General features: G+C 65.5%; 164 protein-coding genes and 1 tRNA gene. 93 read left to right on the forward strand and 72 right to left on the reverse strand.

The window, feature by feature from the left end; translation table 11 throughout:
- The 3 genes from ACR9ZH_RS00850 to ACR9ZH_RS00860 all read right to left on the reverse strand — a co-directional run.
- The coding region (locus tag ACR9ZH_RS00850) for an amino acid adenylation domain-containing protein (protein ID WP_481288864.1) at positions 1–5,063 on the reverse strand (5,063 nt) is incomplete at its 3' end.
- A gap of 325 nt (positions 5,064–5,388) precedes the next feature.
- On the reverse strand, positions 5,389–8,607 hold the full coding sequence (locus ACR9ZH_RS00855) for a hypothetical protein (protein ID WP_481288865.1): 3,219 nt from the start codon (positions 8,605–8,607) through the stop codon (positions 5,389–5,391).
- A gap of 29 nt (positions 8,608–8,636) precedes the next feature.
- Positions 8,637–10,784: a hypothetical protein gene (locus tag ACR9ZH_RS00860; protein ID WP_481288866.1), complete on the reverse strand. Its 2,148-nt coding sequence runs from the start codon at positions 10,782–10,784 to the stop codon at positions 8,637–8,639.
- A 350-nt stretch (positions 10,785–11,134) separates the two neighbouring features.
- Between ACR9ZH_RS00860 and ACR9ZH_RS00865 the strand changes: the two genes are divergently transcribed.
- Positions 11,135–13,669 carry an autotransporter family protein gene (locus tag ACR9ZH_RS00865; RefSeq protein ID WP_481288867.1) on the forward strand — a complete coding sequence of 845 codons (2,535 nt, stop codon included), beginning with the start codon at positions 11,135–11,137 and terminating at the stop codon, positions 13,667–13,669.
- Positions 13,670–13,756: 87 nt separating this feature from the next.
- On the opposite strand, the gene ACR9ZH_RS00870 is transcribed toward ACR9ZH_RS00865, so the two are convergent.
- The 6 genes from ACR9ZH_RS00870 to ACR9ZH_RS00895 form a co-directional block, all read right to left on the reverse strand.
- Positions 13,757–14,317 carry a hypothetical protein gene (locus ACR9ZH_RS00870; protein WP_481288868.1) on the reverse strand — a complete coding sequence of 187 codons (561 nt, stop codon included), beginning with the start codon at positions 14,315–14,317 and terminating at the stop codon, positions 13,757–13,759.
- Between the two features lie 89 nt (positions 14,318–14,406).
- The gene (locus ACR9ZH_RS00875; protein ID WP_481288869.1) at positions 14,407–15,576 is read right to left on the reverse strand and encodes an RCC1 domain-containing protein; all 1,170 of its coding nucleotides are present in this window, start codon (positions 15,574–15,576) and stop codon (positions 14,407–14,409) included.
- A gap of 18 nt (positions 15,577–15,594) precedes the next feature.
- The gene (locus ACR9ZH_RS00880; protein WP_481288870.1) at positions 15,595–17,340 is read right to left on the reverse strand and encodes an RCC1 domain-containing protein; all 1,746 of its coding nucleotides are present in this window, start codon (positions 17,338–17,340) and stop codon (positions 15,595–15,597) included.
- Between the two features lie 26 nt (positions 17,341–17,366).
- On the reverse strand, positions 17,367–19,412 hold the full coding sequence (locus ACR9ZH_RS00885; protein WP_481288871.1) for a hypothetical protein: 2,046 nt from the start codon (positions 19,410–19,412) through the stop codon (positions 17,367–17,369).
- A 4-nt stretch (positions 19,413–19,416) separates the two neighbouring features.
- On the reverse strand, positions 19,417–21,537 hold the full coding sequence (locus ACR9ZH_RS00890) for an RCC1 domain-containing protein (RefSeq protein ID WP_481288872.1): 2,121 nt from the start codon (positions 21,535–21,537) through the stop codon (positions 19,417–19,419).
- Between the two features lie 326 nt (positions 21,538–21,863).
- Positions 21,864–22,583 carry a hypothetical protein gene (locus ACR9ZH_RS00895; RefSeq protein ID WP_481288873.1) on the reverse strand — a complete coding sequence of 240 codons (720 nt, stop codon included), beginning with the start codon at positions 22,581–22,583 and terminating at the stop codon, positions 21,864–21,866.
- Positions 22,584–22,694: 111 nt separating this feature from the next.
- Here ACR9ZH_RS00895 and ACR9ZH_RS00900 point away from each other — a divergent pair, with 111 nt between their 5' ends.
- The gene (locus ACR9ZH_RS00900) at positions 22,695–23,381 is read left to right on the forward strand and encodes a J domain-containing protein (RefSeq protein WP_481288874.1); all 687 of its coding nucleotides are present in this window, start codon (positions 22,695–22,697) and stop codon (positions 23,379–23,381) included.
- A 7-nt stretch (positions 23,382–23,388) separates the two neighbouring features.
- Here the strand turns inward: ACR9ZH_RS00900 and ACR9ZH_RS00905 are convergent, their stop codons facing one another.
- The 5 genes from ACR9ZH_RS00905 to tviB form a co-directional block, all read right to left on the reverse strand.
- Positions 23,389–24,789, reverse strand: coding sequence for a TIGR03013 family XrtA/PEP-CTERM system glycosyltransferase (locus ACR9ZH_RS00905; RefSeq protein ID WP_481288875.1), 1,401 nt, complete (start codon positions 24,787–24,789; stop codon positions 23,389–23,391).
- Positions 24,790–24,889: 100 nt separating this feature from the next.
- Positions 24,890–25,636, reverse strand: a complete 747-nt coding sequence (locus tag ACR9ZH_RS00910; protein WP_481288876.1) for a 4'-phosphopantetheinyl transferase family protein — start codon at positions 25,634–25,636, stop codon at positions 24,890–24,892.
- Entirely contained in the window at positions 25,636–27,300 is a 1,665-nt protein-coding gene (locus ACR9ZH_RS00915) for a GMC oxidoreductase (RefSeq protein WP_481288877.1), read from the reverse strand. The genes ACR9ZH_RS00910 and ACR9ZH_RS00915 overlap by 1 nt, the downstream gene beginning before the upstream one ends.
- A gap of 33 nt (positions 27,301–27,333) precedes the next feature.
- Positions 27,334–28,344, reverse strand: coding sequence for an NAD-dependent epimerase (locus ACR9ZH_RS00920; protein WP_481288878.1), 1,011 nt, complete (start codon positions 28,342–28,344; stop codon positions 27,334–27,336).
- Between the two features lie 13 nt (positions 28,345–28,357).
- The gene (gene tviB / locus ACR9ZH_RS00925; RefSeq protein WP_481289025.1) at positions 28,358–29,626 is read right to left on the reverse strand and encodes a Vi polysaccharide biosynthesis UDP-N-acetylglucosamine C-6 dehydrogenase TviB; all 1,269 of its coding nucleotides are present in this window, start codon (positions 29,624–29,626) and stop codon (positions 28,358–28,360) included.
- Positions 29,627–29,975: 349 nt separating this feature from the next.
- On the opposite strand from tviB, the gene ACR9ZH_RS00930 reads away from it, so the two are divergent.
- From ACR9ZH_RS00930 to ACR9ZH_RS00940, 3 genes are all read left to right on the forward strand, one after another.
- On the forward strand, positions 29,976–30,626 hold the full coding sequence (locus tag ACR9ZH_RS00930) for a response regulator (protein ID WP_481288879.1): 651 nt from the start codon (positions 29,976–29,978) through the stop codon (positions 30,624–30,626).
- Positions 30,623–32,914, forward strand: coding sequence for an ATP-binding protein (locus ACR9ZH_RS00935; protein WP_481288880.1), 2,292 nt, complete (start codon positions 30,623–30,625; stop codon positions 32,912–32,914). The genes ACR9ZH_RS00930 and ACR9ZH_RS00935 overlap by 4 nt, the downstream gene beginning before the upstream one ends.
- 61 nt (positions 32,915–32,975) lie before the next feature.
- Complete coding sequence (locus ACR9ZH_RS00940) at positions 32,976–33,839, forward strand: aldo/keto reductase (RefSeq protein ID WP_481288881.1); 864 nt, start codon at positions 32,976–32,978, stop codon at positions 33,837–33,839.
- 112 nt (positions 33,840–33,951) lie between these two features.
- Here the strand turns inward: ACR9ZH_RS00940 and ACR9ZH_RS00945 are convergent, their stop codons facing one another.
- The gene (locus tag ACR9ZH_RS00945; protein WP_481288882.1) at positions 33,952–35,256 is read right to left on the reverse strand and encodes an NAD(P)/FAD-dependent oxidoreductase; all 1,305 of its coding nucleotides are present in this window, start codon (positions 35,254–35,256) and stop codon (positions 33,952–33,954) included.
- A gap of 169 nt (positions 35,257–35,425) precedes the next feature.
- On the opposite strand from ACR9ZH_RS00945, the gene ACR9ZH_RS00950 reads away from it, so the two are divergent.
- A complete protein-coding gene (locus ACR9ZH_RS00950) occupies positions 35,426–36,823 on the forward strand; it encodes an MFS transporter (protein WP_481288883.1) in 1,398 nt (465 codons plus the stop codon).
- 107 nt (positions 36,824–36,930) lie between these two features.
- On the opposite strand, the gene aat is transcribed toward ACR9ZH_RS00950, so the two are convergent.
- From aat to trxB, 3 genes are all read right to left on the reverse strand, one after another.
- On the reverse strand, positions 36,931–37,644 hold the full coding sequence (aat, locus tag ACR9ZH_RS00955) for a leucyl/phenylalanyl-tRNA--protein transferase (protein WP_481288884.1): 714 nt from the start codon (positions 37,642–37,644) through the stop codon (positions 36,931–36,933).
- A complete protein-coding gene (locus ACR9ZH_RS00960; protein ID WP_481288885.1) occupies positions 37,641–38,774 on the reverse strand; it encodes a GNAT family N-acetyltransferase in 1,134 nt (377 codons plus the stop codon). The genes aat and ACR9ZH_RS00960 overlap by 4 nt, the downstream gene beginning before the upstream one ends.
- Before the next feature lie 72 nt (positions 38,775–38,846).
- On the reverse strand, positions 38,847–39,809 hold the full coding sequence (gene trxB / locus ACR9ZH_RS00965; protein WP_481288886.1) for a thioredoxin-disulfide reductase: 963 nt from the start codon (positions 39,807–39,809) through the stop codon (positions 38,847–38,849).
- Between the two features lie 164 nt (positions 39,810–39,973).
- Between trxB and ACR9ZH_RS00970 the strand changes: the two genes are divergently transcribed.
- Genes ACR9ZH_RS00970 through lolA form a run of 4 tightly spaced genes read left to right on the forward strand, consistent with a single transcriptional unit; the run spans position 39,974 to position 44,528 of the window.
- Positions 39,974–41,038, forward strand: coding sequence for an alanine dehydrogenase (locus ACR9ZH_RS00970; protein ID WP_481288887.1), 1,065 nt, complete (start codon positions 39,974–39,976; stop codon positions 41,036–41,038).
- 31 nt (positions 41,039–41,069) lie between these two features.
- Positions 41,070–43,415 carry a DNA translocase FtsK gene (locus tag ACR9ZH_RS00975; RefSeq protein ID WP_481288888.1) on the forward strand — a complete coding sequence of 782 codons (2,346 nt, stop codon included), beginning with the start codon at positions 41,070–41,072 and terminating at the stop codon, positions 43,413–43,415.
- Between the two features lie 6 nt (positions 43,416–43,421).
- Complete coding sequence (locus ACR9ZH_RS00980) at positions 43,422–43,850, forward strand: hypothetical protein (protein ID WP_481288889.1); 429 nt, start codon at positions 43,422–43,424, stop codon at positions 43,848–43,850.
- A 30-nt stretch (positions 43,851–43,880) separates the two neighbouring features.
- Positions 43,881–44,528, forward strand: a complete 648-nt coding sequence (lolA, locus tag ACR9ZH_RS00985) for an outer membrane lipoprotein periplasmic chaperone LolA (protein WP_481288890.1) — start codon at positions 43,881–43,883, stop codon at positions 44,526–44,528.
- A gap of 139 nt (positions 44,529–44,667) precedes the next feature.
- On the opposite strand, the gene ACR9ZH_RS00990 is transcribed toward lolA, so the two are convergent.
- On the reverse strand, positions 44,668–47,661 hold the full coding sequence (locus tag ACR9ZH_RS00990) for a sensor histidine kinase (RefSeq protein WP_481288891.1): 2,994 nt from the start codon (positions 47,659–47,661) through the stop codon (positions 44,668–44,670).
- 86 nt (positions 47,662–47,747) lie between these two features.
- On the opposite strand from ACR9ZH_RS00990, the gene ACR9ZH_RS00995 reads away from it, so the two are divergent.
- From ACR9ZH_RS00995 to ACR9ZH_RS01075, 17 genes are all read left to right on the forward strand, one after another.
- Positions 47,748–50,426, forward strand: coding sequence for a DUF2339 domain-containing protein (locus ACR9ZH_RS00995; RefSeq protein WP_481288892.1), 2,679 nt, complete (start codon positions 47,748–47,750; stop codon positions 50,424–50,426).
- Positions 50,416–51,759, forward strand: coding sequence for a DUF3999 family protein (locus ACR9ZH_RS01000; protein WP_481288893.1), 1,344 nt, complete (start codon positions 50,416–50,418; stop codon positions 51,757–51,759). The genes ACR9ZH_RS00995 and ACR9ZH_RS01000 overlap by 11 nt, the downstream gene beginning before the upstream one ends.
- A gap of 20 nt (positions 51,760–51,779) precedes the next feature.
- Positions 51,780–53,111, forward strand: coding sequence for a replication-associated recombination protein A (locus tag ACR9ZH_RS01005; protein WP_481288894.1), 1,332 nt, complete (start codon positions 51,780–51,782; stop codon positions 53,109–53,111).
- 146 nt (positions 53,112–53,257) lie between these two features.
- Positions 53,258–53,779: a hypothetical protein gene (locus ACR9ZH_RS01010; protein ID WP_481288895.1), complete on the forward strand. Its 522-nt coding sequence runs from the start codon at positions 53,258–53,260 to the stop codon at positions 53,777–53,779.
- Positions 53,780–53,951: 172 nt separating this feature from the next.
- On the forward strand, positions 53,952–54,602 hold the full coding sequence (locus ACR9ZH_RS01015) for a response regulator (RefSeq protein WP_481288896.1): 651 nt from the start codon (positions 53,952–53,954) through the stop codon (positions 54,600–54,602).
- Positions 54,603–54,719: 117 nt separating this feature from the next.
- A complete protein-coding gene (locus ACR9ZH_RS01020; protein WP_481288897.1) occupies positions 54,720–55,289 on the forward strand; it encodes a glycoside hydrolase family 108 protein in 570 nt (189 codons plus the stop codon).
- A gap of 3 nt (positions 55,290–55,292) precedes the next feature.
- A complete protein-coding gene (locus ACR9ZH_RS01025) occupies positions 55,293–55,811 on the forward strand; it encodes a DUF2589 domain-containing protein (protein WP_481288898.1) in 519 nt (172 codons plus the stop codon).
- Positions 55,812–55,877: 66 nt separating this feature from the next.
- Positions 55,878–56,549 carry a DUF2589 domain-containing protein gene (locus tag ACR9ZH_RS01030; RefSeq protein WP_481288899.1) on the forward strand — a complete coding sequence of 224 codons (672 nt, stop codon included), beginning with the start codon at positions 55,878–55,880 and terminating at the stop codon, positions 56,547–56,549.
- 67 nt (positions 56,550–56,616) lie between these two features.
- A complete protein-coding gene (locus ACR9ZH_RS01035; protein ID WP_481288900.1) occupies positions 56,617–56,877 on the forward strand; it encodes a hypothetical protein in 261 nt (86 codons plus the stop codon).
- Between the two features lie 6 nt (positions 56,878–56,883).
- Positions 56,884–57,324, forward strand: a complete 441-nt coding sequence (locus ACR9ZH_RS01040; RefSeq protein ID WP_481288901.1) for a hypothetical protein — start codon at positions 56,884–56,886, stop codon at positions 57,322–57,324.
- A 202-nt stretch (positions 57,325–57,526) separates the two neighbouring features.
- Complete coding sequence (locus ACR9ZH_RS01045; RefSeq protein ID WP_481288902.1) at positions 57,527–57,919, forward strand: hypothetical protein; 393 nt, start codon at positions 57,527–57,529, stop codon at positions 57,917–57,919.
- Between the two features lie 12 nt (positions 57,920–57,931).
- Positions 57,932–58,261, forward strand: a complete 330-nt coding sequence (locus tag ACR9ZH_RS01050) for a hypothetical protein (protein WP_481288903.1) — start codon at positions 57,932–57,934, stop codon at positions 58,259–58,261.
- Positions 58,258–58,572, forward strand: a complete 315-nt coding sequence (locus ACR9ZH_RS01055) for a hypothetical protein (protein WP_481288904.1) — start codon at positions 58,258–58,260, stop codon at positions 58,570–58,572. The genes ACR9ZH_RS01050 and ACR9ZH_RS01055 overlap by 4 nt, the downstream gene beginning before the upstream one ends.
- A gap of 85 nt (positions 58,573–58,657) precedes the next feature.
- Entirely contained in the window at positions 58,658–59,254 is a 597-nt protein-coding gene (locus ACR9ZH_RS01060) for a hypothetical protein (protein ID WP_481288905.1), read from the forward strand.
- A gap of 171 nt (positions 59,255–59,425) precedes the next feature.
- Positions 59,426–60,706: a serine--tRNA ligase gene (gene serS, locus ACR9ZH_RS01065; protein ID WP_481288906.1), complete on the forward strand. Its 1,281-nt coding sequence runs from the start codon at positions 59,426–59,428 to the stop codon at positions 60,704–60,706.
- A gap of 128 nt (positions 60,707–60,834) precedes the next feature.
- Positions 60,835–60,924: transfer RNA gene (locus tag ACR9ZH_RS01070), tRNA-Ser, on the forward strand.
- Positions 60,925–60,944: 20 nt separating this feature from the next.
- On the forward strand, positions 60,945–61,748 hold the full coding sequence (locus ACR9ZH_RS01075; protein WP_481288907.1) for a toll/interleukin-1 receptor domain-containing protein: 804 nt from the start codon (positions 60,945–60,947) through the stop codon (positions 61,746–61,748).
- Positions 61,749–62,277: 529 nt separating this feature from the next.
- Here the strand turns inward: ACR9ZH_RS01075 and ACR9ZH_RS01080 are convergent.
- Together ACR9ZH_RS01080 and ACR9ZH_RS01085 are read right to left on the reverse strand one after the other, a co-directional pair.
- The gene (locus ACR9ZH_RS01080; RefSeq protein ID WP_481288908.1) at positions 62,278–62,877 is read right to left on the reverse strand and encodes a hypothetical protein; all 600 of its coding nucleotides are present in this window, start codon (positions 62,875–62,877) and stop codon (positions 62,278–62,280) included.
- Between the two features lie 677 nt (positions 62,878–63,554).
- Positions 63,555–64,904, reverse strand: a complete 1,350-nt coding sequence (locus ACR9ZH_RS01085) for an AAA family ATPase (RefSeq protein ID WP_481288909.1) — start codon at positions 64,902–64,904, stop codon at positions 63,555–63,557.
- A gap of 331 nt (positions 64,905–65,235) precedes the next feature.
- On the opposite strand from ACR9ZH_RS01085, the gene ACR9ZH_RS01090 reads away from it, so the two are divergent.
- The 4 genes from ACR9ZH_RS01090 to ACR9ZH_RS01105 all read left to right on the forward strand — a co-directional run bounded on the left by ACR9ZH_RS01090 (position 65,236) and on the right by ACR9ZH_RS01105 (position 68,066).
- Positions 65,236–65,928, forward strand: a complete 693-nt coding sequence (locus ACR9ZH_RS01090; RefSeq protein WP_481288910.1) for a hypothetical protein — start codon at positions 65,236–65,238, stop codon at positions 65,926–65,928.
- Between the two features lie 635 nt (positions 65,929–66,563).
- Positions 66,564–66,878, forward strand: coding sequence for a hypothetical protein (locus ACR9ZH_RS01095; protein ID WP_481288911.1), 315 nt, complete (start codon positions 66,564–66,566; stop codon positions 66,876–66,878).
- 235 nt (positions 66,879–67,113) lie between these two features.
- Positions 67,114–67,440 carry a hypothetical protein gene (locus ACR9ZH_RS01100; RefSeq protein ID WP_481288912.1) on the forward strand — a complete coding sequence of 109 codons (327 nt, stop codon included), beginning with the start codon at positions 67,114–67,116 and terminating at the stop codon, positions 67,438–67,440.
- A gap of 119 nt (positions 67,441–67,559) precedes the next feature.
- On the forward strand, positions 67,560–68,066 hold the full coding sequence (locus ACR9ZH_RS01105; protein WP_481288913.1) for an SRPBCC family protein: 507 nt from the start codon (positions 67,560–67,562) through the stop codon (positions 68,064–68,066).
- A 78-nt stretch (positions 68,067–68,144) separates the two neighbouring features.
- Here ACR9ZH_RS01105 and ACR9ZH_RS01110 read toward each other — a convergent pair whose 3' ends face one another.
- Entirely contained in the window at positions 68,145–68,534 is a 390-nt protein-coding gene (locus tag ACR9ZH_RS01110) for a hypothetical protein (RefSeq protein WP_481288914.1), read from the reverse strand.
- Between the two features lie 50 nt (positions 68,535–68,584).
- Positions 68,585–69,007, reverse strand: coding sequence for a hypothetical protein (locus ACR9ZH_RS01115; protein ID WP_481288915.1), 423 nt, complete (start codon positions 69,005–69,007; stop codon positions 68,585–68,587).
- Between the two features lie 177 nt (positions 69,008–69,184).
- On the opposite strand from ACR9ZH_RS01115, the gene ACR9ZH_RS01120 reads away from it, so the two are divergent.
- Both ACR9ZH_RS01120 and ACR9ZH_RS01125 read left to right on the forward strand, forming a co-directional pair.
- A complete protein-coding gene (locus tag ACR9ZH_RS01120; protein ID WP_481288916.1) occupies positions 69,185–70,735 on the forward strand; it encodes a methyl-accepting chemotaxis protein in 1,551 nt (516 codons plus the stop codon).
- A 98-nt stretch (positions 70,736–70,833) separates the two neighbouring features.
- On the forward strand, positions 70,834–71,481 hold the full coding sequence (locus tag ACR9ZH_RS01125; RefSeq protein WP_481288917.1) for a DsbA family oxidoreductase: 648 nt from the start codon (positions 70,834–70,836) through the stop codon (positions 71,479–71,481).
- A gap of 30 nt (positions 71,482–71,511) precedes the next feature.
- Here ACR9ZH_RS01125 and ACR9ZH_RS01130 read toward each other — a convergent pair whose 3' ends face one another.
- Both ACR9ZH_RS01130 and ACR9ZH_RS01135 read right to left on the reverse strand, forming a co-directional pair.
- Positions 71,512–72,057, reverse strand: a complete 546-nt coding sequence (locus ACR9ZH_RS01130) for a cytochrome b (protein ID WP_481288918.1) — start codon at positions 72,055–72,057, stop codon at positions 71,512–71,514.
- 69 nt (positions 72,058–72,126) lie between these two features.
- Complete coding sequence (locus ACR9ZH_RS01135) at positions 72,127–73,038, reverse strand: DUF5996 family protein (RefSeq protein ID WP_481288919.1); 912 nt, start codon at positions 73,036–73,038, stop codon at positions 72,127–72,129.
- A gap of 253 nt (positions 73,039–73,291) precedes the next feature.
- Between ACR9ZH_RS01135 and ACR9ZH_RS01140 the strand changes: the two genes are divergently transcribed.
- Both ACR9ZH_RS01140 and ACR9ZH_RS01145 read left to right on the forward strand, forming a co-directional pair.
- On the forward strand, positions 73,292–73,756 hold the full coding sequence (locus tag ACR9ZH_RS01140) for a (2Fe-2S)-binding protein (protein ID WP_481288920.1): 465 nt from the start codon (positions 73,292–73,294) through the stop codon (positions 73,754–73,756).
- Positions 73,753–75,924, forward strand: a complete 2,172-nt coding sequence (locus ACR9ZH_RS01145) for a xanthine dehydrogenase family protein molybdopterin-binding subunit (protein ID WP_481288921.1) — start codon at positions 73,753–73,755, stop codon at positions 75,922–75,924. Before ACR9ZH_RS01140 ends, ACR9ZH_RS01145 begins: the two co-directional genes overlap by 4 nt.
- A 21-nt stretch (positions 75,925–75,945) precedes the next feature.
- Here the strand turns inward: ACR9ZH_RS01145 and ACR9ZH_RS01150 are convergent, their stop codons facing one another.
- A complete protein-coding gene (locus ACR9ZH_RS01150; RefSeq protein WP_481288922.1) occupies positions 75,946–78,399 on the reverse strand; it encodes a glycosyl hydrolase family 95 catalytic domain-containing protein in 2,454 nt (817 codons plus the stop codon).
- A gap of 190 nt (positions 78,400–78,589) precedes the next feature.
- On the opposite strand from ACR9ZH_RS01150, the gene ACR9ZH_RS01155 reads away from it, so the two are divergent.
- Positions 78,590–81,469, forward strand: a complete 2,880-nt coding sequence (locus tag ACR9ZH_RS01155; RefSeq protein WP_481288923.1) for a TonB-dependent receptor — start codon at positions 78,590–78,592, stop codon at positions 81,467–81,469.
- Positions 81,469–82,695 carry a glycoside hydrolase family 27 protein gene (locus tag ACR9ZH_RS01160; protein ID WP_481288924.1) on the forward strand — a complete coding sequence of 409 codons (1,227 nt, stop codon included), beginning with the start codon at positions 81,469–81,471 and terminating at the stop codon, positions 82,693–82,695. Before ACR9ZH_RS01155 ends, ACR9ZH_RS01160 begins: the two co-directional genes overlap by 1 nt.
- A gap of 105 nt (positions 82,696–82,800) precedes the next feature.
- Here ACR9ZH_RS01160 and ACR9ZH_RS01165 read toward each other — a convergent pair whose 3' ends face one another.
- Together ACR9ZH_RS01165 and ACR9ZH_RS01170 are read right to left on the reverse strand one after the other, a co-directional pair.
- On the reverse strand, positions 82,801–83,604 hold the full coding sequence (locus tag ACR9ZH_RS01165) for a CPBP family intramembrane glutamic endopeptidase (RefSeq protein ID WP_481288925.1): 804 nt from the start codon (positions 83,602–83,604) through the stop codon (positions 82,801–82,803).
- 19 nt (positions 83,605–83,623) lie between these two features.
- Positions 83,624–84,832 carry an MFS transporter gene (locus ACR9ZH_RS01170; RefSeq protein ID WP_481288926.1) on the reverse strand — a complete coding sequence of 403 codons (1,209 nt, stop codon included), beginning with the start codon at positions 84,830–84,832 and terminating at the stop codon, positions 83,624–83,626.
- A 141-nt stretch (positions 84,833–84,973) separates the two neighbouring features.
- Here ACR9ZH_RS01170 and ACR9ZH_RS01175 point away from each other — a divergent pair, with 141 nt between their 5' ends.
- The 5 genes from ACR9ZH_RS01175 (at position 84,974) to ACR9ZH_RS01195 (ending at position 90,426) form a co-directional block, all read left to right on the forward strand.
- Positions 84,974–85,420, forward strand: a complete 447-nt coding sequence (locus ACR9ZH_RS01175; protein ID WP_481288927.1) for a winged helix-turn-helix transcriptional regulator — start codon at positions 84,974–84,976, stop codon at positions 85,418–85,420.
- 32 nt (positions 85,421–85,452) lie between these two features.
- Entirely contained in the window at positions 85,453–86,103 is a 651-nt protein-coding gene (locus tag ACR9ZH_RS01180; protein ID WP_481288928.1) for an MOSC domain-containing protein, read from the forward strand.
- A 110-nt stretch (positions 86,104–86,213) separates the two neighbouring features.
- A complete protein-coding gene (locus tag ACR9ZH_RS01185) occupies positions 86,214–87,569 on the forward strand; it encodes a cation:proton antiporter domain-containing protein (RefSeq protein WP_481288929.1) in 1,356 nt (451 codons plus the stop codon).
- Positions 87,570–87,835: 266 nt separating this feature from the next.
- Complete coding sequence (locus ACR9ZH_RS01190; RefSeq protein WP_481289026.1) at positions 87,836–89,155, forward strand: ABC transporter permease; 1,320 nt, start codon at positions 87,836–87,838, stop codon at positions 89,153–89,155.
- Between the two features lie 11 nt (positions 89,156–89,166).
- Positions 89,167–90,426, forward strand: coding sequence for an ABC transporter permease (locus tag ACR9ZH_RS01195; protein ID WP_481288930.1), 1,260 nt, complete (start codon positions 89,167–89,169; stop codon positions 90,424–90,426).
- A 21-nt stretch (positions 90,427–90,447) separates the two neighbouring features.
- Here ACR9ZH_RS01195 and ACR9ZH_RS01200 read toward each other — a convergent pair whose 3' ends face one another.
- Complete coding sequence (locus ACR9ZH_RS01200) at positions 90,448–90,753, reverse strand: carboxymuconolactone decarboxylase family protein (RefSeq protein WP_481288931.1); 306 nt, start codon at positions 90,751–90,753, stop codon at positions 90,448–90,450.
- Positions 90,754–90,985: 232 nt separating this feature from the next.
- On the opposite strand from ACR9ZH_RS01200, the gene ACR9ZH_RS01205 reads away from it, so the two are divergent.
- Genes ACR9ZH_RS01205 through ACR9ZH_RS01215 form a run of 3 tightly spaced genes read left to right on the forward strand, consistent with a single transcriptional unit; the run spans position 90,986 to position 95,218 of the window.
- Entirely contained in the window at positions 90,986–91,648 is a 663-nt protein-coding gene (locus tag ACR9ZH_RS01205; protein ID WP_481288932.1) for an ABC transporter ATP-binding protein, read from the forward strand.
- Entirely contained in the window at positions 91,641–94,151 is a 2,511-nt protein-coding gene (locus ACR9ZH_RS01210; protein ID WP_481288933.1) for an FtsX-like permease family protein, read from the forward strand. The genes ACR9ZH_RS01205 and ACR9ZH_RS01210 overlap by 8 nt, the downstream gene beginning before the upstream one ends.
- 5 nt (positions 94,152–94,156) lie before the next feature.
- Positions 94,157–95,218, forward strand: a complete 1,062-nt coding sequence (locus ACR9ZH_RS01215) for a lipocalin-like domain-containing protein (RefSeq protein WP_481288934.1) — start codon at positions 94,157–94,159, stop codon at positions 95,216–95,218.
- A gap of 9 nt (positions 95,219–95,227) precedes the next feature.
- On the opposite strand, the gene ACR9ZH_RS01220 is transcribed toward ACR9ZH_RS01215, so the two are convergent.
- The gene (locus tag ACR9ZH_RS01220; protein ID WP_481288935.1) at positions 95,228–96,349 is read right to left on the reverse strand and encodes a hypothetical protein; all 1,122 of its coding nucleotides are present in this window, start codon (positions 96,347–96,349) and stop codon (positions 95,228–95,230) included.
- On the reverse strand, positions 96,346–97,344 hold the full coding sequence (locus tag ACR9ZH_RS01225) for an AraC family transcriptional regulator (protein WP_481288936.1): 999 nt from the start codon (positions 97,342–97,344) through the stop codon (positions 96,346–96,348). Before ACR9ZH_RS01225 ends, ACR9ZH_RS01220 begins: the two co-directional genes overlap by 4 nt.
- 95 nt (positions 97,345–97,439) lie before the next feature.
- On the opposite strand from ACR9ZH_RS01225, the gene ACR9ZH_RS01230 reads away from it, so the two are divergent.
- Both ACR9ZH_RS01230 and ACR9ZH_RS01235 read left to right on the forward strand, forming a co-directional pair.
- Positions 97,440–98,672: an MFS transporter gene (locus ACR9ZH_RS01230; RefSeq protein ID WP_481288937.1), complete on the forward strand. Its 1,233-nt coding sequence runs from the start codon at positions 97,440–97,442 to the stop codon at positions 98,670–98,672.
- Between the two features lie 98 nt (positions 98,673–98,770).
- Positions 98,771–99,547 (forward strand): YkgJ family cysteine cluster protein, encoded by a 777-nt coding sequence (locus tag ACR9ZH_RS01235; RefSeq protein WP_481288938.1) that lies wholly within the window; start codon positions 98,771–98,773, stop codon positions 99,545–99,547.
- Between the two features lie 113 nt (positions 99,548–99,660).
- Here ACR9ZH_RS01235 and cydB read toward each other — a convergent pair whose 3' ends face one another.
- From cydB to ACR9ZH_RS01265, 6 genes are all read right to left on the reverse strand, one after another.
- Positions 99,661–100,668: a cytochrome d ubiquinol oxidase subunit II gene (gene cydB / locus ACR9ZH_RS01240; RefSeq protein WP_481288939.1), complete on the reverse strand. Its 1,008-nt coding sequence runs from the start codon at positions 100,666–100,668 to the stop codon at positions 99,661–99,663.
- 5 nt (positions 100,669–100,673) lie between these two features.
- A complete protein-coding gene (locus ACR9ZH_RS01245; RefSeq protein WP_481288940.1) occupies positions 100,674–102,089 on the reverse strand; it encodes a cytochrome ubiquinol oxidase subunit I in 1,416 nt (471 codons plus the stop codon).
- Positions 102,090–102,211: 122 nt separating this feature from the next.
- Positions 102,212–103,636, reverse strand: coding sequence for a carbohydrate porin (locus ACR9ZH_RS01250; RefSeq protein WP_481288941.1), 1,425 nt, complete (start codon positions 103,634–103,636; stop codon positions 102,212–102,214).
- 77 nt (positions 103,637–103,713) lie between these two features.
- Positions 103,714–105,075 carry a C4-dicarboxylate transporter DctA gene (gene dctA, locus ACR9ZH_RS01255; RefSeq protein ID WP_481288942.1) on the reverse strand — a complete coding sequence of 454 codons (1,362 nt, stop codon included), beginning with the start codon at positions 105,073–105,075 and terminating at the stop codon, positions 103,714–103,716.
- Positions 105,062–105,955 (reverse strand): substrate-binding domain-containing protein, encoded by an 894-nt coding sequence (locus tag ACR9ZH_RS01260; protein WP_481288943.1) that lies wholly within the window; start codon positions 105,953–105,955, stop codon positions 105,062–105,064. Before ACR9ZH_RS01260 ends, dctA begins: the two co-directional genes overlap by 14 nt.
- A complete protein-coding gene (locus ACR9ZH_RS01265) occupies positions 105,952–106,812 on the reverse strand; it encodes an amidohydrolase family protein (protein ID WP_481288944.1) in 861 nt (286 codons plus the stop codon). Before ACR9ZH_RS01265 ends, ACR9ZH_RS01260 begins: the two co-directional genes overlap by 4 nt.
- A gap of 143 nt (positions 106,813–106,955) precedes the next feature.
- Here ACR9ZH_RS01265 and ACR9ZH_RS01270 point away from each other — a divergent pair, with 143 nt between their 5' ends.
- Both ACR9ZH_RS01270 and ACR9ZH_RS01275 read left to right on the forward strand, forming a co-directional pair.
- The gene (locus tag ACR9ZH_RS01270; protein ID WP_481288945.1) at positions 106,956–108,197 is read left to right on the forward strand and encodes a LysR family transcriptional regulator; all 1,242 of its coding nucleotides are present in this window, start codon (positions 106,956–106,958) and stop codon (positions 108,195–108,197) included.
- A gap of 45 nt (positions 108,198–108,242) precedes the next feature.
- Positions 108,243–109,340: a calcium:cation antiporter gene (locus ACR9ZH_RS01275; protein WP_481288946.1), complete on the forward strand. Its 1,098-nt coding sequence runs from the start codon at positions 108,243–108,245 to the stop codon at positions 109,338–109,340.
- A 205-nt stretch (positions 109,341–109,545) separates the two neighbouring features.
- Here ACR9ZH_RS01275 and ACR9ZH_RS01280 read toward each other — a convergent pair whose 3' ends face one another.
- Both ACR9ZH_RS01280 and ACR9ZH_RS01285 read right to left on the reverse strand, forming a co-directional pair.
- Positions 109,546–110,793 carry a carbohydrate-binding protein gene (locus ACR9ZH_RS01280; protein ID WP_481288947.1) on the reverse strand — a complete coding sequence of 416 codons (1,248 nt, stop codon included), beginning with the start codon at positions 110,791–110,793 and terminating at the stop codon, positions 109,546–109,548.
- A 160-nt stretch (positions 110,794–110,953) separates the two neighbouring features.
- The gene (locus ACR9ZH_RS01285; protein ID WP_481288948.1) at positions 110,954–111,649 is read right to left on the reverse strand and encodes a TetR/AcrR family transcriptional regulator; all 696 of its coding nucleotides are present in this window, start codon (positions 111,647–111,649) and stop codon (positions 110,954–110,956) included.
- A gap of 248 nt (positions 111,650–111,897) precedes the next feature.
- Between ACR9ZH_RS01285 and ACR9ZH_RS01290 the strand changes: the two genes are divergently transcribed.
- The 3 genes from ACR9ZH_RS01290 to ACR9ZH_RS01300 are packed head-to-tail and all read left to right on the forward strand — an operon-like array spanning position 111,898 to position 117,472.
- The gene (locus tag ACR9ZH_RS01290; protein ID WP_481288949.1) at positions 111,898–114,069 is read left to right on the forward strand and encodes a TonB-dependent receptor; all 2,172 of its coding nucleotides are present in this window, start codon (positions 111,898–111,900) and stop codon (positions 114,067–114,069) included.
- 11 nt (positions 114,070–114,080) lie between these two features.
- A complete protein-coding gene (locus ACR9ZH_RS01295; RefSeq protein WP_481288950.1) occupies positions 114,081–116,327 on the forward strand; it encodes a GH92 family glycosyl hydrolase in 2,247 nt (748 codons plus the stop codon).
- Between the two features lie 20 nt (positions 116,328–116,347).
- Positions 116,348–117,472 (forward strand): phosphatidylinositol-specific phospholipase C1-like protein, encoded by a 1,125-nt coding sequence (locus tag ACR9ZH_RS01300; RefSeq protein ID WP_481288951.1) that lies wholly within the window; start codon positions 116,348–116,350, stop codon positions 117,470–117,472.
- 160 nt (positions 117,473–117,632) lie between these two features.
- Here the strand turns inward: ACR9ZH_RS01300 and ACR9ZH_RS01305 are convergent, their stop codons facing one another.
- From ACR9ZH_RS01305 to ACR9ZH_RS01335, 7 genes are all read right to left on the reverse strand, one after another.
- The gene (locus ACR9ZH_RS01305; protein WP_481288952.1) at positions 117,633–118,355 is read right to left on the reverse strand and encodes a 3-keto-disaccharide hydrolase; all 723 of its coding nucleotides are present in this window, start codon (positions 118,353–118,355) and stop codon (positions 117,633–117,635) included.
- Positions 118,356–118,426: 71 nt separating this feature from the next.
- Positions 118,427–119,239, reverse strand: coding sequence for a CHAD domain-containing protein (locus ACR9ZH_RS01310; protein WP_481288953.1), 813 nt, complete (start codon positions 119,237–119,239; stop codon positions 118,427–118,429).
- Positions 119,240–119,258: 19 nt separating this feature from the next.
- A complete protein-coding gene (locus ACR9ZH_RS01315; RefSeq protein WP_481288954.1) occupies positions 119,259–119,615 on the reverse strand; it encodes a 2-hydroxyacyl-CoA dehydratase in 357 nt (118 codons plus the stop codon).
- Positions 119,616–119,793: 178 nt separating this feature from the next.
- Positions 119,794–120,312, reverse strand: coding sequence for a hypothetical protein (locus ACR9ZH_RS01320; RefSeq protein WP_481288955.1), 519 nt, complete (start codon positions 120,310–120,312; stop codon positions 119,794–119,796).
- Positions 120,313–120,328: 16 nt separating this feature from the next.
- Positions 120,329–120,697, reverse strand: coding sequence for a BON domain-containing protein (locus ACR9ZH_RS01325; RefSeq protein ID WP_481288956.1), 369 nt, complete (start codon positions 120,695–120,697; stop codon positions 120,329–120,331).
- A 94-nt stretch (positions 120,698–120,791) separates the two neighbouring features.
- A complete protein-coding gene (locus ACR9ZH_RS01330; protein WP_481288957.1) occupies positions 120,792–121,532 on the reverse strand; it encodes a 2OG-Fe dioxygenase family protein in 741 nt (246 codons plus the stop codon).
- Between the two features lie 37 nt (positions 121,533–121,569).
- Positions 121,570–122,007: a low affinity iron permease family protein gene (locus ACR9ZH_RS01335; RefSeq protein ID WP_481288958.1), complete on the reverse strand. Its 438-nt coding sequence runs from the start codon at positions 122,005–122,007 to the stop codon at positions 121,570–121,572.
- A gap of 123 nt (positions 122,008–122,130) precedes the next feature.
- Between ACR9ZH_RS01335 and ACR9ZH_RS01340 the strand changes: the two genes are divergently transcribed.
- Entirely contained in the window at positions 122,131–122,628 is a 498-nt protein-coding gene (locus ACR9ZH_RS01340; protein WP_481288959.1) for a DUF421 domain-containing protein, read from the forward strand.
- A 59-nt stretch (positions 122,629–122,687) separates the two neighbouring features.
- On the opposite strand, the gene ACR9ZH_RS01345 is transcribed toward ACR9ZH_RS01340, so the two are convergent.
- The gene (locus ACR9ZH_RS01345) at positions 122,688–124,403 is read right to left on the reverse strand and encodes a L,D-transpeptidase family protein (protein WP_481288960.1); all 1,716 of its coding nucleotides are present in this window, start codon (positions 124,401–124,403) and stop codon (positions 122,688–122,690) included.
- Positions 124,404–124,521: 118 nt separating this feature from the next.
- Here ACR9ZH_RS01345 and ACR9ZH_RS01350 point away from each other — a divergent pair, with 118 nt between their 5' ends.
- Both ACR9ZH_RS01350 and ACR9ZH_RS01355 read left to right on the forward strand, forming a co-directional pair.
- Positions 124,522–125,244: a murein L,D-transpeptidase catalytic domain family protein gene (locus tag ACR9ZH_RS01350; RefSeq protein WP_481288961.1), complete on the forward strand. Its 723-nt coding sequence runs from the start codon at positions 124,522–124,524 to the stop codon at positions 125,242–125,244.
- 55 nt (positions 125,245–125,299) lie between these two features.
- Complete coding sequence (locus tag ACR9ZH_RS01355; RefSeq protein ID WP_481288962.1) at positions 125,300–125,644, forward strand: hypothetical protein; 345 nt, start codon at positions 125,300–125,302, stop codon at positions 125,642–125,644.
- Between the two features lie 36 nt (positions 125,645–125,680).
- Here the strand turns inward: ACR9ZH_RS01355 and ACR9ZH_RS01360 are convergent, their stop codons facing one another.
- On the reverse strand, positions 125,681–126,070 hold the full coding sequence (locus tag ACR9ZH_RS01360; protein WP_481288963.1) for a response regulator: 390 nt from the start codon (positions 126,068–126,070) through the stop codon (positions 125,681–125,683).
- Positions 126,071–126,186: 116 nt separating this feature from the next.
- Here ACR9ZH_RS01360 and ACR9ZH_RS01365 point away from each other — a divergent pair, with 116 nt between their 5' ends.
- The 6 genes from ACR9ZH_RS01365 (at position 126,187) to ACR9ZH_RS01390 (ending at position 131,171) form a co-directional block, all read left to right on the forward strand.
- Positions 126,187–126,591 (forward strand): hypothetical protein, encoded by a 405-nt coding sequence (locus ACR9ZH_RS01365; protein ID WP_481288964.1) that lies wholly within the window; start codon positions 126,187–126,189, stop codon positions 126,589–126,591.
- A gap of 68 nt (positions 126,592–126,659) precedes the next feature.
- A complete protein-coding gene (locus ACR9ZH_RS01370) occupies positions 126,660–126,905 on the forward strand; it encodes a hypothetical protein (protein ID WP_481288965.1) in 246 nt (81 codons plus the stop codon).
- Positions 126,906–127,004: 99 nt separating this feature from the next.
- Positions 127,005–127,262, forward strand: coding sequence for a hypothetical protein (locus ACR9ZH_RS01375; protein WP_481288966.1), 258 nt, complete (start codon positions 127,005–127,007; stop codon positions 127,260–127,262).
- Between the two features lie 83 nt (positions 127,263–127,345).
- Positions 127,346–129,766: a DEAD/DEAH box helicase gene (locus ACR9ZH_RS01380; protein WP_481288967.1), complete on the forward strand. Its 2,421-nt coding sequence runs from the start codon at positions 127,346–127,348 to the stop codon at positions 129,764–129,766.
- 278 nt (positions 129,767–130,044) lie between these two features.
- The gene (locus tag ACR9ZH_RS01385; RefSeq protein WP_481288968.1) at positions 130,045–130,797 is read left to right on the forward strand and encodes a ribonuclease H-like domain-containing protein; all 753 of its coding nucleotides are present in this window, start codon (positions 130,045–130,047) and stop codon (positions 130,795–130,797) included.
- 224 nt (positions 130,798–131,021) lie between these two features.
- Complete coding sequence (locus ACR9ZH_RS01390; RefSeq protein ID WP_481288969.1) at positions 131,022–131,171, forward strand: hypothetical protein; 150 nt, start codon at positions 131,022–131,024, stop codon at positions 131,169–131,171.
- Positions 131,172–131,223: 52 nt separating this feature from the next.
- Here ACR9ZH_RS01390 and ACR9ZH_RS01395 read toward each other — a convergent pair whose 3' ends face one another.
- The gene (locus ACR9ZH_RS01395) at positions 131,224–131,808 is read right to left on the reverse strand and encodes an FMN-dependent NADH-azoreductase (protein ID WP_481288970.1); all 585 of its coding nucleotides are present in this window, start codon (positions 131,806–131,808) and stop codon (positions 131,224–131,226) included.
- A gap of 123 nt (positions 131,809–131,931) precedes the next feature.
- Between ACR9ZH_RS01395 and ACR9ZH_RS01400 the strand changes: the two genes are divergently transcribed.
- The 3 genes from ACR9ZH_RS01400 to ACR9ZH_RS01410 are packed head-to-tail and all read left to right on the forward strand — an operon-like array spanning position 131,932 to position 134,906.
- Positions 131,932–132,960: a LysR substrate-binding domain-containing protein gene (locus ACR9ZH_RS01400; RefSeq protein ID WP_481288971.1), complete on the forward strand. Its 1,029-nt coding sequence runs from the start codon at positions 131,932–131,934 to the stop codon at positions 132,958–132,960.
- Positions 132,961–132,969: 9 nt separating this feature from the next.
- The gene (locus ACR9ZH_RS01405; RefSeq protein WP_481288972.1) at positions 132,970–134,115 is read left to right on the forward strand and encodes a pyridoxal phosphate-dependent aminotransferase; all 1,146 of its coding nucleotides are present in this window, start codon (positions 132,970–132,972) and stop codon (positions 134,113–134,115) included.
- Positions 134,103–134,906 (forward strand): amidohydrolase, encoded by an 804-nt coding sequence (locus ACR9ZH_RS01410; protein ID WP_481288973.1) that lies wholly within the window; start codon positions 134,103–134,105, stop codon positions 134,904–134,906. Before ACR9ZH_RS01405 ends, ACR9ZH_RS01410 begins: the two co-directional genes overlap by 13 nt.
- A 165-nt stretch (positions 134,907–135,071) precedes the next feature.
- On the opposite strand, the gene ACR9ZH_RS01415 is transcribed toward ACR9ZH_RS01410, so the two are convergent.
- The 4 genes from ACR9ZH_RS01415 to ACR9ZH_RS01430 are packed head-to-tail and all read right to left on the reverse strand — an operon-like array spanning position 135,072 to position 138,050.
- Complete coding sequence (locus ACR9ZH_RS01415; RefSeq protein WP_481288974.1) at positions 135,072–136,121, reverse strand: C13 family peptidase; 1,050 nt, start codon at positions 136,119–136,121, stop codon at positions 135,072–135,074.
- Complete coding sequence (gene mtnC / locus ACR9ZH_RS01420; protein ID WP_481288975.1) at positions 136,105–136,788, reverse strand: acireductone synthase; 684 nt, start codon at positions 136,786–136,788, stop codon at positions 136,105–136,107. Before mtnC ends, ACR9ZH_RS01415 begins: the two co-directional genes overlap by 17 nt.
- 51 nt (positions 136,789–136,839) lie before the next feature.
- Complete coding sequence (locus ACR9ZH_RS01425) at positions 136,840–137,409, reverse strand: 1,2-dihydroxy-3-keto-5-methylthiopentene dioxygenase (protein WP_481288976.1); 570 nt, start codon at positions 137,407–137,409, stop codon at positions 136,840–136,842.
- On the reverse strand, positions 137,406–138,050 hold the full coding sequence (locus ACR9ZH_RS01430; RefSeq protein WP_481288977.1) for a methylthioribulose 1-phosphate dehydratase: 645 nt from the start codon (positions 138,048–138,050) through the stop codon (positions 137,406–137,408). The genes ACR9ZH_RS01425 and ACR9ZH_RS01430 overlap by 4 nt, the downstream gene beginning before the upstream one ends.
- 139 nt (positions 138,051–138,189) lie before the next feature.
- On the opposite strand from ACR9ZH_RS01430, the gene ACR9ZH_RS01435 reads away from it, so the two are divergent.
- Positions 138,190–138,522, forward strand: coding sequence for a high-potential iron-sulfur protein (locus tag ACR9ZH_RS01435; protein WP_481288978.1), 333 nt, complete (start codon positions 138,190–138,192; stop codon positions 138,520–138,522).
- 248 nt (positions 138,523–138,770) lie between these two features.
- On the opposite strand, the gene ACR9ZH_RS01440 is transcribed toward ACR9ZH_RS01435, so the two are convergent.
- From ACR9ZH_RS01440 to ACR9ZH_RS01450, 3 genes are all read right to left on the reverse strand, one after another.
- The gene (locus tag ACR9ZH_RS01440) at positions 138,771–140,210 is read right to left on the reverse strand and encodes an amino acid permease (protein WP_481288979.1); all 1,440 of its coding nucleotides are present in this window, start codon (positions 140,208–140,210) and stop codon (positions 138,771–138,773) included.
- 87 nt (positions 140,211–140,297) lie between these two features.
- The gene (locus tag ACR9ZH_RS01445; RefSeq protein ID WP_481288980.1) at positions 140,298–141,788 is read right to left on the reverse strand and encodes an amino acid permease; all 1,491 of its coding nucleotides are present in this window, start codon (positions 141,786–141,788) and stop codon (positions 140,298–140,300) included.
- A gap of 195 nt (positions 141,789–141,983) precedes the next feature.
- A complete protein-coding gene (locus ACR9ZH_RS01450) occupies positions 141,984–142,949 on the reverse strand; it encodes a transporter (protein ID WP_481288981.1) in 966 nt (321 codons plus the stop codon).
- A 119-nt stretch (positions 142,950–143,068) separates the two neighbouring features.
- Between ACR9ZH_RS01450 and ACR9ZH_RS01455 the strand changes: the two genes are divergently transcribed.
- Positions 143,069–143,641 (forward strand): NUDIX hydrolase, encoded by a 573-nt coding sequence (locus tag ACR9ZH_RS01455; RefSeq protein ID WP_481288982.1) that lies wholly within the window; start codon positions 143,069–143,071, stop codon positions 143,639–143,641.
- Positions 143,642–143,663: 22 nt separating this feature from the next.
- Here the strand turns inward: ACR9ZH_RS01455 and ACR9ZH_RS01460 are convergent, their stop codons facing one another.
- Positions 143,664–144,188 (reverse strand): 3-hydroxyanthranilate 3,4-dioxygenase, encoded by a 525-nt coding sequence (locus ACR9ZH_RS01460; RefSeq protein ID WP_481288983.1) that lies wholly within the window; start codon positions 144,186–144,188, stop codon positions 143,664–143,666.
- A gap of 107 nt (positions 144,189–144,295) precedes the next feature.
- Here ACR9ZH_RS01460 and ACR9ZH_RS01465 point away from each other — a divergent pair, with 107 nt between their 5' ends.
- Both ACR9ZH_RS01465 and ACR9ZH_RS01470 read left to right on the forward strand, forming a co-directional pair.
- Complete coding sequence (locus ACR9ZH_RS01465) at positions 144,296–145,570, forward strand: NAD(P)/FAD-dependent oxidoreductase (RefSeq protein ID WP_481288984.1); 1,275 nt, start codon at positions 144,296–144,298, stop codon at positions 145,568–145,570.
- Between the two features lies 1 nt (position 145,571).
- Positions 145,572–145,907, forward strand: a complete 336-nt coding sequence (locus tag ACR9ZH_RS01470; RefSeq protein ID WP_481288985.1) for a tRNA-binding protein — start codon at positions 145,572–145,574, stop codon at positions 145,905–145,907.
- A gap of 133 nt (positions 145,908–146,040) precedes the next feature.
- Here the strand turns inward: ACR9ZH_RS01470 and ACR9ZH_RS01475 are convergent, their stop codons facing one another.
- The 4 genes from ACR9ZH_RS01475 to ACR9ZH_RS01490 all read right to left on the reverse strand — a co-directional run bounded on the left by ACR9ZH_RS01475 (position 146,041) and on the right by ACR9ZH_RS01490 (position 151,456).
- Positions 146,041–146,970, reverse strand: a complete 930-nt coding sequence (locus ACR9ZH_RS01475; protein ID WP_481288986.1) for an MBL fold metallo-hydrolase — start codon at positions 146,968–146,970, stop codon at positions 146,041–146,043.
- Between the two features lie 156 nt (positions 146,971–147,126).
- The gene (locus tag ACR9ZH_RS01480; RefSeq protein WP_481288987.1) at positions 147,127–148,335 is read right to left on the reverse strand and encodes an acetyl-CoA C-acyltransferase; all 1,209 of its coding nucleotides are present in this window, start codon (positions 148,333–148,335) and stop codon (positions 147,127–147,129) included.
- A gap of 53 nt (positions 148,336–148,388) precedes the next feature.
- Positions 148,389–150,758 (reverse strand): 3-hydroxyacyl-CoA dehydrogenase/enoyl-CoA hydratase family protein, encoded by a 2,370-nt coding sequence (locus ACR9ZH_RS01485; RefSeq protein WP_481288988.1) that lies wholly within the window; start codon positions 150,756–150,758, stop codon positions 148,389–148,391.
- A gap of 35 nt (positions 150,759–150,793) precedes the next feature.
- Positions 150,794–151,456 (reverse strand): TetR/AcrR family transcriptional regulator, encoded by a 663-nt coding sequence (locus tag ACR9ZH_RS01490; protein WP_481288989.1) that lies wholly within the window; start codon positions 151,454–151,456, stop codon positions 150,794–150,796.
- Between the two features lie 244 nt (positions 151,457–151,700).
- On the opposite strand from ACR9ZH_RS01490, the gene ndk reads away from it, so the two are divergent.
- The 8 genes from ndk (at position 151,701) to moeB (ending at position 159,675) form a co-directional block, all read left to right on the forward strand.
- Positions 151,701–152,126 (forward strand): nucleoside-diphosphate kinase, encoded by a 426-nt coding sequence (gene ndk / locus ACR9ZH_RS01495; RefSeq protein ID WP_481288990.1) that lies wholly within the window; start codon positions 151,701–151,703, stop codon positions 152,124–152,126.
- Positions 152,123–153,259 (forward strand): dual-specificity RNA methyltransferase RlmN, encoded by a 1,137-nt coding sequence (gene rlmN, locus ACR9ZH_RS01500; protein ID WP_481289027.1) that lies wholly within the window; start codon positions 152,123–152,125, stop codon positions 153,257–153,259. Before ndk ends, rlmN begins: the two co-directional genes overlap by 4 nt.
- The gene (pilW, locus tag ACR9ZH_RS01505) at positions 153,249–154,019 is read left to right on the forward strand and encodes a type IV pilus biogenesis/stability protein PilW (RefSeq protein ID WP_481288991.1); all 771 of its coding nucleotides are present in this window, start codon (positions 153,249–153,251) and stop codon (positions 154,017–154,019) included. Before rlmN ends, pilW begins: the two co-directional genes overlap by 11 nt.
- An 89-nt stretch (positions 154,020–154,108) precedes the next feature.
- Positions 154,109–155,062, forward strand: a complete 954-nt coding sequence (locus ACR9ZH_RS01510) for a helix-turn-helix domain-containing protein (RefSeq protein WP_481288992.1) — start codon at positions 154,109–154,111, stop codon at positions 155,060–155,062.
- A 151-nt stretch (positions 155,063–155,213) separates the two neighbouring features.
- The gene (locus tag ACR9ZH_RS01515; RefSeq protein ID WP_481288993.1) at positions 155,214–155,864 is read left to right on the forward strand and encodes a YfgM family protein; all 651 of its coding nucleotides are present in this window, start codon (positions 155,214–155,216) and stop codon (positions 155,862–155,864) included.
- Entirely contained in the window at positions 155,861–157,060 is a 1,200-nt protein-coding gene (bamB, locus tag ACR9ZH_RS01520) for an outer membrane protein assembly factor BamB (protein ID WP_481288994.1), read from the forward strand. Before ACR9ZH_RS01515 ends, bamB begins: the two co-directional genes overlap by 4 nt.
- 21 nt (positions 157,061–157,081) lie before the next feature.
- A complete protein-coding gene (der, locus tag ACR9ZH_RS01525; RefSeq protein ID WP_481288995.1) occupies positions 157,082–158,479 on the forward strand; it encodes a ribosome biogenesis GTPase Der in 1,398 nt (465 codons plus the stop codon).
- Positions 158,480–158,505: 26 nt separating this feature from the next.
- The gene (gene moeB / locus ACR9ZH_RS01530) at positions 158,506–159,675 is read left to right on the forward strand and encodes a molybdopterin-synthase adenylyltransferase MoeB (RefSeq protein WP_481288996.1); all 1,170 of its coding nucleotides are present in this window, start codon (positions 158,506–158,508) and stop codon (positions 159,673–159,675) included.
- Positions 159,676–159,694: 19 nt separating this feature from the next.
- Here moeB and ACR9ZH_RS01535 read toward each other — a convergent pair whose 3' ends face one another.
- A complete protein-coding gene (locus tag ACR9ZH_RS01535) occupies positions 159,695–160,273 on the reverse strand; it encodes a GNAT family N-acetyltransferase (protein WP_481288997.1) in 579 nt (192 codons plus the stop codon).
- Between the two features lie 54 nt (positions 160,274–160,327).
- Here ACR9ZH_RS01535 and folD point away from each other — a divergent pair, with 54 nt between their 5' ends.
- The 6 genes from folD (at position 160,328) to ACR9ZH_RS01565 (ending at position 167,681) form a co-directional block, all read left to right on the forward strand.
- Positions 160,328–161,182 (forward strand): bifunctional methylenetetrahydrofolate dehydrogenase/methenyltetrahydrofolate cyclohydrolase FolD, encoded by an 855-nt coding sequence (gene folD / locus ACR9ZH_RS01540; RefSeq protein ID WP_481288998.1) that lies wholly within the window; start codon positions 160,328–160,330, stop codon positions 161,180–161,182.
- Positions 161,183–161,332: 150 nt separating this feature from the next.
- Positions 161,333–162,787 carry an IMP dehydrogenase gene (guaB, locus tag ACR9ZH_RS01545; protein WP_481288999.1) on the forward strand — a complete coding sequence of 485 codons (1,455 nt, stop codon included), beginning with the start codon at positions 161,333–161,335 and terminating at the stop codon, positions 162,785–162,787.
- 89 nt (positions 162,788–162,876) lie between these two features.
- A complete protein-coding gene (guaA, locus tag ACR9ZH_RS01550) occupies positions 162,877–164,433 on the forward strand; it encodes a glutamine-hydrolyzing GMP synthase (RefSeq protein ID WP_481289000.1) in 1,557 nt (518 codons plus the stop codon).
- Between the two features lie 339 nt (positions 164,434–164,772).
- A complete protein-coding gene (locus ACR9ZH_RS01555; protein WP_481289001.1) occupies positions 164,773–166,578 on the forward strand; it encodes a sensor histidine kinase in 1,806 nt (601 codons plus the stop codon).
- The gene (locus tag ACR9ZH_RS01560; protein WP_481289002.1) at positions 166,571–166,939 is read left to right on the forward strand and encodes a response regulator; all 369 of its coding nucleotides are present in this window, start codon (positions 166,571–166,573) and stop codon (positions 166,937–166,939) included. The genes ACR9ZH_RS01555 and ACR9ZH_RS01560 overlap by 8 nt, the downstream gene beginning before the upstream one ends.
- Positions 166,940–166,955: 16 nt before the next feature.
- Entirely contained in the window at positions 166,956–167,681 is a 726-nt protein-coding gene (locus ACR9ZH_RS01565) for a DUF72 domain-containing protein (RefSeq protein ID WP_481289003.1), read from the forward strand.
- Between the two features lie 19 nt (positions 167,682–167,700).
- Here ACR9ZH_RS01565 and ACR9ZH_RS01570 read toward each other — a convergent pair whose 3' ends face one another.
- The gene (locus tag ACR9ZH_RS01570; protein ID WP_481289004.1) at positions 167,701–168,444 is read right to left on the reverse strand and encodes an SDR family oxidoreductase; all 744 of its coding nucleotides are present in this window, start codon (positions 168,442–168,444) and stop codon (positions 167,701–167,703) included.
- Positions 168,445–168,545: 101 nt separating this feature from the next.
- On the opposite strand from ACR9ZH_RS01570, the gene ACR9ZH_RS01575 reads away from it, so the two are divergent.
- Positions 168,546–169,457: an AraC family transcriptional regulator gene (locus ACR9ZH_RS01575; protein ID WP_481289005.1), complete on the forward strand. Its 912-nt coding sequence runs from the start codon at positions 168,546–168,548 to the stop codon at positions 169,455–169,457.
- Positions 169,458–169,469: 12 nt separating this feature from the next.
- A complete protein-coding gene (locus ACR9ZH_RS01580; RefSeq protein ID WP_481289006.1) occupies positions 169,470–170,066 on the forward strand; it encodes a 2'-5' RNA ligase family protein in 597 nt (198 codons plus the stop codon).
- 12 nt (positions 170,067–170,078) lie between these two features.
- Here ACR9ZH_RS01580 and ACR9ZH_RS01585 read toward each other — a convergent pair whose 3' ends face one another.
- Positions 170,079–170,975: an SDR family oxidoreductase gene (locus tag ACR9ZH_RS01585; protein ID WP_481289007.1), complete on the reverse strand. Its 897-nt coding sequence runs from the start codon at positions 170,973–170,975 to the stop codon at positions 170,079–170,081.
- A 91-nt stretch (positions 170,976–171,066) separates the two neighbouring features.
- Between ACR9ZH_RS01585 and ACR9ZH_RS01590 the strand changes: the two genes are divergently transcribed.
- Positions 171,067–171,903 (forward strand): helix-turn-helix transcriptional regulator, encoded by an 837-nt coding sequence (locus ACR9ZH_RS01590; protein ID WP_481289008.1) that lies wholly within the window; start codon positions 171,067–171,069, stop codon positions 171,901–171,903.
- A 2-nt stretch (positions 171,904–171,905) separates the two neighbouring features.
- On the opposite strand, the gene ACR9ZH_RS01595 is transcribed toward ACR9ZH_RS01590, so the two are convergent.
- A complete protein-coding gene (locus ACR9ZH_RS01595) occupies positions 171,906–172,796 on the reverse strand; it encodes an NAD(P)-dependent oxidoreductase (RefSeq protein WP_481289009.1) in 891 nt (296 codons plus the stop codon).
- 86 nt (positions 172,797–172,882) lie between these two features.
- Complete coding sequence (locus ACR9ZH_RS01600) at positions 172,883–173,341, reverse strand: winged helix-turn-helix transcriptional regulator (RefSeq protein ID WP_481289010.1); 459 nt, start codon at positions 173,339–173,341, stop codon at positions 172,883–172,885.
- An 85-nt stretch (positions 173,342–173,426) separates the two neighbouring features.
- Between ACR9ZH_RS01600 and ACR9ZH_RS01605 the strand changes: the two genes are divergently transcribed.
- Both ACR9ZH_RS01605 and ACR9ZH_RS01610 read left to right on the forward strand, forming a co-directional pair.
- Positions 173,427–174,578, forward strand: a complete 1,152-nt coding sequence (locus ACR9ZH_RS01605) for an alkene reductase (protein ID WP_481289011.1) — start codon at positions 173,427–173,429, stop codon at positions 174,576–174,578.
- A gap of 190 nt (positions 174,579–174,768) precedes the next feature.
- Positions 174,769–175,926 (forward strand): M23 family metallopeptidase, encoded by a 1,158-nt coding sequence (locus ACR9ZH_RS01610; RefSeq protein ID WP_481289012.1) that lies wholly within the window; start codon positions 174,769–174,771, stop codon positions 175,924–175,926.
- 34 nt (positions 175,927–175,960) lie between these two features.
- On the opposite strand, the gene ACR9ZH_RS01615 is transcribed toward ACR9ZH_RS01610, so the two are convergent.
- From ACR9ZH_RS01615 to ACR9ZH_RS01630, 4 genes are read right to left on the reverse strand one after another with little or no spacing between them, the layout of a single operon-like run.
- On the reverse strand, positions 175,961–176,605 hold the full coding sequence (locus tag ACR9ZH_RS01615) for a glutathione S-transferase family protein (protein ID WP_481289013.1): 645 nt from the start codon (positions 176,603–176,605) through the stop codon (positions 175,961–175,963).
- Entirely contained in the window at positions 176,605–177,042 is a 438-nt protein-coding gene (locus ACR9ZH_RS01620; protein WP_481289014.1) for an SRPBCC family protein, read from the reverse strand. The genes ACR9ZH_RS01615 and ACR9ZH_RS01620 overlap by 1 nt, the downstream gene beginning before the upstream one ends.
- Positions 177,039–177,377, reverse strand: coding sequence for an ArsR/SmtB family transcription factor (locus ACR9ZH_RS01625; protein ID WP_481289015.1), 339 nt, complete (start codon positions 177,375–177,377; stop codon positions 177,039–177,041). Before ACR9ZH_RS01625 ends, ACR9ZH_RS01620 begins: the two co-directional genes overlap by 4 nt.
- Positions 177,378–177,417: 40 nt before the next feature.
- Positions 177,418–177,819, reverse strand: coding sequence for a DUF6157 family protein (locus tag ACR9ZH_RS01630; RefSeq protein ID WP_481289016.1), 402 nt, complete (start codon positions 177,817–177,819; stop codon positions 177,418–177,420).
- Between the two features lie 99 nt (positions 177,820–177,918).
- Here ACR9ZH_RS01630 and ACR9ZH_RS01635 point away from each other — a divergent pair, with 99 nt between their 5' ends.
- Complete coding sequence (locus ACR9ZH_RS01635; protein WP_481289017.1) at positions 177,919–178,302, forward strand: YciI family protein; 384 nt, start codon at positions 177,919–177,921, stop codon at positions 178,300–178,302.
- Complete coding sequence (locus ACR9ZH_RS01640) at positions 178,299–178,940, forward strand: glutathione S-transferase family protein (RefSeq protein WP_481289018.1); 642 nt, start codon at positions 178,299–178,301, stop codon at positions 178,938–178,940. Before ACR9ZH_RS01635 ends, ACR9ZH_RS01640 begins: the two co-directional genes overlap by 4 nt.
- 13 nt (positions 178,941–178,953) lie before the next feature.
- Here the strand turns inward: ACR9ZH_RS01640 and ACR9ZH_RS01645 are convergent, their stop codons facing one another.
- Positions 178,954–179,862 (reverse strand): LysR family transcriptional regulator, encoded by a 909-nt coding sequence (locus tag ACR9ZH_RS01645; protein ID WP_481289019.1) that lies wholly within the window; start codon positions 179,860–179,862, stop codon positions 178,954–178,956.
- 107 nt (positions 179,863–179,969) lie between these two features.
- Here ACR9ZH_RS01645 and ACR9ZH_RS01650 point away from each other — a divergent pair, with 107 nt between their 5' ends.
- On the forward strand, positions 179,970–180,833 hold the full coding sequence (locus ACR9ZH_RS01650) for an NmrA family NAD(P)-binding protein (protein WP_481289020.1): 864 nt from the start codon (positions 179,970–179,972) through the stop codon (positions 180,831–180,833).
- 12 nt (positions 180,834–180,845) lie between these two features.
- Here the strand turns inward: ACR9ZH_RS01650 and ACR9ZH_RS01655 are convergent, their stop codons facing one another.
- Positions 180,846–181,769 carry a LysR substrate-binding domain-containing protein gene (locus ACR9ZH_RS01655; RefSeq protein ID WP_481289021.1) on the reverse strand — a complete coding sequence of 308 codons (924 nt, stop codon included), beginning with the start codon at positions 181,767–181,769 and terminating at the stop codon, positions 180,846–180,848.
- A 213-nt stretch (positions 181,770–181,982) separates the two neighbouring features.
- On the opposite strand from ACR9ZH_RS01655, the gene ACR9ZH_RS01660 reads away from it, so the two are divergent.
- The 3 genes from ACR9ZH_RS01660 to ACR9ZH_RS01670 form a co-directional block, all read left to right on the forward strand.
- Positions 181,983–182,762, forward strand: coding sequence for a response regulator transcription factor (locus ACR9ZH_RS01660; protein WP_481289022.1), 780 nt, complete (start codon positions 181,983–181,985; stop codon positions 182,760–182,762).
- A gap of 16 nt (positions 182,763–182,778) precedes the next feature.
- Entirely contained in the window at positions 182,779–186,243 is a 3,465-nt protein-coding gene (locus ACR9ZH_RS01665) for an ATP-binding protein (RefSeq protein ID WP_481289023.1), read from the forward strand.
- 372 nt (positions 186,244–186,615) lie between these two features.
- A partial coding sequence (locus ACR9ZH_RS01670; protein WP_481289024.1) for a cadherin-like domain-containing protein occupies positions 186,616–194,482 on the forward strand: 7,867 nt, incomplete at its 3' end.

The raw sequence follows: 194,482 nt of genomic DNA on the forward strand, positions 1-194,482 counted from the left end.
AGATGTGTATAAGAGACAGCTCCTACAACCGTCGCGTCGACCGCGGCCGGTGCCACAGGCGCGGAAGCGGCGGCTCCCGCAAGCAATGCCAACTGTTCCCGCATGATCTGCATCTGCTGCGCGATCACGTCCTGGACCAGTCCGCCGCCGGTGGCCAGCGCCACCGGTGCCGCCGCCATGGCCGGAGCGGTAACGGCCGCCGCCACGGGCGCCGCCGGCTGGGCTTCAGCCGGCAACAGGCGATCGATATGTGCCGCGAGCCGTTCGAACGACGAACAGCCGTCCATCAGTTCGCGGAAGGTGATCTTCAATGCGTAGGTCTTCTGCAACTGCAGGGCGACCTGGGTCAGGGAGAGCGAATCGAGTCCCAGTTCGATGAAGTTGGACGCCGGATCGACCCCCTCGAGTTCGGTTCCCGACACGTCCTCGAATAAGGCGATGAGTTCGCCGGCAAGGCGCTGGGAACGGTTGCTGGTGGCGGGTGCGGAAGTCATCGGCATGGGGAGCTCCGGTACGACGGGAGAAACGGCGGCGGGCGGCGCGACGGGCGCCACGGCGGCGATGGGCGTGATCGAGGCCGGCAGCCTGGCGTCGATCCAGTGCCGCTTGCGCTCGAAGGGATAGGTGGGCAGGCGCACGCGGCGGCGCTGCTCGCGATGGTCGAAAGCCTGGGTGGCCACGCCGGCGCCGGCAGCCCACAACGTGCCGGCGGCGGCGAGCCATGCGGCGCGCTCGTCGGCAGGACCGTCGCCGAGCGAGGCGACGATGGTGCGGCCGCGGCTCTGCGCATGCTGGCGTGCGAGCAGGGCGAGGCTCGGGCGCGGGCCCACCTCGAGGAAGGCGTGCGAGTTGTCTTCCAGCGCATGCAGCAGCGCCGGCGAGAAGCGCACGGTGTGGCGGAGGTGGTGCGTCCAGTAATCCGGCGACGTGGCTTCCGCTTCGCTGAGCAGCGTGCCGGTCAGGGTCGAAACGATCGGCGTACGCGGCGCGGCGAGCGATACCGCCGCCACCTCGGCGCGGAAGCCCTCGAGCACCGGATCCATCATGGCCGAGTGGAACGCGTGCGAGGTATGCAGCATGCGGCAGGCGAGGCCTTCCGCTTCCAGCGCGGCGCGGAAAGATTCGACCGCATTCGTGGGGCCCGAGACGACACTCGCGTTGGGTGCGTTCTCGGCAGCAAGAGAAAGAGCGTCCGGGAGCCGAGCCCGCAGCTCGGCGGCTCCCAGACGAACGGAAAGCATCGATCCGGCCGGCAGCACCTGCATCATGCGGCCGCGCCGGGCCACCAGGCGCGCGGCGTCGGCCAGCGGCATCACGCCTGCGAGCACGGCGGCGACGAACTCGCCCACGCTGTGGCCGATCATCGCCACAGGTTCCACGCCCAGGCTCATCCACAGGCGGGCGAGGGCATATTCGAGGGCGAAGGTGGCCGGCTGGGTCAGCGCCGTGGCCTTCAGCGCTTCCGCGTCGTCGGCAAACATGCGGTCGCGCAGGTCGAAGCCGAGCTCGTCACGCAGCGCGAAGGCGACCTCGTCGAGCGCGCCGCGGAAGACCGGTTCGGTCGCGTGGAGTTCGCGGCCCATGCCCGCGTACTGCGAGCCCTGGCCGGGGAAGAGAAAGACGATGCGCGGTGCCGGATCGGCACAGGCGCGGCACACGGCAGCCGCTGCGATGTCGCGAAGCTTCGTCACCGCGTCGCTGGTCGACACGGCCACCAGGTGCGTGCGCTGGGTGAAGGCCTTGCGACCGCAGGCGAGCGTCCACGCGGTATCGGCAAGGTTGCCGTCCGGGTGCGCGGCAAGATGGTCGGCAAGCCGTGCGGCGGCGTGGCTGAGCGCGGCCGGCGTGCGTGCGGACAGCAGCAACAGCTGGGGGCCGCTCGCAGCGTCGGAAGGCGCGCGTTCCGGCGCCTCCTCGAGGATCACGTGCGCATTCGTGCCGCCGACACCGAAAGAGCTCACGCCCGCGCGCAACGGGCCGCCGGAGGTGTGCCACGGGCGCAGCGAGTCGTTGACGACGAAGGGCGATCCGGCAAGGCCGAGACGGGGATTGGCCGTCTTGAAGTGCAGGGAAGGCGGCAGGCGGCGCTCGCACAGGGCGAATGCGGTCTTGATGACGCCGGCGGCACCGGCGGCCATCACGAGATGGCCGACGTTGCTCTTCAGCGAACCCAGCGCGCAGAAGCCCGTGTCGGAGGTGTGCTGGCGGAAGGCACGCGTGAGCCCTTCGAGTTCGATGGGGTCGCCAAGCGGCGTGGCGGTGCCGTGCGCTTCGACATAGGAAATATCGCGCGGCGAAACGCCCGCATCGTCCAGCGCCATCGTGATGACGGCGGCCTGGCCGGCGGCGTTCGGCGCGGTGAAGCTGGCCTTGACCGCACCGTCGTTGTTCACCGCCGCGCCGCGGATCACGGCATAGATCGGATCGCCGTCGCGCAGCGCGTCGGAAAGGCGCTTGAGCAGTACCACGGCGGCGCCGTCGCTGAACACAGTGCCCTGGGCATCCGCGTCGAAGGTGCGCGTATGGCCGTCGGGCGAGAGCATCGAGCCTTCCTGCGCGATATAGCCGCTGTTTGGCGGACAGGATATGGAGGAGCCGCCCGCAAGCGCCATGTCGCAGCGGCCGGCACGCAGCGCGTCGAAGGCCTGTGCGATGGCGACCAGCGAGGTGGAGCACGCCGTGTTGAGGCTGATCGCCGGGCCGGTGAGGTTGAGCTTGTGCGCCACGCGCGTGGCGAGGTAATCCTTCTCGTTGCCGAGCATGACCTGGAAGGCGCCGAGTTTCTCGACGAGGTCCGGCCGTCCGCTGATGTGTTTCTGGAAATAAGTGGCGTTGTGCATGCCGCCGAAGACGCCTACCGGCACGGACTGGCCGTCGGGCACGTAACCTGCGCGTTCCATGCACTCCCAGCACAGTTCGAGGAACAGCCGCTGTTGCGGGTCGGTGAGCTCTGCCTCGCGCGGCGACATGCCGAAGAATGCAGCGTCGAACTGGTCCACGTCGTCCACGACGCCGCGTGCGGCGACGTAGCCCGGATCCTCGCGATCGGCCTGGCTCACGGCCGGGTCGAGTTCTCCGGGAGCGAAGAAACGGATCGATTCGCGGCCGGCGCAAAGGTTGTCCCAGAAGGCCTCGGCATCCGGCGCGCCCGGGAACCGGCCGGCGACGGCCACGATCGCCACCGGTTCCCCCGCTACCGGCGCGCCGCCCGCCAGGCGTCCTGCCAGCGCATGACGGGCGGCGCGCCCCTCGATCGTGTTCGCCACCGCGGCCGGGGTCGGCTCGGCGAAGAACCCGACCAGGGTCGGGATGGGCGACAGCTCATCGTGCACGCGGGCCATGACGCGCGCCGCAAGCAGGGAACTGCCGCCGAGGTCGAAGAAGTTGTCGTCGCGCCCCACGCTACCGGCACCGAGCACCTCGGCGAAGATCGCGCAGAGCTTCGTCTCGACGTCGCCACGCGGCGCCGCGAACGCCGCCGCCAGTTCGGGACGGCTGCTGTCGGGCGCGGGCAGGGCGCGGCGGTCCAGCTTGCCGTTGTCGTTCACCGGCAGCGCGTCCATGCGCACCCATGCGACGGGGAGCATGTATTCGGGCAGGGTGCCGGCGAGCGCATCGCGCAGGCCGCGCGCGCTCACCGTTTCGTCCGCGGCTACGTAATAGGCCACGAGGCGCTTGTCACCCGGCGTGTCCTCGCGCGCGATCACCGCCGCGGCGGTGACGCCCGGCAGGGCGCGCAGCGCGATGTCGATCTCACCCGTTTCGACGCGATAGCCGCGGATCTTCACCTGACCGTCGACGCGGCCGACGAAGGCGAGGTTGCCGTCGGGCAGCCAGTGCACCAGGTCGCCGGTGCGGTAGCGCGTGCCGCCGGCGACGAAGCGCTCAGCCGTCAGTTCCGCACGGTTGAGATAGCCGCGCGCGACGCCCGTGCCACCGATGAAGAGTTCGCCGGTCTCCCCGGCCGGTACTTCGTTGCCTTCCGCGTCGAGCACGTACAGCGAGGTCTCGCCGATCGGGCGCCCGATAGGAATGGCGCGCAAGTCGTCGGGCAGTTCATGGGGAATGGTATACGTCGTCGCGAACGTGGTGCATTCCGTCGGACCGTAGCCGTTGATCAGCGTCGTTGCCGGGAGTGCCGCGCAAGCCTTGCGGACATGCGGCACCGAGAGGGCCTCGCCACCGGTCATCACCACCCGCAGGCCGGCAAGGTTGGACGCATCGTCATCGACGATGGCATTGAACAGCGCGGCGGTGAGCCAGGCGATTTCGGCACCGTGCTGTTCCACGGCCCGGGCGATGCCGGGACCCGTCGGCACACGCTCGCCGTAAACGACGCAGGTGCCGCCGTTCAGCAGTGGTGCGAAGATCTCGAACGTGGAAGCATCGAAACCGAGCGGTGCGGCGTGCAAGACCTTCGGCGCATTGAAGTCGATGTAGTCGGAACGCAGCACCAGCCTCAGGATCGACACGTGCCGGATCTCGACGCCCTTCGGCGTGCCGGTGGAACCGGACGTATACATGGCGTAAGCCAGGTCGTTCCCGCTACCCGCCGCGAAGGGCGAAGGAAGCCCAGGGGAGGCGGACCCGGTCCCGAACGGCTGTTCGTCCTCGTCGCCAAGACCCGCTCCGCGCCACGCCTGGTCCGGCCGTTCCAGCTCGGCCACCGTGAACACCGGGACGTCATCACACTGGGCGACGTCCCGGCCTTCGTCGACGACGATCGCCGCTACGTCCGCGTCGCGCAGCGCAAATGCCACCCGGTCCGCCGGCCACCGCGTATCGATCGGCAGGTAGGCGGCCCCGGCCTTCAGCACGCCGAAGATGGCCACCACCGCCTCGACCGAACGCTCCATCAAGAGCGCGACATAGCTGCCGGGCTCCACCCCCGCCGCCAGCAACCCGCTGGCGACACGGTTGCTGCGCGCGTCGAGCTCCGCGTAGGTCAGGCTGGCCACATCCGACACCACGGCCGTGCGAGCGGCACAGCTCTTCGCCACGGCGGCGAAACGGCTGTGGACCGTGGAGGTGTCGTACCCGGCAGGGAAATGTGCAGCGCTCATCGTTCGGCCTCGTACCTGGTGGGAGAGCGCGAAGGCATAGGCCGAACGGTCGATGCGGCAACGGAGCGCCCGAGCCGGGCGCCCTGCGCGCGCCGGCCGCCGACCTTCGTTCCCGTGACGCCCCTCATCCACCCCGCCGTGCCTTCGGCTTTCATGCGATCCCCCGTCGCGCGTGCAGGCCGGATGGCCCTTCGCGTCTGTGCAATCTTTATAGCCCTGGGCATCGAGGGGGCATATACAACTGGCGCGCTAGCCGGGGTGGGCAAATGGCCGAGTGAAGGGCAAAAAAAACGCCCCTTGCGGGGCGTCAGGTCGCAACACCGACTCAGCGCCGGAACTTGAAGGAGTCCAGCCGGATGACATCCTGCGACCGGAGTTCGACGTGCCTGATCCGGCGGAGACCTCTGTCGTCGTACCTCACTTCCGTGACCCTTGCCGAATCCCCGCCGGGAATCCTGATGATGCTGCTGATGATGTTCAGCCTCGAGTCCTTGAATGAAATGGTGACCTCTCGATCGGCCGAAGTCACCGCGAAGCGCACGACGTCCCAGTTCTCATGGAAGTTCACGAAGACGGTGTTCGGATTCGACGTGTTTGGCGGGTAGCCGATATAGACGCAGTTGCCGCTGAAGTCGGCGTTGTCCTGGAAGGGATACTTCTCGACCCCCAGTTTTTCGTCGGGAGCGATGTAGATATCCGGGTTGAACTGCATATTCATCACGTCGCCAGGCCCTTCCGGAAAATAGATGATTCCGCGGCGATCGATATCGCGGACCCGGTCCTGGTCGAAATCGTACTCCCGGTCCCATCCAATGGCGGGGTCGGATACGATGATCTGCCGGGTAGCCGAGTTCCAGTTGGCACCGTTGCGAAGCACGCTGTAGTGGCAGGAAACCGCCTTTCCGCGATTTGCGGTTATCAGCGCGGCGGGGATGCTGAAATCCATGGCGATGCCCGGCGTGGCTGGCTGTTGTGACAACTGGCTTCCGGCGAAGACGCCGGTGACGATGTCGCCCGCTTGCAGTGGCGAGTTGGCCGGTACGCGCAGCGTAGCCGCGAGTGCGTCGCCAGGTAGCGTGCCGCCGGGTGCCTCGGGCACGGACGGCTCCGGGAAGACGGGCTGAGTGGTTCTCGCCCTCACCGTATAAGGCATCGAGGTGTACGTGCGCGCCGTGGCCTCGCCGCCACCACCGAATGCCACCTTGAGTTCAAGCGTGAGCAGGGCCCGGTCGGGCAGTGCATCCAGCCAGTTGCGGGTAAGAAACTTCTCGATCGGTGCCGGGGCGAGCACTGCCTCGCTGTTGGCCAGGGTCTCCGTGATTCCACCCGACATCGCCCGCAACCAGAAGACCTGCCCGTTGGCCATGAGCGGCCATGGGGCGATCTGCGCCGTCGCGTGGCCTGGGAACAGGTTGAGATCCAGGACGAAGCTGCCGTTGGCCTCCTTGAAGGAAGGCGGCGTCACGCGGGGATCGTTCGCGATGAGGTCGAGGACCTGCAGCGGATACCGGACCGATTCCTTGCGGGAAGCGCCGCGCGTCACGGTGTAGTAGACGGTGATGTTCTGGCCAAGGTAGCGCGCGACGTCGGCGGCGGGAACGTTGAAAGTCGGGCCCGCTCCGGCAGGCAGGACGGTGGTGCCGAAGGTGACGGCAACGCTGTCGCCGGGCTGGATATCCGCATTGCCGGGAAGGACGACGGTGCAGCCGGTCGGAGCGAGTACGGGATCGAGCTGTCCCCCTGGCGCCTCGTTGACGCGTGCCGCCGGCAGGTCGCCGATCACAGAGCCCTCGAGGATGCCTATCTGGCGGATGGCCGAGTTCTTGTACGGCGCCCCGTTCTTCATGAGCGTGTAGTAGACCGTCACCGTCTGTCCGGCATTCGGGACGAGCACGGATTTGTCGACTTCGAAACGCATGCCCGCGATATGAGCCGGTTGCGGCGGAGTGATGAACGATCCGCCCGCGCCGATACCTTGCCAGCTCACGAATACCATGTCCCCAGCCGGCAAGGCCGCATTGGCGGGCACGCGCACGATGATGTCCGCGCCGACGTCCTGCGGATCGAGCGTGTCGTCGGCAGCCGTGCCGTCGATGGACGGCGGCGGCAGGTCGCTGGCAGCGCTACGCTTGACCGTGAACTCGAGCGCCTCCGAAGGTACCAGGACGTCTGCCGGCGTAAGCACCTCATAACTGACGCTCACGCGGCCGCCGGCGACCTGGAGCACCTTGGCCTTCGCGACGGTGAAAGTCAGTATGTCGTTGACCGACTCATCGTTGCGCCGGGTCTGCTGGTCGGTGACCACGGTCCAGCCATCTGCGGTTTCGCCTCGCCACAACATCGTGACCCGGTCGGCGCCTGTCGCGAACGCGTAGTCGGTGCGAACCATGACCGTCGCCCCATCGGTCAGCTGATCGGGATCGAGTTCGGTGCCCACCAGTTCCTGCACGCGAGGCCTTGTCAGCTTCACGACGGTGCCGGTCACCGCCGCCCTGCACAGAGCGGACGGAATCGGCGGCGGGGGCGCACCGACAGGCTGAACCGTGTAGGAAGTGCGCGCCTCTCCGCCGACCAGCGGCACGACCTTGTCATACGGAACGCGGAACGTATGTTTGATCGGCGCCGGATTCGGCCAGGTATACGAGTACGTGGTGACGGGCAGGGCGACACCCTCCTGGGTGATGCCGGTCCACGAGAGGATGACGACGTCGCCGGGCCACGGTCCCGGATAGTCCACGACGACGCTCGCCGGACCGAAATTCAGGTCGTCGATCGGAAGGTTGCCGAAGTCGTCCGTCTCCAGGATTTCCGGCGCCGGATGGCGGCCCCCGGCGCCCGTGTCGAACACCACTTCCTTGGCGAACAGCGAGTGGTTCGAAACCACGTCGAGGATATGGTAGGTGACATAAGCGGGATTGCCTTGCGGACTGCTGACGATCGACCACGGGACATTGATCGCAATGTCCGGGCCGCGCTCCCCAAGATCGTCAGCGATGGTCACCGTGGGCAGGTTCTGCGAGCCCCACGATACCGTGAGCTTGTCGCCGCGCGTGGTGAACCTCCAGCGCGGGATCGCGATGGGAAGATCCTGCCCCGGCGCGACCACGCCGTCGAGCCCCTTGATCGGCAGCAGGTTCTCGTTGATGTTCGGCGTGGCCTGGTTCGGGTCCGGGTCCCCCGGTACGTCGAAGTCGACGATGACTTGGCGTTTGTCCGAGGTGAACAGCTCGCCCAGCACCGGCCGCAAGAGGGTGTACCAGACCTCGATCGCACCGGTGTGCGGCTCGACCTTGTTCGCGGGCACCTGGATATTCAATGGACCATTCTGGTTGGCCGGTACCACGGCACCGGCAGCGGGCAGGTTCGGGTCGTGCCAGAACACGGCGATCTGGTCGCCCTCGAGCAGGGTCAAGGGATTGATCTGCACCAGCACCCCCCTCCCAGGGAGGGGGGCGATGGCAGTGCGGTTGATTCCACCGAAGAGCAGGATGTCGGGAATATCCGGCGCCGGTGGGTTGGCGAAGGTACCGAACCTCGTTCTCATGCGTCATCTCCTTATGACGAGGCCGGAACTCAGGCCGTAGGCGGCCTGGCATCGATCACGAGCGGCAGGAAGGTGGCGTCGGTGCGGTCGGTGACCGATTCGTTGCTCCCTCCGGACGCCGCCGTGACCTTATAGGTGACCCAGGCCGACCCATAGGCTTCGGCAGTCGACGTCGGGCTCGGCTTGATCTTGCGGATCTCGTCGTAGGAAATGACGAAGTCCTTGAACCGTCGCATCACCGGCTGCGGGGGGCGATCCTCATCGTCAAAAAGACGATCGTCCTTCTCGTGCATATCCTCCTCCGTCAGCTCCGCCGTGAGTTCGAGGAGCGTGCCGGGAATGTCTGTCCCGGTACCTATCAGCCGGTTGTTGCCCTGCCAGGTCAGCTCGATGACGTCACCCTCCCTCCAGTTGAGGTACTCGTACACGCGGAGAATCGTGCCATTGCTGGCCCGCGTATAACCGAGTGCGGGGAATCCATTCCTCTGCTCCGATTCGCGGAAGTTAACGAATGGCAGGGGATTGCCGCCACCAGGCACATCGTTCAGGTCTCCCACCGTGAGCTGGGCGCGGGGCGAAAGCGCCCAGTTGACCTGGCCGGTCGCCAGATTGCGGCCGACGCGGTAGAAGATTGTCCACACGCCTGCGACGATGTCACTGTCCGGGACGATGATCTCCAGGTCGGTGTTCGGGGTTAGCACTGTTGTCTGCGCCCCCATCGCCACCCACGTGGTGCCGTCAGCGTCGAGACGGTATAGCTGCACCACGTCACCCGCCTCGAACACCTGCCGCGGAATCGCTTCGTCGGTCAGGTTGCGAATCGTCGCCTTTACCGGCGAGAGATAATTGGCGGGAATATCGTTCGGCACCGCGCCCGGGCCCGAATGCAACAATGACGGCGGATGCAGGGCATCCCATTCCGGCGTGGTCGGATCGGGGTCCGGACCGGGGGGCAGGCTTAGGTCGACGTCAACGGAGAGGGCGGGCGAATCCACACGGAAGGCGCCGCGACCCACCTGGTACATTATCGGGAACGAGAAGACCTCATCCGGCGAACCGATCTGGACAAGCGTCTCGTAGCGCACGTCGATCGTGCGGATGATGATCGTTGGATCCGGATTGTCCGGATCGGCGGGAAGGTCGCCGGAGTTCAGCGGCGGGTTCACCTGGATCGGTGGAAGGGTGGCGAGGACAAGGTAGATGATATCGCCCACCTTGGCATGGCCGAACTGAGGGATGCCGACCGAGATGGGCGTACGTCCATCCTCTTCCGTGATGAGGTCGTCGTCCGAGAAGAGAGGGACCACCGGCGGTTCAAGTTGTACGGGCGCATCGAAGACGAGCATGCGCAGTGTTTTCTTCCCCGACTCCTTCACATTCCCCGAGTAATCCCTGACCTCGTACCAGAAATCGACCGAACCGCTAGCTTGCGCGTCCAGCAGCTGCTGCAAGGTGAAGTCCACCGTGTGTGAGCTGGTGTCATCGGGCACGGGGACGACCGGGCCCGGGATGATCGGACCCGCGGGATTCGGGCCTGTTGCCTGCGTCTGAAGGTAGGTAGTGATCGTGTCCCGATTCTTCTGGTCGCTGTACGTAGCGATCGTGCCGTGGAGGATGTCGCCATCGTTGACGATGTCGTCGAGAGCGACACCTTCTTGCTCGTAGACAGGATTGAAATTGATGAGTGGAAGTTCCTGGCCGCCGGGCGGGGTCTTATCGATGATGATCTCGACTCGCTGCGATACGTAGGTATCGCCAAATCCGCTACCCATGGTGAAATGGAGCCTGTGTACGCCATCGGACAAGTTGATCAGGTCGTCGTACGGGATCTCCAGCGGAACGGGATCTGGCTCTCCTTCGAGCGGGATGCCGGCCGGGTCGCCGACGATGTTGCCGTCCACCCACAGCCAGATCAAGTCCTGCTCTTCCGTGGCATCCCATTTAGCCGCCGTGACGAGGAGGGGGCCGGTCATCTTATCGGCGGGAATGGTGCCGTCAGGAAGGGCGTCCGGGACGACGGGGCCATATTCCAACTCCGTCTCAGCGAGGAGCTCGCTGTCCGGTACCGCGAGAAGCACATCCTGCGCGCCGTGCAGCCTCGGATTAGCCTGCTGCGCAACGATGACGGTGGAATGAGTGGCGTCGCGCGGTTCGTCGGTAACGGGTTTATCACCCATGGCATCTCTCCTTGATGTGGTGTGGCTTCCGTGTCAGGCCATGCTAGAGAGCTTTTGCCGCCGCTGAAATAATCCGTTCGTTGTAGGGGCGGACGGCGCGTTTTCGGAAGCTTATGCGGCTATTCGGCCAATAACGCGAATATCGCTATCTCGGTGCCACGCAATCGTGGCATTCAGGAGAGGCAGGGTCAGGGTGCATTTTAGGACAACTCCCAATAGCCGAACTTCCTCGCGCATGATCAAATCTTCCCGATCCCCACCCCCGACACCCACACCGCGCGCCATGGACGACGCTGCCCGGTGACGCGTCTTTTCGCGCCCCGGTTGCGGAAACATCGAGGAACACCCTCATGAACAAGTCCCTGTCCGATAAATTCACCTTGAATCGCCTGTGCGCAGCCATCGCCATGGCCGGCGTCGCCACGTCTACCGCCCATGCCGGAGTAGTGAGCGGACCCGGCACTACCGTCACCGTGACGCCGACGACGCCGGTGGAGGCCTGGGACGTTCGCGACCGGGGCAGGCTGATCGTGGACGGCGGAAGCGTGCTGCGTACCGTCGTCGATTCGGGCGGCATCCTCACGATGAACGACGGCTTCGCGAGCGGATCGACGAATCGCTTCCAGTCCATCGTCGAGTTGCACGACGGCGCGTCTGCGACGATCGCCGGGGCCAACCTGGCCAATACCGGCGATGGCCGTGGATTCTCGCTGCATGGTACCGGCGTCCTTCCCGGAGGCGGTGCCGCACCGTCCAACGCCACGATCACCAGAAGCACGATCAGCGGTGGCATCGACGGCATCCTCGTTTCCGGCGGCGGCACGCTGAACGTGGACCAAGGTACGCAGGTGAACGGTCGCGGCGCGACGTCTTCCGGCGTCCGCGTATCCAATGGCACGGTCAACATCACCGGCAATTCCATCGTTTCCGGCCAGCAGAACGGCGTGATCGTCGCTGACGATACCCGCGGCATCGCCGACCTCGGCCGGTCCGTCGTGGTCGACGGCTCGACCGTGGCGGGCGTGACCGGCAGCGCCATACGCGTGCAGCGACTCGGTTCGCGCGACACCGTGGTGGACATCGGCCTGCGTAACGGCGCCATCCTTCGCGGCGGCAATGGCGTGGCTGTCGAAGCGCTGGTCGGAACGCGGGCAACGGTGGGAATTTCCGGCAGCGATATCGTGGGCGACATGCTCGCCGCAGACGGTGCCGTGCTCGACGTGACGCTCGAGGACGCTGGCGCGAGCGTTACCGGCCGGATGACCGGCGTGAACAATCTGGTGCAGCAATCCGGATCCGTCTGGAACGTCACCGGCGACTCCGACATCGGGTCATACGCCTTGAACGGCGGGACGATGGCGTTCGAGCCGCGCACGGACAGTGCATACAGCACCACGCTGGTGCGCGGCGACTTCTCCGGTAGCGGCGGCACGGTCGTACTGAACACCGAACTGAATGCTGGGGGCGATCTGACGAACCAGTATAGTGACCACCTGCTCATTGAAGGCAACGTAACCACGAGCGGAACCACGCTGATCGAGGTGAAGCCAACGGGGAGCGGCGCGGGTACCGATCGCAACGGCGACGGCATCATCGACGCCAATGAAGGCATCTCGCTGGTGCAGGTCGGCGGCGCGTCGCGCGAGGACGCGTTCGCCTTGAAGGGCGGCTACGTCGCTGCCGGTCCCTACCAGTACACGCTGCAGGCCTTCCAGCCGGGCTCGAGCGATCCTGCGCAGAACCTGCTGCCTTCCGGCAATCCTCACTGGGACTACCGGCTGGCGAACAAGGTTGTCTGCGCGGGGGGCGATTGCCCGGTAAATCCGGAGCCAGAGCCAGAGCCAGAGCCGGAGCCGGAGCCGGATCCGGATATCCCGGTCAATCCCGATCCGATTCATCCCGAGCCCGAGCGGCCCGGTCGCGTCGCGGTCGTGCCGCAGCTGCCTTCGTACCTGTCCGCGCCGGCGGCGCTGGCGACCTACGGCGACATGATGAACGACGGACTGCGCCAGCGCCTTGGCGACATCCGCCAGGGTTCGTCGCACGACCCGCTGGGGGGCGAAGTGTTTGCCCGCTATCTCGGCGGCCAGCTGCGTTACCAGTCGAATCTCTCGTTCAAGAACTACGGGTACGACTTCGACCAGCAGGTCAACGCGCTGCAACTTGGTGGCAGCCTCATCGCACTTGATGGCGACAACGGTACGCTGCGCGCCGGCTGGGCGGTGGACCACGGTACGACGCGCGTCACGCCCAAAGCGGTCGACGGCAACAGTTCCGCGAAATATCGCGCGAACGGTGTCTCCGGCTGGATCACGTGGCAGCACGGCAGCGGCTTCTGGGTGGACGGTGTGATCGGTTCAACGCGTTACCGCGGCGACGTGGGTACCGACCTGCGCGGCGCGAATGTCGGCCGTATTCGCGCCAACGGCTGGTCCATGTCGGTGGAGGCGGGCATGCCGTTCGCCCTCGGCAACGAATGGACGGTGGAGCCGCGCTTCCAGCTGAAACACCAGTCCGTCAACTTCCGCGACTTCGTGGACGGTGACGGCCTGGCGGTGAAGCTCGGCACGGCGAAGCAGACCAGCGCCCGCGTGGGTGGCCGCCTGTCGCGTACCGCGAATCCCGTCTTCATGCCGTACGTGGGGCTGGACCTCACCCATACCAGCAACGGCGATCCGCGTGTGGACGTGGCGAGCGAAGAGTGGGGTATCGCCGATCGCTTCGGTTCGGGCCGTGTCGGAAATTCCTATCGTGTCGCCGCAGGCGCGGTGAGCCAGCTCGGTCAGCACGTGCAGATCTATGGCGAAGGCACCTATCAGCGCTTCGCCGGCAGCTACGGCATGCGCGGCTGGGCAGGCAACGTGGGCATCCGCGTCACTTTTTAAGTTTGCCAGGTCCGGGGGCGCAGGGATTGCGCCCCCGGGGCAACGGAATCGCCGGTGACGGCGAACGGGTGGGTGCCGTGCTCTGGCTCAGCCCCCCAGGGAGGCGGCACCCGTGCCGCCACCCCAGATGGCCACCCGGCCGTCCGCGGTCCACACGATGAAGCCTGACGTGTTGGTCGTGGCATTGATGGCCGGCATGTTGGTGATGGAGCGGGCATCGACGATCGGACCCTGCAGTTTCAGCTGGATATCGGCGGGAATATTGCCGCCGCCATTCGCCCCGGCTTCGCCCCAGGCCACCGGGCTGCCGCTCGCCTCGCCCTCGCGGACGATGGCGAGATAGGCACGATTGCTGGTCCTTACCCCTTCGTAGTAACTGGCCAGCAACACCTGCTTCGTCGCATCGTTGATAATCGTGTCGGCCGCTCCCCAGGGCGTAATGCTGCGAATACGATCGTCCGGATAGGTGGTGATGATGCAGAAGCCGGAATCGACGGCGTGGATGTACGCCTTCCAGTCCGCTGCCGCATAAGCCCAGCCGATGCCGCCTGCCGCCGACGCCGCAGGTTCGCTTGCGGACGTCGAGGTGCTGTCGACGAACTCCTGTGCCGTATCGCCACCGGTTCCAGCCGACTGGACGCCGGTCACCGGCGAGGCCTGGACGCCCACGCTGGTGATGGCAGGCGCCGCGCCGCCATGCGCCGTGGCTCCCCAGACCCCGAGCTGCCCCTTGTTGTTCAGGCCCAGTTCGCCGCGCGGCAGGCGACGATGTTGCCGAGGGTGGCGAGCCTGCCGGCCTCGGTGTTCATCGTGCCGCCATAGCTCGGTTCGCCCCAGGCCACGGCTTTCTTGCGGCCGCTGGTGATGCAGCAGAAGGCGATCTGCGAGGCGACCACGGTCTCCGCGCCTCCGTCGCTCAGGATGCTGTCCAGCACCGTGGAGGGGACGTTGCCGCCGTAGCTCGCGTGACCCCAGGCGATGGGCGCGCCGTCGTCGTCGCGGATCGCGCAGAAGGCGTATTCATTGGCGAAAAGCTTCCGCACCTTCGCGCTGCCGGAGAGTTCCGTGAGCGCCAAGGTCGACATGGTGCCGCCATAGGATGCATTGCCCCATGCATACACCTTGCCCTTGGAGGTCAATACCGCGAAGGCCGCCTCGGTGGCGCGGATGGATACGGGCGGGTCGTTCCACAGCTTCAGGTGGACCTCGTCGGGGATCAGACCACCGTTCGCGTCGGCGCCTATCGCGCCGATCCACTGTCCCGCGCGCGCGCCGCTCTCGAGAGCCTTCTCGTAGATGAAGGCGAAAGCGTAGCGATTGGCGTACACGGAGCGGATGCCGGTCAGGGGATAGCGATTCAGCGCGGTGTTGATCGACGGCCCCCAGACGATCAGCCGGTTCGTGTCGCCGACGGGTACCAGCACGGCGAAGCCCTGTTCGATCGAGAACACGCGTTGCGCCGGGTTGCGCCGAAGGTAGGCGAGGATGTCCTGGTGCACGGTGGCGCCATAACTCGTGTGGCCGCCGAATGCCACCTGGCCCTCGCCGCCGTTGAGCATGAACGCGCGGCCTGTCGAGCCCCAGACCCGTTCGACCTCGCTGTGCTCGTCGTCGTGAATGGTGAACCGGCCGAACTGCTTGATGAACGAGTTGCGGCTTTCTTCCGCGGGGACGTCCTGGAACGCGTCCACGGAAGTCCATGGCACGGTGACGGCAGGCGTTTCCGGATCGGCCGGGGTTTCCTCGTCGGCCGCGACGGTATTCATCATCGACATCGATCCCGCCGGTGCGGTGGCGACGTTTTCGCCCGTGACGGAAGAGGCGGCATCGATCGACGGTCCGCTATCGGAACTTGCGGGAGAGCTTCCCGCGGGCCAGACATTGATGGTGATCTGCGAAGCATCCATGGCATGTGATCCTTATGGTCAGGTGTAGTGGTAGCGGTGCTTGCCGCGGCGTCCCGTCAACTGCCCGGCCATGGCCGGTACCAGTGGATCGAGTGCGCCGGGTACGATGATTTCGTTCTCGACGCTTCCGCCCCAGAGGACGCAGGAGCCGTCGACATGGCGTGCCGCAAATGAAGGACGCACGCTCGGCGTCGAGGGGTTCAGTGACGGCGGGCGCTTGATCGAATAGAGCGCGACGATCCCCCCGGCGAGCTTCTCCGCGATGCTCGGCGGAATGCGTGGAATCTGGCCCGCATCGAGTTGCTGCAGCGTCGCGCCCCAGACGGTGACGAAACCTTCCGCGCCTTCCCGGTCCGCAACGACCCCGTAAGCGCCGTTGGTACAGGAGACGCGCGTGATCCGGCTGTTCATGAGCACGTCGCGGGTAGCCTGGTTCATGCTGCCGCCACCGTTCGCCAGTCCCCAGGCCAGCACCTGGTTCGTGGCGCCGTCGTCGTCCTGCGAGGTAAGGAAGAAGCTTGCGTCATTGGCGTGTACCGTGACGATGCCATTGACGATGTCCGCAGCCGGTCCGACGCGGTGCATGGAAGAAGCGAGGTGGGTCGCCGCGGCTTCCAGGGCCTCCTCGTCTTCGACGTCTACCCCGTCCTTGCGCATCTTCTCCAGGAAGATCGCGCGAATGCCGGGCTTTGCGTCCGAGTCGTTCATCAGCTCGTCCATGCCCGCCTCGGCGTCGCGCATGCCTGCTTCCGGTATCGTCCCGCCGTAGCTGGTCGCGCCCCAGGCCTCGGCATCGCCACGCGCATTGACCATGCAGAACGCCCAGCTCGCCGCCTTGCACATCACGATGTTCCCGTACGCCGCGAACTGCTTCGCGCGCTCCGACATGTCGCCTCCCTGCGCGGCAAGGCCCCAGCTGATGGCCTTGCCGCGCCCCTTGGTAATCGCGCAGAAGGCCGCGCGGGCGGCGATCACGGATTTGACGCCATCGTCGTCGAGGATCTGTCCCAGACGATCCGGTGGAATGCTGCCGCCGTGCGCCTGATTTCCCCAGGCCGCGATAAGTCCGTAGTCGTCGTCGATCGCGCAGAAGGCCGACATGTTCGCTATGACCCTGGTCACCGTCATGCCATCCAGCAAGGCTTGTGCCTGCGCATCGATCGTGCCGCCGTTGGCCGGGTTTCCCCACGCGTAGACGCGCCCGTTCGTCGTCAGCACGGCAAAGGCGTCGAAGGTGGCATACACCGCCCGCGGCGGATCCCCCACGAGTTTCAGGTGGATCGAGTCGGGCACGCGCCCACCAAACGTCGGATTTCCGATAGCGCCCAGCCAGTGCCCGTCTTCCGTCCGCGCGTCGTAGATATAGGCGAACGCGCTGCCATTGGCGTAAACGGCACGGATGCCGGTCAGCACGGAGGCATCGTGCCCCGGGGGAATATTGGCGCCCCACGGTATGAGTTGCATACCGTTCTCGCCTGGCACCAGCAACGCGAAATCGCGTTCGGTGGAAAACACCTGAGTGGCGGGATCGTAATCGGCGAGGTAGGGCAGGACGTTCGCAGGCACCGTGGCGCCGTAGTCGTTGTTCAGACCGATCACGAGGATGTTGCGCGACTCCTCGTCCTTGATCGCGAACGCGCCACCGGTGGACACCAGCACGCGATCGGAAGGTTCGAACGAGTAGAACGAGAAGTCGCCGTACTGCTTCATGAAGCTGTTGGCGTTTTCTTCCTCGGTGATGTTCTGGAAGCCTGGGTCGTCCATGCCTGTTCCTCCTCGAGGCGTCCTGGTCAGCTAAAGGAATGGCGGTGGACCGCCTGGGCGCCTGGGATCACGCGCCGGCTGGAGGCCGATGGAAGCACGAGGCCCTGGTCCTCTGGAACGAACACCTGATTCACCACGTTGCCGCCCCACAGGACATACGATCCATCCCGGTGCCTTGCAGCGAACGACGGGTCCGTATGTATCGGCGTGGGACTCAAGGGAGGCTGCCGCTTGATCGAATACATTTCGATGATGCCGCGGCTGAGCTTCTGCGCGATTTCCGGCGGTTCTCTTGGAATTTCGCCCGCGTCCAGATGGACGAGGTCGACACCCCAGACGGTAACGACGCCTTCGGTTGTGCCCTGGGTCGAAATCACCCCATAGGCGCCGTTTGTGCAGTAGGTGGCCTTGATCAGGCTGGCCATCAGCGTCTGCCGGATGGCGTCGGGCATCGAGCCGCCAGCGTCCGCGCGGCCCCAGACCAAAACCTTCTCGGTGAATCCTTCAGAGTCCTGAGCCAGCAGGAAAAAACTGGTGTCGTTCGCGTAGACGCCGATGAAGCCGTCCACGAAGTTGATGCTGGAGGTGACTTGGTGCATGGAGCGGGCAAGCCGATCAGAGGCCGCTTGCACGGAGGCATCGTCTTCAATATCAATGCCTGCGTCGCGCATCTTCTCCATGAACAAGGCATGGATTGGACGCTTGACACCTGAACCGGTCATCAGCGCACCCATGTCGGCCGGCTCCGCGCCATCGTTTTGGTCGAACGCGTTCGTTCCGGTGGGAATGATTCCGCCGGAGCCCGCGTCACCCCAGGCTTGCGACTGGCCACGTCCGTTCACGATGCAGAATGCCCACGTCGCGGCACGACACAGCACGATGTTCCCCGCAGCGGCCAGGACGGCCGCATTCGCATTCATATCGCCGCCCTGCTGCGCGTTACCCCAGCTGATGGCCTTGGCGCGGCCTCGGGTGATTGCGCAGAAAGCCGCCCGCGCCGCTATGACCGACTTGATGCCGCCATCGTCGTAAATATCGGCGAGCCGATCGGAAGGGATAATTCCTCCATTGGCCGTATTGCCCCAAGGTACGAATCCTCCCTCGTCGTCGATAGCGCAGAAGGCGGACATATTGCTGATGATGCGGCGCGTAATCATGCCCTCGAGCCGGACCTGCGCTTCTGCGCTTATGCTTCCGCCGGAAGCAGCGTTACCCCATGCGTAAACACGACCGGTATCGGTGAGGACACAGAATGCGTCAAAGGTTCCGTAAATCGCGCGCGGGGGATCGTTGACGAGCTTGAGGTGGATACTTTCAGGGACCGCCCCGCCGAAGCCAGGGTGGCCGACCGCGCCGATCCAGCGATTGTCTGCCGACATCGTCCGGTAGATGAATGCGAAAGCGCTGCCGTTGGCATAGACCGAGCGAATGTTGCGGAGCTTCGACAAGTCGTAACCGGGCGTGATGTTATTGCCCCAGAGCAACAGTTGGTTGCTGCTGCCAAGCGGTACAAGCGCTCCGAAGTCGCGCTCGGTTGCGTACAGCACGGTCGCGGGGTTGTTCCTCAGGTAGATTTTGATTGCCTCGGGAACGATGGCACCGTAATCGCTCTGCCCTTGCACGAACACATCCGCGGTGGGCGGATCGATCAAGGAGAATGCGCCTCCGGTGGAAACGAAGATCCTGTCCGACGGCTCGGGGACGTAAAAGGAAAAATTTCCGTGCTGCTTCATGAAGCTGTTGGTGTTTTCCTCGTCGCTGATGTTCTGGAACCCCGATTCGACCGTCTTGCCGGCGGACGACACAGGTGCGCCGATCTCTCCGGAGGCAGCCACGGGCGTCACGGTGAATACGATTTCTGCGCCGACGTAGTCGGCGATCACGCGCAGTTCCAGGGTCGTCGCCACCTCCACGCCATCGACGGTCCAGCTGTAGATCGAGGCGCCTTCCGGATTCTCCACTTCGTTTTCGTACTTGTACGAACCTACCAGCGTTCCGCCGACGAGGGCCTCGCCGATGATCATGACGTCCGTGGCGATCGGCACGGCCTTGATTCCATTTGTCGTGTGCATGTCCCTATCCCTGGTTGATGTTAGGCGCGGGGACGGGGGTGGCATGACTCACCAGGCCGTCGAGCGCGGAGAGGTCGAGTGGCGTCGGACCCCATGTGATGAGCTTGCCGCTCGAAGTGATGACGATCGCGTGGCGTCCTATCGCATAGGCGGCCACGGCATCGCCTCCCTCGTAGCTGCCCTTGGTGCGTCCCCACGACATGGCGTTGCCATCGCGAAGGAGAGCGATAAAGCTTCCGTAGCCCGGAGTCAGGCAGTCGATGGCGGCACCCGCCGGAGCGGTGCCTCCCTCGTCGGGTTCCCCCCAGCAGGTCGGCGTACCCGTGGCGGAGAGCGCCGCGAACGCCGTGGTCGAGCCGACGACCTGCGCCGCCTGGCCGACCGTCACGGGCATCTGGCCTCCGAAGCGGGGCGATCCCCAGGCGAAGACCTCGCCGGTACGGCGCAGCACGGCGAAGGCCTGGCTGGTCGATGCGACCTGGACGATGTCCTTCAGGAACGGTGCGATCGGGTCCGGAATGAGTCCGCCTTCCTTCGGATCGCCCCATGCCGCCACCTCGCCGTTCGCCTTGCGGGCAGCGAAGGCATGCGCACTGGCGCATAGCGCGACGGCTCCCGCCGCGACGTGCACGCGCATGCCGAACGGCCATGGTGCGCCCCAGGCTAATACGTTGCCGCTGCGCGTGCGGGCTGCGAAAGCATCATCGCTACCGGCGATTTCCTCCACGTCCCGAAGATCGCCTGCGATGGCTGCCGGGATGACCGCGCCCCGGTCGGAAGCGCCCCAGGCGACGACCGAACCATTGGATAACAAGGCGGCGAAAGCGCCGCCGCTCGCGGCCAGGCTGGCCACGCCGCGCAGGAGTGGCTGTGTCGCAGCCGGAATTGTCCCGCCGCTCGCCGGATCGCCCCAGGCCACCACGGTTCCGTCGGCAATGAGCGCCGCGTACGCGGATCGTGTGGTCGCGACATGCACCACGTTCCCCAACCCGGCAGGCGGAAGGACTTCCGCGCCTCCCCACCCATGCAGCGTTCCGTCATCCTTGACGACGCAACCTCCGTCCCATTGCGCTTCCGTGTTGTACGCACCGGCGACGTTACCGGGCCGCAAGATCCATTGGCCGGCGACCACGCCGTTCGTTCTCAGACCCACCCAGAGCGGGTCGGCCGGACGCGTATCGGTGAAGACATGGCTGCCGACTGGTGCGGTGCCGGCATACCACCAGACGATGTCGTCGTCAGGAAAGCCGGTTTGCGCGGTCAACTGCACTGGCTGACGATAGTAGAACGGCGCGGACCGGGTGCGCGTTCCTCGAACCAGCAGGTTCGCGGGTGTGAGCCGGACGCGAAGCTGGACTGGCTGGGAAGCGACGGAGCGGTTTCCGGCCCGGTCCGTGATGTCGTACGCGAAGCTGTGATCGCCGTCGCCCGCCGCCAGCAGGGCGTCCTCGTCGAAGCGCACGTCGACGGAAAGGCCGACGCCGTCGCTCGGCACCTCGACACCTCGTCCGCCGCTCAAGCCGTCGATGCGGCCGACTACGACGTCCCCCGGAGCCTGGCGGAAATACGGCACCACCGTCGCAGGCAGGTAGGCGATACCCTGGTCGTCGACGAGGAGCCGGGCGGGCGTCACGCCGTCCGCGATGATCTCGGCAGCGAAAATCGGCGGCGGAAGCAGACCGCCGCCCGGCACCTGCTTGTCGACCCGGAACCGGTAAACATTGGAGACGTAAGGGTCGCCGAACTCGCTCCCTTGCGCGACGTAGAGGTCGAAAGCCAGGTCAGCCCCGGCGGCGACCCGGAGATCGGCAAGGTCGAGAAGCAATTCGAAGTCACCGATGAAGTCGCCGGCTTCAGCGGTGTCGCTGGTAGCGAGAGGATCAGGCTTCTCGGGATCGCCGCCTGGCAGCAGGACGAAGGCTTGGGCCGTGTCGGTAGCGGTGGACCCTTGCCACTTGGGACAGGTCACCTTGATCACGCTGTCGGCAAGCGCGACGGGAATCACCTTCCTGGCTCCGGCGGGGTTCGCCGGATCGCCGATCAGGTCCAATGCATCCGGAATGTCTGGATCGACGTCGACCGGTACCAGCGCCTTGTTGCGAAGTATCTCGGCCAACCAGCTCACGTTTCGCTCCCTTCCTTGGGTGACGACACCTCGGGCCGCGTGCGGGTTGCGCTCCTGCGCTTCCCTCCCTGCACGTCCCTATGCCCCATTGCTCCTGCATCGTCCGTGGCGTCCTGCTGTCCCGCCGCGGCTCGGGGTATCGTTGGGTAAGGCTATGCCTATGTAATAAAAAGAAAAATACGCCTATGGTTGTAGGCGCCGACGTCCGTTTGCGGACACCGCGACGGCGTGTCCTGCGGATATTCTGTCCGCCATGCTTTGAGGAGCGCCGCCTGGCGCGAGTTTCCGCGAGTTGCAGTTTTGCAACGCTGTCCGGATCCGGACGTTCAGCGGATCGCGATCAGCCAGAGCGCGGCGCCTTGCTCGGGATCCGACGTCCAATGGACGCGATAGGTGCCGGCCTCCTTGACATCGCGCCAGGCGACGACGCCCTGGACACCGCTCTCGTCGGGCAATGTCGTAAAGGCATCGATCACCTGGAAACCGTCGCCGGGGTTGACCGTCATCCGCTTCACGCCACCGTCGCCCCACCAGAAAGCCAGCAGCGTGGCGGGACCGTCGACGTGGATCTCGTCACTGGCGACCACAGGGGCAGGGTCTGCGTACGACTGTGCCATGGCCTGGACGCGCGTGGCGTTGCGCACTTCGACGAACGGCAGCGAAAGCTCTCCGGCGGGTTCGCCGCGCTTCGCGATCGACACCGTATGCCCGGGTCCGCCTTTGCCATCGAGGGCTATGTAGGCTTTCACGTTGAAACGTTCGCCGTAATTCGCATAGGTCATGGCGCGACCGAGCGGGCGCCAACGATTGCGGTAGGGATCGGTGGGAGTCGCATCGTTGCTCGCATAGCCGGCGTTGAATGCCACGAACACGCTTCCCGTGGCCTGGGTTTCGACGGGGCTGGTCACCGCCGGGCTTACGCCCAGTCCCTCGCCCTGGCCGAGGAAGACGTGCGCGCCGAGTGCGGGCGGCGGGCCCGCCAGGGTCACCGCGGGCAGGGCCGATAGCAGCACCGTTGCCAGCGCGGCGAAGGGACGATGAAGCATGGCGATTCTCCAAAAGTGATACTTGTAAGCGTGACAGGCATGAGCCACGCTTCGGGAAGTTGGCCGCGGACCTGACGGTACGTCACGTGCGCCGCCGCAGGGGAGCTTCTCGTGGCTGACGAAACCGACTTCATCGATCTGTACGGCAAGCTTCGCCTCGCGCCCGGCTGTTCGCTCGAGGAGTTCAAGCGCGCATATCGCCGCAATGTGGCGATGTGGCATCCAGACCGGCGCCAGGGCTCACGCGCCGACATGATCGCGGCGGCCCGCTTGCAGAGGCTGACCGTGCAATACAACGCGGCGATGGACTTCCATCGGCGCCATGGACGCCTGCCCGGTGCGCCGTTGGCGCCTCGCGTGGCGGACGCTCCGCCGGCGCAAGCGGAGCTGACGGAAGGGGAGCCGCTGTCGTCGTTCGTTGAGCCGACTGCTGAGTCGACCACGGCGGGAAGCGTGCCGCCAAACCGTGACCTGCGCGGGTGGTGGTTCGTCGGACTGGTTTCCGCCGTCGTCGCCATCGTCTGGGCAACGTGGCCTTCCTCACCGGCGGTGCCGGAAGCGGAAGCGGCGCAGGAGGCTTCGGTTCCCGTCGAAAGCGCAAAGGACGAGGCGTCGATGCTTTCGCTGGGAATGACCCCCGAGGAGGTTGTCGCGGTGGAGGGCGAACCGCTGCGCAAGGCCGACGACCGCTGGGAGTACGGCCCCTCCTGGGTGCGCTTCGAAAACGGCTCGCTCGTCGACTGGTACAGCTCGCCCCTGCGCGCCTTGCGGGTCAGTTCGACCCGCCCGCAGCCCTGAGCCGCAGTCACCGCGCGCCACGGCCGAACAGCACCACCTCCACCGTCTCGATCAGGATCACCATGTCGAGGAAGAGGTTGTGGTTCTTCACGTAGAAGAGGTCGTATTTCAGCTTCTCCGCGGCGTCCTCTTCGGAAGCGCCGTAGGGGTAGCTCAACTGGGCCCAGCCGGCGAGGCCCGGCTTGATGCTGTGGCGCAGGCTGTAGAAGCGGATCTTGGTCTCCAGGTCGGAGACGAACTGCGGCCGTTCCGGCCGTGGGCCGACGATGCTCATGTCGCCGCGGATCACGTTCCATAGCTGCGGCAGTTCATCGAAGCGAAGCTTGCGGCAGACCCGGCCCACGCGGGTCACGCGGTCGTCGTTGCTCGAAGCCCAGCGCGCGACGCCGTCCATTTCCGCGTCCGTGCGCATGCTGCGGAACTTGTAGAGCCAGAAGGTGCGGCCATGTTCGCCGACGCGCTCCTGGCGGTACAGGATGGGCTGGCCGCGCCCGGATTCGATGCGGATGCACACCGCCACGCCGAGCATGATCGGCCAGCAGAGCAGGGCGATCAGCGTCGACGCCGTGAGATCGAAGGCGCGTTTCAGGAACAGGGCCACCGGCGTGGCGTTGAAGCCGCCGGAAAACACCAGCCACGACGGATCGAGCATGGTCAGCTGCACGCGTCCCGCCTCGCGCTCCACGAAGGTGGTGAGGTCGGTGATCTGCACGCCGAGCTGGCGGCAGGCGAGCAGGTCGTCCATCGGCAGGTTGCCGCGGCGGTCGTCCACGCCCACCACGATTTCGTCCAGTCTTTCCCGTCGCGACAGTTCAGCCAGCGAACTTGCCGGCTGGATCAGCAGATGCTCGGGAATGGCCACGTTTTCGTTCGGTCCGCGCACGTATCCGAGCAGGCAGAAACCGCGCCGGTCCGAGCGGCGGCGCATGCGGTTGTGGATCTGCGCGGCACGTTCGCCGGCGCCCAGCACCAGCACGCGGCGTTTCAGCGATTCCATCTCGACCAGGCGCATGAACAGCGCACGGAAAGCCGCGGTGGCGATGAAGGCGATGACCAGGGCCATGCCGAGCACGCCGCGGCCGACATAGGCCTGCGGAATAACGTAATACCCGACGACCAGCGCCAGCCCGCCGAAGGCGAAGGCGATGGCATGCCGCGCCAATTGCCCGCGCCAGCTCATCCGCAAGGTGGCCCGGTATTCGCCGAGCGCCGCCATGCTGAGGAAGATCACGATGGCGAACATCGCTGCCCGCGCCGTCACCGAGGGCGCCACGGCAGCCAGGTCTTCCGGTGACGGGGCGAAACGGATCCAGGTGGCCGCATTGAGCGAGGCCGCGAGGAGCAGCAGTTCACAGGTACCCAGCAGGGTGAGCCAGCGCACGATCGGCTGTCTGAACAGGCGGATCATCGTTCGTTCCCCTCGATGCACGCTTCCTCCCGCGTGCGGATGCATCAGAGACTAGGTAGTGGGGGGACAGCTGTCGATTGCACTTCCGGTCGGCGCACGGCTAGGCCGAATGGCCGTGCTCCTGGAGCACGTGGAGGCGAATGTCGCGGACAGCCGAAGGAGCGGCCAGGGCGGCGATCCAGGTTCTGCCGGCACGCAGGTTGCGCGTGTGGCACGGCGGATAGTGCAGGGCGCCTGGAGGCGGCATCAGGGGATGGGTGGAAGGCGCGGGGGTGGTCGCCGGATCGGTCAGCAGCCCGACACCGAAAGCCTTCAGCAAGGCTTCCTTGCGCGTCCACAGTTCGAGCAGCGAACGCGTCCTTTGCGCGGTGTCCAGGCCTGCGAGCTCGGCATGTTCCTCGCGCGTGCAGAACATGGGCATCAGCGCTTCGAGGTCGATCCGCGCGGGCCATTGCTCGATGTCCACGCCCACCGTGGCGGCGGGACAGACCGTGATGGCGACCATGTCGCCGCTGTGGCTGAGGCTGGTCGACAACGCCGTGCCTGCGAGGCGTGGCTGGCCGTCCTCGGTAGTCGCCAGCGGAACGTCGCGTGGACCGATGCCGAGGCATGTGCCCAGGGCTACGCGCCATGCCGCATGCGCCAGTGTGTACGTATCGCGGTCGCGCTGGAAGCGGAAGCGCGCAGCGCGGGTGCGCTCGCGGCGGTCCAGGAGGTTCCCCGCGTCCGCCACATGGGTGCTCATCGTGCGCGCGTCGAACACGAGGACACTGGCCTGGTCAGCGCGCGGCGCGTCGAAGCCGGCGCTACGGAGCATCTCGGCCATGGCACGTTCGAAGCCGGGCATTACACGAGGCCTCCTCCGGAGGCGAGCAGGACGCGGAGCTGCTCGGCGAGGCGCAGGCTCAGCGCGACGATGGTGAAGGTGGGGAAGGCCCATCCACCCGTGGGAAAGACCGAGCTGCCGGCGATGTGCAGGTTGGACATGCCATGCACCTTGCCGTCCGGGTCGACCACGCCGGCGGATGGCTCCGTCGACATGCGCGTGGTGCCGAGATGGTGCGCCGTGCCATGGATTTCCGGTGGCGCTTCGCCGATGGCCCAGGGCGCGGGCTCGAAGCGCCCGCTACACGCCGCGGCGAGGCGTTCGCCCGCGACCAGCGTCATGGTGCGCCAGGTATGCCGGTCGAGGTCGTTGAGGCGCCAGTCGACGCGCACGCAGCGGAGGCCGAGTGCATCCGTGCGATCGCCGAGGGTCACGCGGCTATCGCGCTGCGGCGCCTGTTCGAAGAAACCGACCAGTTCCGCGCGATCGCTGCGTACCGTCGGCCGGTCGGCGATCTTCTGCGCCACGGCCTTGACGACGTCACCCATGTGCAGGCCGAGCCGGATCGCGCTCACGACGAGGTTCTGCTGCACGGCTACGGCTGCGCCGCCAGGACCGTTCTGCAGGGCCGCGCATAAGCGCGCTTCGAGCAGGGTGGCTTCGTTGTGGCGCGGCGGGCGCAATGCTGCCCTTACATCGCGCAGCGCACGAACACCTCGCGGTACCTGCCCTTCCACCGGGAAAGGATGGACGCGTGCATTGAGGCTGCGGTGCGTGCGTTGCGCCTCGAATGAAAGACCGATTTCGGGTGACAACGGCGCACGCACCTTGCCGATGGTCCTCTCGTAAGGACGCGTGAGCCGGTCGGGATCGTCCGAGCGGATACTGCCGATCGTGCCGCTGGGGTGGTCCATGAAGTAGCGGCCGACCAGGTCGCGGTCGTTACCGAGCCCGGCCGGCGCCACGCTGTCGGAAAGAAGCAGGATGCGGGCGTTCTCGATACCGCCGGCGGCGAGCACGTAATGGCGCGCGCGCACGCGGCCGCGCCTGCCGTCCAGCGCGCCGATGCGCGCACCCGTCACGGTGCCGGCATCGGCGGTCGATTCCAGTTCCATCACATTGGCATGCAGCAGCACGGTCACGTTGGCCGCCTGCGCCAGTTCTTCGCGATAGGCCTCGCCGAAAGTGATCGGGCTGCGCGCGAAGATGAAATTCACCAGAGCCTGGGGGTCGAGGTCGAGCGGCCGGCGTGGGGAAGGGCCATCGAAGGCGCCAGGGCCGAAACGATGCGACGGATCGATCCGGCAGAACTCGCGCGCCCTGGCGTACCAGGGAGCAAGGTCGGCGTAGCGAAGCGGCCAGCCGCTGTCGGGCACCCAGTCGCGCGCCTCCAGGTCGCTGTCGGCGAAAGGAATGCAGCCGCCTCCCCACAAGGTGCAGCTGCCCCCGAATACACGCATGCGCGAGGTGCCCGCGTCGAGTGGAAGGTCGCCCGTCGATTCTCCGTCGTACAGGGACTGACTTCGGTCTTCCCCGGCGAGCCCGCCGCCTTCGATCATGCACACCGTGAAGGACGAGCCGATGAAGGCGCGTGCGATGGCGATGCCGGCCGGACCCGCGCCGACGATGCACAGATCGGCCTGGAGATCGCCGGGTGCCGACGGATCGAGGTAGTCGATAATCACGGTATGTCTCCGCGCGCGGATGTGCTGTTTTTCTTATGCACGGTAATACCCCCGGTACCAGTCCACGAAGCGGCTCACGCCTTCGCGGACGTCCACCTTTGGTGCATGGCCGGTCGCCTGGACGAGGGCGGAGACGTTGGCTTCGGTGTCGGGGACATCGCCCGGCTGCAGCGGCAGCATCTCCAGCCGCGCCGTCTTGCCGAGACATTTTTCGAGCACTTCGATATAGCGAAGCAGCTCCACCGGCTTCTCGTTGCCGAGGTTGAAGATCCGGTACGGTGCGACGCCGCTGGTGCCCGGGTCGGGACGCTCGCCGGACCAGTGCGGATCCGGCGCGGGTACGTTATCCAGCGTGGCGAGCACGCCGTCGGCGACGTCGTCAACGTAGGTGAAGCTGCGCTTGTGCCGGCCGTGGTTGAACACACGCACCGGTTCGCCCGCGAGGATCGCCCTGGTGAACAGGAACAGCGCCATGTCCGGACGCCCCCAGGGGCCGTAAACGGTAAAAAAGCGCAGGCCGGTGCAGGGCAGGCCGTAGAGGTGGGCATATGCATGCGCCATCTGCTCGTTGGCTTTCTTCGTGGCGGCGTAAAGCGTCAGCGGGTGCTCGGTCGGCTGGTGCTCCGAAAACGGCATCCGGGTGTTGGCGCCATAGACGGAACTGGTGGAGGCGAACAGCAGGTGCTCCACGCCGGTGTGGCGGCAGCCTTCGAGCACGTGCAGGAAGCCGGTGACGTTGCTGGATACGTAGACGTGGGGATTCTGTGCCGCATAGCGGACGCCTGCCTGTGCGGCAAGGTGCACCACGCGCTGTGGCCGGTGCGTTTCGAACAGTGCTTCCATGGCCTCGCGATCGGCCAGGTCCGCATGCACGTGCGTATAGCCGGGCCGGTCCTCGAAGTGGGACAGGCGCGCTTTTTTAAGCCCGACATCGTAGTAGTCGGACAGGTTGTCCACGCCCACGACCTCGTCGCCGCGCTCCAGGAGGCGGGTTGCCACGTGGTAGCCGATGAAGCCCGCGGTGCCGGTGACCAGGATCTTCATACGGCATCCATGGTTACAACCGGCCGTCGACCGCGTCGCGAGGCAGCACGTATTTCACGTCGTAGACGACCGACAGGGGCTTGCCGAACGCGCGGATGCCATCCGCGCCCAGTGCGACGAATTCGCGATGGCCCACGGCCACCACGATGGCGTCGTAGGTGCCGCGGACCGGCTCGCTCACCGGATCGATGTCGTATTCGTGCCGGGCTTCGCTCGCACGAACCCAGGGATCGTGCACGTCCACGGCCACGCCATAGCTGCCCAGGGCGCCGATGATGTCCACGACGCGGGTATTGCGCAGGTCCGGGCAGTTCTCCTTGAAGGCGAGCCCGAGCACCAGCACGCGCGCATGCACCGGATTGATGCCTTTCCGCACCATCAGTTTTACCAGCTCGCCCGCGATGTACGGGCCCATGCTGTCGTTGGTGCGCCGGCCGGCAAGGATCACGTCAGGGTGGTGGCCGACCTGCTGCGCCTTGTGCGTGAGGTAATACGGATCGACGCTGATGCAGTGCCCGCCGACCAGGCCGGGGCGGAAGGGAAGGAAGTTCCACTTCGTGCCGGCGGCCTCGAGCACTTCGAGCGTGTCGATGCCGAGCTTGTTGAACAGGATGGCAAGGTCGTTGACCAGGGCGATGTTGAGGTCGCGCTGGGTGTTCTCGATGACCTTGGCAGCCTCGGCCACCTTCAGTGAACTGGCGCGATGGGTACCGGCGGCGATCACCGAGCGGTACAGCGCATCCACGAAGTCCGCGGCCTCGGGCGTGGACCCGGAGGTGACCTTGAGGATGCTGCTTACCCGGTGGGTCTTGTCGCCCGGATTGATCCGTTCGGGGCTGTACCCCGCGAAGAAGTCCTGGTTGAAAACCAGGCCGGAGCCGCGTTCGAGGATGGGTACGCAGACCTCCTCGGTGCAGCCCGGATAGACCGTGGACTCGTAGACGACCACGTCGCCGGGTTTGAGAACCTTCGCCAAGGTCTCGCTGGCGCGGATGAGGGGCGTCAGGTCGGGGCGCCGCGCCTCGTCTATCGGGGTAGGAACCGTGACGATGTAGACGTCACACCCGGCGAGGTCTTCCAGGCTGGACGAAAAGCGCAGGCGGGCGGCCCCGGCGAGCTCGGCGGCATCCACCTCCAGGGTGGCATCGTGCCCGGCGCGCAGCTCATCGATACGTTCGGCACGGATATCGAAGCCTAGGGTGGCATAGCGCTTGCCGAACTCGACCGCCAAGGGCAAGCCCACGTAACCCAGTCCGACAATGCCCAAGCGTACCGTCTCCAACGGCCGTTCGACGAAGCCGGCGGCGGGCGTCCACGGCCGCGCGTTCGTTACGGGTTCAGCCACGCCGGCTGCGCCGGTGGCTATTCTGCGGCTCTCGATGTCCATCCCCGCGTTTACCCCTATGCATCGGAAAACCCCGTCTGGCGGGGCGACGAAAGCGTAGCAACGGGAGCCGGGATTGCCTGTATGGCTTACGGATGTGGACGAATGGCCGATATCGTGCAGCCAAAATCGCCCTGGACCCTAGAATAAGAACGTTTACAAGGGCTGCTCGCCGGGATATGGTTCGTCCCGCATCGCCCACGAACGTGGGGCATTTGAACGACAATCTCTACTATCTGGTCCATTCATGTCCGCGCGATCCTATCTTGGCTCTGTGCGCGTGGCCTTGCTGGACGACCATGCGCTCGTCCTGAAAGGGTTGATCGCGCACCTGGAGAAATCCCCGTCGATCACGATCGTCGGGAGCCATGCGAGCAGCCGTCCGTTCCGCGCCATGCTGGCCACCATGCCCGTCGATGTGGCCATCATCGACTACTCCCTCGCTCTCGACGATATCGACGGTATCGCCCTCATCAAGCAGCTGCGCGCCTCCTATCCGAGGATGAAGATCCTCGTGGTGTCGGCCCACGACCAGGGCCTGGTGATCCATAGCCTGCGCCAGGCCGGTGCCGACGGCTTCGTGGCCAAGAGCCAGGAACCCGACGACGTGATCCGTGCAATCGACGCGATCATGACGGGCCGGGGATACCTCCCGCAGCGTTCAGCCGACACGGACGAGCTGCCGGCCCTGGTGGCGCTGTCGCCGCGCGAATGGGAAGTCATCCGCCAGTTGCTGGAAGGCCTCACCGTCGGCCAGATCGCCACGCGCTCCGGCCGCAGCCTGAAAACCATCAGCACACAGAAGTCGGCGGCGTTCCGCAAACTACGGATTTCCTCAGACAACGAACTCTACCTGCTCCGCGAATACATCCTCGCGCTGGATGGTGGCACCGCGTGAGACGCCCTCTCGTCGTTCTCGTCGGGCTGTCCGCCTTTGCCGTCGCCGCCGCGGAACCGCCCAACCCCGAAGCCGGGGCGCGCAGGCGCTGGATCGCCGCGCATCCGACCCTGCGCATCGCGGTGGATCCGCAGCAGGGCTCGGAGATCGGCGGCAAGTGGGGCAACCCGCTCGTCAGCCAGTACCTGGAACTGGTCTCCCGGCATACCGGCCTTCGTTTCGTCACCGTGCGCACGAAATCCTGGGAAGAGTCCGTCCGTGCATTCGACGAAGGACGCATCGACCTGCTGCCGTCGCTCAGCGATCACCTGCTCACGGCCGACGTCGGCGACCGTGCCCTGGTATCGAAGTCGTTCTATGTCGGCCGCACCGTTATCATCAGCCGCACGGTCGGCCCGGCCACGCTGGACATGCAGGCGCTGGAGGGACGAACCGTCGCCTTCAAGGGCGGCGGGGTGTACGAATCGTGGCTGCGCCGCGAGCATCCGTCGATCGTGCGGCTCCCGCTGTTGGACATCCACCAGGTCCTGGCGGCCGTGGAGAGCGGCATCGCCGATGCGGGCATCGGCGTGGACGTGGCCTACCACCCGATCGTGCGGCGCGACTACGCGCTGAGCCTGCGCATCGCCGGGAACGTGACGGAAATGCCCATCAGCGTGCGCGTGGCGGTCCGCAAGGATTCTCCCGAGCTGCTCGACATCATCGACGACAGCCTGCGCAGCATCGGCCCGGACGACAACCGGGCGGTGATCGAGCGCTGGCTGGAGACGGCCTACCTGCGCGCCCCGACCTTGTCGCAGGTGGCCTCGGCGTACCGGATCGAAATCGGGCTTGGCTTCGCCCTGATCGTCGTCCTGGTTTTCGCCCTGTGGCAGCTGCGCCGCGCGCAACTTGCGTCGCGGCGCGGCGAGCGCCAGAAAACCATGCTGCTCGCGGTGATGAGCCATGAAGTGCGCAACGCCGTGAACGCGATGGCCTCGTCGGTCGACCTGCTCTCGCGCACGCCGCTGGACGGCGCGCAGCGGGACCTCATGGCGATCGCGCAGTCGAGCAGCCGTAGCCTTCAGAATCTCCTGAAGAGCGCGCTGGATTACAGCCGTTCCGAAACCGAGGGGTTCACGCCCGATCTCGCCCCGTGCGACGTGGTTTCCGTGGCGCGCGAGGTCATCGACGGCCAGCGTAGCGCCATCGAGCACAAGGGACTGGCCGCGCGCCTCGACCTGCCCATGGGGCCGCTGCCCTGGTTGCTCCTCGACGAAACCCGCGTGCGCCAGCTCATGGAGAACCTGCTGTCGAACGCGGTGAAGTTCACCGACAGCGGCCACGTCGGCATAGCGCTGTGGCAGACGGTGAACGAGGCCGGCGACGAGGTCCGTCATCTGGTGCTGGAGGTGTTCGACACCGGCATCGGCGTGCCTCCCCAACGGCAGCGCGATCTGTTCCGGCCCTTTTCCCAGGCGCATGGCGCGCACTCCCGGCGCCTGGGCGGCGCCGGCCTCGGCCTCGGCATCTGCGCGGAGATCGTGCGCCAGCTCGGCGGCCGGATCGAACTGAGCAGCGATCCGGGCACCGGCACGGCGGTACGCATCGAACTGCCGACCAGCCGCGTGCCGGTGGCGCCACCCGAAGAGGGCGGCACCGACGACTCCGGCGACATCACGCCGGAACCGAAGGGCATCATCCTGCTGGTAGAAGACCACCCTGCCAACCGGCAGATCATAGCCGCGCAGCTGAAGTTCCTCGGCTACGACACGTATGCGGTGGATCATGGACAGGCGGCGATAGACGCCTTCGTACCCGGGCGCTTCACGGGCGTGCTGCTGGATTGCGAACTGCCGGACATGCAGGGCTACGACATCGCCGCCGAATTGCGCGCGCGCGAGGTCGCGGCGGGCGCGGGGCGCACGCGCTTCATCGCCATCTCGGCGAACGACGGCGAGGCGCATGTCCGCCGTTGCGAGGAAAGCGGCATCGATACGGTGCTGGGCAAGCCGCTGTCGCTGCACGGCCTCCGTGACGCCATCGCCGGCGCACCGGGCACGTCTATCGCCGAACAGACGTTCCGCGAGGAGGCCCTGGAGGATATCGCCGCCATCCGTGTGGCCCTGCAGGATGCCGCCCCCGAGCGGGCCCTGCATATAGCGCACCGCCTGAAGGGCGCCGCGCTCGTCCTCGGCGAGCGGGCGCTGGCGCGCGACGTGGAGCGGATGGAGCACCTGCTCTCGGCCCGGCCGGTCGCGCGGGGCGACATCGACCTTCTCCTGGACGGGATCCGCGAGCGCTTGTAGCGCCAAGACTCCGTCCCTATGTCGATATGACTATCTTCATCCAACCCAGCGGAGCCTTACCATGAGCAGCATCGATGCATCGGCAAGCGGCACGTTCAGGATCGGCGGCGACCTCGAGGTCAATCGCCTCGGCTTTGGCGCCATGCGCATCACCGGCAAGGGCATCTGGGGCGACCCGGCGGACCCGAAGGCGGCGCGCGAGACCCTGAAGAAGCTGCCAGGCCTTGGCGTCAACCTCATCGACACGGCGGACAGCTACGGGCCGTACGTGAGCGAGGACCTGATCCGCGAGGTCCTGCATCCTTACAAGGGTCTGGTGATCGCCACGAAGGGCGGCCTCACCCGTCATGGGCCCGACATCTGGGCACCCGTGGGCCGGCCCGAGTACCTGCGCCAGTGTGTGCTGATGAGCCTGCGCCGCCTGGGCGTGGAGCGGATCGACCTGTGGCAGCTGCACCGCATCGACGCCAAGGTGCCGCGCGACGAGCAGTTCGGCGTGATCCGCGACATGCAGAACGAGGGCCTCATCCGCCACGTCGGCCTTTCCGAGGTGAACGTGGAGGAAATCCAGGCCGCGTCGAAGTTCTTCAAGGTCGTGACGGTGCAGAACCTGTACAACCTGGGCAACCGCCAGAGCGAAGAGGTCCTGGATTACTGCACGGAGCAGGGCATCGGATTCATCCCGTGGTTCCCGCTGGCTGCCGGCGAACTGGCGAAGGAGGGCTCGGTCCTTTCCGCCATCTCGAAGAAGCTCGGCGCCACCGATAGCCAGGTCGCCCTGGCTTGGCTGCTGAAGCGCTCGCCGGTGATGCTGCCGATCCCCGGCACCGGCAGCCCGGATCACCTCGAGGAGAACATCAAGGGCGCGTCGCTGAAGCTCTCGCAGGAAGACTTCGAGGCACTCGAGCACGCCGTGAAGAAATAACGGTGTTGTAGGAGCGCGCCTTGCGCGCGACAGCTTTTGGGGCCGTGAGCAACAGGACCTGTTGCGTCTCGCGAAAAGATGTCGCGCGCAGGCGCGCTCCTACAACGATGGGTCAATGTAGTTTGACGGGGGGCAGGGTGGTATCGCGCAGGCGGTCCGCCAGCCACAATGCGTTCGCCTTGACCCACCCATGCAAGGCCACCCGGTGCATGTGTTGCAGCGACACGTAGAGGGTTTTCGCCAGCAGCCCGCGCATCGGAATGGGCGTTCCGCCTTTCGGCACCACCGCGGGCAGTTCGCCCGTGGCCTTGTATTCGCCCAGCGAGACCAGCGTTCCCTTCGAACGGTACACGAAGGGCCGGACCGGCTCACCGCGGATGGCATCGGGCAGCACGCGGGCAAGATAGTTGGCCTGCTGATGGGCCGCCTGCGCGGTGGGCGGCACCGTGCCGCCGTGTGGCAGTGCGGCGAACGCGCAATCGCCCATGGCGTACACGTTCGGCACGCCTTTCGCGAGCAGGAACTCGTCCACGACGATGCGGCGATCCCTGGACAACTGGAACGGTCCGAGCGCGTCGACGATGGCATGTCCAGTGACGCCCGCGGCCCAGATGCGCATATCGCAGGGCACGACGTTGCCGTCGGAGAGGTGGAAGCCTTGGGACGTCACCGCATCCACGCCGACGCCCACGCGCACGTCCACACGCATGTCCTCCAGGATGCGCTGCGCAGAGGCCGACGTACGCGGATCGACGGCAGGCAGCACGCGCGCCGCCATGTCCATGAGGGTAATGTCCAGTTTCGACGCACCCTTCAAGCCGCCGTAGCGGTGCATGTCGTTGAAGGCATGGTGCAGCTCGGCAGCCAGCTCGACCCCCGTCGCGCCGGCACCGACGATCCCGATGCGGATGCGCCGGTCCGGATCGCCCGCGCTGCGCAATGCCAGTGCCAGGATCTTGCGGCGCAACGCCACCGCCTGCGCGGGACTGTCGAGCATGTCGCAGTACTCGAGAACCCCTGGCGTGCCGAAGTCGTTCACCCGGCTGCCGAAGGCCAGCACCAGCGTGTCGTAGCGCAGCGAGCGCGGTGGGAGGATGAACTCGTCGGTCACCGGCATGCGCACCTCGTCGAGCGCGATGCTGCGCGCTTCCGCGTCGACCTGCCTCAGCGCGCCCGGTTCGTAGCGGTAGCCGTGGGCCTGGCCGTGCGCGAGATACGACACGGCTTCCTCGCCGTCGCCGAGCAGCCCGGCGGCCAGTTCATGCAGCCGCGGCTTCCAGAAATGGCTTGCGTCGCGGTCGACCAGCAGCACCTCCAGATCTTGCCGCTTGCCCAGTTTCGTCGCCAGCTCGATACCGGCCGCGCCGCCGCCGACGATGACGACGATATGCGCGCCGGGATGCTTCGAGGTAACCATCGGACAGTCTCCAGGTCACATTTTTTTACGAATGAGGATACCGTCTTTCCCGCCCGGCCGTCCGGCCCCGATGCCGGCACGCGCCCGTCCCCGTGCCTGCCATTGCGAAGATCTCGACCTTTGATCCGCGCAGGCGCAAACTATGCGCCTTCCCGTTGCCCGTCCTCGGATGAATTCCGCCCCAGGCTTCCGCACCGTCGCCCTGATCATCGCGAGCGCGATGTTCATGGAGCAGCTGGACGGCACCATCCTGGCCACGGCGCTTCCGGCCATGTCGGAATCCTTCGACGTGTCGCCGCTGCACATGAGCGTGGCGCTCACCTCGTACATGCTCAGCCTCGCCGTATTCATCCCAGCCAGCGGCGCGATCGCCGACCGCTACGGCTCGCGCAACGTCTTCCGCGCCGCCATAGCGCTGTTCACCGTCGGTTCGATCCTCTGCGGCGTCTCCGGCAGCCTGCCCCTGCTGGTCCTGTCGCGTCTGCTGCAAGGCATCGGCGGCGCCATGATGGTGCCGGTGGGCCGGCTCGTCCTCCTGCGCTCGGTGCCCAAGTCCGAACTCGTCTCCGCGATGTCATGGCTCCTGGTGCCCGCGCTGATCGGCCCGGTGGTGGGTCCGCCGCTGGGCGGCTTCATCGTCACCTGGGCCTCGTGGCGCTGGATCTTCTACATCAACGTGCCGATCGGCCTGGCCGGCATGTGGCTCGCCTCGCGCTATATCCCGGATATCCGCATTCCGGACAAGGTCCGTTTCGACAAGGCCGGTTTCGTGCTCTCCGGCGCCTCGCTGTCCTGCCTCGTGTTCGGCCTGGAGATGGCCAGCCATGGCGCCACGTCGTTCTTCGGGTCCACCGGGCTGGTCGCCTGCGGGCTGGTCGCGGGCGCACTTTACGTGTGGCACGCGCGCCGAGTGGAGAACCCGATCCTGGACTTGTCGCTGATGCGCTTCACCACCTTCCGCCTGTCGGTGGTGGCCGGTTCGCTCACCCGCATCACCGCGGGCGGCATGCCCTTCCTCCTGCCGTTGATGATGCAGCTGGGCTTCGGCCTGTCGGCTGCGCACAGCGGCGTCGTCACCTTCGTCTCCGCGCTCGGCGCGATGCTGATGAAGGCCACGGCCACGCCCGTGCTGCGGATATGGGGCTTCCGCACGACGCTGGTGTGGAACGGCGTGCTGTCGATGATCTGCGTCGGCTTGTGTGCGGCGTTCCGCCCCGACTGGCCGTTGTGGACGATCTACACCATCCTGCTGCTGAGCGGCTTCTTCCAGTCGCTGCAATTCAGCGCATACAACACAGTGGCGTATGCGGAGGTGCCGAGCGAGCGCTTCTCCAGCGCCACCAGCTTCTATTCGACGTTCCAGCAGCTGATGCTGTCGCTGGGCATCTGCGTGGCCGCCGCCGCGCTGCATGCGTCGGTGGCTTTGCATGGGCACGACCGCGCGCAGCTGCCCGATTTCAGCGTGGCCTTCATCGTCATCAGCCTCATCTCGCTGCTGGCAGCACCGGTATCCGCCCTGCTGCCGCGAAACGCCGGCGCGGAGATGAGCGGCCACCGGGCGCGCTGACCGACCGACGACCTGTAGGAGCGCGCCTTGCGCGCGACCGCTTTTCGCGAAACGCAACAGGCCCTGTTCCTCACGGCCCCAAAAGATGTCGCGCGCAAGGCGCGCTCCTACAACGGAAGCGACAGGGGATGGCGAATCCACGGGCCTGCGATGCCGGGCAGGGCGGCCAGCTGGCGGGCTTTTGTCACGAACTCCCGGCGCGGTATCTCGATCGCGCCAATGCTAAGCAGGTGATCGTTGGTCACCTGCGCATCGAGGTACGGGAAGCCCCAGTCGTGCAACAGGCCGCACAGGGCGGCGAGGGCGGCTTTCGAGCCGCCGGAGCGCGCGCTGAACATGGATTCGCCGCAGAACAAGCGGCCCACGGCCACGCCATAGATGCCGCCCACCAGCGAGCCGCGATCCCACACCTCCACGCTGTGCGCGTGTCCAAGGCGGTGCAGCTCTTCATAAGCGGCGATCATGTCTTCGCCGATCCATGTGCCGGGCTGGCCGTTGCGCGGAGCGGCGCACGCGCGCATCACGCGACTGAACGACGTATCGGCGGTCACCCGCCATGCCGAACCGCGCAGCTGCTTGCGCAGGCTCCGGCTGATATGCACGCCGTCCGTACGGAAGACGCAACGTGGATCGGGCGACCACCACAGGATCGGTTCGTCCGCATTGAACCAGGGAAACACGCCCTGGCTGTAAGCCGCCAACAGACGCTCCGGCGAAAGATCGCCGCCCCAGGCCAGCAGCCCGTTCGGCTCGGCCAGCGCCGATTCCGGATCCGGAAACAGGCCGACGCGCGTGCGATGCAGTTGCGGCAGCTGGATCATCGGTCGGCGTAGGGCGAGTGGGCCATGAGTTCCTCGCGATAGGCCTCGCGATGGGCGGCCTCCTGCCGTAGCGCCTCGGCGACGGCACGGCGGAAGCCCTCATGGGCGATGTAGTGGCGCGAATGCGTGAGCGTGGGCAGGAACCCGCGGGCCAGCTTGTGCTCGCCCTGCGCTCCGGGTTCGAAGCGGGCGAGCCCTTCGCGGATGGCGTACTCGATACCCCGGTAATAGCACAGTTCGAAATGCAGTCCGGACACGTCCACGCTGGCACCCCAGTAACGCCCATAAAGCGTGTCGCCGCCACGCAGGAACAGCGCCATGGCCACGATGTCGTGGGAATCGCGTGCGATGGCTACCTGCACATTCGGACCCAGGGTGCGCCCGAGGTATTGGAAGAACCGCGCGGTCATCGCCGCGTGGTTGCCCTTCATGTCGAAGGTGAGCTCGTAAAGCGCGTGGATCTGCCGCCACTCGGTATCCGACAATTCCTCGCCGCCGCGCATTTCCAGCGTCAGCCCGGCAGCGTGGGCCCGCGCGCGCTCCTGCCTGATGTTCTTCCGCTTCTTCGCGGTCAGCGCGGCCAGGAACGCGTCGAAATCGGCGTAGCCGCGGTTATGCCAGTGGAACTGGTAGTCCGAGCGGGTCAGCCAGCGATCGTCGAAGGCATCCAGGTCGGTGTCGGGCAGGAAATTGGCGTGGACCGAGGAAAGGCCCAGGCGGTCGGCCTCGTCGACCAGCGCGGCCGTAAGCCGGTTGCGCATCACTTCCGCTTCGGGTCCTTCGCGCACCAGCAGGCGCGGGCCGGGCACGGGCGAGTAGGGCGAGGCAACGAGCAGTTTCGGGTAGTAATCGCCGCCGGCGCGCTCCCAGGCGGCCGCCCAGCTCCAGTCGAAGACGAACTCGCCGTGCGAATTGCCCTTGAGGTAGGTGGGGGCTGCGGCGAGCAGCCGGCCGTTCTCGAAGATGCCCAGATGGTGCGGCCGCCAGCCGTAGTCCTCGCGCAGGCAGCCCTTCACCTCCATGCCGTGCAGGAACGCGTGCGAAACGAAGGGGTTGCCCCCGGGCACGAGCGCATCCCAGTCGGCGGCGGGAATGCCGCCGAGGCTGTCGAGGAAGCGCGTATCCGTCATGGGACGTACCAAGGCTGTGGGAAGCGTGTGGGAAGCGCGCTGGCGCGCTTCCCACGGCACGGCGGCAGCTCCTCAGGCCAGCAGATGCTGCTGGTCCAGCCAGCGTTCGGCGTCCAGCGCGGCCATGCAGCCGAAGCCGGCCGAGGTGATGGCCTGGCGGTACACGTGGTCGGCGACGTCGCCCGCGGCGAACACGCCGGGTACCGAGGTGGCCGTGGCCATGCCGCTGAGCCCGGACTGGATCTGGATGTAACCGTCCTTCATGTCGAGCTGGCCTTCGAAGATGCCGGTGGCGGGCGTGTGGCCGATGGCCACGAAGAAGCCCTGCACCTCGAGGTCGCGCTTCAGGCCGGTATTCACGTCCTTGACGCGTACGCCGTTCACGCCGGAATCGTCACCCAGCACTTCGTCCACCTGGTGGTTCCAGAGCAGCTCGATCTTGCCCGCCGCGGCTTTCTCGAAGACCTTGTCCTGCATGATCTTCTCGGCGCGCAGCTTGTCGCGGCGGTGGACCAGGTACACCTTGCGGCAGATGTTCGAGAGGTACAGCGCCTCTTCCACGGCGGTGTTGCCACCGCCGACCACGACCACGTCTTGGTCGCGGAAGAAGAAGCCGTCGCAGGTGGCGCAGGCGGAAACGCCGCGGCCCTTGAACTTCTCCTCCGAAGCGATGCCGAGGTACTTGGCGGTGGCGCCGGTGGTGATGATCAGCGCGTCGGCCGTGTACTCACCGCTGTCGCCCTTCAGGCGGAAGGGGCGGTTGGACAGGTCCACGCTATGGATATGGTCGAACACCATCTCCGTCTCGAAGCGCTCGGCGTGCTCCGCCATGCGGCGCATCAGCTCCGGCCCCTGCACGCCTTTCTCGTCGCCCGGCCAGTTGTCCACCTCGGTGGTGGTCATCAGCTGCCCGCCTTGCTGGAGCCCGGTGATCATGGTCGGCTTCAGGTTGGCGCGCGCGGCATACACCGCGGCCGTATAGCCGGCGGGACCGGAGCCGAGGATCAGCAAACGGCTGTGCTTGGGGGTGCTCATGTATAATCCTTGGGTTTACTGCGGCGTGTTCAGTCGTACGGACGTTGTCGACCCGGAAGAATGGGGAAGACGGGAGTGCGATTCAAGACACTCGCTTCAAAGACGGCGGTCGCCCCGTCCCCACGGAGCGGCTTTATTCTGTACTTTCAGGACCCTCCAATAAGATGCGTATCGGTATTCCGTCCGAAACCAAGACCCTCGAAGGCCGCGTGGCCCTCATCCCCGCCGCCGCCGCCGACCTGGTGCGCCGCGGCCACGAGGTGTTCATCCAGTCCGGTGCCGGCACCAAGAGCGGCTACGCGGACTCCGACTACGCCGCGCTGGGCGTCACCGTGGTGCCCGATGCCGCCGCCGTTTATGAGAAGGGCGAGCTGATCGTCAAGGTCAAGGAGCCGATCGAGGGCGATCTCAAGCTGCTCAAGAAGCACCACCTGCTGTTCTGCTACCTGCACCTGGCCGCTGAGCCCGCGCTCACGAAGAGCCTGCTGGACATCGGCCTGACCGGCGTGGCCTTCGAGTCCGTCGACGAGAACGGCGCGCTGCCGCTCCTGCTGCCGATGTCGGTCATCGCCGGCCGCATCGCGACCCAGATCGGCACCACGCTCCTGCACCAGCCGAACGGCGGCAAGGGCAAGCTGCTCGGCGGCATGGCCTCCACCCCGCGCGGCAAGGTGGTCGTGCTGGGCGCCGGCGCCGCCGGCGGTAACGCTGCCGCGCTGGCCGCCTCGGCCGGTGCCAACGTGGTGGTCTTCGACAAGCGTCCGGACCGCATGGCCGAGATGATGGCCCTGGGCCCGAACGTCACCGCCCTGTATGCCTACGAGTCGTCGGTGGCCGAGGAAGTGCGCAACGCCGACATCGTCGTCGGTGCCGTGCTGATCCCCAGCGCCAAGGCGCCGCGTGTGGTCACCGAGGACATGGTCAAGACGATGGAGAAGGGCTCGGTGCTCGTCGACATCTCGATCGACCAGGGCGGCTGCTTCGAAACCTCGCGCCCGACCACCTGGAAGGAGCCGACCTACACCGTCCACGGCGTGACGCACTTCTGCGTGACCAACATGCCGGGCGCCGTGCCGCAGACCTCTTCCACGGCCATTTCCGCCGCCATCCTGCCGTACGTGCAGCGCCTGGCCGCCGGCAACGAGTGGCGCGACTACGCCCCGCTGGCCGCCGGCATCAACATCGAGAACGGCAAGATCGTGCACCCGGCCCTCCAGGGCATGGCATGATGCCGGAAACCGGGACCGAGGCTGTTCGTTAGTGGCGCGAAGCGCGAAAGTCGTAAAAAGGCAGGCCAAGGCGCAGGTCAAGGCCCAGCGGGAGGGCTTGAGCGACGAGCTCAAGCGCCGCCTGCGCGAAGCCGGGGCGCTGCTCCTGTTGCCGCTTGCCCTTTACCTCCTCGTGTGCCTGCTCAGCTATAACGACCAGGACCCGAGCTGGGGCCACATGGGCGTCGCCGACCATGCCACCAACTTCGGTGGCGCGGTCGGCGCGAACATCGCCAACCTGCTCAGGTACATCTTCGGCCTGGTGTCGTACGGCTTCCCGTTGTTGCTCCTCGCGCTGGGGATCCAGGTGATCCGCCAGCGCGGCGAGCGCAACGTGCAGCCCTGGGAGCCGTCGCTGCGGCTCATCGGTTTCGTCTTCTTCTTCATCACCGCGCCGGCGTTGGTCTACCTGAACGTCGATGCGGTGGTGCTTCCCGAAGGTCCCGGCGGCATCGTCGGCAAGTGGGTGGGCCACGGCCTGCATAACGCCTTCGGCGACAAGGGCGCGCCCCTGCTTTTGCTGGCGGTGTGCCTCATCGCCATCACCCTCGCCACCGGGCTCTCCTGGTTCCGCCTGATGGACGCCACCGGCGAGCTCGTCATGCGCCTCGGCGGCTGGTTCGGCGGCAAGCTGCGCCAGGCGCCCGACGTCATGGCCGCCCGTTCGGCCCGCGCCGAGCGCGAGGTGGTCAAGAAGGCCGAGGCGGTCAAGCAGGCGAAGCGCGAGCCCGTGCGCATCGAGACCCCCACGCCGATGGTGGTCAAGAGCGAGCGCGCCACGCGCGAGAACCAGATTCCGCTGTTCACGGGCGCGTCGATGGATGGCGAGATCCCGCCGCTGTCGCTGCTCGACGAAGCGCCGCCGCAGGGGCCGGGCTACTCCGAGGAAACCCTCGAGGTGCTCTCGCGCCAGGTGGAGCTGAAGCTCAAGGATTTCCGCGTCGAGGCGCGCGTGGTCGGCGTCTACCCGGGCCCCGTCATCACCCGTTTCGAGCTCGAACCGGCCGCCGGCGTGCGCGGCAGCCAGGTGTCCAGCCTGGACAAGGACATCGCGCGCGGCCTCTCCGTGGTCAGCGTGCGCGTGGTCGACGTCATCCCGGGCAAGAACGTCATCGGCCTGGAAATCCCGAACACCAAGAAGCAGATCGTCTACCTCTCCGAGATCCTCCGCTCCGAGCGCTACGACCAGGTGAAGTCGCCGCTGGCGCTGGCCCTGGGCAAGGATATCGGCGGCAAGGCCGTGGTCACCGACCTCGCCAAGATGCCCCACCTGCTGGTGGCCGGTACCACCGGCTCGGGTAAATCGGTGGCGGTGAACGCCATGGTGCTGAGCCTGCTGTACAAATCCAGCCCGAAAGACGTCCGGATGATCATGATCGATCCGAAGATGTTGGAGCTCTCGGTGTACGAGGGCATTCCGCATCTGCTGGCGCCCGTGGTCACCGACATGAAGGAAGCCGCCAACGCGCTGCGCTGGTGCGTGGCCGAGATGGAGCGCCGCTACAAGCTCATGGCCGCGGTTGGCGTGCGCAACCTCGGCGGCTTCAACAAGAAGGTGAAGGACGCCGAGAACAACGGCCAGCCGCTGCTCGATCCGCTCTTCCGCGCCAATCCCGACATGCCGGGCATGGTCGCCGAACCGCTGGAAGCGCTGCCGCACATCGTGATCATCATCGACGAATTCGCCGACATGATGATGATCGTCGGCAAGAAGGTGGAAGAGCTGATCGCGCGCCTCGCGCAGAAGGCGCGTGCGGCCGGCGTGCACCTGATCCTCGCCACGCAGCGCCCGTCGGTGGACGTCATCACCGGCCTGATCAAGGCCAACATCCCCACGCGCATCGCCTTCCAGGTTTCCTCGAAGATCGACTCGCGCACCATCCTCGACCAGTCCGGCGCGGAAGCGCTGCTCGGCCACGGCGACATGCTCTACCTGCCGCCGGGAACGGCCACGCCGGAGCGCGTGCACGGTGCCTTCGTGGACGATCACGAGGTGCACAACGTCGTGGAATGGCTGCGCGCGCAGGGTTCGCCGAACTACATCGAAGGCGTTCTGGAAGAAGTGCAGTCCACGGCCGACGGCAAGATCATCAACGATTCCGGCCTGCCGCAGGATGCCGATGGCGACGGCGACAGCGACAACGCGCTCTACGACCGCGCCGTGCGGGTGGTCACCGAGACCCGCCGCGCCTCCATTTCCGGCGTGCAGCGCCACCTGCGCATCGGCTACAACCGTGCCGCCCGCCTCGTCGAGCAGATGGAGCAGGACGGCATCGTCAGCGCGCCGCAGCACAACGGCAACCGCGAAGTCCTCGCGCCGCCGCCTCCGAAGGACTGATTCCGCATGAATGCCATGAAGCCGGGCGCGCTCCGCCAGCGTCCCTGGGGCCTGCTCGTCACCGGCGACCTCGTGCCTACCGCCGAGGTGCTGGACGAGGTCGAAAGCATCTTCGAGCTCAACCCCGCGATCCCCGGGCTCGAACTGCGCGCCGATGACGGCCGCGCCTGTTTCGTCACCCGCGACTACCCCAACGGCCATACCGCCGGGGTGGACGACGCCCTGGAAGTGATCTTCGCCGAACAGCCCGAGATCGCCGAGATCGCGGTGCTGGGGCAGGAAGCCCGCCCGGTGCACACGGCCACGCGCGACGCGCCGTACTGGCACCGCGACGGCAAGACCATCGCCGACATCAGCGAGAAGATGGAGGCCGGCGAGATCACGCCGTCCGAGGCCATCGACATGCTTAAGTCGCTGTTCGAAACCGATCGCTGACAATCGCGCCGAATCCAACGGAATCCGCCCATGAAACGCTTCCTGCTAGCCGCCACGCTGTTCCTGCTCAGCCTGCCGGCCTTCGCCGCCGGTCCGGCCCGCGAGCGCCTCGATGCGTTCGCCAAGCGCATGCACTCGCTCACCGGGCGCTTCAGCCAGACCATGTCCAACGCGAACGGCGATCCGGGCAAGACCAGTTCGGGCACGATGGCCCTGCAGGCGCCGCGCCAGTTCCGCTGGGAAACCACCTCGCCGTACAAGCAGACCATCGTGGCCGACGGCAGCCGCGTGTGGCTCTATGACCCGGACCTGGAACAGGTCACGGTACGCAAGCAGAGCACCGAGGAAGCGCAGAGCCCGCTCACGGTGCTTACCGATCTCTCGCAACTGGACAAGGGCTTCAAGGTAACGGAGCAGGGTGAGCACGACGGCCTGCAATGGCTGCGTCTCCAGTCCACGGGCAAGGATCCGCAGTTCGAATACGCCGACCTCGGCTTCGACGGCAGCGGTCTCGCCCGCATGGCCTTCCGCGACCAGCTCGGCAACACCACCCAGATCAGCTTCGCCGGGTGGAAGCGCAACGCCGACCTGCCGCCGGAAACCTTCACCTTCGTGCCGCCGCAGGGCACCGACGTGATCGGCGACGCGCCGGTCCTGCAGACGCAGCCGGTGAAATAACTGCACACCTGTGGGAGCCGGCTTCTGTGGGAGCCGGCTTCGCCGGCGATCCCGCGGCAGCGGGCAAGCTTGCCGCCAGTACCCATCGCCGCCGGGGCGGCTTCTCACGAAGACAGTTGCTCTTACACGTTGCGCGACATCAGCTGGATTTCCGGATGTAGGCGACACGTCCGGGTATCTTCACCCAGACGATCACGCCTCGCGGCGTCGATTCCACATCGAGCCGGCCGCCCATCCGTGCCGCGCGCTCGCGCATGCCCACGATGCCGAAGTGGCTATCGTCTTTCGACTTGCCCACTTCGGCCTTGAAGCCGTCGCCGTCATCACGCACGCATAATCTCAGCGACCGGCGCGCGTACTCGATCATGATGTAGATCGAGCGCGCGTGGCTGTGCTGCGTGGCATTGATCACCGCCTCGCGCACGATGCTATGGAGTTCGTCGACCACTACCGGATTCACCTCGTGGCGCCGGCGCCCCGCAAGCACGGACACATAGACCGGCTTGTCGAGATCGTCCACGAGCGCGGCGACGCGCTGCTCGAGCGAGCCTTCCTCCGAGGCGTGGCCGCGCAGGCCCTTCACCCGGTCGCGTCCCTCGACCAGCAGGGCTTCGGCACGGTCGATGGTGCGCTCCAGTGCGGCACGCGAGCGGTCGTCCCTTGCGAGCCCATCGGCGAATGCCTGGAAGCGCAGGATCAATCCCTGGACGCCTTGCAGCAGCGTGTCGTGCAGTTCGCGCGCGATGCGCTCGCGCTCGCGGTGGCGCTCGTCCAATCGCCAGCGCAAGCGCCGGGTGAGCATCCGCACGCGCCAGCGATGCGCCAGCCACACCAGCAAGACGATGAAGAACACGCAGGCCACCTGGAAGGCCGTGCGCTCGAACAGATGCGGTGCCACGGTCACGCTGACCGGATCGGAGATGCTCCAGTGATGGCCGTCGTAGGATGCTTCCGCATGGAACGTGTAGTGGCCGGGCGGGAGATCGGTATAGATCGCTTCGCGCCGCGAACCCGCGTCCTGGAACGTGGCGTCCAAGCCCTCGAGGCGATAGCGGAAGGCGAGCCCACGCGACCGGCCTGGAGCCAGCGCCGTGTACGCGACGCGCAGATTGCGGTCGCCGTTGAGCTCCACGGCGGCGCCCGTGTTGAAGATGGCATCAGCCGAGGTCACCGAGCGGATCACCACCGGCGGCGGAGAGGGCAGCGGTGGTTGCCGCAGGGGATCCAGCCACGCCAGTCCCTGCGATCCGGCGAACCAGAGGCGTCCATCGCTGGCCGCGAGCACCGTCGGCAGCGGGCGCACGAGCTGCGCGGGGCCGGGCAGGCCATCGTCCATGCCGAGCAAGCGGGTGTCGGCCGGTTCCGTCGGCCGTTCGAGTGCCGCCTTCCAGGCCTCGGCGCTGAAGCGGATCACGCCGGCCACGCCGTACGCCCAGACACAACCATCCTTGCTCCGAACGATGCCAGTGATCGCATTGAAACGGTCGGCCGGTTGCGCAGCCAGCTGGCGGAAGCGTTCGCCGTCGAAGAACGACAGGCCGTGCTCGGCGCCCACGACGAGGCGCTCGCCGATGGTGGAAATGGACGCGACAGGGCCAAGGTTCAGGCCGTCGGCGCGTCCGAAGCGGCGCAAAACGTTGCCGTCGAGCATCGCGATGGAACCGTCAAGATAGCCGAACCAGGCGCGGCCACCGGGATCGACATGAATCACGGCCGGCGCCAGGGCGGGGAAGGCGGCGACGGTCGAAGCGGGCAGCCATCCCTGGGATGTCTGCATGTACGCGCCACGCAGCCGTAACGAAATCCACAGCCGTCCCGCGCCGTCGCGCGCGATCGCCTGGACGACCGTCCGACGGCCCGTCGCGTCGTCAGGCAGCGGCACCGGCCCGGGCTTGCCGTCGCGCAGGTGCCAGAGCTTCCCGCTGCCGCCGAGCCATACGGAACCGTCGGTATCGCGGTACGCCGAATTCACCGCACCTTCGAAGCCGGGCAGGGGCACCGGGGCGGGCGTGAGCCGCCACAGCCGGTCCGGGTACGCGGTGCGCGCCGCCGTTCCGGTCCAGGTCTGGCCGCTGCCGTCTTCCACCAGCGCGAAGTACACCTCAAGCTTCGGAAAGCGTACCCGCGAGAGCCAGCTGTCGCGGAACACGTCCAGGCCCGCCTTCGTGCTTACCCACAGGGAGCCTTCGCGATCTTCCATGAGGGTCATGGTGGCCTGCGACGTCATGCCGAGGTCGTCGGCGTACGTCTGCATGCGAGGCTCTTCCACGTCGCCGGTGGTCGTCGCATCCACGTATTGGCCGGCCATGCGGCAGAGGTTCACCTCGCAGGCGACCGTCCACAGGTTGCCGTCGCGATCGAAGGTGGTCGTGGTGCTGTTGGCGCGCCGCCGTGGACCATGCGGGAAAGGCTTGCCCCATTCCCCGGGCAGCGGATGGATGCCTGCCGGGGTACGCAACCACACGCTGCCGTCCGGGTTGTTCATGAGGTGGCCGGGATACGTGTCCGGCACGCCGGAATCCTCAAAGCGCCTGGCGCCCTTGCGCAAGACGTAAAGCGCGTCCTTCGTCGACAACCAGAGGTTCCCGCGGGCATCCTCGAGGAACTGTTCCACCGCTCCCGTGACGCCCCAGGCCGCGGACACTTCGCTCCAGCGCGTGCCCTCGAAACGGTACAGGCCGGTCTCGGTCGCCGCCCAGAGGTGGCCGTCGCCGTCGGTGCCGAATTCGTCCACGGCGACGTTATCCGGCAGGCCTTCGGCGGCGCCATACAAGGTGACCTCGCCGTGCCGCAGCCGCGCGACCCCGCCGTATGAGCGGCTCACCCATAGATCGCCGCCTGGAGCGGCGTAGATGGTCCAGGTGGACTCGCTGCCGTTGCTCGAAGGCGGCAGCAGCGAGACTTTCTCGAAGGCGAACCCGTCGTACCGATACAGGCCCGTTCGCGTGCTGACCCAGAGCCAGCCGTCCTCGGTCTGTGCCATGGAGGCCGCGCCCACGGGCACCCCGTCCTCTCCGCGCAAGGCGGCGTGGTGGAGCTGCGCGAGCGTGCGTTCCGGGTCCGTTGCGCTCGCGGGGGCGCTCCAGCAAACCAGCGTGAGCGCGAAGAGCATGAGGCGACAGACGAAAGACATGGCTACATGATCCCCTGTTCCTCCAACAAGGTCACGGTTCATGCCAGACTGAACCGAACAGTGGACGTGCGTCGGGGAGCAAGGGCATGTATCTGGTCTGGGCAATCGTCGGAGCGGTGATCGGCGCCTTCGTGGGGGAAGGCGTCGCGGGTGGGGTCGCCGGTTTCGCCATCGGTTTTCTCTGGGGTCGCACGTCGCAACTGCGCCGCGATCTCGACGAGGCGCGCCGCCTCATCGGTCAGTTGGGCCCCGCTGCGGTGCCGGCCGCACAGACGTCGCCACCGCCGATCCCCGTTCCTCCCGCCACACGGCCCGCAGCGCATCCAGTGGAGACCCTTGCGAGGCCCCCTGTCGGAGCCGATTCCGTCGGCGCTACGACCTCGCGACCACCTCCCGCCGAACCGACCGGCCCAACCCTTGCCGACCGCCTCACCGCTGCCATCAAACGCTGGTTCACCGAAGGCAATGTGCCGGTCAAGGTCGGCATGCTCGTGCTCTTCGCCGGTGTCGCCGCCTTCCTCAAGTACGCCGCCGACACGGGCCTGCTTCGCGTACCGGTGTCGGTACGCCTCAGCCTGGTAGCCCTGGCAGCCATCGCCGGCGCAGCTTTCGGCTGGTGGCAACGCGACCGGCGCCGCGCCTTTGCGCTGTCCCTGCAGGGTGGCGCCATCGGCGTGCTGGTGATGACGGTGTTCGCCGCGTACCGCCTCTACGGCCTGCTGCCGGCGGGCTGGACCTTCGCCCTGCTGATCGTCTTCGTCGGCGCGCTCGGAATCCTGGCGGTGTTGCAGGACTCACTGGCGCTTGCCGTGCTCGGCCTCGTCGCCGGCTTCGCCGCGCCTTTGATCGCCTCGACGGGCGAGGGCAACCACGTCGTCCTGTTCTCGTATTACGCGCTGCTCAACCTCGGCATCCTGGGCATCGCCTGGAAACGTGCGTGGCGCGTGCTCAACGTGCTCGGTTTCGTCGCCACGTTCGGCGTGGGTACGGCATGGGGAGTGCTGCGCTACAGCCCAGCGCTGTTCGCCAGCACCGAGCCCTTCCTCATCCTGCATTTCCTGCTCTATCTCGCCGTGCCGTGGCTGCACGTGCTGCGTTCGCCAAAGCGCGGCCGCGCCATCCTCGACGGCTGCCTGATGTTCGGCAATCCGATCGCGAGCCTGCTGCTGCAGGGGGCCTTGCTCGACTGGCGCCCGTTGCCGCTCGCGGTGTCGGCGCTCGTGGCCGCCGCGATCTACGTGGCCATCGCCTTCGCCATCCGGCGCCGCGACGACATGTCGCTGCTGCGCGAGACCTGGGCCGTGCTCGCCGTGGCCTTCGCCACCATCGCGGTACCACTGGCCCTCAGCGCGAGCGTCACCGCGAGCGTGTTCGCCCTCGAAGGCGCGGGGCTGATCTGGCTGGGCTTCCGCCAGGGCCGCCGGCTGCCGCGCTGGGCCGGCGTCTTCCTGCAGGTGGCGGCCGGCGCCGCGTGGGTGATCGCTTCGCTGTTCCACCAGCACGCCGTCGACCCGCCGCTGATCAACGCGTCGCTCATCGGCAGCCTGCTGCTGGTGATCGGCACGGGCACGGGCGTCGCGCAGTTCGACCGGCATGGCACGTCGCGCGGCGTGTCGAGCCTCGCGCGCATCGGGCTCCTCGTGTGGGCGGTGCTCTGGTGGCTGATCGGCTTCGCGAACGAGATCGACGCCTTCGTCACCGAACCTGCGTTCGAAGCTGCGTGCTGGCTCGCGCTGCTGTCGGTGACGGGCTTGCTCCTCGCGCTGGCTTGTCCTCTGGCGCGCAAACTCGATCTTGGGGTGACCCTGGCCTTCGCGCTGCCGCTGTTCCTGTTTGCCGGCATGGTGGTCGTGCTTTCGGCGGCGAACGCGGGAGTCCAATGGCTAAGCGGCTGGCCGCTGGCAAGCGTGATCGTGATGGCCGTCGCAGGCTGGTTCGCCTTGCGCGGCGTCGTCGCGCATCGTGTCGCCGCGGTGGCGGCGGCGACGATATGGTGGGTGCGCTGGCTGGCGGTTTTCACCGTCGCCATCGCCATCGCGCTGGATGGGGCGACGCGCCTCGGCGAGGGCTGGCAGCTTTTCGCCCGGGCCATGCCGACGCTGCTGCTCGCGGCGCTGCTGCTCTGGGGCGCGCGCTGGCTGGCGTCGCCGCTGTCGGTGCATCTACGTGACATCCGTCATGCCGTCGGTGCCTGCGTGGCCATCGCGATGCTCGCCGTGGGTGCCGTGGCGCTCGGCGCGGCTGGCTCGCCGGCGCCGCTGCCTTTCGTACCCGTGCTCAATCCTGTCGACCTGCTGCTGGTCGCCGTACTGCTGTTCGTGGCGCGCGCCTTCTTCGATGAGGCGATGCCGCGCGAGCTTCGCGCGACGCGCCCCGCTGTGCTCGCCGCGCTGTTCTTCGTGGTGGCGACCAGCATGACGCTGCGCGCGGTGCATCATCTCGGCGGCGTGCCGTGGGATGGCGCGATGGCTGGCTCGAGCCTCGCCGAGCTATCGCTCACCGTGGTGTGGAGCGTGATCGGCATGGTGGCCTGGGTGCTCGGTTCGAAGCGCGGGCAGCGTCTGCTCTGGCTGGCCGGTGCCGCGACGATGGCACTCGTGCTGCTGAAGCTGTTGCTGGTGGATCGCGCGCACCTCGGCAACCTGTTCGGGATCGCTTCGTTCATCGCCTATGGCCTGCTGTGCACGGTCATCGGCTATCTCGCACCCGCGCCGCCACGACAACAGGTCGTGGCCGAACCTCCGGAGTCGTCGCATGCGTCGTGACTGGCGTCCTTGCCTGGCGAGCCTCGGCCTGCTCGCGATGTCGGTCCATGCAGAGCTGCCACCGTCCTTCGCGGTGGCTTATCCGCTCGACCTTCAACCGGGCGCCAAAGCATATGCCGTGACCCTGCCCGAGGATGCTTACGCGTGGGCCAGCCGTGACGCAGGCTTGGCCGATGTGATCGTCGTCGACGCGAAGGACCGTCAGGTTGCCGCCGGCTTGTACGCGGCGGCAGCCCCCACCTCGCATCCGGCGACCCTGGATGCGACGCTGCTCGCCGTACCGCAAAGCGCCGGCGGCACCGCAGGTGCGCGCATCCAGCGAAGCGCCCATGGCGACATCCTCATCGAGCCGGGCGCCGCGGCGACCGCCGGCGCACCGGAAGACTGGCTCTTCGACGCACGCCAGGCGGTAGCGCCGGAACGCCTGGAGTTCGCGCCGTTCGACCGTGACGTCGAGCTGCGGATCGATGTCGACGCCAGCAACGATCTCCAGGACTGGACGCGGCTCGTTCGCGGCGCCACGGTCGTCGCGCTAGGGAAGGGCGACGGCGCGGTCGACGCGCGCGTCATCAAGCTCAGTGGCGGTCCCGCGCGCTACTACCGCATACATGTCGCGCGCGGCGAAGCGCCCTGGGCACCCGGTGCCGCGGCGAAGGTGACGCTTTCCGGCACGGTCGAAGACGTGGCGGCGAAGGACGAAACCCCGCAACGCTGGCTGGAGCTTGCCTCGACGGATGCCGGGCAGCGCGGGCAGGGTGTCGACTACGACTACCGTCTGCCGGCGGCATTACCGGTGACCGCGCTGCGCGTGAAGCTGGGCAAGGGCGATACCGTCGCACGCTTCGATGCCATCGCCGTGGAAGGCACGATGAGCGGCGAACAGCTCGGTACGCTGGTGGTGACGCCGCCGCAGGACAATGGCAGCGCTCATCCGCTAGACCTGGCACCCGTGCGGCGCGAGATCCTGCGGCTGCACTCCGCGACGCCGCTGCGCGAAGCGCCGCGCCTGCTGGTCGGCTGGCAACCGGACCGCATCGTCTTCCTTCGGGAAGGCGACGCGCCTTACCGCCTGCTGGTCGGCAGTCATTCGGGGCGCCGTGCCGCATGGCCCATCGACGAAGCCATCGCGGCCCTGCGCAAGGCGAACGGGCCTGCCTGGCGGCCCGAACCCGCCACGCCAGGCAACGTGCAGGAGCTGGCGGGACGGAAGGCCCTGGACGCCGCCGAAGCGCCCTTCGACTGGACCCGTCCGCTGCTATGGGTGGTGCTCCTGTTTGGCGCTGCCATCGTCGCCGCCATGGCCGCCAGCCTCCTGCGCAAACCGAAGACATAGAGAAGAGCGATAATGGCGGCATGTCTTTCCAGTCTCCTGGCCTGTTCCCCGAACCCGATGCCCTGAAGCCGCTGGCCGAGCGCATGCGTCCGCGCGCGCTCGACGAAATCGTGGGGCAGCAGCGCGTGGTGGGCGAGGGCAAGCCGTTGCGCCGCGCGCTGGAAGCGGGCCGCGTGCACTCGATGATCCTCTGGGGTCCGCCCGGCTGCGGCAAGACCACGCTGGCCTTGCTGGTGGCGCGCTACGCCGATGCCGACTTCCGGGCCATTTCCGCCGTGATGAGCGGCCTGCCCGACGTGCGCAAGGCGCTCGCGGAGGCCGAGGGCAACTTCGCGCAGGGCCGGCGCACCGTGCTCTTCGTGGACGAGGTGCACCGTTTCAACAAGGCGCAGCAGGATGCCTTCCTGCCGCACATCGAACGCGGCGTGATCATCTTCGTGGGCGCCACTACGGAGAACCCCTCGTTCGAACTCAATTCCGCGCTGCTCTCGCGCTGCCGTGTGCACGTGCTCGACGCCGTCGGTCCCGAGGACATCGTTGCCGCCCTGCATCGTGCCCTCGCGGACAAGGAACGCGGCCTCGGCGACCTGGGCCTTTCGGTCGACGAAGCCTCGCTGAAGCTCATCGCCAGCGCTGCCGACGGCGACGTCCGCCGCGCGCTTACCCTGCTGGAAATCGCCGCCGAGCTCGCCGAAGGTGGGCGCATCGACGACGCCACGCTCGAGCAGGTGCTGGCCGACCGCACGCGCCGCTTCGACAAGAGCGGCGAGCAGTTCTACGACCAGATCTCGGCGCTGCACAAATCCGTGCGTTCGTCCGATCCCGATGCCGCGGTGTACTGGCTTACCCGCATGCTGGACGGCGGCTGCGATCCGCTCTACCTCGCCCGGCGCATGACTCGCATGGCAGTGGAAGACGTGGGCCTGGCCGAACCGCGCGCCTGGCGCATGGCCCTGGATGCCTGGGATACCTACGAGCGCCTCGGCAGTCCCGAAGGCGAACTGGGGCTTGCCCAGCTGGCGATCTGGCTGGCCATCTCGCCGAAGAGCAACGCTGCTTACATGGCCTACAACAAGGCACGCGCCACGGTGAAGCAGATGGGCAGCCTGGACGTGCCCATGCACCTGCGCAACGCGCCCACGAAGCTGATGAAGGGCCTCGGCTACGGCAGCGGCTACCAGTACGACCACGACGTGGAAGGCGGCATCGCCCTCGACCAGCAATGCCTGCCCGACGAACTCGCCGGCATGGCCTTTTACGAACCCGTGGACCGCGGGCTCGAGGTGAAGCTTCGCGAGAAGCTCACGGCGTTACGTGCCGCCCGCGCCGCCGCGCGCAACGAGAAGGGCTGACGCGCACGGCAGCCCCTGGAAGGAACATCGGAAGAACGACCGCGCGGTCGGTACGCCTTGCAGCGGAAATCAGGTTCTAGCCGATACGTCGCTTCGTCGTGCCGGCCTACCGTGACATCTCCTGAACCAACCACTGGAGAATTGTCATGGCAAAAGCCCTCATCACCTGGCCACCCGGTTCCACCGACGGCGAGCGCGAAGGAAAGAGGCTCCGCGAGTTGTACAAGACCACGTCCGAGTGGGTCCAGGGCGCCAACCTCGGCGACTTCACGTCGTCGGGATTTTCGATCCTCATCGTCGTCGGCCATCGCGAAGAGATCGAAGCACCGGCCGTCCTGAAGAGCCTGGCGGCCTGCGTGACGAAGCTCGGCATCAAACTAGTGGTCATGGCCAACTGCAACAGCGGCATGGTGCGCTCGGGCGGCAGCGCGCTCAGCGACTTCAACGAGCTCTGGGCACCCGCGCAGCGCCTGGCCAACGAAACCGGCGCCAGGGTGGCCGCCACGAAGCGCGTGCTCACCTTCGACGAGGTCGGCAAGAGCCAGGCATTCAAGAGCAGCGGAGACCATGGCATCGAACCGGCGAATCCGAGTGGCAGCGACCTCTGGGCTCGGTTCGACAAGCAGGACCCGGTGGACGAAATCACCGAAGGCCTCTCGCACGTCTAGCTCGAAAAATCAGTATTTAGCCGATACGGGTCCTCATCGTCCCAGCATACCGTCACGCGACGGACCAGGACGGTGCCGACGAAACACAGGAGGGGCAGGACGCCCTACGCGGCGGCCGCCGGGGGAGCCCGGCGGCCGGGTTTGGCAGGAGGGCTAACCGGAGGGGAACATCATGCCTGTCACCGTGCTGCTGGCCGATGAGCAGGCCCTGCTTCGCGACGGAGTGGCCGCTTTGCTGGCCGGTTCGCCACGTTACGAGGTGATAGGCAGCATTTCCGACGGCCGCGAATGCGTGCGCCGGGCGTTGCGCTGCCAGCCGGGTCTTATCGTCTTCGACTGCGCCATGCGGGGCCTGAGCGGCCTCGAGGCCATACGGCGCATCGCACCGCGTTGCCCCACGACACGACTGCTCTGCCTGTCCGCCTACGAAGACTCACGGTGGGTACGAGCGGCATTCGACGCGGGCGCACAGGGCTATGTGCTGAAACGTGACGGATTCGACGTTTTGCGCGAAGCGATAGAGAGCGTGATGCGCTCGCGCTACTTCATCAGTCCCGACATTGCCCATCTCCTGGTGGACGGCCTGCGACGCCACGACGGGCCGGCCTTTGCCCATCGGGATGCATTGAGCGCCCGCGAGCGCGAAATCACCCAACTCTTCGCCGAAGGCCTCAGCGCGCGGGAAATCGCCGAGCGCTTGCATGTCAGCGTCAAGACCGTCGGCACGCACCGCGAGCACATCATGGCCAAGCTGGGCATCAACGGCATCGCGAAGCTCACGCGCTACGCCTTGCGCGAAGGCCTCACCACGCTCGAACCGTAAGCCGCGCCATCAGGCATTGCATGTGCGGGAATCAGGTTTTCACCGATCCCGCAATGCCCACCCCAAGCAGAAAGTACATCGGCCGGCGCCACCGCGCCGAAACGGGAGAACACAGCCATGGCCAACTTCGACAGCTTCTTTCCCACGCTCCTCAAGCACGAGGGTGGGTTCGTCAACGATCCCGTCGATCCCGGTGGTGCCACGAACAAGGGCGTGACATTCGCAACCTTCAAGCTGTACGCGCCGGAGCTCCTGGGTATCGCCCATCCCACCGTGGACGACCTCAAGCAGCTGACCGACGAGCAGGCGGGCAAGATCTACAAGAAGCAGTACTGGGACAAGGTTCGCGGCGACGCCATCGACACGCAGGAAATCGCGAACTTCCTCTTCGACTTCCAGGTGAACGCCGGCGCCAACGCCACGAATACGCTGCAGCGCGTGCTGAACGCGCTGGGCGCGAAACCGCAGCTCGTCGTGGACGGCTCGGTCGGCCCGGGCACGCTGGCGGCAATCAACGGCACCGACCAGGCCGCGCTCTACAAGGCATTCAAGGAGGCGCGGCGGAAGTACTACCAGGACCTGGTACAGCGGCGGCCGGCCCTGGGCAAGTTCCTCAACGGCTGGATGAATCGCGTGAATTCCTTCCCGGATTCGATTGCGGTGCCAGCCCGGACAGGAGGCGCGTGACCCATGGCCGCGCAGACCTCGCTGAACACCCTGATCGAAGCCATCGCGGGAGCGGTGGTCGATGCGCAGGATCGCATCGAGCAGCACCAGATGTCCCACCTGAGCGACTTCTTCGACCAAGACAACCGCCCGAAGAGCGTGGTGATCCGCATGCCTTCGCTGCACCCGCAGGCCAGTGAAGGTGACGAGGACCTCTACCGTGCACCGATCCTGCCGCTGGTCTCGACCAATGTGCTGCGCATCAAGGATGTGGAAATCACCTTCGATGCCGACATCGGTCCGCTGGTGGAGGGCGACCTGCCCGCCGAGGAACCGGTCGAGCCCGGCTGGAAGGGAAAGCCGCCCCCGGCGCGTCCGCACCTGAGCGTCGATCCCGGCGCGGGCGGCAACGACCGCCGCTCCGGCAGCGTGCACGTCGTGATGCGCGTGGAAGGCAGCGAACCCACCGACGGTGCGGCGCGCCTCATGAACCACCTGGCACAGACGCAAGGGGTGTTCAAGACGTTCAAACCGGGCGGCTGAGGAGTCGACCGCTGAACCGCGACGAGCACATCGTTCGCCGCGTCAAATACCACAAGGAGTCACATCATGGCTGACGAACTCGTCAATCTTTCCAGCCAGTTCAAGGGTCTGCCCATGGGCGACCTGATCGGTTCACCGCTCCAGGCCGCCTGCGAGGCGCAGGTGAAGCTGGCCCAGGCCACCGCGGATTTCATCAAGGTCATCGGCTTCATGCCGCCGGCCGCGAACGATCCCAATGGCGTGGGTGCGACCCGTACTGCCCAATTCCGTTTCAAGCGTCCCGTCGACGATCCGGCCAAGGCCGGCGGCATCGCCGAGGAAGACGTCGAGCTCGAAGTACCGCTGCTGGCCATCGTCAAGGTGCCCAACCTCAGCGTCACCAAGGTCGACATCATCTTCGACATGGAAGTGAGGTCATCTTTCAGCCAGACCGAAAGCGAAGACAAGAAGGGTGAGTTCAGCGCGGAGATGTCCATCGGCTGGGGAATCTTCAAGGCGACGGCGAAGGTGTCGGGTTCGGTGGCGACCCACAAGGAAAACACGCGCAAGTCCGACAATTCCGCAAAGTACCACGTGGAAGTGCACGCCGAGGACAACGGCATGCCGGAAGGCCTGGCGCGAGTCATGGACATCCTGCAGACGGCTTGCGCCCCGCGCAAGATCAGCGCGCCGGTCGCCGTGAGCGACGCGCCGAACACGTCGGCGAACACCAGCAGCAACAGCGGCAACGGCGGTTGAGAGCTTCGATCCAACAGCGAATCGCGTCGTCCGCAAGGCCGCCGCGATTCCTTCCGGGAGCATGAGGATGTTCGACCTGACCGACGTGAAGTTCGTCAAGCGGGTGGTCGTGGGCAGCGATAACCCCAACCAGATGCAGACCGAGGCGCAAGTGGAAGACGCGCAGGCCTTGCTCAACCGCTGCCTCAGCGATACGCCGAAGGGTTGCATCATCGGCGTGGAAAAGAGCTTTACCGTGCTGCAACTCGGTGAGCACCAGGTGGTGTTGCAGTGGCTCTGCTACCACGTGGGCTTTCCGCGCAAGCCCGCCTGGCTGGGCGAGGGGTAGGGCGCCATGGCTGCGTGCACCTTCAACCAATTGCTGTATGCGCTGCGCGTATCCGTGGAAGCGGCAAACGAGGCGCTGCAACGACGCCGGCTCCTTCAGTACGAAGCGGGTACCGCCGGCGGGCAGGCCCTGCACGTGGAAGTGCCGCGCGATTCGGCCTTCGACGCGCCGCTGGAATCCGTCGTGATTCCGCTCAATTGGTTCCGCGATCCCCGCGTGCCGCAGGTGATCGAGCTGGCCGTGGAGTTCGACTGCCGATTGCGCTACGAGCGCGGCAGCCGTGGGACGGGCGGGATGGTGATCGACATGCGTCCGCCGCCGCTCAGATGGTTTCGCCGCAGACCCTTGCACCGCCTCCGTATTGCGTTCCGCGCGGTCGATGCGTGGCAGCCAGATGTCTCGATCGACGGGCGTGTAGTGAGACTTCCGCTCACGGGGAGCGAGTGATGGAAAGGCTTTCCAGATTGCATGTATCGGCGGAATGGGAAGCGGCGTTCATCGCTTGCCTGGGTGAACCGCCGCGGCGGCCGGGCGCTCGCCGAAAGGTATGGATCGTGTGCGTGCTGCTTTTTCTCGCCGGCACCGCCGGCGTCCTGGCGTGGTTCGTCCATTAATCGGGCCACACCGTTCACAACGTAAGGAGAACGTCATGTTGAAGCTCAATCCGAAAATCATGGGTATCGCAGTCGCCTTGTGCATGCTGCCGCTGGCCGCCTTCGCCGATCCGACGGGCGGGTGGCGGGGCTCGGTCACGAAAGGCAACGAAAGTTATCCGGTGGAGGCCGTCTTCACCTCGAGGAAGGTGGAAGTGCATTTCGGGGGAACGGCTGCGTGCGCATTGAAGGCCGACTACGTGAAGCCCGACGGCCGCGACCTGCTCTATACCTTCGGCGTTTCCACCAATGGTGGACAGCTCTGCGACCGCCTCTACGGCCAGGTGCTGGAAGTGCGATACACCGACGGCGACGACCATATGACCATCAGCTTCAACGCCGGCGGCAAGTGGTCGGGCGATCTCCAGAGGGACAACCCCAGCTCCTGACCGAGGATTCCCATGGACACCATGCTGCTCTTCACCCGCTTCTGGCTCCTGCTGGCCGCGATCGGCGGCGCCGTCCTTCCGGTGGCGCTCGGCAACGAGCCTTCGCGCAAGCGCGCCGTCGTCCAGGTGGTGTGCGGCGCCATGCTGGCGATCTTCCTCGCACCTGCGCTGGAAGAACGCTTCCTCCCCGATTCGCCGGCGCAGGTCAACGCCGGCGTGTCCTTCCTCATCGGCTGCTTCGGCCTCAAGGTGACGATGATCGTGCAGAAGCTCATCGACACGCAGGGCGAATCGCTGGCCAATCGCCTCATCGACCGCTTCACCGGAGGGAACCACCCATGAACGACGGGCTGTTCTACCTGTACGGAAATTTCCTGTGCAATACGGTGATCACGTCATGCAGCCTGTGGCTGCTGACCGACCGCCGCTTCCCCCGCATCGTGCGCGCCTGCTACGGGTTCATCGCCGCCGGTGCGATGGTGAACGTGTTCGGCATGGTCTGCGCCATCCTTGGGCTTCGGCATATGGACTATGGCCATGTGTGGCCGGGAGAACTGGTAGGCAATTTCGGCGTCGCCATGCTCCAGGGCTACTGGGTCTGGCGAAGGGCGCGCAGACGCCTTGCCGTTCCTCCTGCCGTCGGCCCCCTCTAGGGGGCCGGGGCCCCTGCCAAAAGACCGATACCAGCAGGGGATGCGCAGTCGTACGCTCGGGCCACCACCCGGGAGGAGAGGAACGATGCGTATCGCCATTGCGACACTGATCGGTGGGTTGATCATGTTTTTCTGGGGTGCGTTCGCGCACATGGTCCTTCCACTGGGCGAACTCTCCATGCGTGCGCCCACCAACGAAGACGCCGTACTGAGCGCCTTGCGCGAAGGCCTGCCGGCGGAGCAGGGCATCTACATGCTGCCGCACTTCGACATGGCCACCATGCATGGGAACGACCAGGCCATGAAGGCGTACTCGGAGAAGGCCAAGGCCAACCCCTATGCCTTCATCGTCTACGCGCCCAACGGCAAGGACCCGCTGGCCATGGGCGGCAACCTGTTCCACCAGTGGCTCTCGGATACGCTGGCAGCCCTGATGATCGTCCTCGTGATGCTCCGCATCGCCGGCCTCGGCGTCGTCCGCGGCCTGTACATCGGCCTGGCCTTCGGCGTCTTCAGCTGGCTGGCGATGAGCGTGCCGTACTGGAACTGGTACCGCTTCCCCGGCGCCTTCACCGCCGGCACCCTGGTCGAACAGGCCTTCGGCTGGCTGCTAGCCGGCGCCGCGATGGGCTGGTGGCTGGCCCGCAAAGCACACCACACCACCGTCAAACCCATGCCCTGACAAAACCCCCAGGGGTGCCGGCTCCCACGCCGGCCCCCTCACGTCGTCCCTGCGAAGGCAGGGACCCAGCGCTTTAAGCCTCCCAAAGTGCCCCGGAGAGGTGGGACCCCAGCATCCCACCCCCCGAAGTTTGCGATAATCCCGCATTCAACACCCACGGAAGCCAAGAACATGCTGGATCCCGCCCTCCTGCGCGGCCGCCTTGCCGAAACGGCAGAACGCCTCCGCGCCGCCCGGAACTTCGACCTCGACGTGACTACGATCGAGCGCCTCGAATCCGAGCGCAAGGCGCTTTCCACCGAGACGCAGGAGCTGCAGAACCTGCGCAACACCCGTTCCAAGGCCATCGGCCAGGCCAAGGCCAAGGGTGAGGACGTGGCCCCGTTGATGGCCGAAGTGGCCGGCATCGGCGACAAGCTCAAGGCGAACGAGCAGGCCCTGGCCGAGGTCCAGGCCAAGCTGGCCGACATCGCCCTCGGCATCCCGAACCTCCCCGACGAATCCGTGCCCATCGGCAAGGACGAGAACGACAATGCCGAGCTCCTCCGCTGGGGCCACCCGCGCCCGTTCGACTTCCCCGTGAAAGACCACGTGGACCTGGGCGCAAGGCACGGCTGGCTCGACGCCGAAGCCGGCTCCAAGCTCTCCGGCGCCCGCTTCACCGTGCTCCGCGGCCAGCTCTCGCACCTGCACCGCGCGCTCGCGCAGTTCATGCTCGACCTGCACACCACCCAGCACGGCTACCTCGAACACAACGTGCCGCTGATCGTGAACGCCGACGCGATGGAAGGCACCAGCCAGCTGCCGAAGTTCGAGGAAGACCTCTTCGGCACCCAGGTCGGCGACTCGAAGCGTTACCTCATCCCGACGGCAGAAGTGGCCCTGACCAACCTCGTGCGCGAGAGCATCGTCGAAGCCGACGAGCTGCCCATGCGCATGACCGCCCACTCCATGTGCTTCCGCGCCGAGGCCGGCAGCTACGGCCGCGACACCCGCGGCATGATCCGCCAGCACCAGTTCGAGAAGGTGGAGATGGTGCAGATCGCCACCGCCGAAACCAGCATGCAGCAGCTGGAGGAAATGGTGGGGCATGCCGAGGCGGTGCTCCAGGCGCTGAAGCTGCCGTACCGGAAGGTGCAGCTGTGCACGGGCGACATGGGATTCGCAGCCGCAAAGACCTACGACCTCGAGGTGTGGCTGCCCAGCCAGAACACGTATCGCGAGATCAGCAGCTGCTCCAACTGCACGGACTTCCAGGCGCGGCGAATGCAGGCTCGCTGGCGGAACCCGGCGACGGGGAAGCCGGAGCTGGTGCATACGCTCAATGGCTCGGGGCTGGCCGTGGGACGGACCCTGGTTGCCGTGATGGAGAATTTCCAGCAGGCGGATGGGTCGATCGAGGTGCCTGAGGTGCTGCGGCCGTATATGGCGGGGTTGGAAGTCATCGCCTGAGGGTTGGAGCGGGTTGGGTTACAATCGGGCGTGCCGGGGGAGGGGTCTCGGCACGCTCCAAGCTAGCGTGTTCTTCTTGTGTTCCAACGGGGCGCTGTTTAGCAGATTCTTAGCACGAAACGAAACAAGGTGGGTTGGCCGAGCGGTTGAAGGCACTAGTCTTGAAAACTAGCAAGGGGGTGACCCCTTCCAGGGTTCGAATCCCTGACCCACCGCCACTATTGCCTCACGGGAACCGATGGCTTACAGAATCTTCCTCAGTCATAACCACAATGACAAACCGCTAGTTGAAGCGGTTGCTCTGAAGCTGGCCGCCATATTCGGTCAGGATCAAGTGTTCTATGACTCTTGGTCGATTCGCCCCGGTGACGGCATCATTGACCAGATGAACAAGGGCCTTGAGGCTCCTGAGTTCGTTTTCTTCTTCGTGTCAGCCAATAGCCTTGCGAGCGGCATGGTGAAATTGGAATGGCAGAACGCGCTCTATTCTGCATCGAAGGGTAAAACGCGGATCGTACCTGTCCGAGTTGACGGCAGTGACATGCCTGCCGTTCTCAAACAAACGCTGTTCATCGACATGCATACCGTTGGTCTTGAAGCCGCGATTGCGCAGATCGTCAGCGTTACCCAAGGCAATGCCTCGTTTACCCCGCAGCATCAGGGTTTCTCGAACCTTTCGTTCGTCCAGACAATGAAGGCTGATGGTTCGATTGAAATAACCGTCCAAGCTTCGCACTTGATGGAGCCTAATCCGAGCTTTATTTTTGTCACGAAGAATGCAGAGACGGAAATCGGGTGGGAATTCAAGAACCAGCAGGCTTTCTTCGGTGGCTTCAACAAAAACATCGTGACTGATGCGAATGGCAGTAAGGCTCACGGAATTTTAATGCGTCCAATGGGCGGTGCATTAACCCCGAAGCATCCGGTCAGGGTCGTCTTCTCGAAGAAGAGTGGTACGCCCATCAACATCATCGGGGTATTCCACGAAAGCGCTGAGAACAACTGGGTTCCCGTCCCGGTTGCCCAATCTCGGTTTGCTTGAACGTGATATTTCCTGCACGTCTGAAAATCAAAATAGAAACATCAAGTTGCAAGGGAAGCGCGAGAGCCGTACAGTTTACAGCCATGTAGCGCCCGCCTCATACAGCGCTGCAAGTAAAGCGCCGGAATCGGGCGCTCCAATCAACTGATTCCGCAAGCCGGTGGAGCACGAGTAATCCGCCGAGGACACCGGACACCCCCGAACCCGTCTGGGGCAGGTGACCACACAAATCTCGACGGCAAGCACTCGCCTTGCCCGACGCTCCCATTGAATGCGGCAAAGGCACGTCTGAGGACGACTTGCCATGACCGCTTACACCCTTTCCTTCGAGCAGCTTCACGAGCTTTTCACTACGCCCCAAAGAACCGCCAACTGAGCGGGTTAGCCACTACAATTGGTTCTTTTCGTCAGTTCAGCCCGAACGCCAACTTGCCTATTTGGCGTTCAAGCGCCCGCAAGTCTCCGCAGACGCTGGGGCATGCGTATGCATGGTCAACACGCCTAGCCAATGCGCATCGACAGCCGGCTTTCATCTGGCAGTGCGCGGCAGCATGTGCCCCCTTTCGGTACATGCTTCGAGAGCTTCATGGATGCGAAGCATCTCATTGGCAATGGGCGCTATTTCGTAGGACTCGCCAAGCAGAACGAAGATTACTGGTTGGGTATAGAAACCTTTGAAGATGTGAAGCGGTACTTCTGATTCGCGTGGGAAGCAGCCAACATCTTCCGGTATGAACTTGCCAGCCTGATTGCTCTCATTGGCCAGATATTCATCTAGTCGTTCGTCGAAGTGCTCAATGGCGTTGCGTAGACTGCGTTTCGCCAATGGATTGTCGTCCTCCACACCCAGTGCCTCTCGGAGCCGCTTGGCGCGTGTAAGATGCATAGGCTTCGGTGCCCGGCCTCCTGGGAAGAAGTAGCGAGAAAGGCGAGCAGCCTGATGCAGGATGTTCTGGAGCTGCTCGAACAGAACTGGCCGGGGAAGTTCCAGCGCTCGCTCGTCGTCTTTTCTGACGAGATCTATCCAAGTGTTGACAACGCGAATAGAGGCTTTGGCCGATGCGGTATGCCATAGCATGCTCTCGATATAGAAGGCCTCATAGGGCGGCCAGATTCCATCAATATCCATTAGCCCTCCGCTTTATCTCGCTTTGGTCATGTTACCGGCGTGTAGGTCTTGGCGGTCACGTCGTTGCTCCTGTGCGGGTTGAAGTAGGCACAATGCAGGATAGGTTTCCTGTGACCAGCAACGACTTTTTGTATGCGTCAAGCAAAGCGACAAACAACTTATTTGCTGTTCTTGGCACATTTCCCAGAATAATAGATAGACCACTCCAGCAGCTTGAACGTGCATGACATTTCCTACCGTAGCGGGCAGGTAACGCGGGTCCATACTGACAGTTCGAGGCTTAGTCCGTCGATTAGGGCCACCATCCGGAAGCGACCGAGCCGTTTACATACACATACAACCGCGCTCCCGTGCCTGCATTCCGCGCCTTCCGTGTCATGTGAGCGGGAAGGGTGGCACAAGCAACGGGTTCACGGCAGACGCAACAAATCCAGTCACACGTCAGCGCAGTTGATTTCGGCCTTTTAGGCATGGATGGACGGTTGAACCGTCTCCCACTCGCCCGCCGCCAAATGTGCAAATATGCCCTTAACTCGCGATCACGGCACTCGGTTGACCTACGCTTGTCCATGGCGGCGAGGCGGCCTAGCGCTGCTTTCCCACAAAGGCATGAGTGTGGGGCCGCACCATGAAGAACGTTCACTACCCCCGCCATGTTCGGCAAACACCGCGCAACACTAACGGCCCAACCCAGCAGGAACACCACCAGCGCGCCTCGGGTCGATATATCGACGTTCGCGCGCCGTGGCATGCACTACTTGACGATCGTCGCGCGGGCTTAGATCATTTAGTTCGACGTTCTCGGCTAAGGCGCATAAGCGAACGTAACCTCGCACAATGTTCTCAGAGAACCGATACATGCCATGACGAAACCCTTTGATCAGCAATGGGCCGTGGCTAGCTCTTTTGAGAGAAGCTAGCACTTGGACGACTTTCGCTTGGGATAAGGGCTCTCGGCCGACGCGATCGCAAAGCACCGAAAATGATTGGAAGATCTGGGTGGTTGATCGCTCTAAGTCCCATGAGTCAGCCAAGGCCCAAACGACTAACTTGTACTGGTCCGCACGCGCACGCGTAGCTTTGTCGTAAGGTTTGCGAATTTCCTCTTGGGCGTCAGTAACGGCGGATGCTATGGCTTGCTGGAGATGGGGTAACTCCAATGAGGTCGCGTCTTTGTCGTCATAAACCGCATATAGTACCTTCTCGGTCAGAAGGTGAACGTAATATGGGAAGCCGTTTGCAATCGCTGCAATGCGAAAGCGAGCGGTTCGGGTGGGCTCTGTCTCCCAATCAAGTTGGAACAAACTCAACGCATCATCAATAATATCGAGTGCCGGCTGCAGATCCATTCGGTGAAGTTCAATCTGTGCAAACTGGCGGAAAGATGAAGGGTGATGCCCTAGAATCGCTTGGATATCGGAGCCCACGCCGGTGAAGATGAAAGTAATCGTTGCGCCACGGTCGCCAAGGAGCTTGACGAGTTCGGCGAAATCACGCCGGGCATCCTCTGAAACCACGCGGTCCACCTCGTCGATGACGATGACCCGCACGGTCTGTCGGCCGTCATCGTCCAGTGACGCCAGCACATCGGCGACCCAGGGAACTGAAAGCTCGTTGACGGCAGCATAGGTCTCCTCGCGCTGCCGGTTCGCCTGGATAACCTTAGAAACCCCGAAGTCTTTTTTGACTGTTTTTTTGGCCAACTGATCGGGGGCGAAGGCCTGGATGACCTGACGCATCAGGGAATCGAATGTTGTCTCGGAACTGCACCCAAGTTGCTTGAAATCTCTCGTTTTTTCGACCGAGGCTAGTCCCGCCGTCTTTGCTAACGAGGTCTTTCCGACACCACGCTCGCCAAAGATAAATACATGGCGGCCAGCGGCATAGATGGCTTGACGAACCGTAGCAACTTGATTCTGACGCCCCTTTAAATGCGACGTCTTAGCGATTGGTTTGGAGTGAGCAGTCACGGTGCCCAGCTTGTCTGCGAACTGACGCAGAGTCAGGTCATGAATTCCATTAATCATTCAATCAAATCCTGTGGTTGATGACCACCCTATTATAGGGTCATCTTAAACGTCGTCGCCGCCGACTGCGCTCGATTATGGGGTTGGCGTCTTGCCCGGCAGGTGAGTGCCCTCCGTGGGGTTATTTTCGATTGGCATGGCGGCTGTGGATGCCGCTTCGGACCAGCCGCGAGACGAGTTCTGGGTTCGGCTATCGATGTCACGCGAGCGATTTCGGCGAAATTTTTCCTACGCGAGCGACACGCACTCGGGCACACTGACCAAGCCCTCGGAATCAGTTGCAGAGAAATGATTCATCGGCTTACAGTGACCGCACCTTTGGGCCCTGAACATGCCAACCTACTTTAGATTTGCCATTCAAACCGCCGGTCGTCGGCATTCTGAAGAATGGTCATTCTTTGGAAACAAGAAAGATGGGTGCCTGTACGCGACGCGCGCATCGATGCGGAACTGGCTAAAAATTAGCTTTCACGAGACTGGTGCCTGTCACATCAAGACCGGCGAGTTAGTGGAGATTACCGAATCGGCCGAGACGCTGCGATGGACGAAGGAGCACGCTTGGCTTGCCCCACGGGAAAATTGCACCAAGCCCTCTCATCTGATGCGTCTTATCTATGATTTAAATCGCCAAGGGGCGAATTTGCCTTATTCAGACAGGATCAAGTTTCAGTTTGAAGAATGGGGTGGGCATGGGAGCTTGCACCTGAACGTATATGCCTGCCACGGAGCTGGCGACCCATTCTTGTCTGAAGCAGCGGAGGTCATTGCTGATGAGCGACTAGCTGGTGATCGACGGATAATCTTCGCTCTTGAGGCTGGGCCGCCGCAGATCGATTTGCCCGAACCAATATCTGGTGCCGTCATCCATATTGGCGAGCCCAACGACGATGACAGTTCGGGTCGGTCTCTCAAGAATATGACTTCAATTTTTTATTCCGTTCCAGAAGAGTCAGGGACCTTGGTTTTGGTCGAGGCGTCTGTGGCCAGATTTGTGCTGCCAGAGTTGCCTATCTCGGAGACCTGAGTGATATAGATTGATGATGCGTCAACCACATCACTGGGGTGTACTCCTGCCATCAGTTGCACTCATTACATTGCCTAGGAGGCGTTGATAACTGTTTGGGTGTTGAGAATTTTCTGGATCTCGCCACCACCTACAGACAACCACCCAACGCAAGTGCTAGGTTGTCCCCGTTGCCCGTCTCCGCCGCTTCGAACGCGTCACAGGCAACAGTCGCCCAAAGCGACGATAAGCGCGGGCCAAGGGTGTTGGCGCACCACAAGGCCCGCTAACCACAACCAACTTGCTAGGAGTCGATCAGTGGCTACCCAAGATCATACGGCACCCGCCCGCCCGCCGAATCCCCCCGGCGGCAAATCCCACCGCTCACCGGGCCGTCTGCACAGTCGCAGGCACGGTTGAAGAACCGCGGCGGCGGCCGCTTTCGGAGTCTTTTCTCAGCCGATACCCACACGGCGGGTAGCCCAGTGGGCCGGCGAAAGCCAGGCTGTCGCTGTCATCCACTTCTCAATCAAGCCGCCCGGCGCCCGGATAGGGCAGCCGGTCACCCGCGAGTCCGTTTGATCACCCCCGTGGCACGCCGTTCGCCGGCGTGCCACACCTGGACGCGGGCGCGGCGCATGCCAAAGGAAAAGGTCATGTCAGCAGAAGAGAACAAATCCCCGAAGATTCCCCTCCCGGAAAGTTGCTTCGATCCCGATGCCACGGCGCACGAATTGTTGAATCGCGCCATCGAGTGGCAGCAGTACATTCGTGGTATTTCGGAATTCAGCGCCGATCTGATGTATGGAGAGGACAGCGTGAAGCGCCGCCACGTGGCGATTGCGCTGGAAGCGATCTGTTCGCTCGCGAAGATGAGCGTCGAGTGCACGGAACACGCGCATGCGCAGATGTGCCGTGAACAGTTGCGGTTGGCTACGGAGCTTGGGGCAGGGATGGAACCTGGCGATTGAGACAGTTCGTCATCGCCCTTGATTACTCCGCGACGGCAGGCGGGATTCCGGCCCGCGCGAGCGGTATCCCCAGCCTGTGGCGGCCACGTCCCCTGTTTGGCACAATCCTCCTGCAACAGGGGAAACAGGCATGGCACACCATCCGACGCACTCGGCCGAACCCGGGTGCTCCCACGGTTACCTGTCCTCGCCCCTTGTTGTCCGGACTTTTCACCAAACAGGGGAGTTGTAAAGGATGCTGTTCATCTGGCGAGGCGCGGGAATACTGTCGTTGTTGGTTCCCTTCGGTGTCGCAATCGCGAGCCAATTGTCGGTCGATGGATTGCTGGGGAAGGGGTACTACTCGTCGCACAAGGTCGTTCCGGCGCTGACGCTGGCTATCGGCGGCGTGTTGGTATGGTTGCTCGGCCGGTACCTCAACAGTACGAAGCGCCGATATCGCACCATCCCGGGTACTGACCAGACCGTCCTGGTCCAGAAGTCTCACTCGCTCTTCTGGATACCCATGGAGTGGATAGCTCTCCCGATCATCGCCTTCGCCGGGTTCATGTTGTTCCGTTGAAGGAGCTTCCGAGCTGCAGCCGGTGCAGCTCGAAGCTGCGATCTATTCACTTCCACCGCGTCGACGGCGCGGTCAACATCTGTCCGTCGGACTGTCTCCGACGTACCGGTTGACCGCCTGTGAAAACCGCCGATTCCCACACCATCGAAGCGAGCATAACGATCCGGCGCCCCGTCGGAGTCGTGTACGCGTTCTACCGGGATTTCAAAAACCTGCCGCGCTTCCTGGGCGACGTGATGGCGGTCGAGACCATCGATCCGTCGACCACGCGCTGGACAATCCAGGGCCCGTTGAAGGTGGCGGTGCACTGGACGGTCACCGTCACCGAGGAGATCGAGAACGTCCTGATCCGCTACCAGACCGTCGCCCCTCCGCGGCGCCAGGTCCGTTGGGACATGTATTTCAAGCCGGGCTCCGATCAAGGAGAAACCGTGGTGCGCGAAGTAATGCACACGCCCCTCGGAGCCGTAGGCCTCGAGCTCCTGTCCTGGATCGGCAAGCCGGCCGCGAAGGAAATGGCGGCCAACCTGCACCGATTGAAGGAATTCCTTGAGACAGGTCGTGTGCAAGACCGCAACTATGCGGTACGCGGGAAATTTCCATCTTCAGGTTCGACGGGCAGCTGAGACTCAAGCCCTGAAGTGTCATGGAAGTCGACAATGCGCAGGCCCAATAGCGAGGAGTGGTCTCCATGGTACGAGGCGTCAGGCGATTTGGTGGCCCTCGACTACTGCCAATGCCTTCATCAAGCCGATGACGGTACCGCCATAGCTAGGCGTCAGGACAAAGACTTGGTAGCTGCCCTCAGCGACAAGGACGCGCAGTCTTTCTAGTTCATGCTCACGGGTACTGCGATGACTAAGAGCGGTGAGGAGATCGAGCGGTAAGTCGAAACTGGTCAACAACTCGCAGTCAAAGATGATATTGCCCTCTGAAAATTCGTCGACATTGAGTCGCTCCACGTCCGAAAGCACCAAGGTCAGGGGCGTGCCGGACTCGGTTTTCACAAACACCCTTGCTTCCCGGTCGTTGACCAGGATGCCCATGAGCAGACCGTCGTGCAGCGCAGGGAGCGTATTGATGTATTGCGTCATGGCGTCTTGTTCAGTTCGCTCAATTTGGCCGTAATCGATTTCTTGTTTAGCTATAGTTCTTTCGATGCATTTTCTGGATAGATATCGAAGGAGAGATCCAGGCCGAGATTGCCCAATTCCAGAAGAAGATCGGAAGAAAGCGTGTCTCCTGCGCCTGGGGAGATAAACCATCCGATGAAAAGCTCGGCTCTACCGCCGGTAGCTTTGAGCTCTGCAAAAAAGTCTCGAGAATGCTTTAGTCGCGAAATGCACTCTGATATCGATTCAGTCAACCAGCGAGCGTCATCCTTGATCAGCGGAAACACCGCGAAAGAATCACTATAGACGCCGTCAAGTGAGGCACCTTTAGGGGTGCGCCGAGCGTCTCCCTTATTCCAGGTCACCGATGCATCCAAGCCTATGCTTGGCAACATCAGGTCCAACCCGATGGCTTGGCTGAACAATCGGAGACTTATCGAGTGCTTGTTATTCATAGTAGAAATCGGTTCGACAGCGACGAAATGGACGCCTGCAAGGGCTTCATGGTACCGGGAATTTATTGTCCGATTCCTCGGTCGGTCCGGCGCCATTCGTCGCATGCATATCAGATATGGCTAAACGCCTTCGGGTACGAGCCGATACGGCATCACCTTGTCACGGATGCCAGTACGATGCGATTCACGGTGGGACGCAAGATCTTCGCGGCGATGAGCGCCGGTTTCCTCATTGCGCTTGCGCTGGGTGGCGTGGGCCTGCTGGCCCTCACGTTCACCTTTGGCGACCTTGACGCGATGTTCCACCGGAACCTGCTTCCGGTGGCGCAGGTAGGCCACATACGCTCGGCGATTGCGACCGAGCGCGGAGCGGTAAGCCGCGCCCTCTTGTTCGGCACGCCCGGCGCAGCTGACGACGCTCGGCGCCTCATCGCTTCGCTGGACCGGGATATCGACAAGCGATGGGCCGTGTATCGATCCGACGGCGTGGCGTCGGCTGAAGGCAGCGATGCAGCGCAGCAGTTCGAAGGCGCCCGGGCGGCCGTCGCCCCGCTGATCACGAAGACCCTCGCCATCCTTGACGCGGGCCATCGCCAGGAGGCGACGGATCTCGCATTGCATGGACTGGCCGGCGCGTTCGATGCGGAGAGCGCCGCGATCCTGCGTAACGTGACGCTGGTCGAAGGCACGGCCGGGGCACAGTTCAAGGCCGCCGAAGCCCGTCATGCACGCACCTTCGAGATCAGCCTCGCGATCATCGTCGCCGGTCTCGTCATCCTGTGCGCCGCTGGCTGGCTGCTGTTCCGGGCGGTCATGACGCCCTTGAGGGTTGCGAGCCGCCTCGCCGCCGACATCAGCCAGGGCACGCTGAAGCATGCGCTCGACGTGACGGGCGACGACGAGTTGAGCGATACCTTGCGCTCCCTGGCGACCATGGACGATACGCTCGCTACGGTGGTCGAGCAGGTTCGTGAAGGCGCACGGAGCGTGTCCCTGGCGGCGGCGGAAATCTCCCACGGCGTGGACGACCTCTCGCAGCGCACGCAGTCGCAGGCGGCGGCGCTGGAAGAAACGGCCGCGTCGATGGAGCAGATGGCGGCATCGGTGCGGCAGAACTCGGAAGGGGCGCGCACGGCCGAGACGGTGACCAAGGCATTGCACGAGGACGCGAAACGCGCCGCCGCCGTCGCGCGTTCGGCGGAAGAAGGCATGCAGCGGATCCAGCACGCCGCGAGCAGCATCTCGGGCATCGCCTCGCTGATGGACGAGATCGCCTTCCAGACGAACCTGCTGGCCCTCAACGCCGCGGTGGAAGCGGCACGTGCCGGCGAACAGGGGAGGGGCTTCGCGGTCGTGGCGTCCGAAGTACGCCAGCTCGCCCAGCGCAGCGCCAACTCGTCGCGCGAGATCCGCAAGCTCGCCACCGAGACAGGCGAGAGCGTCGCCCACGGCGTGGAACTGGTGCGCTCCACCGGCCGTTCGCTCGACGACATCCACCGGGGCACTTCACGCGTTGCCGGCATCATCGCGGAGATTGCCGCCGCGTCGGGAGAGCAGGCCTCGGGCGTGGACCAGGTCGTCCAGTCGGTTTCCGCACTCGACGAGATGACCCAGCAGAACGCCGCGTTGGCGGAAGAGGCGAGCGCAGCCAGCCGGGCGTCGCTCGAGCGGGCGAGGGAACTGACCGGACAGGTGGCCTTCTTCCGCTTCGTCGAAGCGGAGGTGTGAGCCGCCTCCGGGGCGACACCGCGAGTTTGTTCTAAGCAAGAGGTTAAGGCTGGGCGCGTGTACGATATCCGCAGGTATTTTTGATCAAGGACTCAGCCGTGCCGAAGAAAATCAAGATCGACTTCGTTTCGGACATCGCCTGCCCGTGGTGCGTCATCGGCCTGGGTGGTCTTGAGCAGGCACTGGATCGATTGCACGATGTGATCGAGCCGGAGCTCACGTTCCACCCCTTTGAATTGAATCCGCGGATGCCGGCGGGTGGCCAGAACAGCCTGGAGCACATCCACCAGAAGTACGGCATCTCGTTCGATGAAGCGCGGGTCAACCGCGAGCGCATCAGGGCGCGTGCGGCCGACGTCGGTTTTACGATGAACACGTCGGACGACAGCCGCATCTACAACACGTTCGACGCACACCGTCTGCTCGCGTGGGCAAAAGACGAAGGCAAGCAGCTTGAACTGAAGCGCCAGTTGTTCGCGTTGAACTTCACCGACCAGCGCGATCCGGGAAACCACGACAACCTGGTGGCCGCCGCAGAAAAGGCCGGGCTGGACCCCCTGCAGGCTCGCGCGGTGCTCGAGTCCGATCGCTATGCGGCCGAAGTTCGCGCGGACGAGCACCTGTGGCAGAGCCGCGGCATCAACAGCGTACCGGCGGTGGTCGTCAATGAGCGCTACCTGATCTCCGGTGGCCAGCCGGCGGACGAATTCGAGCGTCAGCTGAGGAAGATTGCGGCGGAAATCTGAGTCGCAGGCGCGCCGGCTCGCGCCGGGACCTCATGGGGTTCGGGAAGAGCGGCGCGCCGTCCTCATGCGGCCGAGGACGCCGTCGCGCTTCACGTAGTGGTGAAACAATGCGGCAAGCGTGTGCAACAGGATCAGCGCGGCAAGCACGTTGGCGGCGAAACCATGCCAGCTGTTCACCCGCAGGATGGTCGCCATGTCCTGCTTGCCGGGCAGCGTGAGGACGTTGAATAGCGGGAAACCGTGGACGTACGTATTCGCGAAGCCCAGCACGACCACGATCGCCAGCACGACGTACAAGCCGATATGGACGAAGCTGGCTGCCGCGCGTTCCGCCGTCGTGCCGACACCGGGCAACCGTCTGCCGCGCCGGAGGCGCCATACGATGCGTGCCACGAGCACCACGGCGATGCTGACGCCCAGCAGCACATGTACCGACCAGATGTCCACGCGTAGCGGACCTCTCGGGAGCAGGCCGGTGGTGCGGCCGATAGTCCACTGCACGATCACCAGGATGGTCATGAGCCAATGCAGGACGATGGTCGGCCGGTCGTAACGTTCAGGTGTGGAGTCGCGCATGTCGGTACTTCGAAAACATGATGTTTGTGCGCCCGGCGAGCGATTTGGTTGCCGCGGCGTCAGATGTATCTAGACCGGCCGTCCGGTGCCGATGAGGGCAGGGTTCCATCCGGCCGATCGTGCGCCCGCCTCGTAAGTCGTCTGAACGAAGGTCAGGAGGTCGCGGTCGGGCTGTCCGGATTCCACCAGCCTGTCATAGTCCAGGATGAACTCGCACATCGCGCCGTCCCAGTGCGCCGCCGCCGGCAGAACCGGGGCGTGTTCGATGCCCGGAGGCTGGGGGTAGGTGAAGGCGTAGTAGGCGGGCTTCGGGTAGGCATCGCTGCCGGACCACCAGCCGAACTCCATGAGCTCGGCGTTCATGGCGTTGCGACGAAGGAAGTCCGCATCGGGTCCTGGTGTGGCCGGCTTGCCGTTGTACAGCGCCATGCGGATGTCCAGGGTGCCCCACATCAGTCCGATGGGCTGGGTCTTCCCCTGGAAGGTGGCTTCGAACTCGCGCATGACGCGCTGCGAGCGGAGCAGGATGCGCCACCAGGCGTTGACGGCACGCGCATCATAAGCACGCACCTGGTCGTCGTGGTCGAAGGGCGTGCGATCGCCGACTTCCTGCGGAACCATCGTTATGTGCGCCTCGATGCCAAGCCGCCGGAGCATTCCAAGCAGGGTTTCCACGAAGCTGGCCACCGACATGGCCGCGAGTCCGAAACGGGCCTGTTGGCCATCGCTCCTCGCACAGACGACCTCGTGCGATACGAAGTCGACATGCACTTCGAATGTGCCGTCGCGGTCCGTCAGCGGTCCCGTGGTCAGGCCGCGCGCCGTCAGCCACAACGGGACGCCTGCCCATTGGGGCAGGAAAGGTTCGTGGAGTTTCAATTTGCCGACGGCCTGAAGGCCCATGTGCAGCAAGTGCTGCGTGTCGGCGAAGGCCGGGTAATCCAAGGCAGGCCAGGGCGGCAGCGGCGCAGGTGCGGACATGGTTACCTCCACGGGCACGGAGCCCTTGGGCGAGAGCATCGACTGCCCTGTCATAGCACCAAACAGGTCGGCGGGCCAGCCAGTCGGGCGTCAGGCGGTGCTTATGGGCGACGACGTGAAGACCGCGCATTGTGAACCTGCAATCTATTCACTTCCGGCGGCGCGACCATGCTGTGAACATCTCGCCGCCGGGACCCGATACCGGGGAACTATGCCGTCGGATTAGATGGCCATTTGAGATCCAGGGGGTTCGATGTCTTTCTCACTCACCGTCAATGGCGCGAACCACGAGGTCGATGTCGACGACGACATACCTTTGTTGTGGGTGCTGCGCGACGTGCTCGGCCTCACCGGCACCAAGTTCGGCTGCGGCATGGCGCTGTGTGGCGCGTGCACGGTGCATCTGGACGGGGTAGCCGTGCGCTCGTGCGTGCTTCCCGCGCGGGCCGTCAGTGGCCGGTCCGTCACCACCATCGAGGCGATCGGCGAGACCCCGCAGGGGCGCGCCGTGCAGGCGGCATGGCTGGAACTCGACGTGGTCCAGTGCGGCTATTGCCAGTCGGGCCAGATCATGTCCGCGGCCTCGCTCCTGGCGCACACGCCGAAGCCCAGCGATGCCGAGATCGACGCATCGATGTCCGGCAATGTTTGCCGTTGCGGCACGTACCAGCGTCTCCGCGCGGCCATCCATCGCGCCGCGGAGGGGCAGGCGAAATGACCGTCTCCAACCTGGACAATCCGCAGCGCCGCGATTTCTTGCGCAGCAGTGCCGCCGTGGGCGGCGGTCTGGTGCTCAGCCTCGTCCTGCCTGCCGTCATGCGCGCGTCATGGGCAACCCCGGCAGGTCCGGCCTTCGCACCGAACGCGTTCATCCGCATCGACCGCAAGGGCCTCGTGACCCTGGTGATGCCGATGGTCGAGATGGGACAGGGTACGTACACGTCGCTGCCCATGCTGTTGGCCGAGGAACTGGAGGTCGATCTCGATCAGGTACGGCTCGAGCATGCACCGGCCAGCGATGCCTTGTATGGCAATGCCATCCTCCATGTGCAGACGACCGGTCTGTCCTCATCCGTGCGCGCCTTCTGGACGCCGTTGCGCCAGGCAGGCGCCACCGCGCGGATACTGCTGATCGCTGCGGCAGCGAAGCAGTGGCACGTCGATCCCACGACCTGCACGGCACGCCATGGCGTGGTGTCCGATGCTGCTGGAACGCGTCATTTGTCCTACGGCGCCCTCGTGGATGCCGCCGCCCGCCTTCCGACGCCGAAGCCGGACAGCGTCGTCCTGAAGGATCCCAAGGACTTCATGCTGATCGGCACGCCGGCTCGCCGGCTGGACACGGCCGGGAAGGTGAACGGCCAGGTGAAGTTCGGCATCGATGCCGCGGTTCCGGGGATGAAGGTCGCCACGCTGGCGCAGTCGCCGGTCTTCGGCGGCAAGGTGAAATCCCTGGACGAGAAGGCCGCGCTGGCGGTCAATGGTGTGCACCAGGTCGTGCGCCTCGACGATGTCGTCGCCGTCGTGGCCGATCACATGGGCGCGGCGAAGAAAGGCCTCATTGCTGCCGCCGTGCAATGGGACGAGGGCGCCAATGCGAAGGTCGGTCACGACGACATCGTGAGGCAGCTGGTGGAAGCCTCGGCAAAGCCCGGCGTGGTCGCTCGCAACGATGGCGACGCCCCGAAGGCGCTGGCGAGCGCGGCCCGGCGGCTCGATGCCAGTTACGAGGTGCCTTTTCTCGCCCATGCGACGATGGAGCCGATGAACTGCACGGTCCACGTGCGCAAGGACGGTTGCGATGTATGGGTCGGCACGCAGGCGCCCACGCTGACCCAGGGCCTCGTGGCCAAGGTCCTGGGACTGCCGCCCGCATCCGTGCAGATCCACAACTATTACATCGGTGGCGGGTTCGGCAGGCGTCTCGAAGCGGATGGAAGCGTACTCGCCGCGAGGATCGCGCAGCACGTCGACGGCCCGGTCAAGATCGTCTGGAGCCGCGAGGAAGATATCCAGCACGACATGTACCGGCCCCATTATTACGACCGCCTGTCGGCGGCCCTGGACGAAAGCGGCAAGCCGGTGGCCTGGACTCATCGCATCGCAGGCTCATCGGTCGTCGCCCGCTACCTGCCGTTCCTTTACAAGAACGGCTACGACTTCGACGCGGTGGAAGGCGCGGCCGAGCCGCCTTACGCCATTCCCAACATCCACGTCGACTACGTGCGCGTGGAGCCGCCGGGCATACCGACCGCCTTCTGGCGCGGCGTCGGCGTGACGCACAATGTCTTCGTCGTGGAATCCTTCATGGACGAGCTCGCGCACGCGACGAAGCAGGACCCCGTGGCGTACCGCAAGGCCTTGCTGGGCAAGAATCCGCGAGCGATGGGCGTATTGACGCTCGCCGCCGAGAAAGCCGGCTGGGGCTCGCCGTTGCCGAAGGGACGGGGGCGCGGCATCTCGTTGCAGTTCGCTTTCGGCAGTTACCTTGCGCAGGTGGCGGAGGTGGACGTCGCCGCCGACGGGACCGTTCGCGTCCACCGGCTGGTCTGCGCCATCGACTGTGGCCTGGTGGTGAATCCCGACACCGTCGCCGCGCAGATGGAGGGCGGCTCGCTGTTCGGCCTTACCGCCGCGCTGTATGGTTCTATCACGTTGCGGAACGGCCGCGTGGAACAGAGCAACTTCCACGACTACCGCCCGATGCGCATCAACGAAACGCCGCTCATCGAAACCCACATCGTGAAGAACGCCGAGGCACCCGGCGGCATCGGCGAATCGGCCACCGCCATCGTCGCGCCCGCCGTGACCAATGCGATCTTCGCGGCGACCGGCAAGCGCATCCGCACGCTGCCGATCCAGGCGGCTTCGCTGGCCGCTTCGTAGCCATCAGATCGATGAGAGGCGCTACGACATCGTGCCGGGTGGGGTCACCGTTACCGACCCTCCCGGCCGCAGTGCAATGTCTCGCTCCCACGCGCCGAACTTCAGCCGCGTCCGCTCGCCACCGACGCTGCGCACCGTCACCGACGTGACCTTCCCGCGCTTCCACGACAGGTCGACGCGGAACCCACCTCGTGCGCCCATGCCGGTCACGTTTCCCGATGCCGCCCAGGCTTCGGGGAGGGCTGGTAACAGCACGATGAGCCCGGGTCGCGAGGACATCAGCATCTCCAGCATGGCCGTCGGCGTGCCGAAGTTGGCGTCGATCTGGAAAGCATCGGTGTCGGCGTCCAGCTGGTACATGTCGAAGAGGTTCTGCGCGGTGCCGTTGCTTCGGTTCCTTGACGGGGAGAGGTTGGTGAGGACGAGCCGGTAGGCCTTCGCGGCGTCGCCGAGGCGTGCCCAGCACATGGCGCGCCATGCGCAGGCCCAGCCGTAGCCGCCCGTGCCGCGCGCCTCGAGGAGACGGGTCACGCCCTCGATCAGCTTTGGCGGGCTGTCGCCGGCACGAATGCGGTCGCCCGGAAAGAAGCCGACCAGCGGCGACAGGTGCCGGTGCTCCGGCTCGCCCAGATCGTCGGGCGTCATCCATTCCTCGAGCCAGCCTGTCTTGCTGCTGACCTGGGGCAGATAAAGCCGCGCCTGCAGCTGCCCGATCGTCGCGGCATAGCCGACGTCCTTGCCCAGCAGCGAACTGGCCTGACGGTAGTTCTCGAAGAGGTCCCAGACCCACTCCTGCGCGTACGTGATTCCTTTGGCATCGGTTGGTCCCTGCTCGGGCGACCAGTCCGCATCGTCGATCAGGACCTCGCGCATCGATCCCGTCGCCGGATCTTTCACGCTCACGGTCAGCAGACGCGACTCCCAGAACTCGCAGGCGCCTTTCAGCAGGGGATAGATGCGGGCGAGGTATGTGCGACCCGGGTTGTACTGATAGTGCTGCCACAGGCTGTTGCACAGCCACGCATTCCCCGCCGGGTGCCATCGCCATCCCCCACCTCCGTAGATGTTGGTGGAGATGCCGATGGTCCAGCCGGCGATCTTGCCGGAGTGGTTACGGTAGGTATTGCGGGGATCGTTGAAGTGCTTCCGGGTCGCCTCGGTCCAGGCGTCCACCTGGCTGAGGCAGTAGTGAGTGAAGGGATCGAAGCAGGAGGGCAGGCCGGCGCGGTCGGGCAGCCAGTAGTTCATCTGGATGTTGATGTCGCTGTGATAGTCGGCCATCCAGGGCGACACATTGCTATCCAGCCAGAGTCCCTGCAGTCCCGTGGGAAGGCTATCGCGCGAGCCGGCGATCGTCAGGTAACGCCCGTACTGGAGATACGTCGCCTCGAGCTCGGGATCCGCCGGCGACCCGGCCTCGGCACGCGCCTGGAGGCGCGTCCAGGTGTCCAGGCCGCGCTGTGCCGCGGTCGAGGTGCCCAGGTCGACACGCATCGTGTCGAACAGCGAGCGGTAGTCGGCGACATGGGTCTGCAGCAGAACGGCCGAAGGCTGCTCAGCGGCTGCCCGGGTCTTCCGGATCGATAGCTTCAATGGATCGAGCGACGCATCCATGTAACCCTTGACCGGGTCCGGCGTGTAGTTGGTCCCCCCGCAAACGATGACCGTAAGTGTGCCGCAGTTCGCAAAACGGATGCCTTGTCCGTCGGCAGTGACGCCGCCGGACGCCGCCATCGCCATGACGTTCGTGGCGTACTTCAGGCCGTTATCCAGGGTCCCTTCGAAGCGCGTAGCGGCGGCGGGCGCCGGCCACTGCAGGACCTCCGCGCGGGAGGTGTCTCCATGCATGCCGTGGAGCGCGACTGACCCGCTGAAGACGCCACCACCGGCCTGGGAAAGGTGGATGACGATGGCGTCGTCGGGGTGGCTGGCGAAGACCTCCCAGGAGTACGCGACGCCGTCCTTCCGATACGACACGCGCAGGTAGCCCTGGTCCAGGTCCAGCTCGCGCCGGTAGCCACTCACGTGCGCCGCCTCGTGCCCCTCGATCGACAGGTAAAGCCTGGCCAGCATCACCAGGCTTCCGAACTGTTCCGCGGAATAGTCGAACTGACCGTCGTCGCCGAGCGCGACCTTGCGCTTTCCCAGCCACATCGAGGCGTCCGTGAGGTAGAGGAAGGTCGAGCCGGGGTCGCCGCCCACCAGCGCACCGAGGCGTCCATTGCCGACAGGCAGGCCCTCGCGGAGCACGTTGGATTCCGGTGCCGGCGTGCCGTACGAAAGGATGTGCCTTGCCGCCGTCACGGGCATGGGGCCGGCAGGGCGTCGCACGGTCTTGCTCTCGGTGAAACGGGGCAGGGCAAGCCACGGCAGCAGGGCCGCCATCGTCCCGGTCATGCGCAGGAAGCCGCGCCGGTCCATGGGATCGCCATGTGCTTCGTTCAGGCCCGGCGGTCGATCCGTATCGCTCGCCATGGCGTTCCGAAGCCTCCCCTGAACTCATTTGTCGGACAAACGAATCTAATCGTGGCCGGCTGAGCTTGTCATGCTGCGGCGCAGCTTGTGGCCGCGACGAATATCGAACAACCATGAATAAGTTGTACAAATATGTGCGACTGCGCTGTCGGGGGGTTGGGGTTTTTCCACAATGTCGGGGAGGGTAGCCGTGCAGCTCAAGCAATTGGTTGTGGCAATGGGTGTCGCCTGGATGGTTGGATATGGGGCACCGGGATTCGCACAGACAGCAACGGCCGCAGCGCCGGATCCGGCTCCGGCCGGTACACCATCCACACCGCAGGCGGCCAAGCCGGCCAAACCTGCGACCGCCGACCCCGACGACAAGAAGGTAACCGAATTGGGCGCGGTGGCGGTCACCGGCCAGCTGGCGGCGCTCCAGCGCGCGCAGGCGATCAAGCAGGACGCGGTCAACGTGGTCGACTCCATCTCCGCGGAAGAGGCGGGCAAGTTTCCCGACCCTAACGTGGCCGACGCACTTCAGCGCGTCCCCGGCGTTTCGGTGAACCGCAGCGGCGGCGAGTCCAGCCAGATCGCCGTGCGCGGCTTCGGTCCCGAGTTTGTCGCCGTCACCATCAATGGCCGGCCCATGGCCACGGCCTCCGGTTCCCGCGCCTTCAACTTCGACGTGCTGCCCTCGGAGATCATCAGCGTCGCCCAGGTCAACAAGACCTCGTCGGCGGATATCAGCGAGGTCGACATCGGCGGCGTCGTGGACATCCAGACGGCGCGGCCGCTGGACTTCAGCGGGTACCACGGGGCGTGGAGCGCCGCGGGCGTCAACAGCAACCTGACCGGCGACTGGAAGGGCAAGACCACGCCCAAGGCCTCGGGGCTGTTCGGCTGGACCAACTCGGACCACACCTTCGGCTTCATGGGCTCGGCCTGGTACTACAAGCGGAAGGACACCCAGCTCAACACCCAGGCCAGCTCGTGGTACGCCGGCCAGGACATCTCTAAACTGTCGGGCCTGAACAACCCGAACTACACGAACGTGGCGGTGCCGGAGACCCTGGCGAGCAACGTGCTGGACGAGACGCGCGTGCGCAAGGGCGTCAGCGGCGCCATCGACTGGAAGCCGATCGACCGGCTGACGGTCCAGTTCGACACCTTGTACTCGGCCTATAAGGTGGATCCGATCGAGCACGAGTTCGGCGAGTACGGGAACACGGGCGACATCCAGTCGATCACGACCGATGCCAACAACACGGCGCTGAGCTTCATACGCAAGGGCGAAGGCCCGAACGTCATGGCGAACGACTATGTGGCCTCGTACACGCCCAGTTACGAGAAGAGTTATCAGAACGGCCTCAACCTCGGCTTCGACATCGACGAATCGACCAAGCTGAGCCTCGACGTCTCCAGCTCGAAGGCGTGGAACAAGGAGAGCCCCGGCGGATACTTCCTCGTGGTCGGCGCGAAGAACTTCGGCACGAATCCCACGTGGACCAACGGGGGCGACAACCGGCCACCGAGCTACTCGAACATCCTCTCGCCGACGAACCTGGACAACCTCACCGCGCATTGCTGCAACGCCGGTTCCGGCAACAACGTGACCAACAAGGTCAACAATTACCAGATCAAGCTGGACAAGGCCTTCAACGACGGCGTGCTCTCGCGGCTGCAGGCCGGCTTCCAGTACACCAATGAGTGGGTGAAGTCGGTGAGCTGGGGCACGCCGAACAGCATCCTCTGCAACGCCTATTGCGGTTACTCCGTCGAGGTCCCGGCGGATGCGATTGGCGCGTACATCTACAAGGCGCCGCCGAAGATCAACGGTGTCTCGTCGCCGGGGCTGCCCGCGGAATGGATACAGTACGACCCGCGCGCGTACCTGAGCTGGCTGGCTTCGCCGGCGGCATACAACCAGCTCTCCCCCGAGAAGCGCGACGCCCTGCTTGCGGGCCTCGCGGCCAATGGCGGGACCCTCGACGCGGCGCCCAATCCCGGCAGCTACAACAACGTCGGCGAGAAGGAGAAGGCGTTCTTCGCCCGCGCCATCTTCGAAGGCACGATGTGGAACATGCCCTGGGCAGTCGACGTGGGCTTGCGGTACCTCCATGTGGCCTCGACCTCCACGGCGGTCAACCAGCCGCCCATCGCGTATCGCATCGACCCGAACGACACCAGCAACGGCCAGGTGACGTATGGCCCCCTGGCGCCACAGTCGGACAATGGCGGCTACCACAAGTGGATGCCGTCGCTGAACTTCAAGTGGAACCTGCTGGATAACCTGGTCTACCGCTTCTCGTGGTCGAAGACGCTGACGCCACCGGCCTTGAACAACCTGTACTACAACAAGAGCTTCGGTACGCGCCCGAACTCGCTGACCATCTCGCAGGGCAATCCGCAGCTGCAGCCGTATACCTCGCGGAACTACGACATGGGCCTGGAGTGGTATATCGACGACGCCAGCTACATCGCGCTGGAAGGGTTCTACAAGAAGGTCAGCAACTTCAGCACGCTGGTGAGCACGCCGGTGCCGTTCCTGACCGACCAGAACACCGGGCAGCCGTTCATCTGGTCGCTCACCCAGCCGATCAACCTGAACTCGTCGAACATCTACGGCGAGGAGTTCACTTTCAACTACCAGTTCACGCACCTGTTGCCCGAACCCTTCAACGGCCTGGGCATGGCGCTGAACTACACGCACGTGAAGAGCAGCACCAATCTAAGCCCGGGCATCATCGCCGCCTCGGGCAAGTTCGCGGTACCGGGTATCGGCGATTCGGCCAACGCCAGCCTGTACTACGAGAAGGGGCCGGTGCAGGTCCGCGTTGCCTACAACTGGCGCGGCAAGTACCTCGAGAACCTCTCCTACGGTGCGGGTGCCCAGCCGGCCACGCGCAGCGACTACGGCCAGGTGGACCTGAGCGCGAGCTACGCGGTGGACAAGCACCTGTCGGTCTTCGTGTCCGGCACCAACCTGACTCACGAGCACCTCTACGACTATTCCGTGTACCGCAACCGCTTCCTGTACGCCGAAGCGGACGGCACCGTATATACCGTGGGCCTGCGGGGAACGTTCTGATGGCGACGACACGAGGATTGACGATGGGCACCACCCTGGCAAGCATCCTGCGAGGCACGGTACTGTGCGGGCTCATCGGCGCGGCGGGTATCGCCACCGCGCCGGTGAAGGCGGACGAGGCAGCGTCCGCCTTGCCGCAGATGGGCTTCAACAACTGGAATTCCACGCATTGCCGTGCCGAATTCGACGAAGCGATGATTCGTGGCATCGCCGACAAGTTCATCAGCCTCGGGTTGAAGGATGCCGGCTATCGCTATGTGAATATCGACGACTGCTGGGCCAACTGGCAGCGCGACAAGGATGGCCATTTGCAGCCCAATCCGAAGCGCTTCCCCAGCGGTATCAAGGCGCTCGCCGACTATATCCACCAGCGTGGCCTGAAGTTCGGCCTGTATTCCAGTGCGGGCACCTCCACCTGCGAGCCGTTGCAGGAGAACCGCGGTTTCCCGGGCGGCCTCGGTCATGAAAAGGACGACGCCAAGACCTTCGCCTCATGGGACGTGGACTACCTCAAATACGACAACTGCAACAACCAGAAGATCGACGCGCACAAGCGTTACACCGCCATGGCGGAAGCCCTGCGGAACAGCGGCCGGCAGATCTTCTTCAGCATGTGCGAGTGGGGCGAGAACAAGCCCTGGCTCTGGGCGGGCAAGCCCCCGGTGAATGCCGGGTCCTGGCGCACCACCGGCGACATCAGCGACAACTACGCCTCCATGTTGAAGATCTTCAAGGAGAACGTGGTACTCGACCCCTACGCGCACCTCGGCCACTGGAACGATCCGGACATGCTCGAAGTCGGTAACGGCGGCATGACCGACGTCGAATACCGGAGCCACTTCAGCCTGTGGTCCATCATGGCGGCGCCCCTGCTCGTCGGCACCGACCTGCGCACGATCAAGCCCGATGCGCTACAGATCCTCCTCAACAAGGATGTGATCGCCATCGACCAGGATCCGCTCGGCGTCCAGGGCAAGCAGGTGCGGGACGCCGACGGCATCCACGTCATCGTCAAGCCGCTCAAGGATGGCGGACGTGCGGTGGCGGTCTTCAACGAAGGCGACACGGCGAAAGACGTGACCGTGGCCGCGACCGAGATCGGCCTTAAGGCAGGCGGCACCTACACCATGCGTGACCTGTGGGCGCACAAGGATGCGAAGGGTGACGGGTCGATCAAGGCGAGGCTGGAACCGCATGCGACGGTGATGTATCGGATCAGCGGGTAATGCCTGCGGCCATCCGGCTGCAAAGCCGGGTGGCCGCACGGCTCGGCCGTGGTGCACCAGCGATGGCTCGGTCGGGTGGCAGATCCATAATTCTTGCCGGCAAGTTCAGCGGCTGCGCGATGCGTAGAGTGGCGAACGACGCCATACCATCCACGCCCCGGCCGCCACGGCCAGGTTCAACACCGTCATCCCGATCCAGATGTGCAGCTGCGAGCTGGCCGGAACGCCGGACGCGAAGACCGGTCGCCACAGCGACCCTTCGCTCGTGCGCAACCACGCATCCTGACCAAGATTGTTGGCAATGTGGAATGCCGCGACGAAGGGAAGGCTGCGCGTGGCAAGCATGAGGCACCCGTACATGATGCTGGCCGAGCCGACGACAAGCACGCCGGCCGGCCATGGCACGCCGCCGGCAATATGCATGCCGGCGAACAGGATGCTGGGCACGAGCACGGCGGCGAAGGCGCCGGCGCGGCCTTCGAGGCGGTCCATCCCGTAGCTGCGGTAGCCCACCTCTTCGGCAATGCCCATGCAGACGCTGGCCAGTGTGCCGAGGACGAAGGCCGTCCAACTCAATGCCGCATTCGAGGCCCAATGGAAGGGCGCAACAACGAATACTGGCACCGACCACGCTCCGGCGAGCAGCAGCCCTCCCGCGATACCCAGGGCGGCACGGGGTGCAGCGCCAGCGTCCAGTCCATAGCGTCTCCAGCTCAAGCCGTCCCTGCGCATGTAAAACCAGGTGACGGCGGTCACCAGACACATCACCAGGAGACACTTTACGAACCAGCCGGCCGAGGGACCGAGACGAGCAGGGACCAGCAAGGCGGCAGCCAGCGTTCCCCCGAAAGCCATGAGCATGACGAGGATGAAATAGCCAGCGATGCGAATGACGGATGGTGTGGGCATGGGCGGTCTTCCCTGTTTTTCACCGGCCTGTATTGGGAACCCCTGTTGTGGAAGTGACATTAGATCGTGTGCCGGCGAAAAGCGAGGCGGCGCGCCAGAACACCAACGCCGCGACGCTTACCCCCGCACCCAGTACGCAGACCCCTGTCCAGTGGAACCTTGCGTACACCACCGTCGTTGCCATCGCACCCGCACCGCTTCCGGCGGCGTAAAAGAGCATGTACGCACCCACCAGACGTCCGTGCGCATCCGGCCGCTGACGGAAAACGAGGCTCTGGTTGGTCACGTGGATAGCCTGCCCGCCCATGTCGAGCAGGACGATGCCCAGGGCCAGCCATCCAAAGGACGCCTGCATGAATGCGAGCGGCAGCCAGGCGGCGATAAGGAGGCCGAGCGCCCACCCGGTCACTCGTTGGCCCAGTCCCCGGTCTGCCCACCGGCCAGCGCGGCTGGCGGCCAGGGCTCCGACCGCACCCACGAGCCCGAACGCGCCTATGGCGGTATGCGAAAGCCGGTACGGCGCTTCGCTCAATGGCAGCGCCAGTGCGCTCCAGAAGACGTTGAACGCAGCGAACATCAGGAACGCGATGGTGCCGCGCACGCGCAGCACGCGCTCGTCGCGCAGCAAGCCGATCATGGACGACAACGCTTGCGGGTAGGTCAGGCGGGTCATGGGCAACGGTAAGGCGGGTAACGCCCGGTGGAGCAGGGCAGCGAGACAGAGCATCACCGCTGCCGCCACGCCATACGTGCCACGCCAGCCGGCGATATCGCCTATTCCGCCGGATACCACGCGAGCAAGCAGCAGGCCCACGAATACACCGGCCTGGGTACTTCCCACGACGTGTCCGCGATCGGCGTCACCGGCGGCGCTAGCCGCATAGGCGATCAGCCCCTGGGTCATGGCCGTGCCGAACAAGCCGGTGGCGAGCATGCCCGCGAGGAGTAGCGCGGCACTCCCGGCCAGTGCGACGGTGGCCAGCGCGACGATGAGGGCCAGCGCCTGGATGAGCATGAGGCGACGGCGGCTGACCAGGTCCCCGAGGGGCAGGAGGAAAACGAGGGCGAGGGCGCAACCTGCCTGGGTGGCCGTGACCACGCCTCCGACGGCCGCGCGCGTGATCGAGAAATCCGCGGCTATCGCATCCAGCAGCGGCTGGGCGTAGTACACGTTGGCGACGCTCAGGCCGCTGGCGCAGGCCAGCAGCGCGAGCAGGGGGCGGGACACCGGTCTTGTGCCAGCCGCCGGCAGGATGGGGATTGGCGGTGAGTCCACGAAGCGCCTTGTAGTTGCAAAATGAAACCAGAGCGTAGGTTGCATGGTTGCAAAATGCAACTAGAATGACGAGAGCATCCTGCAGGTATTTCGATGACTGCCAGAAACGATCCCGCCAGCGAAACGTGCCCTGTTGCACGGTCGGTCGATTTGATCGGCGACCGCTGGTCGCTCCTCATCGTGCGCGACGCGTTCGACGGCGTGCGGCGCTTCAGCGACTTCCAGCGGGGCCTCGGTGTCGCCCGCAACATCCTCAGTGACCGGCTACGCCGGCTGGTCGATGCCGGCATTCTCGCGAGCCAGCCGGCATCGGACGGCAGCAGCTACCAGGAGTACGTGCTTACCGGGCAGGGGATGGATTTGTTTCCGGTGATCGTGGCCCTTCGCCAGTGGGGCGAGGGGCATCTGTTCGCGCGGGGCGAACGGCATTCGGTGCTGGTCGAGGCGAAGACAGGGAGGCCGTTGGCGCCGATGGTTCCGTCTGCGGGCGATGGCCGGAAGTTGGGCGCGGGGGATACAGTAGTAAAGAAGGTAAGGTAGCCTGTTCGCTACACCAGCAAGGGCACTTGGTAGTGAGCCACGCATTTCCCATCGGAAAGGTCCTGGTAGGCAGGGTGGCGCCCTTGGGCGAGTCCGGCAAGACCAGTGCCATCCACAAGCTACCCGTGAATCGAAGCATGCGCGTCACGCGCATCGGCTTCGCCGACGATAGCCAGGCCGACCTGAAGCACCACGGTGGCGAGGAAAAGGCCATCCATCACTATCCCTTCGACCACTACCCGGGTTGGCGCGAGGAAGTCGGTGCGTTACCGCTGCTGGAACGGGCGGGCGCGTTCGGCGAGAATCTCTCCACGAACGGCTTGACGGAGAAGGACGTGGCTGTCGGCGACGTCTTCCGGCTCGGCACGGCGACACTCCAGGTAAGCCAGGGGCGTCAACCGTGCTGGAAACTCAACGCCCGCTTCGAGGTCGCGGACATGGCAGCCCGCGTACAGACCTCGGGCCGCACAGGTTGGTATTTCCGTGTGCTCGAGGAAGGAGATGTACCGCCCGATGCATCGCTCGAGCGCATCCACAGGGAAACCCCGGAGTGGACCATCGAACGCGTCTGGCGCGCGCTGTACGTTGATCGACACGACCGTGAATCACTCATGGCCCTGGCCAGCCTGTCGACGCTGTCCGGGAACTGGAGACTGCTGGCGCATCGAAGGATGAGTAGTTAAGGGCGGCGTTGCTCAGCGTGGCCAGGGTGGGGTGGTCGGTTTCGATGATGCGGATGGTTTGTGCACGCCATTTCGCACCGTGTTGACCGAATCGACGCAATGATTACCCCATGACTCCACTATGGTGGCTCGTGCTGACCGGCACCCTCCTGTTGACCACTTCCTTGCTGTCGGGGTGGATCCAGCGCGGGCCCGTCACGACGTTCGCGATATATCTCGTCGTCGGCATCATCATTGGCCCGGGCGTGACCGGCCTGGAGCGGCTTCCCTCCACGGCGGAGCACATCCACTGGCTGCACTGGGCAACGGAAGCGGCCTTGGTCGCCTCGCTGTTCGTGACCGGCCTGAAGCTCCGCCTGCCGTTGAGCGATCCCGGATGGCGCATGGCGGCGCGCCTTGCCTTGCCGGCCATGGTGCTCACGGCTGCCGGCGTGGTTGCCGTTGCCTGGTTTGGTCTCGGTTGGCCATTTGCAGCGGCACTCGCTCTCGCGGCCGTGGTGAGCCCCACCGATCCCGTGTTGGCCTCCCTCGTCTCGGTCGACGATGCCCGTGACGACGATGCTCTCCGTGTGGCGCTGTCGGGCGAGGCGGGCATGAATGACGGTACGGCACTGCCGCTTCTGTTCCTCGCCCTTGCCCTGATGGACCCGGCCGCCGGCAAGGCGAACGTGATCACGCATTGGTTGACGGTAGATGTCTTGTGGGGACTGGCCGGAGGGCTCCTCATCGGCTTCCTCGGCGGGTGGGGTCTCGGTTATGTGGGAACTCACATGCGCCACGCCACGCGCGATGTCGCGCCCAGCGATTTCCTCGCCTTGGGCATCATGATCGTCGTGTACTCGGTGAGCCATATGCTGGGGGCGTCGGGATTTCTCGCCGCCTTCGCGGCCGGCGTAGGGTTGCGCAGGGTAGAGCTTCAGGTCAGCACCCAGAGCAAGGGGTCGACGGAGAGAGGCGAGGAGTCGCTCGACGAGCCGGCGGAAACGCGGATAACTCCGAACGAACGGGCACAGGCGAACGTCGAACACCCAAGGGAAACCGTGGGCTGGGTCGTCTCCGATGCCTTGTCGTTCGGCGAGACGATCGAGCGGCTGATCGCCGTGGCGCTGGTGCTGGCGGTGGGGATTGCAGTCGTCCCGGCGGTCAGCTGGCACGGCATGTTGCTTGCCGGCGTGCTGCTGCTTCTGATCCGTCCGCTGGCCGTCTGGGTGGCCACGATCGGAAGCGGCGCGCCGTGGCAACGGCGGCTGCTGATCGGCTGGTTCGGCATCCGCGGGCTCGGCAGCCTCAACTACATGGCCTTCGCCATCGGACACGGCTTCGTCGGGATTCCGGGGCAGGTATTCGAGGGTGCGGTACTGACGGTGGTCGCGGTGAGCGTGGTCATGCACGGGGTAACCGTAACGCCCTTGATGCAATGGCGGGCCCGGGCGATCAAGGCGGCGAAGGGAAAGCACGTCAGCTGACGGCGATGCAGTGATCCCATGCGTGTCCGGTCAGCGTCCGTCCGCGTTGTCCGCGGACGCTCTTCTTTTTGTCGGGATGGCCCGCATAAACGCAGGCCGGCAGGGAGATTTCGCGCTTCCACGACGCTGGCATGACCCTTGCTGGTCAGGTGCGAGCGGGCATGTGTCCGTCCAAGGGGTAAGGGAATGGAACGATCTGGGGGACGCGGTGAAGTGTCGGCTATGAGCGACGGGACGCCGGTAACGGGCAGGGAGGAGGGATGAGCATGCTTGGCTATTATCTCGAATTGGCCTTGCGCAGCCTCAAGCGCAGCCGCGGGCTGACCGCGCTGATGGTTTTCGCCATCGGCTTCGGCGTCGCCGCATCCATGATCACGTTTTCGGTTTTCCGGGCGGTATCGGGCGATCCGATTCCCTGGAAGTCGTCGCGGCTGTTCGTTCCCCAGCTCGACGCCTGGGGACCGAGCACGCACCGCGATGGCAACGACGAGCCGGTCGATGCCCTTTCCTACACCGATGCCATGGCGTTCATGCGCGACCACCGCGCGAAGCTGCAATCGGCGATCTACCTCATCTATCCCTCGGTGGTACCGGCGCGGCCGGGCGAGCATCCGTTCAACGTTGCCGGCCATGCGGTCTATGGGGAATTTTTCCCCATGGTCGAGGCGCCGTTCAAATTCGGTGGCAGCTGGAGTGTCGATGACGACAGGCAGCGCTCGGCGGTGGCCGTCATCAGCAGCAAGCTCAACCTGAAACTTTTCGGCGGGGAAAACAGCGTCGGCAGATCGGTCAACGTCGAGGGCAAGAGTTACCGCGTGGTCGGAGTCCTCGACAAGTGGAATCCCCAGCCGCGCTTCTATGACGTGCAGAACACCGGCGGATTCGTCACCGTGTCCGACGACCTGTTCCTGCCCTTCGACCGTGCCATCGAATCGGGTGTGCCGAACGATGGCAACACCAATTGCGCGAAGCCTCCTGCGGAGCCTGGTTTCGTGGGCCTGCAGCGCTCGTCCTGCGTCTGGGTGGGTTACCTGGCGCAACTGGACGATGCCTCGGCCGTGTCCGCGTTTCGGAGCTACCTGGAGAACTACGCCCGCGACCAGCAGAAGGCGGGTCGATTCAACTGGCCCCCGAACTACCGGCTACGCGATCTTCCCGCATGGCTGGAGAGCGAGGAAGTGGTTCCTTCTGACACTAAGGTATCGCTGCTCGTGGCCCTCGGCCTGCTGATCGTATGCCTGGTGAACACTTCCGGTTTGTTGCTGGCGAAGTTCCTGCGCCGCAGCGGTGAAATTGGTGTGCGACGGGCGCTGGGGGCAGGGCGGTTCGCCATCTACGCCCAGTTCCTCACCGAGGCGGGGATGATCGGCGTCGCCGGCGGCGTGCTCGGCCTCGCACTTACCGGCATGGGCATCCTGGGAGTGGGCATGGTGCTGCCAAAAGGGATCGCCGAACTCGCCCGGCTGGATCTGCCCTTGCTGCTGCTGACGCTCGTGGTGGCAGTGATTTCGACCCTGCTTGCGGGCCTGTACCCCACGTTCCGGGCATCGCGTGTGCAGCCTGCCTGGCAGCTGAAGTCGAATTGAGGCCCAAGGATATGACCCTCCATCCCATGCTCGCTGCGCTGCGCAAGCACAAGGCCGGTGTCGTGCTGATCGCACTGCAGATCGCCTTGACCCTCGCCATCGTCTGCAACGCGCTCTTCATCATCGGCCAGCGCATCCACAACATCAATCGACCCACCGGCATGGTCGAAGACGACCTGTTCCTGGTGTCCCAGCAATGGGTAGGGGCGCCGGACGCCGACCAGTCGGCTGGCTCGCAAAAGCTCGACGCGATGCTGAGAGAAGACCTGGCGGCCTTGAGGAACATGCCGGACGTGAGTTCGGTGACGCCCACCAATTCCCTGCCGCTATATACCTCGTCGCGTGCCGGCTCGGTCGGCATCAATCCGGGCAATGGCACATACGATGGTGCCAGCGCGGGCACCGCGCGCACGAGCTATTTATTCATGGACGAGCAGGGTCAGGCCACGCTCGGGCTCAAGCTCGTGGCCGGACGTTTCTTCAACGCCGGCGAAGTGCAGCATTACTCCGGACGGGAGGACCGCACGCCGAGCGTGATCGTCATCACCAAGGCGCTCGCGGACAAGATGTTCCCGGACAAGGGCGCCGTGGGCCAAGTACTTTACGTGGACGGATCGGGCACGCCTTCCAGGGTGATCGGCGTGATCGAGAGATTGCAGGGAGCGGTCTGGGCGAAGACGTTCACCTGGAACATCGTCGTGATACCCGCGAGGCAGAACTCGAATTTCTCCCGCTATGCCGTGCGTGCCAAGCCGGGCAGGAGGGATGCAGCGATGAGGGCGGTTCCTTCCCTGCTCTACGGAATCAACCCCATGCGGGTGCTCGACGATACGGAGGCGGTGAAGTCGTTCGAGCGGATCCGCAGCGACGCGTACCAGTCGGATCTTGGCATGGCGATCCTGATGGGCGTGGTTTCCGTCATCCTGATCGGTGTGACCGCCGCGGGAATCGTGGGCCTCACCAGCTTCTGGGTGGGCCAGCGCCGCAAGCAGATAGGCGTGCGGCGCGCCCTCGGGGCGCGGAAGATCGACATCCTGCGTTACTTCCAACTGGAGAACCTGACCATCGCGATCGGCGGGGCCGCGGTGGGCATCGTGCTGGCGCTGGCGCTCAATTTCTGGCTCATGCGTGACTTCGGCATGGACCGCATCCCGGTGCCCTGGGTGCTGGTCGGCGTGGCATCGGTATTGCTGCTGGGCCAGTTCGCCGTTTTCGTGCCCGCGCGCCGCGCCTCGAACGTTCCGCCTGTCGCGGCCACGCGAACGGTCTAAGGCGCGAACGCTCGGGGAGCCTCAGCTCTTGAACATGTGGCTCGCATGCGTCACCGAGCCACCCGCCCGGATCGCGGCCGCCACCAGCGCCGCTTCGGACAACTGCTGGTCCGTGGCACCCGCGTCGCGGGCCGCCTTGGTGTGGATCTCGAGGCAGTACGGGCACTGGGTCGTGAGCGCCACCGCCACGGCCATCAGCTGCTTCTCGCGCACGGTGAGGGCGCCCTCGGCGAATGCCGCCTTGTCGAAGGCCCAGAACGCTTTCATGCCCTCGGATGCGTTTTCGTCCAGGCGCTTGAGCTGGGCCAGGTTCTTCATGTCGTACATGGGATTTCGCCTTTTGTGGTGGTGGGTCTGTCCAAGGATAGACCGCGCACGGCGAGCCTTCATTACACATGGACGCGGCGTGCGTCTTGGAAATTCAAGGCGCCCCGATACATCATGTCGGCGCGACAAGCACTTGTCCCGGACAGTCCGGAAACGCGCAAGGTTTGTCGCCGCATGTAGACGAAAGTCGTGCAAACGCCGGGGTAGACTCATTCTTTTACCGGAGCTTCCCATGCTAGACGTTGCCGGCCTGGTCAAGAGCGTGCCGGGTGGACGGACGCTCTTCGAGAACATCGACCTGACGCTGGCTCCAGGCGAGTTCGTCGCCATCATGGGAGAGTCCGGTGCGGGTAAATCGACCTTGCTGAACCTGATCGCGGGCCTCGATTCGCCCGATGCCGGCAGCGTGCGGATTGCCGGTGAGGACATCGCGGGACTCGACGACGATGGCCGCACGCGCCTGCGCCGCGACCGCATCGGCTTCGTTTTCCAGGCCTTCCATGTGCTGCCGCATCTCGACCTTGCCCATAACGTGGCCTTGCCGTTGGCGCTGCAAGGCCGCGACGCGGACGGATCGCTGGCTTCCGCCAACGCGATGCTGGAGTCTGTCGGCCTCGGGGGCCGCGGCGCTGCCTTTCCCCGCGAACTCTCGGGCGGTGAATTGCAGCGCGTGGCAGTGGCTCGCGCGCTGGTGCACCGGCCGGGCCTGATTCTTGCGGATGAGCCGACGGGAAACCTCGATCCCGATACGGCGGCGCGCACGCTCGCGCTTTTCGTCGACCAGGTCCGGAACGCGGGCGCGGCGGTCCTGCTGGTGACGCATTCGAGCGTGGCTGCCGCCGTGGCCGACCGTTCGCTGGTGCTGTCGCCCGCGGGCCTGGTGGAACATGGCTGAGAGCCTCCGTCCGGTAGCGCTCGGCTGGCTGCTCTGGAGCGAGTGGCGGGCCTATCCGGGGCGCATCCTTGCGGCGCTGTTCGCGATCGCGCTGGGTGTCGCGCTGGGTTTCGCCGTCCACCTCATCAACGCATCGGCGCTGGGCGAATTCGACAAGGCGGTGCGTTCCGTCAGCGGGGCCGCGGACCTCACGGTGCGCTCGACCAGCGCGCTCGGTTTCGACGAGATGCTTTATCCCCGCGTGGCACGGATGCCCGGGCTTTCCGTTTCGCCGATCGTGACGATGCCTGCGGTGATCGACGGGAAGTCGCCGGTCACCCTGGAAGGTATCGACGTCTTCCGCACCGGTAGCCTGGGGCCGGGTTCCGGCAACGTCGGGTTCGCGGGGCCGGAGGGTTTCCTCAGCGGGAGTTCGGTCTATCTCTCGGCTGCGCAGTTGACGGCGACCGGGCACAAGGTGGGGGACTCGATCAGCCTCAAGGCTAATGGACATACGGTACGGGCCACCATTGCCGGAAGCCTGCCGGCGGAGGCCGGGAGCCAGCTCGCCGTCATGGACATCGCCGCGGTGCAATGGCGCTTCGGCATGCTGGGGCGTCTCCAGCGCCTGGATATCCGGCTGGGGTCCGGCGTCGATGCGGTGCAGGCCACGAAGCGCATTGGCGAAGCCTTGCCCGCGGATGCTCTCGTCGTCGACGCGGCGGGCGACGCAGCGCAGAACGACAGCCTCTCCGCGGCGTATCGCGTGAACCTCGACATGCTCGCCCTCGTCGCGCTGCTGACCGGCGGCTTCCTGGTTTACTCGGCGCAATCCCTGTCCGTGGCGCGGCGCAATGCGCAGTTCGCGCTGCTGCGCGTGCTGGGCATGGAGCGGAGCAGGGTGCGCGCACAGGTGCTGGCCGAAGCGCTCTTGCTGGGTATCGCGGGTGCGGGCATGGGCATCGCACTAGGATTGGGATTGGCATCGCTCGCCCTGAAACTCCTCGGCGGAGACCTTGGCGGCGGATATTTCAACGGCGGAACGCCCCACCTGGTGTTCGCCCCATGGGCCGCGGCCATTTTCGGCGCGCTCGGCGTGGCGGCCGCTGTCCTGGGCAGCATGGTTCCGGCACTGGCGGCCGCGCGGACCCCGCCGGGCATCGCCATCAAGAACCCGGGCGACAGCGTCGATCCGCGCGTGCCCACGCGTCCCTGGCGGGCCATCGTCCTGCTGGCCTGCGCCGTGCTGGCGTCCCTGCTGCCTGCGATCGGGGGCATCGCGTTGTTCGGTTATGTGGCCGTGGCGCTGTTGCTGGCGAGTGGCGTAGCACTCATGCCCTGGCTGGCCAGGGTCCTTGTATCGCCGTTGCGGGACTTGCCGCTCAAGGGCGTGCCGTTCCGCCTCGCGACGGCGCGTCTCTGGGGCGCGCCGTCGCAGGCCTCCGTGGCGCTGGCCGGCATCCTCGCGGCCACCGCGCTGACCGTGGCCATGGCCGTGATGGTGACGAGCTTCCGCGGCTCGGTGGATCGCTGGCTGGGCGATGTGCTCGGCGCGGACGTCTACTTGCAGGTGAACGATGCAACGGCCGGAGGTTTCGATGCCGCCACCGTGGCGCGCATGCGCCGCGTGCCGGGTGTGGCATGGCTGGGTGTGCTCAAGGAAACGCCATTGCGCTTCGATGTGCGCCGCCCCGCGGTCGCCCTGATCGCGCGCACGATAGACGGGCCTGGCGCGCTTCACACACCGATTGGCAAACAGGTTCCCGTTCCGCAAGGGGCGGTTCCGATATGGGTTTCCGAGCCGGCCTCGCGCATTTACCACTGGAAGCCCGGCGATACGCTCGTGCTTCCATTGGCCGGTTCACCGAGGGTCATGGTCGCAGGCGTCTGGCGCGATTACGCCCGTCAGCACGGCGCCATCGTCCTGGACGAAAGAACTTATACGCGCTGGACCGGCGACGGCACCCGTACGGCTGTTTCGGTACTCGTCGCGCCGGACGCCCACATCGACTCGGTGGTCACGGGCTTGCGCAGCGCCATCGGCGCCGCGAGAAGCGGTTTCACCGTCAGCCGTCCGCAGGATATCCGCCGGAGGGCGCTCGAAGCCTTCGATCGCAGTTTCCTCATCACGTATCTGCTCGAAGGCATCGCGGTGTGCGTCGGACTCGCCGGCGTCGCCGCCACCATCGGTGCGCAGGTGCTCGCGCGGATCCGTGAATTCGGCATGCTGCGCCACGTGGGCGCGACGCGCGGCGAACTCGTGCGCATGCTGCTTATCGAGGGTGCCTTGCTCGGCGGCGTAGGCGGCGTTGCGGGCGTCGCCCTGGGGCTTGCCATGAGCCAGGTGCTTATCCACGTGGTGAACCCGCAATCGTTCCACTGGACGATGGATACCCTGTTGCCCTGGCCCTTCCTTTGCGGCGTCGTCGCGAGCCTGGTCGTGTCGACGGCGGGCGTGGCGCTCGTGGTTGGCCGCAGCGTGCTGTCGACCGATGCCGTGCGCGCGGTGCGGGAGGACTGGTGATGCGGATGCGTTGGCTGCTCATGGCCCTGCTGGCGGTAGCCGTCCCGGGACTCGCCGGCGACCGCGTCGTATATCCGCGCGTGCCCACCGAGGCGCCGGTGGTCTTGCCACGCGATTACGGGGCGCATCCCGAGTACAAGCTCGAGTGGTGGTACGTTACCGGCTGGCTGGACACGAAAGGAGGACCGGTAGGCTTCCAGGTCACCTTCTTCCGAACGCGCTTGCCCTTCGACGACGGCAATCCGAGCCGCTTCGCGGCGCGTCAGTTGATCCTCGCTCATGTCGCCCTGGCCGATCCCTCGGTGGGACGCCTTGAGCACGGCCAGCGCCTCGCACGGGAAGGTCTCGGACTCGCGGGTGCCGCGACCGGGAATGCCGATCTCAGGATTGACGACTGGTATCTCCTGAGATCCGAAGACGCTACGTGGACCACCCGGTTCGGTACGGACAAATTCACCCTCGACCTGAAACTGGTTCCCACACAGGCACCCTTGCTTCAGGGCGATCGTGGCTACAGCCGCAAGGGGCCGGGCTCGGAAGAAGCCTCGGCCTACTTCAGCCTGCCGCACTTGTCGGTGAAAGGGCGGCTGATACGAGGCTCGCGCACGGAGGACGTGCACGGCACAGCCTGGTTCGACCGCGAATGGTCTTCCAGCCTACTCAACCCACGTACGGTGGGATGGGACTGGGTAGGGCTCAACATGGATGACGGCAGCGCCGTCACTGTCTTTCGTGTCCGCGATTCCTCGGGTCACCCCATGTGGGCCGGTGGCAGCATCCGTGGAGCCGACGGCGGCCTGACCATCCTGGGGCCGAAGGACATCGCCTTCGAAACCCGCCGCATCTGGCGTTCGCCACGGACGGGGGCGAAATATCCTGTAGAGACGACGGTATCGATCACCACTGCATCCGGGACGAAGCGCCTTGCGTTGCGCCCGCTGATGGACGATCAGGAACTGGACGTCGTGCCTATGGGTGGGCCGGCCTATTGGGAGGGCGCGGTGAAGGTCGACGGCGGGCGGGGATATCTGGAACTCGTCGGGTACGGGGGCAAGATCGGACTTTGATGTCGCTGGCTACGCGTGGGTCAGCGAGATGACGATCTCCACGACGATGAGCACCACGATGGCGACTTCCAGCCATTCGTTTCGCCGGCTCGATGCCTCCTCATACAGGGCTGCGTAGGTGTCGCGGATGATCGACAGCTTGCGGTCCACCGAGGCGCTCAGTGCCTGCACGCGGAACAGCGACAGTGCGCTGCTGTAGATCCGTGCAAGGTAGACGTCTTCCGTCACTTGTAACGCGTTGTCCACGCGCTCGGTGAGTTCGGTGACTTCGGCGACCAGCGCGTACAGCCCGCGCGCCAGATGGGCGAAGCGGCGCGATGCCAGCAGGGAGGCGGTGGAGCGGGCCTTTTCCACCTGGTCGTACATGCGTGGGAGCTCATCGTCGAGCAAGAGGTCGTAGTAGCGCATCTCCACCAGCTGCGCATTGGCCACCTCGATCACGTCGGCCACGTCGGAATCGCCGCGCGGTTCGTAGATGAAGGCCCGGTCCCAGGTCAGCACGACGAGGTCGTCGGCGTAATACGAGAAACTGCGGGACAGGAGATCCTTCTTCGCCGCCCGGGACAATGGCCGGGTTTCGCCCGTGAGCACCTCGGTCAGGTCGATGCGGTCCATCAGCCCTTCCGCATCCATGTTCTCGTTGAATGCCTGGACGGTCGCGATGAGGTGGTCTTCGTCCAGACGCTCGCCTTCCGTCGGGCGGTCCAGCGCGGGACGGATCACGTCCTGCACGCGTTCGAGCAGGTCGTTCCAGAACGGTGTGCCGGACGCGGGGCCGAAGCGTTTATCCACGTCGGTCACGTCGCGCACGTAAGCCGGCCAGGGCTGTCCGGTGCGCCGGATGCGCAGGGAGAGCGCAGCAAGGCCGAAGTCGTAGAGCCGGACCGATATCGCGGCGCGCACCGGGCCGCTCGCAAGCACCACATCCACCTCGCCCAGCGAAAGCCAAAGCGGCGGAACGCCGAAGCTCACCGCGTCCGGCGGTGTGCTGGTCAGCGAAGAACGGGCGAAGGCCGTGCTGCCGCGCTCCGTCCACAGCCGTTCCGCGTGCGCCAGGTCGACGCTGTAAGCGATGTCGATCAAGCGAAGCGCAGTCACTTCGCCGGAGGAAACGACGAGGTTAGCGGTCATGTGCCTGTCCGGAGCATCGCGGGGAGGGGGTGGTGCATGGGATCCATGCCACGCATGGCCCCTGGCGCAACGCCCACGATGCGCTTGAACGCGCGACTGAACGCGGCGAGCGATCCATAACCGAGCCGGAAGGCCACGGCCTCGATCGGTTCGCGATCGCGCCCGATCCATTGCGTGGCGAGGCGCATGCGCAGCTCGGTGAGGTAACGCACGGGCGTCATTCCGGTCGCTTCCAGGAAGCGCTCGGCGAACACCGATCGCGAGCTGCCCATTTCGGCAGCCAGTTCGGCGACGGTCCAGTTTCGCCCCGGATCCCGATGCAGCGCGACGATGGCTTTGCCCAGGCGAGGGTCGCGCAAGGCTTGCACCCAGCCCGTGGCGTCGCCACAACCGCACTCGACCCAGCCACGCACGATGATTGCCGAGACCACGTCTGCAAGCCGGGCGAGGATGCCGGCGAATCCGGCGCGCTTGTCGCGCGACTCGCGCTCCATGGCGTCGAGGATGGGTGGAAGTTCCGGATATTTTTCAAGCAGGGTTCCTACAAGCATGACCTCAGGCATCGCGTTGACCAGCGGCTGCATGCCGCCGAGTTCGAATTCCATGCAGCCGCTGAAGATAAGGGCACCGTCGGTTTGCGTGGCAACCGGGCAGTCGGGCTGGATGTCCTTCACCGATGCGCATAAGGGCGTCGTGTCGAACGTGCTGACGTCGCGGCATGCCACGTCGTCGGACGATACGAGGCAGTGCGCACGTCCTTGCGGCATGAGGAGGGCATCACCCGTGCCCAGCGAGTGGACCGTGCCTTGGTCGGTCCGCAGCAACACCGGACCCCGGCCGATGAAGTGGAACTGGGCCCGCCCGGGCGCGGCGTGAAAGGCGACGCCGAACGGCCGGGCGACTTCGATCCGGCGGTAGTTGACCCCGAAAAGGCGCATGCCTTGCAGCAGTTCGCTTGCCGGGTCGGGGGCGCGGGCTGAAACCTGGATACCCATGTCGGACGCACGATCAATAGAAAGAGATTTTGCATCATATACCGTCCGGATCGGTGCGCCTAACCTTCCGTCTTTCCTCTTTCGACGGAAGCGACATGAATACCTGTGTGGAAGCTGCTGACGCGGCACCGGCGGAGACGCAGCCCGCCTGGGGGGCCGTATTTGCCTTGACCCTTGGCGTGTTCGGCCTTGTCACCGCGGAATTTCTCCCAGCCAGTCTCCTTACCCCCATGGCGGCGAGCCTGCAGGTCACCGAAGGGATGGCCGGGCAGACGGTGACGGCGACCGCGGCGATCGCATTGGCGACGAGCCTCGTCATCTCGGTGCTCACACGGAATACGGACAGGCGCCGGCTTCTGCTGGCATTCTCGGTACTGCTGGTGGGCTCGAACCTGCTCGTGGCGTTCGCCCCGAATCTCATGATGGTGTTGCTGGGACGCGTGCTGCTGGGCATGGCCATCGGTGGCTTCTGGACCATGTCCGCGGCGACCGCGATGCGTCTGGTGCCGGAAGCGATGGTGCCTCGCGCACTATCGATCATCTTCAGCGGTGTTTCCGTCGCCACGGTTGCGGCCGCGCCATTGGGCAGCTACTTCGGCCACCTGATCGGCTGGCGGAATGTCTTCCTCATCGCGACGGCCGTCGGCGTGCTCGCGTTTTTCTGGCAGCTGGTGACCTTGCCGCGCATGCCGTCCAGCGGTTCCGCGCGTATGGGTACGCTGATCGACGTCATGAAGCGGCCTGCCATGGGCGTCGGCATGCTCGCGGTGACCCTCGTATTCACCGGACACTTCGCCTTCTTTACCTATCTGCGCCCCTTCCTGGAGACGGTGACCGGCGTCGGCGTCAACGGGCTCTCGGGCATGCTTCTCGGCTTCGGCGTCGCCAACTTCGTCGGCACCTCGCTGGCCGGCTTCGTACTCGAACGCTACCTGCGCCTCACGCTGCTCCTCATGCCGGCGGTGATGGGTGCCTTGGCTCTCGCACTGGTGATGCTGGGCCGCGCACCCGTAGCGGACGCGGTGCTCGTGACGTTGTGGGGCGTCGCTTTCGGAGCCGTGCCGGTCGCCTGGACCACCTGGATCACCCGGACGGTGCCGGACGAAGCCGAAAGCGGCGGTGGCCTGATCGTGGCCGCCGTGCAGCTGGCCATCACGCTGGGCGCCGCATTGGGCGGTGTCGTGTTCGACGCGACCGGAGCCAAAGGCGTGTTCGTCGGCAGCGCGGTGGTCCTGCTGCTTGCGGCGGGAACAATCTCGACGGGGCTCCGTGCGGGCGGCATGGACAGGCGGAGCGACGATTTCGCGGGAGAGGCCGACGAAGCGTAGGAACCTGCGGGTTTGCGGGAGGCTGTAACCGAGGACGGGATGCAACCGAATGCGTTCGTTGTACCTTTCCTCATCAGCCAGCTGGCACAGGGCCGCACATGACCATCCACTTCTCCTGCACGATGTGCGGCCGTTGCTGCCATGGCCTGCGCTTGCCCATCGGTGTAGACGAGGCGGTGGCCTGGCTACGTGACGGTGGCGACGTGCAGTTGTTCTGCGAGGCGATTCCATGGCCGGAGGAACCGCCGGCCGACAATCACCTTGCCTGGTACAAGCGGCGCAGGTCGTTCGCGGCGACCAGCGGAAGGCTTCCTGTGCGCATCATCGTCTCCTTGATGGCCACCTTCGAAGGAGCCTGTCCGAACCTGCAAGCGGACATGCGCTGCGGCATCTACGAAAGGCGGCCGCGGGCGTGCCGGGTCTATCCCGCCGAGGTGAACCCGTTCTTCGCGCTGAATCGCGAATCGAAGCTCTGTCCTCCGGAAGCTTGGCAAACGCATGAGCTGCTCCAGGGAGAAGACGGCGAGTGGACCGATCCCGAGGTAGCGCGATCGATCGCAGGCATGCGCGAGGCTGACGCGCGCGATGCGTCGGTGAAGGAACGGCTCTGTGCCACGCTGGGCATTGCGATGAGCGGCCTCTCGAATGAAGGCGTCGTCGTGCATGCGCCCGGCCGCGAACGCTTGCTGTCGGCGTTGGAAGACGCAACGAGCGACGATTACGTCGGTGACGGCGCAACCGCGTGGCATGTCGTTTCGCACCGGCGCGCCACGCTGGACCTGCTGCAATCGGCGGGAACGGCATGGTTGTTGGCCTCCGGGCTCGAACCGACGACCGCGAGCTTCATGGGCTTCGTCGCCGGCGACACCGACTGATCAGTGCGGCACGAGCAGCCGGAACAGCGCAGCGACCAGGCCGACGGCGAGCACGCCCCCGACATAAAGCATCGCGAACCACGCGACCTGCCGCCAGCGACCGCGCGCGGTCATCAGTGATACCCCGGATCGTCCGCGCGCACCTTGCCGCGGAATACCCAGTACGCCAGTGCCGTGTAGGCAAGGATGATGGGAATGACGATGGCCGCGCCCACCAGCGTGAAGAGCTGGCTCGAGCGGGGTGCCGATGCCGTCCAGATGTCGAGCGACGGCGGCACGATGTTCGGGAAGATGCTGATGATCAGGCCCGTGTAGCCGAGGAACAGGATGGCCAGGGTCAGCAGGAACGGCGTGCGGTCGGCTCCCCGTCGCAGGCTCACGAGGATGCCGGCAAGGCACGCCAGGACGAGTACGGGCACCGGCAGGAAGAAGAACAGGTTCGGTGTGGAGAACCAGCGGTGCGCCACGGCCTGCTGGCCGAGGACGGTCCACAGGCTGACGATACCTATCGTAGCTCCAAGCACGAGGGTCAACGGCCGCATCAGCACCCCCATGCGTCGCCGCAGCTCGCCTTCGGTTTTCATCAGCAGCCAGCCGCAGCCGAGCGTGGCATAGGTCACCAGCAGGCCGATGCCGGTGAAGAGGTTGAACGGCGTGAACCAGTCGAACGGGCCACCGGCGAACCTTCCGTCGCGCACCTCGATACCCTGCAGCAGGGTACCGAGGATCACGCCCTGGGCGAAGGTGGCGACGCCGGAGCCGCCGATGAAGGCGAGGTCCCACAGGTGCTGGGTGCGCCGAGCCTTCGCGCGTATCTCGAAAGCCACGCCGCGAAAGATCAGTCCGCAGAGCATCGCCACGATGGGCAGGTAGGTCGCGGGCAGCAGGATGGAATAGGCGAGGGGAAACACGGCGTAGAGCGACGCGCCACCCAGCACCATCCAGGTCTCGTTGCCGTCCCACACGGGAGCGACGGTATTGAGCATGACCTGGCGCTCGCCTTCGCGGTCGAAGAAGGGAAAGATGAGGCCGATGCCGAGGTCGAAGCCATCGAGCATCACGTAGAGGAAGACGCCGAAGCCGATGATGGCCGCCCAGATGACTGGCAGGTCGATGGTCATGGCGATCACTCGTCGATGGGGTCGGTGGGGCGCGACAGCGGGCGGTGGTCGAACCGCTCGCGGCCGTGGCCGGTGTCGGCAGCTTCCGCGTCCGCTTCGTCGCGGGGCATGTTCGGCCCCTTTGCCATCAGCTTCAGCATGTAATAGATCCCCGTGCCGAAGACGAGGAAGTACACCATCACGAAGATCATGAGCGAGGTGCCCACCTGCCGCACGTCGATCGCGGATACCGCATCCCGCGTGCGCAATACGCCATAGACCACCCATGGCTGTCGCCCGGCCTCCGTGGTGACCCAGCCGGCGATCAGCGCGATCAGACCCGTGGGGCCCATGTAGAGCGCGAAGCGCTGGAACCAGCGCGCGTCGTAGAGACGCCCGTGCCGCCGCAGGGCCAGTCCCGCCAGGGCCAGGAGGAGCATGAGCGTGCCCATGCCCACCATGATGCGGAAGCTCCAGAAGACGATGGTCGAGTTCGGGCGGTCTTCCGGGGCGAAGGATTTCAGGCCGCGCACCTCGCCGTCCCAGCTGTGCGTGAGCACGAGGCTGCCGAGATGCGGCACCTGCAAGGCATATCGGGTGGTCTCGGCTTTCATGTCCGGCCATCCCACCAGGTTGAGCGCCACACCCTTCTCCGTTTCCCAGAGGCCCTCGATGGCTGCGATCTTGGCGGGCTGGTATTTACGGGTATTGAGCCCGTGCGCGTCGCCTACCGCGACCTGGATGGGCACGACCAGCAGGAGCATCCACAGCGCCATGGAGAACGATTTGCGGATGGCGCGATCCTTCCGCCCGCGCAACAGATGCCACGCAGCGCAGGCACCCACGAGCAGGGCCGCCACGATGAACGCAGCCAGGGACATGTGCACGAGGCGGTATGGGAAGGACGGGTTGAAGACGATCTTGAACCAGTCGACGGGAACCACCTTGCCGTCGACCAGCGCATGGCCTTGCGGCGTCTGCATCCAGCTGTTCGACGAGAGGATCCAGAAGGTGGAGATGAGCGTGCCGATGGCCACCATCAGCGTGGCGAAGAAGTGGGCCTTCGGACCCACCTTCGTCCATCCGAAGAGCATGATGCCGAGGAAGCCCGCTTCGAGGAAAAAAGCCGTCATCACCTCGAAGGTCAGCAGCGGGCCCGTGACCGAACCGGCCACGGCGGAAAATCCGGACCAGTTCGTGCCGAACTGGTAGCTCATCACCACGCCGGATACCACGCCCATCGCGAAGCCGACGGCGAAGATCTTCGACCAGAAGAAGAACAGCTCCTTGTAGACGAGCTTGCCGGTCTTCAGCCAGAGACCTTCGAGTACGGCAAGGTAGCTCGCCAGGCCGATGCTTATGGCCGGGAAAATGATGTGGAACGACACCGTGAAGGCGAATTGCCAGCGCGCCAGGAGGAGTGCCGTGTCGGGAACGTTCATGGGATTCTCCGTCTCGCGCACAGTCTAGGCCGCCGTGCGCGCACTGCTTGCCAGCGCGACACTTTGGCGCGTGAAAGATTGTCGCAGGACGGAGGGGGTGGCTGGATTGCAGCCGCTTGCCGCTACTCCGCGTCCTGGGGCTTGCGCAGGCCGAACAGGGCGGAGATGTTCATCTGGAGGTTGAGGCCGTAGACCAGCAGGTTCTTCGGCAGCACCCTGGTGTTCGGTATGCCCGAATTGTCCGGATGCACGATGTACTGGATGTTCGGCATCAGGGTGATGCCACGGGTGACGTGCCAGCCGTAGTTGAGTTCCACGTCGTACTGGTGCGGATTGTTGCTGCCGTGGCCGCCGGCCTTGATGCGGGCGTCGCGCAGATAGTCACGCTCGGCATCGGTCATGTCGAAGTATGAAATGGACAGGCCCACGGTGTCCTGCGGGCGGCTGGCGAACGGTCCGGTGAGGACGAAACCGGTGTAGATCTGCTGCCGCATGATCTCATCGGTTTCCAGCTGCTGCACGATGCCGGCGAAGACGTTGAGGTTGCGCGACGAGCCCGGGTTCGCGCGCCACATCACGCGGTCGGCCATGAGGTACACGCCGGACCGGTTCGGATCGGCCTGGCGTGCGGCGCCGCCATGCAGGCCGCGCGACTGGCCCTTCGTGTTGTAGAACGGATCGTTGATGGGTGCCGTGCTGAGGTAACCGCCAAACTTCACTTCGAAGCCATACGGATCCGCCTTGGGATCGGTATGCGTCCAGCCGAATTCCACGGGAATGGTCACCCCGGTGGCATTGGCGACGGAGAAATCGAGGCCGTTACTGGCAGACGTGGTCGGGTTCACCTCATACACGCCGGTTTCGACGTAGGTGTGCTTCGAGGTCTGGTATTTCACGTTCATCGCCCAGGTTGCCGACGGCAGCAGGCTGTAACCGGCCTCGGAGTTGATCAGGCGCGGCACGCCGCAGTGGACTCCGGACTGGAACTGGCAATTGGTGGCCAGGTGGGCGTAGTAGCTGGTGGTGCCCAGGCGTCCGATCAGGATGTCCAGGCGATTGTCGAGGAACTTCTGTTCGTAAGCGAAAAGACCGAGATGCCACTGGGGGAATTCGTTCTTGTAGATGTACTGCTGCTTGGCGAACGTGCCGGTCACGTCGTGGTTCAGCCCGTTCCCGTAGTCACGGTATACGGTGAAGTGGAAGCTGCCGCCGCGAAAGCCGAGCAACTTGTCGAGGTCGAGGTCGGCACCGATATTGAACTGGCCGACGTTGGTGCGGCCCTGGTCCACGCCGCCGCGCGGATTGGTCGCGTACTGGTTGATCAGGTTCGCCCGCAGGAAAACGCCCCGCGCGGCGAGCCGCTGCAGGCTGGCCGACAGCGAGTCGTCCTTGTGCGCAGTGCTCGCGGCCGGCGTTGTCGCGCCGCTGTTCTGCGCGGCGGCATCCCCTGTAACCGCGGGCGAAGCGAAGGCCGCGCCCGTGGCGAGACAGCAAAGGCTACCCAAGCCCACGGCGGTGGCGCCGAAGGTGTGCTGGTTGAACTTCATGTAACGTCCCCTCCCCAGGTGGACTGGTGGATCAGTGGCACCCCCGCACCCGCGGGCGGTGCGAACGAGCGATGGGCTCAGGCGGGCTGGAATCCCTTGTCCAGCTCGGCATGCAGACGTTCCTTGTCGACGGCGTGCTCCCACTGGCCGACCACGATGGTGGCGACGCAGTTGCCCGCGATGTTGGTGAAGACGAAGGCGGAAGAAAGCACCCGGTGCACGCCGAGGATCAGTGCGATGCTTCCGACCGGAATGGTCTTGGTGGCCGCGAGCGTCATGGCTAGCACGGCGATCGCGGAGCCCGCGACGCCGGCGCCGCCCTTCGAGGTCACCAGGAGGATGACGAGCAGCGAGAGCTGCGCCTCCCAGCCCAGCGCCGTACCGGTTGCCTGGGCGAGGAACACGCTCACCGCTGCAAAGTAGAGGCAGGTACCGTCGTGGTTGAAGCTATACGCCGTGGGCAGAACGAGGCCGACGACGGACTCCTCGACGCCGAGCTTCTTCAGCTTGCCCGTGAGTTGCGGGAACACGCTTTCCGAAGAACTGGTACCGATGACCAGCGCCAGTTCTTCCCGTACGTAGCGCATCAGCTTGAGCAGGCTGAACCCGGAATACCACGCGATGGGCGCCAGCACGACGACGAAGAAGATCAGGCAGGTGAGGTAGAACTCGCCGATCAGCGCGCCGAGCGCCACGAGTGAATGCAGGCCGAACTTCGCCACGGTAAACGCGATGGCGCCGAACGCGGCGATGGGCGCGATCTTCATCGCGATGCGGATCACCCAGAACAGCGCTTTCGATACGGTGTCCACGACCTCCAGCACAGGCTTCGCCTTGTCGCCGAGCGACGCCAGGCCGCAGGCGAACAGCACCGAGAACACGAGGATCTGCAGGATCTCTCCCTCGGAAAACGCCTGGATGGCCGATTTGGGCACCAGATTGAGCAGGAATTCGCCGAAGCTCATGTGCGCGGCGGGATGAACACTCTGGCCCGCCGTCTGGAAACTCGCCGGGTCGACGTGCATGCCGACACCGGGCTTCAGGATGTTGATCGTGACCAGGCCGATGACCAACGCAAAGCTGGTTACCACCTCGAAGTACACGATGGCCTTGATCGCGATCCGGCCCACCTTGCCCAGGTCGCGCACGCTGGCGATGCCGTGGGTCACGGTGCAGAAGATGATCAGGCCGACCACCATCTGGATAAGCCGGATGAACACGTCGCCCAGCGGTTTCAGCTGTTGGCCGATGTCCGGGAAAAGCGCGCCCACGGCCACGCCCAACGCCATGCCCGCGAGTACCTGGAAGGTAAGGTCCTCATAGAAGCGGGCGTGCTTCCGCGGTGGCTGGGTGGTGGTTCGATCGGGTGTCGCCATCGTGCCGTGTTCCTGTTTGAAGCCAGCCTTGGCGGATATGCTGCGCGCGTCAATCGCTGCCATGACCTAGGATCCTCCTGGCGGGGGCGAATACTTCGTCCAGGCTGGGGCGGCGGGGCAGGAGCCCCTGGCCCATGCATGCTTCGATGGTGAAGGCCACGGGTTCGCGCAGGCTCTCGAAACCGAAGCGGAAGGGAACAGGCCCCGCCGGGACGGCGCCCACCCGGTCCGCGGCCTCGCGGAGGAGCTGGTAGGCGGCGCGGATCGCGGCGGGATTTTGCGCGGCGGCCGAGCGCGAGGCCGCCACCATGTGGTTGATGGGCATGAAGCCATGCTTGCGCCACCAGAGCAGGTCGCGCTCGTTCGCATCCTCGATGACGGGGCGGAATTCGTCGCCCTCGGGCATGTCGTTGCCGAGGATGGCGGCATCGATATCGCGATCGCGGAGCATGTCGAGGAGGCTCTTGTCGCTGTCGTCGTGATGGACGAAGGCAGGGTCGGCGTACTCCTCGACATGGGCGGGATCGTGCGTGACCCATTCGATCTGCGCAGGGTCGGTCCCGAAATCCTCGACCAGGTGCGAGCGCACCCACATGCCCGTGGTCTGCGTATAGGCACGCACGCCCACGCGCCTGCCGGGCAGGTCCTGCGGACGGATGGGCCGGGAACCGTGGGCGATGAGGCAGCCGCGCTGGAAGCGCGAGGCGACGACGATGGGGAGCAGCACGACGGGGCGGCCGTATGCCACGGCCTGCAACGCCGTGACGATCGCCAGTTCGCAGAGGTCGAAAGCCTCGTTCCGCACCATAGGCGCGAAGGCCTTGTGTACCGGCGACACGTCCTGGAAATCCAGCGTGACGCCTGCCTGGGTCACGGTCCCGTCCTTCAGCGCCTTCGTATGCGGATAGTTGCCGAGGACCGTCTTGAGGGTAGTGGCGTTCATGCTGCGCCAACCTTCGACGCGAAGGGGTAGAGCCGGTGTGCCGTGCCGTTGAAGATCGCTTCCTGCGTGGCGACGGGCAGGCCAGCCAGGGCCTCACGGGCGGTGTTCGCCAGCTCCTTCAGGGTGCCGGCCGCGGCAGGGAAGTTGGAGCCCCAGGCGATGCGGTCGGCGCCGAACGCGTTCACGATCGCCTCGAGGAAGTCCGCGGGACGGGACGCGCCCTGCGCCGCCGCCTCGAGCGTGCGGTTGGTCAGCTTCAGGTGCACGCCGGGGAAGGAAGCCATGTCGAACAAGGCCCGTGCCGCGGCGTACGGCTTGCCGTCTTTCAGATCCGGACGTGCGCAATGGTCCAGCAGCACGTTCGCGCGGGGGAACCGCGTCATCAGTTCGCGCAGCTTCGGCAGGCCGTCCATGGTCATCTGCAGGCACACCGGGATCCCGTGCGCTTCCGCATATGCCCATGCGGGGTACGAGTCTGCGTGGCCGAGCCAATCGGCCTGGCCAGGCATGGTGCTGCCCGTGGTGAACAGTCGGAATCCAGCGAGGCCCTGCGACTGCCAGTACTCGATTCGCTCCACGGCATCGGGCGCCATGGCGTCGATGGAGTAGACGCCGACGAAACGGTCGCGATGAGCGCGTACGGATGCGGTGACGTAACGATTGTCGTGGCCATAGACCGTGGATGCCTGGACGACGACGGCCTGCGCTATGCCCGCCTCGTCCATGGCCCGAAGGAGACCGTCTGCATCGACCGGCCGCTCGTGCGACCACTCGGATTGCCGGCCACCGATGGGCGCGATGGGGTAAGTACCCGTGTCCGGGGAAATGACATGTGTGTGCGTATCGAGAAGGATCACGTTGCCTTACCCATTCAGAATAGCTATAGAAAAATGTTGCAATGCAAAATCGGCAAACTTGGCCATGGGCGGAATATGCGCTGGGGCTCGCTACAAGCCAAATTCGATTTATGATCGTGGTATAGAAATAAGTTAACGATCTCATGAGCGTTGTGTTTTCCCTCAGCCTGCGCCATCTCGACGCGCTGCTCGCGGTATCGCGTGCGCGGAACATGAGTGCCGCCGCGTCGGAAGTGAGCCTCTCGCAGCCCGCGCTGGCCCATGCGGTGGCGAACATGGAGCGGACGTTGAACACACGCCTGTTCGACAGGCATCCCACCGGCGTCACGCCGACCGAGCACGGTGCGCGTTTCATCGCACGTGTCGCCCGCGCATTGCGCTACCTGACGCGCGGCATCGGCCAGGTGCGCCGCCCGGCGCGCATGCAGGCCATCGCCAACCTCGAGCGCCGTATCACCATGGCGCAACTGCGTGCCCTGGTCTCGGTGGTCACGGCCAGCAGCTACGCGGCGGCCGCGGCCGAGGTCGGGATCTCGCAGCCCGCCCTGCATCGCGCGATGCGCGAACTCCAGGAGACCACTGAAGTGCCCATGCTCGTGCGCGTGGGACGCTCCGTGCGTCCCACTGACGCCGCCGCGAAGCTCGTGCATTTCGTGCGGTTGATGCTTGCCGAACTGGCGGCGGGCATCGACGAGCTGGCACCTTCCGACGAGGCCTCGGGCTCGATCCGCATAGGCGTCCTTCCCGTGGCGCGTGCGCATTTCCTGCCGCAGGTGCTGGCCCGCTTCTGCGAGGACTATCCCGGCGCTTCGATCGAAGTCATCGAAGGTCCCTACATGGAACTGCTTTCGCGCCTGCGCCATGGCGAGATGGACCTTCTGATCGGGTCGCAGCGGCAGACGGTTCCCGCGCGGGACGTGCGGCAGGAGGGGTTATTCGACGACGAGCTCGTCATCGTCGGCCGGGCAGGGCACCCCTTGCGCGGCACCAGGCAGCCTTCGATCGATGCCTTGCTTCGCTACCCGTGGGTGGTCCCGGCCCGTGGCGTGCCCATGCGCATGAACTGGGAGCGCATGTTCCAGGATCGCGGCCGGGAGCCGCCAGACCTGAAGGTGCAATGCGCTTCCGTGATGATCATGCGCGGGCTGATGCTGGAGGGAGACTGGCTCACCCTGATGTCGCGCGATCAGTTCCGGCTGGAGAGCCGGGCGGGAACGCTCGTGGAGATCGGCGACAAAGGTCCCGGATTCTGGCGCCGCATCGCCATGACCCGGCGCATCGAATGGCAACCCACGCGCCTGCAGTCGGCTTTCGTGGCCCTGCTCCAGGAGATGGCGGCGCAGAAGACCGCGCTGCGCGAGGCGACCGGGACAGGGGCCATCTGAGCAGGGTAGGATCCGCTCATCCACCGACGGGATTCGGAGGCACAGATGGCGTTTCTGCGCGGCGAGCGGTTCCTTCCGGCCAGCCTGGTCACCTGCGCGATCTTCCTGATCGCCCCCGACGTACTGCTCTCCGGCATGGAATCGCCGGCGCGGCTGGTCGTCATGTTCGCCTGGCTGTTCGTGGTGATCCTCGGTTCGGCGATCGCCGTCGTGCGCCATGCCGAGCACCTGGCCCATCACCTCGGCGAGCCGCGCGGCACCCTGATCCTCACGCTCGCGGTGACCTCGATCGAGATCATGAGCATCGCCGCGGTGATGCTGCATGGCGCGAACAACCCGACGCTGGCCCGCGATACGCTGTTCTCGGTCACGATGATCGTGCTGAACGGCATGGTGGGACTTGCCCTGATGCTGGGCGGCCTGAAGCATCACGAGCAGACGTACAACCTGCAAGGCGCCAATGCCTATCTCGGGCTCATCATCCCGCTGGGCGTCGTGGGCATGGTCATGCCGACCTTTGCCCGGGACCCGCTGATGTCGCACCTGCAATTGTCCCACCAGCTGTTCCTCGCCCTCACCGCCGTGGCGTTGTACGCGACCTTCCTCTTCCTGCAGACGCGTGGTCTGCGCGGCTACTTCGTGTCGACCGAACCCGCGCCGCACCAGGAGCGGCCGGAACGCACGGCGGGACGCGGGCCGAAAGTGGCCACGGCTTTTCTCATCGCCTACATGATCCCGGTGGTGTTCCTCGTGGACAAGCTGGCGGTGCCGGTCGACTACGTGGTGGAAACCGTGGGCGCGCCTGCGCTGCTGGGCGGTCTCGCCATGGCGGTGCTGGTGGCCATGCCCGAGGGCATGGGCGCCATCCGCGCCGCGAACCGCAACGAGCTCCAGCGCTCGGTGAACGTGTTGCTGGGCTCGGTACTGTCGACCATCGGTCTCACCATCCCCGCCATCCTGATCATCAGCCGCGTCACCGACCACCCGGTGACGCTCGGACTCGACCATACCGACCTGGTGTTGTTCGTCCTGACCCTGATCCTGTCGGTGGTCACGTTCTCCAGCCCGCGCACCCATCTGCTCCAGGGCGCGGTCCACCTGCTCGTGTTTGCCTGGTTCGTATTCCTGATCTTCATCCCCTGAGCCCAGGCACCACGTCCCGCGACGTCATCAGTGGTTCTGCGATGTACCTTGCAAGGTCATGGCGGGCATTCGCCAACCGTGTGGCATACGAGCGCGCCGTGTAGGAGCGCGCTTTGCGCGCGACAGCTTTTTGCGAACGGCAACAGGCCCTGTCACGAGATCGCGAAAACCTGTCGCGCGCAAGGCGCGCTCCTACAAGTCTTGGTTACCTGCCGAGGTTGCTCAGGAACCGCTTCGTGTACTGCAGCACCGTGGTGCCGGGCACGGAATTGCAGGTGGGCGAGGCGAAGCCGCCGCCGCAGGGATTGTCGCGATCCAGCGACCAGAAATGCAGGCCGGCCAGTTTGTTGGTGGCGGCGTAGTTGGTCACGGTGTCGATATCCGCAATGGTGAAAGTCTCGCTCGACACATCGTTCACCCCGATCATCGGCGTGATCTCGATCCGGGTCAGCGGGATGCCGTACGTGTGCTGCAGGTTCCTGACGGCCTGAATCGCCGATTGGCCCATGTCGCACTTGCCGTTGGCCACGACACAAATCCCCGGCCCGGCAGCGCCATAGTCCATGGTCATGAGATTGATCGTGTAGTTCTTGAGCCCCGACGCCTTCACGGCGCGGACCACCGCGTCGCCGGTGGCATTGACGCCACCGAAGCTGCCGTCGGAAGCGGCCAGCGTCGCGAGGGTGAACGAGAAGCGCAGGTTCGGATACAGGCTTTCGGCGTAGACGGCATTGCTGACCAGGGCACTGAGTTGCGCTGGCGATTGTCCGCCCTCGATGTCGAAGTCGACACCAACCATGTGCGGGCCCATGTACCTGGACAGGAAGTTCGCCATGCCGGTGGCGCTACCGCAGGTGAACACGCCGGCCTGGCCGCCGGTGGACACGACATAGTTCACGCCGGCGTTATTGAGGCGCGCGATATTGGCGCTGGCGAAGGCGGCTGCCGGCACGCCGCCCCAATTCTCGCTGCCGCATTCGCCAGTGGCGAAGGCGAGGGTGATCGCGCCCAGGTTCGGCACCTGCGTGGAGACGAGACTGCCACTGCCCACCACGGGCAGGCGGGTGCCGGTCACCATCGTGGACATGATGTTGGTGTTCCAGTCGAGGTTGATGGTGATGTCCTTGTACGGACTGAAGAGCAGGTCGCCCGCGGCGGGAGGCGGATTGTCGGGCGGGTTATCGGGCGGGTCGTCCGGAGGCGTGCCACCGCCCGTACATGATCCCTGCGACGTCCAGGGTTGACCGGACCCGCTGACGCCGTTGTTAGTGGCCGGCTCGTTGCCCTGGGTCCACCAGTTGGCGACGTAGTTCACGCCGTTTTCGCTGGCCGTGTTGCCGCCGGTGTAGACCGTGCTGGCTTCCCAGGCCGGTGCGCAGTCAGCGGCGCGTGCCTCGTGCCACGGGAAGAGCACGGAAAGGCCAAGGGCGATGGCCGAGAGTTTCAGGATCATGAGTGCCTCCAGATCGTTAGTTGGACTGGTAAAGCGACTCCGGTGTATGTCTTCGATGACAACGTTGTCTATCGGACTTTTGGCGAAATGTGACGGAACGCGCATCGCTATCGATGTGCATTTTCGGTATGGATGACAACGAAGGACAGCAGGAGCCGCCTTAGCGGCGATAACGCTCTTCCGCCTCGACGAACTTGTCGTAATAACGGACGACCATCTCGGCCACCTCGGTGTTGATGGCATTGGCGTCCATCTGCGGATTGTCGACCACCATTTCCGTGGCGGCGTACATCACTTCCGTGGAAAGCCGCATGGCGATGCGCAACGCGCCTTCGTCCGCGCTGGGATAGCGATCGCGCAGTCCCTTGAACGTGGTTTCCGTGACATCTTCGTGCGAGTCGAGACGGATGTGCCGCAGCGTGGGCACGGCGCGCAACGCGCGCATGATCCACACGGCACCGGGGAATGCCAGGGTGGCGGCATTGATCGCCGCCTGCATGTCGCGCAGGCCGCGAATGGAGGCCTCGCGCGAGCCGTCGTAATCGAGCTGCCGTTCCTGTGCGAGCCATGCGCGATAGGCCTCGTTCTGGCGCTTCATCAGGCGTTCGCCGAGTTCTTTGAGGATGGCGTATTTGTTCGGGAAATAGCGATAGAGGGCGGGAGGCGAAATGCCCGCTTCCTCGCAAATGAGGTTCGTCGACAGGCGTTCCACGCCCACGTCGCCGAGCAAACGCGCGGTCACCTCGAGGATCAACTCGAAAGTTTCCACCGAACGTTGCTGCATCGGCTGCTGTTTCGTGCCCAGCGGGATGGAAGGGCGCGCGGCGGAGCTGTTCCCGCGCGTAACGCTTTTCATGTTGCTTCCTTTGAGGAGGCCCGCCTGAACTGCGGGAGGAGACGGTTCGAGATGATACGAATCGGGATTCGTGCGTCTTGGCCGTTACACGCCATGCGGCCGTCAAGTGACTGTCACAGATGAACAGTAGCTTTCATTACTGTTTTCCGCCACCCCCTCCCAGACAACTCATCCCCCTTCCTTCGGGCTCGACCAGAGCTGGCCGTTGCGGGCGACCGCGCGTCCGGAAAAGCAGGAGTTTTCCCACGATGCATCACGCTGTACGTCTTGGCTTCGGCCTCACTGCCCTGGCCGCCGCGACCGCTGTCTTTGCCCAGAGCGCCACCCAGAACCAGACCACCAACCTGCAGGGTGTCGCCGTCTCGGCCGCCATCGACGATCCCAACCTGGCGCCTCCCGGCACCGCCGCCGCGCTTGCGCCTTCGCAAGGCAACCTGTTCGAGGTCGAACCGCAGTCGGTGCTCAGCCGCAGCTACATCCAGACCATCGCCACGCCGAAGGCGGACTATCTCGCCTTGCTCGAACTCACGCCTTCCGCAGTGAACGCTTCGCCGAACGGCGCCGGCCTCTCGAGCAAGAGCGGCACCGTGCGCGGCTTCCAGGACGGCGAATACGACGTGACCTTCGACGGCATTCCGTTCGGCGATCCCGGCGCGTTCGGCCACGCCACCACGGCTTTCTTCCCCGGTCCGTCGCTGGGCAAGGTAGTCGTCGATCGCGGTCCGGGCACGGCCAGCAACCTCGGCAACGCCACCTTCGGTGGCACCGTGGCGCTCTATTCCGCGCCGACCACCGACAAGCCCTCCGGCCAGTTGTCGACGATGTACGGCAGCGGTGCCACTTGGCAGGTCGCAGGCGAGGGCAACACGGGCACGATGAACAAGATCGGCACGCAGGCCTCGGTGAACTACAGTCACCTCGAGTCCGACGGCCTGATCGACAACGCCGGTTTCCGTCAGGACAACGTGCTGTTCAAGGTAAAGCAGCCACTGGGGGACCGCACCACGCTCACCCTCGTTGCCGACTACAACAAGGTGAAGTGGAACACGTTCACCGCGCAGCCGAAGAAACAGACCGACCGTTTCGGGCTGGAGTTCGGGGGCCTTAACCGCGATCCGCAGTCGCAGGGCTTCTTCGACTACAACATCGACGATCGCCACGCCGACTTCGAGTACCTCCAGTTGCATGGCGATTACGACAGCTGGCGTTTCGACAACAAGTTCTACACCTATGGCCTGCGCGACAGCGGTCCCGGGGGCGTGGACTTGCTCGGCAATACGCCGAACAAGGCACTGCTACCTGACGGCGGCGTGCCTGGCGCGATCAACCACAGCCGTTATCGCGCCGCCGGGGACATGCTCACCGCGGAGAAGGACGTCGGCAGCGGCTGGCTGGACAGCACCTTGCGCGCCGGCATCTGGGCCGAACGGACCTACCAGGTGCAGGACCAGGTGACCGTAGACCTTTCCACGATGACGCCGCGCGTGCTGGCCGGCACGCCCAACGCGAACATCATCGACACCAACCAGCACACCAACACGACGCAGAGTTACTTCGAGGTGGAATGGCGTCCGCTCGAAAACCTCAGCATCGTGCCTGGCGTGAAACAGATCGTGTTCGACCGCACGCTGGATGGCGTCTCCAATTTCCTCCCCGTGGGCGGAGCCGGGCATTTCGCCACCACGCTCGCCGCACTGGCCGCCAACTACCGCATCAATCCGGGCCTGGCCGTGTACGGGCAGTATGCCGAAGGCTTCCAGGCGCCCAAGGTGAACATCCTGCAGGGCAACGGCGGTCACGTGGATCCGCAGCAGACCAAGAACTACCAGGCGGGCGTCGTGTGGAAGACGCCCACGACGGTGGCCGACCTCGACGTGTACTACATCGACTTCGCCAACCTGGTGACCAGCATCGAGGAGCCGATCGGACCGGGTGGATCGCTGGTGAGCGTATTCACCAACCAGGGTGGCGTGATCTACAAGGGCGTGGAGGGCGAGTTCACCCATATCCTCGGCGACTCGGGCTTCAGTTTCACCGCCAACGGCAGCATCAATACCGCGTACTCGAAGACCACCCGCCGGCAAATCTCGAATGCGCCGGAGTCGACCGCCGACGTGGGCTTCATTTACGACCAGGGGCCGCTCTACGGGTCCTTCCTGGTCAAGTACGTGGGCACGCGTTTCACCGGCGTGGGCGAGACGGGGGCGGAGAACTACAACCCGAACACGAAGCTGCCGACCTACAACTACACCAACTTCAACATCGGCTACCGCTTCACGCCCGACCTCCGGGTGCAGTTGTCGACGAACAACCTGTTCGACCACCGTACCCCGATCCAGGGCAACGGTGCGGCCAGCAACCCCACGTACTATTACCTCGCGGCGCGCAACTACACTGCGCAGCTGACCTATACGTTCTGAGGTCTCCCTTGATGCGAATCTCCGGCTCCACCGTGCGGCGCGCCTTCTCCGCCGCCATCGCCTCCTTCGTCCTGGCGGCGCCCGCCGCGATGGCGGCCGATCACGTCGGCGATGTCGATCCCTTCATCGGCACGGACTGGTTCGGCGACATCTTTCCCGGTGCCACCGTTCCCTTCGGCATGGTCAAGCTCGGTCCCGACCTGCACGGCTATGGCCAGCGCAAGGGCTTCCAGAGCGTCGGCGAGATCCGTGGCTTCTCGCACCTGCACCTGAGCGGCGGTGGCGGCAAGTACGACAACATCCGTGTGGCTGCCAGCACCGGACCGCTCGAGCCTGCGGACTTTCATTCGCCGCGGGCCGCCGAAACGGCGAGCCCCGGCTACTACGCCGTGGAACTCCCGCGCTATGGAGTGAAGACGGAGCTGACGGCTACCCGGCGCGCCGGCATGCATCGCTATACCTTCGTCAGGGACGGCGAGGCGCACGTGACGCTCGACCTGGACCTGCTCTTCAAGGGCAAGGGCGAAGAGACCCAGCAGTTCCTGGGAGGCGACGTGCGCATCGTGTCGCCGACGGAAATCACCGGCATGGGCCGTTACATCGGCGGCTGGAACGAGGGCGGCGAGTACGACGTATACGTCGACCTCGTCGTGGATACACCGTCGTCCGGCGGGCGCACCTGGCTCGGCAAGGAACTCGGTACGGCGCCGGCGGCGCATGCGCCGGAAGACATGCCGCTCGGAGCGTCGCTTGATTACCAGGTGAAGGCCGGCCAGGTCGTCCAGGCGAAGGTGGGCATTTCCTTCGTCAGCCTGGCCCAGGCACACGCGAACGCGCTGAACGAGATCAAGGGCTGGAACTTCGACGGCGTGCACCAGGCCGCGGTCGCCGCATGGAACAAGGCGCTGGGCAGGATCGAAGTGAGCGGCGCGGACGACGAGCGCCGGCGCATCTTCTACACGGCGCTCTACCACACGATGATGATGCCCTCCAACCACACGGGCGAGAACCCGAAGTGGACCTCATCGGAACCGTATTACGACGACTTCCAGGCCATCTGGGACACCTTCCGCAGCCAGGGTCCGCTGCTGACGTTGATCGCGCCGGACGTGCAGCGCGACATCGTCCGCTCGCTGGTCGATACCTTCCGCCATGCCGGCTACATGCCAGACGCGCGCGTGGGCAACGACAACGGTCGCACGCAGGGCGGAAGCAATGCCAACGTACTGGTCGCGGACGCGTACGTGAAAGGTCTCGGCGGCATCGACTACGCCACCGCGTTCAAGGCGATGCAGAAGGATGCGAACGTGGCGCCGAAGAATCCGCGCAAGGAAGGGCGGGGCGGCCTGGATACGTATAACCGTCTCGGCTATATCGCGCAGCCGACCGAACGCGCGGGCTCGCGTACCGTGGAATATGCGTACGACGATTTCGCGATCGCCGAAGTGGCCTGCGGTCTCGGCCATGACGACGAGGCCCGGCGTTACCTGAAGCAGGCGGGCAACTGGGCGAACCTGTGGGATGCCACGGATACGCATGAAGGCGTCACGGGGTTCCTCCGCCCGCGCAACGCGGACGGCAGCTGGACGCCGCAGTACCTGGTCCGTCGCGGTACCTGGCCGGACTTCTACTACGAAGCCGACCTCTGGACGTATTCGCTCTATGCGCCACAGGACGTGCGCCAGCTCATCGTGAAGTCGGGCGGCAACGAAGCTTTCGTGAAGCGCCTCGACACGACCTTCGACAATCTGCACTTCGACATCACCAACGAACCCGGCTTCCTCATCCCCGACCTGTATATCTGGGCCGGACGCCCGGATCGCACGGCGGACCGCGTGACGGCGTTCCTACGCCGTGCCTTCGGTCCGGATCGTGGCGGTATACCGGGCAACGACGATTCGGGTGCGATGTCGAGCTGGTACGCGTTCCAGTCGATGGGCTTCTATCCGAACGCGGGGCAGGACGTGTACCTGATCGGCACGCCGTCCTTCAGCGAATCGACGATCGATCTTGGCGGCGGCAAGACCTTCCGCATCCGCGCGGAGCATTTCACGGCCGACGGAACGAACCGCTACGTGCAGTCGGCGACGCTCAACGGCAAACCGCTCGACGCCGCGTGGTTCCGACACGGCCAGATTGCCCATGGCGGCACGCTCGACCTGGTGATGGGGCCGTCGCCCTCGCGCTGGGGCACGACCAGTCCGCCGCCGTCGCTATCCGACCAAGGCTTCGCGTTGTGCAAGCGCGCATCCCACTGATCTCTTCGAGAGGAATACTCATGTCGTTTCTTCGTTCCTGCGCGTTGTGCATGGCGGCGGCATCATCCGTAGCCGTTTCCGCGCCGCTGCTCGCCGCGGACAGCCTGCGCATCAACCAGATTCAGGTCATCGGTACGCACAATAGTTACCACGCCGGCTTTGCCCCTAGTGCGCGCCGCGTGATGATGAAAGAGGCGGCCGAGCAGTTCGCCGCGATCGACTACAGCCATCCGTCGCTCACGAAACAGCTCGACGACGGCGTGCGCCAGGTGGAACTGGACGTCTTCTCCGACGCGAAGGGCGGCCTGTACCTCGATCCCGTGATCGATCGGATGATCGCGTTGAACGGCTTGCCGGCAGACCCTCCGACGGCCGCTCCGGGTACCTGGGAGAAGCCGGGCTTCAAGGTCATGCACATCCAGGGTGTGGACCAGCGCAGCACCTGCCAGCCGTTCACGGCCTGCCTGGAGGAACTTCGCGCGTGGTCGAAGGCGCATCCACGGCACGCGCCCCTGTTCGTGCTCGTGGAGACGAAGCAGCAGCCACTGCAGGCCAAGATCCCCACGGTGATGCCGGAACAGTTCACTCCGGCCGTGTTCGACGCGCTCGATGCGGAGATCGCCTCGGTGTTCCCGCGCAACGAGATGGTGACGCCGGACGACGTGCGCGGCCAGCACGCCACGCTCGACGAGGCGGTGCGCTCCGGCGGCTGGCCGACACTGGACCAGGCCCGGGGCAAGATCGTGTTCCTGCTCGACCAGCGGAAGATGGAACCGGTCTATACCGACGGCCATCCCGCGCTGCGCGGGCGGCTGATCTTCACCAATGCCACGCCCGGGGCCGAGGATGCCGCCTTCACCGAGTGCAACGAGTGCTCGGCCAAGGAGATCGACGCACTGGTGCAACGCGGCTACATCGTGCGCGCCCGTACCGACGATCCGGCACAAGGGCAGGGCCTGAAGAACGACGGCACCCGGCGCGACGTCGTGCTCGGCAGCGGGGCGCAGCTGGTGAGTACGGATTATCCGGCGGGCGAGCCGTCTTCCGCCGGTTACGCGGTGGGCTTCCCCGGCGGCGTCGCCGTACGTTGCAATCCGGTACTGACGAAGAAAAGCCAGTGCAGCGACCACTCCCTGGAACTCTGATGTAGGAGCGGACCTGTCCGCGACAGCCTTTCGCCCCAGCGCGACGGACTACAAATGTAGGAGCGGACTTGTCCGCGACAGCCTTTCGCCCCGAAGTAACAGGGCCTGTAGCTCCTCGCGAAAAGATGTCGCGGACAGGTCCGCTCCTACAACAGGCGTGTCAGAGTTCCTTGATCTGGATATTCCGGAACGAAATGCGGATCGGCTCGATGCCCTTGTCCTCGCCACCCTGGAGGGCGATGTGGCCCTTATGGAAGCGGGCGTAGTCCGGCATCTTCGCGAACTTCGTCTTCGCGACGAGGGCGTTCCACTCCGGCGTCCACAAGGTCGTATCGACGGTCTTGCGGCCGTTCTGGAAGAACTGCACGTGGCCGTGGTCCACGATGATCTCGATCGCGTTCCAGTTGCCGTGTTCCTTCACGTTCTCGACGGGTGCGGAAATCAGGTCGAAGAGGTCGCCCGAGCGCTCGTAGAGCGTGTAACTGTCGGGCTTGGTGCAGACCAGGTCGGCGATCTGCATTTCCGGGCCGGTCTCCCAGGTCTCGCGGTACTTCGGCGTTTCCTGCACGTTGAAGATGCTGCCGGCGTCCGCGCAGGGGGTCATCTTCCATTCGAGCTTGAGGTCGAAGTTCTCGTATTCCTTGTCGGTGACCAGGTCCGCGAAGTCCTCGCGCGGCGCCTTGAGGTCGCGATGGAGTTCGATGGCTCCGTCGACCACGCTCCAGTCCTTGCCGGTGCCCTTCTGCCCGAACGAGTGCCAGCCGGCCAGGGTCTTGCCGTCGAACAAGGATGTGAAGCCTTCCGGGGCACTGGCTGCGCCCGCATACGCGGGCAGGGCGGCGATACAGCAGGTGGCAATGACCTTCAGGGACGTGCGGATCATGAGGGAGCTCCGTGAATGGAATGCCGAGCGTAGCGCAGTCCGGCCGTCTGGACTTCCATCCGCGTTGCAATTCACGATTTCTTGCGATGCTTCTTCAATTCCTGACGGATCTGTTCCAGCAAAGGGGCCAACTGGTCCGGCTCGCGGAACGAGCGAAGGGTGGCGCGCAAGATGCGGAGGTCCTGCTTAGCGCCGAGTGCATCGGAAAGCTTCGACATCTCATGAGCCGTGGCCTTGTGCTTCGGCATATGGCGGTTGGCCGTCTTCCCCGTGGCCTTGCGCACCCTGCGCCACAGTTCCAGCTGCATGCGCAGACGGCGCGTCTTGCGTCGCCAGTCGTGCAGGTCGGCCGGCGTCCCGGTCCGGTCCGCCCGCTTGTGCGCCTTCGCAACGCGTTTCTCCGAGCGTTCCAGCGCCTGTTCCATCGCGCGCACGCGAATGCTTCGCCAGGGCAGCCCTTCGATGGCCGCCGCCAATTCACGCAGCTGCCTGCGCCGCTTGAGGAAATTGGGATCTTTGTGCAGTTCCGCCGCAAGGCGTCCCGCGCTGTGGTGCTCGAGTTTCTCGAGCGCGTGTCGCCACGCCGGGGAAGGCCGGGGACCTGCGAGCGCACGCGCCGTATTCAGGGCGACGTACGCGTCGCGGAGCGGCGAGAGGCCCGTCGCAAGCTCGTCCAGCGTGGCCTTGATGGGCGGCAGCGCTTCGGCGAACGGTTCCTTGGCCAGGACCAGCAGGCTCTTCAGCCGGCGAATGGCCTTTCGTGCTTCATGGATGCCCCGGTGCCGCTGTTTCGAATCCGATAAGGATCGAATGGCCTTGCGGCATTCCCTTAACGCGGACGACGCGAGGGCAGCCGCGATGCTCGGCTTTTTCTCAGGACTCATTCGTCCTTGATAGCAGAAATCAGCCTGGGCTGTCTTCGCCGGTTTCGACGTCTACCTTGCGGCGGCGTCGCGGCTTCGGTTCGCTGGCGGCGATCAGGCCCTGGAGGTACGCAATGCCTTCTTCGGCGGGAAACCAGGACACGACGTCGGCGACGGTCAGGCCATGCCGGATGCGCAAGGCCTCGAATTCGGCCTTGGCCCCGGCGAGCGGATCGACCTTGGGCGGCCGCCCACGGCGTTTCGGGGCGGCCGGCACGGGAGCAGGAGCGGGAACGGGAGCCTTGGCGACAGGCTTGCCTTCGGCAGCGGCCTGTCGGTCGAGGGCGGCGAGTTCTTCCTGGAACTGCCTGAAGTCGTATTTGCCGGACGAATTCATCGCGATACTTGAAACCGGTGGAACGCCCATTGTGGCACGCCGCCCCGTCGAGGACTTGAGATAAGCGGCCCACGACTTGAGCAGGTTCTAACCAATGCAACGCAAGTCCTTGCCGCACAAGGCGGCAAGGAACTTATCCACACGGTTGTCCAGGCGCTTTCCACAGCGCCTGTGGATATCAGGACACGCTGGCTTCGGAGCCTGTGGAGATGTCGTCGGCGTTGTTGCGGCGGAAGATCTCCCGGGCCGCGTCGCGCTGGTTGCCGCTGTCGGTGTGCACCGAAATCAGGATGCTGCCTTCGCGAACCTTGGCGTCGTAGCGCTTGGCTTCGAACTCCGGGATGCCCATGCCGACCAGTGCGCCGATGATGCCGCCGGTGGCCGTACCGACTGCCGCGCCGCCCAGGGCGGCCATGATCGGGCCGGCGGCGATGAAAGGACCGACGCCCGGAATGGCGAGGGCGCCGATACCGGCGAGCCAGCCGAGGCCGGCACCCAGGCCGAGGCCGACCACGCCACCGGTGGTGGCGCCTTCCGGCGCCTTGGTGTGGTGCTCATGGGCGAAGTCGCGGGTGCCGCGGCGGTCGGGAAGAAGTGCAGAGATATCGTCGCTGGTGAAGCCGGCTTGCTTGAGTTCGAGAACGATATGCTCGGCCTGTTCCACGGTGCGGGTGGTGCAATACACGGATGCTTTCATGGGATTCCCCTGTCGGTCAGCGTTCGATGTCGAGTTGGTTCTGAATGGAGGTCACGCCGGCGACGCCCTTGGCGATCGCCTCGACGCGCGCTTTTTCCGCTTCGTCCTTCACGGGACCACGCAGGGTCACCGTGCCCTTGGCTGCCACGAGCTTCACGTTGCGGGCGGAGGTGGAGAGCGAAGCATCGGCGACGATGGCCTTGCGCACGGCGGCGGCCACGCGGACGTCCTCGGCGTTGTTCGGCTGGTCCATGGGCGTCAGGCTTTCCGCATGACGGTCGCGTTTGTTGATGCCGGTATCGTCGACTTTGGAAGCGTCCTGAGCGAGGGCAGGAGCGGTCGCGGCGAGCGCGAGGAGGAGCAGGGTAGGCAGGCGTGCGTTCACGGTGGGACTCGGTGTCTGCGGTGTGCGCAGTACGCCGGGACAGGCGTGAACCGGTGGTGCAGGTGGCGCGACGGATACGTTCCGCGTTAGGGAATCAGCCAGCTTCGACCGCGCGGAAGGTCACGACCAGCACATCGCGATGCGAAGCCTTCGCCGGATCCAGGGGGGTGACCGGCGTGACGCCGTGGAACACGCGCGGATCGTGGATCAGTGCCGCGTCCATCGGCTGGGCGAGGGTGAACTCGCCGAGCGCGCGTCCATCCGGCGCGTGGATGGTGGTGGTGCCGCTGGCGATGTTCTCGCGATCCACCAGCAGCACGAGTACGTAGTCCACGCCGTCGCGGTGGCTGCCTTCCGGGGTGGGCTCGCCCGCGGCGCCTGCCGTGGCTTCGATCCGGAACTGATGGACCTCCACGTGCCAGTGTGCGACCTCCGGCGACAGGCCGCCGAAGAAGTCGCGGCAGAAATCGAGGATCGCGCCCATCGTGGCGCCTGTGGCGATCTCCGGGAGGACCGGCTCGAACCAGCGCTCGATATCGCCCTGCAAAGTGTTGTAGGCCAGAGTCTGGAAGTGCGCCTGATGCGGTCGCGGTTCGACGTGGCCAAAACGCGAAGCTGCGAAGGTGGCGTGCCGGCGGCGGCGAAAGCGGCCCGTCGCGGCAAGGTAGGTGTCCGGTTCCAGGGCATTCCAGCTCGCGGTGAAGGCTTCCCAGTCGGCCAGGGGAGCGAGGTGTTCCACCAGCGAACGCATGTCGGGGCCATGCACGAAGGCGAAACCCTCCTCGCGCACCTGGTCGTGGAGGGAGGTTTCGGTCGCAGCCTGGGGGAGGTTCATCCGCGAAGTATACGGCTACCCGGTTGCCGGGGCCCTCCTAGCCGCCGTTCCGGGAGGCATCGGCCTCCCGTGCAGGTTCGTCCTCGCAACCGAGTTCCTTGCGCGCCTGGAGTGCGCGCTTCACGTAAGTGGCGCGGATCTTGTCCAGTGTCTTGTCGTCAAGCTCTTCCAGGTCCAGCAGTGCCGCGTTCGGCCCTTCGAGGGCATAGATGAGCTCGTCCAGCTTGATCTGGATGGCTTCGGTATCCCGGTTCTGCGTATTCTGGATCAGGAACACCATCAGGAAGGTGACGATGGTGGTGCCGGTATTGATGACCAGCTGCCAGGTATCGCCAAAACCGAACAACGGCCCACTGGCCGCCCATACGACGACGATCAGCACGGCAACGGCGAACGTGGCCGGCTTGCCGGACGCCTTGGCCACCGCCATCGCCATACGGGTGAACAAGCTCTGGTCCTTCCCGTTCTGTGCCATGTCTCTTCTCCTGCTCTAGGGATTCACTTCGCCGATGCGCCGCACCGACGACAACGTGCACAGCGTGTTTCGCTTTTCGTGAAGCACGAGCGAAGGCGTTCAGCATTCCTTAGGAGTCAGGCGATGAACGAATGGTTCGAACTGTCGGAGCCCTGGTGGCATTTTGCCGTCCGCGGGGTACTCACCTACGTGGGTCTCCTCGTCCTGATGCGGCTCTCGGGAAAGCGGAGTTTCGGCGAAATGTCCGCGTTCGACGTGCTCGTGCTCGTCCTGGCAGGCGGCACCCTCCGGACGGCCATCATCGGCGACGACCATACCTACCTGGGCGCCTTCATCGGCGTGGCGGCCATCCTGGTGACCAATAAGGTCCTGGCCTGGATCTGCGCCCGGTATCCCCGGTTCAACCGCCTCGTCGAGGGCCTTCCGGCCATCCTGGTCCGCAACGGCAAACGCGACGCGGAAGAACTGCGCCGCCAGGCACTACCCGAAGCGGCTTTCAATCGTGCGCTGCACGCGGCCGGGATGGAACACGAAGGTTCGGTAGTCATTGCCCGGCTGGAGCCGAACGGAAAAATCACCTTCATCCGCCAGGAGGGCGCACAGGGATCCCAAGCCGGCTGACCCCCGGAGCCAGCCAGACCCCTGTCCCTAAGCAAGGCCTGCCAGGTGCTCCGGCATGTTCATGGCGTACGCAGCGGCTGCGGTTTGTCGAGAGCGGCCAGCAGCGCGCCGTCGCGCTGGTAGACATCGGGCTTGTACGCAAGCTTGCCGTCGTCGCCGATGTCGACGGTCCAGTAAGCGAGCAATACCGGGATCGCCGTGGGCAGCGTCACGTTCTGTGTCGTCTTCATGGCGATCCGCTCGTCGATGGTCTGCCGGCTCCATTTCTCGGGGTCGTTGAACAGCAGTTCCACCAGCTCCAGCGGGTGCTCGACGCGGATGCAGCCGGAGCTCGTGTCGCGGCGCGCCTTTTCGAACAAATCCTGGTGTGGCGTGTCGTGCAGGTACACGGCGAAGGAGTTCGGAAAGCGGATGACGACCTGGCCCAGCGAATTGCCAGGCCCGGCGTCCTGTCGCAGCGTGACCCCGCGCGGGTGGGCCCAATTCACGCTCGAGGCGCGAATGACGTTGCCGCTGCGATCCAGCACCCGGATGCGGTTGTTGGCGAGATACGAGGGGTTCTGCCGGATCTTCGGCAGGATGTCGTTCTTGAGGATCGTCGGCGGGATGGTCCAGGTGGGATTGAAGGTGACGTAGGTGATCTGCGAGCGGAAGATCGGCGTGCTGCGGTAGGGCTTGCCGACCTGCACGCGCGACTTCCAGATGGGTTGCCCGTCGCGGTAGTAGCTGATCTTGTAACCGGCCACGTCCACGACGACGAAGGTGCCTTGCAACGCATGCAGCAACCAGCGGGCGCGTTCCAGATTGGCGCGAACCTGGCCAATGCGCACGTCGACAGGCACGTTCAGCGCGGCCAGCGTGTCGCTGCCCACATTGCCGTCGGCGTCGAGGTACTGGTCGGCCTGGAACCGCCGGACGGCGTCCCGGAGCGGGTTGTCGTAGCGCTCGCCCTGGGCCAGTGTGGGATCGAGATAACCGTCGGCGACGAGCCGCGCGCGCAAGGCGCTGACTCGTGCGTCCTTCATGCCGGGCGTCAGCGTCGGACCCTCGGGGACGGCAGGCCAGCCTCCCGCCGCGGCCGTCGCGCGAAGCTGGGCGAGCGCGTCCCGCAGTTTCGCGTAAAGCGGATTCTGCGGACGCGCCATCGCGAAGGCCTGGTCGACGGTGCGTTCCTCGATGGAGGTCTGCAGCATGCTCATGCCTTGCTGAGGATCGATGGCAGCCGGATCGAAGTTCCAGACCGGATCGAGACGGAGGGGGTCGACCTTGCCGCGCGCCAGCTGGACAAGCGCGGCGATGTACGCGCTCGTGGCCGAAACGTCGAATTCCGCGCGTGCCGCCGGCGACAGATCCGGATCCTTCAGCGCCTCCGCCGTGAGGCGAAGATCGGAGAGGTGGTAGTCCTCCGGCAGCAGCCCGTCGTTGGCCATAGAGGCCAGTCCGGCCAGCAACTGCCGGACATTGGTTTCGTCCGACCAGGCCGCGGTGTACTGGCGTTGGGCGTAGAAGTCGCCGAGCGCCTTGCCGATCGCCGCCTCGCGGCGTGGCAACGGGCCGCCGCCCAGCGGGGTCATCTGCTGGAGCCGGGCGAAGATCGCCTGGGCGACCGGATCGTCGCTGGCAGGCGGAGCCGGCGCGCTGGCTGCCGTGGCCGGGGCGACGATCGGCGGAGGCGCCGCTGCGGATGCCGGCGGCGGCAGGTCCTGGGCGGGCGCCATGGCGGGCAGAGCCGCCACGGCAAGGCGCGCCGCGAGTTTCCGGACTGTCTTTCCCATAGCTCCGGCCTATCGGTTCCTCGTTTTCACATATCTGAAGGGCACGGATGTGACGATGTTGTGGTCAGTAAATGACCAGCGGGTTAGGATGCCCGCTGATGCATACATGGCTGGTCGCATGATCCGATCGCTCCGGACGCACCCTGCGTCGGCGCTTGCCCTTGGCGCCTTGTTCTTCCTCTCCCTCCCGGCACATGCCTCCGACTCGCTCGGCGACGCACTGGCGCGGCTGGCGCCTTCGGCGGACCCGAAGGTGATCGGCCTGGCCGTGAAAGCTGCCGAATGCGCGCAGACCCAGAGCGGGCAACCGTCCGATCGGCTCGCGGTGATCGACTATTCGAAACCGTCGTCGGAACCGCGCCTGTGGGTGTTCGATACCGTGAACCGGAAGCTGCTGTTCCAGGAGCTCGTGGCGCATGGGAAGAACAGCGGCGATGCCAACTCCACCCAATTTTCCAACGCACCGAACAGCCTCGCATCCAGCCTCGGGCTCTTCCGCACGTCCGATACCTATACCGGAAAGAACGGCTATTCCCTGCGCATGAACGGCCTGGAGCCGGGGGTGAACGACCAGGCGATGGCGCGGGCCATCGTGATCCACGGCGCGGCTTACGTGAACGCAGCAATGGCCAAGGTCGCGGGCCGGATCGGTCGCAGCTGGGGCTGCCCGGCGGTACGCACCGCGATCGCACACCAGCTCATCGACGCCCTCAAGGGCGGGCAGATGGTGTTCTCCTACTACCCGGACAAGCGCTGGCTTTCCTCTTCCCACTACCTCAAGTGCGCCAATGGCCAGTTGGCGAAGGCCGAGGCGAGCGTGGCCAGTCGCGCGGGCAGCTGATCGCAGAAACGCTTCCTCGCGCTAGAATTCCCGGAACCTCACCGTGGAATCCAGCATGAAACACGTTCTTGCGATCGCCGCCTGCACCGTCCTCGCCGGCTGCGCCACCAGTGGCATGACCGATACCCTGCCCAAGCTCAGCAGCAAGACGGGCAAGAGCGTGACGGCCTATGTGCAGTGCGTGGAGCCGAAGTGGCAGGCCCTGGCCAAGGGTGCCAAGGGCGAGGCCAAGGACGACAAGGGCCGCGTGACCGCGAACGACGGCGGCAAGCACGAACGCCTCGACGTGACCGCCAGCGGGTCGGGTGCCCAGGTGGTGATGTACGAGATCCAGAAGCCCGGCAAGGACAACCCGGACTACGACGGTCGATTCCGCGACGAGGCGATTTCCTGCCTCTGATCCGGGAATACCGGGCCCGCTCCCGGCCCCTTGGCGTCAGTCGCCAGGACGCGCGGCCCGGGCCCGCGCGATCGCCTCAAGCAGTTCGGCGCGGTCGAAAGGCTTTTCCAGGAACACCGCCGACCGAGGAAAGGGTTCAAGATCTTCCGGAAGGCGGCTGGAGACGACCACCATCGCCGTGGCGGGCCGTTCGCGCAGCGCCGCCTGAAGCAAGGCAGTGCCGCGACGTTCGCCCGGCGTGTCCGCGTGGATGACCAGAAGGGACAATTCCGGCAATTCGTGAAAGGCGCGCTTGGCGTCGCGGTAGGTGACGGCGGCGTGCGCGGCATAACCGGCATCGCCAAGGACCATCGCGATGGTCTCGGCCACCATATGGGCGCGGTCGAAGACGAGGGCGGTCGGTTGCGGGAGGCGTTCGGCGGTCATGGGCGCAGTTTATCCTGAGGGATGAGATGTGGGTGGAGCCCACGCCGAAGGGCGCCGTTTCACCCGTCGTCGACATGGCGGAACGAATGCTTTCCCTGTCTTATAGGAGTCTCCTCATGCGTCATCTCGCCATTGCCGCTCTGGTCCTGCTCGCCGGCTGCGCCACCCAGAACGAACGCCACGTGGGTATCCACGACGTGCCTTCCAGTACCGTGTTTGCCTTGCAGGACCCGGGCAAAGGCGATGCCACGCTGAACATCGTGCGCGAACAGGGCCTCTGGGGCGCCGGCTGCTCCAGCGCCATCTATGTGGACGATCAGGTCGTCGCCGACATGGAGATCGGCCAGCAACTGGTCCTCCATGTGCCCTCCGGCAGCCGCAAGCTCGGGATCATGCCGCACGGCGCCTGCAGCGCCGACCGCGTGGATGTCGATGCAAGCGTGGGGCAGGGCGAGACGAAGAACTTCACGATTCCCGCCGATGGCTCCGGCCTTGACGCGGCCGGGGCGCCGAAAACCTGAGCCACTTGTCATTCCCACGGCGACGGCGCAAGAATCGGGCGTCGCCGTGGAGCCATGCAGGGGGCTGTATGCATCGACGTACCGTTGGTCTGTATTCGGTGGAAGCGCGTACCCTGAAGACTCCCGCCGGCGTCTGGAAAGCCGCCTACATCGTCGAACTCGTGGGCCATGCGGGACCGGGGGGCTTCGAGATGATCACCCTGCTCGACGAATTCCCGGACGAACGCGCCGCGGTGGACGCCGCCATGGAGAAAGGCGCGCGCCATGCCGACTGGCTGGCCGACGCGCGGCCTTGCCTGCCCCAGTTGACGTGACCGCACCGGCGACTCCGCCATTACGCAGCCGCGACGGCGCCACCCCTAGCTTCGAGTAGACGAAGGCCAAGGGGGCCTTCCCACGCGGAGCGGCTTTCCTTGCAGCGCACGATCCTCTACGTACCGTTCAATGCATCGTCCCGCGGGCAATGGAGCCTGCGGCGCAATGCCGAGCTCGTCGGGCAGTTTCCGACGCGCGAGGAGGCGATCCGGCACGCGCTGGCGCTGACCGCGGCCATTCGCAACCAGCCGGGGCAGGCCGTGGACATCAAGGTGGAGGACGAGTCGGGGGTCTGGCACTTCGCCGATATCGACGACGCCGACGCCGATGCCGACGCCGGCAGCGAGGTGACCTAGGGACACTCCGTCCCAGGGGCCGTCGCAGGATCTGAGACGGCCGGGCGGGATAACGGGCGCCCCTCCGCTGCCCGACCGCTCCCATGGCCGCCTATCTTCAAGCCCTTCGCCCGGACGATTCCGATGCGGTCCTGGCGACACGTCACGACGGGCAGACGCTGGCGCACCGCCTCACCGACAAGTACGGCGATCGTGTCTGTTCGGCCTTCACGGTGTTCGGCCGCGAGGGCGTCTTCGCGCCCGTGCCGGACGACATGCCCGCCGGCCTCTCCCGCGCTCTCGCCGCGAGAGGCATCGAGCGCCTCTACAGCCATCAGGAGGAGGCCTGGCAGGCTGCGCGCGCGGGCAGGAACGTGCTGGTGGCCACGCCGACGGCGTCGGGCAAGACGCTGTGCTACACGATGCCGGTGCTGTCGTCAGTAATCGAAGCCGGCGCCAAGGCGCTCTACCTCTTCCCGACCAAGGCGCTGGCGCAGGACCAGGTGGCCGAACTGCTCGACATCAACCGCGCGGGCGACCTCGGCGTGAAGGCCTTCACCTTCGACGGCGATACCCCGGGCGATGCGAGGCAGGCCATCCGCCTGCATGGCGACGTGGTGGTCAGCAATCCGGACATGCTGCACCAGGCGATCCTTCCACACCACACGAAATGGGCGCAGTTCTTCGAGAACCTGCGCTACGTGGTGATCGATGAGATCCATACGTACCGCGGCGTGTTCGGTTCGCACCTCGCCAACGTGTTGCGCCGGCTGAAGCGCATCTGCGCCTTCTACGGGGTGCGGCCGCAGTTCGTGCTCTGTTCGGCCACGATAGGCAATGCCACCGAGCATGCCGAGGCGCTGATCGAGGACGAGGTGGTCACGATCAGTCGCAGCGGCGCACCGAGCGGTGACAAGCACGTGCTCTTGTGGAACCCGCCGGTGATCAACCCCGACCTCGGCCTGCGCGCATCGGCGCGGTCGCAGACCAGCCTGATCGCGCGCGTGGCGATCAAGGCGAAGATGAAAACGCTCGTCTTCGCCCAGTCGCGCCTCATGGTCGAGGTGCTCACCAAGTACCTCAAGGACGTGTTCGACCACGATACGCGCAAGCCAGCGCGCATCCGCGCCTACCGCGGCGGCTACCTGCCCACGGAACGGCGCGAGGTGGAGCGCGACATGCGCGCGGGTAACGTGGACGGTATCGTTTCCACCTCGGCCCTCGAGCTCGGCGTGGACATTGGCAGCCTGGACGCCGTGGTGCTCAATGGCTATCCCGGCTCGATCGCCGCCACCTGGCAGCGCTTCGGCCGGGCAGGGCGGAGGCAGCAGCCTTCGCTGGGCGTGCTGGTGGCGAGCAGCGCCCCGCTGGACCAGTACCTGATGCGCCATCCTTCGTTCCTCACCGAGGCAAGCCCGGAGCACGCACGGATCCAGCCCGACCAGCCGCTGATCCTGCTCGACCATATCCGCTGCGCGGCGTTCGAACTGCCCTTTCTCGCCGGCGACCGCTTCGGACCCGACGATGCCGGCGATTACCTGCAGGTGCTCGCGGAATCCGAGGTGCTGCACCGCGAGGGAGATCGCTGGGAATGGATCGCGGACAGCTATCCGGCGAACGCGGTGAGCCTGCGTTCGGTCGCCGACGGCAACTTCGTGGTGGTCGACCGTACCGAGGGAAGGCAGACGATCATCGCCGAGGTCGATTATTCGGCGGCGGCGCTCACGCTTTACGAGGGCGCGATCCACATGATCCAGTCGGTGCCGTACCAGGTGGAGAAGCTCGACTGGGATGGCCGGAAAGCCTACTGCACGCGCACGCGTGTCGACTACTACACCGACGCCATCGATTACACGAAGCTCAAGGAACTGGAGTGTTTCGACGGCATGAACGCCGGCAAGGGCAGCGCGAGGCATGGCGAGGTCCACGTCGTACGCCGGGTGTCCGGGTACAAGAAGATCCGCTACTACACCCACGAGAACATCGGCTACGGGCCGGTGAACCTGCCGGACCAGGAGCTGCATACCACGGCCGTGTGGTGGCAACTGCCGCAAACGGTGCTCGACGAGGCATTCCGGTCGCGTCAGCACGCGTTGGACGGTTTCCTCGGCGCCGCGTACGCGCTGCATACGGCGGCGGTGGTCGCGGTGATGGCGGAGCCGCGGGATCTGCAGAAGGCGGTGGGTTCCGGTGACGGCGGCTGGTCGGCGCAGGTGGATGCCGCGGGGCGCGGGCAGCTGCGTGGGGCCGATGGCGGGGTGGCCCTTCCCGACGCGCTGGAACGCTTCCTGCCTACGGTCTACCTGTACGACAACTTCCCCGGTGGCGTGGGCCTGAGCGAGCCGCTGTTCCAGCGTGCCCCGGAGCTGCTGGGGCATGCATTGGCGACGGTGGAAGGCTGCGCGTGCAAGGCGGGTTGTCCCGGCTGCGTCGGTCCTGTCCTGGCGGCGGATGAAGGCCGGGAGGAAACCCCACGCGCGCTCGCCAGCCGCGTACTGCGCCTGCTCGGTGCCGCCGCGGCATGAGCAAGCTTGCCTCCCGTCTGGCCCTGCTTCGCTCCCAGGCCGGCACCAAGGCCCCTGTAGGAGCGAGCCCCGCTCGCGACATCTTTTCGCGAGGAGTTACAGGCGTACCCGATATACGAGGGCCTGGGCTCACGGCCTCAACGGCGTCGCGAGCAGGGCTCGCTCCTACAGTCACCTCGCCAGGGCTCGCTCCTACAGTCACCTCGCCAGGGCTCGCAGTCTCCAGCTCGGTGCCGCCAGTCACTGCGCGCGGGCCAAATCTCGCAGTTCTTCGCCGCATGGCCGGTGTCCGCGAGCGCATTGCCCAACCGCGCGCGCCCACGCGCCCGCACACCCGCGAAGTCCCCGGCGAGGAAATCGCCCCCGGCCTGCGCTACCTCGAACAGGGCTTTGCCTGGCCCGAACCGCCTGCCGAATTCGACCTGAGCTTTGCCAGGCTGACGACGGCACGTCGCCAACGCCTGCTGCACTTCGACACCGAAACGACCGGTCTTGCGGGAGGTACGGGCACGCGCGCCTTCATGATCGGCGCGGCCGACTGGCATGACGGCACGCTGCGCGTCCGCCAGCTCTACATCACCACCATGGCGGCGGAGTCCGCGATGCTGCGCGCCTTCGGCGAATGGATCGGCGCGGACACGGTCCTGGTCAGCTACAACGGCAAGTCCTACGACGCGCCTTTGCTGGCGACGCGCTATCGGCTCGCCCGGCTCGAGAACCCGCTGAAGGGTCTGCTTCACGTCGACTTGCTCCATCCCATGCGCCGCCGTTATCGCAGCGCGTGGGAGAACTGCCGCATGCAGACGGCAGAGCGCAACTTGTTGCGCATCGTGCGCGAGGACGACCTGCCGGGATCGGAGGCGCCGCGCGCGTGGCTTACCTATCTGCGCGGCGGATCGTCGGCGAACCTCGTGCGGGTCGCGGAGCACAACCTGCAGGACGTGCGCAGCCTCAGCGGCTTGCTGGTCCATGCGCACGGGTGGGCCGCCACCGACGTTCAGGATGCTTCGCCGGCCGGTAACGAAAAATAGACGGCGTGCCGCGCACGCTCCCCTGCATCACAGCACGGAGCGGAAGCATGAACGAAACGTACAAGCCCTGCGACCACGACGGCTGCAATTGTCAGGTCCAGGTATCGCAGGATTTTTGCAGTGAGAGTTGCCGCCTGGTATCGGAAAGCCAGAATGAGGGCGGTGCCTGCGCGTGCGGCCACGCCGAATGCCAGCAGCGAGCCTGAGCGAACGGAGGTGATCTCGTGACGAACGACGGCAAGCAGCAGACCCCGGGCTACCGGGAAGACAATCCGAAACCTTCCCACGGTAAACCCAAGCTTCCGGGAGAAGGGCATCCGCAGGAAGACCAGAACATGCCCAAGGAGAAGCCGGGAAAACAGAATTCCCCGTAACGACGTGGCGGCGGCGCGGTGAGAGCCGGACGGCTCCCACCGCGCCATCCTGTTACGCAGCCTTGCGCAGCAGGCCGCCGATACCGGCCATCGCACCGCCGATCGCGTTGTTCTTGTGATCGTCACCCATCGCCACACCCTCGGCGCGCACGAATTCGATGTCGCTGACGCCGAAGAAGTTGAACATGGCGCGCAGGTAGGGCTCCTGGAAATCCATGGCCGCCGCCGGGCTGCCCGGTGCGTAGATGCCGCCGCGCGAAGACGCGATGATCACGCGCTTGCCGCCCGCGAGGCCTTCCGGGCCGGCGGAGGTGTAGCGGAAGGTCTTGCCGGCCACGGCGATGCGGTCGATCCAGGCCTTCAACGTGCTGGAGATGCCGAAGTTGTACATCGGCGCACCCACGACCACGACGTCCGCCGTCAGGAATTCCTCAAGAACCTTCGCGCCTTCGATCGCGTTCGGATCGTCCTCGCCGGCCGGAAGACCCCAGGGGGCAAGCGGCTTTTCGTGCAGGTCGCGATAGGTCACCTCGATCCCCGGATGGTTGCGAACGAACTCCGCCACGACGGCAGCCGTCAGGCTGCGCGACACGGAGTGGGCGCCCAGGGCGCTGGCATCGACATGCAGGAGTTTCATGGGTGTTCCCTCGTTGATGGGCCGCCGTAGCGGCATGGGAAAACGATACGCCGCGGACAATCCCATGATTAGTCGGCTTGGAGTAGACTGATTGTTTCGTAGACGAAACGACGGATATTCCCGATGGACGGCGCCTTGCAGGACCTCAACGATCTGTATTTCTTCGCCTCGGTGGTCGAACACGGCGGGTTTTCCGCCGCGGGACGGGCCCTGGGCATCCCCAAGTCCCGCCTGAGCAAGCGGATCGCCCAGCTCGAGGATCGGTTGGGCGTTCGCCTGCTCCAGCGCACCACCCGCCGCTTCGTGGTCACGGAGATCGGCGAGCGCTTCTACCAGCACTGCCGGGCGGTACTGGAAGAAGCGCGGGCGGCGCAGGACGCCGTGGACGAACTGCGTACGGAACCCCGCGGCGTCATCCGGGTGAGCTGCCCGGTTTCGATCGCGCAGAACGTGCTCGGCCCCATGCTTCCGGCCTTCCTGCTCCAGCATCCGAAAGTGCAGGTGCGCGTGACCGCCACCAATCGCCGGGTGGATCTCATCGGCGAGGGCTACGACATCGCCATCCGCGTGCGCGAGAAGCTCGACACCGATGCCACGCTGGTCCTGCGCAGCATCGGTTATGCGCGGAGCCTGCTGGTGGCCAGCCCGAAGTTCCTGGATTCGAACGGCCGGCCGGAGACGCTGGAACAACTGGCGAAGCTGCCGGCGCTGTCGATGTTCGAGCATGAAGGCGCGCAGGTCTGGGAACTGGTGGACCGCGAGGGCAAGAAGTCTGCGGTGGAAGTGACGCCCCGCCTGGTGAGCGGCGACTTCATCATGTTGATCGCGGCGGCCGTGCAATGTTGCGGTGTGGCCTTGCTGCCCGAAGATTATTGCGGTCCGCTGATCGCCAATGGCGACCTGGAATGGGTGATGCCCGAATACACCACCGCGCAAGGCACGCTGCACTTCGTCTACCCCAGCCGCCGCGGCCTGCTGCCGGCCGTGCGCAGCTTCGTGGACTTCCTGGCCGAGCGCCTCGCCAAGGCCCAGGCCGAGTTCCACAAGGACTGCGAAAAGGTCGCGGCGAATCCGGATCTTGCGGCATCGCTCCGCCGCTCGCGCATGGTAGGATCGGAATCCTCGGCGGCATTTGGCCGTCCAAACGAGTAAGGGCGGTCGATGCAGCTCGAAACCAAGCTTCCCAAGGTCGGCACCACGATCTTCAGCGTCATGAGTCAACTGGCGCTGGAGCACAAGGCAGTGAACCTGGGTCAGGGTTTTCCCGATTTCGAACCGCCGGAAGCGCTGCGCGAAGCGATCACCCGCGCCATGGCGGAAGGCAAGAACCAATACGCCCCCGGCGTGGGCATCGCGAAGCTGCGCGAGCAGATCGCCGTCAAGACGGAGCGCCTCTACGGCCATCGGGTCAGCCCGGATACCGAGATCACGGTCACGTCCGGTGCCACCGAAGCCTTGTTCTCGGCCATCGCCGCGGTGGTGCGCGCCGGCGACGAGGTGATCGTCTTCGACCCGTGCTACGACAGCTATGAGCCGGCGATCGAACTGCAGGGCGCCACCGCCGTGCACCTCCCGCTGACCTTGCCCGAGTTCGCGATCGACTGGCAGCGCGTGCGCGAGGCGATCACGCCGCGCACGCGGATGATCCTCATCAACTCGCCGCATAACCCGTCCGGCGCCGTGCTGTCCCGCGCGGACCTTGACGAACTGGCGGCGATCGTGCGCAACACATCCATCGTGGTGTTGTCCGACGAGGTTTACGAGCACATCGTGTTCGACGGACAGGAGCATCAGAGCGTGCTCCGCCACGAGGAGCTGGCCGCTCGCAGCATCGTCGTGTCCTCGTTCGGCAAGACCTATCATTGCACCGGCTGGAAGGTGGGTTACGCGGTCGCGCCCAAGGCGCTGACCGCCGAATTCCGAAAGGTGCACCAGTACCTCACCTTCTGCACGTTCAATCCGGCGCAGTGGGCGTTCGCGGAGTTCCTGGAGTCCACGCCGGAGCATTACCTCCAGTTGCCGGCTTTCTATCAGGCCAAGCGCGACCGCTTCCGCGCACTGATCGCGCCGTCGCGCCTGAAGCTGCTGGACGTGCCGGGCGGTTATTTCCAGCTCGTGGATTACAGCGCCATCCGCGACGTGGACGACATCAACTTCAGCGAGTGGCTGGTCCGCGAAGGCGGCGTCGCGGCCATTCCGCTCAGCCCGTTCTACGAAACCGCACCGGACACGCGTCTGGTGCGTCTGTGCTTCGCCAAGAACGATGCCACCATGGAAGCCGCCGCGGAGCTCCTGTGCAAACTCTGACCGTTTCCCTCATCCAGGGCGCCACCCGCTGGCACGACGCGGCTGGCAATCGTGAATATTACGGCCGCCTCGTACGTGGCGCCGCGCCCAGTGACCTCATCGTGCTGCCGGAAACTTTCCTTTCCGGCTTCACCAACGACACGCTGGCAAACGCCGAGACGATGGATGGCCAGAGCGTCGCGTGGATGCGCGCGCTCGCCGGCGAGGTGAATGCGACGCTCACCGGCAGCCTGGTGATCCGCGAGGGCGACACCGTCTATAACCGCCTGATCTGGGCGTCGCCCGACGGCAGCATGGCCTGGTACGACAAGCGTCATCTGTTCCGCATGGCCGGAGAGCACACGCGCTACGGCGGCGGCAACGAGCGTCTTATCGTGGAACTGAAGGGTTGGCGCATCCTGCCGCAGGTCTGCTACGACCTGCGTTTCCCGGTGTGGCTGCGCAATGGGCGCCGCGAGGAAGCGGCGGGCGGCATGGACTACGACCTCGCCCTGTTCGTGGCGAACTGGCCGGCACCGCGTCGCCAGCCCTGGCGCACGCTGCTGCGCGCGCGGGCGATCGAGAACCTGGCGTATGTGATCGGCGTGAACCGCGTGGGCGTGGACGGCAACGACCTGCCGTACGCCGGCGACAGCGCGGTCATCGACCCGGTGGGCGAGCCCCTGGTGGAACTGGGCGCGCAGGAGCAGGTGGTGACGATGGTGCTCGACCCGGCCCCGTTGAAGGCACATCGCGAGCGCTTCCCGGCCTGGATGGACGCCGACCGCTTCTCCCTCGACACCTCGCTGTAGGAGCGCGCGTTGTAGGAGCGCGCCTTGCGCGCGACAGCTTTTGAGGCCGTGAACAGCAGGGCCTGTTGCTTTCCGGAGGCTGTGAACAGCAGGCCTGTGGCTCTTCGCGAAAAGCTGTCGCGCGCGTTGCGCGCTCCTACAGCGCGCGCAACGCGCCCCGCAGCGCTAGTTCGCGGCCTTGAAGGGCACCGCGGGGCCGATGCGGGCCTGTTGCCTCCAGGCTTCCAGCTTGTCCTTGATCCCGGTCCCCACATCGATCTGCGGCTCGGAGGGTTCGAGCGAATCGCGCTTTTCCCATGCCGCGATCTCGGCCCGGGCCTTGCCGAACGCCTCGACGAAATCCGGCGTGGCGTTCAAGCCGTCGGCGAGCCAGGCGCGGCCGAAGTAGGTGATGTCCGAATCCGCTCCGCAGCCGAACGAAGTGCGATCCTTGCGCGCCGAGGTGAGCACGAGCGTCCCGGGGCCGCGCAACTTCGGAACGTATCCGCCGGAATAGCAGGCGTTCACGACCACGACCTTCCAGCGGAAGGGCCGCTTGGCGAGGATGTCGGCCAGGCCGTCGGGATCGATCTGGTCGAGCGGGATTGGATCCATGTCGACCAGCAGCGAATGGTCGTTTCCGCCATGGGTGGCGAGGTAGAGCAGGAGCACGTCCTGGCTGGGGTCCATCACCTTGGCGAGGCCGTCCAGCGCCGCTTCCAGGTTGGTCCAGCTCGCCAGGGGGCGTCTTGAAAGCGTCGCCGGGTTGTTCTCGAGCACGAGCGTGTGGTCCGGACTGCCGAAGCGCGTGGTCATCAGCGCGTCGACGTATTCGGCCTCGTTGCGGAACACATCCTCGGTGGCGTCGGCGCCGAACGCGACGGCATACACGTTCGTCCTGCCGGGGGTGCGCGGTGCGAGTGCGCCGATGGCCCGGCGCATCGCCTCCGGTTGCGCGGTGAACACCTGTTCCGGCGTGGGCGCGTCATCGGGCCAGCCGTCCATCATGTCCACGTCCACGGCGCCCTGGTCCGCCGTGGCGGCATTGCCGCTCGAGGACGGCGCGGCCGGTTTTTCTTCCGGTGCGGAAGGGATCGGGGCGGGCGCCGGAACGGCCCTCAGCCAGCCGGGGTACGCGTGGAGGAGCACGCCCAGAGTGAGCAGGACACCGGCCGCAAAGGCGGTGAGGATCTGGATCGCCGTGCGGCGGCGGGCGTAGTCAGGGCGTGATGGCATCGAAGTCCGCTACGGCGGGATGTCCGTTATCGCTAAGGGCCTGGGGAGGGCGGATGAGCTGGGTGGTGCGCATGCCGGCGGAACGGGCGGCGTCGAGTTCTTCGCGGATATCCGAGAGGAACAGGATCTGTTCCGGCGGCAGGCCGATGCTTTCGGCGATACGGCGGTAGGACTCGACCTCGCGCTTGTGACCCGTCTGCGTGTCGAAATAGCCGGAGAAGAGCGGGGTAAGGTCGCCGCTCTCGCTGTAGCCGAACAGCAGCTTCTGTGCCGGCACGGAGCCGGACGAGTACACGTAGAGCTTCAGGCCCTGCTCGTGCCACGACTTCAGGCGACCGGCCACTTCCGGGTACATGTGCGAGACGTAGGCCCCGGATTCGTAACCGTCGCGCCAGATCATGCCCTGCAAGGCCTTGAGTGCGGTTGACTTGCGATCGACGTCGATCCAGCGGACGAGCAGGTCGATGACCTCGGTCCGGCTCGCTTCGACGATGCCCGCTTCCTTGGCGGCTTCGTGCAGCCAGTGCCTGACTTCGGGCTCCTCGCCGTGCATCTCCACATACGCTGGCAGGTGGAGGCGGGCATAGGGAAAGAGCACGTCCTTCACGAAGTCGATCGAGCTGGTGGTGCCCTCGATGTCGGTGAGGATGGCGCGGATGTCGGACATGCGGAATGCCTGTGGGGCGGGTAGCCCCTCAGGATAAAGGACAGGGCGCGCTTACGAAACCGTGGATGCCGAAGGGTGCGGAGGCATCCGCGGGAAGCGTTCGGCGATGTCTTCGCCGGTGAATTGGGCGACCCAGCCTTCGGTATTCGTGAAGAGCCGGATGGCAACGAAATACGGCGATTCGCTCATGTCGAACCAGTGCGGCGTGCCATCCGGCACGCCGATCAGGTCGCCTTTCTCGCAAAGCACTTCGTAGACCTTGCCGTCGATGTGCAGCGTGAACTGACCTGCACCGGCGACGAAGAAGCGGACCTCGTCTTCGCTGTGCGTATGCTCGTTCAGGAACTTCTGGCGGAATGCCGCACGGTCCGGGTGATCGGGCTTCAGGCTGATGACGTCGACCGCCTGGTATCCGTTTTCTGCCATGAGCCGGTCGATGTCGGAACGGTAAGCCGCGATGACCTCGTCCTGGCTCGCGCCCGGAGCGATGGGCTGGTTCGCCTCCCACTGCTCGAAACGCACGCCGACTGCGTTCAAGGCGGTGGCGATCGCGGCATGGTCTTCATGCACCGCGACAGGCGTGTCGCTGCGGGTGTCGTCGTAGATGCGCAGACGGCTCATGGGGAAAGCCTCCTAAGGTCGAGTTCGCAGCCCAGCAGGAATTCGAGCGCCTCGAGGTGGCGCCGTGTTTCGGCCATGTCGCGGCCCCAGGTGTAAATGCCGTGGCCGTTGATCAGGTAAGCGTAAAGCGGCTTGCCCGAGTCGATCCACGCATCCACCTGGGCCTCGAGCTCGGGCATTTGCTGGGTGTTGGGGAAAACGGGGATATCGAGCACGCTTTCGTGCGTGGTGTAGCCGGCGATCGCCTTCTGCAGTTCCCAGCCCTCCAGGCGTACGCGCCCCTCGGACGCGAACAGCCGCGAAGCCACGCTCTGCGTGCGCGAGTGGGTGTGCAGCACCACGTTGGCTTCGGGAAAGCGGCGATAGACCTGGGTGTGCAGTCCGGTCTCGGCGGACGGCCGGAAATCCGAGCCCACGGCCTTGCCCTGCATGTCGATCAGCATGATGTCGTCGCGGCCCAGGCGGCCCTTGTCGCGCCCGGAAATCGTTATCGCGGCGAGATCGTCATCGATCCTCATCGAGAAATTGCTGCTCGTGGCAGGCGTCCAGCCGAAAGCGGCCAGCTCGCGGGCTGCTTCGGCGATGGCATCGGCGCGTTCCGCCAGCAGGGTGGCCACGACGGGCGGGGGAGTCTTCGACATGGGGATTTGGACGTCCAAACAGGCTCCGACTATAGCATGGGCCGGCTACGGCACTTCGCGCGCGTTAATGCGAAGCACTTGCGTTAGCTCTATGGGGGTAGGATTCCGGCAATACCAAACAACCCACGGAGCTCATGCAATGTCGCGACACGATCAGAACGATGAGGGGCGTCGCCGTTTTCTCAAGGTGGCTGCCGGCGGCGTGGCCGCGGCGACCGTCCTCGGCACGCTGCCGCGGATGGCACTGGCCCAGGACCTGCCGCACCTCTCGCCCTCCGATCCGACCGCCTCGGCCCTGAAGTACACCGAGGACGCCAGCAAGGCGGTGGGCAAGAAGGATCCGAAGGATGCCTGCATGAACTGCAACTTCTACCAGGGCAAGGCCGGGGCGGCCTGGGGGCCCTGTCAGCTCTTCCCAGGAAAGGCCGTCGCGGCCAAGGGCTGGTGTGTCTCGCACGCCGTCATGATCTGAGCGGCTGCATAAAATGCAGCCCAGGCGCGCCAGGCCGAGGAGCTGACCCGCCTGACGCGCCGGGCGGCAATCCGGGGCCCACTGCCAAGTGATTTACCCTCGGACTCGGGATCATACTCCCCTCCGAAGGCGACCGGCCAATGGCAGCTAAATGACGCGCCGGCTTTAGAGACTTTCCGTTCTATATCAAGAAGTTATTATACTAACTTCGATCTCGCTCGAACTTTTGGCCGGAAATCCGCGCCGTCTCAGGCCCGGCGCTTCAGCTTGCTGTTCCGGTACCCGTAAGCGAGGTACATGAACACCCCGAGCACGGTCCAGACGCCCATCAGCACCCAGTTGCGCACGCCCATCGACCAGAGCAGGCCGATGCAGCTGAGGATGCCGAGCGTGCATGTGACCGGAACCCAGGGCACCCGGAACGTGCGCGGCAGGTCGGGCGCGGTCTTGCGCAGGATCATCACGCCCGCGCACACGGCGCAGAAAGCGACGAGCGTTCCCATCGAGGTGAGGTCCCCGAGCACGTTGAGCGGGAACACCGCTGCGAGCAGTGCGATGCCGAGCCCGGTGATCACGGTGTTGATGTGCGGCGTGCGGTACTTCGGGTGGATCGTGGTGAAGACCTTCGGCATCAGGCCGTCGCGGCCCATGATCATGAAGATGCGCGGCTGGGCGATGATCATTACCAGCACCACCGACGACAGGCCGATCAGCGCGCCGATTTCGACGATGCCGCGCAGCCAGCCCAGTTCCGGGTGCTGGCGGATGGCAGTCACGACCGGTTCGGACGTGCCGAGTTGTCCGAACGGAACCAGGCCGGTCAGCACGGCCGCCATGGCAATGTAGAGCACGGTGCAGATGGCGAGCGAGGCCAGCGTGCCAATGGGCATGTCGCGCTGGGGATTCTTCGATTCCTGGGCCGCCGTGGAAGTGGCCTCGAAGCCGATGTAGGCGAAGAACACCATGGACGCGCCGCGGAGGATACCGTTCCAGCCGTACTTGTCGCCGCCCTCGTTGGCGGGGATGAACGGGTGCCAGTTCGCCGTGTCGATGTGGCTCGCGCCGACGACGATGACCAGGATGATGAGCGCGGTCTTCAGCAGCACCATGGCCATGTTGATGCCTGCGGACTCGCGGATGCCCACGTAGCAGACCCAGGTGAGCGCCAGCGTGATGCCGACGGCCGGCAGGTTGAACAACGCGCCGGTGAGGACCATGTGGCCGTCCACCCAATCCACGGGCGCGTTGGTGAGCGCCGGAGGAATGTGGATGCCGACGTGATCGAGCAGGCTGACGAAGTAGCCCGTCCAGCTCACCGCCACGGCGGAGGCGGACACGCCGTATTCGAGGATCAGGTTCCAGCCGATGAACCAGGCCGCGCCTTCGCCCAATGTGGCGTAAGCGTAGGAATAGGCGCTGCCCGACACGGGGATCATCGACGCGAATTCGGCGTAGCAGAGCGCCGTGAAGGTGCTGCAGATCGCCGCGAGGATGAAGGACAGGATGATGGCCGGCCCCGCGTGTTCCGCCGCGGCGACGCCGGTGATGACGAAGATGCCGCCGCCGATGACCGCACCGATGCCCAACGCCGTGAGACCCCAGGGTCCGAGAGTGCGTCGCAGGGCGGGGCCGTGTGCGTCGTCGGGTTCGGCCTGGGGTACTTTCTTGGCGAGTAACTGCTGGAGCATGGACAGCCTGGCGTTCGTGTGCGGGAAGGATAGCCCCAAAACGAAAGGCCGGCGGATGGCCGCCGGCCTTTCGTCTGGAAGGTTGGATCAGCCGAAGGACTTGCGCAGCTTGCTGTGCGCGTAGCCATAGCCGAAGTAGATGGCCTGGCCAATGACGATCCAGCCGATCATCAGGCGCCAGTGTTCCTCGAAGGCCTGCCAGAACAGGTAGACGCAGGCGAGGGCGCCGGTGATGCAGATGGGCCATACGAACGGCACGCGGAAGCTGCGCTGCAGGTCGGGGCGGGTGTAACGCAGGATCAGCACGCCGATGCAGACGGTGGCGAAGGCGAGCAGGGTACCCATGGAGACCAGTTCGCCGAGCACGCTTACCGGGAACAGGCCGGCCATGGCGGCTGCGGCGACGCCCACGATGATCGTGCCGATGTAGGGCGTACGGAAGTTGGGATGCACCTTCGCCATGGCAGGCGGCAGCAGGCCGTCCTTCGCCATCGAGAAGAAGATGCGCGGCAGGCCCATGAGCATCACGAGGATGACCGAGGACAGGCCGGTGATCGCACCGACGACGACGATCGCCTTCAGCCAGGCCAGGTGCGGGTACAGGCCCAGCGCGGTGGCTACCGGCTCCGGCGTGTTGAGCATGCGGAACGGCGCGATGCCGGTGAGCACGAGCGCCACGGCGATATAGAGCACGGTGCAGATCGCGAGCGAGCCGAGGATGCCGATGGGCATGTCGCGCTGCGGATTCTTCGCTTCGCCGGCCGCGGTCGAAACCGCGTCGAAGCCGACGTAGGAGAAGAACACGATGGTCGCGGCGCGGAAGATGCCACCCCAGCCGAACGTGCCCGGACCTTCGGCCTCCGGAATGAACGGGTGCCAGTTGGACGGGTTGATCACCTGGATGGCGAAGGCGAGGAAGAGCAGGATCACGGTGACCTTGATCGCCACGATGATCGAGTTGACGAAGGCCGACTGGGTGATGCCGACGTAGCACAGGCCCGACAGCGCGGCGATGATCACCACGGCCGGCAGGTTGATCAGCGTGCCGGTGGCGTGGATGTGGCCTTCGATGAACTGGTACGGTGCCGACGCGAGCGAGGCCGGCAGGGCGAGGTTGGTGCCCGCCATCTGGCCGAGCAGTCCGAGGAGCTCGTTGAAGTAGCCGGACCAGCCGGCGGCGACGGTGGCCGCGGCGAAGAGGTACTCGAGGACGAGGTTCCAGCCGACGAACCAGGCGACATACTCGCCGAGGGTCGCATAAGAATACGAATAGGCACTGCCGGAGACCGGAAGCATCGCCGCGAACTCGGCGTAGCACAGGCCGGCGAGGGCGCAGGCGAAACCGGCGATGAGGAAGCTGATGACCAGAGCGGGGCCCGCGTGAAGCGCGGCGGCCTGGCCGGTGATGACGAAGATACCCGCACCGATGACGGCGCCGACACCGAGGAGGACGAGGTGCTTGGCCGTGAGGACGCGCTTGAGTTCGCCGCCTCCATGCACGCCGGTTTCAATGTGTTCGCCAGCGTCGACGTGCGGCGCTGCCTCGATGGGATGCGTCGCGAACAGGTGTTTCAACATGTGTCTCCCCTACTGCCGGAATGTAACCTTTTATTATTGGGACCGCCGCGTGAGCCACGGTGAGCACGCCGCTGCCCGGAATCGCTGGCACGGCACCATAGCCCAGGGGGGCTCGGCCGTACAAGCTGCAATGCGAGGGCTTGCGGGAATGTGGACCATGACTTGCGGCGGTTGTGCATCTCGTGTGGCGGTGCTTCAGAAGACCATGTTGAGCGCCACCTGCGGCGCCACATAATCGGCCGTGTTGCGCCCGGCGACGGTGAACTGCACGCCGGCGATGAGACCCATGTTCGGCGAGAAGTGGTATTCCACGGCCGGGGCGAGACTGAAGTCCTGACTGGGCGCGAGGCGGCGCGCGACGCGCGACGCGTCGGCGGCGATGCCGGCGACGTCGACGGCGCCGGCCCGGTTCCAGATGGCCTCGCCAACCAGTACCCAGCGCGGGTTGAGCACATATTCGGCCGCGACCGAGGCATTCCAGGCCTGGCCGAGGCGCGCGAACCCGCGAAAGCCGGACTCCGTGCCGTACACGCTGCTGTCGCGCACGCGGATGCAACCGGGCGAGGGACTCCACGCGAGCTGGCCGCGCCAGCGGAGCGCGTGGCCGCCGTCCAGCCAGTAAAGCTTCTGGGCGCCGAAGGCCAGGGTGGTGCGCATGGCGCCATTGCCCGTGCCGTTGAGCGGATTGGTATCGAGCCGGTGGTATTCGCCGGTCGGCAGGCGCTGCGCGAGGGCGAGGGCCAGGACGAGGCCGGTGCCGTCGGCACCCGGGCCGTTCAGGCGCTGCTGCACGCGGACGGTGGTATCGCCCATGCGCATGCCGTCGGTGTGCTGGCCGTTGCCGGAAGTGCGCGACGCGTTGAGGACGACCTGGACCGAGTTCGTGTCGGTGAGCGCGTAGCTCATCGGCACGGCCACCTGCCATTGGCGCACCGTGGGCTTGTTCTGCCTGCGGTCGCCCATGCTGTCGTAGCTCCCGCGCGTATTGGTATGGATGAGGTACGGTTCGATGTTGATCATGCCGGCCGGCATGGTATTGACCGCGGGGGTGACGAGCGGCCCGGTGAAGTTGGCTTCTCCCGGAGACGGACTGGCCAGCGCGGCAGCCGGAGCCGCACAGGCCATCGCCAGGACGATGGCTGATTTCAGGTTTTGCGACATGCGCGATTCCTTGCATTGCACAGCGGGTGCTGCGGATGGGCACGTCGTGCGCCCTCTGACATCCTAGGCAAGCCTCTACCGGCAGCGACATCGGACTAATCCCAAAAAGCCGTGCGAAAATGCGCGGCTCTCCTGTAGGTGGGTTTCCAATGGATGCCGCGAGACAGCGCTTGACCGATGCCCTGGGCCGCTATGCCGTTCGCTGGCCGGCCGAAGCTGCCGTCCGGCATTTCCTTGCGTGGGAGCGCGATGAGGCCCGTCCCTTCCACCGCGAGACGCTGGAAGGGCACTTCACCGCCTCGGCATGGCTGGTAAGCGCGGACAGCGAACGCGCGCTGCTGATGCTCCACCGCAAGCTCGGCCGCTGGCTGCAGCCTGGCGGCCATGCCGACGGCGAGGCGGACCTGCCGGGGGTGGCCTTACGCGAGGCCGAAGAGGAAACCGGGTTGCGCGATCTCGAGGTGCTGCCGGACATCTTCGATGTCGACCGTCACCTCATTCCCGCTCGGGGTCACGAGCCCGCGCACTGGCACTATGACGTGCGTTATGCCGTCGTGGCGCGGGGCAGCGAGGATTTCGTCGTGAACGAGGAATCGCTGGAACTTGCCTGGCGGCCGATCGCGGACATCGCCGCCGATCCGTCGCTGGAAGCTTCCCTGAGGCGCATGGCTTCGAAATGGCTGGGCCGCTGAAGCGGCCTGCGCATCAACGGCTTCAGCCGGCGTACCTCGCCGGAGCCGGATGTACCGCGCCGCACTTCACGCACGTCCGCGCTTCCGCCGACCGGTAGAACTTCTCGAACACCGGCGGGAAATCCGTCTCGATATTGCCGAGCGTGAAATATTCCTCGTACAGCTTGTGGTTGCAGGCCTGGCAGAACCACATCAAGCCGTCCTTCTCGCCGGCCAGGCGCCGCCGCTCGATCACCAGCCCGATCGACTCCGGCATCCGTTGCGGCGAATGCGGTACGCCTGGCGGCAGGTAGAACATCTGTCCGGCCCGTATCGGGATGTCCCTGGGCTCGTTACCGTCCTGCACCTTGAGCACCATCTCGCCTTCGATCTGGTAGAAGAACTCAGGACCTTCGTCGTAATGGTAATCGGTGCGGGCGTTGGGTCCGCCCACGATCATTACGATGAAGTCGCCGTCGACCAGGCACTTGTTGCCGACCGGCGGCTTGAGCAAGTCACGGTTCTCGTCGATCCAGCGGTCGATGTCGATGGGCGGCAGGAGGCTCATGGCGTGCCAGGGTGGGGAGCTTGTCCCATCATACCCCGGCCCATGGACCTTTCGTCCCGGCCCGCTGTCTTGTACAACGCCGCCCTTGGGTTACGAGGATTGCCAAGATGCCGTCGTGGTACCACGACAGAACGACCGCCCCCGCGCTTCGCCCGCCGCCGCAAGGCCGCCGCGAAGCCGCGGTCGTTATCGTGGGCGGCGGCTTCGCAGGTCTGAACACGGCCCTGGGCCTGGCTGCCCGCGGCGTTCGCGACGTCGTCCTGCTGGAATCGCAGTGGATCGGCTTCGGCGCGTCAGGGCGTAATGGCGGCTTCGTCTTTGCCGGTTATTCCCTCGGCGAGAAGGCACTGCTCGAGCGGGCGGGCCCGGAACGGGCACATGCCCTGTATGCCCGAACCGTGGATGCGGTGAACCTGATCCGCGAACGGATCGGCGCCCTGGCCATCGAGTGCGACGCGGTGGACGCCGGTGTGGTCTGGGCCAACTGGTTCCGCGACGCCGAAGTGCTGCGCTCGCGCCAGCGCCTCCTCGCCGAGCACTACGGCGCGGACTGGCAATGGATTCCCCAGGAAGCCATGCACGAGTTCGTGCGCAGCCCTCGCTATCACGACGGTCTCTACGAACGGAACGCGCTGCATATCGATCCGCTGGCCTATGCGCGGGGCCTGGCGGATGCAGCGGAACGGGCAGGGGTGGACATTCACGAGTCATCGCGCGTGCGCATGCTCGAGCGCCGCGGGCCGCGCTGGTTGCTTCGCGTCGGCGATGCGGAACTGGAAACGCCGAACGTGGTGCTCGCCTGCGGCGGGTACCTGGCGGGCCTGGATCGCAGCATCGACCGGGCGGTGTTGCCCATTGCGACCTACGTCATGGTGACGGAGCCATTGGGCGACCGGCTCAACGAGTGTCTGCGCACGCGGGCGGCGGTCTACGATACGCGCTTTGCGTTCGATTATTATCGTCCGCTCGCGGACACGCGTTTGCTGTGGGGCGGTCGCATCTCCATCCGCGACCGCTCGCCCCGAGCCATCCAGCGACTGTTGAGGCAAGATCTGGCTCGCGTCTTTCCCTCGTTGAAGGACGTCCGCGTCGAACACGCCTGGTCAGGCTTGATGAGTTACGCGCGGCACGAGATGCCGCAGGTCGGTACCCATGGCAACGGGCTCTGGTACGCGCAGGCTTTTGGTGGCCACGGCCTGGCTCCGACCTGTGCGGCGGGCGAGGCCCTGGCTGAGGCGATCGCGGGCGGCGGTGCGGCGCTGGACGCGTATGCCGGCTTCGGCCTTGAGCCGGTGCATCGGCCTTTCGGCTATCTTGCCGCCCAGGGTACTTACTGGAAATACGAACTGAGCGACTGGTTCAAGTCGCGGCTGGAAGGATGAGATGAGCGAGGAAATCAGCTGGGCCGACTTCGAAAAGGTGATGATTGTGGCGGGGACCATCGTCCGCGCCGAGGCGTTTCCGGAGGCGCGCCGGCCGGCATACAAGATCTGGGTGGACTTCGGCCCGCATGGCGAGAAGAAGACCAGTGCGCAGGTGGCGGCGATCTACAGCGCGGAGGAGCTGGTGGGGAAGCAGATCGTCGGGGTGATCAATTTCCCTGAGAAGCAGATCGGGCCGTTTCGTTCGCAGTTCCTGTTGACCGGGTTCCATACCGACGAAGGCGTGGTTATCACCACGACGGAGCGCCCGGTGCCGAACGGTGCGCGGTTGGCGTAGAGCGCGCCCTCGCGACATGTTTGAGGTTGTGTAGGAGCGCGCCCTGCGCGCGACATCTTTTGAGGCCATGCCCTGGAGCTGGCGCGCCAGTCCGGAAACAGGCGCGAAAAGATGTCGCGCGCAGGGCGCGCTCCTACATTCCGCGGTTGCGGTCTAGCCAGACGATGACGCCCTGCGCGTTCAGCCGGATGTCTACTTCGAGCACCTTCACGATCTCGGCTGTGCTCAAGGTCACGCCCTGGCGATGCGCCCGGTCCACGTAGAGATCGATGAAGTCGAAGGCGATGCGCTGTTCGCGGTCGGGCGCCGAAGCATGCCGCCGGCCGATGGCGACCATCGCGTCGATCGTCTCGTGCAGGTCGTTGGCCAGGCGCTTCACCTCGGTCACGCGGCCGAAGTGGGTGAGGTACATCGCTTCCGGCTCGTAACGCAGCAGCCGGTCGATGGACGCGTGCGCCGCGTCGGGCTCGAACTGCACCGGGGACGTGGTCGGAATGATGAACGCGCCGCCTGGCGAATCCAGCTCGCGATACGAAAGCCCGAAGATGTCGCCGGTGAAGAACGCGTTCGCGCGCTCGTCGTGCACCGCGATGTGGTGCCGGGCGTGCCCGGGCGTATCGAGGCAGAGCAGGGCGCGCCCGGCCAGGTCGACCACGAAGCCGTCGTCTGCCTCGATGACGCGGTCTTCCGGAACGGGAAGGATGTCGCCGTAGTCGCGCCGGACGATGTCCTCGCCGCCGTATACGGCCGCGGCGCCCGCGATGAGCACCGAGGGATCGACCATGTGCCGTGCGCCACGCGGATGGACCGCCAGCATGGCGTTCGGCAGTTCTTTCATCAGGGCACCGGCGCCGCCGGCATGGTCGAGGTGCACGTGGGTGAGAATCACCCAGTCGATGTCCCTGGGTTCGAGGTCGGCTTTCCCGATCGCCTCGAGGAAGCGCGGCAGCGCGTGGGCGGTGCCGCTGTCGATGAAGGCGCCACGGCCGCGCTCGACGACGAGGTAGGCCGCATCGAAGTCGGGACGGCCGAAGCCGGTGTCGATGGTGTGGATGCCGTGCATGGCCTCAGGTTACCCCAAGCCTGTGAACGCGGCATCGATGTAGGAGCGCGCCTGCGCGCGACAGCTTTTGAGGCCGTGCCCCGGAGCTGGCGCGCCAGATTGGGGGACCGACGCGAAAAGCTGTCGCGCGCAGGCGCGCTCCTACACCTGTAGCGATTACAGGGCCTCGAAGACGCCTGCCGCGCCCATGCCGGTGCCGATGCACATGGTGACCATGCCGTACTTTTGCTTGCGGCGGCGCAGGCCATGGATCAGCGTGGCGGCACGGATGGCGCCGGTGGCGCCCAGCGGGTGGCCGAGGGCGATGGCACCGCCCAGCGGGTTCACCTTGGACGGGTCGAGGCCGAGGTCGCGGATCACCGCCAGGGCCTGGGCCGCGAAGGCTTCGTTGAGCTCGATCCAGTCCAGCTGATCCTGGGTAATACCGGTCTGCTTCAGCGCCTTCGGAATGGCTTCCTTCGGGCCGATACCCATGACCTCCGGGGCCACGCCGGCCACCGAGAAACCGACGAAGCGCGCCAGCGGGGTAAGACCGTATTCCTTGATGGCCTTCTCGCTGGCGAGCAGGAGCGCGCCGGCACCGTCGGACATCTGCGAGGAGTTGCCCGCGGTGACCGAACCGCCGAACTGGCCGTTACGGAACACCGGGCGCAGCTTGCCCAGCACCTCCAGCGAGGTGTCCTGACGCGGGCCTTCATCGATCTCGATGATGCGGCGGTCTTCGCGGACGCTGTGGTTCTTCAGGTCCGGATAGCGATCGTCGAGCTGGAACGGCGTGATCTCGTCCTTGAACTCGCCGGCGGCGATGGCGGCGATGGCGCGCTGGTGCGACTGCAGGGCGAAGGCGTCCTGGTCCTCGCGGCTCACCTTCCAGCGCTCGGCCACCTTCTCCGCGGTGATGCCCATGCCGAAGGCGATGGCGCGGTTCTCGTCGTTTTCGAAGATCGCCGGGTTCATGGCGATCTTGTGGCCCATCATCGGCACCATGCTCATCGACTCGGTGCCGCCGGCAAGCATGAGGTCGGCCTCGCCAAGGCGGATGCGGTCGGCGGCCATCGCGATGGCCTGCACGCCAGACGAGCAGAAACGGTTGATGGTGACACCGGGCACCTGCTCGGGCAGGCCGGCCAGCAGCACGCCGATGCGTGCCACGTTCATACCTTGCTCGGCTTCCGGCATCGCACAGCCAATGATGGCGTCGGCGATCATGCCCGGATCGATGCCGGGTGCCTGCTCGAGCACGGCACGAATGACGTGCGCGAGCATGTCGTCGGGACGGGTATTGCGGAACACGCCGCGCGGCGCCTTGCCTACCGGGGTGCGGGTGGCGGCGACGATGTAGGCGTCTTGCACTTGCTTGCTCATGGAAGGGTTTCCTTTGAATGGGGAGGTCGGCTGGCGTCAGAGCGCTGGGCGCGTCAGTTACGCAGCGGCTTCCCCGTCGTCATCGTGTGTGCGATACGGGCCTGGGTCTTCTCGGTCTGCGCCAGCTCCACGAAGTGGCGGCGTTCGAGCGCGAGCAGCCAGGCCTCGTCGACCAGCGAACCGCGCTCGATCTTTCCGCCCGACAGCGTGTCGGCGATGCGGCTGGCGATCTCGATGTCGTGCGCGGAGGCGAAGTAGCCCTCGGCCATGTTCGCCAGCGAGGCCTTGAAGGTGGCGGTAGAGGTGTCGCCGGCGGCGGGAATGGCACGTGCCGGCAGCGGCGGACGGTAGCCCGATTCGGCCATCGCGCGCGCCTGCGCCTTCGCTACGTGGAGGAGTTCGTAGCTGTTGAACACCACGATGTCGTCCTTGCGCAGCAGGCCGAGCGACTTGGCCTCCAGCGCACTCGTGGACACCTTCGCCATCGCCACGGTCTCGAACACCTTCTTCAGGGACTCGAACGGATCTTCCGGATTGGCCTGTGCGGCGCGCACGGCCAGTTCCTTGAGACCGCCGCCGGCGGGCAGCAGGCCGACGCCGGCCTCGACCAGGCCGATGTAGCTCTCCAGCGCCGCCACGGTCCGTGCCGAATGCATCTGGAATTCGCAGCCGCCGCCGAGGGCGAGGCCGCGCACCGCGGCGACCACCGGCACCAGCGAGTACTTGATGCGCATGCTGGTGGCCTGGAAGTTCGCGACCATGGCCTCGAACTGGGCCAGCTTGCCGGCCTGCAGCAGGCCCAGCGCGCCCTTCAGGTCGGCTCCCGCGGAGAACGGCTCGGACGGCTGCCACAGCACCACGCCGCGGAACTGCTGCTCAGCCAGGCCGATGGCATGCTGGATACCGTCGAGCACCTGGTCGTTGACCGTGTGCATCTTGGTCTTGAACGAGATCACGCCGATGTCGTCGCCCGCATGCCACAGGCGAACGCCGTCGTTCTCCCAGACGGTCGTGCCCTTGTCGAAGGCCTCGCCGAGGATCGGGTCCGGGAAGGCCTGGCGCTGGTAGACCGGATGCGTGGAACGCGGCTTCTCGGCACCCGCGGAGGCCGAATAGGAACCTGCCTTGCCATGCACGCCGGTGCGGCCATCGGTCACCCAAGCCGGCAACGGCGCGTTGCTCATGGTCTTGCCGGCGGCGATGTCCTCGGCGATCCAGCCCGCGATCTGCTGCCAGCCGGCGGATTGCCAGATCTCGAAGGGTCCCAGCTTCCAGCCATAACCCCAGCGGATCGCGAAGTCGACGTCGCGCGCGGTATCGGCAATATCGGAGAGGTGATACGCGGAGTAATGGAACAGGTCGCGGAACACCGCCCACAGGAACTGCGCCTGGGGGTCGGACGAGGCGCGCAGCTTCGCGAATCTTTCGGCCGGATCCTTGATGGCGAGGATGGCGGCGACCTCGTCCGAGGCCTTCTGCTCGGACGGGCGGTAGTCCTGCTTCTGCAGGTCGAGCACTACGATGTCCTTGCCGGCCTTGCGGTACACGCCCGCGCCGGTCTTCTGGCCGAGAGCGCCCTTTTCGATGAGAGTCTTCAGCCACGCCGGAGCCTGGAAGTACTGATGCCACGGATCGTCGGGCAGGGTATCGCTCATCGTCTTTACGACATGGGCGAGGGTATCCAGGCCAACCACGTCCGCGGTGCGGAAGGTGGCGCTCTTCGGCCGGCCGATGCCCGGGCCGGTCAGGGCATCGACGATGTCGAAGCCCAGGCCGAACTGCTCGGTGTGGTGCATGGTGGACAGCATCGAGAAGACGCCGATGCGGTTGCCGATGAAGTTCGGCGTGTCCTTCGCGTAGACCACGCCCTTGCCGAGGGTGGTGGTGAGGAAGGCTTCGAGGCCTTCGAGCACGGCCTTGTCGGTGAGCTTCGTCGGAATCAGTTCGACCAGGTGCATATAGCGCGGCGGATTGAAGAAGTGCACGCCGGTGAAGCGGTGGCGCATTTCTTCCGGCAGCGCCTCGGTCAGGCCGTTGATCGACAGGCCGGAGGTGTTGCTGGCGAGCACGGCCGTCTTCGACACATGCGGGGCGATCTTCGTATAGAGATCCAGCTTCCAGTCCATCCGCTCGGCGATGGCTTCGATCACCAGGTCCACGTCGGCCAGCAGGGCCAGGTCTTCCTCGTAGTTCGCCGGCACGATCGCCGCGGCCAGGCTCTTTTCGGCCAGCGGCGCAGGCGAGAGCTTGGCGAGGTTGGCGATCGCCTTGATGGCGATGCCGCTCTTCGGGCCTTCCTTCGCGGGAAGGTCGAACAGGACGGTTTCCACGTTGGCGTTCGTCAGGTGCGCGGCAATCTGCGCGCCCATGACGCCGGCGCCGAGTACCGCGGCCTTGCGAATGCGTAACGGTGTTGCGGTCATGGTGATCTCCGATGGCTCAATGATCGTTCCCCGCGTCAGCGGACGGCCGGGGAATTCGAAACGGGAGGATTGCGCAGGCCGGCGGCGGCGAAGCTGATGAGGTGATCGGCTGCGGCCTCGCGGTGGTCGCGCTCCGCGACGTCGCTCTTGCGCTGGATGATGCCGAAGTCGGCCATGGCGTAAGTCAGGGCGCCGGTGACGATGTCCAGCCGCCAGTAGATCTCTTCCTTGGCCAGGCCCGGGAGTAGCCGGCCGAACTCGGCGGCGAACTGGCGCAGCACGTGGCCGTAGTTATCGGAAAGGAATCGGCGCAGGGTCTCGTTGTGCTCCGCATAGGCCCTGGCCAGCACGCGGACGAAGGCGGCACCGCCGCCGTCGGTGCGGGAGAGGTCGAGGGCGGGGCGGATATAGGCGTCGAGGACGTCCTCCAGCCGCGTGCCGTCCTGGCCTGCGATTTTTCCCAGGGCGGCCAGGCGCCGGCTGTTCAGTTCGTCGAGGCGGCGGCGGAACACCTCCTCGATGAGCTTGTCCTTCGACCCGAAGTGATAATTCACGGCGGCGAGGTTCACCCGGGCCGCGGCGGTGACCTGGCGGAGCGAAGCCCCGGCGAAGCCGTGGGTGGCGAACAGGGCCTCGGCGGCGCCGAGAATCCGCTCTTTCGTACTGCGTTCGCGGGAGGCGTAGGGTGCGCTCGTCATGTCGGCGGACTCTGCAGCAGGGAGGTTTGAATCAAACGTACGTTTGAGAGTACGCCTACCAAGCCGCCAGGGTCAATCTGCCAGCGCGGCCGACCCTGCAAAGCGGTTGCGCTTGAGCTAGAATCTGTCAAGATTTCGTGTGCTAAGTCAGTCATTCAGGACGGCTTTAGCCGTAAACTCCCACCGGGCGTCCTCGCGGGCGCCGGCATTTTTCTGTCTTTCATTCCATTCCCGGAGCACCCGTATGGCGCTGGAGCGCACCCTTTCGATCATCAAGCCGGATGCCGTCAAGAAGAACGTCATCGGTGAAATCCTTGCCCGCTTCGAGAAGGCCGGCCTCAAGGTCGTGGCGGCGCGCATGGCGCAGCTGAGCCGCGCCGAAGCCGAGGGTTTCTACGCCGTGCACAAGGAGCGTCCGTTCTTCAAGGCGCTGGTCGACTTCATGGTCTCCGGCCCGGTCATGATCCAGGTGCTGGAAGGCGAGGGCGCCATCCTCAAGAACCGCGATCTCATGGGTGCCACCAATCCGAAGGAAGCCGCCGCGGGAACGATCCGCGCCGATTTCGCCGAATCGATCGACGCCAACGCTGTCCACGGCTCCGACGCCGCCGAGACCGCCGCTGTCGAGATCGCCTATTTCTTCCGTACGACGGAAGTCGTTTCGCACTGAGTAACGCCGTGAACACGCCTGCCGAAAAGGTCAACCTGCTCGACTTCGACCGCCAGGGACTGCGCGATTTCTTCGCCCAGCTCGGCGAGAAGCCGTATCGCGCCGAGCAGGTGATGAAGTGGATCTACCACCGCCTCGAAAGCGATTTCGAGAAGATGACCGATGTCGGCAAGGCGTTGCGTGAAAAGCTCAATGCCAGTTGCTACGTGGGCCCGCCGAAGACCGTGTTCGAAAAGGCCGCGGTCGACGGCACGCACAAGTGGCTGCTGGGCATGGATGGCGGCAACGCCATCGAGACGGTGTACATCCCGGAGCCGACCCGAGGCACCCTGTGCGTGTCCTCGCAGGTCGGCTGCGCCCTGAACTGCCAGTTCTGCTCCACGGCCACCCAGGGCTTCTCGCGCAACCTTTCCACGGCCGAGATCATCGGCCAGGTCTGGGTCGCGGCCAAACATCTCGGCAACGTGCCGCACCAGCAGCGCCGCATCACCAACGTGGTGATGATGGGCATGGGCGAGCCGCTGCTGAACTTCGACAACGTGGTCAAGGCCATGAGCCTGATGCGCGACGACCTCGGCTTCGGCCTGGCGAGCAAGCGCGTCACGCTGTCCACCGCCGGCCTCGTGCCGATGATCGACAAGCTCTCCGCCGAGAGTGACGTGTCGCTCGCCGTATCGCTGCACGCGGCCAACGACGAGTTGCGCACCGAGCTGGTGCCGCTGAACAAGCGCTACCCGCTGGCCGAACTGATGGGTGCCTGCGAGCGCTACATCCAGCGCGCGCCGCGTACCTCCATCACGTTCGAGTACACGCTCATGAAGGGCGTGAACGACCAGCCCGAGCATGCGCGCCAGCTCATCAAGTTCATGCGCCGCCTGCCGGGGGCGAACAAGGTCAACCTGATTCCGTTCAATCCGTTCCCCGGCACGCGCTTCGAGCGCTCCGGGCAGGACGAGATCCGCGCGTTCCAGACCCAACTGCTCAACGCCGGCGTGCTCACCATGCTTCGCCGCACTCGTGGCGACGACATCGACGCCGCCTGTGGGCAGTTGAAGGGGCAGGTCGTGGATCGCACCCGTCGTCAGGCGGAATTCCGCAAGAAACTCGGAGAGGGAGTGGTGAATGCGGCTTGAGCGGTGGGGGTTGCTGGCGGCGCTCGCGTTTGCGTGCGCCGGCTGCGTGGGGGACGGCTCGGGGCTGCGGCCCTCGTCGGCCACCGATGATCGTGCCAAGGGGGCCGAGGTCCATACGGAGCTGGGCCAGCGCTACATGCAGAGCGGCGACCTCAAGGGCGCTATGGAAAAACTGCAAAAAGCGCTGCAGTTCGACCCCAAATACGTTCCCGCGCACACGGTGATCGCCGTGCTCTACGAGCGCATCAACGACCCGGTCAATGCCGAACTGCACTACCGCAAGGCCGTGGAGTTCGACCCGAAAAAGGGCTCCGTGAACAACAATCTTGCCGTTTTCCTGTGCAAGGAACACCGTGCGGCGGAGGCAAAACCCTATTTCGATCGGGCGCTTGCAGACCCCTTCTACGAAACTCCGGACCTCGCGCTGACGAATGCCGGCACCTGCCAGCTGCAGTCGCAGGATTACGATGCCGCGGAGGCGTACTTCCGCAAGGCGCTCGATCGCAATTCGAATAACGCCGATGCCCTGTATCAGATGGCACACGTGTTGTACCTTAAGAACGATGCATTCCGGGCGCGTGCCTTCCTGCAGCGCTACGAGGCGCTGGGGGCGCCGAGCCCGGATTCGTTGAAGCTCGGTCACGATATCGAGCTCCGTCTGGGCAACGGGGAGGGTGCCCAGGACTACGCCAAACGCTTGCGCGAAGGGTTCCCGGATTCGGATCCCGCGCACGCACTCGAAGCCACCGCACGTCAATGACCCCAGTATCTTCGAATTCTTCCGGTCGGGACGGACGCGAGCAGGACATGTTCGCGGGGCTCGAGCCTAACGCAGCCAGGGAAAACGCCATGGAATCCCAACTCGATGCGCCCGCTGACGAGGGCAAGGTGCTGATCGACAACACGCCCACCGCCGGCTTTGGCGCGCGGCTGCGCGCGGCCCGCGAGGCCCGCGGTTACAGCATCGAAGCCTGCGGCCAGGCACTGCGCCTTCCGACCCGCCTCCTGCGCCAGCTCGAGGCCGGCGAGTACGGCGGCATCGACTACCAGGTCTACCTCGCTGGGTACCTCAGCAAGTACGGCCGCCACGTCGGCGTGGAAGAAGAGGCCATCCAGGCCGAACTCGCCCGCCTCACGCCGCGCCAGCCGGAGCTCGTGGTCACCGGTGGCGTATCGCACTCCCGATACCTGTTCGAACGCTACCTCACCGCCGCGACCTACGTGGTGCTGACTGCCGTCATCGTGGTACCGATGGTGTGGCTGGGCGTGCGCGGCACGCTCGATCGCGACATGGTGCGCCTGTCGCCGCTGGACGCCACCCCGGTGGCGCAGCAGGACGCCCCGGCGTCGGCGTCCAGCGCCGGCGTAGCCGCTACGGATGCCAAGCCCGCTGCCACTGAGCCGCGTCCCGAAGACCAGCAGCCCCTCATGGCATCGATGGCCATGTTCCCCCCGCTGGATCACGGCAGCGCCAACAAGGCGCCGCTGGCTTCCGCCGCGCCGGCGCCGGAAGCCAATGCCGGAGCGCAGGGTGGTCACAGCCTCACGCTGAACCTGCCCTCCGCCAGCTGGGTGGAAGTCACGGCCGCCGACGGGTCCCGCCTGGAATACGGCATCCTTCCCGCCGGCACGCAGAAGTCCTACCGCAGCGACGCGCCGCTCGATGTGCGCATCGGCAACGCGAGCGGCGCCCAGGTGTCGATCGACGGCCAGCCCGTGCAGCTCGACACGTTCCGCCGCGCCAATGTAGCCCGTTTCCGCGTCGACGTTCGCGACGGCAAAGCCTCGCCAGTCGCTTTCTGATCCCTCCGGCTCGCTGCGCGGACGCCGCGCGGCGCCGCCCACCCGTGCTTTTCGGGTATCCTTGCCTATTGACCCGTGCCGCCGTCCCCGATGGCTGGCGCGGGCTCGTTCCTTCCCTCGGTTTGCTGCGCGGAGCGCAGTAGGTGATTGCATGGCATTCGACGTATACGACGATTACGAACAAGGCGAACGCGTCCAGCAGTGGCTGCGCAACAATGGCGTTTCGATCGCCGTGGGCATCGGCCTGGGCCTTGCGCTGATCTTCGGCTGGCAGCAGTGGAAGTCGCACCGCGCGAACCACGAGCAGGCCGCCGCCTCCGAGTATTCGGCGTTGCAGCTCGCCGTGTCGCAGAGCCGCGGCAACGAGATCGACATGCGTACCGAGAACCTCCTGAAGGACTACTCGGACACGGCCTGGTCCGTGTTCGCCGCCGGCGAACGCGCGCAGCGCAACGTGATGGCCGGCCAGCTCGACAAGGCCGCGGGGGACCTGGACTGGGCCAAGGCGCATGCCAAGGATCCCACGCTGAAGGCGCTCGTCGAGTACCGCGCCGCCCAGCTGAAGTACGCGCAGGGTAAGCCGCAGGAAGCTATCGCCGCACTCGACGCCATGGACGCCAAGGCATTTGTCGCGCTCTCGCAGGAACTCCGTGGCGATGCGCTGGTCAAGCTGGGTCGTCCCGACGATGCGCGCAAGGCCTACCAGGCGGCCATCGCCGCCATGGGCGACAGTGCACCGCAGCGCGGTGTGGTCCAAACCAAACTCGATGATCTGGCCACGGCCGGGAAGCAGGGTGCATGAAACGTTTCTGGGCAATCGCGTTGACTTCGTCGCTGGCCGTGCTGGCCGGCTGCCACTCGTTCAAGAAGGAAAACGTCGAACCGCCGACCCCGCTCGACAAGAAATTCGAGCCCACGCTCAAGGTCGAGCGCGTATGGAAGTCCAGCATCGGTGACGGTGCCGCCGAATCCGGCGTGCGCATGCGTCCGGTGGTCTCGGACGGCGTGCTGTACGCCGCCAGCACCGACGGCAAGATCGCCGCGTTCGACGCCGCGTCCGGAAAGAAGCTGTGGTCGAAGAGCACGCGCCAGCATGGCTGGTTCGGCTGGGGCGACGCCAAGCGCGAAGACGCCCGCTTCTCCGGCGGTCCGGGCGCCTCGGGCGACCTCGTGGCCATCGGCACGCTCGACGGCCACCTGTACGGCATCAATGCGAAGGACGGCGAGCGCCGCTGGGCCGCGGAGGTTTCCTCGGAAGTCATCACGGCGCCGGTGATCGTGGGCGATCTCGTCGTGGTCCGCTGCAACGACGGCCGTGTCTACGGCATCGACGCCAAGTCCGGCGAGCGCCGCTGGGTGTACGACCAGTCGCAGGTGCCGCTGCTCAGCCTGCGCGGCAACGGCCGCCTGCTCGTCGCCAATGGCGTGGTGTTCTTCGGCAGCGATGCCGGCAAGCTGGTGGCCCTTCGCCTCGACAACGGCGAGAAGCTCTGGGAACAGACGCTCGCCACCGGCGAAGGCCGCACCGAGATCGACCGCCTGGCCGACGCGGACGGCGCCCTGGTGCTCGACGGCAGCACGCTGTACGGTGCCGCCTACCATGGTCAGCTGACCGCGATCGACGGTCCCAGCGGCCGCCCACTGTGGAACCATGCCCTTTCCACCTTCACCTCGCTCGACGTGCACGGCAATGCCGTCTACGGCGTGGACGACGTGTCTCAGGTCGTGGCCTACGACAAGTCCGGCGGCGCCAACATCTGGAAGCAGGACGGGCTGAAGTACCGCTGGCTCACGGGGCCGGCGGTGCAGGGCAACTACGTGGTAGTCGGCGACCTCGACGGTCACATCCACTGGCTCAACGGTGCCGACGGCAAGATCGTCGCCCGCGAGCGCCTGTCCAAGAAAGCCATTCGTGCCCAGCCTCTCGTGGTGGGCGACACCGTTTACGTCGAGGATGTCGAGGGCCACATCGGCGCCTACCGCATCCCGGCGAACTGATCCAAGGAATGATGTACCCCCATGTTGCCCGTCGTCGCTCTGGTCGGCCGCCCCAACGTCGGTAAGTCGACCCTCTTCAACGCGTTGACGCGCAGCAGGGACGCCCTCGTCGCCGATATGCCCGGCGTCACCCGCGACAGGCACTACGGTGTCTGCCGCCTCGGTCCCCGGCCCTTCGTGGTCGTGGACACGGGTGGCCTGTCTGGCAGCGACGAAGGTATGGAAGGCCTCACCGCCCAGCAGGTTCGCGCCGCCATCGCGGAAGCGAACCTGCTGGTCTTCGTGGTCGATGCGCGCGAGGGCATCCTGCCCCTCGACGCTTCGATCCTCAGCGAGCTCCGCCGCAGCGGCAAGCCGATCATCGTCGTGGTCAACAAGACCGACGGCGTGGACGAAGGCGTCGCGCTGGGTGAATTCGCCTCGTTCGGCATCGCCGAGACCCTGCCTGCATCCGCCGCGCACAGCCGCGGCGTCGACACGCTCGTGGCAAAGGCGCTGCCGTACCTCCCGGACGACCGCGACGACGATCCCGCCCTCGAAGACCAGGGCATCCGCGTGGCGATCGTCGGCCGCCCGAACGCCGGCAAGTCCACGCTCATCAATCGCCTGCTGGGCGAGGACCGGCTCATCGTGTCGGACCTCGCGGGTACCACCCGCGACCCGATCCGCGTCTCGCTGGAGCGTGACGGCCGCCGCTATACGCTCGTCGACACCGCCGGCGTCCGGCGCCGGTCGCGCGTGGAAGAGGCAGTAGAAAAGTTCAGCGTCATCAAGACGTTGCAGTCCATTGCTGCCTCGCAGGTAACGGTCGTGATGATCGATGCGCGGGAGAACCTCGCCGACCAGGACCTCACCCTCATCGGCCATGCCATCGAGGAAGGCCGCGCGCTGGTGATCGCCGTCAACAAGTGGGACGGCATGGACAGCTACCAGCGCGAGCAGACACAGAAGGCCCTCGAGCGCCGCCTGCAGTTCGCCGAGTGGGCGAAGACGGTATTCATCTCGGCGCTGCACGGCTCGGGGCTGCGCGAACTGATGAAGGCCGTGGTCCGCGCCCACGCTGCGGCGACGAAGGTGCTCTCCTCGAGCGAACTCACGCGCACGCTTGAGAAGGCCTATGAGGCCTATCAGCCGCCGCTGGTCCGTGGCCACGCACCGAAGCTGCGATACGCGCATCCTGGCGGGTCGAACCCGCCGACGATCGTCATCCATGGCAGCCGCACCAAGCATATTGCGCCGGCGTATCGTCGTTACCTGGAAGGCTTCTTCCGGAAGCGCTTCCGCCTTGAAGGGACGCCGGTCCGCATCGATTTCCGCGACGGCGAGAATCCCTTCGCCGGAAAGAAAAACGTCCTGACGGAAGGCCAGCAGCGCCGCCGCCAGCGCATGATTCGTAACGCGAAGCGACGCGAGAAGTAAGCGTCGCTCTCGCGGAGGAGCGAGGCATGACCGAGGACCTCAACCGCGACCGCTGGCTGGCCGACATCCGCTCGAAAGTAGGCGAGGTCGCAGCCACCGAAGCATTGGCCCGCCAACTGGGCGGCGCCTTGCTCATCGACGTGCGCGAGGACAACGAGCGCGCCAGCGGCGTGCCGGCCGGCGCCCTGGGGCTCTCGCGCGGTTTCCTCGAACTTCGTATCGAACAGACCGAGCCGGATCGGCAGCGCGAGATCCTCGTGCTGTGCGGCAGCGGGCAGCGTTCGTTGCTTGCCGCCGAAGCCCTGCAGCGCATGGGGTATCGGCGGGTATCGTCCGTCGCAGGTGGCATGGGCGCATGGAAGGCCGCCGGCCTGCCGGTGGCTGCCGGCGCACTCGATCCGGATGCGGCCGAGCGTTATGCGCGGCAGGTCCTGTTGCCCCAGGTCGGCGAAGCCGGGCAGGCGAAGCTCGACGCCGCGCGTGTAGTCGTGGTCGGTGCGGGTGGTCTCGGGGCGCCGGCCTTGCTGTACCTGGCCGCTGCCGGCGTCGGCGACATCACCCTGATCGACGACGATCGGGTCGAGCGTTCCAACCTGCACCGGCAGGTGATTCATGCGGACTCCCGCGTGGGACTCGGCAAGGCGGAGTCGGCGCGGATGACCCTGGCAGCCCTGAACCCGCGCGTCAGGGTCGGGGTGGTCGCCGAACGTCTGCGGGCGGAGAACGTCGAGGCGCTGATCCGCGGCCACGACGTGGTGATCGACGGCGCCGACAACTTCGCCACGCGCTACCTCCTGGCGGCAGCCACGCGCCGGCTCGGTCTACCGATGGTCTATGCGGCCATCGAGCGCTTCAGCGGCCAGGCGAGCGTGTTCGACCCGCGCCGCGAGGATTCCCCTTGCTATCGCTGCCTGTTCCCGGAGCCGCCGTCCGCGGCCGACGCGCCGAATTGCAGCGAGGCGGGCGTGCTGGGCGTGCTGCCTGGGCTGGTCGGCCTGGTCCAGGCGACCGAGGCGCTGAAGCTGCTGCTCGGCATTGGCCAGCCGCTGGTCGGGCGCCTCCTGACCTACGACGCGCTGGGCATGCGCTTCCGCGAGCTGACGTTGCGCCGCGATCCGCATTGTCCCGGTTGTGGCCCCGGGGCGCGCTTCGGAGGGTACGTCGACCTCGAGCGCATGTGCGCCGCGGCAGGCTGAGGTGCGTTAGCGCACTTTCCTACGGAGCAGGTATTCCAGGGTCTCCCCGGACCACCGAATACATTGCAGCGTCCAAAGGCTCACCCCTAACAATCAATCGTTTGCGAAGCATTCCTTCGAACACACCTCCAAGTCGTTCAGCCGTGCGCCGGCTTGGCAGGTTGTGTTCCGCCGCCACGATCTCCAGGCGGACCACCTTCACGGCAGCGAACGCGAAGCCGATCGCCAGACGTCCGGCCCGGGTAGCGATGCCACGGCCCTGTTCCGACTGCCGTACCCAGTACCCCAGGTTGGCGAAGCGCTGTTCCTTGTTACGTTGGTTCACGCCCATCCCGCCAAGCAGGCGGTCCGTCTTCGCATCGACGATCAGCATCTCGAAGCCGTCGGCGAGCAACCAGGATTTGCGGGCCGCTTCCATCCAAGCTTCCGCGTCAGCGCTGGCGTATCCGGCGTGGCACCAGTCCTGCCAGCGGCCCACGGTTTCCACCGACTCCCGCACGGCCTCTGCCAGCGCATCGGCATCGCCGCGGCGATGCGCGCGCAGGGAAACGACGCCATCGGTCAGGCCGGTCGGGTAGGAAAGGGTATCGATGCTCATGCATCCATTCTAACGATCAGCGATAATGCGCCGCTTTCCGCACGGCGATATCCCATGACCGCACGCATCCTCGACGGCAAGCGCATCGCCCACGAACTGCTCGAGCACATCGCCCGCCGCGTCGAGCGACGCGTGGCGGCTGGCAAGCGCGTTCCCGGCCTGGCCGTGGTGCTCGTGGGCGACGACCCGGCCTCGGCGGTTTACGTCAGGAACAAGCGCCGCGCCTGCCAGCAGGTGCACTTCGAATCCTTTGGTTACGATCTGCCGGCGTCCACTTCGCAGGCCGAGCTTTTCGCGCTCATCGACAAGCTCAACGCGGATCCGGCCGTGCACGGCATCCTCGTACAGTCGCCGCTGCCCGGGCATATCGACGAGGACGCGCTGGTCGATCGCATCGATCCGGGCAAGGACGTCGACGGCTTCCAGGCGGTGAACGTCGGCCGGCTCGCGCTGCGCCGTTTCGGTCTGCGACCGTGCACCCCGAAGGGCGTGATGACCTTGCTGGGCCATACGGACCGGCCCGTACGCGGCCGCCATGCGGTGATCGTCGGCGTGTCCAACCACGTGGGTCGTCCTCTCGCCCTGGAGCTTCTGATTGCTGGCAGTACAGTGACTTGCTGCCACAAGTTCACGCAGGATCTCGCGGGATTTGTACGTCAGGCCGACATCCTCGTCGTGGCTGCCGGCAAGCCGGGGCTGGTGAAGGGCGAGTGGGTGAAGCCGGGTGCGGTGGTGGTGGACGTCGGGATCAACCGTCTCGAGGATGGCCGCCTCGTGGGCGACGTCGAATTCGCGCCGGCCGCGGAACGCGCGTCCTGGATCACGCCGGTACCGGGCGGCGTCGGCCCGATGACGGTGGCGACCCTCATGGAGAACACCCTGGAAGCCGCCGAGGCCCTCGACCCCTGACTGTAGGAGCGCGCTTGCGCGCGACCGCCCTTCGCATCTCCGCAACAGGTCCTGTTGCTCTTCGCGAAAACCTGTCGCGTGCAGGCGCGCTCCTACCCAATGGGTGCAACGCACGCTATAATGCCGCGATTTACTCGCGGGACTAATGCTATGCGCATCCTTGCCGAGGCACTCACTTACGACGACGTGTTTCTGGTTCCCGGTCACTCCACGGTCATGCCGCGCGATGTGGACACCTCGACGCGCTTCACGCGCGGTCTCCGCCTGAACATCCCCATCGTGTCCGCCGCCATGGACACCGTCACCGAGGCCCGCCTCGCGATCACCATGGCGCAGAACGGCGGCATCGGCATCATCCACAAGAACATGTCGTTCGAACAGCAGGCCGCCGAAGTGCGCCTGGTGAAGAAGTTCGAAGCCGGCGTCATCCGCAATCCCATCACCGTGCGCCCCGACACTTCCATCGGCGAAGTGCTCCAGCTGACCCGCGCGCACAACATCTCCGGCGTGCCGGTGGTCGACGGCGAAAAGCTCGTCGGCATCGTCACCAGCCGCGACCTGCGTTTCGAGCGCAAGCACGACGATCCCGTCCGCAACATCATGACCCGCGAAGACCGCCTGGTCACGGTGGGCGAGGGCGCGTCGCACGACGAAGTGCTGCAGCTGCTGCACAGGAACCGCATCGAGAAGGTCCTGGTCGTCAACGAGGGTTTCCAGCTCCGTGGCCTCATCACGGTGAAGGACATCCAGAAGGCCCGCGACAATCCGAACGCCGCCAAGGATTCGCATGAGCGGCTGGTCGTCGGCGCCGCGGTCGGCGTGGCAGGCGACACCGAGCAGCGCGTGGAAGCACTGGTGGAAGCCGGCGTCGACGTCATCGTGGTCGACACGGCCCACGGCCATTCGCAGGCAGTCATCGACCGCGCCGGCTGGGTCAAGAAGCGCTACCCGCAGGTGCAGGTGATCGCCGGCAACATCGTCACGGGCGAGGCGGCGCGTGCGCTGCTGGACGCTGGCGTCGATGCGGTGAAAGTCGGCGTGGGCCCCGGCTCCATCTGCACCACGCGTATCGTCACCGGTATCGGCGTGCCGCAGATCACCTCGATCGACCTCGTGGCCACCGCGCTGAAGGGCGAGATCCCGCTCATCGCCGATGGCGGCATTCGCTACTCTGGCGACATCCCCAAGGCGCTCGCCGCCGGTGCGTCTTCGGTGATGCTCGGCTCCATGTTCGCCGGTACCGAAGAGGCGCCGGGCGAGGTGGAACTGTTCCAGGGCCGTTCGTACAAGAGCTACCGCGGCATGGGCTCCATCGGCGCCATGCAGCTGGGCTCGAAGGACCGTTACTTCCAGGACGAGGCGGATGCCGACAAGCTCGTGCCGGAAGGCATTGAGGGTCGCGTGCCGTATCGCGGTCAGCTGCGCAACATCATCCACCAGCTGATCGGCGGCCTGCGTGCCTCGATGGGCTACATGGGTGCGGCCACGGTGGAAGAGATCCACGCCAAGGCCCAGTTCGTGAAGGTGACCGGTGCCGGTGTGCGCGAAGCGCATCCGCACGACATCCAGATCACGAAGGAAGCACCGAACTACCGCCTGGACTGACGCCTCCGGGCGCTCACTCCAGGTGACCCAGGACGCCCGCCGCAAGTGGGCGTTCTGCTTTTCAGCATCATCAAACTGCAGGCTGCCAGATGACCGACATTCACAGTGACAAGATCCTCATCCTAGACTTCGGTTCGCAGTACACGCAGCTGATCGCCCGCCGCATCCGCGAGATCGGCGTCTATTGCGAAGTCTGGGCATGGGATCATGCGCCGGAAGAGATCCGCGGCTTCGCGCCGCGCGGTGTCATCCTTTCGGGCGGCCCGGAATCGGTCACCGAGGACGAATCCCCGCGCGCGCCGCAGGTAGTGTTCGATCTGGGGGTGCCGGTGCTCGGCATCTGCTACGGCATGCAGACCATGGCCGAACAGCTCGGCGGCAAGGTGGAGGCTGGGCACCATCGCGAGTTCGGCCCCGCTACGATCACCTTCGGCAACTGCGCCCTGTTCGAAACCGTGGTGCAGGACGGCGAATCGCTCGGCGTGTGGATGTCGCATGGTGATCGCGTCACCGCGATCCCGGAAGGTTTCAGCGTCACCGCTTCCACGCCGAGCCTGCCCCTGGCCGCGATGGCCGACGACGCGCGCCGCTTCTACGGCCTCCAGTTCCACCCCGAGGTGACGCACACCAAGCGCGGCATGGAACTGTTGCGCCGCTTCGTCGTCGACCTCTGCGGCTCCGCGACCCTGTGGGATGCCGCGCACATCATCGACGACGCCGTGGAGCGCGTGCGCGCCCAGGTCGGCAGCGACCGCGTGCTGCTAGGCCTCAGCGGCGGCGTGGATTCCTCCGTGGTGGCGGCGCTGCTGGAAAAGGCGATCGGCGACCAGCTCACCTGCGTCTTCGTCGACACGGGCTTGCTGCGTTACCAGGAAGGCGACCAGGTCATGTCGACCATGGCCGAGCACATGGGCGTTCACGTGATTCGCGTGGACGCCAGGCAACGCTTCTTCGACGCGCTGGCCGGCGTGGAAGATCCGGAAGCGAAGCGCAAGGTCATCGGCCGACTGTTCGTTGAAGTATTCGACGAGGAGTCGTCGAAGCTCGAGGGCGTGAAATGGCTGGCCCAGGGTACGATTTATCCCGACGTGATCGAATCGGCCGGCAGCAAGACGGGCAAGGCTCACGTCATCAAGAGCCACCACAACGTGGGTGGCTTGCCCGAGCACATGAAGCTCAAGCTGGTTGAGCCCTTGCGCGAACTGTTCAAGGACGAGGTGCGCCGCATCGGCGTCGAACTCGGCCTGCCGCGCGAGATGGTCTACCGCCACCCGTTCCCGGGTCCTGGCCTGGGTGTGCGCGTGCTCGGCGAAGTGAAGCCGGAGTACGTTGACCTGCTCCAGCGCGCGGACAACATCTTCATCGAGGAACTGCGGGCCCACGGGCTGTACGACCGGGTGAGCCAGGCCTTCGCGGTATTCCTGCCGGTACGATCGGTGGGCGTCGTCGGCGACGGCCGTGCTTACGAATGGGTGATAGCGCTGCGCGCCGTGGAGACGATCGACTTCATGACGGCGCATTGGGCGCATCTGCCGTACGACTTCCTTGATAAGTGCTCAACTCGTATTATCAATGAGTTGCGTGGTATTTCTCGGGTTGTTTATGACATCTCCGGGAAGCCGCCGGCGACGATTGAGTGGGAGTGACGGGGACGCGACCAGCTAGCGATCCGAGTTCGAGCGCGCAGAGGCGGCGACCACCGGACTAACCGCGGCCCTCGTTGCAGAAAAAGGGGGGGCGGCACCGTTATCTGCATGTGAAGGCGCCTGTATCAGGATGGCGGTTGCTACCGACGTCTCACTTCGTACACTCGCTCCCCGGTATATGAGGACCCGTGATCGCTCGAGCGACGGACCATGGGGACTCGGACGAGGGCAGGCGGCGGCCGCAGGGCGCCACGCGATACTTCATAATCGACGGTTCGCTCCGGCAGAGTCCGGGGCGTTACAGTACCCGGTCGAGCAGCAATGGAAGGTCTCAGAGCCATGTCGAACGTCGAGAAATTCCCCACCGGTCAGCGTGCGCTGACCGAGTTCGAAGCGCTTGTCGCGGCCGGTCCCACTGTGCTGGAGGCCATTCCTGGCGCCGTCTACCTGTGCGACCGCGACGGCTGGCTCGTTGCCTTCAATGCGGAGGCCGCCGGTCTCTGGGGTCGCACGCCTGATCTGGACGGCGCGAGGGAGCGTTTTTGCGGCTCGCACCGCCTGTTCCTGCTCGACGGCACGCCGCTGCGGCCTGAAGAGTGCCCGATGGCAGATGCGGTACGCCTGGGCACCGCGACGAGGAACGCCGAGGTCATCATGGAACGCCCCGACGGCTCCCGCTTCACGGCCCTGGTCAATATCCGGGTCCTGAAAGATCGTCATGGCGCCGTGCAAGGAGCAATCAACTGCTTTCAGGACATCTCGGCCCAGAAGGCGGCCGAGGAAGAGGCCCGCCGCAAGAACAGGGACCTGGAAGATTTCTTCGACAACGGCGCCGTAGGGCTGCACATCGTCAGTGGCGAAGGCATCATCCTGCGGGCAAACCAGGCGGAACTGGACCTGTTGGGGTACAAGGCCGAGGAGTATGTCGGCCGCCACATAGCCGGATTCCACGCAGATGCGCCGGTCATCGGCGAGATTCTCCAGAAGCTCTCGCGCGGCGAGCCCATCGAGCGCCATCCCGCGCGGCTTCGCGCGAAGGATGGTTCCATCAAGCATGTGCTCATCACGTCGAACGGCCGCTTCAACGACGGAAAGTTCGTCAACACGCGCTGCTTCACGATGGACGTGACGCATCTGCATGAAGCCGAAGTCGCCCGTCGCGACAGCGAGCAGCATATGCGGGACCTGTTGGAAGCCCTGCCGGCCGCCGTCTACACGACGGACGCGAATGGACGGATCACGTTCTTCAACAAGGCCTGCATCGAGATGGCTGGCCGTACGCCGCAGCTTGGCGACGAATGGTGCGTTACATGGCGGCTCTATACCTCCGACGGCGTGCCCTTGCCTCATGACCAGTGCCCGATGGCGGTGGCGTTGAAGGAAAACCGGCCTGTGCGGGGCGTCGAAGCCATGGCGGAACGTCCGGACGGAACGTTCGTGCCGTTCACGCCGTACCCCACGCCACTGCACGACGCCAATGGCAAGCTGATCGGTGCGATCAACATGCTCGTGGACATCAGCGAGCGCAAGCGGGCGGAAAACCGGCAGAAAACGCTGATCGACGAATTGAACCACCGGGTGAAGAATACCCTGGCGATCGTCCAGTCATTGGCGATGCAGACGGTTCGCCACTCGGACGACTTGCAGGATTTCAGCCGGCGGTACGAATCGCGGCTGATCGCACTGGCCCGTGCGCACGATCTCCTGACGACACGGCATTGGGAAAACGCTCCACTCGACTTCCTGGCGCGGGAAATCCTGGCGCCCATGCCGGATGCGGAAAAGCGAGTCCACATCCAGGGCCCGGCGGTCAAGCTGAACCCGAAAGAGGCGCTCAGCCTGACGATGGCCTTGGGCGAACTCGCGACCAACGCCGCAAAATACGGCGCCTTGTCTTCCGAGGCCGGGGAATTGGCGTTGAGCTGGCAGGTGCGGGAGGATGCGGATCCGGCAACGGTAGAGCTCACCTGGCAGGAACGGGGCGGGCCGCCGGTGCAAGCGCCGACACGGCGGGGGTTTGGCTCGCGGCTTATGGAGCGCTGTGTCGAGCGTGACCTGAACGGCAAACTCGACCTGGTCTTCGAGCCCGATGGGCTGTATTGCCAGATGAGCATTCCTTTGCGAGGAGCGGCGCTGAATGGTTGAGTTGACCGGCCTTCGAGCCCTGGTGGTCGAAGATGAAGGGGGCGTGGCGCTGCTCATCGAGGCGATGCTGGAAGAGTTGGGCTGCGAAGTCGCCGCATCCGTGGGCTCGCTGCCCAAGGCCCTGGAGATCGCGGACAGCGAGTCCTTCGATTTCGCGGTGCTCGATGTGAACATCGTCGGGGGACTGGTATTTCCCGTCGCCGAGGTGCTGCGACGTCGCCGGCTGCCATTCGTCTTCAGCACGGGCTATGGTCGCATGGGCGTTCCGGATGTCTTCAAGGACTGCGCCGTCCTGAGCAAGCCGTTCGCCATGCCGGATCTGGAGCAGGCGCTCCGTCTGGCTTTGCAGCAACCCTGCTGACAGCGCATCCGCAGTCATGCAACCCAGCATCCGCATCGGGTGTGCCGGCTGGTCGCTTCCATCGAAGGTAGCCAGCCTGTTCCCACCGGAAGGCAGCCACCTGCAGCGTTACGCACAGGTGTTCCCGTGCGTGGAAATCAACTCGTCCTTCTATCGGTCTCACCAGCCGAAGACCTACCTGAGCTGGGCGGAGAGCGTGCCAAAGGGATTTCGCTTCAGCGTAAAGATGCCGCGCACCGTCACTCACGACCTGAGATTGCGACAGTGCGAAAGGCCTGTACGCGACTTCCTCGATGAGATCGCGTCGCTTGGGAATACGCTGGGCTGCGTCCTCGTTCAACTGCCACCGAGCCTGGCGCTCGACAAACGAGGCGCCACGGCCTTCTTCTCATTGCTGCGCCGATGCACGCAGGTACCCATCGCTTGTGAACCCCGGCATGCGACCTGGTTCACTCCCTTGGGCAGCGCCATCCTGAGGGATGCGGGCATTGCCTGCGTGCAGGCGGATCCGCCGCCTGTCGCCGATGCCGATTGTCGAGGCGATCCTGCGCTTCTCTATCTGCGCCTGCACGGCACACCCCATGTCTATTATTCGGCCTACGACGACGCATTCCTCGAACGTGTTGCGGTGCAGATACGCCGCGCACACGCGGAGAAGAGGGAGGTCTGGTGCATCTTCGACAATACGGCGCGGGGCGCGGCCGTGCCCAACGCGATGACGTTGCTGGAGCGATTGGCTTAGGTTCACTGCCTGCTGCCGATCATCGCGCCTCAGCCCAGGCAACGGCATCCTCACCTGCGGGAATCCGCAGCGGACTCGCGGGATCGGTGACGGCGCGCCACACGGCCTCGGCCACATCCGGGGAGCGGGTCATCGGGCCCGGCTCGCTCAAGCTGGCCATAAAACCCTGCACGAGGTCGGCATAGGCTTCGTGGTCGAGGCCCTGCATATGGGCGCGGCCGTTTTCGGCGAAACGGGTTTCGGGCGAACGGCCTGGCAGTACCAGGTGCGCGCGCACGCCAAACTGTACGAGTTCCAACGCCATCGACGCCGTGAATGCGTTGACCGCCGCCTTGCTCGCCGTATAAGCCGAGACCAGCGGGATCGACCGCAAGGTGACGCTCGAGGTGACGTTGACCACCACTCCTGCGCGGCGCTGCCGGAACTGCGGCAACACCGCCTGCGTCACGGCCATCGTGCCGAACGTATTGGTTTCGAAGACCTCGCGCGTCGTCGTCATCGGGGTCACCTCGAAGGGTGCCGCCGCGCCGATACCCGCGTTGTTGACGAGCGCGTCTATCGGACCTGCGGCCTCGACGGCCCGCCGGATGCTTTCCGCATCCGTCACGTCGAGCGCGAGCGTGCGCAGACGGTCCGAACGGGGCAGCACGTCCTCGCGTGGCGTGCGCATCGTGGCGACCACGTTCCAGTCGCGATCCAGGAAGTATCTTGCGATTTCAAGGCCAAAGCCGGACGAACATCCGGTGATCAGAATGGTCTGCATGGGTCTCTCTCGGGTGGTTGGTGGGGACAACGACACGATAGATCGCTCCACTCGGACCCTCTATAATCCGAAGTCCGCAAATAATTAGCGAGAGTCCGAAGATGATCGATCCGCTCGCGGAGGTCGTCACGCTGCTCCAGCCGAGCGCCCGGTATTCGAAGCTGGTTTCCGGTGCCGGGCCCTGGCGTGTCAGCCGCTCGGACGCCGGACATCCCTTCTACTGCGTCGTTCTCGAGGGTGCTTGCGTCCTCGAGGTCGAAGGGCGCGGTCCTCTCGAACTCCGCGCGGGAGATTTCGTCCTGGTTCCGGATGCCTACGGCGTAGCGATGTCGAGCGTCGCACCGATGCCACCCGGCGCTCCTGATAGCGTGCCGGTCGTGCTGGCCGCCGGCGAATTCCGCATCGGCGACGTGGACGGCCCCACCGACCTGCGCATGCTCGCCGGCCATTGTGTCTTCGGCTCTCCAGACGCCGCCTTGCTGGTGTCGCTGCTTCCCCAGGTCGTGCACGTGCGCGGCGAACCGCGCTTCGCCATCCTGGTCCAGCTCGTGAGGGACGAGTTCCAAAGCCAGCGTCCGGGGCGCGAGGTCATCCTCGCCCACCTGCTTGAAGTCCTGCTGATCGAGGCGCTGCGATCCACGGCCACGACCGCGGACTCGCACGGGCTCGTGCAAGGGCTTGCCGACGAACGTCTCGCCACGACCATTCGCCTGATGCACGAAAGTCCGACGGCGGCATGGACCGTTGCGCAGCTGGCGAAGGAGGCCGCACTTTCACGCTCGGCATTCTTCGAGCGATTCAGCCGGACGATCGGCATGGCACCGATGGAATACCTCACTCGCTGGCGGATGGCCTTAGCCAAAAACATGCTCCGGCGCGGCGATGTGGGGATCGCCGAAGTTGCGGAACGTGTCGGTTACGGCTCCGCCAGTGCTTTCAGTGTTGCGTTTACCCGCCACGTCGGGCTTCCCCCGGCCCGGTACGCACGCGAGCAGTTGTTGTCTGATGTCTGATGGGAGCGAAGGGTGACCCAGCACGATCTTTTTGGCGAAACGCCGGCGCATGTGACGAGTGCCGCGCAGCCGCGCCAACCCTCGGCGGCGATGCGGCACACCTGGTTCTTCGCCTTGCGACCATCGCCCGACGATGCCCGCCGCATTCATGCGTTTGCGGGGGAATTGTTTGAGCGTCATGGCGTGCCGGGAAAACGCCACGATCCGGACCGTCTACACATCACGCTTGCCCTGGTCGGAGACGACCCCGATGCCAGCATCGTGGACGCGGCGTGCCGCGCGGCGGATTCGATCTCCTTACCTGGCCTCGACGTATGCTTCGACACCGCCATGACGTTCTCCGGCGGCGCGCTCGTGTTGGTGGGCGGCGAAGGCATGGACGCGGTACGCACGTTGCGTACCGCGCTTGCCTGCGCATTGGCCGACAGGGGATTTAAGCTGCCACGTGCCTATGAGCCGCACATGACCTTGTGCTACGACCCGCGACACCGCCTGGCGAAAACGCCGATTGAGCCGGTCGGTTTTCGTGTCGAGGAGTTTGCACTGGTCAAGAGCTATGTGGGGCTTTCACGCCACGAGGTTTTGAATACGTGGCGCTTGACCGGTTGATGCGATCCAGGTTCAGTGACTCGAGAACTCGAGCCGTTCGAGATCGGCGATGAGGCCGGGGCCGGTCGGCTTCCAGCCGAGCCTCTCCTGCGTCAGCGCGCTGGAGGCTGGCATGTCATATCCGGCGAACCTGGCGAGCCACCCGAAAAAGCCCTGGGTCTCCTCCGGTGCGATCGACTTGACCGGCAGGTTCAGGCGTCGGCCGATGGCTTCGACGATGTCGTGCATCGCAATACCCTGTTCCGCCACGGCGTGATATTTCGCATCTGGCTGGGCCTTCTCGAACGCCAGCCTGTAGAGACGAGCGACGTCGAGAACATGCGCCGCCGGCCACCGGTTGAGACCGTCGCCGACATAGGCGCATACGCCTTTTTCCCGGAACATCGCGATCATTGGCGTGATCAGGCCCTGGGTGAGTGGGTCGTGGACCTGCGGTAGCCGCACCACCGAGACATTAAGGCCATTGGCGGAGAGTGCGGCGGCGGCCTCTTCCGACGCCGCGCGGGGATGCACATCGGATCCGACAACAGAATTGTCCTCCTTCGCCGGCTCGCCGGGCACGGTGTTGGCGATGGGCGTCCCGGAGGTGATGACAAGCGGGCGGTCAGTGCCGGCGAGAGCCGAGCCCAGCGCTTCGATGACACGACGATCGTCCGCGCAGTTTTGAGCAAAACGCGAGAAGTCGTGGTTGAACGCGAGGTGGATGACGCCATCCGAACGAAGTGCGCCTTCCTTGAGGCTGTCAGGCTCGGCGATCGATCCGCGATAGGGCTCGGCGCCCGCAGCGGCAAGCGCCGCGGCTTTCTCTTCGGAGCGATAAAGGCCGATCACCTGGTGGCCCGCGGCGATCAGTTCCTTCACGGTCCGCGAGCCGATGTTGCCGGTGGCGCCAGTCACAAACACACGCATTGGGAGCTCTCCAGGGTTCGTTGGAGATAACCTCCGTCATTCGTTTATGCTGGTAAAGTAGTGACGTTATTCTAGTAATGCGACTAACAGGATGAGCGTATTGCCCGCAACAGACAACCCGCTCGGCGCGTATCTGCGGGATCGCCGGATGAAGCTCGATCCAACGGCGTTCGGCCTACCCCTGGAGCGCCGTCGCACCCAGGGTCTGCGCCGCGAGGAAGTGGCGCAGCGCGCCAACATCAGCCCGACCTGGTACACATGGCTCGAACAGGGGCGAGGGGGAGCGCCCTCGGTCGATGTCCTCGACCGCATCGCCCATGCCCTGATGCTCACGGACGTCGAACGCGAGCACCTGTTCCTGCTTGGCCTCGGGCGACCCCCTGAAGCGCGCTACCGGAAGAATGAAGGCGTCACTCCGCGGCTCCAGCGGGTGCTGGATGTGTTGAACCCGACCCCCGCCCTGATCCGCACCGCGACCTGGGACGTCCTGGCCTGGAACAAGGCGGCGACGGTCATGTTGATGGATTATGGATCGCAGCCGCCCGATCAGCGGAACATCCTGCGCTTCATCTTTCTCGATCCGCGGGCGCGGGCGGCGCAATACGACTGGGAGAGCGTGGCGCGGTTCGCACTGGGTTCCTTCCGGGTGGATGCGGCGCGTGCGGGCGCCGCGGCCGACGTGAAGTCCCTTGTCGAGGAGCTGTGCCGGCTCAGTCCGGAGTTCAAGGCGATGTGGGGGGAAAACGGTCTTCACGGCGGCAGGCACGAGGCCATCAAGCACATACGTCATCCGGCGCTCGGCCCACTTGCCTTCGAGTACTCGGTGTTCGCCGTCGACGGCAGGACCGATCTCGCGATGGTCATCTACAACCCGGCGACTCCCGCGGATGCGCAGAAGATCCGTTCGCTGATCGATACGACCTCATGAGGTCATGCATGCCTGGCCGTCCGCTCCTCGATCGCCCGGATGACGGCCACCATGTCCTCGCCAGCCAGGCCAAGGGCTTCGGTTTCGCGGAAGAGCGCAAGGCATGAATCCATCTGGGGCGAGGCGATGCCGGCCTCGCGCGCAGCGTCCACGATCAGGCGGCTGTTCTTCAGGACGTCTGCGATCCCGGCTTGCCGGGCGAAGTCGCGATGCACGAGTTTCGAAGCCTTCATCCGGGAGACGCTGCTTGCCATCGGTCCGGCATCGAGGACGGCGGCGAGGCGTTCGACGTCAAGGCCGAGGCGCTCTGCGAAATGCGCCGCTTCGGCGAGACCGGTCACCATCGTGATCAGGAAGGTGTTGACCGCGAGCTTCATGCGCAACGCCCCTGGCACGGCACCGCACTCGAAAAACTCCTTGCAGACCGGTGCCAGGAGTGTCCGCACGCTGGCGAGGTCCTCCGGCGCTCCTGCCAGCATGCCGATGAGGTCGCCCGTCTCCGCGGGTTTACGCGAGCCGGAGACCGGTGCTTCCACATATCGCCCACCAGCCGCCGCAATGTCGGCGGCCAGGCCTTCCGAATAACTCGGGGCGACCGTGCTCATCGCGACGATCCGGCGCCCGCCGACGCGACTGGCAAACGCCGCTGTGCCACGTCCGAGCACCTCGTCGGTGGCGGCCTCGTCCGCGAGCATGAGGAAGGTGGTGTCGCATGGCGCGAGCACGTCGGCGGGGAAGGAGGCTACCGTCGCGCCGGCAGCTGCCAAGGGCTTAGAACGTTCCGCAGAACGGTTCCATACGATAAGCCGTGTTCCGGCTCTGACTAGGTTGAGGGCCATCGGCGAGCCCATCGTTCCCAACCCGATGAAGCCGATCGGCTTCGACGCGTTCATCGAGGTTTCCTCACGTGTTGCGGGCGCAAGCTTGGCATGCCCGGGCGTTTGCAGCGGGTATCGCTATAGTGCGAGTCAGGCATCGATCAGCGTGGTCGGGGCGCGCCGGGAGTGAGACGCTGGGCTCCCGCCTTCGCAGGAGCGACGGTCTGGTTCGTCTTGGTCGGCCGCTTAGTGCGTTCCCGGACGACGGCGTCGCAGGGCAGGAGCCTGCTGGTTTCGCCGAGATCCTCCGCATGGTGGGTGCCCCATTCGCTCAGCGCCTGTACCACCGGGCGCAGGCTCTCGCCCAGCGGCGTGAGTTCGTACTCAATGCCTTGTCTGTCGTCTTCGCTGTTGTGGCGGGCAACAAGCCCGTGTTCTTCGAGCGCCCGTAGCTGCTCGATCAACACCTTCTGCGAAATGCCGATGATGCGCTTTTCCAGTTCGCGGGTGCGCTGCGGTCCATCGAGAAGCGCATGAACGATGTTGACCTTCCAGCGCCCCGAAAGCACGGCCAGAGCGCGCTCGACAGCCAGGCCAGGCAACCGCTTGGTGATCTTCATGTGCCGGTACCGCTGACCAAAAAGTGTGTGGAACCCAGGACTACCCAAACCTATCTTTCGATCATTCCTGATCGGAGATAGGCATATGGTAAACCTGTTTGATCCTCACGTTCTCAGCGGCACGGTTTTGCTAAAAAATCGTGTAGTCATGCCCCCGATGACGCGTACGCGTACGGACCCCGGCGATATCCCGAATGCGCTGATGGCCAAGTATTATGGACAGCGGGCTGGCGCCGGCCTGATCATCACCGAGGCGGCCGACGTGCACCCCTCCAGCAATGGCTATGCCATGACTCCCGGCATCTACAACGAGGCCCAGAAGAACGGTTGGCGCCTGGTGACCGACGAAGTCCATCGCAAGGGTGGCACGATCTTCGTGCAGATCTGGCATGTCGGCCGCATGGCCCATCCCTCGCTCATGCCTAACGGCGAGGCCCCTTGGGGCGTTACCGAGCAGCCGGCCGAAAACTCGGACGTGTTCGCGCACGACGAGCATGGCGTGCTGGGGTATATGCGCGCGGGCAAGCCCAGGCGGCTCGCCACCGAGGAAGTGTCCGCCCTGGTAGACAGCTTTGCGCAGGCCTTCGCCAATGCGAGGGAAGTGGGCTTCGACGGTGTCGAGATCCACGCCGCGAACGGCTACTTCTTCGAGCAGTTCATGAATCCAGTGCTCAATACGCGTAGCGACCGCTACGGCGGCGGCAGCCTGGAAGACCGCACGCGTTTCCTGATGGAAGTGGTCGACGCGGCGGTGCGTGAATTGGGCCCGGGCCGCGTGGGCGTTCGCCTGTCGCCCTTTGGCGTCTACAACTCCATGCCGGCGGACCCGGATGCGGAAGGCACGTTGCTGTACCTCGCCCGGGAGCTCGGTCGCCGTGGCGTCGCTTACCTGCACCTGCTTTACGAGCTGATGCCCACCGGAAACATGGAGAGCGCAGAGTTCAAGAAACACCACGTGGACCATGCGGTGCTTGCCAAGGCGCGCGAGGCGTTTCCCGGGACCATCATCTGGTGTGGCGGCTTCGACAGCCGCGAGGCCGCTCAGGAAGCGCTCGACACCGGACTGGTCGACATGATCGCGATCGGCAGGCCCTTCATCGGGAATCCCGACCTCGTCGAGCGCCTCCGGCACGACTGGCCGTTGATCGTCGCGGATCGCTCCACCTATTACACCCGGCGTGGCGCGGTGGGGTTCACGGATTTTCCCGACTACTCGCCCGAGACCTCCCTGGCGTAGGTTGAAAGTCCTCAGTCAGGTTTAAAGTCGCCACGGCCCTGGAGCCGCACATGACCTTGTGTTACGACGCACGGCAGGGTACGTGGCGACTGACCGGCCGACGCGATGTTTCCGGGCGGGCATGGAACGTGAGGCGCCGCGCGCATCGCAACCGCAGTAGGATAGGAGACATACTTCAGGGGAATGACGAATGATTCGCAGCGCCGCGGTTACATTCCTGGTTGCCCTGTCTTGCACTGTTTCAAGCATATACGCGAAGGATGCCCTTGCGCCCGTGGAAGCACGGGTACCGTTTCCACCCGATGCGTTCACCGGCACGGACGGCAAGGTTCATCTGGCCTATGAACTTCACGTCACTAATTTCTATGGCGACTCAGGCGCGCTGAAACCGAAGGGCTTGGAGGTTTTCGCCGACGATTGGGCATCGCCGGTGCTGACTCTCGATCAGGAAGCGCTGTCCAGACTGGTCCGGCCAACACCTGTCGAGAATGCGCCCGTTGCGATCTTGCCCGGAAAGCGGACGGTGATTTTTGTCTGGATCACGTTGCCTGCCGGCGCGCCCTTGCCGCACAAGCTGCGCCACCACGTGGACTTTGAAACCGACAAACACAGCCACGTAGCACTCGATGGAGCGGTCGTAAACGTGATCGACCGGAAGCCCATGGTCCTGGGACCGCCGCTGCGTGGCGGACGCTGGCTGGCTCATGAAGGACCCGGGGCGGCGCAGTCGCATCATTGGGGAAGCCTGGTTGCCGTGAATGGCGATCTCACGATCCCCCAGCGCTATGCCCTCGACATGGTAGGTGTCGACGGGGCGGGGCATGCGATGCGGTCGGGTGTGAAGGACATGCAGAAGACCACGTATGCAGACTGGGTCGGTTATGGCGCGGAGGTGATTGCTGTCGCCGATGGCGTCGTGCGTGATGCGCGGGACGGCGAGCAGGAGCATCGACCTCTTACTCCACAGCCGGAGCCAACGTCCTTGACCGCCGATGGCTTATTCGGCAACTACATCGTGCTGGAAATCGCGCCAGGAACTTTCGCCAGTTATGCGCATTTGAAGAAGGGCAGCGTCAAGGTCAAGCCCGGCGAGCACGTGCACCGCGGCCAGCTGCTGGCGCAGCTGGGTCAGTCCGGCAATTCGGCTGCGCCGCATTTGCACTTCCAGCTGTCCAGCGCGGTAACATTCGAAGGATCGGAGGGACTGCCGTACGTGTTCGACAGCTTTGAATACCTGGGAGCCGAATCGGAGGCACAGCTGTTCGGACAGGGCGAGGCGTGGAAAGCGCCAACGGGAGAGCGCAGGCGAGCGGAGTTGCCGCTGAACGATGTGGTGGTTCATTTCTGATTCGTAGGAAAGGGAAGGTGCTGCCTGGCCGCTGTCAGGGCCGGTCCGCCTTGGCGAAGTGCGCCATCTGATCCGCGTGGGCCTTCTTGAAGGACGCGCGATCGGTGGCGCGCATCATGTAGCCGCGGCAGGCGGGATAATCGGCCAGTCCGTCGAAACGTTCGATGAGGCGGAACACGTCGGCCATGAGAATGTCGGCGACGGAGAACGTGCCGGCCAACCACGTACGGTCGGCCAGCACCTTCTCCATGCGATCCAGCCGGAGCTTCACGAACGAATCGAGTTGTTTTCCGCCGGGTGATTCGAATGAATCGCCCCAGAAATGGAACAGGCCCCAGGGCAGGCTGGCCATTTCGACGGAGTTGAGCGCGGCGAGTGTCCACTCGCGGACCTCGCTGCGGCCACGCGCGTCCGCCGGCATGAGCTTCTCACTCAGTTCCGCGAGGTGCAGCAGGATGGCGCCGCTTTCGAAAATCGAGATGTCGCCATCGGTCAGCCACGGAATCTGCCCGAAAGGCTGGCGCGACAGGTGCTCGGGGCCTCGCTTGTCGAAGGGCACGCTTTCGACGCGGTAGGGCAGGCCGGCTTCTTCCAGCGCCCAGCGCACGCGCAGGTCGCGCACGTAGCCACGCGGCATTTCGGGCACCCAGTCGAAGGTGGTGAGGGTAAGCTCGGCCATCAGCGATCTCCCATGAAATACGATAGCTTGTCGAGGAAGCCCTTCCAGCCGGCTTCGTGGCTGTCGCGCGCGGCTTCGTCGGGGAGCTGCTCGTGGATCAGCGTCACTTCGGTGCCGCCGTCGACTGGCCTGAGCAGGAAGGTCACCAGCGATTCGCGCTCCGGGCTGCCCGCCCATTCCCAGGTGAAGACGAGCTTCTCGTCGGGAACGATTTCGCGGTACACCCCAGTGGGGTTGTGCTCGCTGCCGTCGAGCAGCCGGAACACGATGTCGAAGCGTCCACCCGGACGCAGGTCCGCTTCGGCGCGAAGGGTCGGGCCCGCATCGGGACTCCACCATTGGATCATGAGTTCGGGCTTCGTCAGTGCCGCATAGATCCTGGCGGGCGACGCCTTGATCAGGCGTACGAGGGTCAGGCTTGGTAGCGTCTTGTTCAAGGCAGTTCGTCCTTTTCCACGAAGGCGGCGAGTCGATCGAGGCTGGCGCTCCAGAAGCGTTCGTAACGCTTGAGCCAGTCCATGGCCTCACGCATCGTTTCCACAGATAGGTGGACGGACACGGTCCGGCCCGCCTTGGTGCGCGTGATCAACCCGGCATCCGCCAGTACGTCGAGGTGTTTCATCATCCCGGGGAGCTTCAGCGACAGCGGGCGGGCGAGTTCACTCACCGACAGGCCGGGCTCCGACTCAAGCCGAAGCAGGATGGCCCGCCGGGTCGGATCGGCGAGGGCGGCGAACGTGCGGTCCAGGGCGGCGGATTGATACTTCACCATGTGGCGAAGTATTCCGCTCATTCGAAGCCCAAGTCAAGCGCTACCTGCTTCGCGCGCTGCGCATGCCGGCGACTATCTTCATCCCCGCGCGCACGCTCATTTCGCGATACCCGGCCGTCTCGACGCCGTATGCCGCTACCCGCGACTTCTCGTCGTGATGCAGCCCCCAACCGAACTGCTTCACCAGCGGTGAGCATCGCAGGCATGCCTGCGAGCGCGAGAAGAATTCGGCCCGCGCCTGCGGCCGGTCCTTCCTGGCGATGCCGTTGCGGATCGCGTGCACTTCGAAGAGCAGGTCGTCGCTCGTGTAGTGATAGGGTTTCGCGGCGAGCAGGCTGTACTGGATCTGGGCGATCGTCCCGGTGCGCGCGGGTTCCGTCCCCTCGACGGCCCTGCTGTCGGCGGACACGGTGATGAAGGTGTTCACGTAGTTCGTCGTCATGCGGCCACCAAAAAGTTTTCCGGGGGATGTCGATCTTCGAGGGGGTCGTTCGTCGTATGAGTAACAGGCCCGAGAGGCCGGATCAACAGGAGAGGGGCCATGCGTGTGTTGGTGATCGTCAAGGCGACCGAAGAGAGCGAGAAGGGCTTCGACCCGACGCCGGAGGCCAGGCAGATGTTGGAGGACATGGGAAGATTCAACGACGAACTCGAGAAGGCGGGCGTCCTGCTATATGCCGAGGGCCTCAGGCCCTCGTCGGCAGGCAAGCGTGTCGCCTTCAACGGTAACAGGCGGACGGTGATGGATGGTCCCTTTGCCGAGGCGCGCGAACTCGTCGCCGGCTTCTGGCTCTGGCAAGTCAAGGACATGGACGAGGCCGTTGCCTGGGTGAAGCGTTGCCCGAACCCGCACATGAGCCCGAGCGTCATCGAGATCCGGCCGGTGTACGAGATGGAAGACCTGATGGAGGACATCAAGCCATGAGCATCACGATCACCGCTTTCGACCGTTCGCCGGATGGCGGCATGGGCCTTGCGCGCGACACGCGCGTTCGCTGGGCGCTCGAGGAAGTGGGCCAGCCTTACGACGTGCGCCTGGTGACGTTCCAGGCCATGAAGGAACCGGCACATCTGCAAAGACATCCGTTCGGCCAGATTCCGACGCTCGAGGAAGACGGACTGTGCCTGTTCGAGACGGGAGCGATCGTCTTCCACCTCGCCCAGCGCTATCCGGGCCTGCTGCCGCCGGAGCCGAACGCGCGTGCGCGGGCGATCTCCTGGATGTTCGCCGCACTCAACACGGTGGAACCACCGATCCTCGACCTGACGACGGTGAAGATCCACGAAGGCGACAAGCCATGGAGCAACGAGCGCTGGCCACTGGTCACGGATCGCGTGCGCCAGCGGTTCCAGATGCTCTCCGCTCACCTGGGCGATGCCGAATGGCTGGATGGCGAGTTCAGCGCCGGCGACCTCATCATGGTGTCGGTGCTGCTGCGGTCGAGGATGTCGGGTGTCCTCGGTGAATTTCAGAATCTTGCCGACTACGTGGCTCGCGGGGAGGCGCGTCCCGCTTATCGGCGGGCATTCGACGCGCAGCTGGCAGTAAATACCAGGCTCTGACGCTTCTTGCTTGCTACGACGTCAATGCGACGACGAAGTCCAGGAACGCCCTGGACTTCGCCGGCACATGGTGGCGGGAGGGCAGGTACGCATAAAGGGGGAAGCGCTCGTCCATCCAGTCCGGAAAAAGATTGACCAGGCGGCCTTCGCGGATCAGGGGTTCGGCTGCCAGCAACAGCATCTGCGCAACGCCGACGCCGGATACGCAGGCATGCACCAGCGCGCCGGGGTCGTTCACCGTGATCTTGCCGTGGGTCTCGACGGTCAGCTTCCGGCGCTTGCGATGGAATTCCCAGTCGAACGGCCTGCCTGTTTCCGGATCGCGGAATTCAAGGCATGCGTGCTTTCCATTGCCCAGATCCTGCGGCTGGGCGGGCTGCCCGTGGCGGGCAAGGTAGGCGGGAGCGGCAACCGTGACCACGGCGGTTTCCAGCAGTTTCCGGGCCACGAGGCTGGACGATCGCGGTTCACCGAAGCGCAGGGCCATGTCGAAGCCTTCCGTCACCAGGTCGCCGAGATGATCGCGGGCGAGGAACTCGAGCGACAGCTCGGGATAATTCTGCATGAAGCGGCTAAGCGGGGCGCCGAGCAGGAAGCCTGAAGCGACCGGGTCGAGGTTGATCCGCAACCTGCCGCGCACCGCCGCCGCGCCACCCGCCGCCATGGCCGCGGCTTCCTCCATGCCCAGCACGTGCGGCATCACCTGCTCGTAGAACCGTCGGCCCTCTTCGGTCAATGAGACGGAGCGCGTGGTCCGGTTGAACAGTCTGATCTTCAGGCGCCGTTCCAGCCGCGCGATGGCCCGGCTGACGCCCGGGGGCGACATGCCGACCAGATCCGCGGCAGCAGTGAAGCTGCCCGCGTCGACGATGGCGGCAAAGACGCTGATACCGCTGGAAAGGTTCTCGCCGGTGGAACGCATTGGATTAATGACGTCAGGTCAGGGAAGTAATGACACTCATATCATTTAGTTTTTTATCGCTCACGTCCAGCATGCCCTTCTCGTCCACTTACGAAGGAGCAAAAGGCATGTTTGCGCTCACCGGCATCACGGGAAAGGTTGGAGGCGCCATGGCGCGCAGCTTGTTGGCAGGAGGCTCGAAGGTACGCGCCGTGGCACGGGACCCGGGGCGGGCCCGCGAATGGGCGGAGCGCGGTTGTGAAGTCGCTGTGGCCGACATGGGCCATGCCGCCGCGCTCGCGGAAGCCTTCGCAGGAGCGGAAGGCGTCTTCATCCTGCTGCCGCCCACGTTCGATCCCACGCCGGGATTCCCTGAATCCTCAGCCATCGTCAGCGCCGTGCGCACGGCACTCCTGGCGGCGCGTCCCGGCAAGGTCGTCTGCCTCTCGACCATCGGCGCCCAGGCCACGCAGGAGAACCTGCTGACCCAGCTCACGCAGATGGAACACGCACTGAGCGACCTTCCCATGCCGGTGACCTTCCTTCGTCCCGGCTGGTTCATGGAGAACGCCAGTTGGGACGTAGCCCAAGCGCGCGAAACGGGCGTTATAGCGAGCTTCCTGCAACCGCTCGATCGCGCCGTGCCCATGGTCGCCACGGCGGACGTGGGCCGTGTTGCCGCCGATTTGCTCAAGCAAGACTGGAACGGCATGCGCGTGGTGGAACTGGAAGGGCCGGTACGCGTCGCACCGAACGACATCGCCGCCACCTTTTCGCGCTTGCTGGCTCGTTCCGTGCGGGCAGAAGCCGTCCCGCGCGACACCTGGGAAACACTCTTCCGCTCGCAAGGCATGCGCCATCCGCAGCCGCGCATGCGCATGCTCGACGGGTTCAACGAAGGATGGATCGACTTCGAGCAGGACCGCGCGAACATCGTCCGGGGCGTGGTGACCCTGGAGACGGTGCTGCGGGAGTTGGTCCGGTCTCCGTAATGTCCGGGCGCTTCAGAGCGGAGCTGGGACGAGTTGCTCCCAGCGTTCGCTCATCGCCGCCACGCTCTTCTGCACGAAGCGCACGAAGTTCAGCGTCACGTCGCTCACGACACGGCCGGACATAGTGAGCGCGTGCAAGGGCAGCGGTGTGGGCTCGAATGGCTCGAGGATCGCGCGAAGGCGGCCGTTTCCGAGGTCGTCGGCGACCATGTAGAGCGGGAACTGTCCGAAGCCTACGCCCGCGCGAACGGCGGACAGCAGGGCGCCGAGGTCGGCAGAAGCCATGCGGCCGTTGCGCCGTCGCGGCGCCAGCCCGCGGAACATCCAGTAACCGGAGGTTTCGCTGGCATAACTGACGCAATGTGCCTCGTCCAACTGTGCCGGGTGTTCCGGCGAGCCCAGGCGGCGCACGAGGTCGGGGCTGCCGACGGTGACGAAGCGCACGCTGCCCAGCGAGCGGGCGACGATGTCCCCGCTGTCGGGAAGCGTTTCGCGCAGGCTGAAGATCACGTCGGCCTGCTGGCGAAGCAGCGACTCGATGTCATTGGCGCCGGTGCTGACGGCCAGCCGGACCTTGGGATGGATGGCCGCGAAGCCCGGGAGGACTTCCGCCACCAGCGGCGACAGCAGGCCCTGCGCCTCGATCCGCACCAGGCTGCTGGGCGCGCCCGGCGTCGCGGCCGCCTGTTCGGCAGCGCTCGCGGCTTCGCACATCGCAGCGGCATGCCGATAGACCCGCTCGCCGGTGGCGGTGACGGCGAACTGTCGTGCCGTGCGATGCAGGAGGCGTGCACCAAGGCGTTCTTCGAGCGCGATGATGCGCCGGCTCAACAGCGAGCGTGTCGTGCCCAGCCTCAGTGCGGCTGCGGAGAAGCCGCCGGCTTCGATCACCTGCACCAGCAGGAACAGGTCGTCGAGATTATTGATTCGTTCCATACACTGCACGCCGGGCAAGCGCCGCGACGTTTCAACCTCATTCTGCGATGGCACCCCTACGTGCCAGCGTCAGTCTAGGCAAATGTTACAGGCGCAATCTTTGGGCGCGCGTGAAATTCCTTTGCCGGAGGGGAAATTTGTCGTACTAACGCCGTATACTGAGCCCAAAACGTACCGGCCAACGGTACGGGCAGTCCGTAGGGGGACCTCCACATGTCCATTCAGGATTCGCACATCCTGGTCATCGACGATGCGCCGGAGAACATCCGTGAGTTGTTGCAGGCCCTGCGGACGCAGCCCTGGCGTATGACCCTCGCCACCACCGCCGAGCAGGGCTATCGCAGGGCACAGGCGCTGGTGCCGGACCTCATCCTGCTTGACGTGCGCATGCCGGGCATGGACGGATTCGCCCTGTGCCGGCTCCTCCAGGAATTGCCGCGTGCCCGATCCACGCCCATCCTCTTCCTCACTTCCGCGGCCAGTGCCGAGGAGCGGCTGGAAGGGCTCAACCATGGCGCCGTCGATTACATCCTGAAATCCTGCGACCCGGCGGAGGTGATCGCGAGGGTGCAGATCCACCTCCGGCTCGCGCGGCGCGCGGAGGTTCCGGAAGTCGCCACCGAAGCGGCGACCACGCGGGACGAGGCGACGCTGCGCGCTGCCATCCGCCTGATCAGCCGCCGCCTGTCCAGCCAATTCACGCTCGAGGAGATCGCCGCGGGTGTCGGCACCTACGACAAGCGCCTGTCTTCGATCTTCCGCCAGCAGCTGGGCATGACGGTGTTCGCGTGGATTCGCGAGGAGCGGCTGCGCAAGAGCCGCGAACTGCTGGCCGACACGGCGCTCGGGATGCAGGAGATCGCCGAGAACATCGGCTTCCGCAGCGCGTGTAATTTCACCACTGCGTTTCGCGAGCGCCTGGGCGTGACACCCAGCGAGTACCGCAAGGCGGCGCGGCAAGGCGCGGTCGACATGGTCGCCCGTGCCCGCTAGGCCCTTCTTCACGGTCATGGCTTCCCGTTGGCGCGGTTTGCTGGCCGCACTGCTGCTGGCGAGCGTGGGCGGATGGCCGTGGTTGGCGGATGCGTCGGCTGTCCAGTTACCGCTTACGGTTTATGCGCAGGACAGTGGCCTCACCAGCCTGTCGGTGGTGCGCCTGTTCGCCGATCACGACGGTTTCATTTGGGTCGGTACCGAAAAGGGGCTGTACCGGTTCGATGGCCTCGGCTTCAACGCGATAGGCAAGGACCGCGGATTCCAGACGTCCGAAGTGATCGCGCTCGCCGAGGATGCGGAAGGCCATCTGTGGGTAGCCTCGCGCGCAGGCCTGCAGCGGCGTGGCGAGGACGGCAACTTCGTCTGGGTAAATCCCGGCGGGAAGCCGATGTTCGCCGACCGCGGGCAGACCGTGGCCGGCGACGAGGGCGGCAGCATGCTGATCGTGAGCGGCCATCGTTTGCTGCGTCTCAGCCGTGACGTCTCCGGGGGATGGAGCTCTACGCCCCTGCTTGCCGGCGCGCCGGGTCAGGCCGACGTGAGCGCCGTGCTCCACCGCAGCGGCACTACCTGGTTCGGCTGCGGCAGCGAACTGTGCCGCATGCGCAACGGCGTCTTCACCCGTTATGGTGCCGATCGCGGCGTCCCCGCGGACAAATGGCTAGGCATCCTCGCCTCGCGCGACGGTAGCCTCTGGGTACGCGGCATCCGGCATGTCATTCGCCTGCCCGCGGGCGCGGCCAGGTTCGAGGAGCACGGTATTCCCGACGGCCACACCGAGGTGGCCGCGTCCAGCATCGACATCGTGGAAGATCGGGCAGGACGCATCCTCACGCGCACCGACGTGGGCGTCGCACGCTGGGATGGCGCCCACTGGGACCTGTTCGACACAGGTAACGGCGTGCCCGACGTAGGCATCTCGTCGATGGCGGCCGACCGGGACGGCATGATCTGGATGGGCACCTACGGCCGCGGCGTCTTCTACTGGAGCAATGCCGACGCGGTAGAGAACTGGACCGCTGCGCAGGGCCTGAGCGGAAGCCTGGTCTGGTCGATCGCCCGCGGCGATGCGCGTTCCATCTGGCTTGCCGGGGAGGCCGGCGGCGAGGTGATCGTGCCAGGCGAGGGCAGGGCGCATCGCTGGCCGCTGACCGTGCCACCGCCGAACCAGGCGCATGCCGTGATCGCGGATGCGAGCGGGGCCATCTGGTATTTCCTCTTTGACGGGCGCGTACTGCGCTACGACCCGGCGACGGGGCGCAGCACCGACATCGCGACGCTTCCCTACCTGGTGCGCGGCGCGTACCTGGACCGTGCGGGGCACTACTGGGCGTATACGCTCGGCGGGCTCTACGAGGTGGACCCGGTCGCGCGCAAGGCGACGCCCGCAGCGCCCGGACTCATTCCGCCCACCATGTGCTCGGATGTGGCCGAGGACGTGGAAGGGCGTCTCTGGGTCGCGTGCAGTTCCGGTCTCTACCGGCACAACGCAAGCGGCTGGGCGCGCGTACGCGTCCTGCCGGAAGAAGCGTCCGGCGGCTACGAAAACGTGGCGGTCACGCCTGACGGCCGCTTGTGGCTGAGTTCTCTGCAACCAGGCCTGCTGGTGGGGCACGTGGGCGATGAGGCGGAACTGAAGGTGGCGCCGGTCGCCGATCCGCTGCTCGCCGACACCCGCTTCTATTTCCTGAGGCCCGACCGGAGCGGCCGTCTGTGGGCCGGCGGCGGCAACGGCGTCGACGTGCTGGACGGCAGCGGCTGGGTCCGGCTGTCGATGCGCGACGGCTTACTGTGGGACGAAACCAATCACGGCGCGTTCTTCGCGGACAGCGACGGCACGGTGTGGATCGGTGCGCCAATCGGGCTCACCCATGTGCTCGATCCCGGCCAGCTGCTCGCCGCGCGCCAGATCCGTCCGCTGCTGCTCGCCGCGGCCTATGGCAAACGAGATGTGGCGCCGGACGCGGCCCTGCCGTTCCGGGATGCCGCTGCGCTTGTCCTGCGCTTCGGCGTGTCCGGCAACAGCGCCGGGCATCCCGTGCGGTTCCGCTACCGGCTGTCCGGTGTGGACGACGGCTGGGTGGAGACGCCCCAGCGGGAAGTCCGCTACGCGTCACTGCCGCCGGGACACTACCGCTTTGAACTCAAGGCGGTAGACGTGAACCGGCGCAGCGAATCGGAGCCCGTGGCCCTCGAGCTCACGGTGTCGCCGCCCTGGTGGCTCACACCCTGGGCCTATCTCGGCGCCGCCGTCCTGGCCGTCATCGTCGTCGCGCTCGCCTGGCGCTGGCGCACGCGACTGCTCATCGCCCACGCGCAGCGCCTCGAGGGCCTCGTGCAGGAGCGCACGGCGGAATTGCGCCAGTCGCTGCAGGCCCGGCGCATCCTGCTGGCCCATGTTGGGCACGATCTGCGGGCCCCGCTGGGAGCGATCATGGGCGCGGTCCGGCAGTGGCGCGTTGGCAGCACCTTGCGCGACTACCCGCTGATCATCGAACGCCACGTACGCCAGCAGATGGAGCTGATCGACGACCTGCTGGAGTTCTCGCGCGGGGAGCTGACCGAGCTGGAGCTCGAACCCCTGCCGGGCTACCTGCATGGCTTCCTGCACGACGTGGCGGAACAGGCCGTGCTGCTGGTGGAACGCCACGGCAACCGCTTCGAATGCCGCTTCGACGACAGGCTGCCCGCCGTCGTGGTCGCCGACTTCCGCCGCCTTCGCCAGGTGCTGCTCAACCTGCTCGGCAACGCGGCCAAGTTCACCCACGACGGCCTGGTGGTGTTCCGTGTCGATGCGGTGCCCGACCAGGCGGGGCGCGCCAGGCTGGTTTTCTCGGTCGAAGACACCGGCATCGGCATCGACGCCGAGGCACTCGAGTCGTTGCAGCAGCCATTCATGCGCGGGAGCAACGCCACCCAGCACGAAGGCAATGGCCTTGGTCTCTCCATCGTCGTGCAGCTGCTCCAGCACATGAATGCGCGCCTGGACGTGGAGTCGGAGCCCTCGAGCGGCAGCCGCTTCACGTTCGGCCTGGACGTGGAAGTGGCGGACGAGGACTCGCTCGAGCCCGAGCTGGAGGCGGGTGGCGATATCGGTGAGGTGGACGGCGAGGGGAGGGTGATCCTGGTCGTCGAAGCGCATGCGGCGAGACGCGCGGTGCTGTGCGACCTGCTCGACGGCTACGGTTTCCAGAGCGTTGCCGTGGCCGACGCGCCTTCGGCGCTGGAAGTCGTGCGCCGCGAAGCGCCGGCCCTGGTGATCACGGAACAGCGCCTCCCCGGTGCGGACGGCTGGCGACTGCTGCAGGCGATCCGGCTGATCGATCCGGCGTTGCCGGTGCTGCTCTACGCGGCGAGGTCGCCTCGCCGGCCTCCCGAGGACACGCTTCGCTTCGACGGCGTGCTGCTCAAGCCGGCGACGGCGGCGGAATTGATGGCGAACGTGACGCGCCTGATGGCGGTCGCCGTTGACCCGTGACGCGGGTGATAAGAGGCCCCGCGGGGACGCCGAGTGCTGGCTTCACATTTACGTCGGTAATCCGACTTCCCCTCTGGCAAAAGTCGACGTGCCGTCGAACCGGTACGCAATGCTCGCAAACGCGGTCATTGCCGCGTCAGTTTTTTGACTCGCGCCAGAAGACTTTTGCGCAAGGGGACGACCGTCACGCCGCGCATGACGCAAGGTCCCAATGAAATGACTTTCCCGTTTCATCGCTGACACATAGCATCGCTCCTGCCGCTGTGACCTGTTTCACAGCTTGAACGCCGACACCTGTACCCGAGAGCTTCGCGGCACTCGGGATAGAGGCTGTTGGCCCGAAACAAGCCCGTCAACTCTGCAAGGCGACCCATGTCAGGGACCAAGTCATCGAACCCCTTCCGTCCTCGTGCCCACCGCTACGCGCTGGAGCCCCGGCAGATGTACGACGGTGCGGCACTTGTCGAGGCAGCCCATCATGTCGATCCCGCGCATGCGGCGCATGACGCGGGCAAGTTCCAGAGCCCTGCGACCGAGCAGCCCGGACATCGCGAAGCGGCAACGTCGCCGCCTGCGCCCGCGGCCAGCGCGCCGGCACCCGCCCAGGTGTACGTGGTGGACCAGAGCGTGGCCAACTGGCAGTCGCTGGTGTCCCAGCTTCCGCAAGGCAGCCAGGTGGTGGTGCTGGACGGCAAGTCGTCCGGTCTGTCACAGATCGCGGACGCGCTGCGCGACGAGCACGACATCGGCGCCATCCACATCATCAGCCACGGTACCAGCGATTCGATTTCGCTCGGCAGCGACACCGTCACGGCGGCGAACGTCGCCGCGTTCAAGACCCAGCTCGGCGAGATCGGCGCTTCCCTGTCCACCGATGGCGACATCCTTCTTTACGGTTGCGACGTGTCCAGCCACGACACGGCGCTGGTCACCCAGCTGGGCCGGCTGACCCAGGCCGACATCGCCTCGTCCACCGATGCCACGGGCGCCGCCGCGCTCGGCGGCGACTGGACGCTGGAAAGCTCGGTCGGGCACATCGAGGCACGCTCGCTCTCGTTCGACTATGACGGTCTTCTCGTCGCCCCCACGCTTGCCACGAGCAGCAAGGGCATCACGGTATCCGAGCCCAGCTCGCTGAACGCGACGGGGGCGGATCGCAGCACGCTCACCGGCTGGACCATCGTCGATGACGGCGTGGGCGGCAACAACGTGACTGTCACGGCGGTCGTCGCGGACCCCAGCAAGGGGCATATCGAATCGGGCACAGGCGGCACCGTGGTCGCCGGTGGCTTCAGCTTCACCGGCACCGCGTCCGCCGCACAGGCGTGGCTCAACCAGCTGAGTTTCGTGGCGGCCGACGTGGAGCTCGGCAACACGGCGGCGAAGACCACGATCGAAGTCACCGTCAAGGACGCGCAGAACCTGTCCGCCACGCAATCGCTCGACGTGACCATCACGCCATCGAACGATCCGGTCTCCGTGGCCGATGCCACGAAGAACGTGCAGGAAGTGGACAGCTCGGGCAACCAGAGCGTCACGGTCATCGGCACCGACACCCTGCATGCCATCGACAGCGAAGTCGACCTGTCGCACACGCAGACGCCGGCGCAGATCGTCTACAGCGTGACCGGCCTGCCGCAGTACGGGTATCTGACCCTCGGCGGCGTTCGCCTCGGCGCGGGCTCCGTGTTCACCCAGCAAGACGTGATCGACGGCAAGCTGGCCTATGTGCATACCGCCACGGGTGCGCAGCAGGACCTGGCCGACGGCTTCACGGCGCGCGTGAACGATGGCGCGACGCCGCTCGGCCAGTCGGATACCGTCCACATCACGCTCAACGTCGTGCCGGTGAACCAGGCCCCGACCATCGACGGGAAGGGCATGGTGTACGAGGGCCAGCCGCGGAATGCGGTGGATACCGGCAACGTCGGCCAGTACATCGTCGCCGGCAGCGGCGACGATCCGCAGGATACGTCGCTGCAGATCACCATTACCTCGCTGCCGACACACGGCACGCTGTACTTCAACGGCGTGGCGGTCACCCTCGGCCAGACCTTCGATTACGCCCAGCGCAACCTGCTCACCTACAGCAACGACGGCGTCGATGGGGTCGCCCAGGATACCTTCGGCGTGCGCGTGACCGACCTTGGCGGCGGCACCGGCACGCCCGCTTCGACAGACGGCACCATCACGCTCGACATCCACGCGGTGGACGACGACCCGGCCCTGGATCCGGCCAGCACGCGCGACGCGACGGTGACCGCGACCGGAAACGGTACGGCGGGGCCGTACTCGGTGGTCCTGACGGCGGCCATGATCGGTGCGACCGACGTCGATTCGCCTGAGCAGAACATCACGTTCATCACCAGCCAGGCAGGTCTCACCCACGGCTACCTGCTGCTCAACGGTGCGGAACTGGGCGACGGCGCTACCTTCACCATGGCGGACATCCGCGCCGGGCGCGTGCAGTACGTGCAGAAGACAGGCGCTGTTGCCGGCGACCAGGACACCTTCAATTTCCAGATCGTGGACAACACCGAGGCCCTGCGCTGGAAGGCTGACGGATCCACCTTCACGCGCATCGGCGGCGACTACACCGGCGGCACGCCCACGGACACGCTGCACAACTACAACTTCACGATCCATCTCGCGCCGACGCCGGCCGGCAATGGCGGCACGTTCCCCATACACGATGCCACCACCGCCCACCAGGACTCCACCTACGCCGGCGTCGATCCGAGCGGCAATGCCATTGGTACCGTGGACGAGGGCGGCAGCATCGTCCTGCACGGCACGACCACGAACGGAAACCCGACCGATTTCGCACATGTGCCGGCGCTGAGCTATACGGCGCAGGGCGTCGATCCTTCGCAGGTGGTCTATACCTTCCTGGGCTTCACCAACGATGCCGGCATCACGACCGAGGCGGGCAAGCTGCAGAAGTTCGTCGGCGGCACCTGGGTGGACGTCTCCGCATATGGCAGTTTCACGCAGGCCGACCTCAATGCGGGGAACGTCCGCTTCCAGCACGATGGCGACAGCGAAAACTTCCACGTCAAGGCCAATTTCTCCGTCACCGCCGGCATCGTCACGATCCAGAACGGGCAGCCGACAGTCGACAACTGGTCGCCTTCGTTCGACATCTACATCAACCCGACCAACGACCTGCCGACCGTCGTCGGCTCGTCGAACACGGTGATCAACGAAGGCCAGACCGCGTACATCACCAAGGGCCAGCTCGGACTCGCGGACCCCGACGATGCGGCAAGCCAGGGTTACCTGGAGAACTCGGCCACGTTGCCGGGCGGCGGTACGAACTACGCGTACAACAACGACGTCACCGGCGCCAACGCGCTCAAGTTCATCGTCACGTCGCTGCCCCAGGGCGGCACGCTGGAGTATTTCAACGGCACCAACTGGCAGGCCGTGACGGCAGGCATGCTGCTGGACGCCTCGCTCATCACCGACGACGCGAGCACCACCGGCCTGCGCTTCGTCAGCAATGGTTCCGAAGTGCGCAGCGCCACCTTCACGGTGGAGGCGCAGGATCGCTGGGGCGCGCGTTCGGCCACCGATGCCGATGTCACCATCCAGATCACCAACGTCAACGACGCCCCGCAGATCGCGAAGGATCCGACCCAGGCCGATCCGGCGGTGCCCAGCGATTCGCCGAACAACATCGGCGGCACGCCGGCCAACAATCCGCTCACCGTGGCGGAGGGCGGCTATGGGCAGATCACCTCGGCCATGCTGCAGGCGTACGATCCCGACAGCAGCGACCAGCAGGTCCAGTACACCATCACGAGCGGGCCCGCGCACGGGCACATCGCCATTTCGACCGACGGTGGCGTGACCTTCCACTTCCTCGGTACCGGCTCATCCTTCACCCAGGCTGACGTGACCGCGGGCCGCATCTATTACATCAACGACGGCACGGAAGCGACCGGCGTCGCGTATCCCGGCACGCCGGACGACAAGTTCGGCTTTACCGTATCCGATGGCGACAAGGAGCAGGCCGGCAACGAGTTCTGGGTGTACACGAGCCCGACGAACGACGCGCCGAAGGTCACGGCTCCCACGGGTCCGATCGATCTGGACAGCGCCAATCCGCAGCACAATGAGGTCCCGGGCTTCAGCGTCTCCGATCCCGATCTCACGACCGTGGGCGGCGGTGAAACCGACTATATGCAGGTCACGATCCGCCTGCTGAATGCCGACGGCAGTGCGTTCCACGCCGGCGACTACACGGGCGATGGCGTTTCCATCGGCAGCGGCGCCGGCAGCGGCGTGCTCGTGGATGCGGACAAGAACGGCGTGAACGACTATCTCGTTCTCACCGGGACGCGCGCGCAGATCAATGCCGCGCTCGCCGGCCTCACGGTGACCTTCGCAGGAGACCAGGACGCGAAGTACCAGGTGCAGGTGATCGCGGACGATCGCCTGCGTGACGGCAGCGGCAACCTCGCCGGCGGCGCCAACGGCGGCGCGGTCAACCAGTCGCCGACCGCCGGCACCGGCAGCGGCACGGCCACGAGCCCGGTCGATGCCACGAACTACGACTGGTACAACGACGCCGTGCCGGCGAACAGCGGCAACATCTCGGCGGCCGCCGTGGACGTACGCGCCTCCAGCGTGAACGAACCGGCGGTCATCGGCGGTTCGGCGACGCCGGTGCCGGTGTACGAAGACCAGCCGACCTTCATCGGCGGCAGCTTCGTCGTGAGCGATCCGGAATCCGCCGCGTTCGATACGCCGGTGACGGTGACCCTGGACGTTGGCAGCGGCGTGCTCGGCATCGGCGGGGCGGGCGGGCAGACCAGCGCCACGGCGAGCGCCGCAGGCAGCCGCGCGGTGACGATCACCGGTGACAATACGGGCCATCTGGTCCTCACCGGCCGGGCCAGCGACATCCAGGCGCTGCTCAACGACGCGACCAAGGGCCTCACCTACCAGAGCGCCGCGAACGTCAACCACGACCTCAACGGTGCCACCGCGGGTGACGTGTCGCTCACCATGCACTTCGACGACGGCGGTTCGCGGATCGGCGGCGACACCGGCAGCGGCAGCGTTGCCAACAATCCGGCCGATGTCGTGATCGCGCTCGACATTATCGCGGTCAACGACGCCCCCACGGTCTCGGCCGGCAGCGGCATCGTCTATCTCAACGGCAGCACCCCGTTGCCCGGGTTCAGCGTCGGCGACGTCGACTATACCGACGGCGGCGGTATCACCGCCGGCGAGCAGGATTTCGTCCAGGTCACCGTGCGCATCACCGATGCGGCCGGCAATCCGCTGGCCCAGTCGGCTTATGCGAACATCGTGCTGGGCTCCAGCACGAGCGGCAGTGCGGGCGCGACCATCGACGGGACCTTCGACGGCACCGACGCCGCGCTGGTCATCCGTGGCACGCGCGACCAGGTGAACGCCTACCTGGCCGGTCTCACCGTGTCGATCGGCGGCAGCCTCGGCAATGCCGACCAGTCCTATCGCGTGGAAGTCATCGCAGACGATCGCCTGCGCAACGTAGCGACGGGGGCGCTGGACGGATCGAACGCCGCCAACGGCGGACAGAACGCCGCTCCCAGCGGAACCCAGCCGGTCCCGACGACGGCCGTGGATCCCTATGGCGCCATCCAGGGCGGTCTCACCCAGAACGTCGCGTCGGCATCGCGCGAGGTGTTCCCCTCGGCGGTGAACAATCCGACGGCCATCGGCGTTACCGCGCCGAACACCACCGCCGAAAGCGCCGGCGGCCATTACACGCTGAGCCATATCACCCTCGCGGATCCCGATGCGGGCACGGACAGCGTCACCGCGACGGTCACCCTGCCGGCAGGCTTCTCGGTGAACGACGTGAACGGCGTGACCGCACTCACGGGCAGCTTCGGTGGCGCGAACTACACCATCGCCGGCGACCACCGTTCCATCGTCATCACCGGTTCGATCGACCAGGTGGAAACCGCCATCAATGCCGTTGGCGTGAAGTTTCCGCCCGCGGCGAGCGGCGACAACAATGGCTCCTGGAACGGTACCTTCCAGGTGCAGGTGTCGGTCAACGACAACGGCAACCACGGCAGCCGCCCGGACCAGGGCACGCTCGACGGCGACGCCGCGGACAATGCCAGCAACGACCCCAGCACCGCCGGCGACCAGTACGGCTACCAGGACGGTGCGTCCAGCGCGCTGGTCACCACGCGCGTCTTCAACGTCACCGTCACCAGCAGCAACGCGGTCAACGAAGCCGGGCTCGCCGACGGTAGCGGCAGCCAGGGTGTGAATGGCACCCAGAGCTTCGACCTGGTAAACGACCTCGCCAGCGTGACGGTCGGCAACCCGGCCGACGGCGCCGGACACTTCGTGACGCTCACGCTCGCCCAGTTGCAGGCGCTGGCGGCGGACCCGTCCAGCGTTCCCGAATCCGCGCGGACGATCCAGACGGCCAACGGCACACTCGTGATCACGGGCTACGTGCCTGGAACGGACGATGCGCACGGCAAGCTCGTCTACCACTACGAACTCACCGGCCCGGTCAGCCAGCCTGGCGCGACCGGCAGCAGCGAGATCATCGCGATCTCCACGCGCGACGAAGCCGGTTTCACCGACAGCGGCAGCATCACCGTCAACATCGCCGACGACGTGCCCAACGCCGTCGCCGATACGGGCAGCGTGAACGAGGATGGCGCAGCCCTCAACGGCAACGTCGTCACCGGCAACGGTGGCGTGGGCACCGATCATGTCGGCGCCGACGCGACGCCCACGCCGGTGACCGGCGTCGTGGCGGGAAGCACCGGCGGACCGGTCAGCGGTCACGTCGGCAGCGACGTCACCGGCCAGTACGGCACGCTCAGGCTCAACGCCGACGGCAGCTATACCTACGTCGTCGACAACGCCAATCCCACGGTGAACGCGCTGCGCGACGGCCAGACGCTGACCGATACCTATACCTACACCATCACCGACGCCGATGGCGACGTGAGCAGCACGACGCTGACCATCACCATCAACGGCCATTCCGACGGGGGCCCGACGGTAGCGCCGGTAGACGGGAACGGTAGCGCGGACGGTCAGGTCACGGTGCACGAGGCGGGCCTGGTGGATGCGGCCGACACTTCCGAAACGGCCGGCGGCACGGTCGACATCGCCGCTGGCAATGGCCTGTCCAGCATCAAGGTGGGCGACCAGACGTTTACCCTGAGCGAACTCCGCAACCTGGGCACGACACCGAAGACGGTCACGCTGCCGGACGGCAGCACCATCGTGCTCACGGGCTTCAACGAAACCGCCCAGGTGGGCGGCGTGACGACGGCGGGCACGCTCAGCTACGTGTACACGCTGGGCCATGCCTCGGCCCAGCCGGGCACGGCGGACGGCTCCGCGAGCGTCGACCTGCTGGTGACGGATGCCGGCGGCGGCACGGTGACCGGCGCCATCGCGGTGAACATCGTCGACGACGTGCCGACGGCCCATGCCGATACCGCCGACGTCAACGAGGATGGTACGGCCGTCACCGGCAACGTCGTTGGCGGCGGCAGTGCGGGCCCCGGCGACGTGGGCGACCGCATCGGTGCGGACGTCACGGCCACGCCGGTCACCGGCGTGGCCGCGGGCACGCCCGGCGGCACGGTCAGCGGGCAGGTGGGCACGGGCGTCACCGGCCAGTACGGCACGCTCACGCTCAACGCCGACGGCAGCTACAGCTATGCGGTCGACAACAACAATGCGACGGTGAACGCGCTGAAGGACGGTGGCACGCTCACCGATACCTACACCTATACGATCACCGATGCCGACGGCGATACCAGCACGACCACGCTGACCATCACCATCCATGGCCATTCCGACGGCGCGCCGACCATCGTGCCGAACGACGGCAACGGTACGGCCGCCGGTCACGAGACCGTGCACGAGTCGGGACTTGCCGATAACGACGGCACGCAGACCGTCAGCGGCACCGTGACCATCTCCGCCGACGACGGGCTGGACAGCATCACCGTCCATGGCACCACGCTCACCGCGGCGCAGCTGGCCGCGCTCTCCAGTGGCTCGCCGCAGGTCATCACGACGGCGGACGGCACGCTCACGCTCACCGGCTATGTCTCCAGCGGTTCGATCGGTGGCGTGACGACGGGCGGGACGCTTTCGTACACCTACACGCTCGACCGCACCCTGACCCAGTCCGGCGACGGTACCGATACCTTCGCACTGACCATCAAGGACCGGAGCGGCACGGTCGTCACGG

The sequence above is a fragment of the Luteibacter sp. SVR4-7G genome (assembly GCF_056755555.1).

Bases quoted from the DNA above. Each gene is read 5' to 3' on its own strand.
- ACR9ZH_RS00855 (WP_481288865.1), bottom strand. From the start codon at position 8,607: ATGAGAACGAGGTTCGGTACCTTCGCCAACCCACCGGCGCCGGATATT.
- ACR9ZH_RS00860 (WP_481288866.1), bottom strand. From the start codon at position 10,784: ATGGGTGATAAACCCGTTACCGACGAACCGCGCGACGCCACTCATTCC.
- ACR9ZH_RS00865 (WP_481288867.1), top strand. From the start codon at position 11,135: ATGAACAAGTCCCTGTCCGATAAATTCACCTTGAATCGCCTGTGCGCA.
- ACR9ZH_RS00875 (WP_481288869.1), bottom strand. From the start codon at position 15,576: ATGGATGCTTCGCAGATCACCATCAATGTCTGGCCCGCGGGAAGCTCT.
- ACR9ZH_RS00880 (WP_481288870.1), bottom strand. From the start codon at position 17,340: ATGGACGACCCAGGCTTCCAGAACATCACCGAGGAAGAAAACGCCAAC.
- ACR9ZH_RS00885 (WP_481288871.1), bottom strand. From the start codon at position 19,412: ATGCACACGACAAATGGAATCAAGGCCGTGCCGATCGCCACGGACGTC.
- ACR9ZH_RS00895 (WP_481288873.1), bottom strand. From the start codon at position 22,583: ATGCTTCATCGTCCCTTCGCCGCGCTGGCAACGGTGCTGCTATCGGCC.
- ACR9ZH_RS00905 (WP_481288875.1), bottom strand. From the start codon at position 24,789: ATGATCCGCCTGTTCAGACAGCCGATCGTGCGCTGGCTCACCCTGCTG.
- ACR9ZH_RS00910 (WP_481288876.1), bottom strand. From the start codon at position 25,636: ATGCCCGGCTTCGAACGTGCCATGGCCGAGATGCTCCGTAGCGCCGGC.
- ACR9ZH_RS00920 (WP_481288878.1), bottom strand. From the start codon at position 28,344: ATGAAGATCCTGGTCACCGGCACCGCGGGCTTCATCGGCTACCACGTG.
- ACR9ZH_RS00930 (WP_481288879.1), top strand. From the start codon at position 29,976: ATGTCCGCGCGATCCTATCTTGGCTCTGTGCGCGTGGCCTTGCTGGAC.
- ACR9ZH_RS00940 (WP_481288881.1), top strand. From the start codon at position 32,976: ATGAGCAGCATCGATGCATCGGCAAGCGGCACGTTCAGGATCGGCGGC.
- ACR9ZH_RS00945 (WP_481288882.1), bottom strand. From the start codon at position 35,256: ATGGTTACCTCGAAGCATCCCGGCGCGCATATCGTCGTCATCGTCGGC.
- ACR9ZH_RS00950 (WP_481288883.1), top strand. From the start codon at position 35,426: ATGAATTCCGCCCCAGGCTTCCGCACCGTCGCCCTGATCATCGCGAGC.
- aat (WP_481288884.1), bottom strand. From the start codon at position 37,644: ATGATCCAGCTGCCGCAACTGCATCGCACGCGCGTCGGCCTGTTTCCG.
- ACR9ZH_RS00960 (WP_481288885.1), bottom strand. From the start codon at position 38,774: ATGACGGATACGCGCTTCCTCGACAGCCTCGGCGGCATTCCCGCCGCC.
- trxB (WP_481288886.1), bottom strand. From the start codon at position 39,809: ATGAGCACCCCCAAGCACAGCCGTTTGCTGATCCTCGGCTCCGGTCCC.
- ACR9ZH_RS00970 (WP_481288887.1), top strand. From the start codon at position 39,974: ATGCGTATCGGTATTCCGTCCGAAACCAAGACCCTCGAAGGCCGCGTG.
- ACR9ZH_RS00980 (WP_481288889.1), top strand. From the start codon at position 43,422: ATGAATGCCATGAAGCCGGGCGCGCTCCGCCAGCGTCCCTGGGGCCTG.
- lolA (WP_481288890.1), top strand. From the start codon at position 43,881: ATGAAACGCTTCCTGCTAGCCGCCACGCTGTTCCTGCTCAGCCTGCCG.
- ACR9ZH_RS00990 (WP_481288891.1), bottom strand. From the start codon at position 47,661: ATGTCTTTCGTCTGTCGCCTCATGCTCTTCGCGCTCACGCTGGTTTGC.
- ACR9ZH_RS00995 (WP_481288892.1), top strand. From the start codon at position 47,748: ATGTATCTGGTCTGGGCAATCGTCGGAGCGGTGATCGGCGCCTTCGTG.
- ACR9ZH_RS01000 (WP_481288893.1), top strand. From the start codon at position 50,416: ATGCGTCGTGACTGGCGTCCTTGCCTGGCGAGCCTCGGCCTGCTCGCG.
- ACR9ZH_RS01005 (WP_481288894.1), top strand. From the start codon at position 51,780: ATGTCTTTCCAGTCTCCTGGCCTGTTCCCCGAACCCGATGCCCTGAAG.
- ACR9ZH_RS01010 (WP_481288895.1), top strand. From the start codon at position 53,258: ATGGCAAAAGCCCTCATCACCTGGCCACCCGGTTCCACCGACGGCGAG.
- ACR9ZH_RS01015 (WP_481288896.1), top strand. From the start codon at position 53,952: ATGCCTGTCACCGTGCTGCTGGCCGATGAGCAGGCCCTGCTTCGCGAC.
- ACR9ZH_RS01020 (WP_481288897.1), top strand. From the start codon at position 54,720: ATGGCCAACTTCGACAGCTTCTTTCCCACGCTCCTCAAGCACGAGGGT.
- ACR9ZH_RS01025 (WP_481288898.1), top strand. From the start codon at position 55,293: ATGGCCGCGCAGACCTCGCTGAACACCCTGATCGAAGCCATCGCGGGA.
- ACR9ZH_RS01030 (WP_481288899.1), top strand. From the start codon at position 55,878: ATGGCTGACGAACTCGTCAATCTTTCCAGCCAGTTCAAGGGTCTGCCC.
- ACR9ZH_RS01035 (WP_481288900.1), top strand. From the start codon at position 56,617: ATGTTCGACCTGACCGACGTGAAGTTCGTCAAGCGGGTGGTCGTGGGC.
- ACR9ZH_RS01040 (WP_481288901.1), top strand. From the start codon at position 56,884: ATGGCTGCGTGCACCTTCAACCAATTGCTGTATGCGCTGCGCGTATCC.
- ACR9ZH_RS01045 (WP_481288902.1), top strand. From the start codon at position 57,527: ATGTTGAAGCTCAATCCGAAAATCATGGGTATCGCAGTCGCCTTGTGC.
- ACR9ZH_RS01050 (WP_481288903.1), top strand. From the start codon at position 57,932: ATGGACACCATGCTGCTCTTCACCCGCTTCTGGCTCCTGCTGGCCGCG.
- ACR9ZH_RS01055 (WP_481288904.1), top strand. From the start codon at position 58,258: ATGAACGACGGGCTGTTCTACCTGTACGGAAATTTCCTGTGCAATACG.
- ACR9ZH_RS01060 (WP_481288905.1), top strand. From the start codon at position 58,658: ATGCGTATCGCCATTGCGACACTGATCGGTGGGTTGATCATGTTTTTC.
- serS (WP_481288906.1), top strand. From the start codon at position 59,426: ATGCTGGATCCCGCCCTCCTGCGCGGCCGCCTTGCCGAAACGGCAGAA.
- ACR9ZH_RS01075 (WP_481288907.1), top strand. From the start codon at position 60,945: ATGGCTTACAGAATCTTCCTCAGTCATAACCACAATGACAAACCGCTA.
- ACR9ZH_RS01080 (WP_481288908.1), bottom strand. From the start codon at position 62,877: ATGGATATTGATGGAATCTGGCCGCCCTATGAGGCCTTCTATATCGAG.
- ACR9ZH_RS01085 (WP_481288909.1), bottom strand. From the start codon at position 64,904: ATGATTAATGGAATTCATGACCTGACTCTGCGTCAGTTCGCAGACAAG.
- ACR9ZH_RS01090 (WP_481288910.1), top strand. From the start codon at position 65,236: ATGCCAACCTACTTTAGATTTGCCATTCAAACCGCCGGTCGTCGGCAT.
- ACR9ZH_RS01095 (WP_481288911.1), top strand. From the start codon at position 66,564: ATGTCAGCAGAAGAGAACAAATCCCCGAAGATTCCCCTCCCGGAAAGT.
- ACR9ZH_RS01100 (WP_481288912.1), top strand. From the start codon at position 67,114: ATGCTGTTCATCTGGCGAGGCGCGGGAATACTGTCGTTGTTGGTTCCC.
- ACR9ZH_RS01110 (WP_481288914.1), bottom strand. From the start codon at position 68,534: ATGACGCAATACATCAATACGCTCCCTGCGCTGCACGACGGTCTGCTC.
- ACR9ZH_RS01115 (WP_481288915.1), bottom strand. From the start codon at position 69,007: ATGAATAACAAGCACTCGATAAGTCTCCGATTGTTCAGCCAAGCCATC.
- ACR9ZH_RS01120 (WP_481288916.1), top strand. From the start codon at position 69,185: ATGCGATTCACGGTGGGACGCAAGATCTTCGCGGCGATGAGCGCCGGT.
- ACR9ZH_RS01130 (WP_481288918.1), bottom strand. From the start codon at position 72,057: ATGCGCGACTCCACACCTGAACGTTACGACCGGCCGACCATCGTCCTG.
- ACR9ZH_RS01135 (WP_481288919.1), bottom strand. From the start codon at position 73,038: ATGTCCGCACCTGCGCCGCTGCCGCCCTGGCCTGCCTTGGATTACCCG.
- ACR9ZH_RS01140 (WP_481288920.1), top strand. From the start codon at position 73,292: ATGTCTTTCTCACTCACCGTCAATGGCGCGAACCACGAGGTCGATGTC.
- ACR9ZH_RS01145 (WP_481288921.1), top strand. From the start codon at position 73,753: ATGACCGTCTCCAACCTGGACAATCCGCAGCGCCGCGATTTCTTGCGC.
- ACR9ZH_RS01150 (WP_481288922.1), bottom strand. From the start codon at position 78,399: ATGGCGAGCGATACGGATCGACCGCCGGGCCTGAACGAAGCACATGGC.
- ACR9ZH_RS01160 (WP_481288924.1), top strand. From the start codon at position 81,469: ATGGCGACGACACGAGGATTGACGATGGGCACCACCCTGGCAAGCATC.
- ACR9ZH_RS01165 (WP_481288925.1), bottom strand. From the start codon at position 83,604: ATGCCCACACCATCCGTCATTCGCATCGCTGGCTATTTCATCCTCGTC.
- ACR9ZH_RS01175 (WP_481288927.1), top strand. From the start codon at position 84,974: ATGACTGCCAGAAACGATCCCGCCAGCGAAACGTGCCCTGTTGCACGG.
- ACR9ZH_RS01185 (WP_481288929.1), top strand. From the start codon at position 86,214: ATGACTCCACTATGGTGGCTCGTGCTGACCGGCACCCTCCTGTTGACC.
- ACR9ZH_RS01190 (WP_481289026.1), top strand. From the start codon at position 87,836: ATGCTTGGCTATTATCTCGAATTGGCCTTGCGCAGCCTCAAGCGCAGC.
- ACR9ZH_RS01195 (WP_481288930.1), top strand. From the start codon at position 89,167: ATGACCCTCCATCCCATGCTCGCTGCGCTGCGCAAGCACAAGGCCGGT.
- ACR9ZH_RS01200 (WP_481288931.1), bottom strand. From the start codon at position 90,753: ATGTACGACATGAAGAACCTGGCCCAGCTCAAGCGCCTGGACGAAAAC.
- ACR9ZH_RS01205 (WP_481288932.1), top strand. From the start codon at position 90,986: ATGCTAGACGTTGCCGGCCTGGTCAAGAGCGTGCCGGGTGGACGGACG.
- ACR9ZH_RS01210 (WP_481288933.1), top strand. From the start codon at position 91,641: ATGGCTGAGAGCCTCCGTCCGGTAGCGCTCGGCTGGCTGCTCTGGAGC.
- ACR9ZH_RS01215 (WP_481288934.1), top strand. From the start codon at position 94,157: ATGCGTTGGCTGCTCATGGCCCTGCTGGCGGTAGCCGTCCCGGGACTC.
- ACR9ZH_RS01220 (WP_481288935.1), bottom strand. From the start codon at position 96,349: ATGACCGCTAACCTCGTCGTTTCCTCCGGCGAAGTGACTGCGCTTCGC.
- ACR9ZH_RS01225 (WP_481288936.1), bottom strand. From the start codon at position 97,344: ATGGGTATCCAGGTTTCAGCCCGCGCCCCCGACCCGGCAAGCGAACTG.
- ACR9ZH_RS01230 (WP_481288937.1), top strand. From the start codon at position 97,440: ATGAATACCTGTGTGGAAGCTGCTGACGCGGCACCGGCGGAGACGCAG.
- ACR9ZH_RS01235 (WP_481288938.1), top strand. From the start codon at position 98,771: ATGACCATCCACTTCTCCTGCACGATGTGCGGCCGTTGCTGCCATGGC.
- cydB (WP_481288939.1), bottom strand. From the start codon at position 100,668: ATGACCATCGACCTGCCAGTCATCTGGGCGGCCATCATCGGCTTCGGC.
- ACR9ZH_RS01245 (WP_481288940.1), bottom strand. From the start codon at position 102,089: ATGAACGTTCCCGACACGGCACTCCTCCTGGCGCGCTGGCAATTCGCC.
- ACR9ZH_RS01250 (WP_481288941.1), bottom strand. From the start codon at position 103,636: ATGAAGTTCAACCAGCACACCTTCGGCGCCACCGCCGTGGGCTTGGGT.
- dctA (WP_481288942.1), bottom strand. From the start codon at position 105,075: ATGGCAGCGATTGACGCGCGCAGCATATCCGCCAAGGCTGGCTTCAAA.
- ACR9ZH_RS01260 (WP_481288943.1), bottom strand. From the start codon at position 105,955: ATGAACGCCACTACCCTCAAGACGGTCCTCGGCAACTATCCGCATACG.
- ACR9ZH_RS01270 (WP_481288945.1), top strand. From the start codon at position 106,956: ATGAGCGTTGTGTTTTCCCTCAGCCTGCGCCATCTCGACGCGCTGCTC.
- ACR9ZH_RS01275 (WP_481288946.1), top strand. From the start codon at position 108,243: ATGGCGTTTCTGCGCGGCGAGCGGTTCCTTCCGGCCAGCCTGGTCACC.
- ACR9ZH_RS01280 (WP_481288947.1), bottom strand. From the start codon at position 110,793: ATGATCCTGAAACTCTCGGCCATCGCCCTTGGCCTTTCCGTGCTCTTC.
- ACR9ZH_RS01285 (WP_481288948.1), bottom strand. From the start codon at position 111,649: ATGAAAAGCGTTACGCGCGGGAACAGCTCCGCCGCGCGCCCTTCCATC.
- ACR9ZH_RS01290 (WP_481288949.1), top strand. From the start codon at position 111,898: ATGCATCACGCTGTACGTCTTGGCTTCGGCCTCACTGCCCTGGCCGCC.
- ACR9ZH_RS01295 (WP_481288950.1), top strand. From the start codon at position 114,081: ATGCGAATCTCCGGCTCCACCGTGCGGCGCGCCTTCTCCGCCGCCATC.
- ACR9ZH_RS01300 (WP_481288951.1), top strand. From the start codon at position 116,348: ATGTCGTTTCTTCGTTCCTGCGCGTTGTGCATGGCGGCGGCATCATCC.
- ACR9ZH_RS01305 (WP_481288952.1), bottom strand. From the start codon at position 118,355: ATGATCCGCACGTCCCTGAAGGTCATTGCCACCTGCTGTATCGCCGCC.
- ACR9ZH_RS01310 (WP_481288953.1), bottom strand. From the start codon at position 119,239: ATGAGTCCTGAGAAAAAGCCGAGCATCGCGGCTGCCCTCGCGTCGTCC.
- ACR9ZH_RS01315 (WP_481288954.1), bottom strand. From the start codon at position 119,615: ATGAATTCGTCCGGCAAATACGACTTCAGGCAGTTCCAGGAAGAACTC.
- ACR9ZH_RS01320 (WP_481288955.1), bottom strand. From the start codon at position 120,312: ATGAAAGCATCCGTGTATTGCACCACCCGCACCGTGGAACAGGCCGAG.
- ACR9ZH_RS01330 (WP_481288957.1), bottom strand. From the start codon at position 121,532: ATGAACCTCCCCCAGGCTGCGACCGAAACCTCCCTCCACGACCAGGTG.
- ACR9ZH_RS01335 (WP_481288958.1), bottom strand. From the start codon at position 122,007: ATGGCACAGAACGGGAAGGACCAGAGCTTGTTCACCCGTATGGCGATG.
- ACR9ZH_RS01340 (WP_481288959.1), top strand. From the start codon at position 122,131: ATGAACGAATGGTTCGAACTGTCGGAGCCCTGGTGGCATTTTGCCGTC.
- ACR9ZH_RS01345 (WP_481288960.1), bottom strand. From the start codon at position 124,403: ATGGGAAAGACAGTCCGGAAACTCGCGGCGCGCCTTGCCGTGGCGGCT.
- ACR9ZH_RS01350 (WP_481288961.1), top strand. From the start codon at position 124,522: ATGATCCGATCGCTCCGGACGCACCCTGCGTCGGCGCTTGCCCTTGGC.
- ACR9ZH_RS01355 (WP_481288962.1), top strand. From the start codon at position 125,300: ATGAAACACGTTCTTGCGATCGCCGCCTGCACCGTCCTCGCCGGCTGC.
- ACR9ZH_RS01360 (WP_481288963.1), bottom strand. From the start codon at position 126,070: ATGACCGCCGAACGCCTCCCGCAACCGACCGCCCTCGTCTTCGACCGC.
- ACR9ZH_RS01365 (WP_481288964.1), top strand. From the start codon at position 126,187: ATGCGTCATCTCGCCATTGCCGCTCTGGTCCTGCTCGCCGGCTGCGCC.
- ACR9ZH_RS01370 (WP_481288965.1), top strand. From the start codon at position 126,660: ATGCATCGACGTACCGTTGGTCTGTATTCGGTGGAAGCGCGTACCCTG.
- ACR9ZH_RS01380 (WP_481288967.1), top strand. From the start codon at position 127,346: ATGGCCGCCTATCTTCAAGCCCTTCGCCCGGACGATTCCGATGCGGTC.
- ACR9ZH_RS01385 (WP_481288968.1), top strand. From the start codon at position 130,045: ATGGCCGGTGTCCGCGAGCGCATTGCCCAACCGCGCGCGCCCACGCGC.
- ACR9ZH_RS01395 (WP_481288970.1), bottom strand. From the start codon at position 131,808: ATGAAACTCCTGCATGTCGATGCCAGCGCCCTGGGCGCCCACTCCGTG.
- ACR9ZH_RS01400 (WP_481288971.1), top strand. From the start codon at position 131,932: ATGGACGGCGCCTTGCAGGACCTCAACGATCTGTATTTCTTCGCCTCG.
- ACR9ZH_RS01405 (WP_481288972.1), top strand. From the start codon at position 132,970: ATGCAGCTCGAAACCAAGCTTCCCAAGGTCGGCACCACGATCTTCAGC.
- ACR9ZH_RS01415 (WP_481288974.1), bottom strand. From the start codon at position 136,121: ATGCCATCACGCCCTGACTACGCCCGCCGCCGCACGGCGATCCAGATC.
- mtnC (WP_481288975.1), bottom strand. From the start codon at position 136,788: ATGTCCGACATCCGCGCCATCCTCACCGACATCGAGGGCACCACCAGC.
- ACR9ZH_RS01425 (WP_481288976.1), bottom strand. From the start codon at position 137,409: ATGAGCCGTCTGCGCATCTACGACGACACCCGCAGCGACACGCCTGTC.
- ACR9ZH_RS01430 (WP_481288977.1), bottom strand. From the start codon at position 138,050: ATGTCGAAGACTCCCCCGCCCGTCGTGGCCACCCTGCTGGCGGAACGC.
- ACR9ZH_RS01435 (WP_481288978.1), top strand. From the start codon at position 138,190: ATGTCGCGACACGATCAGAACGATGAGGGGCGTCGCCGTTTTCTCAAG.
- ACR9ZH_RS01440 (WP_481288979.1), bottom strand. From the start codon at position 140,210: ATGCTCCAGCAGTTACTCGCCAAGAAAGTACCCCAGGCCGAACCCGAC.
- ACR9ZH_RS01445 (WP_481288980.1), bottom strand. From the start codon at position 141,788: ATGTTGAAACACCTGTTCGCGACGCATCCCATCGAGGCAGCGCCGCAC.
- ACR9ZH_RS01450 (WP_481288981.1), bottom strand. From the start codon at position 142,949: ATGTCGCAAAACCTGAAATCAGCCATCGTCCTGGCGATGGCCTGTGCG.
- ACR9ZH_RS01455 (WP_481288982.1), top strand. From the start codon at position 143,069: ATGCGCGGCTCTCCTGTAGGTGGGTTTCCAATGGATGCCGCGAGACAG.
- ACR9ZH_RS01460 (WP_481288983.1), bottom strand. From the start codon at position 144,188: ATGAGCCTCCTGCCGCCCATCGACATCGACCGCTGGATCGACGAGAAC.
- ACR9ZH_RS01465 (WP_481288984.1), top strand. From the start codon at position 144,296: ATGCCGTCGTGGTACCACGACAGAACGACCGCCCCCGCGCTTCGCCCG.
- ACR9ZH_RS01470 (WP_481288985.1), top strand. From the start codon at position 145,572: ATGAGCGAGGAAATCAGCTGGGCCGACTTCGAAAAGGTGATGATTGTG.
- ACR9ZH_RS01475 (WP_481288986.1), bottom strand. From the start codon at position 146,970: ATGCACGGCATCCACACCATCGACACCGGCTTCGGCCGTCCCGACTTC.
- ACR9ZH_RS01480 (WP_481288987.1), bottom strand. From the start codon at position 148,335: ATGAGCAAGCAAGTGCAAGACGCCTACATCGTCGCCGCCACCCGCACC.
- ACR9ZH_RS01485 (WP_481288988.1), bottom strand. From the start codon at position 150,758: ATGACCGCAACACCGTTACGCATTCGCAAGGCCGCGGTACTCGGCGCC.
- ACR9ZH_RS01490 (WP_481288989.1), bottom strand. From the start codon at position 151,456: ATGACGAGCGCACCCTACGCCTCCCGCGAACGCAGTACGAAAGAGCGG.
- ndk (WP_481288990.1), top strand. From the start codon at position 151,701: ATGGCGCTGGAGCGCACCCTTTCGATCATCAAGCCGGATGCCGTCAAG.
- pilW (WP_481288991.1), top strand. From the start codon at position 153,249: ATGCGGCTTGAGCGGTGGGGGTTGCTGGCGGCGCTCGCGTTTGCGTGC.
- ACR9ZH_RS01510 (WP_481288992.1), top strand. From the start codon at position 154,109: ATGGAATCCCAACTCGATGCGCCCGCTGACGAGGGCAAGGTGCTGATC.
- ACR9ZH_RS01515 (WP_481288993.1), top strand. From the start codon at position 155,214: ATGGCATTCGACGTATACGACGATTACGAACAAGGCGAACGCGTCCAG.
- bamB (WP_481288994.1), top strand. From the start codon at position 155,861: ATGAAACGTTTCTGGGCAATCGCGTTGACTTCGTCGCTGGCCGTGCTG.
- der (WP_481288995.1), top strand. From the start codon at position 157,082: ATGTTGCCCGTCGTCGCTCTGGTCGGCCGCCCCAACGTCGGTAAGTCG.
- moeB (WP_481288996.1), top strand. From the start codon at position 158,506: ATGACCGAGGACCTCAACCGCGACCGCTGGCTGGCCGACATCCGCTCG.
- ACR9ZH_RS01535 (WP_481288997.1), bottom strand. From the start codon at position 160,273: ATGAGCATCGATACCCTTTCCTACCCGACCGGCCTGACCGATGGCGTC.
- folD (WP_481288998.1), top strand. From the start codon at position 160,328: ATGACCGCACGCATCCTCGACGGCAAGCGCATCGCCCACGAACTGCTC.
- guaB (WP_481288999.1), top strand. From the start codon at position 161,333: ATGCGCATCCTTGCCGAGGCACTCACTTACGACGACGTGTTTCTGGTT.
- guaA (WP_481289000.1), top strand. From the start codon at position 162,877: ATGACCGACATTCACAGTGACAAGATCCTCATCCTAGACTTCGGTTCG.
- ACR9ZH_RS01555 (WP_481289001.1), top strand. From the start codon at position 164,773: ATGTCGAACGTCGAGAAATTCCCCACCGGTCAGCGTGCGCTGACCGAG.
- ACR9ZH_RS01560 (WP_481289002.1), top strand. From the start codon at position 166,571: ATGGTTGAGTTGACCGGCCTTCGAGCCCTGGTGGTCGAAGATGAAGGG.
- ACR9ZH_RS01565 (WP_481289003.1), top strand. From the start codon at position 166,956: ATGCAACCCAGCATCCGCATCGGGTGTGCCGGCTGGTCGCTTCCATCG.
- ACR9ZH_RS01570 (WP_481289004.1), bottom strand. From the start codon at position 168,444: ATGCAGACCATTCTGATCACCGGATGTTCGTCCGGCTTTGGCCTTGAA.
- ACR9ZH_RS01575 (WP_481289005.1), top strand. From the start codon at position 168,546: ATGATCGATCCGCTCGCGGAGGTCGTCACGCTGCTCCAGCCGAGCGCC.
- ACR9ZH_RS01585 (WP_481289007.1), bottom strand. From the start codon at position 170,975: ATGCGTGTGTTTGTGACTGGCGCCACCGGCAACATCGGCTCGCGGACC.
- ACR9ZH_RS01590 (WP_481289008.1), top strand. From the start codon at position 171,067: ATGAGCGTATTGCCCGCAACAGACAACCCGCTCGGCGCGTATCTGCGG.
- ACR9ZH_RS01595 (WP_481289009.1), bottom strand. From the start codon at position 172,796: ATGAACGCGTCGAAGCCGATCGGCTTCATCGGGTTGGGAACGATGGGC.
- ACR9ZH_RS01600 (WP_481289010.1), bottom strand. From the start codon at position 173,341: ATGAAGATCACCAAGCGGTTGCCTGGCCTGGCTGTCGAGCGCGCTCTG.
- ACR9ZH_RS01605 (WP_481289011.1), top strand. From the start codon at position 173,427: ATGGTAAACCTGTTTGATCCTCACGTTCTCAGCGGCACGGTTTTGCTA.
- ACR9ZH_RS01610 (WP_481289012.1), top strand. From the start codon at position 174,769: ATGATTCGCAGCGCCGCGGTTACATTCCTGGTTGCCCTGTCTTGCACT.
- ACR9ZH_RS01615 (WP_481289013.1), bottom strand. From the start codon at position 176,605: ATGGCCGAGCTTACCCTCACCACCTTCGACTGGGTGCCCGAAATGCCG.
- ACR9ZH_RS01625 (WP_481289015.1), bottom strand. From the start codon at position 177,377: ATGGTGAAGTATCAATCCGCCGCCCTGGACCGCACGTTCGCCGCCCTC.
- ACR9ZH_RS01630 (WP_481289016.1), bottom strand. From the start codon at position 177,819: ATGACGACGAACTACGTGAACACCTTCATCACCGTGTCCGCCGACAGC.
- ACR9ZH_RS01635 (WP_481289017.1), top strand. From the start codon at position 177,919: ATGCGTGTGTTGGTGATCGTCAAGGCGACCGAAGAGAGCGAGAAGGGC.
- ACR9ZH_RS01640 (WP_481289018.1), top strand. From the start codon at position 178,299: ATGAGCATCACGATCACCGCTTTCGACCGTTCGCCGGATGGCGGCATG.
- ACR9ZH_RS01645 (WP_481289019.1), bottom strand. From the start codon at position 179,862: ATGCGTTCCACCGGCGAGAACCTTTCCAGCGGTATCAGCGTCTTTGCC.
- ACR9ZH_RS01650 (WP_481289020.1), top strand. From the start codon at position 179,970: ATGTTTGCGCTCACCGGCATCACGGGAAAGGTTGGAGGCGCCATGGCG.
- ACR9ZH_RS01655 (WP_481289021.1), bottom strand. From the start codon at position 181,769: ATGGAACGAATCAATAATCTCGACGACCTGTTCCTGCTGGTGCAGGTG.
- ACR9ZH_RS01660 (WP_481289022.1), top strand. From the start codon at position 181,983: ATGTCCATTCAGGATTCGCACATCCTGGTCATCGACGATGCGCCGGAG.
- ACR9ZH_RS01665 (WP_481289023.1), top strand. From the start codon at position 182,779: ATGGCTTCCCGTTGGCGCGGTTTGCTGGCCGCACTGCTGCTGGCGAGC.